We start from the raw sequence: 227,692 nt of genomic DNA on the forward strand, positions 1-227,692 counted from the left end.
AACCTGCAAGGCGCACGCGGCATCCTGGTGAACATCACCGCCGGTCCTGACCTGTCCCTGGGTGAGTACTCCGACGTGGGTAGCATCATCGAAGCCTTCGCTTCCGAGCACGCGATGGTCAAGGTCGGTACCGTTATCGATCCGGACATGCGCGACGAGCTGCACGTGACTGTCGTGGCGACCGGTCTGGGCGCTAAAATCGAGAAGCCTGTGAAGGTCATCGACAATACCGTTCACACTTCGATGGCTTCGCAGCCACAACAACAAGCCCCTGTTCGTCAGGAAGCTCCAGCGGTGAACTACCGCGACCTGGATCGTCCGACCGTCATGCGCAACCAGGCTCAGGCCGGTGCAGCGGCTGCCGCGAAGATGAATCCGCAAGATGATCTGGACTACCTGGACATCCCGGCATTCCTGCGTCGTCAGGCCGATTGATGAAATGTATCAGGGCTATGAAGGTGATTGGTGTTCAGCAAAGGCGTGGTCTGCTATCATCGCCAGCCTTTGTTGATACCAGTTCGCAATTTGCGCTGAAGCGGCCCAAGCCATGATTAAACAACGCACACTGAAAAATATTATCCGTGCCACAGGTGTAGGTCTGCACTCCGGGGAGAAGGTCTACCTGACCCTCAAGCCTGCGCCTGTCGACACCGGCATCGTCTTTCGCCGTGCCGACCTCGATCCAGTGGTCGAGATACCGGCTCGTGCGGCCAACGTCGGCGAGACAACCATGTCGACGACGCTGGTCAACGGTGACGTGAAGGTGGATACGGTGGAGCACTTGCTCTCGGCCATGGCTGGCCTGGGCATCGATAACGCCTACGTCGAGCTCTCCGCGTCCGAAGTCCCGATCATGGATGGTAGCGCTGGACCCTTCGTATTTCTGATTCAGTCGGCTGGCCTGGAAGAACAGGACGCTGCCAAGAAGTTCATCCGCATCCTGCGTGAAGTGACTGTGGAAGACGGCGACAAGCGCGCCACTTTCGTCCCTTTCGAAGGTTTCAAGGTGAGTTTCGAGATCGATTTCGATCACCCGGTTTTCCGTGACCGCACACAAAGTGCAAGCGTGGATTTTTCCAGCACTTCGTTCGTAAAAGAAGTCAGCCGCGCCCGTACCTTTGGTTTCATGAGTGACATCGAGTACCTGCGCAAGCACAACCTCGCACTCGGCGGCAGCGTTGAAAACGCCATTGTGGTCGACGCGGATGGTGTACTGAACGAAGACGGCCTTCGCTATGAAGACGAATTCGTGAAGCACAAGATCCTCGATGCAATTGGTGACCTCTACCTGCTGGGCAATAGCCTGATTGGTGAGTTCAAGGGCTTCAAGTCCGGCCACGCACTGAACAACCAGCTGCTGCGCAAGTTGATTGAGCAGACAGACGCCTGGGAAGTCGTGACGTTCGAAGACGCCAGCACTGCACCGATCTCTTACATGCGTCCTGTTGCGGCCGTGTAAGTAAAAAACCTCTCTAGTTTTTTAAAGGCTACCTTCGGGTGGCCTTTTTTTATGCCTCTAGGCTTAAAAGATCGCAGGCTCATCCAACCACCCGATTTCGCCCCCCTTCCTTGGCCTGATACAGCGCCTTGTCTGCCGCGAACAGCAACTGTTCCAGGCTGATGTCGCTCGCAGTCGTCCATGTGCTGATGCCGATGCTCACTGACATTGGTTGTTCATCACCCGCCACCAACGGCAGTTGCTGTACTTGCTCCCGAATTTGCTCGGCGATCTGCCGCGCACCTTCGCTATCGGTTTCCGCCAGGACCACCGAAAACTCCTCGCCGCCATAACGTGCAACCAGGTCTGTCGGGCGATGGACGTTGGCCTGAATGACACCCGCCAGCGCGCGCAGAGCCTGGTCACCGGCCTGGTGGCCATGGCGGTCGTTGAAGGCCTTGAAGTGGTCGGCGTCGATCATCAACACCGACAGTGGTTTGCCGGAACGTTGCGCCCGAAACCATTCATGGCGCAGGGTCTGGTCGAGGGTTCGACGGTTGGCCACCCCGGTCAAGGCGTCGGTCGCCGCCAACTGCGCCAGTTCCTGTTCGGCGTTGTAGCGCAGGCGCAATTCGCGGCAGAGCAACCAGGTCAGCCACAGCAGCGCGATGCACAGAATGCCGGTGGCGCCGCTGATCACAATGGCCGTGCGGTTCCAGGTGGCAAACACCTCATCGCCGGACAGCGCGACGATGACGGTTAACGGCAGGTTGCCGACCCGGCTGAAGGTGTACAGGCGTTGCTGTTCGTCAACACTGGATACGCTGTCGAAGCTGCCACTTCCCTCACGCAACATGCGCACGACGTTGGGTCGGGTGGCTAAGCTTTTGCCGATCGAGTTGTCTTCCAGAAACGGCTTCTGCGCCAACAGGACGCCGTCGTCGTTGATGATGGCCAGCGTGCTGCCAGTGCCGATGTCCAGGCTGTTGAACAACTGTTCGAAGTAAGCCAGGCGCATCGAGGCTACTGCCACACCTAAAAACTCCCCTGTGGGCGAAGAGATGCGCCGACTGAAGCTTATTTGCCATTCGTCGCTGTAGGCGCAGTCGCAGCGGGGTTTGAAGGGCCGACTGATGAACATGCCACTGTCGCGGTTGAAGGCATGGGTCAGGAAATAATCGCGATCAGCGAAGTTGCCCGGTTTGGGTTCGATCAACGACGAGTCGGCCAGCACTTCGCCGTGCTTGTCCAGCAACAGGATGTCGCCCTTATAGCGCGCCGTGGTGGAACGGTCGAAGAGCACCAGGTGGCGAATCTGTGCCGAAACCTGCTTGAGATCGTCCCGTTGCGCGGCGGCGATCAGGCCTTGCAGGGTCAGATCGTAGAGTTCCACCGTGCGCAACACATCGGCGTCGATCAATTGCGCGACGGTGGTCGCGCTGCGTGTGGCCGCCTGCTGGGCGTTGGCGTATTCGCGGATCAGCAAAAAGGTCACGATGCTGAGAATTGCGATGACCGTCAGGCTGCTGCCGAGGATGACCAGGATCTCGGGCCGTCCGGTGCTGCCTGCAGGGGGTGGGGTACGGCGTTCGGTCATAGGGCTGATGTCTGCTGGAGTGACTGGGCAAGCGTAGTCTCATAACCCTAGCAGGCAGTAGCCATCGTTGCGGCGATTGCAATGAACAACGCGCCGCTGGCTTCAAACACAGACGAAAAAAAGCCGCTGATGGCAGCGGCTTTGAAGACAATTTTTCAAAGGGAAGAGCCGATGAAAAGTGTCGAGGGAAACGGGAGCGACGCGCAGCAATCAGCTGTCTTTCAGGGCTTGGTCCTGGGTGCTGGATGCTTGCGGGGCCTGGGTGGCTTCGTGGGCTTTGGCGGTCATCTCGATCTGCTGCTGTTCGAAAGCGGCGGCGCGTGCGCTGTTGTGCGCGACGAACGCCTGCGACTCTTCAGCCATGGCGAACGGGGACAGGAACAAAGCGGACAAAACGAAAGCGCTGGCAATACCCATACTGTTGGACATCTTTAAAACCTTCTTGCTTGGCAAGTGCTGTTTGGTGCGGGCAAAGATAAGGATGTCGAGCGATGGGAAAAAGAGCGGATTCATGAAAGGACTATTACGCAAAAAGCAAAGATCGCAGCCTGTCAGACAGGAAGATGAATTCCGAAGGTATTCATGCCATGGTCGCTGCGCACAAACACATCACCGCCGTGCATCAGCGCAATCGCCTTGACGATCGCCAGCCCCAATCCGTGATTGTTGCCGCTATTGCTGCGCGAAGCGTCAACGCGATAGAAGCGTTCGAACAGGCGCGGCAGGTGCTCGCTGGCAATCGGTAATCCAGGGTTGGCGACGCCGATGCTGACCTGATGCGCCTCGGCTTCGATGCGTACCTCAATTACCTGCCCGGGCTCGGTGTGCTGCACCGCGTTGCTCAACAGATTGATCAACGCCCGGCGCAGATGCGCGATCTCGATTTGCACCTGGGCATCACCGCTGACCTGCACCTCGACCCGAGCGTCCTCAAGAATGAAGTCCAGGTATTCCAGGGTCGTCGCTACCTCATCAGCCAACGAAGTGGACGTCAGCTTGGTGGCCTTGCTGCCCTGATCGGCGCTGGCGAGGAACAGCATGTCGTTGATGATCGAGCGCAGTCGTTCAAGCTCTTCGAGGTTCGATTGCAGCACCTCGAAATAATGCTCGGCGGAACGTCCGCGAGTCAGCGCCACCTGGGTCTGGCCGATCAGGTTGGTCAACGGCGAACGCAGTTCATGGGCGACATCGGCGTTGAACGATTCCAGCCGCGAGTAGGCCTGTTCGACCCGCTCCAGCGTGGAGTTGAACGAGTTGACGAACTGATTCAGTTCCGGCGGCAACGGCGACAGTCGCAAGCGTCCCGAACGCAACGGCGGGGCCAATCGCTGGGCCTCATGGGACAGTTTGATCAGCGGTTTTAGGCCGATCCGTGCCACCCAATACCCCAACGCGGAAGCCATCAGCACGCCGACAATCGCCAGTGCAATCAAGGCGATCAGCAGTTGATGTTGCGTCTGGTGAAAGGTCTCGGTGTCGATGGCGATCATGAAGCGCAGCGGCGGCCGCTGGTCCTTGGCCGGGAACTGGCTGAGCAGCACTTTCAGCGGGTACGGCTGATCCGGCAGTTGCATGTCGCGCATGCCCAGCGGTCCTTCGGCAAAGGCGCGGATCTGCGGTGTCGGGTTGCCGTATTCGTAGCGAGAATCGCCGCTGATGATCCAGAAACTGATGCGCTTGTCTTCTTCGCCGAGCAACTTGAGCTTGTTGTTGATCTTCACCCAATGCTCGGGCGTGCCGTAACGGCCGACGGTGGATTCGAGCACGCTGTAACGCGCATCCAGCTCGGCTTCGGGCAACAAGCCAAGCCCCTTGTCGACCTGTTGGTACAGCGCCCAACCGATCAACAAAAACACCAACAGCGCCACCAGCGTGAACATCCCGCTCAGGCGCAGCGCAATCGAGTTACTGGACACCACGGCTCTCCAGCACATAACCCATGCCCCGGATCGTGTGCAGCAATTTCTCTTCGAACGGCCCGTCGAGCTTGGCCCGCAGGCGTTTGATCGCTACCTCGACGACGTTGGCGTCGCTGTCGAAATTGATGTCCCAGACCATTTCGGCAATCGCGGTTTTCGAGAGGATTTCACCCTGACGCCGGGCTAAAACGCTGAGCAGCGAAAACTCCTTGGCGGTCAGGTCCAGCCGCGTCCCGGCGCGGGTCGCCTTACGGCTGATCAAATCTATCCACAGGTCGGCAATGCTCACTTGCACCGGTTCATGACCGCCGCTGCGACGGGTCAGCGCTTGCAGGCGCGCCACCAGTTCAAGAAAGGAAAACGGTTTGCCCAGGTAATCGTCGGCGCCATCACGCAGGCCTTTGATGCGATCTTCCACACGCTCGCGGGCGGTGAGCATGATCACCGGGGTTTGCTTGCGCGCACGTAACGCACGTAGCACGCCGAAGCCGTCCAGGCCCGGCAACATCACGTCGAGGACGATCACCGCGTAGTCGCTTTCCAGTGCCATGTGCAGGCCCTCGACCCCATCGCGGGCGAGGTCTACGGTGTAACCCTGTTCCGTCAGGCCGCGGTGTAGATAATCCGCAGTTTTTTCTTCGTCTTCGATAATCAGAACGCGCATGACCCCGCCTCAGTCTGTGGTCGCCAGCGCCGGTACGGGCGAAGGTTTGGGCCTATGAAATAAACGCTCCAGCCACAAGTATATGACCGGCGTGGTGAACAGCGTCAGCGCCTGGCTCACCAGCAAGCCACCGACCACCGCGATCCCCAAGGGTTGGCGCAGTTCGGCGCCGGTGCCATAGCCGAGCATCAGCGGCAGCGCACCGAGCAGGGCGGCGAGGGTGGTCATGATGATCGGTCGGAAACGCGTGATACAGGCCTTGAAGATCGCCTCTTCCGGCGACAAGCCTCCATTGCGCTGCGCTTCAAGGGCGAAGTCGATCATCAGGATGCCGTTTTTCTTCACGATACCGATCAACAGCACTAGCCCGATCAGCGCCATGATCGAAAAGTCCTGGCCGCAGATCCACAGCATGATCACGGCGCCGAGGCCGGCCGATGGCAAGGTCGAAATGATCGTCAGCGGATGCACGAAGCTCTCGTAGAGCACACCGAGAATGATGTACACCGCCACCAGCGCCGCGAGAATCAGCCACGGCTGGCTGGCCAGCGAACTCTGGAACGCCTGCGCCGCGCCCTGGAAATTACCACTGATGGCCGCCGGCATGCCGATCTCGGCCTTGGCCTGATTGAGCATGATCACCGCGTCACCCAGCGCCACGCCGGGCGCCAGGTTGAACGACAGGTTGGCGGCGGGGAACATGCCGTCGTGGGCGATGGACAGCGGGCCGATGGTCGGTGCATCGAATTTGGCCAGCGCCGAGAGCGGCACCATCTCGCCGCTCAGGGGCGAGCGCAAGTAGAAGTAGTTGAGGCTTTCGGCCTTGCCACGTTGCTGGGTGTCCAGTTCCAGGATCACGTTGTACTGGTTGATCTGGGTCTGGAATTCGTTGATCTGCCGTTGGCCGAAGGCGTCGTACAGCGCTTCGTCGACATCGCTGGCGGTCAGGCCAAAACGCGCCGCGGCGCTGCGATCGATGCTGATGTGAGTGATGCTGCCGCCCAGTTGCAGATCATTGGAAATATCGCGGAACGCCGGGTTGGCGCGCAGTTTTTCCGTCAGGCGCTGGGTCCAGGTGCTGAGGGTCGGGCCATCGTTGCTCTTGAGCACATATTGGTACTGGGCGCGGCTCGGGCCGGAGCTGAGGTTGATGTCTTGCCCGGCACGCAGGTACAGGACGATGCCCGGCACTTTCATCAATTGCGGGCGAATCCGGTCGATGAACTGGCTGGCGGAAACGTCGCGGTCGCCACGTTTTTTCAGAGTGATCCAGAACCGGCCGTTGGCGATGGTCTGGTTACTCCCGGACACACCGACCGCGTGCGAGAAGGTTTCGACCGCGGGGTCGGCAGCAACGATTTCGGCCATCGCCAGGTGTTTTTTCACCATGTCGCCGTAGGAAATGTCAGCAGCTGCTTCCGTGGTGCCGAGGACAAAACCGGTGTCCTGGATCGGAAAGAAACCCTTGGGTATAAAGATGTACCCGGCGACGGCCAGGCCCAGCGACAACGCAAACACGCCGATCATGGCTTTCTGGTGGGCGAGGGCGCGGCGCAGGCCTTTTTCGTACCAGGCCAACAGGCGTTCACCGAAGCCCGGTTTGTCATGGGCATGATGCACCGGCGCACGCATGAACAACGCGGCCAGGGTTGGCGCCAAGGTCAGGGACACCACCACCGAAATCATGATGGTCGAGGTAGCGGTCAGGGCGAACTCCTTGAACAGTCGCCCGACCACGCCGCCCATGAACAGCAGCGGAATGAACGCCGCCACCAGCGAGAAGCTGATCGACACCACGGTAAAACCGATTTCCCCGGCGCCTTTGATCGCCGCCTCGCGCATGCCGTCGCCGGCCTCCAGATGGCGGTGAATGTTTTCCACCACCACGATCGCATCGTCGACCACAAACCCCACGGCCACCACGATCGCCACCAGTGTCAGGTTGTTGAGGCTGAAGCCCATCACATACATCAGGGCAAAACTGGCGATCAGCGACACGCCGAGTACCGCCGACACAATCAACGTGGCCGACAGTTGACGCAGGAACAACGCCATCACCGCCACCACCAGCATGACGGCAATCAGCAGGGTGATTTCCACTTCATGCAAGGACGCGCGGATGGTCTGGGTGCGGTCGATCAGCACCTTGACCTGCACCGAGGCCGGCAACATCGCTTCCAGCGCCGGCAACGCCGCTTGGATGCGGTCCACAGTCTCGACGATGTTGGCGCCGGGTTGGCGGAAGATCACCAGGTTCACGCCCGGCTGCGATCCTGCCCAGGCCTGCACGTAGGCATCTTCCGAACCGTTGACCACCTTGGCGACATCCTTGAGGTGAACCGGTGCGCCATCCTTGTAGGAAACGATCAACTGGCTGTATTCGTCGGGATGGAAGAGTTGGTCGTTGGTGGACAGTGTCGAAATGCTCGAGTCGCCGTACAGCGCTCCTTTGGCCAGGTTGAGACTGGTTTGCTGGATCGCCAGGCGGATGTCGGCCAGGGTCAGGCCGATGGCCGCCAGTTTATCCGCCGAGACCTGGACCCGAATCGCCGGACGTTGCTGACCGGTAATGGCGACCTGTCCTACACCGTCAACCTGACTGAGCTGACGGGACAACAGGGTTTCGGTCAGGTCGCTGAGCTCAGGGCCGGGCATCAACGAGGAGTTGACGCTGAGGATCAGCACCGGGCTGTCGGCCGGGTTGACCTTGCGCCAGGTCGGCAGGTTGGGCATGTCCTTGGGCAGCTTGCCGGCGGCGGTGTTGATCGCGGCCTGCACTTCCTGGGCGGCGGTGTCGATGCTCTTGTCGAGGGTGAATTGCAGGGTCAGGTTGGTTGAGCCCAAGGCACTGCTCGACGTCATCTGGGTCACGCCGGGAATGGCGCTGAATTGCACTTCCAGAGGCGTGGCGACCGACGACGCCATGGTTTCCGGGCTGGCGCCGGGCAGTTGTGCCGCGACCTGGATGGTCGGGAATTCTGCTTCCGGCAGCGGCGCGATGGGCAGACGCGGGAACGCGATCACGCCCAGCAGCACCAGGGCAAAGGTCAGCAGAATGGTCGCCACCGGGTGATCGATGCACCAGGCTGAAACCGAACCATGGCCTTTCATGGTGTCGACTCCGATTGCACCACTTGCGGCGGATCGGTCAGCACCTGCACCGTTGAGCCGGGCTTGAGTCGCGACTGACCGTCGCTGACCAACTTATCCCCAGGCTGTACGCCTTTGATGATGTTCTGGCCGCTGTCCTGATAGACCATTTGCACCGGCACGGTTTCGACTTTGTCGCCATTGAGGCGATAGACGAAGTGCTGATCGAGGCCACGTTGTACGACGTTGGGCGGTACGACCAGCGCATCTTTATCCAGTGCTGTCTGAATCTTTACCGTCACCAGCAGGCCCGGCCAGAGCTTCTGCCCGGCATTGTTGAATTCGGCCTTGGCGCGGATGGTGCCGGTGTTGGCGTTAATCTGGTTGTCGATCAGCGTCAGATGACCTTCGCCCAACAAATTGCCGGTTTCACCGTCGGTATCGGCACCGATGTAGGCCTTTACCTGAGCGTGTTGCGGATCGCTGATCAAACCTTGCAGGGTCGGCAGCATTTGCTGCGGCAGGGAGAACTCGACGGCGATCGGGTCGATCTGGGTGACGGTGAACAGGCCCTGGGTGTCGGTCATGCGCAGGAAGTTGCCTTCGTCCACGGTACGAATACCGACGCGGCCGGTCACCGGGGAACGAATCTGCGTGTAGGACAATTGCACCTGAGCGGCGTCGATTGAAGCCTGATTGCCTTGGGCGGTGGCCTTCAGCTGGTTGACCAGTGCTTGTTGCTGGTCGTAGGTCTGCTTGGAGACGCCGTCGTCGACACTCAGCAGCTTGTAACGCTTGAGGTTGACCAGTGCCACTTGCAGTTGCGCCTGGCTTTCGCCGAGTTGTGCCTGGGCCTGATCGAGACTGGCGCGGATCGAGCGGTCGTCGATGGTGGCCAGCAGGTCGCCTTTTTTCACCAGTTGGCCTTCCTTGACCATGATTTTGGTGAGGATGCCGTCGATTTGCGGGCGCACGACCACGCTGTGCAGGGACAGGACCGAGCCGATACCGCTGACGAAGCGCGGGACGTCTTTTTCAGCGACGCTGACCACGCGGACAGGGATGGCGGTGGGTGCGGCGAGTTTTGCCTTGGCGGGTTTGGTGGCGTACCACAGGCCCAGCGCTGCCAGGATGATCAGGAGGGCGACGAGCAGGGCGGGTTTTTGCTGGATTCGCATGCGAGTGGGGCGCCAGGACTGGTTTTTTGGGCGAAGGGTATGTTCCTTTATAAACCTGTTTGGGGGTCGGGAAGGTGACGGCTAACTGACGGCGTTGTCAGTTTGGGCCTTGGCGGCCTCTGGGCCGACCATGCTGTGGGTTGAGTGGGTACATATCCGTTGCTGCGGTCACGGCGGCTTAGGGTTTCGCCCTTACGGCGACTCGCTTTTTTGACAAACGCCTCAAAAAAGTAAGCAAAAAAACGCTCGCCCCTTACGTACGGCACCTCGCTAGAGCTCGGTGTTCCTTCGCTCCGGCATTCATCCGGGGGCATCGCCTCCGGTCTGCTTCGCGACGACCTCCTCTCGATGTGTGCGGCTTCGCCGCACGGCGCTGCGCGCCCACCCCCGGTTGAACGCCTCCACTCAGCCTGCCGATGGGGCGGGTGGATCAAAAGCGGCAGGCGAGCTAACGCTCGGCCTGTGGAGTGGTGAAGAGCTTGGGTGTACACCGCTTTGCTCAACTGTGGGAGCCAGCCTGCCAGTCGACCAATTTCTTGCAGGTGCATGCAAATCAACTGTAGGAGCGAGCCTGCTCGCGATGGACGTTAACGATAACGCGGGAAACCGGATTCACCTCGGTACCCTCAGGTTTTTCGCGAGCAGGCTCGCGCCTATAGGTATGCGCATCAATTCGCCACCCGAACCCCACCCAGACTCCCGCTCAGTTCATACGCCGCCAATTCCGCCTGATGCGCCGCCAACAACTCCGGCAGCGACCCCCGCAGATACTCCACCCAGGTCTTGATCTTCGCATCCAGATATTGCCGCGAAGGGTAGATCGCATACAGGTTCAGTTCCTGCGAGCGGTATTTGGGCATGACGCGCACCAGCGTGCCGTCGCGCAAGCCGTCGATGGCGGCGTACAGCGGCAGAACGCCGACGCCCATGCCGCTGGTGATCGCCGATTTCATCGCGTCGGCGGAGTTCACCAGGAACGGTGAGCTGTTGATGGTGACCATTTCCTGGCCGTCGGGGCCGTCGAAGGCCCATTTTTCCAGGGGGATGACCGGGCTCACCAGGCGCAGGCAGGCGTGGTTGAGCAGGTCGCCGGGTTTTTGTGCGCAGCCGTTGGCTTTGACGTAGGCCGGGGAGGCGCAAACGATGCTGTAAGTGATGCCCAGGCGCTGGGAGACGAAGCCCGAGTCCGGCAGTTCGCGGGCGAGGACGATGGACACGTCGTAACCCTCGTCCAGCAAGTCCGGCACACGGTTGGCCATGGTCAGGTCGAAGGTCACGTCCGGGTGGGTTTTACGATAGCGGGCGATGGCGTCGATCACGAAGTGCTGACCGATGCCGGTCATGGTGTGCACTTTCAGTTGCCCGGCCGGGCGGGCGTGGGCGTCGCTGGCCTCGGCTTCGGCTTCTTCAACGTAAGCCAGGATCTGCTCGCAACGCAGCAGGTAGCGCTTGCCGGCTTCGGTCAGGGCGATGCGCCGGGTCGTTCGGTTGAGCAGACGGGTTTGCAGGTGGGCTTCCAGGTTGGAGACCGCGCGCGAGACGTTGGCGGTGGTGGTGTCCAGTTGCACGGCGGCGGCGGTGAAGCTGCCGGCCTCGGCCACGTAACTGAAGGCGCGCATGTTTTGCAAAGTGTCCATGGGGTGCTCTCTAGGCGAATGGCAAATTGTGACACGAAGTTTCTGTTTTTTTACAGGCGACTAAGGATGACTTACGGATTATCTCGTTAACGGTAACAAAGATTCACAGGAATCCCAGCTTATCGCCATTCAGGCCGCCCCATAGAATTGCGCAATTCGCAAAACTCCCCACCTCAGGAAATCGCAGCAGTGCCGCGTCGCATCAGCAGAGCGCTTCAGCCGCTCAGTGTTTTGGCTTTATCCCTGGCAATCGGCGGCTGCATCGGAACCGGAGGTATTGCCCCGCAGGGCAAGGCGCTGGAGGTCAATTCTCTGGCCACCGACGAAGCCATCCAGAGCGCCGCCCAGGATGCGCATTGGCCCACCGTGCAATGGTGGCAGGCCTATGGCGATCCGCAACTGAACCGTTGGATCGATCTGGCCGTACAAGGCAGTCCGACCATGGCCATGGCCGCCGCACGGGTTCGGCAGGCGAAATCGATGGCTGGTATTGCCGAAGCGGCCGAGTCGTTGCAGATCAACGGCGAGTCCACCCTCAAGCGCCACAACTGGCCCACCGATCAGTTCTACGGGCCGGGGGATCTGGCCAACACCACGACTTGGGACAACAACGCCGCGCTGGGCTTCAGTTATGCGCTTGACCTCTGGGGCCGCGAAAGCAATGCCACCGAGCGTGCGGTGGACATGGCCCACATGAGCGTCGCCGAAGCGCGTCAGGCCCAGCTCGAATTGCAGAGCAACATCGTGCGGGTCTACATCGAACTGTCGTTGCATTACGCACAGCGGGACATCGTCGAAGCGACTTTGCAGCAGCAACAGCAGATTCTTGAGTTGGCGCAGAAACGCTTGAACGGTGGCATTGGCACCCATTTCGAAGTCAGTCAGGCCGAGACACCGCTGCCGGAAACCCACCGGCAAATCGATGCGCTGGATGAAGAAATCGCCCTGAGCCGCAACCAGCTCGCCGCGCTCGCTGGAAAAGGGCCGGGGGACGGTGCGCAGTTACAACGGCCGACGCTGTCATTGGCCGCCGCGTTGAAACTGCCGTCGTCGTTGCCCGCGCAATTGCTCGGCCAGCGTCCGGACGTGGTTGCCAGTCGCTGGCAAGTGGCGGCGCAGGCACGGGGCATCGATGTCGCCCATGCCGGGTTTTATCCCAACGTCGATCTGGTTGGCAGCCTCGGCTACATGGCAACCGGTGGTGGGGCGCTGGAGTTTTTGACCGGCAAGAAACTCAACTACAGCGTCGGCCCGGCAATTTCCCTGCCGATCTTCGACGGCGGGCGTTTGCGCTCGGAGCTGGGTGAAGCCTCGGCCGGGTATGACATCGCCGTCGCGCATTACAACCAGACCCTGGTCAACGCGCTGAAAAACATTTCCGACCAGTTGATCCGCCGCGAGTCGATGAACAAGCAGCAGGCCTTCGCCGCCGAATCGGTAGCCACTGCGCAGAAGACCTACGACATCGCCATGATCGCCTACCAGCGCGGCCTCACCGATTACCTCAACGTGCTCAACGCCCAGACCTTGCTGTTCAAACAGCAGCAAGTGCAGCAGCAGGTGCAGGCGGCACGTTTGAGTGCCCATGCCGAGTTGGTGACGGCCCTCGGCGGTGGACTGGGTGCCGGCAACGATGTGCCGAAAGCCGAACAAACCCAGCCACCGAAAACCCCGGTTCTGCTGAGGTGAATGTCATACCTGTGGGAGCCAGCCTGCTGGCGATGAGGGCGGCACATCCAACATGGGTGTCGACCGATATTCCGCTATCGCCAGCAGGCTGGCTCCCACAGGGGCCGGGTTTTTATCGAATGTTGATGAGCAGGATTTCATGACTCCCTTGCCCGCACCCTTGCGCTGGCTGTATTCCCTCGAATGGCGCCGGGGTTTCTTCGACTGGGCACGCAGCGACGGTGTGACCTGGGTGTACATTTTCAAGGTGTTGATCGCGGCGTTCCTCACGCTGTGGCTGGCCATGCGCCTGGAGTTGCCGCAGCCGCGCACGGCGATGATCACCGTGTTCATCGTCATGCAGCCGCAAAGCGGTCAGGTGTTCGCCAAGAGTTTCTATCGCTTCCTCGGCACCCTGGCCGGGTCGGCGGTGATGGTGGCGTTGATTGCCCTGTTTGCGCAGAACACCGAGCTGTTTCTCGGCTCGCTGGCGATCTGGGTTGGCATCTGCACGGCCGGCGCGGCGCGCAGCCGTAATTTTCGCGCCTACGGTTTTGTGCTGGCCGGCTATACCGCCGCAATGGTTGGACTGCCGGCGCTGGCGCATCCCGACGGTGCCTTCATGATGGCGGTGTGGCGAGTGCTGGAAATCTCACTGGGGATTCTCTGCTCAACCCTGGTCAGCGCCGCGATCCTGCCGCAATCCGCCAGCGCCGCCATGCGCAATGCCTTGTATCAGCGCTTCGGCGTGTTCGCCTTGTTCGTCACTGACGGCTTGCGCGGCCGCAGTCGGCCGGAGGCGTTCGAAGCCAGCAACGTGCGCTTCATCGCTGAGGCCGTGGGCCTGGAAGGATTGCGCAGCGTCACCGTGTTCGAAGATCCGCACATGCGTCGACGCAACGGTCGGCTCAGTCGTTTGAACAGCGAGTTCATGGGCATCACCACCCGCTTCAACGCCTTGCACCAGTTGCTGGAGCGCCTGCGCAGCAGCGGCACCGATCATGCGGTGGCGGCGATCAAGCCGGGTTTGCAGGATCTGGCCGAATTGCTCGATGGCTTCAGCGGCCGCGCCCTGACCAGCGCCGATGCCGCGCGGCTGGTCACGGCGCTGACGGCTTACAAGGAAGGCTTGCCGGCGCAGGTGCGCAGCTTGCGGGCGATGTTCCAGGAGAGCGATCCGAGCGACGCTGAGCTTCTGGATTTCCACACCGCTTACGAATTGCTCTATCGCTTTGTCGATGAGCTGCACAGTTATGCACAGACCCACGCATCCCTGGCCGATCACAGCCATGCGCGCGAGCAATGGGACGAGCCGTTCACCCCGCAAACCAACTGGATGGCTGCTGCGGCGTCGGGGATTCGCGCGGCGTTCATCCTCGTTGTATTGGGCAGTTATTGGGTGGCCACGGCATGGCCCAGCGGGGCGACCATGACCCTGATCGCGGCCGCCACCGTGGGCTTGTCTGCCGCCACGCCGAACCCCAAGCGCATGGCGTTCCAGATGGCGTGCGGCACGTTGCTCGGGGCGTTGATCGGCTTCGTCGAGATGTTTTTCATCTTCCCGTGGATCGACGGTTTTCCGTTGCTGTGCGTGATGCTCGCGCCGGTGATTGTGCTCGGTTCGTTCCTCGCGTCGCGGCCGCAATACGCCGGGGTCGGGCTCGGTTTGCTGATCTTCTTCAGCACCGGTTCGGTGCCGGACAACCTGACCGTCTACAACCCCTACACCTTCATCAACGACTACATCGCCATGGTGCTCGGCATGCTGGTATGCGCGGCGGCCGGGGCGATCATTCTGCCGCCCAACAGTCGCTGGCTGTGGCGCCGGCTTGAGCAGGACCTGCGTGCTCAGGTGGTGTACGCCATCAGCGGCAAGCTCAAGGGCCTGGCGTCGAGTTTCGAAAGCCGCACTCGCGACCTGGTGCACCAGGCCTATGGTTTCGCAGCGGGCCAGCCTCAGGTGCAGCGCAATCTGCTGCGCTGGATGTTCGTGGTGCTGGAGGTCGGTCACGCGATCATCGAGTTGCGCAAGGAACAGGCGATCCTGCCGGTGCATCCGGCCTATGCCGAATCCCAGCCGTGGCGCCAGTCGATCCGGGTGATGGGGCGCTCGCTGGTGCGGCTTTTTCTGCAGCCTAACGCGAGCAACCTCGAGCGCGCACTGGTCGCTGTCGACCACGCCATCAGCCGCGTGCAGTCCACCGACGAACCGTTCGCCCCGCATTTCGACACCTCGGCGTTGCGTCGGGTGAAGAGTTACCTGCACTTCATCCGCACCTCATTGCTCGACCCGCAATCGCCGCTTGCCGCCTACGCCATTGCCAAGCCTGAAGGACTTGAACATGCCCCGTGAAATCGCCTTCCACGGCGTGTACATGCCGACCATGACCCTGATGTTTTTGATGGCCGCGATGGTGGCCTGGGCGCTGGACCGGTTCCTGTCCGGATTCGATCTGTACCGCTTCTTTTGGCACCCGGCGCTGCTGCGCCTGAGTCTGTTTACCTGTCTGTTCGGCGCCATGGCGCTGACTGTCTACCGTTGAGAACGCTCCGATGAAAAAGTTTTTCAGCTTGCTCGCGACCCTGCTGGTGCTGGCGCTGGCGATAGGGATCGGCCGGACCCTGTGGGTGCATTACATGGAAACCCCGTGGACCCGCGATGGCCGGGTGCGCGCCGACATCATCAACGTCGCCGCCGACGTCACCGGTGAAGTGGTGAACATCCCGGTGCGCGATAACCAGTTGGTAAAGAAGGGCGACCTGCTGATGCAGATCGACCCCGAGCACTACCGCCTCGCGGTCAAACAGGCGCAGTCGCTGGTGGCCTCGCGCAAGGCCAGTTGGGAGATGCGCAAGGTCAACGCCCATCGCCGCGCTGACATGGACAACCTGGTGATCTCCCGGGAAAACCGCGATGACGCCAGCAACCTCGCCGACTCGGCCCTGGCCGATTATCAGCAGGCTCAGGCGCAACTGGAAGCCGCCGAACTCAACCTCAAACGCACTGAAGTGCGCGCCGCAGTGGACGGTTACGTCACCAACCTCAATGTGCATCGCGGCGACTATGCGCGTATCGGCGAGGCGAAAATGGCGGTGGTCGACATGAATTCGTTCTGGGTCTACGGCTTCTTCGAAGAAACCAAACTGCCCCATGTTCGCGTTGGTGATAAGGCCGACATGCAACTGATGAGCGGCGAAGTGCTCAAGGGCCATGTGGAAAGCATTTCGCGCGGCATCTACGACCGCGACAACCCGGAGAGCCGCGAACTGATCGCCGACGTGAACCCGACCTTCAACTGGGTGCGCCTGGCGCAACGAGTGCCGGTGCGCATTCACATCGATGAAGTGCCGGAGGGCGTGCTGTTGGCGGCGGGGATTACGTGTACGGTGGTGGTGAAGCAAGGTGATGGCGCATAAGACAGAGGTTCACTCCTTGCAAAACGTCTCATGCAAATGCCGCCAGATCACCCGGCCATCCGCCTGTTTCTCGAACACGACCGTGGAGCGACGATCCGAGTGCAACCCGGTTGCATCGGTTTGTTGCTCGCGATAACTCACGGTCGCGCCACCCTCGTGGAGCGCAATGCCGCGCAACTCGCTGAGTTCGATGCGAAAGCCGAGCTTCTTGCCGCCCGCCAGCGTGAACAACTCGTTCAGCGCGTCAAAATCCAGCACCCGGCCAAGCGGCGAGACCATGGAGAACTGCGGTGAAAACCGTGTCAGCAGTTTTTCGAGCTCGGACGCGTCCCGTTCTTCGGCCAGCCATTGTTCGATGGCCACGTGGGCCTGGATCACTTCGTCGAAGTATTCGGTGTAGTCGGTCATGCAAGTCATTCCTGAAGTTGTGCAGTGTCTGTTCTGACGTCATCGCGAGCAGGCTCGCTCCTACAGGGGAACGCATTTCAATGTGGGAGCGAGCCTGCTCGCGATGGGGTCGACCCGGCCTCAGAGCTGCCCACGCAACCCGAACCGCTTCATCAATCCCGATTCCAGCAACCCCTTGGGCAGCAGCCCGGCGAGCAGCGGCAATGCACGACTGCCATTGCCCAGACGAATCAGTCGCGGTGGTTTGCTCGTTTGCACGGCCTTGAGCAACCCGGCGGCAAATTCACTGGCCGGGGTCGGGTTGTCCTGGGAGGCCTTGGCCCGGGCGCGAATGCCTTCGCGCAGCGGGAACCACGGTGATTGCTCGCTGATCAATTGCTCGGCTTCGTGGCCGGCATTCTTGGCGAAACTGGAGGCGATGGCGCCGGGCTGGACTTCCATGACCCGCACGCCGAACGGCGCCAGCTCCATGCGCAGTGCATCGCTCAAGGCATGCACGGCGGCTTTTGACGCGCAGTAGGCACCGGCGAACGGCGTGACCAACACACCCGAAACGCTGCCGATATTCACGACCAGACCTTTGGTCCGACGCAGCACCGGGAACATCGCGCGGGTGACGCCGACGATGGCGAACACATTGGTTTCGAACTGGCGTTGCATCGCCTGCACGCCGCCATCGAGCAATGGGCCCATGGCGCCGTAACCGGCGTTGTTGATCAACACGTCGAGGCCGCCGTGTATTTGATTGATCTGTTCGCTGAGCTGTTCAAGGGCGACGCCGTCGTTGACGTCCAGTTGCACGGCCGTGAAACCTGCCGTGCTCAACAGCGCTACATCGTCAGCCTTGCGGGCACTGGCCCAGACTTCATAGCCGGCAGCCTTGAACGCATCGGCCAGGGCGCGGCCGATGCCGCTGGAACAACCGGTAATCAACGCAACGGGCATGGCGCGGTCCTTGTGCAAAAAGTGGGGGAGGCTCTGTGGGGAAAGCTCAGTCGGAGAAACTACCCTGCAATCGCTCGGCGCGAAACTCCAGGGTTTCCGGGCGGTAGCCGGGACGCAGCGGCGGCAGCGGCAAACAGTCTTCCCAGTTGCCGCCGGCCTGCAGTTCGCCGGGGCCGCGATAGCGTGGGGCGGTGTATTGGTTGTCGGCGAGGTTGATCGTATCGCCCGGTGCATAGGCAGCAACCCGCCAGCGTAGTTCGGTCAGCGGTACGTCGTTGCCGTTGTTCATGGTCAGTTGCAGCGGCCGGTCGGCGGGGCAGTGCTGCGGCGCGTAGCTGATGCGCAACTCCAGGCGTTGCAGTTGCTTGAGTTCGCGGTGGTCCATCCAGATCACCCAAGTGGCGACGATGCCCAGGCCCACAGCGGCAGCGACGGACACGGGCAAGGCCTTGGCCGGATAGCGCAGCAACAGGATCAGCCAGGTGATGACCAACAGGATGCCGATGAACATGACGCGCCAACCTCGGGAATGGAGAGCTCCATCCTACCTAAGCGCAGGTGGGGTTGGCGATGGGCGAGATTTTTGTGGTGCCTGTGATGAGGCCCGCCAAGGCACCACAAAAACTCACGGCAAAAAAAGCCCCCGACCCACCTGCTGCGGATAGGGAACGCAGCCGATGGTGCGGGGGCTCAAGTCTTACTGAGCGTTACTGCGCGATGGTTTTCACCGACACGCCACGCTCGATCGGGGTCGAACGACCGTAGATATCTTCAAACCGCTCGATATCGTCTTCGCCCAGATAGCTGCCCGATTGCACTTCGATGATCTCCAACGGAATCTTGCCCGGGTTACGCAAGCGGTGGACCGAAGCGATCGGAATGTAGGTCGACTGGTTCTCGGTGAGCAGGAACACGTTCTCATCGCAGGTCACTTCAGCGGTGCCGCTGACGACGATCCAGTGTTCGGCGCGGTGGTGGTGCATTTGCAGCGACAGGCACGCGCCCGGCTTGACCGAGATGTGCTTGACCTGGAAACGGCCGCCCATGTCCACCGAGTCGTAGGAGCCCCACGGACGATAGACTTCGCAGTGGTTCTGGGTTTCGCTGCGGCCCTGTTCGTTGAGGGTGTTGACCATCTGTTTCACGCCTTGGACCTTGTCCTTGTGCGCGATCATCATGGCGTCCTTGGTTTCCACCACGACGATGTTTTCCAGACCGATCACCGACACCAGTTTGCCGTTGCCGTGGATCATGCAGTTCTTGCTGTCCTGGATCACCACGTCGCCCTTGGTGACGTTGCCGTTGGCGTCTTTTGCATTGACTTCCCACAGCGACGACCAGCAGCCGACGTCGCTCCAGCCGGCGGTCAGCGGCACCACACAGGCGCGTTGGGTTTTTTCCATCACCGAATAGTCGATGGAATTGTCCGGGCAGCAGGCGAAGGTGGCTTCGTCGAAAGTGATGGTGTCGGCATCCTGGTGGCTGCGTTCGAGGGTCAGCAGGCAGGTGTCGTAGATGTCCGGATCGTGCTTTTTCAGTTCTTCGAGGAAGCGGCTGGCGCGGAACAGGAACATGCCGCTGTTCCAGAAGTAGCCGCCGGACTGGACGTATTCGGTAGCGCGTTTCACGTCCGGTTTTTCGACGAAGTGCGACACACGGCTGACGCCTTCCGGCAGCAGCGAATCATTGGTCGACTTGATGTAGCCATAGCCCGTTTCCGGTTTGGTGGCCGGTACGCCGAACAGCACCATTTCGCCGTTTTCGGCGGCGACGGTGGCCAGGGCCAGGGCGCGTTGCAGGGCTTTCTGGTCTTCGAGCACGTGGTCAGCCGGCAGCACCAGCATCAACTCGTCGCGACCTTCATTGACCAGCATCATCGCGGTCAGGGCCACGGCCGGCGCGGTGTTGCGACCAAACGGTTCCATCAGGATGCGTTGGGTTTCCAGCTTGCGCGCAGCCAACTGCTCGTTGACGATGAAACGATGGTCCTTGTTACAGACCACGATCGGCGTGTCCATGCCTTCGAACACCAGGCGCTCCAGGGTTTGCTGGAACAGGGTGTGTTCGCCGGTCAGGGCCAGGAACTGTTTCGGGAATTGCTTACGGGAAAGCGGCCAAAGACGTGAGCCGCTACCACCTGACAAGATCACCGGAATCATGTTGTTACTCCTTGAAAATCGTTTGGTTAGGCCTGTGTGGGAGCTAGCCTGCTAGCGATTGCATCAACTCGTTACATCGAGTACCTGCATCGCCGGCAGACCGGCTCCCACAGAGCGCCGGGTCAGTTCGGGAAATTGATTAGCGCGTCGACACCGGGCGTTTCACCCAGACAGGCGACAGGCTGCTGCCGTTACCGGTGACGTACAGCACTGCCGCTTCACCGCGTTCCAGGGCGACCGGTTTCACGTCGCCGACTTTCGTTGCACCATCGTATAGCGCCAGGCTGACTTTCACTGGGTTGATTTCACGCTCGCCACGGCCTTTGGCGGCCACGTTAGGCACTACGTCGGTCTTGCCGTCGGCGGTTTTCAGGGTCAGCGTCTTGTCGCTGAGGTTCTGCACGCGCACCAGGGATTTCTGCTTGTTCTTGAACGGCGGCTCCTCGATCAGTTGCGGCGCGCCGCTGGCGTTGTTGACCAGGGTGTAATAGTGATCGCCGGCCAGTTTCACCGGCAGGCTCTGGCTGCCGACCTTGGCGCTGTAGTCCCCGCCCGGCATGAAGCTGAAGTCACTGCTCGACAGCGGCGCGACATCACTCAGGTTGGTGCTGCCGACGGTGGCGCTGACTTCGGCGTTACTGGCGTTGTAGATACGCACGAAGCTCGAACCTTTCGGCGCCGTCGGGCCATACAGTGCGGCGTCGCCAGCGGCGAAGGCCTGCATCGAGAGCACACTCATACCAGCAACCAGTGCAAAGGTCTTGGCGAGACGACGAGGAGTAGTCTTGAAAGTCATGGAAGTACCTCTCTCTTTCAGTTTTGCGCCCGGTCGGGCGTCTCGGATTTAGTGTTGATTGCTACGTTTTGTTGGCGCGCGCCGGCTTGTTTGAGCTCTGCGACCCACTGCGGGTCGGCGTCGCCGATTTCGTTGTTCACAGGCAGATATCGTTCAGGAAACTCCCAGATCAGCACTTGTGGAGGGCTGTTCTTGAAGGCATCGCTTTTCAGGTAGCTGAGCATCGGCAGAATCGGGCCATGGCCGTCTTCGGCATAATTGACCACGTCGCTGCGCAGGGCTTGTTTCAGTGCGCCGACGAAGTTCCAGTTGGGGTTGGCGCTGTAGCTGGTGCCAATCAGGGCCACCGGCACTTCGGTGTTGGCGAACAGGGCGTCGTCACCGGCCGGCTGGTCTCCGGCTGCAACGGTGTTGCGCTTTTGCAAAGGTTCTTGCGCCGGCATCAGGTTTTCGAACAGCGGGTCCAGTGGCAGGAACAGGCGCAGGTCACCCTTATGCGTGACGGTTTCCGCCGGTTCGGTGACGAAGTTTTGCGGGTTGCCGCTGAGCGGGAATTTGTCGGCGATGGTCTTGGCCAACTTGTTCGCCGCGATCTCGGCACCTTCCGGGGTCCAGTGGGTGTCGGTGCGCAGGAACACTTGCTTGCCGTTCTGCTTGGCCTGTTGCAACGGGCCGAGCAGGTCAGGCGCAGGAATCCGGTCGGCGGCAAGGCGCTGATGGAAATCCTTGTAGAGGTTGGTGTGGATGCTGGCCGGTTTCACCTCACCGAGGTGTTCCGGGTACAGGCGCACCTTGGCCGGCACCACCGCCATGACCAGTTGCACGCCTTTGGCTTTCAAGGTCTGGCGTACGCCTTCGACCAGCGCGTAGTTGCCTTGCAGGTTCAGCTCTTCGTTGACGATCGGGTGGAATTCTTCATCGCTGTACAGCCACTGGTCGCGACCGAGCACCACGCCCGGACGACCTTCGTTGAACAGCTTGAAGTCCAGCGCAGCCCAAAGGTTGGTGCCCAGGCGCTTGATCGGAAACTCGTCGTCGTAGTGGGTCTCTACAGCCTTGGTCCAGCGGCCGTTGAGCACCGTCGCGTCGGCGTTGGTGCTGAAGCCCATGAAGCTGCGAACCGACCACACGCCCAGGGCGAGCAGCGTCACCAGGAACAGGGCGATGTAGAAGATGCGTAATGAGCGGGTCATGGTCAGATCCCTCAGAACTGGAAGTAAAGGAACGGCGAGAAGCTTTGCGCCGAGAGTTTGAGAATCGAGGCGATGAACAGCAGCAGCACCAGCGCACGCATTGCGTAACGCGACCAGTCAGCGGTCCAGTAGGCCGGTTGCACCTGGGCATCGACGCCGACGGTGTAGCCAGGCTGGTGGATGCTCGCCGGGTTATCCCCAGGCGCGGCTTTGATCAGGCCGGGTTCGCTGGCGGCCGGTCCGTCGCTGTCGACGTTCACCGCAGGCTTGGTCTTGGCTGGCGGCTGATTGCTGTAGAAGTCGCGCAGGCCGAAGAACGCCAGAGTCACGTAAGCCACGATCAGGGTCGCCACTTGCAGGCCGGTGAGGCTGGCCTGGTTGAGTTCCGACAGCGACCAGTCGCCGAAGCTGAACATCGCGCCGTACATGCGACCGGCGACGTGCAGGTTTTCTGCGCGGAAGATCACCCAGCCCATCACGACCAGCAGGAAGGTCAGTGCCCAGCGGATCGGGTTGAAGCTGCGCGGCGAAGTGTTCAGGCCGAGGGCTTTTTCGATCGCCAGCCACATGCCGTGCCACGCACCCCAGACGATGTAGGTGATGTTCGCGCCGTGCCACAGACCACCGAGCAGCATGGTCAGGAACAGGTTGCGATAGGTCGTCAGCGTGCCTTTGCGGTTACCGCCCAGCGTGATGTACAGATAGTCACGCAGCCAGGTCGACAGGCTGATGTGCCAGCGACGCCAGAACTCGGTGATCGACTGGCTGATGTACGGCTGCTTGAAGTTTTCCATGAAGCGGAAACCCATCATCAAGCCCAGACCGATGGCCATGTCGCTGTAACCGGAGAAGTCGAAATACAACTGCGCGGTGTAGGCGAGGGCGCCGAGCCAGGCATCACCGGTGGTCGGGTTTTGCAGGGCGAAGCAATGGTCGGCCACCACCGCGAGGGTGTCGGCGATGAAGACCTTCTTGATGAAACCCTGCATGAACCGCGTGCAACCCTCGGAGAATTTGTCGAGGGTGTGGGTGCGGTTGTTGAACTGATCCGCCAGGTCGCGGAAGCGCAGCACCGGGCCGGCGATCAGGTGCGGGAAGATCGCCACGAATGCCGCGAAGTCGATCAGGTTGCGGGTCGCCGGGGTATCACCACGGTAGACGTCGATGATGTAGCTGATCGACTCGAAGATGTAGAACGAGATCCCGATTGGCAACAGCACGTGGGTCAGGATGAACGGCTCCAGACCGACCGACGTCATCATCGCGTTGATGCTGTCGACGCCGAAGTTGGCGTACTTGAAGTAGCCGAGGATGCACAGGTCGACGGCCACGCCGAGCAGCAACCAGCGCTGCGCCGGTTTGGTCCGCACGCCCGCGGCGCCGACTTTCAGGCCGATCCAGTAGTTCCACAGCGTGACCGCTGCGAACAGTGCGAGGAAGTCCACACGCCACCAGGCGTAGAACATGTAGCTGGCAATCAGCAGCAGCAAATTGCGATAGCGTTGCCCGCTCAGGTAGTACAGGCCGAGAAAGATCGGCAAGAACAAAAACAGGAACACGTTGGACGAAAAAACCATCCCGATCTCTCCTTGTTTGAACCAACAGTCAAGGGCCAACGGCCCCCCCAAACCCCCCACGAAAAAACGGGGGGCATCACACAAAAAACTCACACCTGACACTTAACCTGTGGGAGCGAGCCTGCTCGCGATTGCGGTCTGACATTCAGCATCGATGTCGACTGATACTCCGTCATCGCGAGCAGGCTCGCTCCCACAGGGGATTTGTGTTTGTCTCTAAGAACCCTTGCTGCCTTTTTCATTGGCCGGGTCATAGACCTTGGTCAGGTCGCCGCCGAGGCGGAAGGTCTTGAACGGTTGCATCTCATGCTTCTTCTCCAGCACATCCGGCGTGCAGGTGTAGAGCGAGCAGAACGGTTCGAGCCAGGCGAATTTCGAGTCGACCTTGAGGTCGGTCATGTCCTGTTCCTTGCCGTTCTTTTCTTCGAACGCATCCGGGTCTTTCACCCCGGCAAGTACGCGATCACCGAGGCGTTTCAGTGCGCCGTTGTTTTCCTGACGCAGATCCACACCGTTGACCTGAGCGAAACTGGCGATCATCGCCAGCGGCGGCAGGGCGTAGTTGTGATACGCCAGCGCCCGTTGTTCACGCTTGAGTTCGTTGGGCAAAAAGCCCTGGGCGTCGACCTGATTGGCGCCGACCTTGTATTCCTTCACGGCCCAATCGAACAGGTCGCGGCGGTTGGTGGCGACGGAGGTTGCCATCACCGACCAGGCAGCCCAGTACGAGTGGTTGTTGGTTTTTTCCAGCGGCAGGTTGTCCCAATCGCTGACCACTTGATCGGCCATCTTGCTGAACCAGGCTTCGATCAGCTGCGACTCTTGCTGATGGTTGACCAGCGGGTGAGAGTCGGAAAATTTCAGGCGAATGTACGAAGACGCCATGCTGCCCAGCGCCCATTTGCGCATCGACTTGCCGGTGTGGTTGAAGTCCTTGGACATCAACGCATCGGCCTTGGCCCACGCGGTCAACCAGTTGAGCGTGCATTCCAGTTGTTCCGGGCGCCCGTCGCGCATGAACTGCATCACCCGCTTGCTGGTGCCGCGCTCAATCTTGGTGATGTCGGCAGTGCTGTCGCGGAAGGCTTTTTCCGATTGCACGTTCAGCGTCGAACGGGCCTTGTCCGAGCCTTCGTACTTGCTGCGAAATTGCAGCGAGCCGGTGTAGGGCGTCGGCATTGCATCACAGCCTTCGCTCTTGTCGCCGGTTTTGACTTTCTCGATCGGCGCGAAATAGCCCTGTGGCGGACGCAGTGGCGCCGCGGCCTGAGTAGCGCCGGCGAACATTGCCAGGCTCAAAAGCGTCGGTGCCAACAGGTTTTTCAGTTTCGGATTTCGCATAGCAGACCTCATTGCCCGGCCGAAGCGGTACGTTGCTCAGCGCTCGGGAATACGTTGCGTTTGCAGATTTTCGCTTCGACTTTCTGTGGCGCGGCATCCGTTTTCTCAGGACCCTGGATTTCGACGGCCAGCAGATTCTGCGAGGCCCAGTCTTCGTCCGTGCGCAACTCGAAGGCGAAACGCCCGTCGGTGTCGGAGGTTTCCGGTTTGTCGATCTTGATGTCCTCGTGGCGACCGTTCATGTACCAGAGGGTGGCTTGCAGGGTTTTCACCGAGGTGTCGGCGAAGCGTATGTCGACCTGATGACTGCTGTTACGCAGATCGAGGTTTTTGCTGTTGACCATCAATTCGTTTTTGCCCGGCTTCAGGGTGGTGCTCCCGGACATCTGTGCATCCTTGCCTTCGCAACCGTTGTCCAGCAACGCCATCATCTGGCGGTAGATGGTTTCCTGGTCGAGGCGATAGAGCGGCGAGAATTCCCAGATGAGAATCTTCGGCGGGTTCTTCTGGAACTCGTCGCTGCCCAGGTACTGCAGCATCGAACCTTCCAGGCCACCGCCGGGGAACGCCACGTTGAGAATGTCGGCGCCGATGGCCTCTTCGAGGAAACCGGCGAAGTTGTAGTTCTTGCCACTGTGACTGGTGCCGACCAAGGTGATTTCCGGATTACCGGAATCGCCGAACAGATCGCCATCGGCCGCTTCACCTTTTGGCTCGGTGGTGAATTGATCCATGTACTGGATCGCGTAGCTGGTGCCACAGAGTTGACCGGCCATGTTGTGCAATGTTCCGGTCTTGCCCATGCGACCCGACTTATGGGTCTCGAATTCACGCTTGGGAATGTCGGCGAAGGCCGGGATCTGCTTGACCTTCTCGGCGACGATTTTTGCCGTGCGCTGGGCGCCATACGGCGTCCAGTGCTGGTCGCCACGGAAGTAGAAATCGTGGGCGGGCAGGGTGTCGGGCAGTTGCTCGTTGGTCAGCGGCGACAGGTCCGGAACCACGTAACCCATCTGCGCGAAACGGCCGAGCATGGTCTTATAGTTCTTCAGTGCCTTGTCGAAATCGAAGCTGGCTTTCTCGGCCGGGTTGAGCTTGTTGCGGTTCACCAGGCCACGGGTCGGTTGATACACGACGACCAGTTCCACGCCTTTGCTCTTGAACGCATCGTGCAGTTGCTTCATGCGTTTGTAGCCGGCCGGGGAGGTGTCGAATTCGGTACGCAAGTCTTCCTGCGTACGGAACAGCCAATCGCCCTGAGCCTGCACCAGCGTGGTGAAGTTCTGCTGATAACGCGTGGTGTAGTTCTTCGCGTCGTGGGCCGCCGGGCACAGGCTGCAGCACGGTTCGGCGCTGAACTTCGGTGCTTGAACTTCATCGGCGCGCACACCCGTGCTGGCCGCGAGAATGCCGGCGGTCAGGGCCGACAGGCTGAGTAATTTGATCAAGTGTGGGTGCATAAAATTATCCTCAGTCCCGCATTTCGGTCTGGCGTTCGACAGGGTCGATCAGCACGGCTTTCTGCTGGCGCACCAGCAGGTCGAGAATTTCATCCTGGCGCTCGCCGAGAATCCCCGAGAAGCTGATGCCACTGGATTTGGTCGGGGCGAGCATGGACACGCGATACAGCTCGACGCTCAGCGGTGAGTCGATGGACAGCGGGCCGCTGCCGTTGGCCGCGAGTTCACCGCCGACCACGATCAGCGACACCTGGGCGTCGAACGGATCGAGCTTGATGTCGCGGTCGGTGTCGCTCAGGTCCTTGATGTGGCCGTAGACACCGGTCAAGCCATTGGCCATGGCGATGTTTTCGTAGAGGCGAATGTTCACGCTGTTACGAATGCGAATGCCGTGGCGGCGGTTGCTCACGACTTTGTTGCCCCACAACAGGTTGTCGGCACTCTCGTACAGGGTGATGCCGTCGGTGTGGTTCTGGTAGATCTCGTTGTGAGCGATCAGGTTGTTGACGCTGTTACGGTCGATCACCAGGCCCGACAACTTGTTGTCGTAGCTGCGGTTGTTGAAGATGAAGCTGTCGTTGACCTCACGGGAAATAATGATCCCGTGCTTCTTCTTGGTCCCGTACACCGTGTTGTCGGCAATGATCAGACCGTGTGAACGGTCATGCGGGTCAATGCCGTAGACGATGTTGTCTTTGTAGGTGTTGCCCTTGACCACGAAGTTGCTGGTTTCGTAGCAGTAGAAGCCGTACCACATGTCCGAGAACTCGGAACCGACAATCCAGCCGGTCGGTTCAGGGCGCTTGAGTACCTTGGCCATGTTCGGCGTGTATTGGGAAATACTCACGCCGTAGGACTTACTGTTGGCGTAGCCGAAGCTGGCCATCTTGCTGTTGGCGATGTAGGTCTCGGTGCCGCCCCAGGCCAGCAGGAACGGGCGGAATTCCTTCGGTGATTTGAACGTCGCCGGACCGTTGTCCTTCTCGCGCCAACCGGTGATTTTGGTGTCACGCACAAAAAGCTGGCCGTCGTTGACCAGGAACGAACCGGCCTCCTGCGACAGGCGCAACTCCTGGGTCTGCTTGTCGATTTCGAGGATGCCGTGACGGCCGACCACGATCGGCAATTTCGCCAGGAACACGCCCGGCGAGGTTTCGCTGAAGTACTGCTTGGGCAGTTTCTTCGCCAGGTCCTTGAGGTTCATGTAGCCGTCGTCGACGAAGATTGCCTGCGGGATGCCGTGCTGACGCACCACCCACTCGGCCATCTTGTTGTCGCCGCCGATGAAGTCCTTCAGGGCGTCTTCCTGCATCATCCGGCGCACGCTGATTTTACCGGCTTTGCTGCGCACGATTTTCGCGGCGATGGCTTCGGCGGTGTAGCCGGAGATGTCCGGCAATTTCGGCGTGGCCAGTTCCAGCGGCGCGGTCGGTGCGCTGCTGACGGTGTAAGTCTTGGCCTGTTGCAGTTCCTTGGCCACGGTCGCCGGCTTTGCAGCCGGCTCCACATTGGCGAAGGCCGTCGCACTGGCCAGCAGCATCGCGCCGGCCAACAGGCTGATCGAGCCTTTTCGGGCTGGATGATTCATCTGGGGGACTCCCTTCGCAATGTGCATCAGAAGCGCCAGATCACGTCGATGAACGCGCGGTGCATGTACGAATCGACTTCCTTGCCGTAGGCGTCGCCCGGCTTGAACACACCGCCACGCAAGCGCACCAGCGCCGAAGGTTCGTCGATCGCTTGGCTCATCGATGCCGGCAACAGGCCTTGCTTGAAGTACTTGGTCACGACCAGATCCATTTCCTGACCGAGGTCTTTCTCGCCATCGTTCAGCGGCAGGGAGGTGCTGGAGAGGATCGCACCGGTGACGTCGTCGGTGTTGTTCTGTACCGCGTCGATGCCGTTGCTGCCGACCGGTTTGTTGCCGTCGACACGCCAGAACTTGTGGTAGATCAGGCTGGCGTCGTACTCGTCGTTGAGCATCCACGAACCGAACAGCGTGGCCGATTGCATGTTGTTCATTTCGCCACGGAAGGCTTCGCCGAAACGGTGGACCCGCGAGCGAGTACCGGTGTAGTTCGAACGGTTACTTTCCAGGCCGTTCTGTTCATAGTCTTCGCTGGCGCGAGCGTAGGCCGCACCGACCTGCCATTGCGGGTCGAGACGCAGGCGCACACCCAGGTCGGTGGCCCAGCCATCGACATCGCCGCTGCGTTTGGCTTGCGCGGGCGCGGTGCCATCGGCGTTCAGCGGGTTGACCGTGTCGCGGTCGCCGCTCATGCCGGTGATGCTGCCCCAGTAATTGACGGTGTTGGTGTTGCGCCAGTTGTAGGCATCGCTGTCGGCGGTGAGGCCGAGCCAGCTGATGTCGCCGTTCTGTTTCTTGTCCAGCGAATCACTCGCGACGCCGGGTTCTGCGTAGTCGAGTTTGCCATCGTCGTGAGTGTGGTGGCCGCGTATGCCGACCCAGTTGCCCGGTGTCCACTGATACGCCGCATCGGCGTAGGCGTGCAGGCGATCCTTGTCCTCGGGTGCCAGTTCCTTGAGGTCGGTGCGGTACTCGCTGAAGCGTTCGGCGATACCGACGTTGGCGCGCAGCAGGGTGGTGTCGAAGGTCCAGTTCAAGGCTTCGATGTTGGTGTCGCGCCACTGGCCGTCGTCATTACGCAGACGCTGGCGACCGAACTTCAGGATCTCGCCCGGATAGGGCGTGAAGCCGCTGTAACCGACCCAGAACTCACGCATCGCCAGGTAGTTTTTCTTGGTTTCGCGATCACCGTTGTCGGTGTTTTCGGCACCATCGGATTGTTGCAGGGTGTCGGTCTCGATGATGTCGGTGGACGTCACCGCCTGACCCATGGCGTAGGCGCTCCACGCGCCACTTTCGCCGTAGACCCAGGGACGCAGGTCGAGGCCGAGGCCGTTGACGTCGCCGCCGCCCTGGGTACCCAGGTCACGATCGTCCTCGGACTGACCGGTGATTTTTACGTCCAGGCCGTAGTTCTTGGTGTCTTCAGTCATCGCAGCGAGCGTCGGGCAAGACCAGATCAGCGCGAACGTCAGGCCGATGCCGGCCTTCATGAATGGATTCAATTTCATAGGGATTCCTCGCCGTCTTCTTCTTGCAGGGCGTGCAGTTGCAGCGTGTTCTGGCTCAAGTTGCCGCGAACGGCCTGTTCCTGTTTCAACAGGCGCTGGGCCTCGGCCAGCTGCGTAGGCGGCAGTTGGGCTTCGAGGGTTTGCGCAAGTTCGGTGGCTTGCGGGGTGTTCTGCGCCTTGGCCAGTTGGCTGAAGACGTAAGCGTTGAGCGGGTCAGGCTTTGTGCCTTTGCCTTGGGAGAACAGTTGGGCGATGGCGAAGTCGGCGCTGTTCTGGCCGTTGCGCGCAGCGGTCAGCAGGTGGTCGAGAGCCTTCTGTGGATAGACCTTGCCCAGGTAGCCACGACGATAGATCTGGCCGAGGTAGTAATCGGCGGCGACTTCGCGGCCGACGGCTTTCTGGAAGTGTTCCTCGGCGACCTTGGCGTCGGCCGGAACCATCTTGCCTTCGTAGTAGAGCTTGCCCAGCAACAGCTCGGCGCGCGGCTGATCGGCGGCGCGGCCGTTGTCGAGGTACTTCATCATCTGGTCGACGTCACCCAGTTCGGGGAAGTCGTAGAGCAGTTGCGCGAGGGTCACCCACGACGCCGGATAGCCCGGGGCGATCGGTTCGAGCAGCGACTGCGCGGTTTTTTCGTCGGGCGTGCCCAAGGTCGGATCGGCGAGCACACGGGCGACGCTGTCCACGCGCTGTGCGGAAACAGTGCCGCGAGCGTGACCGGCCTGCATCTGCTTGATCAGCTCGGCCTGTTGTTCAGGCTGGGCTTTTTTCTGATAGACCGTGGCCAGTTCGACGTAGCAGATGTCGGTGGTGTTGATCGCGGCTTTGCAGATCTTTTCCACGTCGTCCAGGTGCTGGTCGTAGGTGCCTTGGGTGCGATAAAGCAGCACTTGCGCCAGGCCCGCTTCCGGCTTGCCCTCGGCGCGCCATTGGCTGATCTGCTTCTGTGCGTCGACGTTGGGGAAGCTGTGCGGGTATTGCAGGTACAGCATCGCCAACGGGATCAGGGTGTTGCCTTCGCCAGCGGCGGCGGCTTTTTTCAACAGGGTTTCGGCTTCGTGCTGCTCGGCTTCGGTGGAGCCGGGCTTGGCCACCAGCAGGCGACCGAGGCGTGCCTGGGCACGCGGTGAAACGCTGGCGGCGGCACGGTAAGTCGCCTCGGCCTGCTTCATCTGCGCCGGGTCGCGGCTGTCGACTTGAATGTCGGCCAGCCCAACTTGGGCTTCGCTGTAGCCGAGGTCTGCCAGTTGCTGATAGTTCGCCGCCGCGGTGGCGGTGTCGCCACGCTTGAGCGCCTCGTTGGCCAGGCGTTGGTCGGGCAGGCCGGTGCAGCCGGCCAGGCTCACCGCCAGCGCCAGCGAGCACACCATCAATCCCATGTGGGAGCCAGCCTGCTGGCGATGCAGGCAACTCGGTACATCAGACAGACCGCGTCGATCCCATCGCGAGCAGGCTCGCTCCCACAGGGACTGCGGTGTTCTTGGAGTTGGTGGAGTCGTCACGGGCATGTCCTCCGGTTACAGACCAGCAGCCATGGCTTTGTCGATCAGCCAGTTCAGGTTCGGGCCACGGTCGCTGTTCACTTCTACCGGGCGGCCGGCGAGGGTGCTGTCCAGGGCTTCGTCAGGCTGGATCAGGACGCGGATGTCGGAAGACAGGTCGGCGCTTTTCAGGCTGGTGCTGCTGACGATCTTGCCGGTGCGGGTCTTGTCTTCGCCGGCGATCTGGAAGCGCACGGCGGTGCCTGGCAGCACGTCGCCGAACTGGCGATAGGAGAAGCGCGCTTCAACGTTGGCTTCGGTGTTGCGTGGCACCAGTTGGAAGATCACGTCGCCCTTGCTGGCGTACTGACCGTTGGCGACCATTTGCTGGGCCACGGTGCAATCGCATGGCGAAGTCAGGGTGCCGGTCATTTGCTTGCCGAACAGTTCTTCAACCTTGGCCGGCGACAGTTGATCGTCTTCAAGGTGACCCTTGAGCACGTCGAGCATGCTGGTGCTGAAGGTCGCCAGCGGTGCGCCTTTGGCGGCGACGCCGTCGGCTTTGATCAGACTCTGAACGGTGCCGTCGCGAGGCATGGTGATGTTCACGCCCGGAACGCTGACCAGGCCGGCCTGCGCGTGGCTGACGAAGTACATGCCGTACACCGATTTGAAGATGAAACCGAACGCCGCCAGGCCAACGACGAAAATGCCGAGGCTGAAGGTCACGGCTTTCATGCGGCCGAACGCGCTCATGCCGTGGCCGCCATCCTTGATCTTGCGCGCCTTGGTGAAGTTGTCGCGCTGCAGGGTCGCCAGCACTTCACCGATACTGACGATGTCGCCGGCCAGGTGAGAGGTGATCAGGTGGCGAAGGGTCGAGATGTCCTGTGGTTCCAGGTTCTGGAACTGGCAACCGGTACGGCCGGTCTGGCGGTCGAAGGAGCGAATCTGCAACTCGACGTCCATGGCCAGGCCGAGGTTGTCGATGACGAACTGCAGGCGAGCCTTGTACACCTCGCCGACCTTCAGCGGCAGTTGACCGGCGTTGAACGCCAGGCCACCCGCGGACAGGTCGATGACCCGGGCTTCGACCGGCGTACGGTCAGGACCAAAGAAGCGCAGCTTGGCCGGGATTTTCACTCGGGCGTGTTGGCGCTGGGCTTCGGATTCATGCACTACGTTGGCGTTGACGGCGGTATTCATAGGGGCGATTTCCTTGTTAATTCAATAAGGGGCGGTCAGACCATCATCAGCAGCACGGCGACAAAAATGCTGCCGGCGGAGAAGGTCATGGTCCGAGACGACCAGGTGTTGAACCAACGTTGAAAGCTGGCGAGATCACGGGTCAGTGAAGTGGGTTGGCGAGTCCAGGACTGTTGGTCGAGGCGGAAGAACACGTAGATCTTCACCAGCGCGCCGACGATCTGGTTGTAATAGAGAATCGCCGGGTAGGCCGGGCCGATCCGGTGACCGGAGCAGGACAGCAGCAGGGTCAGGATCAGGCGGGTGATGCCGATCCACAGCAGGTAAACCAGGATGAACGCGGTGCCGTACTTGAAGCTGGCGATGATCGCGACGGTCAGGCCCAGCAGCGAGGTCCACATCGACACGCGCTGATCGAACAGCACCACCGAAGTGAACGCACCAAGGCGTTTCACCCCAAGGCCGAGGGCCCGGGAGTTCTGTCGCAGGTTGTTGCCGTACCAGCGGAACATCAGCTTGCGACTGGCCTTGATGAAGCTCTTTTCCGGCGGATGCTCGACGGTGTTGATCGCAGCGTCGGGCACGTAGAAGGTGTCGTAGCCCAGGCGCATCAGGCTGAACCAGCTCGATTTGTCATCGCCGGTCAGGAACTTGAAACGACCCAGGCGCCAGTGTTGCAGCGAGTCGCTTTCCACGTCGGCGATGAATTCCGGGTTGGTGACCACGGTGGCACGGAACACCGACATGCGGCCGGTCATGGTCAGCACCCGCTTGGACAAAGCCATCGAGCACATGTTGATGTGGCGCTGGGCGAAACGCAGCTTGTGCCATTCGCTCATGATGTAGCCGCCGCGTACTTCGCAGAACTCGTTGGTGGTCAGGCCGCCGACGTTGCCGAACAGCTGGAACCACGGCACGGTCTTGCGCACCGTCCCTTCGCCGAGCACGGTGTCGCCGTCGATCACGGCGACCACGGCGCGGTCATCCGGCAGGTGACGGGAGATGGCGCGGAAACCGTAGGCCAGGCCATCGCGTTTGCCGGTGCCGGGAATGCGCACGAAGTCGAGCTTCACATGCGATGGCGGGTTCATCCGCTTCCACAGGCTTTTCACCAACAGCTCATCGGACATTTCGACGATGGAGCAGACCACGGTGGTCGGCAGGCCACAGTCGATCGCTTCGCGGATCACCGAGCTGTAGACCTGCGCGGTGGTCAGCGCGTCGATACGAAAACTGGTGACCATCAAAAATACATGGGACGGGTCCGCCGCCTTGCCCAGCTTGCGCACTTTGCGCCGCAGGTGCGGGTAGACCACGTACAGAAACAGCATGCCGCGCAGAAAGTGCGTGGCACCCATTGAGTAACGCCAGATACCGACGATACCGATCAGGAAAATGAAGTCCTTCGACTCGGAGTCGAACGTGGACACAGGCAACGCCATGGCGAGGCCCATCAGTAAACTCAGGTAGAACAGCCAACCGGCGGCCTGGAGTAGGCCGTGCTTTAGCCTGTGCATAATCTGCATCCGTCTCGATCTCGGGCGAGCCTGTGGGGTGGCCCGATGGGGTTAAGGCAGGCTTACAAAACCCGTAATGTCACCGGTGAATCTGTAGGAGCTGCCGAAGGCTGCGATCTTTTGAATTTTTCGGGTTCACTCGGAGCTCAAGTGGTCCCGGTAAAGATCGCAGCCTCGTTTCACGCGTCAGCTCCTACATCGTGGTGACACCGTTGCCGCGCGTTGCCGCGCGGTTACTGTGGTTACCAGCAGATGCCTTCAGTGCGGCCAGTCACGCTGGTGGCCTTGGACATGAAGCCGACCAGGTCGATCACTTGCTTGCCGTGCGGGACGTCCTGCACCAGGGCGCGGAATTTCTCGTCACGGTTGCCGAGGATGATCACGTCGGAGTTGTTGATCACATCTTCGAAGTCGGCGTTGAGCAGGGACGAGACGTGCGGGATCTTCGACTCGATGTAGTCCTTGTTCGCGCCGTGGACACGGGCGTATTCGACGTTGCTGTCGTAGATGCTCAGGTCGTAGCCCTTGCCGATCAGCATTTCGGCCAGGTCAACCAGCGGGCTTTCGCGCAGGTCGTCGGTGCCGGCCTTGAAGCTCAGGCCCAGCAGGGCGACTTTGCGTTTGTCGTGGCTGGAGACGATGTCGAAGGCGTTCTGCACCTGGGACTCGTTACTGCGCATCAGCGAGTTGAGCAGCGGCGCTTCTACGTCCAGCGAACCGGCGCGGTAGGTCAGGGCACGTACGTCTTTGGGCAGGCAGGAGCCGCCGAAAGCGAAGCCTGGGCGCATGTAGTACTGGGACAGGTTCAGGGTCTTGTCCTGGCAAACCACGTCCATCACTTCGCGACCGTCGACACCAACAGCCTTGGCAATGTTGCCGATTTCGTTGGCGAAGGTCACTTTGGCGGCGTGCCACACGTTGCAGGTGTACTTGATCATCTCGGCGACGGCGATGTCCTTGCGGATGATCGGTGCGTCGAGTTCTTCGTACAGCGATTGCAGAACGTCGCCCGAGGCCTTGTCGAACTCGCCGATGACGGTCATTGGCGGCTGGTCGTAGTCAGCGATCGCGGTGCTTTCGCGCAGGAACTCAGGGTTCACGGCAACGCCGAAATCGACGCCGGCCTTCTTGCCGGAGCAGTCTTCGAGAATCGGGATGACCACGTTGGCCACGGTGCCCGGCAATACGGTACTGCGCACCACGATGGTGTGGCGGGTGGTCTTGTCACGCAGGACAAAACCGATCTCGCGGCACACGGCTTCGATGTAGTTCAGTTCCAGGTCGCCGTTCTTCTTGCTCGGCGTGCCGACGCAGATCATCGACAGGTCGGTGTCGCGAATCGCCTCGGCGAAGTTGGTAGTACCGCGCAGACGACCGGTCTGGATACCCTGGGCCAGAAGTTCGCCCAGACCCGGTTCAACAATCGGTGATTTACCGGCATTGATCATATCGATCTTGTCTTTGGCAACGTCGACGCCAACGACGTCATGGCCCCGTGCAGACAGGCAACCGGCACAGACTGCGCCAACGTAACCCAAACCAAATATGCTGATGCGCATCGCAATTACCTCTGTGTTTTATCGAGCCATTAGATGGCTGGAGTTAATGGTGTTCAGCGGTCATAGTGCACTCGCAAGTGCGGCTAACAGGCGCAACAATGCCGAAAGTTGGCATGTAAGTTACGAGTGTCTAAATAAATGCACTCAAGGTGTGCGAAACCAGGCCTTATTGTTATGACGTGCCCTGTATTGCAGCCGATCCTCTAATTTGAGGATGTTCGTGCAACGGTCGTGCGCGCTCGATGTCAGGCTGAGAGCCCGTGGATCAAGCGGTTGGGTGCCCGGGTGAGCACGTTTATAGGGGCGCTGCCATGGCCTTGTTGGGGAGAGTCAACATGCGTTATCTCCTGTCGTTCTGAGTTGTTCAAATCAGGGATTAGTTCGCGAAAGTTAATGTGACAACTTCGCTACATGGATCTCTGTTCTGCGTAAGTTATCTCCTACAAGCTCTGTGAGAATCGTTACCGGTGGTATGAGCGGTGCATTCGGACATAGTTCCGATCCGCCTATCGTGAAATCTGAAATTTTTTGAAATGCTGAGAAAGATGGCACTGCTCTCATATTGATAGCACTTGCCGTTTCGCCCTTTATATATAGGCGGATTATTCGAGGGGATAGTTTTTTGCCACTACCGATAAAAACTTTCAGTGCCACTACTGAAAAAAAAGATCGAAGTCGAGTGAAACTAAAGTTAGAAAAACGAATGATGTATTTTTGGCGCCATAAAAATGGCGAATCAGGCGGGAAATATCGGGTCGATCAATGATCGGCGCGCGAGCGTTCTGGACGTCGTGCGCCGACCTCTTGCATCACTCGGGGGCGTGATCGCGCAGAAACACCAGGTTGTCCGGTTTCGACTGCTCGGCACTGTAGCGATAGCCCTGGACATCGAATTGTTTGAGGGCCGTCGGGTCGCTGACGCGTTCTTCGATGACGAAGCGGCTCATCATGCCCCGGGCCTTTTTCGCGTAGAAGCTGATGATCTTGTACTGACCGTTCTTCAGGTCCTTGAACTCGGTGTTGATGATCCGTGCGTTCAGGGCATTGCGTTTGACCGCCGAGAAGTACTCGTTGGACGCCAGGTTGAGCAACACGTCATCGCCCTGATCGGCCAACGCTTCGTTCAACCATTCACTGATCCGCGTGCCCCAGAAGGCATACAGATCCTTGCCGCGGGCATTGGCCAGTTTCGTGCCCATTTCAAGGCGGTAGGGCTGCATCAGGTCCAGCGGACGCAACAGGCCGTACAGGCCGGAGAGCATGCGCAAGTGTTGCTGGGCGTAATCGAAATCGGCTTCGCTGAAGGTTTGCGCATTCAGCCCGGTGTACACATCGCCCTTGAATGCCAGCAACGCCTGCTTGGCGTTTTCCGGGGTGAAGGCCGGGGTCCAGCTGCCGAAGCGCGCGGCATTGAGGCCACCGATCTTGTCGGAGACGTGCATCAACTCGCTGATCTGCGCTGGCGTCAGGTCGCGCAACTGCATGATCAGTTCTTGCGAGTGATCGAGGTATTGCGGCTGGGTGAAGCGCTGGGTCGCCGGCGGTGTTTCGTAGTCGAGGGTCTTGGCGGGGGAAATCACCATCAGCATGAAGTCGTCTCCTTTAATCGTGGCGGCGATTCTAGGGGGTTGTCATCGTTGACTCCAGCTATAGGGGTAATAGGTGATCGGTGGTGTCATGCGATCTTTTGATCTTCCCGCGATATAGTGCCGCGCGGGTTTTGTTATGGAGACATCCCATTGCGTATCGTTCTTCTATTCACGGCGTGGCTTCTGAGCTTCGGTGCCCTGGCGGCGCCGGGTGATGTGGCGACGCTTGATCGTGGCACCTGGCCTGAAAAACTCAACAGTCCAACGTTGTTCGACGTGGCCTCACGCGCTGAAATTCTCATGTTCGCCCGTGTACTGCTGGCCAGCGAGTCGCTGGATGAAACGGCGCTGGCCCAGCGCCTGGGCCTGCGCACGGTCAACATGGCGTCGGTCAACCGTGCGCGCGAGCGCCTGTGGCAACGCTTGCTGAGCAACTTCAGCTTCGCCCAGCAGAGTTGCGATCAGGATGCGTCCTTCTGTTTTCTGGTCGAGGACATGCCGACCCTGCGTGAACAGGCCGGAAAATTCCAGATCAGCGAAGACAGCTACTACATCAAGTGGGCCGAGCCGAGCCGGTTATTCCATGCCCAGTACCTGGACGAGCAACTGCGCAAGGCCGCGCTGTTCCCGCAAACCAGTAGTGAAGTCGATCGTTTTGGCGACTATGAGCGCAATGGCGAAGCGATGCACGACCGCCTGTTTCTGCTGACATTCGACAGCGCTGCGAATGCCGTACCGGACAACACGGACTGGGTCACCGAGTACCTGCGAAAGGCGAACGTGAGCGGTACGTTCTTCGTTCTCGGCAAGGACGTTCAGGCGCGATTGGCCGACCGTTCGGTCAGCAGCCTGCAATCGACCTATTCAACCCAGTGCGTCGGCGTGCAAGGCTGGGAGTTCCGCTCGCACAGTCACTGGCAGGACTGGCAGGATTCGGTGCGACGCAGTGTCGAACTGGTCAAAGGCAAACTGCCGGAGAACTACGTGCCGCTGTTTCGTCCGCCCGATGGCCAGCGCCGTTCCGATGCCGAGGGCTTCTACACGTCTCAGGGCTTGCAGGTGGCGCTGTGGGACATCGATGCCCAGGACGGCGCAGGCAAGTTGAAAGCCAACCAGAGTGCGCAACGGGTACTGACCCTGATGCTGCTGTGGCGTCATGGCGTGATCAACTTCAATGTGAAACAGGACGGGGTGAAAACGACGTTGCCGTGGCTGATGACACAAACGGCACAAAGCGGGATCGGCTGGGAGGATTGTCAGGACGGGTTTCGATAAACGGCAAAAGCCCGGAAACATTGGGTATCCGGCGATTTTTCGAAGGATTTCGAAGCAGGTTGACTTCCGACTGTAAACGGATGATGGCAGTCCGCCAAGTGCTATTGGTCAATCTGAAAAATAAACTTCAAAAAAACGTCAAAGTACTTTTTTCTGTCATGTGTTTTGGAGTATTACGAAGACAGACCGCCGAAACCTGCAACACAGGTGGCGTCTCCCAAGACCCCAGCTCTGTATGCAGTCACTTGAGTCCCCGCAGGTGAATTCGGCAGTCACTTCGAGGCGCAGCACCGCCAAGGTATTGCGTCGAATGGCTCCCACAAAGGTGACCGAGTATGGATGATCACGGACGTAGCTCTTCTTCCAACCAGCCAATCCTTTATGTACTCGATACCAACGTATTGATTCACGATCCAAACGCGCTGCTCAACTTCGAAGAACACCACGTCGCCATCCCGATGACCGTGCTTGAAGAGCTGGATAAGCTCAAGAGCGGGCACCACAGCGTTGCTGCCGAATGCCGCCAGGCCATTCGCCTGATCGACAAGACCCTGGGCGATGCCTCACCCGAGGACGTCGAGCAGGGTGTGCCGATCCAGCGTGGCAAGAGCGGACCGAAAGGCTTGCTGTCAATTCTGATGAGCAAGAATGCCGAGCCGAACCTGATTCTGCCCGAGCACCTGAACGACAACAAAATCATCAATCAGCTGATCGACCTGCACGCACGCGATCCGAAGAAGCCCGTGGTGCTGGTGACCAAAGACATCAACATGCGCCTCAAGGCCCGCGCCTGCGGGATTGCGGCCGAGGACTACAGCACCGACCAATTGGTCGACGACGTATCGTTGCTGCCCAACGGCTACCACAACATGACCGGCTCCTTCTGGGACCGTGTGAGCAAGGTCGAAACCCGTCAGGACCACGGCCGCACCTGGCATCAGGTGCAGTTGATCGACAACCTGCCGGCGGTGCACATCAACGAGTTCATTATCGACGAGCAGGGCTTTGTCGGCTGGATCAAGGAGATCGAGGAAGACAAACTGCTGATCCTCGATCTGCACCAGGAACCGCTGCTGCACCAGGAAGCCTGGGGCCTGAAACCGCGTGACATCTATCAGAGCCTGGCGCTGTATGCTTTGCTCGATCCGGATATCCATCTGGTCAACCTGTCCGGCGCGGCCGGCTCCGGTAAAACCATTCTGGCCCTGGCCGCTGCGATCGAGCAGACCATGGTCAGCAAGCGCTACCGCCGGATCATCGCCACCCGCAGCGTGCAGGGCCTGGACCAGGAAATCGGTTTCCTGCCCGGCACCGAAGCGGAAAAAATGGAGCCGTGGCTGGGCGCCATCACCGACAACCTCGAAGCCTTGCACATGGATGACGAAAGCACCCATGGCAGCGTCGACTACATCCTCAGCAAAGTGCCGTTGCAGTTCAAATCCCTCAACTACATCCGGGGCCGCAGCTTCCAGCAGAGCCTGATCCTGATCGACGAATGCCAGAACCTCACGCCGCACCAGATGAAAACCATCATCACCCGTGCCGGCGCCGGTTCCAAAGTGGTGTGCCTGGGCAACCTGGCGCAGATCGATACCCCTTACCTGTCCGCGACCAGCTCCGGGCTGACCTACCTCACTGAACGCTTCAAGGACTTCCCGAACGGGGTGCACATCACCCTGCAAGGGGTACCACGCTCGATCCTGGCCGAATACGCCGAATCGCACCTGTAAACCTCACACAAGAACCGGGCGGCCTCAAAGCCGCCCGGTTTTTTTATGCCCGACAATCAGGCGTGCGAAAAATTGACCTGCAGGTTTACAATCGACGCTCCTGATCAGGAGTAATCCCGTGCTGACTCATCTCGATTCCCAAGGTCGCGCCAACATGGTCGACGTCACCGAAAAAGCCGTGACGTTCCGTGAGGCGACGGCCCAAGCGCTGGTGCGCATGCTCCCCGAAACCCTGCAGATGATCGTCAGCGGTGGTCACCCCAAAGGGGATGTGTTCGCTGTGGCGCGTATTGCCGGCATTCAGGCGGCGAAGAAAACCAGTGATCTGATTCCGCTGTGCCATCCGTTGATGCTGACGGGTGTGAAAGTCGAACTCAGTGCCGAAGGTGACGACACCGTGCGCATCGAGGCACGCTGCAAGCTGTCCGGGCAGACCGGTGTCGAAATGGAAGCCCTGACCGCCGCCAGCGTCGCTGCGTTGACCATCTATGACATGTGCAAGGCCGTGGACCGCGGCATGACCATCGAAAGCGTGCGATTGCTGGAAAAGGTTGGCGGCAAGAGCGGGCATTTCCAGGCGGATCAGCCATGAACGTTACCGTGAAGTTTTTCGCGCGTTATCGCGAGGCGCTGGGTGTGGACTCGATAAAGGTCGAAGGACACTTCGCCACCGTTGACGACGTGCGGGCGCTGGTGGCCCAGCGTGACGGCGCCGAGGTGCTGAGCGAACAAAACCTGATGTGCGCGCGTAATGAAGACCTCTGCCAGCTCGATGAGCCGGTCAGCGACGGCGACGAAGTGGCGTTTTTTCCAACCGTGACCGGGGGCTGAGTCATGGCCATTCGTGTGCAATCCACAGCGTTCGACCCCGGCGCTGAAGTCAACGCGATGCACGACGCCAATGTCGGCGTCGGCGCGGTGGTGAGTTTTGTCGGCTACGTGCGCGATTTCAATGACGGTCTCGATGTTGCCGGTATGTTCCTCGAACATTATCCGGGCATGACCGAAAAAGCCCTCGGCAAAATCTCAGTCGAGGCGGAGCAGCGCTGGCCGTTGCTCAAGCTGGAAGTGTTGCATCGTATCGGCGCACTGGAACCGGGCGAGCCGATCGTCTTTGTCGGCGCCGCCAGCGCCCATCGTCAGGCAGCGTTCGATGCCTGCGCCTTTGTCATGGATTACCTGAAAACCCGCGCACCGTTCTGGAAGAAAGAAAACACCAGTGACGGACCGCGTTGGGTTGAAGGGCGTGACAGTGATCATGCGGCGGCGGATCGCTGGAAGCAGTAAGCTTAGAGCTTCTTTATTACTATTCGGGCCTCATCGCGAGCAGGCTCGCTCTCACACTGGATCTGTGTTCGCAGGACCATTGTGGGAACGAGCCTGCTCGCGATGGCGTCATTCGCAACACGAAAAAATCCTGCTGATTCCCCTCCCGACCACCGGCCGGCACAGGCTGCATTTGCCTGATTGACGGATAATACATAAAAGTCCAGTATGGAATTATAAGTACAAAAAAGGCTTTCCCTGTTTCTGCTCTTTCTTCTGTCTTGCCAAACCAACAACAACCCGCGAGAGAACGAACATGAAGAAATTCCCCCTCATCACCGGTCTGGCCTTGAGCCTGTTGGCGTGCAGCTCTGTGTTTGCCGCCGAGAAAACCCTGCGCATCGGTATCGAAGCGGCTTATCCACCCTTTGCCTCGAAAACCGACAAAGGCGAAATCGTCGGTTTCGACTACGACATCGGCAATGCCTTGTGCGCGCAGATGCAGGTCAAGTGTGTGTGGGTTGAAGGTGAGTTCGATGGTCTGATTCCTTCCCTGAAAGTGAAGAAAATCGACATGGCGCTGTCGTCCATGACCATCAACGAAGACCGCAAGAAGTCGGTGGATTTCACCCACAAGTACTACTTCACGTCCTCGCGTCTGGTGATGAAGGACGGCGCGGTGGTGGATGACCAGTACGCCAGCCTCAAGGGCAAGACCATCGGCGTGCAGCGCGCGACCACCACCGACCGTTATGCCACCGAGGTGTTTGAACCCAATGGCATCAACGTCAAGCGCTACAGCAACAACGAAGAGATCTACATGGATTTGGCGGCCGGTCGTCTCGATGCGATTTTTGCCGACACCATTCCGCTCAATGACTTCCTGTCGATGCCGCGCGGCAAGGGTTACGCGTTTGTCGGGCCGGAGCTGAAGGATCCGAAATACGTGGGCGAGGGGGCGGGGATTGCGGTGCGCAAGGGTAATGCCGAGTTGGTGAGCCAGTTGAATACGGCTATCGATGGTATTCGGGCGAATGGCGAATACCAGAAGATTTCGGATAAGTACTTCAAGTCTGACATTTACGGCGATTGATCTACCGCCATCGCCAGCAGGCTGGCTGGCTCCTACAGGTTTTGTGTACACCACAAATCCATGTGGGAGCCAGATCAGTCCCTGAAGCTCTTCAGCCTTTCAATTCCTTCAAATGCTTGTACACAGTCGCCCGTCCCATGTTCAGCACATTGGCCACATAGTTCGACGCGCTCTTGCCCTTGAACGCGCCCTCGGCGTGCAGGGCCAGCACCAGTTCGCGTTTGTGATCGCGGGTCAGCAGGTTCAGGCTCAGCTGACGCTCGCGCAACCAGGCGTGGAGGAAGGTGTTGATCCGCTCCTGCCAGTCATCGCGAAACAGTGAGTCCGGTTGCGGGATCAGTTTGGTCGGCGACAGGAACAGGTCCAGTGCCGCTTTGGCATTCTCGAACAGCGAAATATTCAGATTGATGCACAGCACCGCCAGCGGATGACCTTCGCTGTCGCGCAGCACCGTGCTGAGGCTGCGAATCTTCTGACCATCCCAGTTGAGCTTTTCGTACGGCCCGATGTTGCGCTCGCTGACATCGTCGCTGAGCATGTCTTCCAGGGCCGAGTCGTCGCCGATGTCCCGTTTCGACAGGTTGTTGGCGATGTAGTCGACCTTTTGCGTGCGCAAGTCGTGCAGCACCACTTCGGCATGGGGAAAGAACAACGTGGCGATGGCATCGGCGATCGCCCGGAAGTTATCCAGGGACGTGTCGTTCAAGGCCGGCTCTTTTTCTGGGGCGTTCATAAGGGTGGGGCTCCGGGCAACTTCAGCGCCCCGCAATACGGGACTCTGAAAGTGTGCCGTAATCGTGTCGGCGCGTCACCTGAGGGACAATCAACCCAGGCGGGCAGGGGAGAGCATTTCGGCGCTCAGGCCGAAGCGAGTCAGCGGCTCTGGCAGGGATTCACCACGCACCAGCGCGGCGCTGGCCTGACCCATGGCCGGTGAGGTCTGGATGCCATAACCGCCCTGTGCCGCGACCCAGAACAGCCCCGGCACCTGTGGATCGAAACCCGAGAGCAAGTCGCCGTCGCTGACAAAACTGCGCAGACCGGCCCAGGTGCGGGTCGGACGGCGAATGGTCAGGGTCGTGGCTTCTTCGATCTGGTAGATGCCCATGGCGATGTCCAGCTCTTCGGGCTGCACGTCGTGAGGTTCCACCGGGTCGGCGTTGGCCGGCGAGCCGAGGAACATCCCGGCATCGGGTTTCATGTAGAACGATTCGTCGAGGCTGACCAGCATTGGCCAATGGTGGATGTCCAGGCCCTCCGGACCGGCGAAGATGAACGCGGCGCGGCGTTTCGGTTGCAGGCCCAGCGGACGGGCACCGGCCAGTTCACCGATCTTGTCGGCCCAGGCGCCGGCGGCGTTGATGATGATTGGCGCGCTGAAGGTCTGGCTGTTGGTTTGCACCTGCCAGGTGCCGTCAGCATCACGGCTTAGGCTCAACACTTCGGTGTCGGTGTGCACTTCGCCTTTGTTACGGCGGATGCCGCGCAGGTAACCCTGATGCAAGGCATCGGTGTCGATGTCACTGGCGGTCGGATCGTAGATAGCGCCGTGGACTTTTTCCCGGCGCAGGATCGGCAGGCGTACACAGGCCTCTTCGGCGCTGAGCAACTGCATCTCCGGCACCGTGGCTTTGGCGCTCAGGTATTGATTGTTCAGTTCGGCCGGATCACCGGTGAAATCCACGGTCATTTCGCCACGCGGCGTCAGCAGGGGGTGTTCGCAGAAGCCGCTGGGCGGAGCGTCGAAAAAATCGCGACTGGCCTGGGTCAGCGCGCGAACCTGCGGTGTGCCATAGGCAGCGGTGAACAGTGCCGCCGAACGCCCGGTGGAGTGATAGGCCGGATGGGATTCACGTTCGAGCACCACCACGCGAGCATGCTGCGACAGCCAGAAACCGGTGGAAGCGCCGGCAATCCCGCCGCCGATGATGATGAAATCTGCCTGGCTCATGAACGTCTCCTGTTGTGGTGTTAAGACTGCAGTTGGTAAAGGGCATTCGCCAGCGCGATGTCTTCCAGGCCCAAACCAATCGAGCGGAAGAACACATGACGGTCGTAACCGGGACGCTGGACCTTCCCGCTAATCAGGTCGGGCAGGTCGCCGACGATCGCGTTCTTGTCCCAACCATGTTGTTCGCCGGCAATCAGCATTTCACCGGCCGAGCCCGGGGTGGTCAGGCGATAGTCACAGAACACCTGCATGTCGTTGAGGCTCTGCGGCGGCACTTCGTGGGCGCGTGGGGCGTTGGTGCTGATGGAGGTGATCAGCGCCGGTTTGTTCAGGCTCGAAGGATCGATCACTGGGCCGGCAGACGAGGTGCAGAGCATGATCACGTCGGCGTCCTGAACGGCGGCTTCGCGACTGTCGACGATATTCAGGCGCGGCTCGATGTTTTTCAGCAGGCTCGCGGTTTCAACATCATCGCTCAGGTTCGGCGCGTACAGGCTGATGCTCTGCCAGTCGCGCAGGTGCTTAACGTAGTGCAGATGCGCCTGGGCCACCTTGCCGCTGCCGATGATGGCCAGGCGAGTCGCTTGCAGAGGCGCGAGTGCGTCGACTGCTACAGCGGTAGTCGCGGCGGTGCGGGCGGTGGTCAGTTCGCCGGCGTCGCAGAGCAGCAGCGGCTGGCCGGTCTGTGCCGACATCAGCAGCGTCCACGCCGTCACCAGCGGGCCTTGCTCGCGGACGATGTACGGCGAAGTCTTGATCCCGTAGACGCCGTCTTCGGCCAACACGCCCAGGTAGTTGATGAAGTCGCCGGCGCCGTGCGCAAATTCCACCCGTTGCTGTGCCGGTTGCACGGCTTGCCCGGTCGCCAGGTCACGGAACATTTTGCGCAGGATCTGCGGCACATCGACTTGCGCCAGCAACTCGCGAGCCTGGGCTTGATTGATCACATGAGGCGTACTGGGCATGGTCGGCTCCGGGGATGGATGTAAACTAATTTGTCCATTATGGACTTTTAGTTGTCTCGAGCAAGCTCCTGTTGAAAAAACCAGACGAAAAAAAAGCGCAGTCCGTTGCCGGCTGCGCCTCTTTCTGCACTTCGTCCGTTACGGACGTTTGCGCTCAACTGCCCGCAACAGATGCGTCGGTGGTGTTTCACAGCTGATTTTCTTGCCCAGCAGCGCCTCGATGGACGGAAGCTGGTAGGAGTCATCTTCACCGGCAAAGCTGATGGACACGCCATCAGCACCGGCGCGACCGGTACGACCGATGCGATGCACGTAGTCGTCCGGCACTTCCGGCAGGGTGAAGTTGATCACGTGGCTGATGCCGTCGATGTGGATACCGCGACCGGCAACATCAGTGGCGACCAGTACGCGGATCTTGCCTTCGCGGAAGCCTTCCAGCGTCTTGATGCGTTTGTGCTGCGGCACGTCGCCGGACAGTTGCGCGGCGTTGATGCCGTCGCGCACCAGGCGTTCCTCGATGCGTCGCACTTCATCCTTGCGGTTGGCGAACACGATCACCCGCTCCCAACCGTTGTCGTTGACCAGGTTGTAGAGCAGTTTGTATTTGTCGGCACCGGCCACGGCGTAAATGTGCTGTTCGACGTTTTCGCTGGCCACGTTGGTGACTTCGATTTCGACGATCGCAGGATCGGTGGTCCATTGCTTGGCCAGGTTCATCACGTCTTCGGTGAAGGTCGCGGAGAACAGCAGTGTCTGGCGCTCGGACTTCGGTGGCGTCTGGCGAATGATCTGGCGCACTTGAGGGATGAAACCCATGTCGAGCATGCGGTCGGCTTCGTCGAGCACCATCACTTCCACCATGTCCAGGTGCACGTCGCCGCGCTGGTTGAAGTCCAGCAGGCGGCCGGGCGTGGCCACGAGGATGTCGCAGTGACGGGCTTCAAGGTGCTTGAGCTGCTTGTCGAAGTCCATGCCGCCCACGAACGTCATGACGTTGAGGCCGGTGTACTTGGTCAGGTCGGCTGCGTCCTTGGCGATCTGCACCACCAGTTCGCGGGTTGGCGCGATGATCAGTGCCCGCGGCTCACCCATGTAGCGCTCTTTCGGCGGCGGGGTTTGCAGCAACTGGGTGATGATCGAGATCAGGAACGCAGCGGTTTTACCCGTACCGGTCTGGGCGCGGCCGATGGCGTCTTTGCCGGCGAGGGTGAAACCCAGTACCTGCGCCTGAATCGGCGTGCAATACGGGAAGCCCAGGTCCTGGATGGCGTGCATCAGTTCGGGGGCGAGTTTGAAATCGTGGAAGCGGGTCTTGCCTTCCTGGGGTTCAACGACGAAGTCTTCGAGTTTCCACGGGATGACCGGGGCTTTTGGCTTCGGTTCCCGGCGTGGCCTGGCTGGCTTGGGCGTTTCGTTGCGCGGTTGTTCGGCAACGGTTTGCGCCACTGGCGGGATGGCCGGCTCGTGTTTCGGTGCCGCTACGGGGGCGGTCCGGCCAGACTGATTACCGTCGGTGCGGTGGCTGGGGGTGTGAGACGGAGCGCTGGGGACTGGCGCGAGTTGCTCAGTCTCGCTTTTACCGAACATTTTCTTGAGTGCTTTGAGCACGGTCATCTCATCAATTGGCTAAGGAATGTACGCCGGGCAGTGTAATGCAAGAATCGGGCGCGGCGTAGTGGGACAGATCAAAGGGCGTTTTTAAGCACAAAAGGCTTAGCGCAAGCGCTCGGCGAGCCAGACGCCGATGTCGCGTATCTCCTCGGGTAACACTTCGTGGCCCATTGGGTATTCCTGCCATGTCACGGTGACACCATGCTGCTTCAAATACTCGTAGGCACTGCGGCCCATCGAGTTTTGCACCACGTCATCGTACTGACCGTGCAGTGAAAGCACCGGAATGCGCTGCTGGCTGGCGGACAATTGCAGCTCATCACTGAACGTCGGCGCATAAGTAGAAAGGGCAAGTACGCCACCGAGTGGTCCCTGCCATTTCAGGAACGCGGTGTGAAACACCACCGCGCCACCTTGGGAAAAGCCTGCGAGGAAAATTCGCGAGGCGTCTATTCCGCTGGCTCGCTGCGTTTCGATCAATTCAATGACCCGGTCCGCCGACGTTTCCAATTGCTCGCGATTGATCGCACGCGCCGGGCTCATGGCCAATATGTCGTACCAGCTCGGCATCTCGTAGCCGCCGTTGATGGTGACGGCGCGGGTCGGTGCCTGGGGTAGAACGAATCGGGTGCTCAGCAAGGTTTCCTGCAGGGCTTCGGCTACCGGCAGGAAGTCGTAGCGGTCGGCGCCCAGGCCGTGCAGCCAGATCACGCAGGCGTCTGCGGTTTTTACGGGCTGAAGAATCAAGGGCTCGGTCATGTCTGCTCCAATTTTGTGCGTGCGCTCTGATTGAGTGCGGAGTCTCAGTGCGCGTCTGGTTGATCAGTTACGAAGATGTCGCAAGGCTACAACTTTTGCTATTGACCTGTCGCTTAACCGCTTAAGCGGTCGGTGTGGTACGGGCTTTGCTATGGCGATGTGTGTACGAATAATCCCACGTCTGTCGGTAACACTATCAGGCCAAGGTTGGTGGTGGGATTACAAAATCCGGTAATGGATGTTCGCCAGCGGCCGCTACGGGCTTCGCGAACGTGAAAGGGCTACAGCCCGTTCGGCCGATTGGTGAGAAGTGAGTTGTCCATTATGTGGATTTTCTCCTACTAGACTCATGGCTACGGTCCTACGTCGGTTGACCCTCAAAAAAGCCAACACGGGTCAACAACGCCTCAAAAGGGTGCGACTGGACTCACGCTCCGACACAACAAGAGCAAAACTGGAGGTTTGAATGAAGATGTTGAAATCCACCCTGGCAGTCGTGACTGCAGCCGCAGTACTCGGCGTCAGTGGGTTCGCTCAGGCGGGCGCGACCCTGGATGCAGTGCAGAAGAAAGGTTTCGTACAGTGCGGCGTCAGCGATGGCCTGCCTGGTTTCTCGGTTCCAGACTCCACCGGCAAGATCGTTGGTATCGATGCTGACTACTGCCGCGCTGTGGCCGCTGCCGTGTTCGGCGACGCGACCAAGGTCAAGTTCAGCCAGTTGAACGCCAAAGAGCGCTTCACCGCGCTGCAGTCCGGCGAAATCGACATTCTGTCGCGCAACACCACCATGACCAGCTCCCGTGACGCGGGCATGGGCCTGAAATTCCCGGGCTTCATCACTTACTACGACGGCATCGGCTTCCTGGTAAACAACAAGCTGGGCGTGAAAAGCGCTAAAGAGCTGGATGGCGCGACCATCTGCATCCAGGCCGGTACCACCACCGAACTGAACGTTTCCGACTACTTCCGCGGCAACGGTCTGAAATACACCCCGATCACCTTCGACACCTCCGACGAAAGCGCCAAGTCGCTGGAATCCGGTCGTTGCGACGTGCTGACCTCCGACAAGTCCCAACTGTTCGCCCAGCGCAGCAAGCTGGCTTCGCCGAAGGACTACGTGGTTCTGCCGGAAACCATCTCCAAAGAACCGCTGGGCCCGGTCGTACGTAATGGCGACGACGAGTGGCTGGCCATCGTGCGCTGGACTGGCTACGCCATGCTCAACGCTGAAGAAGCCGGCATCACTTCGAAGAACGTCGAAGCTGAAGCCAAGGGCACCAAGAACCCGGACGTTGCCCGTCTGCTGGGTACCGACGGTGAATACGGCAAAGACCTGAAAGTGAAGAAAGACTGGGTCGTACAGATCGTCAAGCAAGTCGGCAACTACGGTGAAGTGTTCGAGAAAAACCTCGGCAAGAACACTCCGCTGGAAATCGACCGCGGGCTGAACGCCTTGTGGAACGCAGGCGGCATCCAATACGCACCACCAGTGCGCTGATGGTTCTATCACCCGGTGGGCCAACCACCGGGTGATGTTCTGTTCCATTATTTGCGGGGCACTTCATGCAAAATTCAATCGGCGCACCAAAGCAGAGGCTCAGCCTCAGCGATCCACGAGTGCGTGCGTGGGTATTCCAGATCATCACGATTATCGGGGTGGTCTCGTTAGGCTGGTTTCTGTTCGACAACACGCAAACCAACCTTCAGCACCGGGGCATTACCTCCGGTTTCGACTTTCTGGAGCGCAGTGCCGGTTTCGGCATCGCTCAACACCTGATCGACTACACCGAAGCGGACAGCTATGCCCGGGTGTTTGTCATCGGTCTGCTCAACACCCTGCTCGTGACCTTCATCGGCGTGATCCTGGCGACGATCCTCGGTTTCATCGTCGGTGTGGCACGGCTGTCGAAGAACTGGATCATCGCCAAAGTGGCGACGGTGTATGTGGAAGTCTTCCGCAACATTCCGCCGCTGCTGCAGATCCTGTTCTGGTACTTCGCGGTGTTCCTGACCATGCCGGGGCCGCGTAACAGCCACAACTTCGGTGACACCTTCTTCGTCAGCAGCCGTGGCCTGAACATGCCGGCCGCGCAGATGTCCGACGGTTTCTGGCCGTTTGTGGTTAGCGTCGTGGTGGCCATTGTCGCCATCGTGCTGATGAGCCGCTGGGCCAACAAGCGCTTCGAAGCGACCGGCGTGCCGTTTCACAAATTCTGGGTCGGCCTGGCGCTGTTCCTGGTGATCCCCGCCCTGTGCGCCCTGATCTTCGGTTCGCCGGTGCATTGGGAAATGCCCAAGCTGCAAGGCTTCAACTTTGTCGGTGGCTGGGTGCTGATTCCTGAGCTGCTGGCCTTGACCCTGGCACTGACGGTGTACACCGCGGCGTTCATCGCCGAGATCGTGCGTTCGGGCATCAAGTCCGTCAGCCACGGCCAGACCGAAGCGGCGCACTCGCTCGGCTTGCGCAACGGTCCGACCCTGCGCAAGGTCATCATCCCGCAAGCCCTGCGCGTGATCATCCCGCCGCTGACCAGCCAATACCTGAACCTGGCAAAAAACTCCTCGCTGGCGGCCGGTATCGGTTATCCGGAAATGGTGTCGTTGTTTGCCGGTACGGTGCTGAACCAGACCGGGCAGGCGATCGAGGTGATTGCCATCACCATGAGCGTGTACCTGGCGATCAGTATCAGCATTTCCCTGCTGATGAACTGGTACAACAAGCGCATTGCGCTGATCGAGCGGTAAGGAAAAGCGCATGAGTACTCATACCTTCAAACCTGACATGCCACCACCGAGCAGCAGCATCGGTGTGGTGGCGTGGATGCGCGCGAACATGTTCTCCAGCTGGCTCAACACCCTGCTGACCCTGTTCGCGTTCTACCTGATTTACCTGGTGGTTCCACCGATCCTGCAGTGGGCGATCATCGACGCCAACTGGGTCGGCACCACCCGCGCCGACTGCACCAAGGACGGCGCCTGCTGGGTCTTCATCCAACAGCGCTTCGGTCAGTTCATGTACGGCTACTACCCGGTCGACATGCGCTGGCGCGTGGACCTGACCGTGTGGTTGGCGGTCATTGGCGTGGCACCGTTGTTCATCTCACGCTTCCCGCGTAAAGCGGTGTACGGCCTGGGCTTCCTGGTGCTGTACCCGATCATTGCCTGGTGCCTATTGCACGGCGGCGTATTCGGCCTGCCTGCCGTGGCCACCAGCCAGTGGGGCGGCCTGATGCTGACTCTGGTGATCGCCACTGTCGGTATCGCCGGTGCGTTGCCGTTGGGGATTGTCCTGGCGCTGGGCCGTCGTTCGAACATGCCGGCCATTCGTGTGGTTTGCGTGACCTTCATCGAATTCTGGCGCGGCGTGCCGTTGATCACGGTGCTGTTCATGTCCTCGGTGATGCTGCCGTTGTTCCTGCCTGAAGGCATGAACTTCGACAAGCTGCTGCGGGCGTTGATCGGCGTGATCCTGTTCCAGTCGGCCTACGTGGCCGAGGTGGTGCGCGGCGGTCTGCAAGCGATCCCTAAAGGTCAGTACGAAGCGGCCGCGGCGATGGGCCTGGGTTACTGGCGCAGCATGGGCCTGGTGATTCTGCCGCAAGCCCTGAAGCTGGTGATCCCCGGCATCGTCAACACCTTCATTGCGCTGTTCAAGGACACGAGTCTGGTGATCATCATCGGCCTGTTCGACCTGCTCAACAGCGTCAAGCAAGCCGCCGCCGACCCGAAATGGCTGGGCATGGCCACTGAAGGCTATGTGTTCGCAGCCCTGGTGTTCTGGATTTTCTGTTTTGGTATGTCGCGCTACTCCATGCATTTGGAACGTAAGCTCGACACTGGCCACAAGCGTTAGGAGTTCTTTTATGAGCGAAGCAATCAAACAGCCTGTGAGCCCTGAAGGCATTATTCAGATGCAGGGCGTGAACAAGTGGTACGGCCAGTTTCACGTACTGAAGGACATCAACCTCAACGTCAAGCAAGGCGAGCGTATCGTCCTGTGCGGACCGTCGGGTTCCGGCAAGTCCACCACCATCCGCTGCCTCAATCGTCTGGAAGAACACCAGCAAGGCCGCATCGTGGTCGACGGCGTGGAGCTGACCAACGACCTCAAGCAGATCGAAGCGATCCGCCGTGAAGTCGGCATGGTGTTCCAGCACTTCAACCTGTTCCCTCACCTGACCATTTTGCAGAACTGCACCCTGGCGCCAATGTGGGTACGCAAGATGCCCAAGCGCAAGGCCGAGGAAATCGCCATGCACTACCTGGAACGCGTACGCATTCCGGAGCAGGCACATAAGTATCCGGGGCAACTGTCCGGCGGTCAGCAACAGCGTGTGGCGATCGCCCGTGCGCTGTGCATGAAACCGAAAATCATGCTGTTCGACGAACCGACTTCGGCGCTCGACCCAGAGATGGTGAAGGAAGTTCTCGATACCATGATCGGCCTGGCCGAAGACGGCATGACCATGCTCTGCGTGACCCACGAAATGGGCTTCGCCCGCACCGTGGCCAACCGCGTGATCTTCATGGACAAGGGCGAAATCGTCGAACAGGCTGCGCCGAACGACTTCTTCGACAATCCGCAGAATGATCGGACCAAGCTGTTCTTGAGCCAGATTTTGCATTGATTGGCACTTGGCAGTGAAATGAACCCGGACTCAGTTCCGGGTTTATTTTTGCCTGGGGTTTGGTTCAGGACATCTGTGCCGCTTCCTGCTCAGGGAAGCGCTCTGCCAGTAACTGCCGCAATTCAGTGCCTTCGTTCATCGCTTGTACTTCGGTGAGCAGGTGAGGGTGACGATCCAGCAGGCGCATCAAGGTGAGCAGGGGTTGTGGCGGGGCTAGCTCGGCGCGTTCATAGCGTGAAAAGGCATTGTGCCCACCGCCGGAGAGTTGCTTCACTGCTTCCTTCTGCGTGAGGTGCAGTTTGCGGCGGATGCGTTTCATCTCGCAGGCAATGACCTGGAAGTAGTCTTCAAGCAGGCGATCACTCGCATTGGAGTAACGCTCGGCGCTGTCGGTGTCATGATCGAATTCGATCTCGCCACAGACCTGGCATTCCCAACCTGCCATGTCGTGTACCTGTCGTGCTACCTGTTTGTAGTCAACAGTGAAACTGCGTCCATCAAAGTGCCGCATTCCGTCGAGAGTGCCGCAGCTGACGCATTGCTGTGTTTTCATTGGTTCTTCTCCTTGAAGGAGATCACTGGATGCCTACCGCCCGGGCGATAAGTCACTTTGATGTAAATCTCCCGATCCTGAAATGTGGTGTGATAGACGTCTTGCCATATTCGATGATCGGCATGGGTTGTCATCGATTTATGCAGCATCCGGTATTCAAGCAAATAAACGATTCGTAACATCTGCGGCAGACTCAGCCCCATTCTTCGGCCGCCCTCTCGAGCGGTCATTGAAAATGCATCGCTGGCGAGTCTGCGCACTTCTTCCTTGATCACCGCCAAGTCGTAATGGGGTGTGTGCTTTTCCATAGAATTAATTAACCTTCTCTTAAAACTACCCTTAAAGGGTAATTTTTGCCAGTCGAAAACCCTGTTCCTGTTTCTGCTTAATGACCCTAGGCGGTTGCCGTCCTACACGGAGCTGACTAACATGTCAGAAAATTCATCCTATGATTGGATGAAAGGGCGAGTCTTATGTCTGAAATTTCTCCATTAGTTAAACGATCCCTGGTCGATCAGGCCTTGGACCAGTTGCGTCTGCGCATCACCCAAGGCGTATGGGCTGTCGGCCAGCGCCTGCCTACCGAGCCTGAGTTGTCAGCCGAACTGGGCATCAGCCGCAACACCGTGCGTGAAGCCATGCGCGTATTGGCGTTTTCGGGGTTGATCGAGATCCGCCAGGGTGACGGCAGTTATCTGCGGGCAGTGGTTGATCCACTGGACACGTTGAAGGCGCTGTCCAGTTGTTCGCTGGAACAGGCCCGGGAGACCCGACACATCCTTGAAGTCGAGGCCATCGGCCTGGCCGCGTTGCGCCGTACTGATGGAGAACTTTTGGCACTGCGCGAAGCGCTGGGCATCAGCGGCAGCCACTATCACGGTGATTTGGATACCTACATCGCTTGCGATCTGGTGTTCCATCGCCGCCTGGTGGACGCCGCGCACAACCCGACGCTCAGCGAGTTGTATCGCTATTTCTCCAGCGTGGTTGGTGCGCAATTGCGCCACTGCCTGAACATCACTCCCCGACGTCAGGAAGTGTTCGACCTGCACATCGAACTGCTCGATGCCGTCGAGCAACGGGACCCGGAACGGGCCAAAGCCCTGTCGAGGCAGTTGATCAATGAACCTTGAAACCGAGAGCACCATGCCCAACAACCCAGGCAAGATCGCAGAAACCAAGCGCGCGGCGGAGCTCGAAGAGCTGCTGATCGACGCTGAGGCCGATGACGAACAGGTCCAGCAAACCCATCCGGTCTTGCGTCGGCCATGGCTGTTGCTGCTGGGCCTGGTGCTGGTGGCGCTGAACCTGCGCCCGGCGCTGTCGAGCATGGCGCCGATGCTCAGCGAAGTGTCGAAGTCCCTCGGTCTGTCGGCCTCCCAGGCCGGTTTGCTGACAACACTGCCGGTGCTTTGCCTCGGCTTATTTGCGCCCTTGGCGCCGCTGCTGGCGCGACGTTTCGGCGCCGAGCGCGTGGTGCTGGGCATTCTGCTGACACTCGCAGGCGGGATCATTCTGCGCAGCTCGTTCGGCGAAATCGGCTTGTTCGCCGGCAGTGTGTTGGCCGGTGCCAGCATCGGCGTGATCGGAGTGTTGCTACCAGGCATCGTCAAGCGCGACTTCCCGAAACAGGCCGGCACCATGACCGGCGTGTACACCATGGCCCTGTGCCTGGGCGCGGCGATGGCGGCGGGGGCGACCGTGCCGCTCAGTGAACACTTCGACAAGAGTTGGGCCTTGGGCCTGGGTTTCTGGGTGATTCCAGCATTGGCTGCCGCGCTGTTCTGGTTGCCGCAGGTCGGGCAGAAACACGGCGCGCACAACGTCGCCTATCGCGTTCGCGGTTTGCTGCGCGACCCGTTGGCCTGGCAAGTGACCTTGTACATGGGCCTGCAATCGTCCCTGGCTTACATCGTATTCGGCTGGTTGCCGTCGATCCTGATCGGCCGTGGCCTGACCCCGACTCAAGCCGGGCTGGTGCTGTCGGGTTCAGTGATCGTTCAACTGGTCAGCTCCCTGGCTGCGCCGTGGCTGGCGACTCGCGGCAAGGATCAGCGTCTGGCGATCGTGATCGTAATGGCCCTGACGCTCGGCGGCTTGTTCGGCTGCCTGTATGCGCCGATTGAAGGCTTGTGGGGTTGGGCGATTGTGCTCGGTCTGGGGCAGGGCGCCACGTTCAGCCTGGCGTTGACCCTGATCGTGTTGCGCTCGCGCGATTCCCACGTGGCGGCGAACCTGTCGAGCATGGCCCAGGGCTTCGGTTACACCCTGGCGTCCATGGGGCCGTTCGCGGTGGGCATCGTGCATGACTGGACCGGCGGCTGGTCGGCCATTGGCTGGATTTTCGCGGTCATCGGCAGCGGCGCGATCATTGCCGGGCTCGGCGCCGGGCGTGCGCTGTACGTTCAGGTGGAAAGCGAGAAAGTCTGATCCCGACACTATCGGTATTCGGTCCGCGAATGCCGATAGTGTTTCTCCCGTTTGCAGACTATCGTGCAGGCAATCTTTCGACACCATTTTGCACAACAGGGAGTCTGCCCATGAGTGAAGCCCACAGCGCCTTGATCACCCGTTTTTACCAAGCCTTCCAGCGCCTCGATGCCGAAGCGATGGCGGCCTGCTACACCGATGATGTGGTGTTCAGCGATCCGGCGTTCGGCGAGCTTCGCGGTCGTGAGGCCGGCGATATGTGGCGCATGCTCACCACCCGGGCCAAGGATTTCTCCCTGACCTTCGACAACGTCCGTGCCGATGAACGCACTGGCGGCGCCCATTGGGTCGCGACCTATCTGTTCAGCCAGACCGGCAATATTGTGGTCAACGACATCCAGGCACGTTTCGTCTTGCGCGACGGCAAGATCTGCGAGCATCACGACAGCTTCAATATGTGGACCTGGTCGCGTCAGGCCCTGGGTTTCAAGGGCTTGCTGCTGGGCTGGACACCGTTGGTGCGCAACGCCGTTCGCGCTCAAGCCCTGAAGGGGCTGAAGGCATTTCAAGCCAGTCGCTGATAAGATCGCGGCTTGTTTCCTTTCAAGTCCTGATCGACACGTGACCTCCCTCAGCGAAAACCCTGCCGACGTCGAAGCGCCCGCGAGCAAACCCTGGTTCGTCTACCTCGTGCGTGCAGCCAATGGTTCGCTCTATTGCGGGATCAGTGACGATCCCGTGCGTCGCTTCGCCAAGCACCAGAGCGGCAAGGGCGCACGCTTCTTTCTTTCCAGCCCGGCCATGGCGCTGGTCTACACCGAAGCCTGTCGCGACAAAAGCGACGCGTTGCGACAAGAACGGCTGATCAAAAAACTCAGGAAAAGCGCCAAGGAATGCCTGGTGGCGAGCGCCGCTGCCGGCTTATCAATCTGACTGATCGGTTCCCATCAGGCAGATCTGTAGGCTGTCAGGTGATTGCGCGCTAAGCTGCGGACTCCTGATCTTTACGGCGGAGCCGAGCATGTCCGAGTTGATTCTTCATCATTACCCGACGTCCCCTTTTGCCGAAAAAGCCCGCTTGCTGCTGGGTTTCAAGGGACTGTCCTGGCGCTCGGTGAAGATTTCCCCAGTGATGCCAAAACCTGATCTCACTGCGCTGACCGGTGGCTACCGCAAGACGCCGGTGTTGCAGATCGGCGCGGATATTTATTGCGATACAGCGTTGATCGCCCGTCGACTGGAGCAGGAAAAAGCCCTGCCGGCGTTCTTCCCGGAGGGGCAGGAAATGATCGCCGCTTCGTTCGCCACGTGGGCCGATTCGGTGGTGTTCCAGCATGCGGTCAGCCTGGTGTTTCAGCCGGAATCAGTCGCCGTGCGTTTCGGTAATTTGCCGCCGGAAGCGATCAAGGCGTTTCTCGCCGACCGCGCTGGATTGTTCAGCGGTGGCAGTGCGACAAAGCTGTCCGCCGAACAGGCCAAACATCAATGGCCCACCATCATGTCGCGCCTGGAGCTGCAATTGCAGCGCGAGCCGGGGGACTTCCTGTTCGGCGAGCCGTCGATTGCCGACTTCGCCCTGGCGCATTCCCTGTGGTTCCTCAAGGCGACGCCGGTCACTGCGCCACTGGTCGATGCATACCCGGCGGTCAGTGAGTGGCACGCGCGGGTGCTGGGCTTTGGTCATGGCGCCTCCAGCGAGATGACGTCCGAGGAAGCGCTGGAAATTGCGCGTAATGCCACGCCAGCGGCATTGCCGGATGAGCAGTTCTTCGACCCGAACGGGTTTGAGGCGGGTCAGCAGGTGCTGATCGCGGCCACAGACTATGGCGTTGATCCGGTGAGGGGTGAGTTGTTGTTTGCCGGTCGCGAAGAGTTGATCGTGCGTCGTGAGGACGAGCGTGGCGGCGTGGTGCATGTGCACTTTCCGCGGTTTGGTTTCCGTATCGAAGCGTGCTGACAATCCCTTGCAGGAGCGAGCTTGCTCGCGAATGTCGTGAACGATAACGCGTAAAACCAGGGGTCCAGTGGCACCCTTGGTTTTTCGCGAGCAAGCTTGCTCCTACAGTTATTTCAGCGCCGCCAGAATCGCATCCGGGTCATACCCGCGAATCAGCGTTCCGTTCACATCGATGATTGGAATGCCGCCACCGCCCAAGGCTTCATAGTCCTTGCGCGCCACGGCATCCTTCTCGATATCGAATTCCTTGTACGGAATTCCCTTCTGGTCGAGAAAGCGCCGGGTCAGTTTGCAGTAGCCACACCATTCGGTGGCGTAGAGCACGACCTTGGCTTTGGCCTGAGTCTGCTCGGACACCACTTGCGAGGGGTTGAACACCCGCTCGATCTTGCCCCAATTCTGATACGCCACAACCACCAGCAGGATCAGCAGGAATTTTTTCAGCACGCTGGCGAGCATCAGTTGCGTCGCTTGAGCTGGTCGGTGAGCGAGGTCGGCAGACCTTTGATGATCAGCGTGCCGGCTTCTTCGTCGTACTCGATCTTCGAACCCAGCAGGTGCGCTTCGAAGCTGATCGACAGGCCTTCGGCGCGGCCGGTGAAACGGCGGAACTGGTTCAGGGTGCGCTTATCGGCGGGAATCTCCGGCGACAGGCCGTAATCCTTGTTGCGGATGTGGTCGTAGAAGGCTTTCGGGCGTTCTTCGTCGATCAATCCGGACAGTTCTTCCAGGCCCATGGGCTCGCCGAGTTTGGCCTGGCTGCTGGCATAGTCGACCAGAGTCTTGGTCTTCTCGCGGGCGTCGTCTTCCGGCAGGTCTTCGCTTTCGACGAAGTCGCTGAAAGCCTTGAGCAAGGTGCGGGTTTCACCCGGGCCGTCGACGCCTTCCTGGCAGCCGATGAAGTCGCGGAAGTATTCCGAAACCTTTTTGCCGTTCTTGCCTTTGATGAACGAAATGTACTGCTTGGACTGTTTGTTGTTCTGCCATTCGGAGACGTTGATGCGCGCCGCCAGGTGCAACTGGCCCAAGTCCAGGTGACGGGACGGAGTGACGTCCAGTTGGTCGGTCACTGCCACGCCTTCGCTGTGGTGCAGCAGGGCGATGGCCAGGTAATCGGTCATGCCTTGTTGATAATGAGCGAACAACACGTGGCCGCCGACCGAAAGGTTGGATTCTTCCATCAGCTTTTGCAGGTGTTCCACCGCCACACGGCTGAAGGCTGTGAAGTCCTGGCCGCCATCGAGGTATTCCTTCAGCCAGCCACTGAATGGAAAGGCACCGGACTCCGGATGGAACAGCCCCCAGGCTTTGCCTTGCTTGGCGTTGTAGCTTTCGTTGAGGTCGGCAAGCATGTTCTCGATGGCGGCGGACTCGGCCAGTTCAGAGTCGCGAGCGTGAAGAACTGCGGGCGTGCCGTCGGGTTTTTTGTCGATCAGGTGGACGATGCAATGACGGATCGGCATGGGCTTCTCGGCTGATGGGAGCGGCTGGTTGGAGAGAGCAGGGCGAGCTCCCCGAAAAAGGGCCAAGTGTACCGCAACCACTGGTTTTGGCGCGTGGCGAAGGTCAAATCCCGGGCGACCGGCGGCGCTTATGCGTTTTTTTCCCGATTTAGAGCAATAAAGCTGACCAAATGGGTAGCTAGAGGCGGATATTTCCCCGTCTCTGTGCTAGTTTTGCCCGGTCTTGCGCGAAGTCACTGCGTTAAGCGTGCAGTCAGCAATTGTCAGGTCGAACCAAACCCTGATTTCGGTATCTATAACTCGACTCGTCGCGGTTATCGCCGAGGGTGCCAGATCCAGAAGATCGGGCTCGATAGCTGACACTGCACTCTGCAATCCATATGAATTTGATAGGGAAGGAACACTACATGGCTCTTACTAAAGACCAACTGATCGCCGACATCGCTGAAGCTATCGACGCGCCAAAAACCACCGCGCGTAACGCTCTGGACCAACTGGGCCAAATCGTTGCTGATCAGCTGGAAAACGGCGGCGAAATCACTCTGCCAGGTATCGGCAAACTGAAAGTGACTGAGCGTCCTGCCCGTACCGGCCGTAACCCTTCGACTGGCGCTGCCATCGAAATCCCTGCAAAGAAAGTGATCAAGCTGGTTGTGGCCAAAGGCCTGACCGACGCTGTGAACAAGTAAGACGCAGCGATAAAAAACCGTGCGCCGGAGCAATCCGGGCACGGTTTTTTTGTGCCTGCGATTTGGCGATGCACCCTGAAACCATTGTGGGAGCGAGCCTGCTCGCTCCCACAGGGGATCTGCTGTGTCTTAGCGAACCCAGCGCTCGCGGCGCCAGATCTGCTGTTCAGACTTGGTCTGGAAGGTCCAGGCGACGAAACGGCTCTGCTTCTGACCCTGGGACATCTCCACCACCTGGCTTTCCAGCACACCGGCTTTTTTCAGTGCGGTTTCGATGGCTGGCAGATTCGAGGCTTTCGACACCAGCGTGCTGAACCACAGCACCTTATGCTGGAAGTTCGCGCTTTCGGCGATCAGTTGCGTCACGAAGCGTGCTTCGCCGCCTTCACACCACAGCTCCGCCGACTGACCGCCGAAGTTCAATACTGGCAGTTTGCGTTTCGGATCGGCCTTGCCCAGTGCGCGCCATTTGCGCTCGCTACCTTTAGTCGCTTCGTCCATCGAAGCATGGAACGGCGGGTTACACATGGTGAGGTCAAAGCGTTCGCCAGGCTCCAGCAAGCCAATCAGGATGTGCTTGCGGTTTTCCTGCTGGCGCAGCTGGATAACCTTGCTCAGATCGTTGGACTGGACGATGGCTTTGGCAGCGGCCACGGCGGTCGGGTCGATTTCCGAGCCGAGGAAGTGCCAGCGGTATTCGCTATTACCAATCAGCGGATAAACGCAGTTCGCGCCCATGCCGATGTCCAGCACGTTGACGATCGCGCCACGCGGGACTTTGCCGTCGTTCATGCTGGCCAGCAGGTCGGCGAGGAAATGCACGTAATCGGCACGGCCCGGCACAGGCGGGCAGAGGTAGTCTGCCGGGATGTCCCAATGCTGGATGCCATAAAACGACTTGAGCAGCGCCCGGTTGAACACGCGCACCGCATCGGGGCTGGCGAAGTCGATGCTTTCCTTGCCGTACGGGTTGGTGATCACAAACTTCGCCAGTTCCGGCGTGGTTTTGATCAACGCCGGGAAGTCGTAACGACCCTGATGGCGATTGCGCGGGTGCAGGCTGGCCTTTTCACGCGGCTCGACGGTCTTGGCCGGGGTCGCGGAGTCAGGCTTCTTGCGCGCAGGTTTGGGTGTGCGGGGGGCGTTCATGGGCGTGGTCGATTCGGGTATGGCTGAAAGTGGCGGGTATTGTCCCACATCCAGCCGTTGCGAACCCAATCCCGAAAACAACTATCACTGTGAGCGGGCTTGCCCGCGAAGGCGGTGTGTCAGGCAACACAGATGTTGGATGTATTGGCCTCTTCGCGGGCGAGCCCCACAGGTGGGTGTGTTCTGAACAAAGCCAGGCACAAAAAAGGGAGGCCGTTGCGGGCCTCCCTCGTTTACTGCGATTTTGCCGTTACAGGCTGGCAATCCGCGCATGCTGCTCGGCCAACTTGCCCAGAGCCTGTTCGGCTTCGGCCAGTTTGGCGCGTTCTTTCTCGATGACTTCAGCCGGCGCCTTGTCGACGAAACCGGCGTTGGACAGTTTGCCGCCGACACGCTGCACTTCACCTTGCAGGCGCTGGATTTCCTTGTCCAGACGCGCAAGCTCTGCGCCTTTGTCGATCAAGCCAGCCATCGGCACCAGCACTTCCATCTCGCCGACCAGTGCGGTTGCGGACAGCGGTGCTTCTTCGCCAGCTGCCAGTACGGTGATCGATTCGAGGCGTGCCAGTTTCTTCAGCAGCGCTTCGTTCTCGGTCAGACGACGCTGGTCTTCGGCGCTGACGTTCTTCAGGAACAGCGGCAGCGGTTTGCCCGGGCCGATGTTCATCTCGCCACGGATGTTACGCGTGCCGAGCATCAGGCCCTTGAGCCATTCGATGTCATCTTCGGCGGCCGGATCGATGCGCGTTTCGTTGGCCACTGGCCAAGGTTGCAGCATGATCGTCTTGCCTTCGATACCTGCCAGCGGTGCGATGCGCTGCCAGATTTCTTCGGTGATGAACGGCATGAACGGATGCGCCAGGCGCAGGGCAACTTCCAGCACGCGAACCAGGGTGCGACGAGTGCCGCGCTGGCGCTCTACCGGCGCGTTTTCGTCCCACAGCACAGGCTTGGACAGTTCCAGGTACCAGTCGCAATACTGGTTCCAGATGAACTCGTACAAGGCTTGTGCAGCCAGGTCGAAACGGAACTGATCCAGTTGACGGGTCACTTCGGCTTCGGTGCGTTGCAGCTGCGAAATGATCCAGCGATCAGCCAGCGACAGCTCGTAGGCTTCGCCGTTCTGGCCGCAGTCTTCGCCTTTGTCCAGCACGTAGCGTGCGGCGTTCCAGATCTTGTTGCAGAAGTTGCGATAGCCTTCGACGCGGCCCATGTCGAACTTGATGTCGCGACCGGTGGACGCCAGCGAGCAGAAGGTGAAGCGCAAGGCGTCGGTGCCGTAGCTGGCGATGCCTTCGGCGAACTCGTCGCGGGTCTGCTTCTCGATCTTCTTCGCCAGTTTCGGCTGCATCAGGCCGGAGGTGCGTTTCTGCACCAGCTCTTCCAACTCGATACCATCGATGATGTCCAGCGGGTCCAGGACGTTGCCCTTGGACTTGGACATCTTCTGGCCCTGGCCATCACGCACCAGACCATGAACGTAAACGGTCTTGAACGGGACTTGCGGCGTGCCGTCTTCGTTTTTCACCAAGTGCATGGTGAGCATGATCATCCGGGCAACCCAGAAGAAAATGATGTCGAAGCCGGTGACCAGCACGTCAGTAGAGTGGAACTTCTTCAGGAATTCGGTCTGCTCCGGCCAGCCGAGGGTGGAGAACGTCCACAGGCCCGAGCTGAACCAGGTGTCGAGAACGTCGTTGTCCTGTTGCAGCGCCACGTCCGGGCCGAGGTTGTGCTTGGCACGTACTTCGGCTTCGTCGCGACCGACATAGACCTTGCCCGACTCGTCGTACCAGGCTGGAATGCGGTGGCCCCACCACAGCTGACGGCTGATGCACCAGTCCTGAATGTCACGCATCCACGAGAAATACATGTTTTCGTACTGCTTGGGCACGAACTGGATGCGGCCATCTTCAACGGCGGCAATCGCAGGTTCGGCCAATGGTTTGGTGGACACGTACCACTGGTCGGTCAGCCAAGGCTCGATGATGGTGCCGGAGCGGTCGCCTTTCGGCACTTTCAGGCCGTGGTCGTCGACGCTGACCAACAGGCCTGCGGCTTCGAACGCAGCAACGATCTGCTTGCGCGCTTCGAAGCGGTCGAGACCGGCGTATTCAGCCGGAATCTTGCCATCGATGGTTTCGTTCAATGTGCCGTCGAGGTTGAACACCTGGCAGGCCGGCAGCACTGCTGCGTTCTTGTCGAAGATGTTCAGCAGCGGCAGATTGTGGCGCTTGCCGACTTCGTAGTCGTTGAAATCGTGGGCCGGAGTGATTTTCACGCAGCCGGTGCCGAATTCAGGGTCGCAGTAATCGTCGGCGATGATCGGGATGCGGCGGCCAACCAACGGCAGTTCGACAAATTTGCCGATCAGGGCTTTGTAGCGTTCATCGTTCGGGTTAACCGCGACGGCGGAGTCGCCGAGCATGGTTTCCGGGCGAGTGGTCGCGACGATCAGGAAATCGTTGCCTTCAGCGGTCTTGGCACCATCGGCCAGCGGGTATTTCAGGTTCCACAGGAAACCTTTCTCGTCGTGGTTCTCCACTTCGAGGTCGGAAATCGCCGTGTGCAGCTTGGTGTCCCAGTTGACCAGACGCTTGCCGCGATAGATCAAGCCGTCTTCGTGCAGGCGTACGAACGCTTCTTTAACGGCTTCCGAGAGGCCGTCGTCCATGGTGAAGCGCTCGCGGCTCCAGTCCACGGACGAGCCGAGGCGGCGGATCTGCCGGCTGATGTTGCCGCCGGATTCATCCTTCCATTCCCAGACTTTCTCGAGGAATTTCTCGCGACCCAGGTCGTGGCGATTCTGGCCTTTGGCTTCGAGCTGACGCTCCACCAGCATCTGCGTGGCGATACCCGCGTGGTCGGTACCCGGCTGCCACAGGGTGTTGCGACCCTGCATGCGGCGGAAACGGATCAGGGCGTCCATGATCGCGTTATTGAAACCGTGGCCCATGTGCAGGCTGCCGGTGACGTTCGGCGGCGGGATCATGATGGTGTAGGACTCGCCCGCGCCTTGCGGGGCGAAGTAATTCTCTGACTCCCAGGTGTTGTACCAGGAAGTTTCAATGGCGTGCGGCTGGTAGGTCTTATCCATGCGCGGCGGGACCCTATTGGCATTTATTCAGGAAAAGCCGGGAAGTATAGCGGGGATGAGCGGATGCGCGTAGAGCGAGGTGACAATGGGTGGGGGAAAGTTGTGGCAAATCGACCCACAGGGATACATATATCCCTGTGGGAGCGACCCTGCTTGCGTCAGGCGACGCGATTCAAGTCGTTATGCCGTGTTTCTTTCAGGCACAGCACGGCAATCAAACTCAACACCGCCGCCCCGGACACATAACCGCCGACGTAACTCAAACCACCCATCGCCACCAGCTTCTGCGCGAAGAACGGTGCCGCCGAGGCCCCGACAATGCCACCCAGGTTGTAGGCCGCCGACGCGCCTGTATAACGCACGTGGGTCGGAAACAGCTCCGGCAGCAGAGCGCCCATCGGCGCGAACGTCACGCCCATCAGGAACAGCTCGATGCACAGGAACAGCGCTACGCCCCAGGTCGAGCCCTGTGTCAGCAACGGTTCCATGAGGAACCCGGACAGAATCGCCAGCACGCCGCCGATGATCAGCACCGGTTTGCGTCCGTAACGGTCACTGGCCCATGCCGACAGCGGCGTTGCGGCGGCCATGAACAGCACGGCGAAGCACAGCAGGCCGAGGAAGGTTTCACGGCTGTAGCCCAGTGTCGCCACGCCGTAGCTCAGCGAAAACACCGTGGAGATGTAAAACAGCGCATAACACACCACCATTGCGCCGGCACCCAGCAGAACGGGAACCCAATATTGGCTGAACAGTTCGACCAACGGGATTTTCACCCGTTCCTGGCGCGCGACGGCGTTGGCGAAGACCGGCGTCTCATGGAGCTTGAGGCGTACGTACAGGCCCACCATTACCAGCGCGGCGCTGAGCAGGAACGGAATCCGCCAGCCCCACGAGCGGAACTGTTCATCGTCCAGTGTCATGGCCAGGGTCAGGAACAAACCGTTCGCTGCGAGAAAACCGATGGAAGGCCCAAGCTGCGGAAACATGCCAAACCAGGCACGTTTGCCCTTGGGCGCGTTTTCCGTGGCGAGCAAAGCTGCGCCGCCCCATTCGCCGCCCAATCCCAGGCCTTGGCCGAACCGCAGTACGCAGAGCAGGATCGGCGCCCAGGCGCCAATGCTGTCGTAACCCGGCAGCACGCCGATCAGCGTGGTACACACGCCCATCAGCAGGAGAGAGGCGACCAGGGTCGATTTGCGGCCGATGCGATCGCCGAAGTGACCGAACAATGCCGAACCCAAGGGCCGCGCAAGGAACGCGATGCCGAATGTAAGAAAGGCCGAAAGCATCTGGGCCGTGCCGGACGTCTGCGGAAAGAACACCGGGCCGATCACCAGCGCTGCTGCGGTGGCGTAAACGTAGAAGTCGTAGAACTCGATGGCGGTGCCGATGAAGCTCGCGGTGGCCACGCGGGTGGCGGAGTTCGTCGGTTGTGCAGGTGCGTCGTCGTAAGTCGTGCTGGTTGTCATGCGGTTATCCCTGACAGTCATGTGCTCCAGTGGAGCGAATTATTATGGTTGAGAACCCAGGGATGTGGGTGAAGGCGCGGTCGCTGTTCCAGGTAGGAACAGTCGTCGGTTTGCTGCGGAGTTTACTGATGGTCGGGCCGGAAATTACGGAGTGCGGGGTAAGCACGGGGCCGGCGAGGCTTGGGTAAGCGTTTCGATTATAGGAAGGTGGCTAACGATTCAACAAGAGGTGAAATTGCGCTTAGTTGACGGCGGCCGCGACGGGGGCCGGGCCGGTGTGCCAGATCAATACCCGAGTGACGCGATTGTCTTCGGTCTCAAGGATTTCCAGGCGATAACGACCGATTTTCAGGCATACCGCGCTCTCTGGAATGGTTTCCAGTGCTTCAGTCACCAGGCCATTGAGGGTTTTCGGGCCGTCGCTGGGCAGGTGCCAGCCGAGGCTCTTGTTCAGTTCGCGGATTGAAGCGGCACCATCGATCACCAGGCGGCCGTCGGCCTGTGGATGAATGTGCGGATTGTCGAGGCTTTGCTGGCTTTCAAACTCGCCGACGATTTCTTCGAGAATATCTTCCAGGGTCACGATGCCGAGCACTTCACCGTACTCATCCACCACCATGCCCAGGCGACGCTGCTGCTTGTGGAAGTTCAGCAGTTGCAGTTGCAGCGGGGTGCTTTCCGGTACGAAGTAAGGTTCGCGGCTGGCCGCCATCAACGCTTCCAGGGTCAGGCTGCCATCGGGGAGCAAGTGGCCGATTTGCCGGGTGTTGAGCACCGCCTCGACCTGGTTGATATCGCTGTGGAACACCGGCAGGCGCGTGCGGGTGTTTTTGCGCAGTTGCTCGATGATGTCCTCGATCGGGTCGTCGAGGTTGATCCCGTCGACTTCACTGCGTGGTACCAGGATGTCATTGACCGTGATGTTGTCCAACGCATGGATGCCCGGCAATGGATGCGGGCGATGGACCGTGGGTTCGCGATCGTCATGTTGGTCATTCGACGGCTCGTCTTCGCTCTGTTGGACGACTTTGGCCCTGCGGGCAAACGGGCGCATCAGCAACTGGCTGAAGTTATTGAGCAACCAGGCTGCCGGGTAAACGATTTTCAGCGGTATGCGCAGCAGGTTGTTGCCAAAGGCGAGGATTGCATCCGGATGGCGTACGGCGAGGGCGCGAGGCAAATAGTCGGCGAACACCAACAGGATGGCGGCCGCGCCGAGGCAGGCTGCCCATGGACCGTTTTCGGCCCAGGTGAAAATGGCCAGCAGGGTGCAGATGACCACTACCAGCGCGCGACACAGGGTATTGCAGAAGATCAGGCTATCGAGCGGGAAGCTCAACCTGGCCAGCGGTTTGTCGCTTGAGCGCGATGCGTTGCGCTTGGCCAGCAAGTGTTGATGCGCGGCTTCAATGGCGCAAAACAGCCCCGACCATAAAATCAGCAGGACCACTACGGCGATCATCGGCCCTAAGGGCAATTCGTCCATTAATGCCGCCCGTCAGATGTGCAGGATGTATTCACGGACCAGCTTGCTGCCGAAATACGCCAGCATCAGCAGGCAGAATCCGGCGAGGGTCCAGCGAATGGCCTTGTGTCCGCGCCAGCCGAGGCGGTTACGGCCCCAGAGCAACACGCTGAAGACGATCCAGGCCAGGCAGGCCAGCAAGGTTTTGTGTACCAGATGCTGCGCGAACAGGTTGTCGACGAACAGCCATCCGGAGATCAGCGACATCGACAGCAGCGTCCAGCCCGCCCACAGGAAACCGAATAGCAGGCTTTCCATGGTTTGCAGTGGCGGGAAGTTCTTGATCAGCCCGGACGGGTGCTTGTGCTTGAGCTGATGGTCCTGAAGGAGCAGGAGCAGCGACTGGAATACTGCAATGGTGAACATGCCGTAGGCGAGGATCGACAAGAGTATATGGGCCAGGATGCCCGGCGCCTCGTCGATGACCTGTACCGTGCCGGCAGGGGCGAATTGCGCCAGCAGCACGGTCGCGGCCCCGAGCGGGAACAGCAAGACCAGCAGGTTTTCCACCGGTATGCGTGAGCACGCGATCAGGGTCAGGGTGATGACCGCCGCGGCAATCAGGCTGGCGGCGCTGAAGAAGTCCAGGCCCAGGCCAATCGGCGTCAGCAGGTGGGCGAACAGGCTGGCGCTGTGGGCCAGCACCGCCAGCACGCCGAGCGTGACCAGCAGGCGTTTGTTCGCCTTGGCGCAGTTGGCCAGGCGAGTGCCTTGATAGAGAGTCGCAGCGGCATATAAACAAGCGGCGGCGAGGGTGGTAAGCAAACTGGGTGACAAGGGGAGCATAAATCCTGTTAGGCAAGCCCGAAAGGCACTGAGTTTGGCATAGAACCCACGCGGCACGAAAGACCACGCAAGCTGACGACGAGGTGTCCGCGGGGCGCAGTCTTCGCTATAATCCGCGACCTGCCCACGCCGCAGGCTCGCCGAGCACATGTTTAGTCCGGTCCGGGCCGCCATTATCCCGGTCTACACAGGGCCTGAAAGGATCGCGCAATGTTTGAAAACTTAACCGACCGTCTCTCGCAGACGCTGCGCCATGTCACCGGCAAGGCGAAGCTGACCGAGGACAACATCAAAGACACCCTGCGCGAAGTGCGCATGGCGTTGCTCGAAGCCGACGTCGCCCTGCCGGTGGTCAAGGACTTCGTCAATTCGGTCAAGGAACGTGCCGTCGGCACCGAAGTGTCGCGCAGCCTGACGCCGGGCCAGGCCTTCGTGAAGATCGTCCAGGCCGAGCTCGAAAGCTTGATGGGCGCGGCCAACGAAGATTTGAACCTGAGCGCAGTGCCGCCAGCGATCATCCTGATGGCCGGTTTGCAGGGGGCTGGTAAAACTACCACCGCCGGCAAGCTCGCGCGTTTCCTTAAAGAGCGCAAGAAGAAGTCGGTCATGGTCGTGTCCGCGGACGTTTACCGTCCGGCGGCGATCAAGCAGCTGGAAATGCTCGCCGGTGAAGTCGGCGTTACCTTCTTCCCGTCCGACCTGAGCCAGAAGCCGGTCGAGATCGCGCAAGCGGCTATTAAGGAAGCAAAACTCAAATTCATCGACGTGGTCATCGTCGATACCGCCGGTCGTCTGCACATCGATGAAGAGATGATGGGCGAGATCAAGGCGCTGCATGCCGCGATCAACCCGGTCGAAACCCTGTTCGTGGTCGACGCCATGACCGGCCAGGACGCCGCCAACACGGCCAAGGCCTTTGGCGATGCGCTGCCACTGACCGGTGTGATTTTGACCAAGGTCGACGGTGATGCCCGTGGCGGTGCCGCGCTGTCGGTGCGTGCGATCACCGGCAAGCCGATCAAGTTCATCGGTATGGGCGAGAAGAGCGAAGCGCTCGACCCGTTCCACCCTGAGCGTATTGCTTCGCGCATCCTCGGGATGGGCGACGTGCTCAGCCTGATCGAACAGGCGGAAGCGACCCTCGACAAGGACAAGGCCGACAAGCTGGCCAAGAAGCTGAAGAAGGGCAAGGGCTTCGACCTCGAAGACTTCCGCGATCAGCTGCAACAAATGAAGAACATGGGCGGCCTCGGCGGCCTCATGGACAAGCTGCCGAACATGGGCGGCGTGAACCTGGCGCAAATGGGCAATGCCCAGAATGCGGCAGAGAAGCAGTTCAAGCAGATGGAAGCCATCATCAACTCCATGACCCCGGCCGAGCGCCGCGACCCTGAGCTGATCAGCGGTTCGCGCAAGCGCCGTATCGCCATGGGTTCCGGCACGCAGGTGCAGGACATTGGTCGCTTGATCAAGCAGCACAAGCAGATGCAGAAGATGATGAAGAAATTCTCCGCGAAAGGCGGAATGGCCAAGATGATGCGCGGCATGGGCGGTATGTTGCCCGGCGGCGGCATGCCCAAGATGTAAAGAATTCGCGCCGGTCGTCGTACCGGCGCCAACCCACACGGACGTGGGATACACAGCAAACCCGCACATGGCGGGAGCTGACCGGCCGTTTTCAACGACGGCTCTATAGCAAATCTGCATGGCGACCGATAGGCCGCCGGAAAAAGTCATTTGCAAAAGTCCGGATATTCCTTAGAATATGCGGCCTTTCGGGCACCCATGCCCGCTGTGCCTTTAGATTTGCAGCACCGACTACAGGAACGATGTTCACATGCTAACAATCCGTCTTGCCCTTGGCGGCTCCAAAAAGCGCCCGTTTTACCACTTGACCGTAACCGACAGCCGCAACCCGCGCGACGGTTCGCACAAGGAACAGGTTGGTTTCTTCAACCCTGTTGCTCGTGGTCAAGAAGTCCGTCTGTCCGTGAACCAAGAGCGCGTAGCCTACTGGCTGAGCGTTGGTGCACAACCTTCTGAGCGCGTTGCTCAGTTGTTGAAGGAATCTGCTAAGGCTGCGGCCTGAGCAATATGAACGCGACGCCAGCTGTTGCTGATGATTTGATCGTTATCGGCAAGATTTACTCGGTTCACGGCGTTCGCGGCGAAGTGAAGGTGTACTCCTTTACTGATCCGATTAAGAACCTGCTGGATTACAAAACCTGGACGCTCAAGCGTGACGGCAATGTAAAGCAGGTAGAGCTGGTCAGCGGACGCGGGAACGACAAGTTCCTGGTCGCAAAGCTCAAGGGTCTCGATGATCGTGAAGAAGCTCGTCTTCTGGCCGGTTATGAGATCTGCGTGCCGCGCAACCTGTTCCCTGAACTGACCGACGGCGAGTACTACTGGTACCAGCTGGAAGGTCTCAAGGTCATCGACACCCTCGGGCAACTGTTCGGGAAGATCGATCACCTGCTGGAGACCGGCTCGAATGATGTAATGGTGGTCAAGCCTTGCGCTGGCAGCCTGGATGATCGCGAACGCCTGTTGCCCTATACCGAGCAATGCGTGTTGGCCATCGACCTGGCCGCAGGCGAGATGAAGGTGGATTGGGACGCGGACTTCTAAGCGTGGCTAACTTGCGTGTAGAAGTGATCAGTTTGTTTTCCGAGATGTTCTCCGCCATCAGCGAGTACGGCATCACCAGTCGGGCGGTGAAACAGGGGCTCTTGCAGCTCACCTGTTGGAACCCGCGAGACTACACGACGGATCGACATCACACTGTGGATGATCGCCCATTTGGCGGTGGTCCGGGCATGGTGATGAAGATCAAGCCCCTGGAAGATGCTCTGGTTCAGGCCAAGGCAGCAGCCGGGGAGGGAGCGAAGGTAATTTACCTGTCCCCCCAAGGCCGTCAACTGAATCAGTCGGCGGTACGCGAGTTGGCGAATCTGGATGCATTGATCCTGATTGCCGGCCGCTATGAAGGCATTGACGAGCGTTTTATTGATGCTCATGTCGATGAAGAGTGGTCGATTGGCGACTATGTACTGTCTGGCGGCGAGCTGCCGGCGATGGTCCTGATCGATGCGGTTACACGACTGCTGCCTGGAGCTTTAGGGCATGCGGACTCCGCCGAGGAAGATTCCTTTACGGATGGTTTGCTGGATTGCCCGCACTACACCCGACCGGAGGTGTATGCGGATCAGCGTGTTCCCGACGTATTGCTAAGTGGCAATCACGCGCACATCCGGCGTTGGCGTTTACAGCAGTCCCTTGGTCGGACCTATGAACGACGCGCCGATCTTCTGGAAAGCCGCTCGCTTTCTGGAGAAGAGAAGAAGCTGCTCGAGGAATACATCCGCGAGCGGGACGATAGTTAACAACGTATCGATGGTAGATCCGACGATTTACCTTAGGAGCACAGCATGACTAACAAAATCATCCTTGCACTCGAAGCAGAGCAGATGACCAAAGAGATCCCTACCTTTGCACCGGGCGACACCATTGTCGTTCAGGTAAAAGTAAAGGAAGGCGACCGTTCGCGTCTGCAAGCGTTCGAAGGTGTTGTTATCGCCAAGCGTAACCGCGGCGTAAACAGTGCATTCACCGTTCGTAAAATCTCCAACGGTGTTGGCGTAGAGCGTACTTTCCAGACCTACTCCCCGCAGATCGACAGCATGGCTGTTAAACGTCGCGGTGACGTACGTAAAGCCAAGCTGTACTACCTGCGCGACCTGTCGGGTAAAGCAGCTCGCATCAAGGAAAAACTGGCTTAAGTCCAGCTTCCGATGCAGAAAAAAGCAGCCTACGGGCTGCTTTTTTGTTGCCTGCAATTTAGCTGCTGCCGTTGCTTTCGATCTCCGGCTGGATCAACGCCAGCAACGTCCACCCCGCCGCAGGCTTGAGCGTGCTGTCCGGCGTCACCACATGCACCCAGCCACTGTCATCGCGCAGGAACAGCAAGGTTGCGCGATCGCCATGCAGTGCCTGGTAATCCTCCCAGCCGAAACCATCCGTCAACGTCGTGCTGTACAGTTCGGCGCCCTGACTGAGCTGACTGGCGAATTTGCCGTAGGTCAGCGCCTCGCTGCCCATTTGATTGCTGCGATGTTCCAGGCTGGTCCGATGCTTGTCGGTACGACGGCTTTCCTGGCCGCTGGCCAGTCCGAACATGCGTTGATGACCGAGCTCATGTCGAAACCGCATCAACGCCAGTGTGTTCATTTCGCCTGACGGCGACAGCGCCAGCAAATGTCCGAGTCCCACCAGATCCAGATGCGCGTCGGCATGTTGAGAGGCCGGGTTGCCGAAGTAGGTCGGCAAGCCTTCCATGCGTGCCGTCCGAATGTTTTCCCAACTCGAATCGGTAAGCAGTACCCGGCTGCCCAGTTGTTGCAGCGCCTTGCCCAGCGTGCGGGCCGGTCCATTGGCACCGATGATGAGGAAGCCACTCGGCGCCGGTTCAGCCACCTTCAGCAAGCGCGCCAATGGCCGCGCCGTCGCACTTTGCAGCACCACGGTGCCGATGATGACGGCAAAGGTCAGCGGCACCAGCAGCAGCGCGCCTTCGTGACCGGCCTCATCCAGGCGAATCGCGAAGATCGCCGACACCGCTGCGGCCACGATGCCGCGAGGTGCGATCCAACCCAACAGTGCCCGCTCGCGCCAGCTCAGGCTTGAACCTGCCGTAGAAATCAGCACATTCAAGGGGCGGGCAATGAGTTGAATCACCAGCAGCAGAATCAGCACCAAAGGCCCGAGACCGATCATGGCGTCGAGGTCCAGTCGAGCTGCCAGCAGAATGAACAACCCGGAAATCAGCAGCACGCTGAGGTTTTCCTTGAAGTGCAGGATATGCCGGACATCCACGCCCTTCATGTTGGCCAGCCACATGCCCATCAGCGTCACGGCCAGCAAGCCGGATTCGTGCATCACTTCGTTGGCAATGATGAAAATCCCCAGCACAGCCGCGAGCGCTGCCAGGTTATGCAGGTATTCCGGCAGCCACTGGCGGCGAATCAAAGTGCCGAGCAACCATCCACCAAAAATGCCGAACAGGCTGCCGCATAGAATCACGCCACCAAAGGTCAGCAAACTTTCCTTGAGCCCGTGGCCCTCGGCGCTGGCAATGATGAAGCTGTAAACGACCACGGCCAGCAGCGCGCCGATCGGATCGATGACGATGCCTTCCCAACGCAGAATGTTGGCAATCGAGGCTTTCGGCCGCACGACGCGCAGCATCGGCACGATCACAGTCGGCCCGGTGACCAGCGTCAGGCTACCGAAGAGGATGGCCAGCATCCAGTCGAAACCCAGCAGCCAGTGAGTGGCCAGCGCGATGACTACCCAGGTCGAGAGTGCACCAATGGTCACTAGCCGGTGAACGACGCTGCCAATCTCGCGCCACTCGGACAAATGCAGCGTCATGCTGCCTTCGAACAGGATCAGCGCCACCGCCAGCGACACCAAAGGCATCAGCAATGGGCCGAACATTTCCTGCGGATCAAACAAGTGCAACCCCGGGCCGACCAGAATTCCAGTCAGCAACAGAAACAGAATCGCCGGTAGCTTCAAGCGCCACGCCAGCCATTGGCACCCCAGTGCCGCGGCGCCAATGCCGCCAAATGCCAACAAAATCTGCTGTTCGCTCATTGCTGCTCCCTGTTCCTTGAATTTGCAGGCTATGAAAGACTAGCGGTCGTATCTACCGTTCACGTTGATTTTTTTTACGGCAGTCCCAAGGCTGCGCGTTTGAGTGCCCATGCCTGCCATCGATCATCCATTAATAGACCAATTTCTCGACGCCCTCTGGCTGGAGAAAGGACTTTCCGACAACACCCGTGATGCCTATCGCAGCGACCTGGCCCTGTTCAATGGCTGGTTGCAGGAGAAAGGACTGGAGCTGGCGAACGCGGGCCGGGAGTTAATTCTTGATCACCTGGCCTGGCGTCTGGAACAAAACTACAAACCCCGTTCCACTGCACGATTTCTCTCCGGTGTACGAGGCTTTTATCGCTATTTGCTGCGGGAAAAGTTGATCGCCGTCGATCCGACCCTTCGCGTCGACATGCCGCAGCTCGGTAGGCCGTTGCCCAAGTCGTTGTCGGAAGCCGACGTGGAAGCACTGCTCAAGGCGCCGGACCTGAGCGAGGCGATCGGCCAGCGCGATCGCGCCATGCTCGAAGTGCTTTACGCCTGTGGCCTGCGGGTAACCGAGCTGATCAGCCTGACGCTGGAACAGGTCAATTTGCGTCAGGGTGTGCTGCGAGTGATGGGCAAGGGCAGCAAGGAGCGGCTGGTGCCGATGGGTGAGGAGGCGATTGTCTGGGTCGAGCGCTACATGCGCGATGCCCGCGGTGAACTGCTCGGCGGGCGCCCGAGCGATGTGTTGTTCCCCAGCCAGCGCGGCGAGCAGATGACCCGGCAAACGTTCTGGCACCGCATCAAGCATCAGGCCAAGGTCGCGGGGATCGGCAAATCGCTGTCGCCGCACACGCTGCGTCATGCGTTCGCTACGCACTTGCTCAACCACGGCGCCGACCTTCGGGTGGTGCAGATGCTGCTTGGTCACAGTGATTTGTCGACGACACAGATCTACACCCATGTTGCCCGGGCGCGGTTGCAGGATCTGCATGCCAGGCATCACCCGCGTGGTTGACCCCAACTACTACGGATTAGTAGGTCAATGCCTTGCATCACCGGGAGTCGGCCATGCCGGGCTTATGTGATAGGCTTTGCCGGTTTGCACGATGGGCAATTATGACCCGGTGTTTTGGTACCGGCGTTCTGGTCGTTCCATTTGTCCGCCTTCAGGAGTTCTCATGCGTCTGACCCAGATTTTCGCCGCCGCCGCCATTGCGTTGGTCAGCACCTTTGCCGTCGCCGATGACGCGGCCGACAAAGCCATTCGTAAAAGCCTGGAAAACCTCCAGCTCGAAGTGCCGGTGGAGACCATCACCGCCAGTCCGCTGCCAGGCCTGTACGAAGTCAAACTCAAGGGCAGCCGCGTGCTGTATGCCAGTGCTGACGGCCAATATGTCGTTCAGGGCTACATGTTCCAGCTCAAGGACGGTAAACCGGTCAACCTGACCGAGAAGACCGAACGCCTGGGCATCTCCAAACTGGTCAACGAGATTCCGGTCGCTGAAACCGTGGTGTACCCGGCCATCGGCGAGACCAAGTCGCACATCACCGTGTTCACCGACACCACTTGCCCGTACTGCCACAAACTGCACGCCGAGATCCCGGAGCTGAACAAGCGCGGCATCGAAGTGCGTTATGTGGCGTTCCCGCGTCAGGGCCTGGGCTCGCCGGGTGACGAACAACTGCAAGCGGTGTGGTGCTCGAAAGACAAGAAAGCGGCCATGGATAAAATGGTCGACGGCAAGGAAATCAAGGCCGCCAAGTGCGATAACCCGGTTTCCAAGCAGTTCGCCCTCGGTCAGTCGATCGGCGTGAACGGCACACCGGCCATCGTTTTGGCCGACGGTCAGGTCATTCCGGGCTACCAGCCTGCGCCACAAGTCGCCAAACTGGCGCTGGGCGCGAAGTAAATTCGCATCGTCACGGCCAGCCTTTGACGAGCATGGTCCGGTAGCGACATCGCCGGGCCATTAATAGAGAGCCGCAAGCATGCGGCTGTTTTCACGGCCGGCCTTGAGTCGGCCGTTTTATGGGGAGTTCACAGTGAAACCGGTCAAAGTAGGCATCTGTGGGTTAGGGACCGTCGGTGGCGGTACCTTCAACGTACTTCAGCGCAACGCCGAGGAAATTGCTCGTCGTGCCGGGCGTGGGATCGAAGTGGCACAAATTGCCATGCGCACGCCAAAGCCTCAGTTCCAAACGACCGGTATTGCGATTACCAACGATGTCTTCGAAGTGGCCACGAACCCTGAGATCGACATCGTCATAGAGCTGATGGGCGGCTATACCGTTGCCCGCGAGCTGGTACTCAAGGCCATCGAGAATGGCAAGCATGTGGTCACCGCGAACAAGGCGCTTATCGCCGTTCACGGTAATGAAATTTTCGCCAAGGCTCGCGAGAAGGGCGTGATCGTTGCGTTCGAAGCGGCGGTAGCCGGTGGCATTCCGGTGATCAAGGCGATCCGTGAAGGCCTGTCTGCCAACCGTATCAACTGGGTCGCCGGCATCATCAACGGCACCGGCAACTTCATCCTGACGGAAATGCGTGAGAAGGGTCGCACCTTCGAAGACGTATTGGCCGAAGCCCAGGCTCTGGGTTACGCCGAAGCCGATCCAACCTTCGACGTTGAAGGCATCGATGCAGCCCACAAGCTGACGATCTTGGCGTCGATTGCGTTCGGCATCCCGCTGCAATTCGACAAGGCTTACACCGAAGGCATCACCAAGTTGACCACCGCCGACGTGAATTACGCCGAAGCGCTGGGCTATCGCATCAAGCACCTGGGCGTGGCGCGCAGCACCGCTTCCGGTATCGAATTGCGCGTACACCCGACGCTAATCCCGGCCGATCGCCTGATCGCCAACGTCAACGGCGTGATGAACGCGGTGATGGTCAACGGTGATGCTGCCGGTTCGACTCTGTTCTACGGCGCCGGCGCCGGCATGGAGCCGACCGCTTCGTCGGTGATCGCCGACCTGGTGGACGTGGTTCGCGCCATGACCTCCGACCCGGAAAACCGCGTGCCGCACCTGGCCTTCCAGCCGGACTCGTTGTCGGCGCACCCGATCCTGCCGATCGAAGCCTGCGAAAGCGCTTACTACCTGCGCATCCAGGCCAAGGACCATCCGGGCGTGCTGGCCCAGGTGGCGAGCATCCTCTCGGAGCGCGGTATCAACATCGAGTCGATCATGCAGAAGGAAGCCGAAGAGCACGATGGCCTGGTGCCAATGATCCTGCTGACCCATCGCGTACTGGAGCAGCGCATCAACGACGCGATCGCCGCCCTGGAAGCCTTGGCGGGCGTGGTCGGTCCGGTTGTACGGATCCGTGTCGAGCACCTGAACTAAGCCGTTATCGTTCACCGGGTCAGCGTTCTGGCCCGGCATTACGAACACTGTCCATTGGAGTCAGTCATGCGTTACATCAGTACCCGCGGCCAGGCACCGGCCCTGAATTTCGAAGACGTCCTGCTGGCCGGTCTTGCGACCGACGGCGGTCTGTACGTCCCGGAAAACCTGCCACGTTTTACCCAGGAAGAAATCGCTTCCTGGGCCGGCCTGCCGTATCACGAGCTGGCTTTCCGCGTCATGCGCCCGTTCGTTACCGGCAGCATTCCAGACGCCGATTTCAAAAAGATTCTTGAAGAAACCTACGGCGTGTTCGCCCACAGCGCCGTGGCGCCACTGCGACAGCTGAACGGCAACGAATGGGTGCTGGAGCTGTTCCACGGCCCGACCCTGGCGTTCAAGGACTTCGCCCTGCAACTGCTCGGTCGCTTGCTCGACTACGTGCTGGAAAAGCGCGGCGAGCGCGTGGTGATCGTCGGCGCCACCTCCGGTGACACCGGTTCGGCCGCCATCGAAGGCTGCAAGCACTGCGAAAATGTCGACATCTTCATCCTGCATCCGCACAACCGCGTATCGGAAGTGCAGCGCCGGCAGATGACCACCATTTTCGGTGAGAACATCCACAACATCGCCATCGAAGGCAACTTCGATGACTGCCAGGAAATGGTCAAGGCGAGCTTCGCCGACCAGGGCTTCCTCAAGGGCACTCGCCTGGTGGCCGTGAACTCGATCAACTGGGCGCGGATCATGGCCCAGATCGTTTACTACTTCCACGCAGCCCTGCAACTGGGTGGCCCGGCGCGTTCGGTGTCGTTCTCGGTGCCGACCGGCAACTTCGGCGACATCTTCGCCGGTTACCTGGCGCGCAACATGGGCCTGCCGATCAACCAGTTGATCGTCGCCACCAACCGCAACGACATCCTGCACCGCTTCATGAGCGGCAATCAGTACGTCAAGGAAACCCTGCACGCCACGTTGTCGCCGTCGATGGACATCATGGTCTCGTCGAACTTCGAACGCCTGCTGTTCGACCTGCACGGTCGCAACGGCGCAGCGATTGCCGGTTTGATGGACAGCTTCAAGCAGGGCGGCGGTTTCAGCGTCGAGCAAGAGCGCTGGACCGAAGCCCGCAAACTGTTCGACTCGCTGGCCGTGGATGACGCACAAACCTGCGAAACCATCGCCGAAGTCTACGAGCAGACCGGCGAAGTGCTGGACCCGCACACCGCCATCGGCGTCAAGGCCGCGCGCGAATGCCGTCGCAGCCTGGATATCCCGATGGTCATCCTCGGCACGGCGCATCCGGTCAAATTCCCGGACGCCGTGGAGAAAGCCGGTGTAGGAAAAGCACTCGAACTCCCTGTACATCTTTCTGATTTGTTTGAGCGAGACGAGCGTTGCACCGTGTTGCCAAATGACCTGAAAGCCGTGCAGACCTTTGTCAGTCAGCATGGCAACCGCGGTAAGCCTTTGTAACCGGCAAAACCTGTCACACATTGAAGCCCGTCTCCTGACGGGCTTTGTTGTTTTTGCATGCCACACTGGCCGGGAAATCGCCCATGAGGGAGGGGCGGACCGAGCGCAAGGAAGTGGTAATGCCGTATTTCGCAGTGTTGATGCCAGCCTTGAGCTGGATATTTTTGGTTGCGCTCTTGGGGCTGAGCCTGGGGGCGATGGCGGCGCAATGGGTAGCGTATGAAACTGATAGGGCGGCTACCGGGCCTCTGATCAAGCTTGATGCGCAGGAACGCCAGTGGTTGGCGGAGCATTCGCCAGTCGTTGTCGCATCGACACAATACCCCTTGTATCTGTTCAAGGATGAGCGCGGTCAATGGAGCGGTTTCCATAACGATGTGCTGGAGCGCATCAGCGCCATGACAGGGTTGCGGTTTGTCTACGACGAGACATTTTCCACCGAGCAGTTGCTCGGTCGCCTGGAAAGCGGCGCTGCCGATATGAGCACGATGCTGTCCATGAACGACGAACGCAGGGCGTTTCTCGATTTCAGTCATGCCTTCGGTGGCGCTGGCTGGGTGTTTGTCGGGCATGCAGAGGCTCCTGCTGTGCAATCGCTGGAGCAACTGGCGAAAAAGGTGCTGGTGCTGCCGACGCGGCATGCGCTGGAGGTCGTGATTCGTCGCGACCATCCGTCCATCGAATTGCGTTCGGTAAAGACTCACGCCGAAGCCCGGGCATTGGTCGAGAGCGGCGAGGCGTACGCGACCATCGACAATGAAATCGGAGCGCGACTCTACCCGTCGGGGCGGCTCAAGGTCAGTGAAGCGATAGAGGGCAAATGGGACGCAGATTATCTGGCAGTGCACAAATCTCAGCCACAGCTGTTGAGCATCCTCAGCAAAGCACTGGAGGCTTTTCCGCCTGCCGAACTGCGAGCGATTCGCCACAAATGGTTTTATGAGATTGCGCCCGCAACGACACCCTCAATCTGGTCGGGGGTGACCAGGCAGGTTTGCTGGAGTGTGTTGTTCGTCAGCCTGTTCGCGCTGGTTTCGCTGATCTGGAATCGTCGACTGGCCGCTGTCATCGAACAGCGTCAGGGCGCCGAGAGTGGCCTTCGCGATCAGTTGGCGTTCCAGCACACGTTGATGGACGCCATGCCTGACCCCGTGTTTGTTCGCGACCGGCAAGGGCGTTTGCTCATGTGCAATAAAAGCTATGAGGAGAGCCTGTCGGCCCGTTTAGATCAAATGCAGGGACGTCTGTTGATCGAGCTTGAAGTCTTGCCCAAAGAAACCGCCGAGCTTTTGCATGCCGAGTTCATGGCTCAGTTGGACACGCGCAAATCACGGTTCAGCGAGCGGCAATTGATGTTCAAGCATGGCGTGCGGGACATCTACCAGTGGACCGTGCCGTTTTACAGTGCCGATGGTCAATTGCGAGGGTTGTTGGGGGGATGGGTCGATATCGGTCAACGAACCCGACAGACGTGACGCACCTGTTTTTTCTCTGTCATCTTTGCCGTGCATGCTCTTTCGACCAGAGACGCAGGTTTACCTGCACTCGGTATCCAGAACTTTCTTCTCGGGCCGGCGGTCATTTACTGTAGATACGCCCCAGGCACTTTGTTTTCGGACTATTGAGTGGTGATCGAGATGGAAAGTATCAGTCTCTTGCTCGGTGAGGCTCTGAGCCCGTACCAGGTGACATTGACCCCGTCAGGCCTTCATGGCGAATGCCGGGTGATATTGACGAACGCGACCGGTGCAGTGGTGGTCGACCGTGAGTTCAGTCAAGCGCAGTTGACCGACAAACGCTCGCTGACCGATGTGGTCGATGGTTTGCATCGCGATGTGCTGATTGCTGAAGGACGCTTGGAGCCTTGTGTGATCGCGGCGTTGCGCAATGCGGCTCAGGACCGGCTGCTGGCCAGCCGAAACTGAATTGAATTTTGTGGGAACCTTCCTGCATCCAGGTCAGTCAGACCCTTTACCAGCAAGATCAAGCATTGTGCTCCGGTGCTTGTAGCTTGCTGCTACGGGTCTTTATGTAGGCCACGTTTAACCCCGAGTCGTCTCCCCACTTCTCGGGGTTTCTTTTTGCCCGGGATTTTTCACTGCCCGGCCTGATGCTCGAAAAATGCTTTGGAAGCTTCCAGGTATTCGCTGCGACTTTCCGGGTCGAGCCAGGCTGCGTAGGCCTCGCTCAGGTGATCGCGGGGCAGGGCGCGCAACAGTTGGTTGATCTCGATGATTGCCTGTCGGCCTTGCGGCGTGTTGGTGCAGCCGATGTATCCGGACAGGTATTTTCCGGTGCCGCGGATCGGGAAGAACTGCAATTCATTCTCGGCGATCCCTTGCTGCTGCGCCTGGTAGCGGATTTCCGGGCGATAGCCCAGCAGCAGTTGCAGGCGTCCCAGTCGCTGCATTTGCAGCAGGCTGCCCAAGGCGTCATTGCCGTAATGGAGTGTCAGCACCTTGGGGGGCGCCTGTTTGAGCAAGGTGTCGAGGTATTCGCCATAGTTGCGTTCGGCAATAATCCCCAAGGTCACACTGCCGGTAGCCAGCAGGGCGGCCAAATTCACTTCGCCGTCCTTGATGAAGGGCGCCAGCACTTCGCGATCAACACGCCGCACGGCCAGGCCATTGCTCATGGCACGGAACACCGGCGCGGAAAACGCGATCCAGGTTTCCCGTTCCTTGCTCCAGTTCAACGCCGCATCGCAGGTAAGGGATGGCTCATGGAGCATCTGCAAACCGCGCGCGCGATTGACCCTCATCACGCTGTGCTGGTACTGAGGCATGCCGGCCGTGAGCTTCGGCAGCAATTGATCGATGACCCCCAAGCCCTTTTTCGGGCCGTCGAAAATGAACAGCGGTGGCAGGTCGCGCTTGAGCCAGATCAGCGTCTCCTTGGGTTGCGCCAGTGCCGCAGGCGCCAGCGCAGTGATTAGCAGCATGCACGCCAAAGCACACAGCCTCCGCCCGTTCCGCCACAGGCAGTGCTTGATTAAGTGCGCAAACAGACGCTTCAGCTCAGATGGCTCCGTCTTTGCGCAGCTGTGTGATCTGCGACGCGTCATAGCCAAGTTCCTGGAGTACCTGTGTGTTGTGCTCGCCCAGTTGCGGCCCGACCCATTCACAATCACCGGGTGTATCAGAGAGTTTCGGCACGATTCCCGGCATCTTGAAGTTTTTGCCGTCCGGCAGCTTGGCCTGCAGGAACATTTCCCGGGCGAGGTACTGCGGATCGCTGAACATGTCTTCGGCGCTGAAGATCCGGCTGGCCGGTACATCGGCCTGATTCAGCCGCTCAAGGACCGTGTCCAGCGGCAGTGAGTTGACCCAGCGATCGATGACCCCATAGAGCTCGTCGCGCCGGCTGTCACGACCGTCGTTGCTGGCCAGCATTGGATCGTTGGCCAGGTCTTCGCGGCCAATGATCAGCATGAAGCGTTTGAAGATCGCATCGCCGTTGGCGCCGATCTGTACGTGTTTGCCATCGGCGCTGGTATGGATCGAGGACGGCGTGATGCCGGGCATGATGTTGCCGGTGCGTTCGCGGATGAAGCCGAACACATCGAACTCCGGGACCATGCTTTCCATCATGGCGAAGATCGCTTCATACAGCGCCACATCCACCACTTGCCCCTGGCCGCTATTAACCTCGCGGTGACGCAAAGCCATCAGTGCACCGATCACGCCCCAGAGCGCGGCAATCGAGTCGCCAATGGAGATGCCGGTGCGCACCGGTGGGCGATCGTCGTAACCGGTGATGTAGCGCAAGCCGCCCATCGACTCACCAACCGCGCCAAACCCCGGCTGATCCTTCATCGGCCCGGTCTGGCCGAAGCCCGAGAGGCGCACCATCACCAGTTTTGGATTCAGTGTGTGCAAGACGTCCCAACCCAGGCCGAGTTTTTCCAGCACGCCCGGGCGGAAGTTCTCGATCAGGATGTCCGCTTCGCTCAGCAGTTTTTTCAGGATCGCCAGGCCATCCGGATGCTTGAGGTTCAGGGTCAGCGACTTTTTGTTGCGCGCCTGCACGAACCACCACAGCGAAGTGCCCTCATACAACTTGCGCCATTTACGCAGCGGATCGCCACCGTCCGGGGATTCGACCTTGACCACATCGGCACCGAATTCAGCGCAAATGCGCGAAGCAAAAGGGCCGGCAATCAAAGTGCCCAATTCGATGACTTTGAGGCCTGAAAGCGGTTTGGCGGTGGACGACATACGGGATCCTGTAGGACAAGGGTTGAGCGAATAGAGAGTTTTAACATAGCCGACTGTCAGGCGCCCGAGCGAGATTGCCTTCAATTCGATGAATGCCTGCCGCATCGGTTAGACTTGCCGCCTTTCCTCGTATCAAGAAGCCCGTTCATGGCCCAGCCGTCCACGACCTACAAGTTTGAACTGAACCTCACCGACCTCGACCGCAGCGTCTACGAGAGCGTCAAGCAGACCATTGCCCGTCACCCATCGGAAACCGAGGAGCGCATGACCGTGCGCCTGTTGGCCTACGCCCTCTGGTACAACGAGCAGCTGTCTTTTGGCCGTGGTCTGTCAGAAGTGGATGAACCGGCCTTGTGGGAAAAAAGCCTGGATGACCGTGTCCTGCACTGGATCGAAGTCGGCCAGCCGGATGCCGAGCGCCTGACCTGGTGTTCGCGTCGCACCGAACGCACCAGCCTGCTGGCGTATGGCAGCCTGCGTGTCTGGGAAGGCAAGGTGATCCCGGCGATCAAGAACCTGAAAAACGTCCACATCGCTGCCGTGCCTCAAGAAGTCCTGGAGACCCTGGCCAAGGACATGCCGCGCGTTATCAAGTGGGACGTGATGATCAGCGAAGGGACGATTTTCGTCACCGATGACCGTGGTCAGCATGAAGTCCAGCTGCAATGGTTGTCGGGCGAGCGCGGCTGAGTCCTCGCACGTCATCCGGTTTTATCCTACGCACTCAAGAGAAGCACCTGTCACCCCATGCGCATCGAACCTCGCCTGCTGCCCGACACCTTGCCATTCCTCGGTGATATTCCGCCGCTGTTGACCCGCCTGTACGCGGCGCGGGGCGTGCAGTCCGAAGCCGAGCTGGACAAGAGCCTGGCGCGGTTGATTCCGTTCCAGAAGCTCAAAGGCATTGAGGCGGCCGTGGATTTGCTGGTGATCGCGCTGGAACAACGTCAGCGGATTCTGATCGTCGGCGACTTTGACGCCGACGGCGCAACCGCGAGTACGGTCGGTACGTTGGGGTTGCGCTTGCTGGGTGCGGCGCATGTCGATTATCTGGTGCCCAATCGTTTCGACTATGGCTACGGTTTGACGCCGGAAATCGTCGCGGTGGCGCTGGAGCGTCAACCTCAGTTGCTGATCACCGTGGACAACGGCATCTCCAGCGTCGAAGGCGTGGCAGCGGCGAAAGAAGCCGGGCTCAATGTGCTGGTCACCGATCACCACTTGCCCGGTGATGAGCTGCCGCTGGCCGATGCCATCGTCAATCCGAACCAGCCGGGGTGCGAGTTCCCGAGCAAGGCGCTGGCCGGTGTCGGGGTGATTTTCTACGTGCTGATGGCTTTGCGCGCGCGGTTGCGCGAACTCGGCTGGTATGCGAGCAAGCCGCAACCGAACATTGGCGAGTTGCTCGATTTGGTGGCACTGGGCAGTGTGGCCGACGTGGTGCCGCTGGATGCCAACAATCGGATTCTCGTTCATCAAGGCCTGGAGCGGATTCGTGCCGGCCGTGCCCGACCAGGAATCAAGGCGATCCTGGAAGTGGCCAAGCGAGACCACGCACGCATCACCTCCACCGACCTGGGGTTCATCGTCGGCCCGCGCCTCAACGCGGCGGGGCGTCTGGATGACATGAGCCTGGGCATCGAATGCCTGCTCACCGAGGACACCGGCCTGGCCCATGAAATGGCCGCTCAGTTGGACGGCATGAACCAGGACCGTAAATCCATCGAGCAGGGCATGCAGCGTGAAGCGCTGGCGCAGCTCAAGGATTTGCCGGTGGAATCGATGCCGTTCGGTTTGTGCCTGTTCGATCCCGAGTGGCACCAGGGCGTCATCGGTATCCTCGCGTCGCGGATGAAAGAGCGTTACTTCCGCCCGACCATCGCGTTTGCCGATGCCGGTGATGGCTTGCTTAAAGGCTCGGGCCGTTCAGTCCAGGGCTTTCACATCCGCGACGCCCTGAGCGTGGTGGCGGCGCAGCATCCGAACCTGATCACCAAGTACGGCGGCCATGCGATGGCGGCAGGGCTGACGTTGCCGGAAGCGAATTTCCCGTTGTTCGCCGAGGCCTTTGACGCTGAAGTGCGCCGGCAATTGCGCGAGGAAGACCTGACCGGGCGCTTGTTGTCGGACGGCACCCTGGCGGTCGAGGAGTTTCACCTGGAACTGGCCCGTGCACTGCGCCATGCCGGTCCCTGGGGGCAGCATTTCCCGGAGCCGCTGTTTCACGGGGTGTTTCAACTGGTCGAACAGCGTGTGGTCGGCGAGCGCCACCTGAAAGTGGTGCTCAGAAGTGAGTGCGGCTCGGTCAAGCTCGATGGCATTGCCTTTGGCATCGACCGCGATGTCTGGCCGAATCCGACCATCAAGTGGGTGGAACTGGCCTATAAGCTCGACGTGAACGAGTTTCGTGGGAACGAGACCGTTCAGTTGATGATTGCCCACATCGAACCGCGTTGAGCCAATACTTGTAGGAGCGAGCTTGCTCGCGATGGTCGTGAACGATAACGCGCTAAATCTGATTCCCGTCAACGCCTCTGGTTTTTTCACGAGCAAGCTCGCTCCTGCAGCGATGTGGACTAGGCTCTAAGCACTGCTTGATTATCCTTGTGACGTCTTGTCGAATTCTTTTGCCCGCGGGGGCGGGTGCTGTACCTTTTTCCTGTCACTCGTCGACTTTCAAACAGAACCCTGGAGCCTGACCACTGATTTGAGAGGTGCCCCATGAGTCTGCTGCTTGAACCCTATACTCTTCGCCAATTGACCCTGCTCAACCGCATCGCGGTATCGCCGATGTGCCAGTATTCCAGCGTCGATGGCCTGGCCAATGACTGGCATCTGGTCCACCTCGGCAGCCGTGCCATCGGCGGGGCGGGGCTGGTGTTCACCGAAGCCACGGCGATCACCGCTGACGGGCGCATCACCGCGCAAGACCTTGGCCTGTGGAGCGATGAACAGATCGAACCCTTGCAACGCATTACTCGCTTCATTTCTGCCCAAGGCGGCGTAGCGGGCATCCAGTTGGCCCACGCGGGGCGCAAGGCCAGCACCTGGCGGCCGTGGCTCGGCAAGCATGGCAGCGTAAAACCTGAAGACGGTGGCTGGTTGCCGGTCGGCCCGTCACCGATTGCTTTCGACCCCCAACACACACAGCCCAAACAGCTCGACGATGCTGAAATCGCCGAGGTGATTCAGGCGTTTGTCGATGCAGCCAAACGTGCGCTGGAAGCCGGTTTCAAGGTGGTGGAAGTGCATGCGGCCCATGGCTACCTGTTGCATCAATTTCTTTCACCACTGAGTAATCAGCGGCGTGACCAGTGGGGCGGTTCATTTGAGAACCGCATTCGCCTGGTATTACAGGTCACCGAAGCGGTGCGTGCGGTGTGGCCGGAAGAGTTGCCGCTGTTTGTCCGGGTCTCGGCCACGGACTGGGTGGAGGATGGCTGGAATCCGGACGAAACTGTCGAACTGGCGCGTCGCCTCAAAACCCTGGGCGTGGATCTGATCGATGTGTCGTCGGGTGGTACGGCGGTCAATGCGGAAATTCCTACCGGCCCCGGCTATCAGACGCGCTTCGCCGAAAAGGTCCGCAAGGAGGCAGAAATCGCCACCGGCACCGTAGGCATGATTACCGACCCGGCGCAGGCCGAGCACATTCTGCGCACCTGTCAGGCGGACATCATCTTCCTGGCCCGCGAACTGTTGCGCGATCCCTATTGGCCGCTGCATGCCGACGACGATCTCGGCGGGCGCAAGGCTATCTGGCCGGCGCAGTATCAACGGGCGACTCATCGCGATCAGCCAATCCATGAGTCGGATTTGCGGGAATAAACCGGCCGCTACGAAAAAGCCCCTGAATCGTGAGATTCAGGGGCTTTCGTTTTTGCGGACTAGCGATCAGGCCGCTTCGATCTTGCTGCGGTTCTGCTCGACCTTATTCAGGTAATCCTTGAGCTTTTCCTGTTCCGCCGGCGTGGTGAACAAACCGAGCTTGCTGCGGCGCCACAGGATGTCCTGCGCGGTGGTCGCCCATTCTTCGCTACACAGGTAATCGACTTCACGGGTATAGAGACCGCCGCCGATGTGTTCGCCCAGGTCGCCGAGGTTTTGAACGCCTTCGAGCATGCGCCAGGTCCGGCTGCCGTAGGTGGTGGACCAGCGACGGGAAATTTCCGTTGGAACCCAGTCGAACGTGTCGCGGATTTTTGAGCTCAACGCCTGCGGGGTGGTCATGTCTTCGCCGCCCGGCAGCGGCGCGTTGGCGGTCCAGTTCGGCTGGATGTGCGTGAAGTAAGGTGCCAGTTGTGCCAGCGCCGACTCGGCCAGTTTGCGGTAGGTGGTGAGCTTGCCGCCGAACACCGACAGTAGCGGCGCTTCTTCACCGCTGCCCGACAGCGCGAGGGTGTAGTCGCGGGTGACGGCTGACGGGTTGTCGGATTCGTCGTTGCATAGCGGGCGCACGCCGGAATAGCTGTGCAGGATGTCGTCGCGGCTGAGCTGTTTCTTGAAGTGGGCGTTGACTACGTTCAACAGATAGTCGGTTTCGCCATCGGTGATCGCCACGGCAGCCGGGTCGCCGGTGTATTCGCGGTCGGTGGTGCCGATCAGGGTGAAGTGGTTCAGGTACGGAATGGTGAACACGATGCGCTGATCTTCGTTTTGCAGAATGTGCGCGTGTTCACCTTCGTACAGCTTCGGCACGATCAGGTGGCTGCCCTGGATCAGGCGGATGCCGTACGGCGATTCCATTTTCAGGTCATCACGAATGAACTTGGCGACCCACGGGCCGGCGGCGTTCACCAGCGCCTTGGCGCGGATCGAAAACAGGCTGCCATCGGCGCGCTCGAGGTGCAGGTGCCACAGGCCTTTGGTGCGACGGGCGCTGACGCAACGGGTCTGGGTATGGACGTGGGCGCCCTTTTCCCGGGCCGCCATGGCGTTCAAGACCACCAGGCGCGCATCGTCGACCCAGCAGTCGGAGTATTCGAAGCCTTTGGTGATTTCGCTTTTCAGGGCGCTGTCCGGGCCGAACTTCAGGCTTTTCGAACCCTGAAGCTGTTCGCGTTTACCGAGGTTGTCATACAGGAACAGGCCGGCGCGGATCATCCAGGCCGGACGCAGGTGCGGGCGATGCGGCAGCACGAAGCGCATTTGTTTGACGATGTGCGGGGCTTTGGCCAGCAGCACTTCACGTTCGGCCAGGGCTTCGCGCACCAGGCGGAACTCGTAATGTTCGAGATAGCGCAGACCGCCGTGGATCAGCTTGCTGCTGGCCGAGGAGGTGTGGCTGGCCAAGTCATCCTTTTCGCAAAGGAACACCGAGAGACCGCGGCCGGCGGCATCTGCTGCGATCCCCACGCCATTGATCCCGCCACCGATGACGGCGATATCGTAGACCTCGGCAAGAGGGGGCGTAGGCAAGGTAGAAGTGGGCATCGACTAGGGCCTCGGGACTTTTATGAGTTTCTGTTATGAGTGCTGTATTTGAAATCGAACATGAATGTTCATTTGCGAAAATACTAGCCCATAAAGACGCGCACAGCCAGTCAGCTTCGATTGAAAATACTCATCGAAGGGCTGATAAAGGAAAATTTACGAACATAAAAGCAAAAGATCGCAGCCTTCGGCAGCGTCTACAGACACATGAATCCTGTAGGCGCTGCCGAGGGCTGCGATCTTTAAAGGCCGAAAAGATTAAACGACTTCCAGCCGAACCTTATGCTGGTTCAACAACTGCGCCAGCGCCGGCGACGGTTGCTGATCGGTGACCAGGCAATCGACCAGGCTGATCGGCCCCAAGCGGATCATGGCGTTGCGCCCGAATTTGCTGGAGTCGGCGGCGAGGATCACTTGTCGGGCGTTGGCGATGATCGCCTGGGACACCCGCACTTCCTGATAATCGAAATCCAGCAGGCTGCCGTCTTCATCGATGCCGCTGATGCCGACCAGGGCAAAATCGACCTTGAACTGATTGATGAAATCGACGCTGGCCTGGCCCACCACGCCACCATCGCGTCGCACGTTGCCGCCGGTCAGCAGCACGTCAAAATCGTCCTTGGCGCTGAGCATCGAGGCCACGTGCAGGTTGTTGGTGATGATCTTCAGATGGCTGTGATTGAGCAGTGCGCGGGCGATGGATTCGGTCGTCGTGCCGATGTTGATGAACAACGAGGCGTGGTCGGGAATCTGTGCGGCAATCGCTTCGCCGATGCGCTGCTTCTCATCGCGCATCTGGTCGGCACGCATGGCGTAGGCGGTGTTTTCAACACTGGAATCGTAAGCGGCGCCGCCGTGATAGCGACGCAGCAAATTGGCTTCCGCAAGCTGATTTATATCGCGGCGGATGGTTTGCGGGGTAACAACGAACAGCGTGGCCATTTCCTCGATACTGACGTAGCCGCGTTCGCGGACCAGTTCGAGGATTTGCTGCTGACGGGGAGGCAGATTCATGGGGCGTCCTTTGGGCTGCCGTGCAAAATTTGCCCATGATGCCGCAGGAATCTGCTCCCTACCAGTTACAAGCTGATACGAGTCTGTAAGTGGGCTTATTCCGCCTCGTCTTCAGACGCCCAATCGCGGGTGCGGCTGACGGCTTTTTTCCAGCCGGCGTAGAGTTTTTCCTTGGCGGTTTCGTCCAGGGTCGGTTCGAACTTGCGTTCGATCACCGCCTTGCCGCGCAACTCTTCCAGGCTGCCCCAGAAACCGCAGGCCAGGCCCGCCAGGTAAGCAGCACCCAGCGCCGTGGTTTCGCGCATTTGCGGGCGCTCGACCTGAGTGCCGAGGATGTCGGCCTGGAACTGCATGAGGAAGTTGTTCGCCACCGCACCGCCATCCACGCGCAGGGCTTTGAGGCGTTCGCCGGCGTCCTGTTGCATGGCGTCGAGTACGTCGCGGGTCTGGTAGGCGATCGACTCCAGTGCGGCGCGGATGATGTGGTCGACACGTACACCGCGGGTCAGGCCGAACAATGCGCCACGGGCGTACGGGTCCCAATAGGGCGCGCCGAGGCCAGTGAAGGCGGGCACCAGGTACACGCCGTTGCTGTCCTTGACCTTGTTGGCGAAGTATTCGGTGTCGTGGGCGTCGTTGATGATCTTCAACTCGTCACGCAGCCATTGCACGGTGGAGCCACCGTTGAACACCGCGCCTTCCAGCGCATAGGCCGCTTCGCCGCGGGGGCCGCAAGCGATGGTGGTGAGCATGCCGTGTTTGGATTTCACGGCTTTGTCGCCGGTGTTCATCAACAGGAAGCAACCGGTGCCGTAGGTGTTTTTCGCCTGACCGGCTTCAACGCACATCTGACCGAACAGCGCGGCTTGCTGGTCACCGGCGATACCGCCGATGGCAATGCCGCTCTTGGTGCGGCCATATATTTCCGACGACGACTTCACTTCCGGGAGCATTTCGCGCGGGATGTCCAGCACTTCCAGCATCTTCGCGTCCCACTCCAGGGTGTGGATGTTGAAGAGCATGGTGCGCGAGGCGTTGGTGTAGTCGGTGACGTGCACCTTGCCGCCGGTAAATTTCCAGATCAGCCAGCTGTCGACGGTGCCGAACAGCAGCTCGCCGTTGCGCGCGCGTTCGCGGCTGCCTTCGACGTTGTCGAGAATCCACTTGAGCTTGGTACCGGAAAAGTACGGGTCGGTGACCAGGCCTGTGGTGTCGCTGATGTATTGCTCGTGGCCATCGCGCTTGAGCTGCTGGCAAATCTCGGTGCTGCGGCGGCACTGCCAGACAATCGCGTTGTAGATCGGTCGGCCGGTGTTCTTGTCCCAGACCACGGTGGTTTCACGCTGGTTGGTGATGCCGATGGCGGCGACCTGATCGTGATGCAGGCCGGCTTGCGCCAGGGCCTCGACCATCACCGCGCTCTGGGTGGCGAAGATTTCCATCGGGTCATGCTCGACCCAGCCGGCTTGCGGGTAATGCTGCGCGAACTCCCGTTGAGCGGTGCAGACCACGTTGGCGTCGCGGTCGAAAATGATCGCGCGGGAACTGGTCGTACCCTGATCGAGGGCAATGATGTAGTTCTTATTCTGAGTGTCGGTCATGTCGATTGCCTTGGACGAAATAAGGGAGTGAGGTCTGGCGCGCGATCTTTTCGGCAGGAACATGCGCCAACGGTATCAAGAAATTCTCGGTTTGCCGTCAATGGCCGTTGTTGTGTCCTTTGTAGCAGGTACGGCGTTCGGCAGATGGCGGGCGATGATTCCGCGGTAAGCCGCTGCACCTAGGCAGGCACCGACTATCGGGGCGAAAACCGGTACCAGGCAATACGGAATATCGCGCCCGCCCGTGAGGGAAATCTCACCCCAGCCGGCGAAAAAGGTCATCAGTTTTGGGCCGAAGTCACGAGCGGGATTCATCGCAAAACCGGTCAGCGGCCCCATCGAACTGCCAATCACCGCAATCAGCAGGCCGATCAGGATCGGCGCCAGCGGGCCGTTGGGCAGGCCATTGTTGTCGTCGGTCAGCGACATGATCACGCCCATCAGGATGGCGGTGATGATGACTTCGACGAGGAATGCTTGTGCCGTGGACAGGCTCGGGTTGGGGAAGGTGGAGAATACCGACGCCAATTCCAGGCTGGCTTCGGTGCCGCGAACCATGTGATGGGCTTGTTCGAAATCGAAGAACAGGTTGCTGTACAGCGTGTACACCAACAGAGCGCCGCAAAAGGCGCCGCCTACCTGGGCGAAAATGTAGAAGGGCAGTTTGCGCTTTTCGAAGTCGGCAAAAATGCTCAGTGCGATGCTCACGGCAGGGTTGAGATGAGCCCCGGAAACGCCTGCGGTCAGGTAGATCGCCATGCTCACGCCGACGCCCCAGATGATGCTGATTTCCCATAAGCCAAAGCTGGCACCCGCGACCTTGAGCGCGGCAACGCAGCCTGTACCAAAAAAGATCAGAAGTGCAGTACCCAGAAATTCGGCCATGCATTGGCTCGAGAGCGACGGTTGTTGTAAAGCAGTTGTCATTGAAACCTCATTTTTCTTCTTGTCTGGCGCTTTCATTCCATTGTGGTCAAAGCGCGTTTTTCACCGTGGCAGGATCCCCATCCTGTTCCCGGTTTACAGCGGGGCACTGCGGTAAGACGTTTCGTACAGTTTCAGAAACGAAAAAATATAGACAAGAAACACACCTGTCAAAGGTCGAAAGTGAACCGTCGGTCATAAATAAACTATCAGCCCTGTGAATGATCGTGACGGGTGATGGTGGGATGCCTGTTCAAACGGTGCCGGGATAGAGCCTTTTGTGCATCAATGTCCTAGAATCCGGCGCAGTATTTTTCTACTGTCGCCAAGTCTGGAGCTGTCATGACACCCGCATTGGATTTGCTGAAAAAGGTTCGGGCCGAACACCGTGTGCACAGTTATGAACACGACCCGAAGGCTGCGTCCTATGGGTTGGAAGCTGCGGAAAAACTCGGATTGGACCCGGCGCAAGTGTTCAAGACCTTGTTGGCGGCCAGTGAAAAAAGTGAATTGCTGGTGGCGGTGGTGCCGGTTGGCGGGACTCTCGATTTGAAAGCACTGGCCCATGCGGCCGGGGTGAAGAAAGTCGAAATGGCCGACCCGGCGGCGGCCCAGCGCTCCACCGGATATCTGTTGGGCGGGATCAGTCCGTTGGGGCAGAAGAAGCGCTTGCGCACCTTTATCGACAATTCGGCCCAGCCCTTTGCGAGCATTTTTGTCAGCGCGGGGCGCCGTGGCCTGGAAGTCGAACTGACCCCCGCGGTGCTGGCTGAACATACCCAGGCAACGTTCGCCGATATCGGCCGAGCTTGAGCGTATAAAGGAGAAGTCTCATGCAGCTTGAGTTTCATCAGGTCGATGCGTTCAGCGATCGTCCCTTCAGTGGTAACCCGGCGATGGTGTATCGACTGGATGCGTGGCTCGCCGATGAGTTGATGCAAAAGATCGCCGCGGAACACAACCTCGCCGAAACGGCTTTCGTGGTGCGAGAAGGGCAGGGCTGGCACATTCGCTGGTTTACCCCGACCACCGAGGTGCCATTGTGTGGTCACGCGACGCTGGCCAGCGCTTACGTTTTGTTTGAAGTCTACAAGGAACCCGTTCAGCGCCTGGATTTCACCTGCAAGTCCGGCCCATTGAGCGTGAGTCGCGAGGGTGGGCGTTTGTGGCTGGATTTCCCGTCGATCATCCCTTCGGAAGTGGGCGTGACCCTGGACGTCGAGCGCGCACTCGGGGTGGAAGCGGTCGATGTGCTGGGTTCAAACGAGTTGTTCGTGGTGCTGGAGTCCGAGCAGGCCGTGCTCGATTGCAAGCCGGACATGGTCGCACTGGCGAAACTGCCATGGCTGGGCGCCATCGTGACCGCACGGGGCAATAAACACGATTTCGTCTCGCGCTATTTCGCACCGGCGATTGGCATCAATGAGGACCCGGTGACCGGATCGACCCATTGCAGCCTGATCCCGTATTGGTCCAGGCGTCTGGGCAAGTCGAGTCTGACGGCTTATCAGTGTTCGGCGCGGGGTGGAGAGTTGTTCTGCCGGCTGGAAGGCGATCGGGTGAAGATAGGCGGGGATGCGACGCTGGTGGCCAGCGGTATGCTGATATTGGGTTGAAAGCAAAAGATCGCAGTCGAACGCTGCGATCTTTTGATCCTTATCAGTGAGCGGTGCTGTACCGCCGCACACCGGATTCAACCACCGGAATCTGCGCCGCCATGCTGCCGGATGCCTGGAACAACACCAGGTGTTCGGCGGCGACACGAATGCCAACCTCGACGCCGACCTGATGATCGACATGGCTCGGGAAGATCGATTCCAGCTGCGCACCCGTCGGCATTTGCAGGCGATAAAGCGTCGACGCCCCCTGGAACGACTTGCCGACGATCCGTGCTTTCAATGCGCTGTCTGGCGCATAAACGATATCGTCCGGACGCAACAGCACATCCACCGCGCCACCGACCGGCCAGGTGTAGGCACGGTTGCCGCGCAACTCTCCGAGTTCGGTCTGCACCGATTCCGGGCTGCTCAACTGGCCACGAATGAAGTACCCCTGGCCGATGAAACTGGCCACGTACGGCGTCAGCGGTTCGTGATAGAGGTTGTAGGGCGTGTCCCACTGTTCCAGCCGTCCTTCCTTGAACACACCAACGTGATCGCTGACGGCGAAGGCTTCTTCCTGATCGTGGGTCACCAGAATCGCGCTGGTGCCACGGGCCTTGAGAATGTCGCGAACCTCGTGGCTGAGCTTGCGGCGCAATTCGCCATCGAGGTTGGAGAACGGTTCGTCGAGCAGCAACAATTGCGGCTCCGGTGCCAAGGCGCGGGCCAGCGCAACACGTTGCTGTTGACCGCCGGAAAGCTCATGGGGGAAGCGCTTGCCGAGGCCCTTGAGGTTGACCAACTCCAGCAACTCTTCGGTCACCCGATCCTTTTGCGGATGCTTGCGAATGCCGAAAGCGATGTTGTCGGCCACGCTCAAATGCGGAAACAGCGCGTAGTCCTGGAACACCATGCCAATGCGACGTTTCTCCGGCGCGAGGGTGAAACCGGCGCTGGAGATGGTCTCGCCGGCCAACTGGATATCACCTTCGTGCACCGGTTCGAAGCCGGCAATGGCGCGCAGGGTGGTGGTCTTGCCGCAACCGGAAGAGCCGAGCAGGCAGCCGATGTCGCCGGCGTTCAAATGCAGGTTGAGGTTCTGCACCACGCGCTGGTCTTGATAGCCGCAGGCGAGGTTGCGCAGGTTTAGCAGTAATGGCTGGCTCATGCGTGGTGATACGCCGGCTCGACCAGAAACTCGAGCAGCGCCTTTTGCGCGTGAAGACGGTTTTCCGCTTGATCCCAGGCCACGGAGCGCGAGTCGTCGAGCAGGTCGACGCTGATCTCTTCACCGCGGTGTGCTGGCAGGCAATGCATGAACAGCACGTCGCTGGCGGCCAGATCGAGCAGTGCGCGATTGACCTGATACGGGGCGAACAACTTCAAGCGCTTGGCGGTTTCTTCTTCCTGGCCCATGGAGGTCCAGACGTCGGTGCTCACCAGGTGGGCGCCGCGCACGGCATCCTTCGGATCGCGCACGATGGTGACGCGGTCGCCGGCCTTGGCCACGAATTCCGGATTCGGTTCGTAACCTTCCGGGCAAGCGATGCGCAGCTGGAAGTCGAACTGGATAGCCGCTTCTATATAGCTGTTGCACATGTTGTTGCCGTCGCCGATCCAGGCCACGGTCTTGCCCTGGATGGAGCCACGGTGCTCGAGGAAGGTTTGCATGTCGGCCAGCAACTGGCAGGGGTGCAAATCATCGGACAGGCCGTTGATCACTGGCACGCGCGAGTTGGCGGCGAATTCGGTCAGATTGCTATGGGCAAAGGTACGGATCATCACCGCGTCGAGCATGCTCGACATGACGATCGCGCAGTCGCCGATCGGCTCGCCACGGCCCAGTTGGGTATCACGCGGCGACAGGAAAATAGCCTGGCCGCCGAGCTGGATCATGCCGGCTTCGAAGGAAATGCGGGTGCGGGTCGAGGACTTCTCGAAGATCATCCCGAGCACGCGGTTTTTCAGGGGCTCGAACAGTACGCCGCGGTTACGCAGGTCTTTGAGCTCAACGCCTCGACGGATCACGCTGACCAGCTCTTCGGGCGTGCAATCCATCAGGGAGAGAAAGTGCCTTGCGCTCATCATTGACTACCTTTTTGCTACAAACCGCAGATGCTCAAAGCCTTGTTTAACGGAACAACGGGCGAGACCTGCGGCGTAAGCCGCACGGGGCGACGAAATAGGGGAAGGCGCGATCTTATAATTAAATGTCGCGTCTTACCAATAGGGCTACGGTTTTTAGGGGATTTCAGAGGGGCTACGGGATAACCGCAGTAGCGCTTTTGAAGCCTGTTTCCTGACAGCAGCCAGGCATTTGTACACCGCGCCTGCTCAACTTGGCAATCAGGCGGGGCGGCGGCGGTACGCTGATGGTCGGTTTCTGGCCTGCTGTTCGCAGGCCTTGTACGCGCGCGTCTGGTCCGAAACATTTGCTAATGCAAAGTGCTGGGTTATAAATAAATCACCAGCGACGCAGGAAGCCACCGCGATGGAATCGAAAGAACAGCAGCTAATGGATTTGCTCGGCCTTACGGCCCGCTCCCTGACTCACCTGACCGCCTCCATGACGTCGATGTCCTTCGAATTGCTGCGCAGCAGCGATCCGGTGACCCGGGACGCCGGTCGCCGGATGATCGACCGTATGGCCACCATCAGCACCGGGCTCGACGAGCACTGGCGGTTGATCGGCGAACTGACAGGCGTGCATGTCGCCCACGAGCAGATCGAAACCCTTCAGGAAGTCCAGTTGCAGGCGCCGCCCAGGCTTCCGGCGAGCTGATCGACGCGGCTAAATCGGCTGGCCTGATGGTCATCGATTCACAAGACGAACGTCGCTGGCGCGGTGGCCGGGCTGACGCCATAGTTTTGTTCCCGCGGTCGATACTGCCCGCCCAGAACAAAACAGAGACTGGCCATGACCAAGACTCTCCATCACCGTGCGTGCCACCTGTGTGAAGCCATCTGCGGCCTGACCATCGAAACCACCGAGCTCGAAGGCAGCGTGCAGATCACTTCGATCAAGGGCGACCCTCTGGACACATTCAGTCGCGGGCATATCTGCCCGAAGGCTGTCGCCCTGCAAGACATCCAGAACGATCCGGATCGCCTGCATCAGCCGATGCGCCGCGTTGGCAGCGAGTGGCAGCCCATCGAATGGGAAGACGCCTTCAACCTTGTCGCCGAGCGCCTGGCGGCGATTCAGGCGCGACACGGGCAAAACTCGGTGGCGGTCTATCAGGGCAACCCCAGCGTGCACAATTATGGGTTGATGACCCACAGCAATTACTTTCTTGGCCTGCTGAAAACCCGCAACCGGTTTTCCGCGACCTCGGTTGACCAATTGCCCCATCACCTGACCAGCCATTTGATGTACGGCCACGGTTTGCTGCTGCCGATTCCGGATATCGATCACACCGATTTCATGCTGATCCTTGGCGGCAACCCGCTCGCGTCCAACGGCAGCATCATGACCGTGCCTGACGTGGAAAAACGCTTGAAAGCCATTCAGGCTCGCGGCGGCAAAGTAGTGGTGGTCGACCCGCGTCGCAGTGAAACGGCGGCGATTGCCGATCAGCACCTGTTCGTGCGTCCCGGTGGCGATGCGGCGTTGTTGTTCGGGCTGCTCAATACGTTGTTCGCTGAAGGCCTGACCCGTGACAGTCATTTACCGGTGGATGGTCTGGATGACGTGCGCGAGGCCATCGCGACGTTCACCGCAGAAGCGATGAGCCCGTTGTGCGCGGTGCCGGCCGAACAGATCCGTCAACTGGCGCGGGATTTCGCTGCAGCGCCGAGCGCGGTTTGCTATGGCCGCATGGGCGTCTCGACCCAGGCGTTCGGCACGTTGTGCCATTGGCTGGTGCAACTGATCAACCTGGTGACTGGCAACCTCGACCGCGAGGGCGGCGCGTTGTGCACCGAACCGGCAGTGGACATGGTGGCCTCGACGTCGGGCGGGCATTTCAATCTGTGGCAGAGCCGTGTCTCCGGGCGTCCCGAATATGCCGGTGAACTGCCGGTGTCGGCGCTGGCCGAAGAGATGCTGACCGAAGGGGAGGGCCAGGTTCGTGCGTTGATCACCGTAGCCGGTAACCCGGTGCTCTCTACACCGAACGGCCGTCAACTGGAGCAAGCGCTGGACGGTCTGGAGTTCATGGTCAGTGTCGACTTGTACATCAACGAGACCACGCGATACGCCGACCTGATCCTGCCGTCCACCTCGGCGCTGGAAAACGATCACTACGACACCACGTTCAACATGTTTGCGGTGCGCAACGTCAGCCGTTTCAATCGGGCGATTCTCGCCAAACCCGAGGGGGCATTGCACGACTGGGAAATTTTCGTCGGGCTGGCCAAGGCGTTTGCCGCGAAAACCGGCAAGGAGCTGAAACCGACCATTGCTCCGGCGCAGATGATCGATCGCGGCTTGCGCATGGGGTTGTATGGCGATGCTTCCGAGCACCAATTGTCTTTGGCGACTTTGTTCGATCATCCTCACGGTGTGGATCTGGGGGCGCTGAAGCCTAATCTGGCGCCACGTCTGAAAACTGCTAATCAGCGAGTTCAGGCCGCGCCCGCCGCGATCCTTGCCGACCTGGCGCGCTTTGCAGCGTTGCAGGCCCCGGCAGCCGATGAGCTGCTGATGATCGGCCGCCGTCATGTACGCAGCAACAATTCGTGGATGCATAACTACCATCGCCTGGTGAAAGGCAAGCCTCGCCATCAGTTGTTGATGAACCCGGAAGATCTGGCCAGTCGTGGCTTGAGCGATGGCCAGCGCGTGCGGGTCAGTTCGCGAGTTGGCGTTATCGAAGTGGAAGTACTCGGCAGCCCGGATATGATGAAAGGAGTGGTCAGCCTTCCGCACGGTTGGGGTCATGCGCGGCCGGGCGTGCAAATGACGATTGCCAGTGGCCAGCCGGGCTCCAGTGCCAACGACCTGACCGACGAGTGTCAGCTCGACGAATTATCGGGTAATGCGGCGTTGAACGGCGTTCCAGTGACCGTGGCAGCGGCTTGATCACATCTGACGGAGAGACCGAGCATGGCGCTCGGCTTTCCGTTACAATGCGCCACCGTGCCGACCCATGAGTCGGAAAGTTCAGCCGAGGTGCTCCATGGATATCATCGAAACGATTAAAGAGCAGATTGCCAACAACACCATTCTGCTTTACATGAAAGGCTCGCCGAATGCCCCGCAGTGTGGCTTCTCTGCCAAAGCCGCGCAGGCCGTGATGGCATGTGGTGAAAAGTTTGCGTACGTGGACATCCTGCAGAACCCGGAAATCCGCGCCAACCTGCCAAAATACGCCAACTGGCCAACCTTCCCGCAACTGTGGGTCGGTGGTGAACTGGTCGGCGGTAGCGACATCATGACCGAGATGGCTGCAGACGGTTCGTTGCAAACCACCATCAAGGCTGCTGTCGAAGCCGCTGCAGCCAACAAGACCGAAGCTTAAATCGATTGGCTCCCTGCAGTGCAGGAGCCGTCGAGTGAAACAAGGCTGTGATCCTTGATCTCCAGCCACTAAAAAGCCCCGCCCCTCTATCGAGGTGGCGGGGCTTTTTATTTGCTTAACACGTTACTGGCGTGTCGTGCTGCCAACATCGCAGCCTCGTTTCACTCGACAGTTCTTACTCTTCACCCATCTGCGATTGCAGATAGTTCTCGATACCAATCTTGTCGATCAGGCCAAGTTGGGTTTCCAGCCAGTCGATGTGTTCTTCTTCTGATTCGAGGATGTCTTCAAGCAGTTCACGGCTACCGAAGTCGCCGACTTTTTCGCAATGAGCGATCGCTACCTTCAGATCGGCATGGCCGGTCTTCTCGATACGCAGGTCACACTCGATCATTTCCTTGGTGTGCTCGCCGATGTGCAGCTTGCCCAGGTCCTGGACGTTCGGCAGGCCTTCAAGGAACAGGATGCGCTTGATCAGCTTGTCCGCGTGTTTCATCTCGTCGATGGATTCGTGGTACTCGTGCTTGCCGAGCTTGTTCAGACCCCAATCTTCATACATCCGCGCGTGCAGGAAGTATTGGTTGATCGCGACCAGCTCATTGGCAAGGATCTTGTTGAGATGCTGGATGACTGTAATGTCGCCTTTCATGATGGGGTCCTGCCCTGTATTAGCTGTCTATAAGGCAGAGTTTGAGCCGCGCAACTAAGAGTGTCAAACCTAAGTTATTGAATAATATATGAAAATTAATCGGAATAAGAATGTTTGTGTTCCGCGTCTAGAGCATAACTAGTTGATTTTCAGGCATAAAAAAACCGGACATGAGTCCGGTTCTTTGAAATTCGGTATTTACGCAGCTGTAAATTCTGCTGGAAAAGGAATCGCGGCCTGGGCTGTCTGCAGCTCCATCAGGGTTTCGCGAACCACTTCTTTGGCGAGACAGGCACATTTGCCGCATTGACTGGCAACGCCGGTGGCCAAACGGACTTCTTTGTAGCTGCAGCATCCTTCATAGATCGCATCGCGGATTTTACCGTCGGTGACGCCAGTGCAGAGGCAAACATACATAAGTGAAAACCGTCGCTTGTTTATGTCTCGAATGCGATGGATCTTAATGTTAACGAGAATGATTGTCAAAGTGCTTTGCGGGCACTTTTTGCCAAGGCTGACGAACGGTTTTCCTTCGGCGCGCAGCAGCGGATTTTGCCGGGGCGATTTTTGCGTCTGCAGGAAAAACCGTTGAGGACAGGTCAAACACGCAGTGTATGATGACCGGTCTTTTCGAAACGGGTTCGTGTCACAGGGCTGTCGTCTATGGATGGCAGGCTGATGCGAACCTTGTTTTTCACGCTTCTACACCAGGAGATATCCAATGAGCGTACTCGTAGGCAAACAAGCCCCTGACTTCACCGTACCGGCCGTACTCGGCAATGGCGAAATCGTAGACAGCTTCACCCTGTCGTCAGCCATCAAAGGCAAATACGGCCTGGTGTTCTTCTACCCACTGGACTTCACCTTCGTTTGCCCGTCGGAGCTGATCGCTCTGGACAACCGCATGTCCGAGTTCAAGGCACGCAACGTTGAAGTGGTCGCGGTGTCGATCGACTCGCACTTCACCCATAACGCCTGGCGCAACACCCCGGTCAACGATGGTGGTATCGGCGCAGTTCGTTACACCATGGCTGCCGATATCAAGCAGGAAATCATGAAGGCCTACGACGTTCAGTCCGCTGACGGCGTTGCATTCCGTGGCGCGTTCCTGATCGACGACAAAGGCGTTGTCCGTTCGCAGATCATCAACGACCTGCCGCTGGGCCGTAACATGGAAGAGCTGCTGCGTCTGGTCGACGCTCTGCAATTCCACGAAGAGCACGGTGAAGTCTGCCCTGCCAACTGGAAGAAAGGCGACAAAGGCATGAACGCTTCGCCAGAAGGCGTTGCGGCTTACCTGACCGAGCACGCTGCCGCACTGTAAGGCACGCTCCAGGTACAAAAAAACCGGCTATCGAGGCCGGTTTTTTATGGGCGGGATTTAACCGATGACCTGTCAGTCGTCGAAATCTTCCCAGCCGCCCATCTGTTTCCAGCGATTGACGATGCCGCAGAACAGCTCGGCGGTCTTCTCGGTGTCATAGCGAGCCGAGTGAGCCTCGCGACCGTCGAAGTCGATGTCCGCTGCCTGACAGGCCTTGGCGAGTACGGTTTGACCGTAGGCCAGACCGGCGAGGGTCGCGGTGTCGAAACTGGAGAACGGATGGAACGGGTTGCGCTTCATGTCCAGACGCGCAACTGCCGCGTTCAGAAAGCCCAGGTCGAAGCTGCTGTTGTGTCCGACCAGAATCGCCCGCTTGCAGCCGTTGGCCTTCAGCGCCTTGCGCACGCCGCGGAAGATATCGTTCAGGGCCGTCTCTTCACTCACTGCCATGCGCAGTGGGTGATCGAGCTTGATCCCTGTGAACTCCAGGGCTGCGGCTTCGACGTTCGCGCCTTCGAAAGGCTCGACGCGGAAGAAGTAGGTGTGATCAGGGTAAACGAAACCCTTTTCATCCATGGCGATGGTGGTCGCGGCGATTTCCAGCAGGGCGTCGGTGGCCGAGTTGAAGCCACCGGTTTCTACGTCGACGACAACGGGCAGGTAGCCACGAAACCGTGCGGCCATCGGGTGACGGGAACCGCCGCCACCGCCTTGACCTTCCTGTTCATCGTCGAAATGGTCTTCACTCACGCGTGTTCCTCCAGCAGGCGCCAGCGCAGTTTTTCACCGGCGCGCAGCGGGATAACGGTCAGCTCGCCAAACGGCAGGCTGGTCGGGGCGGTCCATTCTTCGCGAACCAGGGTGATGCGATCGGTGTTGGCCGGCAGGCCATAGAAACGCGGGCCGTTGAGGCTGGCGAAGGCTTCGAGCTTGTCCAGCGCGTTGCGCTGTTCGAAGGCTTCGGCGTACATCTCGATCGCCGCATAAGCGGTGTAGCAGCCGGCGCAACCGCAGGCGGCTTCCTTGGCATGCTGGGCGTGGGGCGCCGAGTCGGTGCCGAGGAAGAACTTCTCGCTGCCGCTGGTGGCGGCGTCGAGCAGGGCTTCCTGGTGCGTGTTGCGCTTGAGGATCGGCAGGCAGTAGAAGTGTGGCCGAATCCCGCCCACCAGCATGTGGTTGCGGTTGTACAGCAGGTGATGCGCAGTGATGGTTGCGCCAACGTTGGCCGAGGCCGAGTTGACGAACTGCACGGCGTCTGCCGTGGTGATGTGTTCGAACACCACTTTGAGCGTCGGGAAACGCTCGACCACACGACGCATGTGCTCATCGATGAAGTTTTTTTCGCGGTCGAACACGTCGACATCGCCGCGGGTGACTTCACCGTGGATCAACAAAGGCATCCCGACTTCGGCCATAGCCTCGATCGCCGGGAAAATCTTGTCGATGCTGGTGACGCCAGAGTCCGAGTTGGTGGTCGCGCCGGCCGGGTACAGCTTGGCGGCGTGCACGAAACCGCTGGCCTTGGCCTCGCGAATTTCTTCAGGCTGGGTGCGATCGGTGAGGTACAGCACCATCAGCGGTTCGAACGGGCTGCCGGCCGGGCGGGCAGCGAGAATCCGCTGGCGATAGCCGTCGGCTTCAGCCACATTGCGGACCGGAGGGACCAGGTTAGGCATGATGATGGCGCGACCAAAGGTGCGCGCAACATCCGCAACGGTATTGGTCAACACGGCACCATCGCGAAGATGAATGTGCCAGTCGTCGGGACGCAGCAGGGTCAGGCGGTCGGACATGAGGGGATTCCAGGCGGGTCAAACTGAGGGGAATGCTACCGGAAAAGACTCTTGCAGGCACTCGCTATCAAGTTTTGCCGCAAGCTTCCGATATCCAACAGGTATGCCGTAAACATCTGTGTGTCGGTCTTTTTGTTGTCGAAGCCAGTGGAGCCTCCCGTGCGCCAGCGTTATTTAGCCTTGCTCAGTGTGTTTGCCAGCCTTCCTGCGATGGCGCTCACTTTCCAGACGCGTCTGGAGAGCATTGAGTGGACGGTCGAAGGAGACAAGTTCGAGTGCCGCCTGACTCAGCCGATCACCGATTTCGGTTCGGGACAATTCGTGCGTCGCGCGGGCGAGCAGGCGACGTTTCGTCTGAACGCTTATAACGCAATGATGGGCGGTGGCTCGGCTACCCTTTTGGCGGCCGCTGCACCGTGGCAACCGGGGCGTGGCGATATCAATCTTGGTTCCGTACGCATCGGCAGCGGCAATGTGTTGTTCAACAGTTCGCAAGTGCAGGCGGGGCGGTTGATCAGCGGCCTGATGGACGGGCGCAGTCCCGTGGTTCGACACTCCTCGGGCGATGGCCGGGTGTCGGAGGTGCGCCTGTTGCCGGTCAAGTTCAATAAGGCCTTTGCCGATTATCAGGGCTGTGTGGCCAAGCTGTTGCCGCAGAATTTTGATCAGGTGAAACAGTCCGAAGTCGGTTTCCCGGGTGGTGGTATTGATCTGGATGCGGCCGCGAAAGCCAAACTTCAGGTGATGATCGAGTTCATGAAGGCCGATCCGACGGTCAATCACATTGAACTCGATGGCCATTCGGACAACAGTGGCAATCGCCTGACCAACCGTGATCTGTCTCGACGTCGGGCGCTGGCGGTGATGGAGTTCTTCAAGGCCAACGGCATCCAGGAGTCGCAAATCACCATGCGTTTCCACGGCGAGCGTTACCCGCTGGCGCCGAATTCCAACAACGCCAACCGCTCGAAAAACCGTCGGGTAGCCGTACGCCTGGAGCGGGGCGCGCCCGCGGAACAAATGGCTCCTCAAGCCACGAAACCGGCAGCCTCCGCAACTTCCTGACTCATCGGTCATCGTCGCGCTCTCGACATATTCTGTCGCTTCGTCGTCATAAGCTGTCGCGCCACTGTAAATTATTCTGTATGAGCGGTAGACTTCCCGGCTTTCCGTAGAACCCCGTGGAGTGATGGCATGGCGGACGTAAACAAGGTCGTTCTGGCGTATTCCGGCGGCCTGGACACTTCGGTGATCCTCAAGTGGCTGCAGGATACTTATAACTGTGAAGTGGTGACCTTCACCGCTGACCTGGGTCAGGGCGAAGAGGTCGAGCCGGCACGCGCCAAGGCTCAGGCCATGGGCGTCAAAGAAATCTACATCGACGACCTGCGCGAAGAGTTCGTGCGCGATTTCGTGTTCCCGATGTTCCGCGCCAATACCGTTTACGAAGGCGAGTACCTGTTGGGTACTTCCATCGCTCGTCCGCTGATCGCCAAACGCCTGATCGAAATCGCCAACGAAACCGGCGCTGACGCCATTTCCCACGGCGCCACCGGCAAGGGTAACGACCAGGTTCGTTTCGAACTGGGCGCCTACGCCTTGAAACCGGGTGTGAAAGTGATCGCTCCGTGGCGCGAATGGGACCTGCTGTCCCGTGAGAAGCTGATGGACTACGCTGAAAAGCACGCGATCCCGATCGAGCGTCACGGCAAGAAAAAATCCCCGTACTCGATGGATGCCAACTTGTTGCACATCTCCTATGAAGGTGGCGTGCTGGAAGATACCTGGACCGAGCACGAAGAAGACATGTGGCGCTGGACAGTCTCCCCGGAGAAAGCTCCAGACAAAGCGCAGTACCTGGAACTGACCTACCGCAATGGCGACATCGTCGCGCTGGACGGCGTTGAAATGACCCCGGCCACCGTTTTGGCGACCCTGAACCGTATCGGTGGCGAACACGGTATCGGTCGTCTGGACATCGTCGAGAACCGTTACGTGGGCATGAAGTCCCGTGGCTGCTACGAAACCCCAGGCGGCACCATCATGCTGCGCGCCCACCGGGCGATCGAATCGATCACCCTGGACCGCGAAGTGGCTCACCTCAAGGACGAGCTGATGCCGAAATACGCCAGCCTGATCTACACCGGCTACTGGTGGAGTCCTGAGCGTCTGATGCTGCAACAGATGATCGATGCGTCCCAGGCTCACGTGAATGGCGTTGTGCGCCTGAAACTGTACAAGGGTAACGTGATTGTCACCGGTCGCAAGTCCGATGAGTCGTTGTTCGACGCCAACATTGCCACCTTCGAAGAAGATGGCGGCGCCTACAACCAGGCTGACGCAGCGGGCTTCATCAAGCTCAATGCGCTGCGCATGCGCATCGCCGCGAACAAAGGCCGCAAGCTGTTCTAAGGCCTTGAGCGGATAATGGATGGGTGGCCTTGTCATCGACGAGGCCACCGATTCGAATATGTTTTTTTGTCGACTGTTGTGTGTCAGTCAGTTGCACTGATCAATCACCGTCATCCCTCGTGAGCTCAAATTGTAGACAACGCAGAAAGTGGCGCTGCCGCGTTTCTTTGCCTGTTTTGAGTATTTGAGTGCGCATTCTTTAAGTAGTCTTTCTGATTCCGCGTCTGTGAGAAACAGAAGTACGTGGGCCTGTCTGTTCTGTAATTCCTGTGTCTTTTCCCACAATGTGCTGAATTCCATTTTTTTGCTGAACCAGCGGGCATCGATGATGTACAGGTCCTCCAGTGACTCGTGCAGGCGTATGTGATGCTTGACCGTGCGCGAATTTTGCACATCGACCTCTGTTGGTGGAGCTTGTGCACTACTCGGACTGGTGGGCCGGCGATCTTTTATGGCTCCTTCCCTTTTCGTCACACTGTCCAGGATTTTTACGAAGTCTTTTCCCTTTGCGAAGTCTGAAGGCGCGTACAGCGAACGATAGTTGAAGTTGAGCGTGGCGAAAAACAGAAGTAGCAAATAAAAAGGGAAAATCATCAGGAACCAGATGTAGATTTCCCGTTCTTTGTGATCCAGAAAGGGCAGTGAAACGGCTGCGGAAGTTTCAGATAGCGTCGCAAATATCGCGATCACAGTAATGGGGTTGGTGATTCTCTTTTGGTTTTTTATCATGTTGTCTACTCATTTTGTTTTGTCTTTTCTCGAATATTGAATAAAGGGTTGTGTTGGGTTTGTGGTTTTTTGTTTGAATATTGTTTTTAAATATACGTCGTTTGGGTGGTGTCGGTTTGTTTGTACGCTATTAATGATTGATCAGTTTTTGTTTTTCGCTGTAAGAGTATGTGGATACTTTGTGTGTGATATTTCTGTTATGAGTTCAAGCGTCGAAAATAACCGTTACTTTTAGCGGAGCTTTGGTGGTGAAGTTTGGTTGGATTGCTGCGGGTGAGTCCGATCTGAAGCTTTTTTAGTTGTAAATCGATACAGAGAACTTCCTGAAAAAGGTGCATGCGTCGTGCTGATACAGTTTTCGGTACGCCGAGTTCGAGGAGTTTTTGTAAGATTAATCCGCGATATTTGTAGGGAATGTCTCTCGGTGCGGGTGACCGGGGGGAGCGGCATGCCATGGGGGAAACGACTAGGCTATTGTGCGGGCTCTAAAAATTCGAACAGCGAAAATTGGACTTGCCCATGAATAAAGTGCTGATCGTGGATGATCACCCCGTCATTCGTCTTGCGGTGCGTATGCTGATGGAGCGTCATGGCTACGAAGTCATCGCAGAAACGGATAATGGCGTGGATGCATTGCAACTTGCCCGTGAACATATGCCGGATATTGTCATTCTGGATATAGGAATACCGAAACTGGATGGGCTGGAAGTAATTGCACGACTGTCCTCGGCAGCGATGCCCATGAAAGTTCTGATATTGACTTCCCAGGCGCCAGGGCATTTTTCCATGCGTTGCATGCAGTCGGGGGCCGCAGGCTACGTCTGCAAACAACAGGATTTAACGGAACTGCTCAGTGCCATAAAGGCGGTTTTGTCAGGCTACAGTTACTTTCCCAATCAAGCCTTGCATACCGTACGTGCCAGCCTGGGGAATGCGAGTGAAGCCGATATGGTGGATCGCCTGTCAGGGCGGGAGATGATGGTTCTGCAACAGTTGGCCAGGGGCAAGACCAATAAGGAAATTGCCGATGGGATGTTCCTCAGCAACAAAACCGTCAGTACTTACAAGACACGATTGCTATTGAAGTTGAATGCGCGGTCCCTGGTCGATCTGATCGAGTTGGCTCAGCGCAACGGATTAGTGTGAATTTGTCTGCACTGTCGATGCGCGATGAACGGGCATTTATCGCGGTTCGGCACAAAGAAAAAAGCCTCCGTTTCGGGAGGCTTTCAGTTGTCATAAATCAAAGTCGTAATCGGCCAATTGCTTTTGCAGTCGGCGCTCCTCCAGTAGGTTGTCGATGGTACGGCGTTTGCTCAGGTTGGTTTTTGCTACTTCTACCACAGGTTCGGCTTCAGCATCCTCAACGGCGATGAAGTCGTCCTCTACGTCCATTTGCTCTTTGCCAGTGCTCATTTAGTTACTCCAGGCTAAGGCTGCCTTTGGGGCTCCTTATATCGACAATCTCTCGGCGGGTAAAAAAGATTTTTTCAATCGACAAATCAATAAATCCAATAGTGGCTCAATCGTCCGAGGTCTTGTGCTTGTATTCGCACAAGTCTTCGATCCGGCAACTGCCGCAGCGCGGCTTGCGGGCCAGGCAAACGTAGCGTCCGTGAAGGATCAACCAGTGGTGGGAATCGAGCAGGTATTCCTTGGGCACGAACTTCATCAGTTTTTTCTCGACCTCGACCACATTCTTGCCAGGCGCAATGCCGGTGCGGTTACTGACCCGGAAAATGTGAGTGTCCACGGCCATGGTCAATTGGCGGAATGCGGTATTGAGCACCACGTTGGCGGTCTTGCGGCCCACGCCGGGCAGGGCTTCCAGTTCTTCACGAGTCTGTGGCACTTCACCGGCATGACGCTCCACCAGCAAGCGGCAGGTCTCGATCACGTTTTTCGCTTTGCTGTTGAACAGGCCGATGGTCTTGATGTATTCCGACAGCCCTTCGACGCCCAAGGCATGGATTGCGGCGGGTGTATTGGCGATTGGGAACAGTTTTGCCGTGGCCTTGTTGACGCCGACATCGGTCGATTGCGCCGAGAGAATCACCGCAATCAGCAGTTCAAACGGTGAGGAATAGGCCAGTTCGGTCTTCGGCTCCGGGTTGTCTTCATGCAGCCTGCGGAAAATTTCCAAACGTTTTGCAGCATTCATGGGCAGTGCGTTTCCTCGAAGACAGTCAGTTTGAAGGTGTCGGGTGGTGCCAGGCTTTCCATCCGGCAATCAGCAACCCCAGCAGAATGAAACCGCCAGGGGTCAGCGTGGCCAGACGCAAGCCACCGTCGGCGGTCAACATCCAGCCTTGCCATTGCGCTTGCGCCGCAACAACCAGCCACGGTAAATGATTGCCAAGTGTGCCGTAACCCACGAGTTCGCGGAGCAGGCCCAGGCCCATCATCAATCCGCCGAACAGGCCGCACAGGCACAGACGATCTCGCCAAGTGCTTTGAAAGAATCCGCTGTGTTCCAGCACAACGCATTGCAGGGCAATCAACGCTGCGTAGATCCCCACCTGTTGATGCCATTGCAACGACCAGACTTGTGCACCCAATTCGGCGCAACTGGTCAGCGTCGCGGCGAGCAATACGCTTGCCGGCAAGTGAGCCGCGGGAAGCAGTCGCGACCGCAAGGCGTTCATGCCCAGGCCAAAAACACTGATCACGACAATGAACATCAGCCACAGGCCCAGGGCGCTCACCAGCGATCCGGTGGCGCCGATGAGCGGCGCGAACATCAAAGAGTGCTGCAGTAGCGATGACTTACTCATGGGAAGCGCTCCCGAGCAGTTGTTGCCGATGATCATCGAAGTAGCGCAGTGCCTCGTGGGTGGCGTTGATCACTGCTCTTGAGGTGATGGTCGCTCCGGCAATCTGGTCGAACTGTCCCTGATCCTTTTTCAAGGCCCAGCCCTTGTCGTCAGGATCCGTTCTGGATTTGCCGGAAAGCGCTTGAAGCCAGGCGTTGGGCCAGTCAGCAATTCGCGCGCCGAGTCCCGGGGTTTCGGTTTGCTTTAGGGTTTTGACACCAAGCAGCCTGCCATTGAGGTCGATGGCGATCAGCAAGTCGATGGTGCCTGCGTAGCCCAGGGTCTGGCTGCGCAACAACACGGCGTAAGCCTGGCTGGCCTTGGTCGCCCGGTAGCCCGCTACCAGCGTGCTGTTGCCCAGCGCAGTGTTTTCGAGCGTGAGGGGTTGCTCCAGCGGCTGATTGTCGTAGCTGTCGGGCGGCAGCAGGTCCAGCAAGTTGCGACTGTCGATCAGGCGCTGCTCGGCCGCAATCCGTGGCGCGCTGTTGTGTTGCGCCAGATAGCTCAGGCCAATCCCGAGGATGGCCAGTAACGCCAGGATGACAACGCTCGACGCTCGGCTCATGGCGTAATCCGCGCCTGTCTGGCGGCGACGAATCGCTCTAGCGTCGGCACGCAGAGGTTCATCAACAGCACGGCAAAGGCTACCCCGTCGGGATAGCCGCCCCACGTACGAATCAGATAGGTCAGCAGCCCGACGCCAATGCCGAACAGCAGGCGCGCACCCGGGCTTTTGGCGCCCGAAACCGGCTCCGTAACGATAAAGAAGGCTCCGAGCATGCTGGCGCCAGTGAGCAAATGAAATAGCGGTGAGCCATGGGAGTCGGAGCCCGAACCGTTCCAGCACAACAGACTGATGATGAACAGGCTGGCAAGCATACCGACCGGCGCATGCCAGCTGAACACTCGTCGTTGCAGCAGAAATGCGCCGCCCGCGAGAAAGGCCAGGTTCACCCATTCCACGCCGTGGCCACCGAAGCGCCCAAATGCCGGATTCGCCGCGAACAGCTCATCCACGGTCAGGCTTTTGTTGATCCGCAGACTGTCCAGTGCGGTGGCCCGGACCCAAGCGTCCGGAGATTGGCCGAAACCGAATACATGCTGGATACCGCCGGACAGATCCATGCCATGGGACGCTGGCCAGTGGGTCATCTGTTGCGGAAATGCCACCATCACCAGGGCGAAACCGAGCATCGCCGGATTGAACGGATTGCTGCCGACGCCGCCATACAGATGCTTACCGAAAAGCATCGCCGAGACAGCGGCACTGACTGTCAGCCACCACGGACAATAGGGCGGCAAGGCCAAGGCCAGTAGCGTGGCGCTGACGAGAGCGCTACCGTCGAACAAGGCCGGCTTGAGCGCACGCTTGCGCAACCGCAGCACCGCCGCTTCAGCCGCCAGCGCACCAATGCCTGCCAGGATCAGGTTGATCAACACGCCCCAGCCGTAAAACCAGAACAACGCCAGCATGCCTGGCAGCGTCGCTAGCAGAACCAGTTTCATGGCCTGCTGCAGACGCTCGTCGACCGATTCAAGGGGCGGCATGGGCATCCACCTGGAGTTCGGCTTCGCGCAGCGCCTTTTCCAGGGCTTCGATCTGCTCGGCGGACGCTTCGCTGGTTTGGGCTTTCTTCAGCTCGGCGCGGCGCATGGCCAATTGAATCTTCGCCCGTTTCAGCTCTGCATCCTTCGCTGGCGCAGCAACGGGCGCCGGTGCTGGTGGCGCGGTGCTTTCCAGCTGCGCCAGGGCTTGTTCGGCGACTTCAAACTGTTGTTGCAGGACGATCAATTGTGACTGCTGTTCAAAGGTCGGCGGATGTCCGAACGCCTTGAGCGACTTGGTCAGTTGCGCACGGCTCATGGCCGCATCGATCTTGGCTTTTTTTAACGCTGCATCGGCATTGGCGACCTTCTGTGCGCGGACGCGTTCAAGGGCTGCCTGCACCGGATCGAGCTTCACTTCGTTCGGTTGGGTGGCGCGTTGTGCACGGGCCTCGCGCTCGGCGGTTTTTTGTTGTTCCTCGCGCCGCAAACGGGCGTTGCGTTGCTCGAAACGATCCCGTGCGTGATTGCGTTTGGCGGCGCGGGCGCGTTGCTCTTCAAGACTGAACGCCAGGCCACCGACAATCGGCAGCACCGTGTCCGTTGGCAGCGGATGCATCTCGATGCAATCCACCGGGCACGGCGCCACGCAGAGGTCACAACCGGTGCATTCGTCGATGATCACCGTGTGCATCAACTTGGCCGCACCGACGATAGCGTCTACCGGGCAGGCTTGAATGCATTTGGTGCAGCCGATGCACTCGGCCTCGCGGATGTAGGCGATCTGCGCCGGAGCCGAACCGCGGCTGACATCCAGTTCCAGTACCGGCACGCTCAGCAGTTCGGCCAAGGCGTTAATGGTTTCGTTGCCACCGGGTGGGCACTTGTTGATCGGCTCGCCGCTGGCGATGCCTTCGGCGTAGGGCTTGCATCCGGGATGGCCGCACTTGCCGCATTGGGTCTGCGGCAAAAGCGCGTCGATGCGTTGAATCAGACTCATGTTTTGATCAGTCCGCTGAATCCGAGAAAGGCCACTGCGATCAATCCGACGCTGATCAGATCGATCGGCAAGCCACGAAAGGGCAGGGGAACATCGTTATCAAGTGTGCGTTGGCGCAGGTCGTTGAACAGGCTCAGTACCAGCCAGAAACCCAGCCCGGCACCGAGGCTCAGGGCGGCGGCGTGAAAGACACCTCGGTTATCCTGGACGTTGAGCAGCGCCACCCCTAGCACGCCCGCGTTGCCCAACAGCAGCGGCCAAAGGCCTTCGAAGGACATCGTCGAAAAAGCCTTTGAAAGAACCTTCAACAGTGGGCCGATCAGCAAAACGCTCAGCGGCAGAAATACAAACAGACGCAGGGCTGTCAGATCCAGCGGCACCAGCAGCCAGTGATAGAGCGCGTAGCCGAACGTGCCGGTGATCAGCATCAAGCACGTGGTCGCGATACCCAGCGCATGGACCTGCCGCCGCTCGCTGGCCAACAGCGGATCGACGCCCAGCGGCCAGTGCAACACGAGGTTGTTGATCAAGGCTGTGCTGATGAGCGTAAGCAGTGCTTCGGTCATGATCGTCCCTATCCGATGCTGGATAACTCCTGCAAGAAGCCAGACCTGATAGACAGTATGGGCCAGACATGAAAATCCCACAGTCGCACCAGGCACGACTGTGGGATCGGTTTGCCGCAGAAACTTACTTGATGCGCTGGCCAGGCTTGGCGCCGCTGTCAGGGCTCAACAGGTAGATTTCTTCACCGCCAGGGCCAGCCGCCATCACCATGCCTTCGGAGATGCCGAACTTCATTTTCCGTGGCTTGAGGTTGGCGATCATCATGGTCAGGCGGCCATCGAGCTTGGACGGGTCCGGGTAAGCGCTCTTGATGCCGGAGAACACGTTGCGCGTCTCGTCGCCGATGTCCAGGGTCAGGCGCAACAGCTTGTCGGCGCCTTCCACGTGCTCAGCCTTGACGATCAGCGCGACGCGCAAATCGACTGCCGCGAAGGTGTCGAACTCGATTTCCGGCGACAGCGGGTCCTTGGCCAGTTCGCCATTGCCGGCCGGGGCAGCTTCGCCTGTATCGGTCTGGCTGGCGGTCAGGTCTTCTTTCGAAGCGTCGGTCATGGCTTGCACCTTGACCGGGTCGATCCGGGTCATCAACGGCTTGAACTCGTTCAGCTGATGGTTGCTGAGCAAGGTCGCGTGGTCGTTCCAGGTCAGTGGCGCGACGTTGAGGAACGCCTCGGCATCGGCGGCCAGCAGCGGCAGCACAGGCTTGAGGAAGATCACCAACTGGCGGAACAGATTGACGCCGGTGGCGCAGATGGCCTGGACTTCATCCTGCTTGCCTTCCTGTTTGTTCAGCGACCACGGTGCCTTGTCGGCGATCCAGGCGTTGGCGCGGTCGGCCAGGCCCATGATCTCGCGCATGGCGCGGGCAAAGTCGCGGGCTTCATAGGCGTCGGCGATGCTTGGCGCGGCGGCCAGGAATGCGTCGGTCAGTTCCGGTGCGGCGTTGGTGTCGACCATCACGCCGGCATTGCCTTTGTTGATGAACCCGGCGCAACGGCTGGCGATGTTGACGACTTTGCCCACCAGGTCGGAGTTGACCTTCTGCACAAAGTCTTCGAGGTTCAGGTCGAGGTCATCGACGCCACGGCCCAGCTTGGCCGCGTAGTAGTACCGCAGGTATTCCGGCGACAGGTGATCCAGGTAAGTCCGGGCCTTGATGAAGGTGCCACGGGACTTGGACATTTTCTGACCATTGACGGTCAGGTAGCCGTGTACGTTGATGCCGGTCGGCTTGCGGTAGCCTGCGCCTTCGAGCATGGCTGGCCAGAACAGGGCGTGGAAATTGACGATGTCCTTGCCGATGAAGTGGTACAGCTCGGCGGAGGAATCCTTGCCCCAGAACGCGTCGAAATCCAGCTCCGGCGTGCGGTTGCAGAGGTTCTTGAAGCTGGCCATGTAGCCGATCGGCGCATCCAGCCACACGTAGAAGTACTTGCCCGGCTCGTCAGGGATTTCGAAACCGAAATATGGCGCATCGCGGGAGATGTCCCACTGTTGCAGCCCGGCGTCCAGCCACTCGGCGATCTTGTTGGCCACGGCGTCTTGCAACGTGCCGCTGCGGGTCCAGGTTTGCAGCATTTCCTGGAAGTCCGGCAACTTGAAGAAGAAGTGCTGGGAATCCTTGAGCACCGGGGTGGCGCCGGAGATTGCCGACTTCGGATCTTTCAGGTCGGTCGGCGCGTAAGTCGCACCGCATTTTTCGCAGTTGTCGCCGTACTGGTCTTCAGTGCCGCATTTCGGGCAGGTGCCCTTGATGAAGCGGTCGGCCAGGAACATTTTCTTTTCCGGGTCGAAGTATTGCGTGATCGAGCGCGTGGCAATGTGCCCGGCGTCACGCAGCTTCAGGTAGATCTGGCTCGACAGCTCACGGTTTTCTTCGGCGTGAGTGGAGTGGAAGTTGTCGAAGTCCACCAGGAACTCGGCAAAGTCGGCGCTGTGTTCAGCCTGGACGTTGGCGATCAGTTGTTCCGGGGTAATGCCTTCCTTTTCCGCGCGCAGCATGATCGCCGAACCGTGGGCGTCGTCGGCGCAGACGTAAATGCATTGGTTGCCGCGGTGCTTCTGGAAGCGCACCCACATATCGGTCTGGATGTATTCCAGCATATGGCCAAGGTGAATCGAACCATTGGCGTAGGGCAGGGCGCTGGTGACGAGGATCTTGCGTGGCTCGGACATGGGGCTCGGCTACTTGATGAAACGGAGGTCGGCCACTATAAAGCGCCGGCGCATATTTTTCACCCTGTGAGCCTGTTTCCGGATGCGGAGACCGTAATAATTGTGGCGAGGGAGCTTGCTCCCGCTGGGTGGCGAAGCCGCCCTATAGCGGACTAGCCGGTTTTGTCAGAGACACCGCGTCAATTTGATTGCGGCTGCTGCGCACCCGAGCGGGAGCAAGCTCCCTCGCCACAAATTGTGTTTGGGGACAAATCCACTCACAACAAATGAGTCTGCGGGGTACGATACTCTCCATCTTTTCCAGTCCCGTTTTCGGAGTTGCCCATGAGCGCCGTCAATCGCGCAGCGGTGGAAGCCGTCCTTCGCCAATACACCGACCCTTACCTGAACCAGGACCCGGTCAGCGCCGGGTGCGTGCGCAACATCGAGATTCAGGGCGACCGCGTCAGCGTCCAGCTCGAATTGGGTTACGCCGCCGGTCTGTTCAAGAGCGGCTGGGCGCAGATGCTGCAAATGGCCATCGAAGGTCTCGACGGCGTAGCGTCGGCCCGCGTTGATATCACCAGCGTGATTGCGGCACACAAGGCCCAGGCGCAGATTCCTGGCCTGGCCAACGTCAAGAACGTGGTGGCGGTGGCTTCCGGCAAGGGCGGTGTGGGCAAATCCACCACCGCCGCCAATCTGGCCCTGGCCCTGGCCCGCGAAGGTGCCAAGGTCGGGATTCTCGACGCAGACATTTACGGTCCGAGCCAGGGCATCATGTTCGGCATCCCGGAGCGCACCCGTCCTGAAGTGAAGGACCAGAAGTGGTTCGTACCGCTCAAATCCCATGGCGTCGAAGTGATGTCCATGGCGTTCCTGACTGACGACAACACACCGATGGTCTGGCGCGGGCCGATGGTTTCCGGCGCCTTGCTGCAACTGGTGACTCAAACCGCGTGGGGCGACCTGGATTATCTGGTCATCGATATGCCGCCAGGCACCGGTGACATTCAGCTGACCCTGGCGCAGAAAGTCCCGGTGGCCGGTGCAGTGATCGTCACCACACCACAAGACCTGGCGTTGCTCGACGCGCGCAAAGGCGTGGAGATGTTCCGCAAGGTCAACATTCCGGTGCTGGGCGTGGTGGAAAACATGGCCGTGCACATCTGCTCGAACTGTGGGCATGCCGAACATCTGTTCGGTGAGGGCGGCGGGGTGAAACTGGCCAACCAATATGGCGTCGAGCTGCTGGCCTCGTTGCCGTTGGCAATGGCCATCCGTGAGCAGGCGGATGGCGGCAAGCCGACGGTAATCGCCGAGCCGGACAGCCCGATCGCGCTGGTTTACCAGGAACTGGCCCGTCATGTCGGCGCGCGGATTGTGTTGCAGGAAGCGTTGACGCCGGCGATGCCGAATATCAGCGTCAGCGACGATTAAATAAACTGAAATACGAATCCCTGCAGGAGCGAGCAGGCTCGCTCCTGCAGTTTTTCTTTATCGCGTCTTAGATCCGCAACCCGCCATCCATCTCCAGAATCCGACCGGTGTAGTAGTCGTTCTCGAAGATGTACGCCGCTGAATGGGCGATTTCCTCTGGCTTACCCATGCGCTTGAGCGGAATCCCCGCCGTCATCTTCTCCAGCGCTTCAGGCTTCATGCCCAACGTCATTTCGGTTTCGATGAAGCCCGGTGCAATACCGGCCACGCGAATGCCGTAGCGCGCCAGTTCTTTGGCCCAGGTCACGGTCGCCGCGGCGACACCGGCCTTGGCGGCGGAGTAGTTGGTCTGACCGACGTTGCCAGCGCGGGAAATCGACGAGATATTGATGATCGCGCCGTTGTTGTTCAGCTCGACCATTTTCGCCGCGACTTCACGGGTGCACAGGAACACGCCGGTCAGGTTGACGTCGATCACCGCTTGCCACTGTGCCAGGCTCATTTTGGTCATTTCGCCGTCCTTGACCTTGAGCAGCAGGCCGTCACGCAGGATCCCGGCGTTGTTGATCAGACCGTGGATCGCGCCGAAATCTTCTGCAACCTGAGCGACCATGTGCGTTACTTGCTCTTCATTGGCCACGTTGCACAGATAAGCGCGAGCTTCGACACCTTTAGCCTTGCAGGCTGCCACCGCGTCGTCGAGTTTTTCCTGGTTGAGGTCGACCAGCGCGAGCTTCGCGCCTCTACCCGCGAAATACTCGGCCATGGAGCGGCCTAAACCCTGGCAACCGCCAGTGATAATGATTACTTTGTCAGTGAGTTGCATTCGCGTGCCCCGGTAACAGGTCTGAGTGGTGTCCTTTAGAGAGCCTCTCGATCTGCGCCTGACCTGGCTTGGCTGCACATGAGAACTGCCCCGATGGCATGCTGGAACTTTCCACCAGCAGCCCGTCCGTTTTTATGACGGATTCTATATAAGGAGTCATAAATTGAGCGTTGAAGCGGCTAAGCATGCACGAGAATTGCTTCTCAAGGAATACCGTGGAGTGCTCTCGACGCACTCCAAATCGATGCCCGGTTTCCCGTTCGGCTCCGTGGTTCCGTACTGTCTGGACGAGCAGGGCCGGCCGCTGATCCTGATCAGCCGCATCGCCCAGCACACCCATAATCTGCAAAAAGACCCGAAATGCTCGTTGTTCGTCGGTGAGCGTGGTGCTGAGGACGTGCAAGCCGTCGGTCGCCTGACCTACCTGGCCGAAGCGCAGCAACTCGAAGGCGAGGAAACAATCACCGCGGCCGCAGAACGTTATTACCGCTATTTCCCGGAGTCGCAGGGCTATCACAATGCTCATGATTTCGATTTTTGGGTGCTGACGCCTGTGCGCCACCGTTACATTGGTGGTTTCGGTGCGATTCACTGGGTCAACGAACTGACGCTGGCCAATCCCTTTGCCGGTAAGGCTGAGATCAGCATGGTCGAGCACATGAACGCCGATCACTCCAAAGCCATTGCCCATTACGTGGACCTGGCCGGTTTGCCGAAAACTTCGCCGGCGCAGATGGTCGGTATCGACACCGAAGGCATGCACCTGCGCATCGGCCAAAGCCTGTACTGGCTGCCGTTTCAAGCGCCGTGTAATACGCCGACACAAGTTCGCGAAGCCTTGGTTTTCCTGGCTCACGCTGAACATTGGCCGAAAAATGAAGTGGCCGACGCTTGAATTCACGAATCGGCGACGTCATCTAAGGTGAACTGGCAAGGCATTCTTGCGTTGAGGAACCATTTGATGCGCCCTTTTTTGTTGCTCTTTCTGCTGTTCCCGGTGTTGGAGCTGTTCGTATTCGTCAAGGTGGCAGGGGCGATCGGGTTTTTCCCGGCCCTGCTGCTGATCATTCTCGGCTCGATGTTCGGCGTGTTCGTGCTGCGCGTCGCCGGCCTGGCCACCGCGCTGCGTGCCCGTGAAAGCCTGAACCGCGGCGAGTTGCCGGCCCAGACTATGCTCGAAGGCCTGATGCTGGCGTTGGCCGGTGGCCTGTTGATCCTGCCGGGTTTTGTCAGCGACGTGATCGGCCTGATCATGCTGCTACCGATCAGCCGTCGGTTGCTGGCCAATAAAATGCGTCAGCGCGCCGAAGAGCAAGCCATGCGCCAACGGGCGTTTGCCGATGACCTGCAGGCCCGTGGCGGCCCGGCACCGCGCGAGCCACTGGGCCGCGAGCCCAACGTGATTGAAGGCGAGTTCGAACACCGCGATACCAAGTAATACCCCTATCGACACGGCACCTTCGGGTGCCGTGTTCGTTTGCGGCGCATCGACATGAAAAAAATTCGATGCCCGCCCTTGTAATAAGCTTGTGCGCCCTTATGTAACGGTCACCGCAAGGTTTCTGGCGATCACGCCAGACAGACTTCCGCGGTTCGCTTGCCGAACCGCACCCGGCACCGCCGGACTTTGTTAAACCCGCCGGGACTACACCGGCCGATGAAAACCACAATTAGGAGAGATCGACAATGAAGCTTCGTCCTCTGCATGACCGCGTCGTTATCCGTCGCAGCGAAGAAGAAAAGAAAACCGCTGGCGGTATCGTCCTGCCAGGTTCGGCTGCTGAAAAAGCCAACAGCGGCGAAATCATCGCAGTCGGCACCGGCCGCGTACTGGACAACGGTGAAGTGCGTGCACTGTCCGTGAAAGTGGGCGACAAGGTTGTGTTCGGTCCTTACTCCGGCAGCAACACAGTGAAAGTCGACGGCGAAGACCTGCTGGTAATGAGCGAGAACGAAATCCTCGCTGTTGTCGAAGGCTGATTACCCGCTCACTTTCCCGTTACTACAAAGTATTTAAGGAATATCGATCATGGCTGCTAAAGAAGTTCTGTTTGGCGATTCCGCCCGCAAGAAAATGCTCAAAGGCGTTAACGTCCTGGCTGACGCGGTAAAAGCGACCCTGGGCCCGAAAGGCCGTAACGTGATCATCGAGAAGAGCTTTGGCGCTCCGACCATCACCAAGGACGGCGTTTCCGTAGCCAAAGAAATCGAACTGGAAGACCGTTTCGAAAACATGGGCGCGCAGCTGGTCAAAGACGTTGCCTCCCGTGCCAACGATGACGCAGGCGACGGTACTACCACCGCTACCGTTCTGGCTCAGTCGATCGTCAACGAAGGCCTGAAAGCCGTCGCTGCCGGCATGAACCCGATGGACCTGAAGCGCGGTATCGACAAAGCGACCATCGCCATCGTTAAAGAGCTGAAAGCCCTGTCCAAGCCATGCGCTGACACCAAGGCTATCGCTCAGGTAGGCACCATCTCCGCCAACTCCGACAACTCCATCGGCGACATCATTGCCGAAGCCATGGAAAAAGTCGGTAAAGAAGGCGTGATCACCGTTGAAGAAGGCTCGGGCCTGGAAAACGAACTGTCGGTTGTTGAAGGCATGCAGTTCGACCGTGGCTACCTGTCCCCGTACTTTGTCAACAAGCCAGAGACCATGGTCGCTGAGCTGGACGGCCCGCTGATCCTGCTGGTCGACAAAAAGATCTCGAACATCCGCGAAATGCTGCCAGTGCTGGAAGCCGTTGCCAAAGCCGGCCGTCCGCTGCTGATCGTTGCCGAAGACGTTGAAGGCGAAGCCCTGGCGACTCTGGTTGTGAACAACATGCGCGGTATCGTTAAAGTCGCAGCCGTCAAGGCTCCAGGCTTCGGCGACCGTCGCAAGGCCATGCTGCAGGACATCGCTGTTCTGACCGGCGGTACCGTTATCTCCGAAGAGATCGGTCTGAGCCTGGAAAGCACCACTCTGGAGCACCTGGGTAACGCCAAGCGCGTAACCCTGTCCAAGGAAAACACCATCATCGTTGACGGTGCTGGCGTTGAAGGCGACATCCAGGCTCGTATCGCTCAGATCCGTGCCCAGGTTGCCGAAACTTCCTCGGACTACGACCGTGAAAAACTGCAAGAGCGTCTGGCCAAGCTGTCTGGCGGCGTTGCAGTGATCAAGGTTGGCGCTGGCTCCGAAGTAGAAATGAAAGAGAAGAAAGCCCGCGTTGAAGACGCCCTGCACGCTACCCGTGCAGCCGTTGAAGAAGGCGTGGTACCTGGCGGTGGCGTTGCACTGATCCGTGCTCTGCAAACCCTGAACGATCTGAAAGGCGACAACGCCGATCAGGACGTGGGTATCGCTGTTCTGCGTCGTGCCGTTGAAGCACCGCTGCGTCAGATCGCTGCCAACAGCGGTGACGAGCCAAGCGTTGTGGTCAACGAAGTCAAGAACGGCAAAGGTAACTTCGGTTACAACGCTGCGACTGGCGAATACGGCGACATGATCGAAATGGGTATCCTGGACCCAACCAAGGTCACCCGTTCCGCTCTGCAAGCTGCATCGTCGATCGGCGGTTTGATCCTGACCACCGAAGCCGCTGTTGCTGATGCACCGAAGAAAGACGGCGGTGCTGGCGGCGGTATGCCAGACATGGGCGGTATGGGCGGCATGGGCGGCATGATGTAAGCCAGCCTTACCCCTGTACTAAAAAACCCCGCCTGCTTTCGCAGGCGGGGTTTTTTATTGGTGCGCCAGGCATGGCGCGTTGCGCGAAGCGCAACCAGCTTGGCTGTGGTGGTCATGCTGGTGACTTGGAGGTGAAAGTCCTCTACACACCCGGCAAGGGGAAGTGTTAGCCAGAGGCAAGGGTGTCGCGGGCGACTGCGAATCTGAAGGAAGCCCGAGGCAAAATGCTGGCCTGACGAACAGGAAGCGGATTAGGCGGTGCAGCGGGGTAAGGTAGCCAAAATTGCCAAAGCCCAATACTTGCACGGAACGCTGTGACGTAGATCCGACAGGCATAAGCAGGAAGGTCGCGCGAATTACCCTGGGAGATCTGTATAGCCTGCCATGTGCTACCGGCGTCGCGAGATGACGGGATGGGCGACAGAAGTCAGCAGAGGCCGTAGTAGTTGCTCGACACCGGAGTAACGAAGGGCTGAACCTGCCATGAGTGGATAGTCGGGTGTGATCTCTGTTGGAGCGTAAAGCAGAAACACCGCATAGCGGGGGTCGAGACCATCAGGAGGTAGGAGCCGGAAGCTCCGAGGGCCGGTCTGGGCGCTTAGATACCACAGGCGACACGTCAACGGAACCAAGCTCGCTGACGTTGTATGTCAGTAGGCAGGAACCGCCGTATACGGAACCGTATGTACGGTGGTGTGAGAGGACGGCGGGGGCAACCCCGCCTCCTACTCGATCCTCCACTTTGAGGATCACATCAATCCCCGTAGGAGCGAGCCTGCTCGCGATAGTGTCGGCTCAGGCGCTGACCGGTTCTGCATTGGCCTCGGATTGAGCCTTCACAGCCGGTCGGTAAAGAATCCAGTAATACGATCCCAGACAAATCAGCCAGCAGAACACCGCCGTCCACACGTTGTGCGAGAAGAAGTGCGCACCCTGCATCATCCGCCCAATGGAAAATACCGTGCCCAGGGTGAAGGCAAAAACAAACGCCGCCCGTGCCAGTCGAGGGCGACGGTCACGCAACACAAAGAACAGCGCAAACAGCGTGAACCCGGTTGCCGCATGTCCGCCCGGCCAGCAGCGGCCCGGTTTTTCCGTGGCCGGTCGAGGGCTCAGCAATTTACTGTAAGTCTCGTGACCGCCGAACTGTTCAAGGCTCCATGGGCATTGCACCGCCGTCACCGCTTTCATCGGCGTGACAAAGGACGTCGCCAATCCCAGCGACAGCACCAGGCAGCCCAACTCCCGTTTGAACGGCTTGAGCCTTGTCATGAAAAACGAGCCGGCAAAGCCAAGGATCGCAAGTACCGAGAAAGCGATGACCACTTGTTTGGCGCGATCATGCAGGACCGTTTCCAAAAAATAACTGTGCCGACCGATGAAATCCCCGGCGACCGGGTCGTAGAACAGTTTGGCCAGATCCATGTCCAGAGACGTCAGTTCGAGCAGCACCAGAATGATCGCCGCAACGGCGGGAACGCCAAGGCAAACCCAGAAGTTGAGCGGGCGAGAAGCGGGGCGGGCAAGGGTCGAAGCCATGCGGGTTCCTTGGTTGGGAAAGTGTTCTGAAATGCGCAGCCGCGCAGAGTTTGAACCCGATCCTGTCGTCAACGTGTGAATCGATAGTGAAAAAGTCGTTAACCCTGCAAACGTTTGATTTCAGCCATTCCAGCCGCACGCAATCCTAGCCCTGAGCCACACTTGGCCTTAAGCTGCGCGGGCCAAGACGGCTGTTACTGTGTACGGAGAAGATGCCCATGCGAATTTTATTGGTTGAAGACAACCGCGATATCCTCGCCAATCTGGCCGATTACCTGGGGCTCAAAGGCTATACCGTGGATTGCGCACAGGACGGTTTGTCGGGCCTGCACTTGGCGGCCACCGAGCACTACGATTTGATCGTGCTCGACATCATGCTGCCCGGCATCGACGGCTACACACTGTGCAAACGTCTGCGCGAAGATGCCCGCCGTGACACGCCGGTGATCATGCTCACCGCGCGCGATCAACTGGACGACCGTTTGCAGGGCTTCAAGTCCGGCGCCGACGACTACTTGATCAAGCCATTTGCACTGTCTGAGCTGGCGGCGCGGATCGAAGCGGTCATGCGCCGTGCCCAGGGTGGCGGACGTCGCACCTTGCAAGTCGGCGACCTGAACTACGATTTGGACACGCTGGAAGTCACTCGCGAAGGCCGGTTGCTCAAACTCAACCCGGTGGGATTGAAGCTGCTGGCGGTGCTGATGCAAAAAAGCCCTCACGTACTGCGTCGGGAAATTCTCGAAGAAGCGTTGTGGGGCGATGACTGTCCGGACAGCGACAGCCTGCGCAGCCACGTCCACCAGTTGCGTCAGGTGATCGACAAACCGTTCGCCAAACCGTTACTGCATACCGTGCACGGTGTGGGTTATCGCTTGGCAGAGGGCCGCGATGGAGTTTAAGCAGAGCCTTGCCCAACGGATCATCATTGCCTTTGCGCTGATGAGCGCACTGGTGGCGGGCGCCTTTGCCATGGGCATCGTCGCCACTGTGCACCTGGTGGAAGAAAAACTGATCTCGGCAGGCCTGGGCGGCGACTTGCAACGGCTGTTGCTGATGGACAACGTCTCGGACTGGAGCCATCGCCCGGAACCGGACCAGTTGTTCTATTTCAGCGGTGGGCCGGGAGATTTCGAGCTGCCCAAGGATTTGCGCCATCTGGACTCGGGGTTTCACGAAGTCTTCCGCGAGCAGCTGTCGTACCACGCGATGGTCGAGATCGTCGATGGTCGGCGCTATGTATTGCTGCAAGACCAGAGCGATTTCGAAGAGCGTGAACGGGTGCTGTTTGCTGTCGTTCTCGTAGGCTTCGTACTGAGCCTGGCACTGGCGGTTTTCCTCGGCTGGGTATTGGCGCGCAAGGTAATGGCCCCGGTTGTGCGGCTGGCCCGGCAAGTCCGTCATCGCGATCAGTTGTTGGGCTTGGCGCCGCCTCTGGCGCCGGACTATGCCGCTGATGAAGTGGGTGAGCTGGCAGTGGCCTTCGATGCTACCCTCGGGCGCCTGCGCCAGGCATTGACCCGGGAGCGATTGTTCACCAGCGATGTCAGCCATGAACTGCGCACGCCGTTGATGGTGCTGGCCAGTTCCTGCGAGTTGCTGCTGGAAAATCCGGGCATCGACCAACGTGGTCGTGCTCAGGTCGAACGAATCGCCCGTGCCAGCGAAGAAATGCGCGAGCTGGTGCAAACGTTCCTGATGCTGGCCCGCGCTCAACGTGAAGATGCCGGTATGTCACCGCAGCAAACGCTCAGCGGCGTGGCCGACGGCTTGATCGGTCAGTGGCGCGCGCCCATCGAGACCAAAGGCCTGACCCTGCTTTTTGAGCCGGGCCAACCACAGAACATTCGCTACAACGCCACTTTCCTCAATGCAGTGATGGGGAACCTGCTGCGTAACGCACTGCATTACACCGAACGCGGATTTATCCGACTGACCCTGACTGCCACCGGGTTCCTGGTCGAGGACAGCGGCGTGGGCATTCCCGAAGAGAAACGCGAGGCGATGTTCGAGCCTTTTGTGCGAGGCAATGAAAAGCGTGGAGAAGGCCTGGGATTGGGGCTGTCACTGGTGCAACGGATCTGTGAAAACCAGGGCTGGAGCGTCAGACTGACGAACATGGAACCCCATGGCTGTCGTTTTGAGGTGCAATTGCAGGCCTCTTAGCTGAATTTTCCCGGTCAGGCCTATGTTGTTTTTGTAAAGCCTGGAAACACTTCATGGTTGTACATGACAAATTTTTCACAATTGGATGACTTGGCACTGACATTGCGTTGCCTAAGGTGGATGCCATCAGAAGTACTAGGAGACCTTGGTGATGGCCGGTCCGATCAAGCTGGATTTTTCCGAAAAATACGACGATAAACACGCGCAACGCTACCTGCGTAAACACCAGGATGGTCTTGGCCGTCGACTGTCCCATTGGCGCGATGAACAGCTGGCACGCAAAGCGCTGACGCTGGTTGGCGAGCCGGGTCTGGTCCTCGATTTGCCCTGCGGCGCGGGACGATTCTGGCCGTTGCTGGCAGAAAAACCCAACCGGGTGATCATCGGCGCCGACAACTCCGAGTCCATGATCAAGATTGCTATAGAGGCACAACCCGCCGAAGTGGTTAAACGGGTACAACCCTTGCACACTTCTGCATTCGACATCGCCTTGCCTGATAACGCCGTCGATAGCATTTTCTGCATGCGTTTGCTCCATCACATCGGTGAAGCCGAGCATCGACTGGCTATTTTGCGCGAATTCGAGCGCGTCACCCGTGACAGTGTTGTCCTTTCCCTGTGGGTAGACGGCAATTTCAAAGCCTGGAAACGCAAGCGCGCGGAGAGAACCCGTGGGCAGGAAGGTTACCAAAATCGTTTTGTGTTACCGGCTGCTACGGTAGAAAAGGAATTTGAACAGGCGGGTTTCAGAATTCAGGAACGTCTGGACTTTTTGCCGCTCTATGCCATGTGGCGAGTTTACGTATTACGCAAGAGGTAACAGGATGGTAGAGCAGTGTGCAGCAGATTCGAACGTTGTTCCGCAGGACCGCTTCGACTATTTCTGGAATCAGCACGGTGAATGGGTAGAAGAGCCCAACGTCCGTCGCGGAGGAGAAAGTGGCGTGCAGCGCGTCGTGGGTAGCGATGGTCAGTTGCTCTACGCGAAGCGACAAACCGGCCATATCCACCGTAGCTTGCTGCACCCCTTCGGTCGGCCGACGGTGTTGCGCGAACGTGATGCGCTCACTGGTGTGAGTGCGCTTGGCGTGCGCGTTCCGGAAATCGTTTTTTGCGGGGCACAGCGCGATCCGGTACACAAATGGCGCGCATTGCTGGTGACCAAGTCACTGGATGGCTTCGAAGAAATCGAACACTGGTACGCCGGTGGCGGCCGCGAGCGTCACGGTGAGGCGGTGCACGATCGAGTTCTGAAGGAGTTGGCGGAAAACCTGGCGCGCATGCACAAGGGCCGCTGGCAGCACAGTTGCATCTACATCAAGCACGTATTCGTGCGTGTGACCGGTGAAGGCGAAGCTGCCACAGCCGAGGTTGCCTTGATTGATCTGGAGAAGTGTCGGCAGCGTCTGACCGCCCATCAGGCGGCAGCCCATGATATGAAGCAACTGCGCCGCCACTCGTCGTTCAGCCCTACGGATTGGGAGAAACTCGTCTATCTTTATAAGACGGCGTTTGGCAGCGCTATCAAAGGTTTATAGCAATGAAACTCGAAGTTGCGCGAGGTTTGTTTCTGGTAGGAGCCTTGGCAGTTGCTTCACTCGCGGTGGCTGCCTGGGAGCAGCCACGCACGCAAGTTCTCAGTTCAACGAACGGCGAATATTGTCCTTTGCCACGGGTTGCCAAAACAACCGTGGCGACTCAACCCGATCATGATTTGTTGCTGTTCATGTTCGGACTGTCTCAAGGAATGAGGCCGCAAAGTTGAACAGAATGAAGCCCAAGTAAAAGGCCTCGCTGATGCGAGGCCTTTTTTGTTGCGCGTATTTGAAGTTTGCACGCATCAATGTAGGAGCGAGCAAGCTCGCTCCTACAGGGTTACGCGGGTTTATCAGGCTTCGCCAGCACCGTATACACGCACGGCAACACAAACAAAGTGAACAACGTGCCGATCGACATGCCCGTCGCAATCACCGTACCGATATCAAACCGACTGACTGCCCCGGCCCCCGTCGCGATGATCAACGGCACCATGCCGAACACCATCGCGGCGGTCGTCATCAGCACCGGGCGCAGGCGAATGGCCGCGGCTTCTTCCACGGCTTCGCGCGCTGTCAGGCCCTTGTCCTTGCGCAACTGGTTGGCGAACTCGACGATCAGGATGCCGTGTTTGCTGATCAGCCCGATCAGCGTCACCAACCCGACCTGGGTATAGATGTTCATGCTCGACCAGCCGACAAACAGCGGTATCAATGCGCCACAGATCGACAATGGCACCGTCACCAGAATCACCAGCGGATCGCGGAAGCTTTCGAACTGGGCGGCCAGTACCAGGAAAATGATCGCTAATGCCAAGGCAAAGGTGACCCACAGCGCACTGCCTTCCTGGACGTATTGCCGTGACGCACCGGCGTAGTCGATTGCAAAGCCCACCGGTGCTTCTTCCCGGGCGATCTGGCGCACGGTATCGATGGCCTCTCCCATGCTGACCAGCGGCACCCCGGAAAGGATCGCCGAGTTCAGTTGCTGAAACTGGTTCAGTTGCCTTGGCCGCGCCCGATCGGTCACCGTAATCAGGGTCGACAGGGCCAGTAACTCACCCTGGGTGTTCTTCACGTAATAATTGTTCAGCCAGTCCGGGTTATCCCGGAAAGGGCGTTCAACCTGGGCAATGACCTTGTAACTGCGGCCTTCGATGGTGAAACGGTTGATCTCCGCCTCACCCAACAAAGTCGCCAGCGTTCCGCCCAGGTCCTGCATCGAAACGCCCATCTGCGCGGCTTTGGCGCGATCGATGTCCACCACCACCTCAGGTTTGTCGAAAGCCAGGTCGACATCGACGAAAGCGAACTGACCGGATTCCATCGCGCGCTTCTTCACCCGGTCCATCACTTGCAGCAGCAACTCGTAATCGTTGGCGGTATTGATGACGAACTGGAAGGGCAGCCCCTCACCGGTACCCGGCAACGAAGGCAGGTTGAAGCCGAAAATCTGCAGCCCCGGAATACTTTCAAGCTTGGCCTGAACATCGGGCAGGATCTGCATCTGAGTTCGACTGCGCTCGTTCCACGGTTTGAGCAGGAAACCGCCGATCCCCGATTGCACGCCATTGAAACCGTTGATCTGGAACGAGGAGTAATATTCGGGAAACGCCTTGAAGATCGAGATGAACTCGTCGGTGTAGGTGTTCAGGTAATCGAGGTTGGTCGGTTGCGGGGCGTTGGCCATCATGAAGATGATGCCCTGGTCTTCGTCCGGCGCCAGTTCCGACTTGGTGAACTTGAGCAACACCGGAATCAGGCACAACACAATGACCGCGAACACCAGCACCACCGGCCGGGTATTGAGCGTGCCGTGCAGCATCCGTTGATATCGGCGCTTGAGGCCTTCGAAAATCATATCCAGCCGATGCGCCAAACCGCTGGGGTTTTCGTCGTGACGCAGCAAAAAGGCACACATCATCGGCGACAGTGTCAGGGCCACGATGCCGGAAATCACCACGGCACCGGCCAGGGTCAGGGCAAACTCCTTGAACAGCGCCCCGGTAAGGCCCGTAAGGAAGCCGATCGGTGCATACACGGCCGCCAGGGTGATGGTCATCGAGACCACCGGCATGGCGATTTCCCGGGCGCCCTCGATGGCGGCGTCCAGCGGCGTCTTGCCTTCCTCGATGTGGCGGTGGATGTTCTCCACCACCACGATCGCGTCGTCCACCACGAGGCCGATGGCCAGCACCATCGCCAGCAGGGTCAGCAGGTTGATCGAGTAGCCCATCATCTGCATGAAGAACATCACGCCGATCATCGACAGTGGGATGGTGACCACCGGGATCACCACCGAGCGCAGCGCACCGAGGAATAGGAACACCACCACGATCACGATCAGCACCGCTTCGAACAGGGTTTTCACCACTTCATCGATGGAAGCCTGGATGAACAGCGTGGCGTCGTAGGCGATTTCGCCCTTGAGGTTTGGTGGTAGCTGGGCCTCAAGGTCCGGCATGATCTTGCGCACTTCCTTGATCACGTCCAGCGGGTTGGCGCCGGGCGTGGCCTTGATGCCGATATACACCGAGGGCGTACCGCCGAAGGAACTGATGGTGTCGTAGTTTTCCGCGCCCATCTCGACCCGCGCCACATCGCGCAGCAATACGCGACTGTCGCCGTCGACCTTCAGCGGGATCGCAGCGAAGGCTTCGGCGGACTTGAGTTCGGTACTGGCGTTGATGCTGGTGACCACGTACTCGCCTTTGACCTCGCCAGCGGCGGAGAGGAAGTTGTACTGGCGCACCGCGTTGGTCACGTCGCTGGCGCTCAGGCCGAAACCCGCAAGTTTCACCGGGTCCAGCCACAGGCGCATGGCGAACACCTGATTGCCGAGAATCTCGGCCTCAGCCATGCCCGGCAGGGTCGCGAGTTTCGGCTGGATCACCCGCGACAAGTAGTCGGTGATCTGCGGGTTGCTCAATTCCTTACTGAAGAAGCTGATGTACATCAGCGCCGAGGCGTCGGCGGCTTCCTTGCTCAGGACCGGGTCTTCGGCGTCCTGGGGCAGTTGGTTCTTGACCTCGTTGGCCTTGGCCAGCAGTTCGGTGAACAGGCGATCGCTATTGGCGCCGATACGCGCATAGATCGAGATCACCGAGAAGTTTTGCCGACTGACCGAGGTCATGTAGTCGATGCCCTCGGCACTGGCCAGGCTCTGTTGCATCGGCTGGGTGATGTAGCCCTGAATGGTTTCGGCGTTGGCCCCGGGGTACGCGGTGGTCACCGTGATCAGGGCGTTTTCCATTTGCGGGTATTGGCGCAGCGGCAACTTGCTCCAGGCTTGAAAGCCTAGCAGCACGATCAGCAGGCTGACCACGGTGGCGAGCACCGGGCGGCGGATGAACGGGTCAGTAAATGCCATTGGAGGTTCCTTGATCAGTCAGCGCGAGGCTGACTGTTCTTTTCGGCCAGGGTCTTGTCGTCGCTGATGGCGATGTGCGCACCGTTGTCCAGTTTGATCTGGCCGGCCGTGACAACCGTTTCACCGTTCTGCACGCCTTTGGTGACCATCACCATCCCGTCACGACGTTCGCCGGTTTCGACGAAGCGCCGTTCAGCGATCAGGACCGGTTGGCCTTTGTCGTCTTTTTCCACACTGCCGTCTTCGGCTTTCTTCTGGGTGGCGACATAGACCGAATTGCCGTAGAGCGTGTAGGTGATCGCACTTTCCGGTACGACGATGCGCGGCTGCGGATCGGGCAACATGACCTGCAGACTGGCGAACATCCCCGGCAGAAGCTTGCCGTCAGGATTAGCCAGGGTCGCGCGGACCTGCATGTTGCGGGTGCTGTTTTCGACTTTCGGGTTGATTGCGCTGATGGCGCCGGGGAACGCCTCGGTCGGATAAGCCGCGACAATGAGTTGCACGGGTTGCCCGACGGCAATCTTCGGCACCGACTGCTCGGGCACGAAAAAGTCGACGTAGAGGCTGCTGAGGTCCTGCAGGGTGGCGATCATGGTGCCGGTGGCCACGTAGTCGCCGACGTCCACCTGACGAATGCCGATGGTGCCGCTGAAGGGTGCGAGGATGCTTTTTTTGCCGAGTGCAGCCCTGAGCTGGTTGACTGTGGCCTTGCTCTTTTTCAGGACTGCCGATAGTCGGTCGAACTCACCTTTGGAGATGGCCTGGCTGCCGACCAGTTGGCTGCCGCGGGAGTAATCCACCTGGGCCAGCCCGAGGTCGGCCTGCGCGGTTTCCAGCAGGGCACTTTCAACGGCGCTGTCGAGCCGAATGATCGGTTGGCCGGCCTTGACCTTCTGCCCGGACTCGAACTGGACGTCGGTGACCGTCCCGTCGGTTTCGAGGCTCAGGTCCACCCCTTGCAATGCCTTGAGCGTGCCGACTGTGGGCAGGCGTGCTTGCCATGGCCGTTCGGTTGCCGTGGCCACGGCGACGCTGATCGGTGGTTTTGGCGCCGAGAAGCCTTGAATCATCGTGTAGATGGAGAAGGCTTTGTAACCGGCCAGGACCAGCACGATCAACAGAACAACACCCAACATGATCAGCATGCGGCGACGCAGCATATTCCAGTTCCTTGGAGAAAATCAGGTGAGACAGTGGGGCACATTACCGCGACTGGGAAGGGTAATCCAACTGCCAGTTTTTACAGGTTGTGAAGTGTTAGAGGGGGGAAAGCTCAAAAAGATCGCAGCCTTCGGCAGCTCCTGCAGGATGCACATTATCCCGATGTGGAGCTGCCGAAGGCTGCGATCTTTTTGGCTGTTTAAGCCATGAGGTGAAGATGGTTGTCCCAGAGCCCTGCCGGCAATTCCAGCGGTTTTGCAACCAGATCTGTCTGGCGGCAATCGTAGTAGCGGCAGCGACCCTGGCCCGAGGTCACGACAAACCCGTCGGCGACCGCACCAACGCCAGCGCAGTCGGGAAGCGGTGCATCCAGACGCACTTCACCGCTGTCCAGGTCCCAGATGAAAAAGCGGTTGCCCCGTGGCGCGGTCAAGGCCACCAACCGCAGATCACTGTGCACCGCGACGCTCGCGGTGTAGTGCCCCATGGCTTGCAATTGATGCTCGGGCACAGGAAATGCCACGAACGGCTGGCCGGGACGCTTGATCGCCAGCAGTTCCGATTTTTCGTGAGACGCGCCCATGAATTGCTGGCCGGCGACGATGGTGCCGTCGCTGGCAATGCCCAGGTGACGCACGCTGTTCATTTGCTGGGGAAGCGTTTCCTTGCTCAGCAGAGTGCCATCGCGCTGCATCAGGACCAGGCTTGGCTCCATTGCATTGAGGTTCATCTCGACCCGGCTTTCGGCTTCGGTGCGGATGCCGCCGTTGGCCACCACCAGGGTTTCGCCATCGGGCATCCACGACACTTGATGCGGGCCGATGCCGTGGGTGGAAATCTCACCGCTGTGCACCAGTCGCTCACCTTCGAACTTATACACACCGAGCAGGCCGCGACCCGGATCGCTGGTGTCGTTTTCGGTGGCGTACAGCCAGTCGCCGCTGTGGTGAATCACCGCGTGACCGTAGAAGTGCCGGTTCGGCTGCGACGTCACGGTTTGCAGCAGCGTGCCGTCACGCAGGTCGATCAGGTAGCTCTCGGTGCCGGGGCGCCGGGCGACAAACAGCGCGATCGGCAGCGTCGGGTGATTGATGATGTCGTGGCAGCGCTGGCCGACCTGGGTGGCGAACACCCGGGTGCCGTCCAGCCGATATCCGACGGCGTAATGCTTGCCGTCAGTATCGTCCCGCGCCGAAAGCAACAGCGGGCTGGCGTCCTTCTGCTTGAACAGCTTCCAGCCGCCCAGTGTCACTGCTCCCAGCAGCAAACTCCCTAAGGTCAGAGCCTGACGTCGCAGCATGGCACTCGCCCTCATCAGTCACCGTCGTTGGCGTTGAAGCCCAGTTGGATGCCCAGCGCCTTGGCCAGTTCGCCTTCGTGCAGGCGGTGGACGACGTTGAGGCTGTCGTAGATATCGTTCAGTTGCTGGCGACCAGCGTCGTCATTGAGCATTTCGGTCAGCGAACGCTGGTTGCTGGCGAACAGTTTCAACGAAGCAGCGTAGGCGGCGTCGATCTTGTCGGCCAAAGGCTTTTGCTCGCTTGGCAACAGGCCGCGAATGCCTTTGTTGTCGACACCTTCCCACACGGTTTTGGCCGCAGCGAGGCTGGCTTCCAGCCCGGTCAGGGACGACTGGCTGCGCCATGCGTCGGCCTGGAACGGTTGCGGAACGCCCTTGGTCTGGCGGCCCATCGGCGTGCCGAGTTTTTTCTTCAGGCTGTCGAGGGCAGTCACTTGCACGCGCAGCAAATCGGCGATCGCTTCGTGGGAGTCGGCGTAACGCTGGTTCGGGAATTTGCTCATTTGCGCGAGCATGCCGTCGGTGTTGTTCCAGCTTTTCAGAATCTCTTCGGCCAGTTGTTTCTGACGCTCGCCAATGGCGACCAGCAGCGGACAGTACTTCGCTTTCTGTTCTGCGTTGGCTACGTCAGGCTTGCTGTCGAACAGGATGTATTCGTAAGCCGACAGACCCTGAACCACAACGCTGGACTTGGCCAACGCGGCAGCGTCGATCTGTGGCTGCGCAGTGACCAATTGCTCGACCTGACGGCCGACGAGGTTTTTCTTGTCCGGCCAGAATTGCACCTGCCAGGCGCGGTTGCCTTCGGCCAGCGGACCGATCAGCAGCGGTTGCAGCTCGGCCCAGGCTTTTTGTGCGTGCAGGAAGTCGGCACGGGCAGTGTCCAGGGTTTCCTTGCCTTCGCAGTAGGCCAGGGCACTGACGGCCAATTGGCGGTCCGCTTCAACCCAGCGGGTGTACGTTGGCAGGATCACCGATTTGGCGATGGCGGCCGACGTGACCGCTTGCGGGTCTTGAGGCGAACAGGCACCCAACGCTAGTGCGGCAAGGCTGGTGAACAACAATTTGGGACGAAACATGTCGGGCTCCCGAAGGTGGAATGTGTATTAAAGGGAATTCAAAAACGCCAGCAACGCAGCGCGCTGCACGGCATTGAAAGACAACACCTGCTGGCGCGCGGCCGTTGCTTCACCGCCATGCCAGAGCACGGCTTCGAGCAGATTGCGGGCGCGGCCATCGTGCAGGAACTGGGTGTGACCATTGACCGTTTGGGTCAAGCCGATGCCCCACAACGGCGGCGTGCGCCAGTCGCGGCCACCGGCTTGGAATTCAGTGCGGTTGTCGGCCAGGCCGTCGCCCATGTCGTGCAGCAGCAGATCGCTGTACGGGCGAATCTCTTGATTGGCCAGTTCAGGTTCGGCGGCGTTGGCGGCGGTGGTGTACTTCGGTGTGTGACAGGACTGGCAACCGGCCTGGTAAAACAGATTCTTGCCGGCCAGCACTTCAGACGCGCTGACGTCGCGACGCGCCGGTACGGCAAGGTTGCGGGTGTAGAACAGCACCAGACGCAGGATGTTGTCGCTGACTTCCGGCTCGCCATCGGGGCCGTTACCGCTCGGCGCCTGTTTACAGGCGGTTTGGGTGTCGGTGCAGTCATCAAACGGTCTCAGACTGGTCGTGAGGCCCATATCACCAGAAAACGCGTGAACATTTTGTTGATTGAGATTCGGTTGCCCGGCTTTCCAGCCAAATCGTCCCAGGACGGTTTTTTGCTGCTGGTCGTCCCAGACCCGATTCGGGCGTCCGGCGATGCCGTCTTTCGCTTTGGCCTGGGTCTCGGCATTGGCCAGGATCGCTTCCTCGGGGATCGCCTCGAGCAGGCCCAGGCCAATCATCGGTGGCGCGACCCGCGCCGAGAAACGCGTGTCGGGATGCATCGGACCGTAGTTCAATTGGGTGATGTTAAGGCTTGGCTTGCGCAGTTCGATTTCGGTGCCGTCCTTGAAACGGACCGGTACCGAGGTGTAATCGACGCGCACTTTGCCTTCGGGGAGGACGCCCGGCACGGCCATGTCCTGAAATTGCCCGCCATAAACCGGCTCCGGTACGACACCCAATTGCTCGATGACTTTGGCATAAGCCGGGGCATCGGGGATCGACAAGCGCACCAGCATCGACACCGCGTTCGAGTCATCGGGCTCGGGCGGGTGGCCGCGGCCGTCCTTGATGTGGCAGCCCTGGCAGGCGTTGGTGTTGAACAACGGACCGAGACCATCGCGGGCCGTCGTCGTCGATGGCGCGATCACCCAAGGGTTGCGGAAGAAACTATTGCCGACGCTGAAGTCCACGCGCCGCGATGGCGGCAGGTTGGCGGAGGGCAGGGAAAATGCGTTTTGATCGGTCTTGCGCACGGTGGCGCTACCGCCAGAGCGGGCCTCACCGGGCTCGGCTTCGGTAAACCGCGGGGCGTCATCGCAGGCACTCAGGCCCAGGGCCAGCAACAGTGCGGACAAGCGAAGAGGCAGCGAGGGCATCAGACTTCCTGCAAGACGAGCAAAATAAAGGCGCAAAGTCTAACAGGGCAGGGGGTTTTGAATAAGAGGAATTATCGTTTGCTTTGATTTGCAGGCGCTGCCGCAAGCTGTGATCTTTTGATCTTGCCTCTAAAAAGATCGCAGCCTCGTTTCACTCGACAACTCCTACAGGGTGAGCGGTTTTGCGGCCAATGAAAAAGGCGACCCGGAGGTCGCCTTATTCAGCCAGCGTTGATCAGAATTCGTGATCAGCGTTGTCCGGGTTCAGGTCGCTGATACCCAGTTTGCCAGCGGCGGCTTCGATCGAACCGGTCTGCTTGACCAGCGAAGCGATGGCGTCGCGGACGATCTGATTGCCAGCGGTATTGCCGGCAGCGATCAGCTGGTCGTAGTGCTCACCCTTGTTGGCGTGATCGACGATGACCTGCATCTTGGCTTCGGTAGCCGCCAGGTCGGCTTTCAGCGCGGTGTCGGCAGCCGGGTCAACCTTGGCCACCAGGGACGACAGGCTGGCGCCGGTCATTTTGGTGCCGTCGACGCGGGTGTATTCGCCCAGGTACACGTTACGAACGCCTTTGGCATCGTAGAACTGCGAGTTGTGGGTGTTGTCGCTGAAGCAGTCGTGTTCGTCTTCCGGGGAGTTGGCTTCCAGGGAAACCTTCATGCGCTCGCCCGCCAGTTCGCCCAGGGACAGGCTGCCCATGCCGAACAGCATTTTGCGCAGGCCGCTTTCAGCCGGCTCCGCTTCCAGGGTGGCGCGGTAGTTGTCGGCCACGTTCGGCTTCCAGTTACCGACCATTTCTTCCAGGTCACTGACCAGCAGTTGGGTCACGGATTTCAGGTAAGCGCGACGGCGATCGTTGTGACCGCCGGTGGCGCCTTTGCCTTCCAGGTAGTCCGAAGCCGGACGGTTGCCGGCGCCAGGGCCGGTGCCGTTCAGATCCTGGCCCCAGAGCAGGAATTCGATGGCGTGGTAGCCGGTGGCGACGTTGGCCTCGGAACCGCCCAGCTCGTTCAGGCTGGCGAGTTTTTCCGGGGTGATGTCCTTGACGTCGATCTTGTCTTCGCCGACCTGGATTTGAGTGTTGGCGATGATGTTGGCGGTGGCGCCCGGGTTACCCAGTGCGTGCTCGTAGGATTTGTCGACGTAGTCGATCAGGCCTTCGTCCAGTGGCCAGGCGTTCACCTGACCTTCCCAATCATCGATGATGGTGTTGCCGAAGCGGAACACTTCACTCTGCAGGTAAGGAACGCGAGCAGCGATCCAGGCGGCCTTGGCGGCTTTCAGGGTGTCGTCGTTCGGCTTGGCGAGGAACGCGTCGACGGCGGTTTGCAGGGTTTTCGCGGTGGATTCGGCATCGCTGTAAACAGCGAAAACGATGTCGGCGTAATGCGCGACAACGGCTTTGGCGGCAGCTTCGTCGACTTTACCGGCAGCGGTAGGTGCGGCGGCTGGAGCAACTGGGGCAGCAGCGGTGCTGGCAGCCGGCGCAGGAGCGGCAGCTTTTTCTTTGTCTTTGCCTTCACCGCAGCCGGCGAGGGAAATAGCGATGGCCAACAGACTGGCGGTAGCCAGAGGCATACGAATCATGGCGAACATCCTGCTTCGAGAGGGGGTGGAATGGCGCATGCAGCGCGCAAAACTGCCACATAATGCAAATCTTTCGCATTATGTGTAAAGGGTTGTGCTTGGAAATATTTCTTATTCAGGCAAGAGCGCGCTTCACCCTGCAGGAGCGAGCCTGCTCCCACAGGGGATTACAAAATAGCTGCGTTACTGCGCTGGGCCTGCTTCAGGTAGGCGCCCAATTCCCGGGCCGGCAGCGGTTTGCTGTAGTGATAGCCCTGACCTTCGTGACAGCCTTCGGAAATGATGTAGGCCTCCTGCTCGACGGTTTCCACGCCTTCGGCGATCACTTGCATGCCCAGGCTTTTGCCCAACTGGATGATGGCGCGAACGATGGTCGCGTCGTCGTCATCATCGAGCAGGTCCTGAACGAAGCTCTTGTCGATCTTGATCTTGTCCAGCGGCAGACTTTTCAGATAGCTCAGTGACGAGTAGCCCGTACCGAAGTCGTCGATCGCGATCAGGGCACCGGAACGCCGCAAGCTGAGCAAATGCTGGGCGGCGGTGCTGATGTCTTCCATCAGGCCGGTCTCGGTGACTTCCAGCTCCAGGCTGCGCGGCGGCAGGCGATACATTTGCAGCAGGTTGTTCACCACCCTTGGCAATTCGGCGTGGTGCAACTGCACGGTGGACAGGTTGACCGCCATGCGCAGATCGCTGAAACCCTGGTCGTGCCAGTCGCGCAATTGTTTGCAGGCCTGGTCCAGCACCCACTCGCCAATGGCAATGATGGTGCCGTTCTGCTCGGCCAGCGGGATGAACAGGTCCGGCGGAACCAGCCCGTGTTCCGGGTGTTGCCAGCGAATCAATGCCTCCACGCCGACTACCCGGTGGTCGCGATAGCTGATCTGCGGTTGGTAGACCAGATAGAACTGCTCCCGGGCGAGGGCGTCACGCAGGTCTTTTTCCAGCTCGCGGCGGCGGCGCATCTCGGTGTCGACGCTGGCGATGTAGAACTGATAACGGTTGCGCGAGCGAGTCTTGGCCAGAGTCATGGTCTGCTCGGCTTTCTGCAGCAGCTTCTCGGTGCTGTCGCCGTCTTCGGGAAACAAGGTGATGCCGATGGTGGCGCGCAGGCGGATTTCCTGATGATCGAGGGCAAACGCCGCTTCCAGGTCATCGAGAATACTTTGCGCCAGTTCGGCGGCCTCGTAGGGTTGTTCGATATCGGCCTGGACCAGGGCGAACTGGTCGCCCCCGAGGCGGGCGAGGGCACCAAGGCGTCCGCTGTGTGCCCGCAGGCGATCGGCCAGGGCCAGCAGCAACTGGTCGCCGGTCTGGTAGCTGAATTGTTCGTTGATGCCCTTGAAGTCATCGAGTCCAACACACAGCACCGCAACCCGGCGTTGCAGTTTGCCGGCGTCGACGAGGATCTTGTCCAGTTGCGTTTGCAGCTGCTGGCGATTCGGCAGGCCGGTGAGGAAATCGTACTGGGCCATGCGTAACAGGCTGTTTTCCGCTTCGTGGCGCAAATGAGTGTTGCGCTCGATGGACTCCAGTAACTGGTTGGCGGTGTTGATCCAGATCCCCAATTCGTTTTTCTCATGGCCCTTGAGCTGCGGAATCTTGTGTTCGCTGGGTCGGTCCGGATTGATTTCGGTCAGGTGCTCGATGATTCGCGACAGCGGTTTGGTCAGGAGCCAGTGATAGACCAGATACAGCACCAGCCCCATCGCCAGGGCACGCAACACGCCGGAAATGAAAATGATCACCGAACTGACGATAAAGCCCTGGCCGTAAGTTGCGGTGTCGAGGGTGATGCTCAAGTCACCGTAATACTCGCTATAAGGACCGCGACCGACCAATTGGGTGGTGAAGGTGCGTTCCTTGCCAAGGATCAGGTCGGTCAACCAGCGACTGGGGGAGTGCTGCAGATCGCGGGATTTTTGCGCGAGCATGGCTTCATTGGGGTGGCCGATGGAGGCCTGACGCACGGCGTCGTCCTGAAACAGGCCTTCGATCACCTGCATGCCCATTTCCCGGTCCAGGCTGTAGACGGCCTGGGTCGAAGGGTCGCGGAACATGTCGAGGATGCGCTCGGCATCACCGGCGACGGCCTGGCGTGTTTTATAGGCATCGAAAACGATCTGCGCGCAGCTCAAGACCACGCCGACGATCAATGCCGACAGGAGCACGACCCGGAGCAACTTCACCGACAAGCTGTTCTTGAGTTCCAGCTTCAAAGGGCTATTCCTTGTTCCGTGCGGGTAGCATCAAGTTGCCATGAGTATTGGCAATCCCGTGATGGCAGTCAAAGGGTCAATCATCCATGCGGGATTTTGCCTGCAGCTTGGCCGATATGCAGTTTTTGCGTATGGGTCCGATTAATACTGTGTCGGTTGTCGAGTCCTTCAACTTGAGGGGGATGTGGAGATTTTTTCCTTCTCATTGATGTTAGACGGCTGTGGCGCGGGGGCAAGGGGGGGAAGTCTGGTTTCATCGTGGGAAATTGGCGCGGTTTTGCGGATGTACGCGATTTGTCTGAATGAGTCTTCTGGGAGCCAGCCTGCTGGCGATGGCGGTCTCCAGGACACTGCATATTTTGAAAAACATCCCCGCATAAAAAAACCCGGCATAAGCCGGGTTTCTTGACTGGCGTCGAGCTTAAGCGGTGAAGGTTTTGCCTTCGAACTGCTCAGCCACGAATTTCCAGTTGACCAGGTTCCAGAACGCTTCGACATACTTCGGACGAACGTTGCGGTAGTCGATGTAGTAAGCGTGTTCCCAGACGTCGCAGGTCAGCAGCGGGGTGTCGCCGTTGGTCAGCGGGTTGCCGGCGCCGATGGTGCTGGCCAGGGCCAGGGAACCGTCTGCCTTTTTAACCAGCCAGCCCCAACCGGAACCGAAGGTGCCGATGGAAGTCTTGCTGAACTCTTCCTTGAACTTGTCGAACGAACCGAAGGCTGCGTTGATGGCTTCAGCCAGTGCGCCGGTTGGTTGACCGCCAGCGTTTGGCGCCAGGCAGTTCCAGTAGAAAGTGTGGTTCCAGACCTGAGCGGCGTTGTTGAAGATGCCGCCCGAGGAAGTCTTGACGATTTCTTCCAGGGTTTTGCCTTCGAACTCGGTGCCTGGCACCAGGTTGTTCAGGTTCACGACGTAGGTGTTGTGGTGCTTGTCGTGGTGAAATTCCAGAGTTTCCTTGGAAATGTGCGGCTGCAGAGCATCGTGTGCGTAAGGCAGTGGCGGCAATTCGAAAGCCATGGTGGATCTCCTAATCAGGTCAGGTGCGGTGAGCGCAAGGCCGATCACGGGCGGCCAGACAAGCGCCGGGGAGTTTTGTACTCTTTGCGGCGCAGGGTCGGATCATAGCACCGGGGGTGCGGCATAACCACGCAACAACTGTGTGGAATAGAGGTTCCAGAGCCTTTTGGAATAAATCAGCCGGCGCTGATTAACTGGAACGCTACCGCGAACATCATCACGGCCACCAACAGATCAAGCATGCGCCAGGTACTCGGTCGCGCCAGCCACGGCGCCAACCACGCAGCGCCCAACGCTAGGGTGAAAAACCACAGCAACGAGGCACTCGCCGCGCCCACGACATAGGCGCCAGGCTCGGTTTGTTGCGCACCGAGGGAGCCGATCAGCAAGACAGTGTCCAGATAAACGTGGGGGTTGAGCAAAGTCACTGCCAGCGCACTGAGCATCACCGCCCGCAGCGAGCGCACGGTCTGGTTTTCGCCTTGTTGCAGGCTTTGCCTGGAGAAGGCACGACGCAGTGCCTGACTGCCGTACCACAGCAAAAACGCTGCCCCCCCCCAACGGGCGATGGCCAGCAGAGTCGGGTTCTGCGCCAAGACCGTCGCCAGCCCGAATACCCCGGCCGCCACCAATAGCGCGTCGCAGGCTACGCACAGCGCGGCGACCGGCAAGTGATGTTCCCGGCGCAGGCTTTGCGCCAGGACAAAAGCATTTTGAGTGCCGATCGCCATGATCAGGCCGAACGCGACCAACAGGCCGTTCATATAGCTTTGCCACATGTTTTTTACTCCGCGTTGGCTGCCAGATCCCGCAGCACTTGCATGGCGCGTTCGGCGTCGGCCTGGCCGACGAATAAATGGTCGTGGTAGTAACCGGCGATCACGTTGCAGCTGATACCGGCCTTGCCCAGCGCCGTGGCGAACGCGGCGGTCAATCCGACGGCTTCGAGGGCCGAGTGCACGTTCAAGGTGATCCAGGCCGCGACGTAATCGAAGCTGAACCCGGCCTGTTCGGCGTGGGAACGTTCGAGAATCACCGTCAGACCCTCCTGTTCGCGGAAGCTGCCGATGATCTCCAGACCTGACGGCAATTGCCCGTCGTGCAGGGTGCAGAACACGTATTCGCCGGCGTTGAGTTGCGGGCTCATGCTGCGCAGCAGCGTTGCCAATGAAATTTCGCCAGCCATGTCGGTATTTCCTATTCAAGAGTTCTTGCTGGTCATTCTCGGGCAGGACGTTGTATAAGAAAAACCAATAGTGCTGATCGCTCATTAGGAAAACTGATGTTCGACTATAAATTGCTTTCTGCCTTGGCCGCGGTGGTCGAGCAGGCCGGTTTTGAACGGGCGGCGCAGGTGCTGGGTTTGTCGCAATCGGCGATTTCCCAACGCATCAAGTTGCTCGAAGCACGCGTCGGCCAACCCGTGTTGGTGCGGGCAACGCCGCCGTCTCCGACCGAGATCGGCCGACGTCTGCTTAACCATGTGCAGCAGGTCCGTTTGCTTGAACGTGATTTGCAAAGCCTGGTGCCGGCGCTGGACGAAGAGGGTTTGCCGGAGCGTTTGCGGATTGCCTTGAATGCCGACAGCCTCGCCACTTGGTGGGCGCAGGCGGTGGGGGATTTTTGCGCACAGCAGCACGTGCTGCTGGACCTGATCGTGGAAGACCAGACGGTCGGCCTCAAGCGCATGCGCGCCGGTGAGGTGGCGGGGTGTCTGTGTGCCAGTGAGCGCCCGGTGGCCGGTGCGCGCAGTGTTTTGCTCGGGGCGATGCGCTATCGAGCCTTGGCCAGCCCGGCCTTCATTGCCCGGCATTTTCCAGAAGGTGTGCGCGCCGATCAGTTGGCCCGAACCCCGGCCTTGGTATTCGGCCCGGACGATTTCCTACAGCACCGGTATCTCGCTTCCCTCGGTGTCGATGGCGGATTCGAACATCATCTATGCCCTTCCTCTGAAGGCTTTATCCGTTTGACCGAAGCGGGTCTCGGTTGGGGGCTGGTGCCGGAACTGCAGGTTCGCGAACAACTGGAGCGCGGCGTTTTGCAGGAGCTTTTGCCAGATAAGCCGATCGATGTGCCGCTGTACTGGCATCATTGGCGCAATGGCGGTCAGTTGCTGGGGTTGTTGACCGATCAGTTGGTGCGAGCATCCAAGCAATGGCTGGTGCCGTTGGACTGACGGACAGCGTCAAGACCTCACGAAATACGCAAAACGAAATATTCGGAGCAATACATGAAGATTCTGGTCACCGGCGCAAGCGGCTTCATTGGCGGGCGCTTTGCGCGTTTCGCCCTGGAGCAGGGCCTGGACGTGCGGGTCAACGGTCGCCGGGCCGAAGGTGTGGAGCATCTGGTACGGCGTGGCGCCGAGTTCGTTCAGGGCGACTTGAGAGACCCGGAACTTGCCCGGGAGCTGTGCTCCGACGTTGAGGCCGTGGTGCATTGCGCCGGCGCCGTAGGTTTGTGGGGACGCTATCAGGACTTTCATCAAGGCAACGTGCAGGTCACCGAAAACGTGGTCGAGGCCTGTCTGAAACAGCGGGTGCGGCGCCTGGTGCACTTGTCGTCGCCATCGGTCTACTTCGATGGTCGCGATCACCTGGGTTTGACCGAAGAGCAGGTGCCCAAGCGTTTCAAACATCCTTACGCTGCGACCAAATACCTGGCTGAGCAAAAGGTCTTCGGCGCCCAGGAGTTCGGTCTGGAAACCCTGGCCCTGCGCCCGCGTTTCGTCACCGGTGCGGGTGACATGAGCATCTTCCCGCGGCTGCTGAAAATGCAGCGCAAGGGACGCCTGGCCATCATCGGCAACGGTCTCAACGTGGCTGATTTCACCAGCGTGCAAAACCTCAATGAAGCGTTGCTCAGCAGTTTGCTGGCCAGCGGCTCGGCGTTGGGCAAGGTGTACAACATCAGCAACGGAGCGCCGGTGCCGTTGTGGGACGTGGTCAATTACGTCATGCGCAAAATGGAAGTCCCACAGGTTACGCGCTACCGTTCCTACGGTTTGGCCTACAGCGTTGCGGCGCTCAACGAAGGCGTGTGCACGTTGTGGCCGGGTCGTCCTGAACCCACCCTGTCGCGTCTGGGCATGCAGGTGATGAAAAAAAATTTCACCCTGGACATCAGCCGCGCCCGGCATTATCTGGATTACGACCCGAAAGTCAGTCTGTGGACTGCCCTTGATGAGTTTTGCGGCTGGTGGAAGGCTCAGGACATCCGCGCACACTGAACCCGCTACGGGGTTGGGGGTCAATCGGTGCGGCAGTCGGGTTTATACTCGCTGCATCTAGCCATTACCGCGTTTCACAAAGGTTGACTCAATGTCCATGCGTAACGATGCCAACGACGACTTCGACGATGTACCGAGCCTGCGTGCAGACATCCTCGACGACGATGATTTTCCACCGACCACTCGCACCGCGGTGCATTCACGTACGCCGCCGGTGACCAAGGTCAAGGCGGCGAGCACCGGCCCGTTGTGGGCATTGGTCGGGGCGCTGTTTTTTGCCTTCGCAGGCCTGGCCTGGTGGAGCTTTCAGCAGATTTCACTGATGGAACAGCAGTTGGTGGCGACCCAGGAAAGTTTCGCGCGCATCAGTGAGGAAGCGGCGGGGCGCCTGCAGGACATTTCCGGCAAGGTTGTCGCCAGCCAGACCAACGTCACCAGCGACAGCGAAGCCCTGAAGCTGCAAATCAAGCAGTTGGAGAGCAAGCTGCAGGACCAGAGCAAGCAGCAACAAGGCGTGGTCGGTCAGACGTCTGACCTGGATAAACGTCTGGCGCAGATGACCGCGCAAACCACCGATCTGGACAAGCGCCTGGCGCAGATCACTGCCCAGAGCACTGAGCACCAAACCGCTAATACGCAGTTGCAGGCCCAGGTCAAAGTCTTGATCGGCGATGTGGCCGCGCTGAAAAGTGCCCCGGCAGACACTGAAAAATTCGACGCACAGCTGAAAAGCCTTGGCGCCGACATCACCGCTTTGAAGAAGCAAGGCAACCCGAACGCCGCCATCGATCGCCTGGAGCAGGACATCGTCGTGCTCAAAAGCGAGCAGGACAATCGTCCGGCGCCTGCTCAGGGCTCGGCCAATACCGCGGAGTTCGATGCCTTCCGTGGCCAGGTCACTCGCAACATCAACACCCTTCAGGCGCAAATCCAGAACCTGCAACAGCAGCTGCGCGCCCGGCAGTAATTGCTCTGTAGCAGCGGCCAAAGGCTGCTGCTACAGGTTCCTGAATATTCGTACATATCCCCAGGCCGTCTACGCTCTTGAAACACCAACAAGACGAGGGATGCGCAATGGGGTTTCTGCATAAGTTCGCCGTGCTGTGCGTCATGTTTGCTCTTGGCCTGAGCCAAGTGCAGGCAGCCGGAGCAGAAAAGGACGACAGCAAGGCCGCCATCGCCTTGCTGGAAAAAGCCCTGGCCTACTACCACGACAATGGCGACAAGGCCTTCGCTGCCTTCAGCCGTCAGGGAGAGTTCGTCGACAAGGACCGCTATGTCTTTGTCCTCGACACCAAAGGCGTAATGCTCGCCAGCGGCGGGCCGTCATCGGCCTTGATTGGCCGGGACGTGTCGGAAACCCTCGGCCCGGATTTGCAGAAAGCCTTCAAGGATGCGCTAAAAGTGCCGGAGGGCAATGGCATCCAGCAGGCGGAATACCGCTGGCAGAACTGGGCCGACGGCAAGGTCGAGCGCAAGCATGTGTTCTATCAGCGTATCGGCCAGCGGATTCTCGCCGTCGGTTACTACCTGCCACGGGCGTCTGCGGAACAGGCCATGGCCTTGCTGAACAAAGCGTCGACGGACCTGAGCAAGGACGAGAAGGGCACGCTGACGGCGATCAACTCCCTCAAGGGGGGGTATCTGCAAGATGATCTGTATGTGTTTGTCGTCGACCTGGACACCCAGCGCTATGTCGCCCATGGCACCAATTTGCGCTTGATCAACACTGATTTCAGCAAGATCAATGACCCGGAGGGCAAACCGGTGGGTGAGCCGATGCTGGCGTTGATCGCCAGGCAGGATTATGGCGAGTACGAATATCGCTGGAAGAACCCGGTGACCGGCAAGGTCGAGGACAAGCATGCCTACCTGAAGAAGGTTGGGCATTTTCTGGTGGCTGTCGGGTATTACAGCCCTTGATGTGTAGGCAGGAGCGAGCAAGCTCGCTCCTACGGGTATTTAACGAACCTTGTCTTCCCTGCCGCGCAACAACATGTTCGGCATCGCGATCGCCGCTGCAAGCCCCAATAACGAGACCGCCGCACTGACTGTCAGCAAATGCCGGAAGGTCAACAGCAACTCCGCTCGCAAAGCATCCTGCGCATCTCCCGGCGCAGCATTCAGACCATCGAGCAAAACATTTCCGGAATGCCCTTCGGCAATCAGTGTCGAGCCGGCCAGATGCGCGAAGCTCGAATCCTGCAACAGCGCCAGTAGCAGCGCCGACATCAACGCCACGCCCACCGCGCCGCCCAGCGAGCGGAACAGATTCGTGGTGCTGGTGGCGACGCCGATGTCCCGTTGTTCCACCGAGTTCTGCGTGCCCACCAACGAAGTCGGGAACTGCATGCCCGACGATATCCCGCAGAGCAGCATGCACAGGCTGCTCAGCACAAAGGCTTGGGGCGGGCTGAAGGCCATGCCGAGAATCGCGATCGGCATCAGCGCGGCGCCGGTCAGGATCATCGGTTTGTAGCGGCCGGTCACGGAAGTACGGCGGCCGGCGAAATAAGCACCAATCGGCAAGCCCATCGCCAGTGGCAGCAAGTGCAGTGCGGCGCTGTCGGCGCCGGCGCCGGTGACGCTCTGGAAGCGCAGCGGCATCAGCACGATCAACGAGATCGCCTGGAAACTGGTGAAGAAAATCGTGCACCAGCACAGGATTGCGTTGCGGTTGGCAAACAAATGCATGGGCAACAACGGCTCCCGTGCCCGTCGCTCATGCAAGACAAACAGCCCCAGCACCACCACTGCACAGGCGAGCAACCCCAAGACCTCGGCGCTGCGCCACGAATGGCCCTGGCCGACCTGGGTGATGCCCAGCAATAACGCCGTCAGGCCGATGATCATCAGCAAGGTGCCGAGGTAATCGATGATGGGTTTGCGTTGCGGAATCGGCAGGCCGACCAGTGTGCGATTAGCCACCAGCCACGCACCGATGCCCAGTGGCAGGTTGATCAGGAACACCCAGCGCCACGATAAGTATTCGGTCATGTAGCCGCCGAGCACCGGGCCGGCGACGCTGGCCACCGCGTACATGCTGCTGAAATACCCTTGATAGCGACCGCGCTCGCGTGGCGGCACGATGTCGCCGATGATCGCCTGGCTCACCGAGATCATCCCGCCGGCGCCGATGCCCTGGATAATCCGCGCCAGCACCAATTGCTCCATGCTCTGCGCCATGCCGCAGAACAACGACGCCAACGTGAACAACCCCATGCCGAACAGCATTAGCTTGCGGCGCCCGTACAGGTCGCCAAGTTTGCCGTAGATCGGCACCGCCACGGTCATCGCCACCATGTAACCGGAAATCACCCACGCCAGCAGGCTGACGTCCTTGAATTGCGCGGAAATGGCCGGCATCGACACGGCGACGATGGTCTGGTCCAGCGCACCGAGAAAGATCGCCAGCATCAGCGCGATCAACACGCTGCGGATGGCCGGTTTGGGCGTTTCAGGCTGGTTGAGATTGGTCACGGAAGAACCTGCGGGCAGTGATTGACCCGCACGAGGCAAGGGCGAGCGGGGATGCTCGCCAGTGTAAGTCGGTAGCAGGCTATTCGATAGCCTCATAAGGAAGCCCGACGTAATTTTCTGCAATGGTTTTACGACCCGCCTCGGAGTCGATGAAATACGCCAGCTCCGACTCGGCGATGCGCTGGCTAAAGGCGTCGTGATCCTCGAAACGGTGCAGCATCGAAGTCATCCACCAGGAAAACCGTTCGGCTTTCCACACCCGGCGCAGGCAGATTTCCGAGTATTTCTCCAGCAGATCGAGGCGATCTTCTCGGTAAACCTTGAGCAGGATGTTGAACAATGTGCTGACGTCGCTGGCCGCCAGATTCAGGCCCTTGGCGCCGGTGGGCGGGACGATGTGTGCGGCGTCGCCGACCAGGAACATCCGGCCGTACTGCATCGGTTCGACCACGAAGCTGCGCAGCGGCGCGATGCTTTTTTCGATGGACGGTCCGGTTACCAGATTGTCCGCCAACGTCTGCGGCAGACGGGTCTTGAGTTCATCCCAGAAGCGTTGATCGGACCAGTCCTCGACTTTTTCATCGGCCGGAACTTGCAGGTAGTAACGGGTGCGCGTCGTCGAGCGCATGCTGCACAGGGCAAAGCCGCGTTCGTGGCGGGCGTAGACCAGCTCTTCGTGCACCGGCGGAGTGTCGGCAAGAATTCCCAGCCAGCCAAACGGATAAATCCTTTCAAACACCTTCAGGCTCTCGGCGGGAATCGATTGCCGCGCCACACCATGGAAACCGTCGCACCCGGCGATGTAGTCACAGTCGAGGCGATAGTGCTCGCCGTCCTTTTCGAACGTCACGAACGTTTCTTCGGTTTTCATGCCGTGGGGAACGACGTTGCTCGCCTCGTAGAGGGTCTGCGCACCGGCGATCTGACGAGCGGCCATCAAGTCACGGGTGACCTCGGTCTGGCCGTAGATCATCACGGTTTTGCCCCCGGTGAGGGCTTGCAGGTCGATGTGCACCTGGCGCCCGTCGAGGGCCAGTTCGAAGCCGCCATGAACCAGCCCTTCGGCGTCCATGCGTTGACTGACGCCGGCCTGTCGCAACAGCTCTACCATGCCTTGTTCAAGTACCCCGGCGCGGATGCGCCCGAGTACATAATCCGGCGTCTGGCGTTCGAGAATCAGGGTGTCGATGCCGGCGTTGTGCAGCAACTGTCCGAGCAGCAGACCGGAAGGACCGGCACCGATGATGGCAACTTGGGTTTTCAGCGTTTTCATTGTTTTTATGACTCGCAAGCTCCACGCGACCAGGGTCTGTGGATAATTTTTATGGATCGAGTGCTTGCATTTTTCCCTTGCGGGTCTGTCAATTGAAGGTGAAAACTGAGCCGATACCTGTACATTTCGCCAATCGGTGCGATTATCGCCCGTCATCTATTCCGAGGCCTGGATTGAAGTGATGAACAAGCCTGACCTGCCTTCGATTCCAGTGTTCAAGCTCTACGGTGAAAGCCTGGATTGGCCGACCCCCGACTTGCTGCACTGTGAAACCATCTCCAAACGCAGCCGCGAACATCAATGGGAAATCAAACCTCACCGCCACGCCGATTTATGCCAGTTGCTCTTCGTATTCAAAGGTCAGGCAGAGCTTGAAATAGAAGGCCAGCGTACGCAATTGACTGAACCAGCCATCCAGATCCTGCCGCCGTTGTCAGTGCACGGCTTCCGTTTTTCCGAGGACGTCGAAGGATTCGTGGTCACCCTGGCCGCGCCGCTGATTACCCATCTTCAAGCGCAATTGGGGCATTCGGTGAATGCCCTTGCCCAGGCCGAGAGCTACCCGGCCGGTAACGATGCCGAGTACCTGAACAGCCTGTTCAGCGCGTTGCAGAACGAATACACCAGCCATCAACCGGCCCGGGAAATGCTCATGCATTCGCTGGTCAGCGTGATCATGGTGTGGGTCAGCCGTCAGGTGATCCAGCGACGTTCAGCCACGCAACGACCGCAACGTGCCCGGGAATACCTCAACGGGTTCATTCAATTGGTGGAAGAGACCTATCGGCAACACGTCAAGGTCGAAGACCTGGCCCATCGACTGGGGATTTCCGTGTCCCACCTTAATGGCACTTGCCGTGAACTGGCGGGGCAACCGGCGTTGCAGATCATGCACGAGCGTCAATTGCTGGAGGCCAAGCGCTTGCTGACCTACACCAGCATGACCATTTATGAAATGTCCGACGTTTTGGGGTTCTCGGATCCGACCAACTTCACGCGCCTGTTCCGGCGCCGGGTGGGAATCTCGCCAAAAGCGTTCCGCGACCGTTTGAAGGCCGATCAGGACAACGAGGCCTGACCCCTTCGCTAACGGAGGGCGTTGAGGGTCGCGTTGTGGGGAATGCAACGCTCGAAATTGCAGCTGGCGTACTCACGGGGCAGGTTGCGCAACTGCTCCACGCGCCAGGCTGCCGCGCCATACAACCCGAGCGTGACCGCGCAGGTGATGAAAATCGCGAGGTATCTTCTTGTTTTGATGTTCATGGCGTTGACCTCTGAACGAATACCCTTCGGTATTACTTTGAGCATAGGTCAGCGCGGGTGAGTTGCCAGCAATAACGCGGTATTCAAAACACTGATGAAGCCTGCTCGCTCCTACCGTTTTAATCGGGTTACAGGCCGATATCCCACGCCGGTTCCTCCGGAAACCTCACCACCAGAAAATCCAGCAAACTGCGCAGCGCCGCGGGCATGTGCTTGCGCGAGGCATACACCGCGTACACGTTCATCTGCCGAGGCTCGGCCGAGGGCAGCAGGCGAACCAGTTCACCGCTGTGGACATACACGCCGGCCTGATACGTGGGCAGCATCGCCACTCCGGCACCGGCCATCGCTGCGCGCAACAGGGTAGTGGCCTCGTTGGCGCTGATGTTGCCTTGCACCGGCACCGAGACCTGTTCGCCGTCCTGTTCGAAATGCCACAGGCTTTTGCCGAAGTAGGAGTGGGTCAGGCAGTTGTGCTGGCTCAGGTCCTCGACCCGCTGCGGTGTCGGATGCTCGCGCAGGTAGGCGTGGGAGGCGCAAATCACCGAGCGGCAGACCGTCAGCCGACGGGCGATCAGGTTCGGGTCCAGGTCATTGCTGGTGCGAATCGCCAGGTCGATGCGCTCATCCACCAGATTCACTGTGCGGTCGAGCATCTGCATGTCGATGCTGACGCCCGGATAGCGTTTGACGTAGGTGGCCATTGCATCGGCCAGTTGTGCCTGGCCGAACGAAGTGCTGACGCTGATCCGCAGCAGCCCGCGCGGAGCATCCTCCGGGACGCTGACGGCGGCTTGCATGTCGGTGGACAAGTCGAGCATCTGTCGACAGCGCGGCAGCACTTCGCTGCCGGCGGCGGTCAGGCTCAATTTGCGTGTGGTGCGATGCATCAGACGTGCGCCGACCCAGTCTTCCAGCTCCGCCAGATAACGCGACACCACCGGCCGCGACAGCTCCAGATGATCGGCGGCGGCCGACTGGCTGCCGAGGTCGACCACCGTGACGAACACGCGCATTGCTTGTAGACGATCCATGATTTGCCCGATTTCAGAAACAAACTATGTTTAAGCATCGCATTTTTTGTACTGACTCAGGCAACTAAGCTCTGGTCCATCGCCGCAAATGGCACTGAACCACGGAGCAACACGTGATCGGATTCGCCACTTTCAAACGCGTGTTACTCGCTGGATGTCTACAACCCTGGAGAAAAGGCAATTTTTCCAGTGACCTCGGTGCTGGTCAGTGGCGAGAAAGACGCCATCCTGGTGGACGCACCATTCGGCAAATCCCAGGCCGAACAAGTGGTGGAAAAAAATCCGCGCCAGCGGCAAACAACTGACCACGATCTTCGCTGTTCAATCCACTGGAGAAATTCATGAGTAACATTGCAATCATCGGTGCCACCGGTCGTGCCGGTAGCCAACTGCTGGAAGAAGCCCTACGTCGCGGTCACAGCGTTACCGCCATCGCTCGCGATACATCGAAGATCGGCCAGCGTGCTGGCGTGGTCACGCGTAATGTCGATGCGCTCGATGCCAGCGCATTGCAGGAAGCTATCGCTGGTCATGACGCGGTCATCAGCGCGGCGCATTTCGCCACGCTGCCTGCCGCCGCCGTGGTCGGACCGGTGAAAAAGGCTGGGGTCAAACGCCTGCTGGTGGTGGGCGGTGCGGGTTCGCTGTTGTTGCCTGATGGCACTCGGGTGATCGATAGCGCAGGTTTCCCTGACGCGTACAAAGCCGAGGCCAGCGCGGGTGCCGAGTTTCTAGGCAAGCTGCGTGAAGAAAAAGATCTGGATTGGACCTTCCTGTCGCCATCGGCCGAATTTGTCGAAGGCGAACGCACCGGAAAATTCCGCACCGGTCAGGATGATTTGCTGGTGAGCGGCGAGGGGCGCAGCTGGATCACATTTGCGGACTATGCGATCGCGATGCTCGACGAAGTGGAAACACCGAAGCATTCGCGGCAGCGGTTTGCTGTCGGTTATTGACCCCCGCAACCCTATAGCAGCTGGCTTTGCCAGCTGCTATAGGGCACGTTCAGCGACTCTGCGCCTGCTCCACCAACCACCCCATCAACTCGCGCAACTTCGGTGAAGGCCCGGGTTTTTCCGGGAACACCAGGTAATACGCCAGTCCCGTAGTCACCTTCAATTCGAAGGGCATGACCAGCCGCCCGGCATTCAGGTCATCGCCGATCAACGACCAATCGCCAATCGCCACACCCGTTCCCTGGGACGCCATCGACATCGCCAGATCGAGCGTTTCGAAGTGCTGGCCCTTGCCGACATTGGTCAGATGCACATCCGCCGCTTTCAGCCACGCCTTCCAGTCGCGCTCATCGCGCGTGGGGTGCAGCAGCAGGTGTTGTTGCAGGTCGGCCGGTGTCTGCAAAGCGATCGGTCCGTCGAGCATCGGCCTGGAACACACCGGCGTCAGTTGCTCATCGAAGAGTTTTTGCGACTCCAGCGAAGTGTCCGGCGGCGTGCCGTACATCACCGCCGCATCGAATTGTTCACGATGAAAATCCACACCGTGCTTGACCGTGGTGGTCAGTTCCACCGGCACGTCCGGGCGCTCCTTTTGCCATTGCAACAGGCGCGGCAGCAACCAGCGCATAACGCAGGTCGGTGCCTTGAGTTGCAGGGTTTCGCGCTTCTCGCCGATCTGCTCAACGGCCTCGTCGATCAATCCGAAAATCTGCTGCACCCGTGGCAGCCATTCCCGTCCCTCGGCCGTCAGATCAAGGCCGCGTGCCTGACGAATGAACAGTTCATAACCGAGGAAATCTTCCAGTCCGGCGATCTGTCGGCTCACCGCACCTTGGGTGATGTGAAGTTGCTCGGCGGCCCGGGTGAAATTGCAGCACTGCGCGGTAATCAGAAAAGTGTGCAGCGCCGGCAGGGGAGGCAGTCGTTTCATTGGGATCCAAGGTATGACGTGAGGACATGGCTAGTATGACTTTTTATCCATTGTTGCGGCTACGTGTCGCCCGTTCCAATGAGGCCATCCCTGGACCTGCGAATCCATCATAAACACACCGCAGGCCCGGCGTCTCAAATCGAACAAGAAGGGCAATTCACATGGCGACGTGCGGCGAAGTATTGGTCAAGTTACTCGAAAACTACGGTGTCGAGCAGGTGTTCGGCATTCCCGGGGTTCACACCGTGGAGCTGTACCGCGGGCTGGCCCGTTCGAGCATCAACCACGTCACGCCGCGCCACGAACAAGGCGCCGGTTTCATGGCCGACGGCTACGCCCGCACCAGCGGCAAACCGGGTGTGTGCTTCATCATCACCGGCCCTGGCATGACCAACATCACCACCGCGATGGGCCAGGCTTACGCCGATTCGATCCCGATGCTGGTGATTTCCAGCGTGCAATCGCGCAGCCAGTTGGGCGGTGGTCGTGGCAAGCTGCATGAGCTGCCGAACCAGGGCGCCTTGTGTGCCGGTGTCGCGGCGTTCTCCCACACCCTGATGTCGGCGTCCGAGTTGCCAGGCGTGCTGGCCCGCGCTTTTTCGCTGTTCCAGGCCGGTCGTCCACGCCCGGTGCACATCGAAATTCCGTTGGATGTGTTGGTTGAAGAAGCCGACGATCTGCTCAGCAGCCTGCCGGTGAATATCGACCGCGCCGGTGCTTCGCCGTCGGCCGTTTCACGCATGACCGAACTGCTGGCCGGCGCCAAGCGTCCGCTGATTCTTGCCGGTGGCGGCGCCATCGATGCCGCCGCCGAGCTGACTGAACTGGCCGAATTGCTGGATGCTCCGGTGGCGCTGACCATCAATGCCAAAGGCATGCTCGAATCCGCTCACCCGCTGCTGATCGGTTCGACCCAGAGCCTGGTCGCCACCCGTGCGCTGGTCGCCGAAGCCGACGTTGTGCTGGCCATCGGCACCGAGCTGGCCGAGACCGACTACGACGTGACCTTCGCCGGTGGTTTCGAGATTCCCGGCAAGCTGCTGCGCATCGACATCGACCCGGACCAGACCGTGCGCAACTATCCGCCGCACGTGGCATTGGTCTCCGACTCGCGCAACGCCGCCCAAGCTTTGCTCAGCGCCTTGTCGCACAAGTCGCTGGCCGAGCGCCGCAACGATTGGGGCCAGGTGCGTGCCGCGCGCCTGCGTGAAGAACTGGCCGCGAGCTGGGATGCACCGACCCTGGCCCAGACCCGTTTCCTCGAAACCGTTTTGCATGAATTGCCGAGCGCCGTGTTCGTCGGCGATTCGACCCAACCGGTGTACACCGGCAACCTGACGTTCAACCCGGAGCGCCCGCGTCGCTGGTTCAACTCGTCCACGGGTTACGGCACCCTCGGTTACGCCTTGCCGGCAGCGATTGGCGCCTGGCTCGGTGGCAGCACCGAGAGCGGTGCACGTCCGCCAGTGGTCTGCCTGATCGGCGACGGCGGCCTGCAATTTACCTTGCCGGAACTGGCCAGCGCCGTTGAGGCGCGCACCCCGGTGATCGTGCTGCTGTGGAATAACCAGGGCTACGAAGAGATCAAGAAATACATGGTTAACCGCGCCATCGAGCCGGTTGGCGTCGATATCTACACCCCGGATTTCATCGGTGTAGCCAAGGCACTGGGTTGCGCTGCCGAAGCAGTCAGCGGCGTCGAGCAACTGCGTGGTGCGCTGCGTGTAGCCACTGATCGCCAAGGCCCGACCCTGATCGAAATCGATCAGACCGAGTGGATGAAGGTGGTGTCGAAATGACCTTCCCGACTACCTTGGATGGTCTGTTCATCGACGGCCAATGGTCGGCCGGCAACGAACACCTGCGAGTGATCAACCCGGCAACCGAAGCGCTGCTGACCACCGTCGTGGGCGGTGATGAGCAAGCGGTCGATCAAGCGGTCAGCGCAGCGATCCGAGCCTTCGCCGACTGGTCGAAAACCACTGGCGCCGAGCGCGGCGCGATCCTGCGCAAAATCGCTGCGGGCGTTCAGGCCGGTCGTGAGCAGTTGATGCATTTGCAGTCGAGCAACAACGGCAAGCCACAGTTCGAAGCGGCCATTGACGTCGACGATGTGATCGCCACGTTCGAGTATTACGCCGGCCTGGCTGAAGGACTCGACGCCAAACAAGACAGCGCGGTGGAGCTGCCGAGCGACGATTTCAGCGCTCGCTTGCGCCGTGAGCCGTGCGGTGTGGTCGGCCTGATCGTGCCGTGGAATTTCCCGATGGTCACCACCGCGTGGAAGCTTGCCCCGGCGCTGGCCGCTGGTTGCTGCGTGGTGCTCAAGCCTTCTGAAGTGACGCCACTGCCTGAGCTGGAACTGGCGGCGATCATTGCCGATGCAGGTTTGCCCGCCGGTGTGTTCAACGTGGTGTGTGGCACCGGCCTGGCCGTTGGCGCGCCACTGTCGGCTGATCCGCGTATCGCCAAGATTTCCTTCACTGGCAGCAATGCGGTGGGTGTGCAGGTCATGCAGCGCGCAGCAGAAACGGTCAAAGGCGTGAGCCTGGAACTGGGCGGTAAATCTTCGCTGCTGGTGCTGGCCGATGCCGATCTCGACCTGGCGGTGGAAGTGGCCTGTGGCGGCGGTTTCTTCAACGCCGGGCAGATGTGCTCCGCCACCAGCCGCGTGCTGGTCGCCGATGAACTGGCCGATGAATTCCTCACCCGTTTGAAGGCCCGTGCCGAAGCGATTCGAGTCGCCGACCCGTTCGACCCGAACGTGGAAATGGGCGCACTGGTCAATCAGGCGCAATACCAGCGAGTGCTCGGCCATATCGATCGTGGATTGAGTGCCGGCGCCAAGTTGATTTGCGGCGGCAATCGCCCGGCGGATCTGCCGCGCGGATATTTTTTGCAGCCGACGATTTTCACTGAAGTGCCCCTCGACAGTGCGCTGTGGTGTGAAGAGATTTTCGGCCCGGTGATTTGCGTGCGCAGTTTCGCCTCCGAAGCTGAGGCGATTGCCCTGGCCAACGACAGCCAGTTCGGTCTGGTGGCCAGTGTGGTCACGCGCGACGCCGAAAACGCCGACCGTGTCGCCAACGCTTTGCAGGCGGGGCTTGTGTGGATCAACGCGCCGCAGGTGATCTTTCCGCAGACCGCTTGGGGTGGCTACAAGCAGAGCAGCATCGGCCGTGAATTAGGGCCGTGGGGTTTGCAGGCTTTCCAGGAAATCAAACACGTGATTCGCGCCGTCTGACAGCACGAAAAAGGTGTGCGCATGCCTCCCGATGAGGCATGCGCCGGCGTCATGGCTTCAATGAGTTTTTATCGATAGTCAGCGGTTTTGCACAACCTCAGGATGAACTCACTGGTTCAATCAACCCCCGCAAACAGAGGGGTAAACGCTGATCCAGTCGCGCGGATGCAACAGTTTCGACCTGCCTTATACCTACAAAAACAAAGGGAGTCCGTAATGGGCGAGCATGATCTGAACAGACGTCAATTCATCAAAACCGTAGGCGTAGCCTCGGTTGCAGTGGCCGCCATGAGCTTGCCGTTCGTCAAGGCCAATGCCAGCGATACACGCTTCACTGGCAAGACCCTGCGTCTGCTGACCTGGTCCGATGACACCGGCCTGGCTGCACTGCGCAACATCGCAGCAACCTTCGAAGACAAGTACGGCTGCAAGGTCATCGCCGACCGCACCGGCAGTACCTCGGAGATGGTCGCCAAACTCAAGGCCGGCGGTGATCGTCCGCAATACGACATCATCACCCTTGCCGGCGTCGGCGCCGAAGGTCTGGCCGCCGCCAACCTGCTGGAAAAACCCGACCTCAACCGCATTCCCAACATCGTCGACGTGCCGGAGAAATACCGCACTGGCGCCAACGGCCACGGCATCGGTTACCTGTTGTGGTGCAACAGTCTGGTCTACAGCACGCGCACCCAGAAAGAAGCCCCGACCAGCTACGCCTCTCTGTGGGATGCCGACGCGGCACCGAACATCTTCCTGCCGCCGCCGAACTGGACCGAGGCCATGGACCTGATCATCATCGCCGCCAAACTGGCCGGTGGTGACGAGCACAACATCGAGCCTGGCTTCAAGAAGCTCGCCGAGCTGAAAGACCGCGTGGTGACCCTCGGCGAAAACCCGAACCAGATCGCCGAGCTGTTCCGCACCGGTTCCCTGGACATGGGTGGCCTGTACGCCCCGGCCTTCTTCCCGAAACAGATCCGCGACCCGAACTACGGTCTGAGTGCAACCTTTGGCATGAAGGAAGGTTTCTACACCGACCTGATGCAATCGGTGATGCCGAAGAACCGTCCGGGCGATACCGATATGGCGTACGCCTTCATCAACCATTCTCTGGACCCGCTGGTGCAGGGCAAGATGGCCGAGGACATCTACAACGGTCCGGTGAACGCCAAGGCGATCATCTCCGCCGAAGCGCGCAAGAGCCCGTACATCCTCACGCCGGAGCAGATTGCCGAGAAGGCGATCATGCACGACAACGCCTTCCTGGCCACCGTGCATGACCAATGGATTCGTCGTTACACGGAAATCTTTTCTTCCTGATCGAGTGACGAACACAGACCTCAAGCACACCACAAAATCCTGTGGGAGCGGGCTTGCCCGCGATGACGGACGCTCTGTCGATATGATGTGACTGACAGACCGCTATCGCTGGCAAGCCAGCTCCCACAGGGAGCGCGGTGGTTTCGGGGGGTGTGTTCGTCAGATGCTTTCCATTGACGAGACCCTTTGCTATGGAACACCAACCTTTGACCCATCCGGTCAGCGCCGCTGAGTCGCGCCCGCGCTTCGGTGTTTCGCCGACCGCGCGTGCCTGGTTTTTCCTCTCGCCGTCGATGCTGTTTCTCGGCGTGCTGATCGCCGCCAGCCTGTTGGTCCTGCGCATGAGCGTGGGCACCAAGGGCGCGGAGTGGTCCGGGTTCAGCCTGGCCAGCTACGCTCAGTTGCTGGAACCCTACTACCTCAAATCGCTGATGCTGACCCTGCGCCTGGCGCTGATCAGCGCGGTGATCGCCGTGATCCTGGCGATCCCGGTGGCCTACACCATGTCGCGCCTGACCTCGCCGTTTGTGCGACGGATCTTCCTCGCGGCGGTGCTGCTGCCATTGCTGGTCAACCTGTTGCTGCAAAGCTACGGCTGGCTGGTGATTCTCGGCCCCGGCGGCATGCTCAACCAGACACTGATGGGCCTGGGCCTGATCAAGCGCCCGATCATGCTGTTGTACAACCAGAACGGCGTATTGATGGGCCTGGTGCAAACCGCGTTCCCCTTGGCTGTGCTGCCGATCGCCAGCGCCATGCGCGGCGTCGCCCGCAGTTACGAAGAAGCCGCCGCCACCCTTGGCGCCAGTCGCTTCCAGGTGTTCCGCCAAGTGGTGTTGCCGATGAGTCTGCCGGGGATCATCACCGGTGCGACGCTGGTGTTCGCCTACAACGCCAGCAGTTTCGTGGTGCCCTTGCTGCTCGGTGGCCGGCGCGTGCCGATGCTCGCGGTGATGGTGCATGACCAGATCGCCCCGCTGATGAACTGGCCCGCCGCGTCCGCCGCCGGTGTGGTGCTGATCGTCACCACGCTCGCGATCATGACTTTGTCCGAATACATCACCGGCCGTCGCCGGCGCATGCTGGAGGCTTCGCAATGAGTACCCTGACCAAGAAGCGCCAGTCGCTGCTGCCGGGTGACACCGGCAAGTTCGCCGGCATCCTCTCCGGCTTCATCCTGCTGTTGGCGGTGCTGCCGATCCTGACCATGATCGTCATGTCGTTCAGCGGCGCGTCGAACCTTGACTTTCCGCCGAGCAGCTACAGCCTGCAATGGTACAAGGCTGCCTGGAACACCTTCGTCTCGCCGGATTCCAGCGACGTGCTGAGCCTCGGCCAAGCCATGACCACCAGCCTGATGGTGTCGTGCCTGACCATGGTTTTTGCCACGCTGATCGCGGTGCCGGCAGCCTACGCGCTGACCCGCTGCGAGTTCCGCGGCAAGGCCGTGGCGCTGCAATTGATGTCGTTGCCGCTGGTGTTCCCGATGGTGGTGTTGGGCCTGGCGTTGCTGCTGGTGTTCGACAGCCTGCCGTTCCACATGACCACGTCGCGGCTGGTGATTGCCCACGTGATCCTCGCGCTGCCATTCGTGGTGAAAAACTGCACGGCGGCGATGCTCTCCATCGGCACTGAAGTCGAGGAGGCTGCGCAAATGCTCGGCGCTTCGCCAATGCGGGCGATTGTCGATGTGGTGGTGCCGTTGATGAAGTCGGGGATTCTGGCGGGCATGTTGCTGGCGTTCATCGTCTCGTTCAACGAATTCACCGTGACCTATTTCCTCTACACCATCGACGTCATGACCGTGCCGATCTGGATGTACAGCCGCACCGTGTCTTCGCTCGACCCAACCGTATTTTCGTTTGCCGTGCTGATCGTGCTGATCGACTTCGTCCTGATCTGGGCGCTGGAGAAGCTGGTTGGTGAAGGTGGCGTTTCGTTCTGATTCTTGAGGTGATTTATGTCTGGTCTGATTCTGGAAAACGTCGAGAAACATTACGGCTCGGCCTGTGCGGTAAAGGATGTGAACCTGCATTTGCCGGAAGGAAAACTGGTGTGTTTCCTCGGCCCGTCGGGCTGCGGCAAAACCACGTTGCTGCGGATGATTGCCGGGCTGGAAACCCTGACCGGCGGCGAGATTCGCCTGGACGGCGAAGACATCGGCCATACCCCGGCGCACCTGCGTAACTTCGGCATGGTGTTCCAGTCGCTGGCGCTGTTCCCGCACATGACCGTGGGCGAAAACATTGCCTACCCGCTGAAACTGCGCGGGGTCAGCAAGGCTGACCAGCAGGCGCGGGTGGTGGAGTTGCTGGAACTGATCCAGCTGCAACCGATGATCAATCGCCCGGTGGCCAAACTCTCCGGCGGCCAGCGTCAGCGCGTGGCGATCGCCCGGGCGATTGCCAATCACCCGAAAATCCTGCTGCTCGACGAACCGCTCTCGGCGTTGGACGCCAAGCTGCGCGAGTCAATGCAGGTAGAAATCCGTCAGCTGCAACAGCGCCTGAACATCACCACCATCATGGTGACGCACGATCAGCGTGAAGCCATGACCATGGCGGATATCGTGGTCGTATTGGGTGAGCACAAAGTGCAGCAGGTGGGCACGCCGATTGAAATCTACCGGCACCCGGCCAACGAATTCGTCGCGGATTTCATCGGCTCCGGCAACATCTTCCCGGCCACGGCACTGGGCGATGGCAAGGTGAGTTTGCCAGGCGGCGATGCGCTGCAAGTGCCGATCTGCAGCAGCATTGTCGTCGGTGAGAAAGTGAAGATGCTGATTCGCCCGGAAGACCTGCAGCTCTCGGCACCACAGGCGACGGCGGGCAATCGCTTGCTGGGCAAGGTGACGTTTGTGCGGGATATCGGTGCGACCATCGAGACAACGGTCGAGTGTTCCGGGGTTTCGTTTACGGCGTTGAGCACGCCGTGCCAGGGGTTCGGTTTGAGTATCGGGCATCCGGTGTCGGTGACCCTTCCTGCCGAGGCTTGCCGGGTTTTGGGCGCTTGATCCGGATTTGATGTGGGCCTTTCTGGCCTCATCGCTGGCAGGCCAGCTCCCACAGGTTCTGTGAACGCCACAGATCACTGTGGGAGATGGCCTCACAACCTCCAGATCAAACTGACAACCGCAACCGCGCCAAATCCCGCAACGGCGGCGCCCCGAACAACCGGCTGTACTCCCGGCTGAACTGCGACGGGCTTTCATAGCCCACCCGATAACCCGCCGCCGAAGCCTCCAAGCCCTCCGCCAGCATCAAGCGCCGCGCCTCTTGCAGACGCAACTGCTTCTGATACTGCAACGGACTCATTGCTGTCATTGCCTTGAAGCGGTGATGCAGCGTCGACACGCTCAGGTTCACTTCCTTGGCCAGATCATCGATGCGCAGCGGTTGCTCATAGTTGCCGTTGAGCCACTTGATCGCCTGACTGATGCGATGGCTCTGACTGTTGGCGATCGCGATTTCGTACAGCCGATGGCCCTGCTTGCTGCGCAACAACCGATAGAGAATTTCCCGGCGAATCAGCGGCGCGAGCATGGCGATGTCTTTCGGCGTGTCGAGCAAACGTGCCAGGCGCAGTACGGCGTCGAGCATTGCGGTGTCGAGTCGTTCAACGTACAACCCGCGTCCGGTCGGACGGGTGGGCACGCCAATCGGGCCGGCGTCGGCGATCAACGCGGAAATTTCCGCGGGGTCTATGTCCAGGCGCACGGAGAGGATTGGCTCATCGGCCGAGACATCCACCACTCGACCACTCAGGGGCATCGAAACCGAGACTACCAGGTAATTCAGCGGATCGTAATTGAAGAACTCGTCAGCCAGCCGGACTTCCTTGCGGCCCTGCGCCATGATGCACAACGCCGGTTGCGCGAGGACCGGGGCGAACTCGTGGTTTTGGCTATGACGTGACATGAACAGCGAGCCGACAGCAGTGGCATAACTGCCATCTTCGGCGGTGTTGCGACGGATGATCGCCGCCAGTTCCACGCGCTGCTTCTCCATCTCGGTGTCCAGCGGGGCTTGAAAGTGATCGAGCGACGACATGTAAGGCATCCTCGGCAGGGCAGGTTTGATGAGGCAGAGCATATGTTTGTGCAAGCCCCAGTGGTAGACGCATCCTGTCGAATGCTTGCCTGATTCTGCACGGTGTTGTGTTTTCACCCCCGCACGTCGGGACGCAGAGCGCCAAACTTGCTTGAAGCTCGTATGGCAGAACCGTGACAGTGTTTTACACAATGTTACAGGTAGGCTGCGCACTCTCGCAGGATTGTGCAACGCACCGGCAGGAATCGACTAACGACCCAAGCGCGTCGGCCCTTAACCTTTGATCCTGTCGCAGCCCGTCCCCCGGCTGCAACGCGACTCCCCGGGAGGGTTGAACATGTCTAAGCAGATCCCCGTCAGTCATATGGCTTTCGTTCGAGCGCGCGCCGGGCGCTCAGCGGAACTTGGAATGCGCCTCAGTGCCTTGATCGAACCATCTCGCGCAGCACCCGGCTGCCTGAACTTTGCCTTGCAACACTCGCAATGCGATCCGGAACTGTGGCTGGTGTCCGGCTTCTGGACCCATCAACAGGCCATGACCGCGTACTTCAGCACCCCGGCCATGGAGATTTTTGCCGAACTGGTGCAGGAACTAGTGGTTAACAGCCTGGATTTCCACACCTTCAAGGATGTGTCGGCGGCGCAAGCCTTGCGTCAGTCCGGGGTCGCGGTACACAAACTGGCCGGTTGAGGGTTTAATGGCAACATTCTCAACTAGCCAGGATGCGCCACATGGCACGCAAAGCCTTTGAAACCTTCGAAGCCGTATCGGCTGTAATACCCCGCGAAGGCGGTTATTACGCGGCAATCGCCACCAAAGCCATCGGCGGCGCGGGTGCGCCTCGCTTCAACAAACTGCTGGAAGAACAGACCTTCAAGACCGCCAGAGAAGCGGACGAAGCCGCCGCCCTGCAACTGACGCACCTCAAGGGTGTCGACGAAGACGGCGGGCTGGTCTGGTAATTACTTCTTTTCCGCTCCCGGGCGGTACATCTTGAACAATGCCTCAGGCCCCAGCTGGAAATAATCCGCCGGCCCGCCGCCGCGCAGAATCGGTTCTGCCGCGGCGGTGTCGTACACCCCATCCTTCAACAGCCATTTGGCGATATGCACGGCGACCACCTCGCCGAGAATCAGCCAGCTCGGCACTACATTCCCGTCGGCCCGCTGCAACTGAATGATCTGCGTGACCTTGCATTCGAAGGACACCGGGCTTTCGGCGACTCGTGGCACCTGAATGACTTTCGATGCCACAGTGGTCAGCCCGGAGAGTTCGAATTCATCGACTTGGGGCCCGACCATGGCGCAACTCTGGTTCATCTGCTCGGCCAGTGGCCGGGTCGCCAGGTTCCAGGCGAATTCGCCGGTCTGTTCGATGTTGTTCAGGCTGTCTTTGCGCCCGACGCTGGAGAACCCGATGATCGGCGGAATGTAGTTGAAGGCGTTGAAAAAGCTGTACGGCGCCAGGTTCAAGCGGCCCTCGGCATCCTGTGAAGAAATCCAGCCGATGGGACGCGGGCCGACGATCGCATTGAACGGATCGTGAGGCAGGCCGTGGCCGTTGGCGGGTTCGTAAAAGTGAATGTCGTCGGGCATGGGCCGTGTTCCTTGAGGCTGCTTTCGAATAGGCAGCAATAGTGCAAGGGCGTGCCGCTGATTTCCAGTCCGACGAATACCCCACAGGTTTTGCGCTCCCCCAGAAATGACTAAGCCCGGCCGAAGCCGGGCTGTGGGTGCCGCTTGAGTGAATTAGCTGACGGTTGCGCCGCCAGTACGGTCGTAGCCATCCTCAGCGACGGTTGCGCCGCCAGTGCGGTCGTAGCCGTCTTCAGCGACAGTTGCGGAGCCGGTGCGATCGTAGCCATCAGCGGCGACAGTGGCGGAACCGGTGCGGTCATAACCGTCTGCTGCCACAGCGGAGCCGGTACGGTCGAAACCGTCGGCGGCGAAGGTGTTGGCAGCCAGTACGGACAGGGCGATGGCGAGGAACAGTTTGGTTTTCATCTTCATTTCTCCAGGTTCTTTGGCGTTTTGTCTCTTGGGCATGGGTTTCATGCTACGCCAATTAAACTGATTAAAAAGCGCAAAATAATGCTAAAAACAATCGATTAAATAGATATTAAGGCCGTCAGAATTTCCGCTTTCAGGGACTGAATGGGCGCATCGCAGTTAATCGATCAGGCAGGTTCAGGATGGGGGTTGAGCATTAACTCGTGATTAATCCGCACTTTTGGCGTGAGTGACATATTTTTCATAAAGCGCTTACCCATTTTTCACTGCTTCACCTCCAGTCTGCGCGTCGCGCCATAACCCTGAGAAATGGCCGTCATGACCACTGGAGTTTTACCCTCGATGAATAAGCTTCCTCAAATTACCCTGGCGTTCTGGGTGATGAAAATCTGCGCGACGACCTTGGGGGAAACCGCGGGTGATTTGTTGTCGATGACCCTCAACGTGGGATATGCCATCAGTTCGCTGATCCTCATCAGTGTGTTCGTGTTGACGCTGGTCGCGCAGCTGATGTCGAAAACCTACAAGCCAGTGCTGTACTGGATCGTGATTCTGTCGACCAGCACGGCCGGTACCACGATGTCCGATTTCATGGACCGCACCCTGGAGCTTGGCTATGCCACGGGCTCGATGATCCTGATCGCTATTCTGTTGGGGATTTTTGCGGCGTGGCGCCTGAGCGGCGACTCGTTGAACGTCACCAAGGTTCAGACGTTCCGTGGCGAGATGTTCTACTGGATGGCGATTTTGTTTTCCAACACCTTGGGCACGGCACTGGGTGACTACCTGGCCGACGATTCAGGCCTGGGTTTCGCTGGCGGCGCCCTGCTGATCGGTTTGACCATCGCGGTGGTGGTGCTGCTGAAGTACCTGACGAAGATTTCGTCGGTTGTATTGTTCTGGGTAGCGTTTGTCTTGACTCGCCCGTTCGGTGCAACCCTGGGTGATTTCCTGACCAAACCCCATGAAAAGGGCGGTCTGGATTTCGGCACCATCGGTTCGTCGCTGGTGTTGGCGGGGATTCTGGTCGTGATGATCGCGGGGGCTTCGTATGCTCAGAAAAAGTTCGGTAAGCGAGACGTAGCGCAATTTTCCTGATAGACCATGGTGCCCCAATCGCGAGCAGGCTCGCACACATTGGACCGCATTCCTCCAAGGGTAAGCGGCCAACCAGTGGGAGCGAGCCTGCTCGCGATGGGGCCATTGCAGTCACCGTTGCAATGACTGCCAAACACCTGTCAGTCAGTAACAATCCGCGAATGCTTGCGGGTGTCTTTCATGGTGATGTACACCAGCAACGACACAGCGATGCACGCGGTGACATACCAGTAGTAACCGGTTTCCATGCCGATGCTCTTGAACCACAGCGCGATGTATTCAGCGGTGCCGCCGAAGATCGAGACGGTCAGTGCGTACGGCAGGCCAACGCCCAGGGCGCGGATTTCGGTCGGGAACAGTTCGGCTTTCACCACGGCGTTGATCGAGGTGTAGCCGCTGACGATGATCAGCGCCGCCATGATCAGGAAGAACGCGCCCCACCAGGTCGTGATGGTGTGCAGGGTGGTGAGGATCGGCACGGTGAACAGCGTGCCCAGAACGCCGAAGGCGATCAGGATTGGCCGGCGACCGATTTTATCCGACAGCCCGCCGATGATCGGTTGCAGGCACATGAACAGAAACAGCGTGGCGGCGGAAATGGTGGTGGAGTCGGAAATGCTCATGCCGACGGTGTTCACCAGGTATTTCTGCATGTAGGTGGTGTAGGTGTAGAACGCCAGCGTACCGCCCATGGTCAGGCCGACCACGGTCATCAGTTCCTTCGGATGGCGCATCAAGGTGCGCATCGCGCTTTCCTTGGCCTTTTCTTTTTTGGTGAACGACTCGGTTTCTTCCATCCCGCGACGCAGGTAAAGCGCGACCACGGCACACAATGCGCCGATGGCGAACGGAATGCGCCAGCCCCAGGCGTAGAGTTCTTCAGTGGTCAGAATGTTTTGCAGCACGATCAGCACGCCCAGCGCTATGAGCTGGCCGGAGATCAGGGTCACGTACTGGAAGCTGGAGAAGAAACCGCGGCGTTCCTTGGTCGCCATCTCGCTGAGGTACGTGGCCGAGGTGCCGTATTCGCCACCCACCGACAGGCCTTGCAGCAAGCGTGCGAACACCAGCAGGATCGGCGCGCCGATGCCGATCACTTCGTAGCTTGGGCTCAAGGCGATCAGCAGCGAACCGAAGCACATCAGGTAAACGGAGGCCATCAAGGCCTTTTTACGGCCGACTTTGTCAGCGTACAGGCCCATCAGCCAGCCGCCGATCGGGCGCATCAGGAAGCCCACGGCGAAGATCGCAGCGGTGTTCAACAGTTGAGCGGTGGTGTCGCCTTTGGGGAAGAAGGTCTTGGCGAAGTACAGGGAGAAGGCGGCGTAGACGTACCAGTCGTACCACTCGACCATGTTGCCTACGGAACCGCTGAAGATCGATTTGATGCGGCTGGAAGTGGTTCTTTCTTTGGCCGGCACGGCAGCCGACCCAAGCGGCAGGGAGTTGGAGTTATCCATTGAAGGATCCTTCGTTTAATTGTTTTTGTGGAGCGCGATTAAACGCAGCCTGCGGGGCTATAGCAGGAGCTGTGCCAACGGGGGGAGGGCCGGTTTAGAGGGGGTAGGGCGGATTGGTGAGCGGAAATCCGCTTATGTTTGGTTGGGTGTAAGCGGGAAATTGCTCAAGTGTTGCTGTGGTTATACCGGCACAGCAACACTCAGCTGTCCTGCAAAAACATCTCCCGGCTCAATCCATGCCGCTGCATCTTTTCATTGAAGGTCCGACGCGGCAGTTGCAGCGCTTCAAGCACCGCTTTCACATCGCCTTTGTGCCGGGTCAACGCCGCGCGCAGGCATTGCGCTTCAAACGCTTCCTGCTGCGCCGCCAGTGACTGCCCCGGCTCGATGCCCGCTGGTACGGGCTCGCCCAGCCCCAACACCTGGCGCTCGGCGACGTTCGCCAGTTCGCGCACATTGCCCGGCCAGTCGTGGCTCAGCAGATGGCTCAACTGCGGGCCGCTCAAGGGCGCAAACGTCCGACCCAAACGCTCGGCGGCACTCTGGGCGAAGGTTTCGTACAACAAGGGAATGTCTTCACGGCGGTCGCGTAACGGTGGCAGGCGCAGTTCGGCAACGTTCAAGCGATAAGCCAGGTCTTCGCGAAAGCGCCCGGCCCGCGCTTCATCGAGCAAGTCCGGTTTGGTCGCGGCGATGATGCGCAAATTCACGCGAATGCTCTGATTAGAGCCCAGACGCTCGAGCTTCTGCTCTTGCAGCACCCGCAGCAATTTCACCTGCTGCGCCAGCGGCATGCTTTCGATTTCATCGAGAAACAGCGTGCCGCCGTCGGCGTATTCCAGTTTGCCGATGCGCTTGCCCTGTGCGCCGGTGAATGCACCGCTTTCGTGGCCGAACAATTCAGCCTCAAACAGTTGCTCGGGGATGGCTGCGCAGTTCAACGCGACGAAGGGTTTGTCGGCGCGCGGCCCGAAGTCGTGCAGGCAACGGGCGACCAGCTCCTTGCCGCTGCCGGTTTCGCCGCGGATCAGCACGTTGACCGGCAACGCTGCCAGATCCAGCACTTGCCGGCGCAACGTCTGCAAGCCACGGGAGACGCCCAGCAGCGTGGCATCGAGCTTGGTGCGGTTGTCCGCCTGTTCGTGCAGGGCACGGTTTTCCAGGACCAGGCTGCGCTTGTCCAGCGCCCGCCGCAAACTGCTGAGCAGGGTCTCGGGGCTGAAGGGTTTTTCGAGAAAGTCGTAGGCGCCATCGCGCATCGCATCGACGGCCATCGGCACATCACCGTGGCCGGTCAGCAGGATCACCGGCAGATCGGCATCGCGCCGCTGCACCTCGGCCAGCAGTTCCAGGCCGGTCATGCCCGGCATGCGCACGTCGCTGAGAATCACCCCGGCGAAATGCTTCGGCAGTTGCGCCAGGCACTCATCGGCGCGGCTGAACAACTGCACCTCGAACCCCGCCAGGCTCAGCCATTGTTCGACGGCGCTGCGGATGCTGCTTTCGTCGTCGACCACGATTACTGAGTTCAGCATGGTTCATGAACCTCTAGGTCGATGGGCAAGGTCAGGGCGAACACTGCGCCGTTGGCGTGATTATCGGCCGTCAGGCGACCGCCCGATTCGTGAACGATAGCGAACGACACCGCGAGACCAATCCCTAAGCCATCGCCCACCGGTTTAGTGGTGAAAAACGGATCGAACACCTTGGCCAGATTCTCATCGGTGATGCCGCTGCCGTTGTCGATCACGCTCAAGCGCCACAGTTGTTCTTCGGCTTCGAGACGGATTTCCAGGCGCTTGCAGGGTTTGTCCTGCATTGCATCCAGGGCATTGCGCAACAGATTGATCAGCACCTGTTCCAGACGAATCGCATCGCCGCGCACCCACGCCGGGCGAGTCAAGTGCAGCACCGTGCTGATCTGTTCATCGCGTAACCGCGTGTCGAGCAGGTGCAGCGACTGGTCAACCACCGCCGCCAGATCGAGGCGTTCGCGTAAGCCGCTGGGGCTTTTGCGGGCGAAGGTTTTCAGGTGGCCGGTGAGGGCCGCCATGCGTGTCAACATGTCGTCAACCGGTTTGAGCGCCTTGTAGGCTTCATCGACCCGACCGTGATCGAGCAGCAACCTCAGCGTAGCAAGCTGCATGCGCTGCGCGGTCAACGGCTGATTGATCTCGTGGGCCAGCGCTGCCGACATCTGGCCGAGGGCAGCGAGTTTGGCTGATTGCACCAAGCCTTCCTGGGCGGTGCGCAGGTCGCGGGTGCGTTCTTCCACCAGTTGTTCGAGCTCCTCGCGGCTGCGTTGGCGCAGTTTGGCCAGGCGCCAGCGCTGGTTGAGAAACAGCAGCAGAAACACCAGTGTCAGCCACACACCCGCCGCGGCGAGTGCGGCGTTGCGGCTGTCTTCGAAGGCAACTTGAGGACGGCGCAGCAAGTGCAGCGTCCAGCCTTCGGCAGGCAGTGGCAAGGATTCCCACAGGTAATCGGCATTGCCGTCCGGGCCATTGACCCGCGCCAGCTCACTGTTGCCGTCGAACCGGTGCAACGATTGGTATTCAAGCGGCGACAGTGGCTGCTTGTCGTATTGACGGGTGGCCTTGAGTTCGGCGTGATCGCTGTCGCTCAGCGGTTTCAAGTGGCGATAGCGCCAGCCCGGTTGGTTGGCGATGAAGATGATCCCGCGAGCATCGCTGACCAGCAACGTGTCGTTGCCTTGGCGCCATTCACGTTCAAGTTCGGGAAACTCCAGTTTCACCACCATGGCGCCGAGGAACTGGCCGTCATCGTTGGTGACGGCGCTGGACAGGAAGTAACCGGGAATGCCGCTGGTCACCCCAACCGCGTAAAAGCGCCCGGTGCCTTGGGTGCGGGTCTGGCTGAAGTAGGGGCGGAAGCCGTAATTGTGGCCGACGTAACTGCTGGGCAAGCGCCAGTTGCTTGCCGCCACGGCGAGGCCGGTGTGATCGAGCAATTCAAGGGTCGAGGATTCGGCGGCGCCATTGATCTTTTCCAGTTTGCGGTTCAGCAGATCCTGTTGCTCGGGGCCTACCGGTCCTTTGAGCGCGTCGCGCAATTGCGGGTCCAGCGCCAGCACCGAGGGCAGGGCGCGGTAGCGCTCGATCAACGTGTGCAGGGATGTGGCGTACAACGCCAATTGCTGGTTGGCGCGGGCGGCGTCTTCGACCATTGACTGACGCACGGTGTGGCGCATGGCCAAGGTAGCAGCGATGGCTGCACCGGCAATGATCAATACGGTATAGAGCGCCAGGCGCAGGGATCGGGAAGTCGGGAGCATGCGTTCGGCAACAGGCAAAAATCAGGGGGAGCACCATACCATGTGAACGGCGCTGTTCTCTCTCTGGAACCTGTGTGGCGGCGCGGGTTTTATTGCATGGGTTGTTTGTCGATGAGAATTCTTGCGGCATAAAAAAACCGGCCTGTCGTTGCCGACGGGCCGGTTTTTCGCTGCGAGGTGTCAGTGCTTACTGCACTTCCACCGCCAGGCTTTCACTGATCTTTTGCTGCCAGATGGCAGGACCGGTGATGTGTACGGACTCGCCCTTGCTGTCGACCGCAACAGTCACTGGCATGTCTTTCACGTCGAACTCGTAGATTGCTTCCATACCCAGCTCGGCGAAAGCTACAACGCGGGACTTCTTGATCGCTTGCGCCACCAGGTAAGCCGCGCCGCCGACCGCCATCAGGTAAACGGCTTTGTGGTCCTTGATCGCTTCGATTGCGGTCGGGCCGCGCTCGGATTTTCCGATCATGCCCAACAGGCCAGTTTGCTCGAGGATCTGGCGGGTGAACTTGTCCATCCGCGTCGCGGTGGTCGGGCCAGCCGGGCCAACCACTTCTTCGCGCACCGGATCAACCGGGCCGACGTAATAGATGAAACGACCCTTGAGGTCCACCGGCAGGGTTTCGCCCTTGTTCAGCATCTCGACCATGCGCTTGTGCGCGGCGTCGCGACCGGTGAGCATCTTGCCGTTGAGCAGGACGGTTTCGCCCGGCTTCCAGCTCTGCACGTCTTCCGGGGTCAGGGTGTCGAGGTTGACGCGGCGGGCCGACGGACCTGCTTCCCAGACGATTTCCGGGTAGGCGTCCAACGGTGGCGCTTCCTGGGCAACCGGGCCGGAACCGTCGAGTACGAAGTGCGTGTGACGGGTGGCGGCGCAGTTCGGGATCATGCACACCGGCAGGGAAGCGGCGTGGGTCGGGTAATCCATGATCTTCACGTCGAGCACGGTGGTCAGGCCACCGAGGCCCTGGGCACCGATGCCCAACTGGTTGACCTTCTCGAACAGCTCCAGGCGCATTTCTTCAATGCGGTTCTGTGGGCCACGGGCCTTCAGTTCGTGAATGTCGATGGATTCCATCAACACTTCTTTTGCCATCACAGCGGCTTTCTCGGCGGTGCCGCCGATGCCGATGCCCAGCATGCCCGGTGGGCACCAGCCGGCGCCCATGGTCGGAACGGTCTTCAGCACCCAGTCGACGATCGAGTCGGACGGGTTGAGCATGGCCATTTTCGACTTGTTTTCGGAACCGCCGCCCTTGGCCGCCACGTCCACTTCCACGGTGTTACCCGGAACGATGGAGTAGTGGATAACGGCCGGGGTGTTGTCCTTGGTGTTCTTGCGAGCGCCCGCCGGGTCGGCGAGGATCGAAGCACGCAGGACGTTTTCCGGCAGGTTGTAGGCGCGACGCACGCCTTCGTTGATCATGTCGTCCAGGCCCATGGTGGCGCCATCCCAGCGCACGTCCATACCCACGCGGACAAACACGGTGACGATACCGGTGTCCTGGCAGATCGGGCGGTGGCCGGTGGCGCACATGCGCGAGTTGATCAGGATCTGTGCCATCGAGTCACGGGCCGCTGGCGATTCTTCGCGCAGGTAAGCCTCGTGCATCGCCTGGATGAAATCCACGGGGTGGTAATAGGAAATGAATTGCAGGGCGTCGGCAACGCTCTGAATCAGGTCGTCTTGCTTGATCACGGTCATGAGTCGCGCTCCTCTAAAAGACGGGAACATTCAAATAAGGTGCTTGCAGCTTGGGTGCATCGGTCGGTTGCAAGCACCTTTCAAGGCACGCCGGGCATGCTGGCGCGACGCTAAAAAGGCGCGGCAGTATACCGCGCCTCGTGCAAGGGCACACGCGCCGGTAGTCAAACGTTGGTCGCATGGCGGATCATGGATTTGATGTCATTCATCCGCCCCCGAAAATTGAATGGTCATTTATCGGCCGCGCCACTAAAGTGACATACGGTCTGTAGAGCAGGACGCTCTGTCAGTCTCCTTTCATTCGGTGAGTCAACGATTGACCCATAACACCATCCAGCGACTGCTACTCAAGCGTTTTGCCATCGCGGCCGGCACCTATGCCCTGGCATTGCTATTGCTGTGGCTGGCGTTTTTTACCGGGCACTATCAGGACTCGCTGGCAGGCGTGGCCATTGGCAGCGCGCTGGTAGTGATCAGCCAGGCGGCGCTGTTCGCGGTGTTCTATTCCGGCTGCAACCTGCGCTTTGCCGACCCCAGCCTGACCGAAGCCCAGGTGTTGCTGGGGCTGGGTTGGCAAACCTGGTTGATTGCCCATCTGGACGACGCGCGCGGCGCGTTCCTGGTTTTCTATGTACTGATTCTGCTGTTCGGGCTGTTCCATTTGTCCCGGCGCTCCTTCCTGCGCTGTGCCTTGCTGGTGTTCTGCAGTTTCAGCGCGATCACGCTGTGGGAGGGCTACCACTTCCAGTTGCCCGACCCGGCGCTGGCGGCGTTGCAGGTGTGCGTGCTGTTGATCGTGCTGGTCTGGCTGGTGCTGTATGCCGGTTATGTCCAGGCCTCGCGCCATCGCATGCGGCAGCGGCGTTTCGCCCTGCAGGCGCATCAGGACACGCTGCGCGGGATGATGCGGCAGCTCGAAGACCTCGTCGCCACCGACGAGCTGACCGGCCTGTTCAATCGCCGGCATTTCCTGCGCCTGGCCTCCCGTGAAATCAATGCCATGGACGCCGGTGTGGTGCATGGTCTGGCGCTGATTGACCTCGATCACTTCAAGCGCATCAACGATCTGTATGGTCATGCTGCTGGCGATCAGGTGCTGCAAGCCTTTGCCGGCGTGGCCAGCGCCTGTCTGCGCGAAGGTGATGTGCTCGCCCGTTACGGTGGCGAGGAATTCGTGGTGTTGTTGCCCGATTGCGATGCCGAAAGCCTGACCTCGTGCTGTGAACGGCTGCGCATCGCCTTCACCGATGTCGAGTTGATCGGCCTGAGTGTCGGCAGCCTCAGCCTGTCCGCCGGCATGACGCTGCTGGAACTCGGCGATGACCTCGACGACGCCTTGCAGCGGGCCGATCAGGCGCTCTATCGCGCCAAGCGTGACGGCCGTAACCGTTGCGCGGCGGCGTGGGAAAACGTCGATGCCTGAGTTGCGCGTCGGCGAGCGCCACTGGTCGGTGGCGGCGGGCAGCAATTTGCTCGATGCCCTGAATCAGAACGGCGTGGCGGTGCCTTATAGCTGTCGCGCCGGCAGTTGCCATGCTTGCCTGGTTCAGTGTGTGCAAGGGCTGCCGAGCGACAGTCGCCCCGATGCCCTGAGCGTGGAGCAACGTCAGCAAGGCTGGCGCCTGGCGTGCCAGTGTCAGGTGGTCGAGGATTTGCGGGTGCACACCTTCGACCCGCAGCAGGATGGACGTCCGGCCGAGGTCGCGGCGGTCGACTGGTTGAGCCCCAGCGTACTGCGTCTGCGCCTGACCCCGCAGCGGCCATTGCGTTACAGCGCTGGTCAACATCTGGTGTTGTGGGCGGGGAACGTGGCGCGGCCATACTCCCTCGCCAGCCTGCCAGAAGACGACCGCTTTCTCGAATTTCACCTCGATTGTCGCCTGCCGGGGGAGTTTGGTGATGCGGCCCGTCAGTTGAGGATCGGCGATCCGATTCGCCTCGGCGAATTGCGTGGAGGGGCGTTGCACTACGATCCGGACTGGCACACCCGACCGCTGTGGCTGATGGCCGCCGGCACCGGATTGGGGCCGTTGTTTGGCGTGCTGCGTGAGGCCTTGCGCCAGGATCACCAAGGCGAGATACGTGTCATTCACCTGGCCCATGATGCCAGTGAGCATTATCTGGCCAAGCCCCTGCAAGCCATGGCCGCCAGCCGCACGAACCTGAACATCGAGCTGTGGACCCCGGCCGAGCTGCCCGCGGCTTTGGCGCAACTGCGGCTTGTTTCCCGGCAAACCCTGGCCTTACTCTGCGGAGCCCCCGACAGTGTCGACGCCTTCGCCCGGCGCCTGTACCTGGCGGGGCTGCCGCGCAATCAACTGCTGGCCGATGTGTTCCTGCCCCGTGGTTGAGCGCTGATTTTTCAGACGCGAGACGACCATGACCGATGCCATCCAGATTGAACGCGAACGCGGCCTGCTGACCCTGCGCCTCAATCGCCCGGAAAAGAAAAACGCCCTGACCCGCGCCATGTACAGCCACTTGGCTGAAGCGCTGAAGCAGGCCGACACCGATCCTGAAATCAACGCCGTACTGATAACCGGCTCCAGCGAGTGCTTCACCGCCGGCAACGACATCGCCGATTTCATCCAGCAACCACCGGGCAACCTCGACAGCCCGGTGTTCCAGTTCATGCTCAACCTGCTCGAATGCCGCAAACCGGTGATCGCTGCCGTGGCCGGTGCGGCGGTGGGCATCGGCACGACGCTGTTGCTGCATTGCGATCTGGTCTACGTCAGCCGCGACGCTCGACTGCGCATGCCGTTCGTCAATTTGGGCTTATGCCCGGAGTTCGGCTCCAGCCTGATCCTGCCACGTCTGCTCGGACAGGCGAAAGCGGCGGAGTTGTTGTTGCTGGGTGAAGGTTTCAATGGAGAGCAGGCGGCCGCGTGGGGCATTGCGTCCGAAGCGCTGAACAGTGGCGAAGAGGCGTTGGCCAAGGCGCGGGAGGTGGCGCTGCGCTTCGAATCGCTGCCACCGGAAGCGGTGCGCATCAGCAAGCAATTGATGAAGGCGCCGGATCGCGAGTTGATCCGCAAGGTGATCGAGGAAGAGGGCGCGTTGTTTACCCAGCGGTTACGTTCACCGGAAGCGTTGGCGGCGTTGACCGGGTTTATCAAACGGCATTGAGTTTTTCGTTGGATGATCTGCCCTCATCGCGAGCAGGCTGCTCGCGATGAGGGCAGATCGGACGGCACACATGTTGGATCGGAAAACAAAAGCCCCGTCATTCACATGGCGGGGCTTTTGTTTTTCGGCGCTCTGTCACGCATTCATTGAGGTAACTCGACGGTATGAACCAGGTTTACCGTTAGTCGGGACTGTCATTTCTATCAGCTAGTTCTCAGTAAGGGTAAAGACTTAGGTTTTGTACTCACTAATTTTTACGTGCCAAGGAGTGTTATCAAATGAGCGAGCTAGAAGTTCCAACAATTCTGAAACCTCAAGATGGAGCGACAACTACTGTAGATCCGGACATCGAAATCAAATGCACGCCGGGTGCCAAAGTGATGATTTACGGATTGTCGAGTTTGACTGAGTGCACAATCGGTAGTGATGGTTTGTGGACAGGGCGGCCTGCTCGAAGTCTGGTGCCGAAAAAGCATACCTTCCATGCAGTGCATGTGACTGGCGATGACAAATCGAAACCATCCCCCGATGTTACTTTCACAGCATCGAATCATTGAAGCAAAAAGCCCCGCCATTCACAGGGCGGGGCTTTTGTTTTTCAGCTGGTCTCTCAGACCATCGGGTCGCCAACGTGCAGGATTTTCATGCCGTTGGTGCCGCCGGTGGTGTGGTAGCTGTCGCCCTTGGTCAGGATGACCCAGTCGCCTTTCTCAACGACGCCGCGCTTGACCAACTCGTCGATCGCCTTCTGGCTGACTTCGTTCGGTGCCAGCGAAGCCGGGTCGAACGGGATGGTGTATACGCCACGGAACATCGCCGCGCGAGCCTGAGCTTCGCGGTGTGGGGTGAACGCGTAAATCGGCACCGAGGAACGGATGCGCGACATGATCAGCGGGGTGTAGCCACTTTCGGTCAGGGCGATGATCGCTTTCACGCCCGGGAAGTGGTTGGCGGTGTACATGGTTGCCAGCGCGATGCTTTCGTCGCAGCGGGTGAATTCCTTGCCGATACGGTGGCTGGAAGTCTTGCTGGTCGGGTGCTTTTCGGCGCCGACGCAAATACGCGCCATCGCCTGAACGGCTTCCAGTGGGTACAGGCCGGCAGCACTCTCGGCGGAGAGCATCACGGCGTCGGTGTAGTCGAGCACGGCGTTGGCCACGTCGGACACTTCGGCGCGGGTTGGCATCGGGTTCTGGATCATCGACTCCATCATCTGGGTCGCAACGATCACAGCCTTGTTGTGGCGGCGTGCGTGCAGAATGATTTTCTTCTGGATGCCCACCAGCTCGGCATCGCCGATTTCCACGCCCAGGTCACCACGGGCAACCATCACCGCGTCGGACGCCTTGATCAGGCCGTCGAGGGTTTCGTCATCGGCCACGGCTTCGGCGCGTTCAATCTTCGCCACCAGCCAGGCAGTGCCGCCGGCTTCGTCGCGCAGTTGACGGGCGTATTCCATGTCGGCGGCGTCACGCGGGAAGGATACCGCGAGGTAGTCGACTTCCATTTCTGCGGCGAGCTTGATGTCAGCCTTGTCTTTTTCAGTCAGGGCCGGAGCGGTCAGGCCGCCACCGCGACGGTTGATGCCTTTATGGTCAGACAGTGGGCCGCCGATGGTTACGGTGCAATTCAGTTCGGTGGCGGTGGCGGTATCGACGCGCATCACCACGCGGCCGTCGTCGAGTAGCAGCTCGTCGCCCACGCCGCAGTCCTTGACCAGGTCCGGGTAGTCGATGCCGACCACTTGCTGGTTGCCTTCGGTCAGAGGATGGCTGGTGGAGAAGGTGAATTGATCACCGATCTTCAGCTCGATCTTCTTGTTGGCGAATTTGGCGATACGGATTTTCGGGCCTTGCAGGTCACCCAGCAGGGCGACGAAGCGACCGTGCTTGGCAGCCAGGTCACGCACCAGCTTCGCGCGAGCCTTGTGCTCGTCGGGGGTGCCGTGGGAGAAATTCAGGCGGGCGACGTCCAGGCCAGCCAGAATCAGCTGTTCGAGAACTTCCGGCGAGTTACTGGCCGGGCCAAGGGTAGCGACGATTTTGGTACGACGGACGGACATGCAAAGACTCCTGAGTTCAAGCGCTGAGTGAGGCTACTATGGTCCGAAGTTGTAGTCATTGTTCGTTTGCACTACTTAATGCTTTCTTTATTGAACACTACAACTTTGCGCCTGCAGCCTGAAGATTTTCGCTCACGGGTCGATACAGCGTTCAAGACAGGAGATCCCCCATGCGATTCGTGCTCATTGCCGCCCTTGCCATCAGCGCCCTCAGCGTCACGGGCTGCACCCGATTTTCCATGAACCATCATTTGAACCTTGCCTACAGCGCCTATGACCGGGGCAACTGCGAGCAGGTCATGCTCGAACTGTCCAAAGTCGAGCGGGCCAGCCGGGCGCGGCCTTATGTCTGGCCGGAAGTGTCGATGATGCGCGGCCAGTGCCTGGAACGACAGAAGATGTTCATCGATGCCGCGCAGACTTACCAGTTCATCATCGCCTCGTACCCGCAAAGCGAATACGCCTACCGCGCTCGCGCCCGTCTGGAAACCTTGCAGAGCCTGGGTCATTACCCGCTCCGCAGTGCCGCAGCGGTACGCCCGACGCAGTTCTGATGCTGGTTGTCATCCAATAGCTGGCCGACCGGCGGCGGTGAGCTATAGTCGAATAGACCGGTTTTAGAACCGTGCCTCTAAACCGACGTAACACCTGTGATCGGCAGGAGTAAGCGGCAGCGTTTTTCGCGGACTGTCGCACCAGGATCGGGGAGAGCAGGTCGCTTTGTCTGTTGGGTAACAGCAGGCATACCTGTTCCGAAGCATTAGTGCGGCCTTGATTAAGGGCCTTGCGTAGCGAAATCAGCATGTTCACTGACCGCCGGATCGAGCGGCATCAACTGCCGTATTTTCTGAAAGTGTTCAACAGCATCACTGACAAACCCATCGGCTATCTGGGCAATGTCTCTGAAGACGGACTGATGCTTATCAGTCAGTTGCCGATGATGATCGGCGCGGATTTCGGCTTGCGCCTGAAGATCCCCGTCGGCGATGGCGGCCAACAGGTCATCGACCTGCGGGCGTGTTGTCTGTGGTGCCACGAAGACGCAACGCCTCACCACTATGACGCCGGGTTTACCCTGCAACGGGCCCCGCCGGAATACGGACAATTGGTGGAGGCATTGAAGCAGTATTTCAGCTTTCAGCCGTTGCCGGCTTCGGCCTGATCCTAAACGCTGCCGCTTCGCTTCCAGCTCAAATACTGCGTGACCAATTGCGTGCCCAACTCCGCGGGCCGCGCATCCAGCACCGGCACGCCATGAGCGCTTAACCGCTCATGGCGTTCGGCCCGTGCATTCAAGTAATTCACCGTGCCGCAATAGGCCAGGGCCTCGGGCAACGTCTGCACGGGTGTTTCCCGCAGATTGTCGAGTACGTCTTCGCGCAGGCTGGCGACCAGCACCCGATGCTGCTGGCCCAGGCGTTTGACGGCCGTCAGCAGTTCTTCATCGTCCTCATCGCGCAGGTTGGTCACCAGCACCACCAGCGCCCGGCGTTTTTGTCGGGCGAGCAGTTGAGTGATGGCGGCCTGATAGTCAGCGCTACGTTGGCTGCTGTTCAAGTCGTAGACCGTATTGAGCAAGACGTTGAGTTGGCCGCTGCCTTTGACCGGGGCGAGGTAGCGTGGTTGATCGCTGGCAAAGGTGCTGAACCCCACGGCATCTCCCTGACGTAGCGCGACGTAGCTCAACAGCAGGCAGGCATTGAGCGCGTGGTCGAAATGCGCCAGCTCCGTGTCCTGGCTGCGCATGCGACGGCCGCAGTCGAGCATGAAGATGATCTGCTGGTCGCGCTCGTCCTGATACTCCCGGGCAATCGGTGTACGTTGGCGGGCGGTGGCTTTCCAGTCGATCTGCCGCAGGCTGTCGCCCTCGCGAAACTCGCGCAATTGATGAAATTCCAGCCCTTGCCCGCGGCGTTGACGCTGGCGTACGCCGAGCTGGCTGAGCCAGTTATCCACAGCCAATAGTTGACCACCATAAAGCTGAGCGAAATCGGGATAGACGCGGGTGTGGTCAGTCACGCTCAGCAAGCGTTTGTCGGACCATAGGCCCAACGGGCCGGGCAGGTTGACCTCGCAATGTTCAAAACTGAAGTGCCCGCGTTTCAGCGGGCGCAGACGATAGCTGCTGAAGCTGCGCTGGCCCGGTTGCAATTGCACCGTCAGCGGCAGGTGTTCGAAACTCAGGCCTTCCGGCACATGGTCGAAGAGTTGCAAGTCCAGTGGATGCACAAAGTCGTGCTCAAGCTCCAGTCGTACTTCACTCCAGCGACCCAGGGCCAGACTGCCGGGCATGTGCCGTTGCAGTCGCGGTGAGGGCAAGCGTTTGAGACGGATGGCATCGAGCACCGCCAAGGCCAGCAGCGCCAGCAGCAAACCCCAATTGATCCGCGAAAGGTACGACGGCAGCGCAAATTCCAGCGCCTGCAAAGCACCGAGCACAATGCCGATGGCCAGCAGCAACGCGAGCCAGAGCAGCAACAGCCGGCTGGGTTTCACAGGCGCGGCGCCGGGACTTGATCGAGCAATTGTCGCAGCACCTGATCGACCTGCAGCCCTTCGATATCCAGTTCCGGCGCAATGCGCACTCGATGGCGCAGCACTGCCAGCGCGCAGCCTTTGATGTCATCCGGAACCACGAACTCGCCACCGCGCAACAAAGCCCGCGCCCGCGCGCAACGCACCAGCGCAATGGAGGCCCGAGGCCCGGCACCGAGGGTCAGGCCGGGCCAGCTGCGGGTGGCGCGAGCCAGGCGAACGGCGTAATCGAGCACTTGGTCATCCAGCGGCAAGTCACTGGCGATGCGTTGCAAGGCCAGCACATCCTTGGCTTGCAGCACTGTGCGCAGCGGCTGCACATCGAGCATGTCGGCACGGGTCGAGCGACTGACCTGACGCACCATGCTCAATTCCTGCTCGGCGTCGGGGTAGTCCATGCGCACCTTGAGCATGAAGCGATCCAGCTCGGCCTCCGGCAGCGGGTAAGTGCCTTCCTGTTCGATCGGGTTCTGCGTGGCGAGCACCATGAACGGTTGTGCGATGGGCAAGGCGCGGCCTTCAAGGGTGACTTGCCGTTCCTGCATGGCTTCGAGCAACGCAGCCTGGGTTTTCGCCGGGGCGCGGTTGATCTCGTCGGCCAGCAACAGATTGGTGAACAGCGGCCCTTTGCGCAGTTTGAATTGCTCGGTCTGCAAGTCGTACACCGCATGCCCGGTGACGTCGCTGGGCATCAGGTCAGGGGTGAACTGGATGCGCGCAAATTCGCCACTGAAGCAGCGTGCCAGCGCCCGCACCAGCAAGGTCTTGCCCAGCCCGGGCACGCCTTCGAGCAGCACATGGCCTCCGGCAATCAATGCCGTGAGCACATCGTCGATGACCGTGTTCTGGCCGATCACGGCTTTTTGCAGTTCACTGCGAATCGCTTGCGCCAACTGACTGGCGCGCTGGCGTTGCTGAGCGGCATGGCTGGGAGCGTCGGGTTCGATCGCTTCACTCATAAGGCGTTCCTCAAGGTTTGCAGATGGGCGACCTGACGGCTGAACTCAGCGCTGGAAAGTCGCTGCTTCCGTCGGGGGCTCATGGCCTGGCTGATAGCGCGTGTGGGTTGGCCGGTCAGGCGTGCAAGCACCAGCCATTGTTCGGCGACGCCGAGTTGGTCATAACCGGGATGACGCCGCCGGACGCGGCGCAGAATGTCTTGCTGAAGTGATTGCAGCAGGCTGTGCTGACCGTTGCGCCGCAACATGAAGTCGGCAGTCGCGCGCAGATGCTCTTGCAATTGTCGGCGTGCTTTCGGCGGCGGTTCCTGCAATGGCCCGTGGCGCACCCCGACATGCCACAACGCCAGGCCGATCAGGGCAATCAAGGCGACCAGTGCCTGGGGGAAATGGCGCAGCAACAAAGTCCACAGGCTGTCGTGATCGGTGTCGTATAGCAGCGTCACGCGGGTGTCCGCCGTCAAATACCAGAGCAGCCAGGCGTTGTCGTACTGGTCGATCACCGGCGTTTTCCACAGGTCGGCGTCGGTCACCACGATGATCGAACCGAGCCCGTGATTGAGCTGCATCATGTGCGTGGCCTTGCCACTGTTGGCCCAGGCCTGGGCAAGATTTTTCGGGTCTTCGAGATGGAACGCGGTATCGAAGCTGGCGTACGCCGGCGCGTCCTCGTTCTCCAGGTACAGCTTGGTCAGTTTCGGGTAGGGATCGTTGTCGACACTGGCTGGTGGATCCTTGAGGTCTTTGCTCAAGGATTGATGCAGTTGTACCCGGTCGAGCAGCCGGTCATTGCTTTGCCCGGCCTTTTCATCCCATAGCGATTGGGCGACAAACAGCAGGCGCCCGCCGGCGCGGGTCCAGTTCATGACTTGATCAATTTGTCGCGGCGTCATGTTGTAGCGATCCCCCAGCAACAGCAGGCTGTGCTGGTGCGGATCCAGGCTGGGCAGGATATCGAGGCCGTTGGCATGGCTGACGAGCAGACCCTGCTTGCGCAGGAAGTGTTCGGCGGCCAGGTATGGATTGGCCTGGGCTTCGGGGGCAGGGCCGTGATCGATTTCAGCTGGGTAGGGCGTGGCTTTCAGATACAGATAAACACTCAGTGCGGCCAGCAGCACGGCGATTGAAATGCCGAGCATCACCGGCCAGGCGCGCCGATTCAATGTGCCGCTCCCGGACCGAACAAGGCTCGCCAGCCGTTGCACAGTTCCTGCTGCGAATGCACCGGCGGCAAACGATGCCCGTAGGCCATGTTCTGCCAGTGCCCGGTCAGATTTCGGCTGAAGGCCAGCAAGGCCGGTTGTTGCAGTTGCTCGACCCGTTCCAGCACCTGGCCTTCGGTATCGGCCTCTTTCAATGTGAGGTCGAAGTCGTGCAGCAAGTGGCTGAGCAGGCCGCGATAGAGCAGTCCGAGCGCTTCCCGTGGGTGAGTCTGCCAGAGACTTTCAGCGCTGGCGGCGATGTCGGCGGGCAAGGTTTCGCGGTTGAGGTTCAGGCCGAACGCCTGTTGCGGCATCGGTCGCGAGGCTTGTTTGCCCGGGCGAGGGCGACGGCTGACGAAGGCTTGCAGCCAGTCGCGATAACGCCAGATCAGCAGACCGATGGCGCCGATCACGGTGCCCCACAGCAAGGCCTCGATCAGCGTGGCCAAGGCACCGAAGCGTTGGCTGTCAAACAGCTCGAACAGCGCCTTGAGCCACTGCGGGATCTTGTCGTCGTCCGGGGTTTGGGCGCTGGCTTTGTCCTCGCCGAATCGATAGCGGGTGACGGTTTCCTTGTTCTTGAACGGCGGCTGATCGAGGATCGCCTTGATGCTGTCCCGGGATGCCTGGCTGGTCAGTGGCTGTTCCAGCAAGCGCGGGCTGTCAGGGGTAATCACCGGTTCGGCGGCCCAGACGCTTGGCATGGACGGCAGCAACAGGACCGCCGCCAGCAGCAGCGCAAGGGTGGTGCCGTTCAAACGCTGGCGCATGCGGCGGAAAACCAGCTCGATGTCCCAGGCTTCCAGCACCGTGCGCCGGTTCAGATAAAGGCTGAAACCACAGGCCACGTAGATCGGCTCCCAAACCACCAGCACCAGGACGTAAAAGACGTTGGTCAGGTGTTCCAGCCAGCGCCAGTCCTGAGTGGCGGCGGTCATCAGCGACTGCCAGCTCCAGTCGAGGGCCACCTGTTGCGGTAGCAGCAGATAGAACAGCACCATCAAGCCGATCCACAGCGCGGTTTCCAGGTGCACGCCAATCAGCGTCAGCCACCGAGCCGCGCCGGCGTCCCGCTGCAACAACACCTGCATGCGCTGTTGGCGTTCATCACCGCTCAGGCCTTCAAGTTGCACCACCGGCAGCAGGAAACTACGGCTCATGCTCAAGCGTCGCCAGGTCAGGCTGGCCAGCAGTTGCGGCTTGAGCAATCGCGGCCATTGCGCAAGCGCTTGTTTCAGCGTGGGTGTTTCACCAAACATGGCCTTGGACAGGATGTACAGTGGCAGGCGTTCGAAGGCCGGTTTCAACCACCAGAAAATGAACACCGCGACGGACGGTGATTCCCACAGCAGCCAGGACAGCAGCGCAAAAAACGGCAAGGTCACGATGGCCCAACTGGTCATCAGCAGACGCCGATGACGCTGGCTCAAGAGCACCCCGAGGTCCATGGCTTCCCAGGTCGGGCGCGGGCGGATCACCACACTGGCATCACTCAGGCGCATGGCGCACCCGTCCGACGAACAGCAGATAAGCCGCGACAAACAACCAGAGCAGTGCACCGACCAGATACTTGGTCATAGGCGTCGGTGCCGTCATCGACGACCAATAGGCTTCGATAAACGCGGCAATCAGCAAAAACAGCATGACCCCGCAAATCAGCAATACACTTTTTCGCGCCGCCAGACGCAAGGCCTCGGCACGGGGCAGGCGTCCCGGTGCGATCAATGCCCAACCCAATTGCAGGCCGGCGGCTCCAGCCAGGGCAATGGCGGTCAGTTCGAAGGCGCCATGGCCGATCACGAAAGACCAGAAGGTTTGCCCGTAGCCGATCTGCGTCAGATGCCCGGCCACTGCGCCGATCGTCAAACCGTTGAAGAACAGGAAAAACGCGCTGCCCAGACCAAACAGCAAACCGCTGGCGAAGGTCTGAAAGGCGATCCCGATGTTATGCATGATGTAGTAGCCGAACATCACCCAGTCTTCACTGGCTGCTCGCTCCGCCGAGCGCCCGAGGTGACCGGCCTGCGGGTCGTACATGCCCTGCATTTCACTGACCTGTTCGGCCGGAATCAGGTTGTAGACCAGGTCCGGGAACAGATAGACCAGCAAGGCAACGCCGATCAGGCTGCCGAAAAACATCAGGCTGGCGGCGAGTACGAAGCGCCACTGCTCGCGCACCAGTCGCGGGAAATCCGCGAGGATGAAAGCCAGCACATTGGCGCCCAATCGGCTGCGATGCCGATAGAGCTGTTGATGCCCGCGCAGGACTTGTTGCTGCAACGAGTCGATGAGAAAACTGCTGTAGCCGCGTTCGCGGGCCAAGGCCAGGTGTTGGCAGATTCGCCGGTAGTCGCCGGGAAAACTGTCGACACCCGTGGCGGCCTTGTTGCACTCCAGTCTTTCCAGCAGCAGGGAGAATTGCTCCCATTCGGCCATGTGCCGGTGTTCGAAAAGACTTTGCTTCATGCCGGCCCCAACAGGCCGTGGGCGATGCCGTTGAGTTCGGCCGCGGCGTGTGGTGCTGGAACCTGCAATGGTTGCGCAAGGATCGACGCCAGTTCAGTGACCCTGGCGGGGGAGAGTTCAGCTTGGCGTTCGGCGAAACCGAGGATGGCGCGTTGCTCGGTCAGGGTCAGGGTAAAGGTCGGGCGACGTGGTTGGGCGGGCGGCAGTTGTGGTCGAGTCAGCGGTTGTTCGCGATAGATCACCAGCGTGCCGGCGGCGATGTCGCCGAGGCGCTTGAAGCTGGGATGTTGCAGGCAACTGATGGCCCCGAGAAAGTAGCCGAACGGCAGCAAGTCGACGAAGCGCAACAGGTTTCGCAGCAACGACGCCGACCAGCCAATCGGTGTGCCGTCGTCCTGCACCACTCGCAAGCCCATCCACTGCTTGCCCGGCGAGCGGCCCTGGTTGAGGACTTCGAACAGCACCATGTACCACCAGCTCACGGCGAAGATCAGCAACGAGCCCAGCCCCGCGCCAAGTTTCCCCAGCATCGCCAACACAATGAACAGCAGGCCGAGGATCAGCCCGCGCAGCGCCAGATCGATGGCGAACGCCAAAGCACGAACCATCAACCCGGCCGGGCGCAGAGGCAAGTCGATGCCCTCCGGCGTTTCGACCTGATACCGCGTATCCAGTGGCGGGGACAGCGTCGCTTTCCTTGGCAGTGCTGTGGTCTCGAGCATGGGCAACCTGATGATGTGGCCTGATCGGGATGTCTCGTCACCCGATGCTAGCAGCCTCGTCGGGGGAAACGACATAACTATGTATTGCACGGTGAGTAACGAGAGATGTTTGAATGACAAGTTTGCTGGCCGGAGCGGGACATGAACGCCTAGACTTCGTCGATCTTCAGTTCAGGAAACGCCCGTGACCTCCATCTTCTGGTACGACTATGAAACGACGGGCATCAATCCCCGTTGCGATCGCCCACTGCAAATGGCGGGGCTGCGTACTGACTTCGATCTCAATGAAATAGACGAGCCGGTCAACCTCTATTGCCAGCCCAGTGACGACATTCTGCCGCACCCGGCGGCCTGTGCGATCACCGGCATCACCCCTGGCCGCCTGGCAGAATTCGGTCTGAGCGAAGCCGACTTCATGACCCGGGTACATGCGCAACTGGCGGCTCCCGGCACCTGTGGCGCGGGCTACAACACCTTGCGTTTCGACGACGAGATGACGCGCTACAGCCTGTACCGCAACTTTTTCGACCCCTACGCACGGGAATGGCAGGGCGGTAACAGTCGCTGGGACCTGATCGATGTGGTCCGTGCCGCGTATGCCTTGCGTCCCGATGGCATTGTCTGGCCGACGAACGACGAGGGGCAGGTGACGCTCAAGCTTGAACGCCTGACCGCTGCCAATGGCATCGATCATGGCAATGCCCACGAAGCGCTGTCGGACGTGCGCGCCACCATCGCCCTGGCGCGTTTGCTTCGGGAAAAGCAGCCGAAGCTGTATGACTGGCTGTTTCAGCTGCGCAGTAAGCAGAAGGTGCTGGACCAGATTCGCCTGTTGCAACCGATGGTGCATGTGTCCGGACGGTTTTCCGCGGCGCGCAATTTCATTGGCGTGGTATTGCCGCTGGCATGGCACCCGCGCAACAAGAATGCATTGATTGTCTGTGACTTGCATCTTGATCCCCAGGGCTTGCTCGATCTGGATGCCGAAGCCTTGCGTCAGCGCCTGTACACCCGCCGCGATGATCTGGCCGAGGGGGAGTTGCCGGTGCCGCTCAAACTCATCCACATCAATAAATGCCCGGTAGTGGCACCGCTGTCGGTACTTCGCCTGCAAGATCAGCAACGCCTGGGTCTGGATATGGCGCTGTATCAGCAGCGTGCACTGCGGCTAAGTGACGCGCAGAAAGTCTGGCGGGATAAAGTTGCGGCTATTTACGCCAGTGAGGATTTTTCTGTCAGCCAGGACCCTGAGCAACAGTTATACGACGGTTTTATCGGTGACCGTGATCGACGACTATGTGAACAAGTCCGCACCGTCGACCCGGTGCAATTAGCACAAGAACAATGGCCTTTCGATGATGAACGCTTGCCGGAATTATTGTTTCGATATCGCGCACGCAACTTTCCCGACACGTTGAACCAGGAAGAGCAAGAACGCTGGCGAATATTCTGTCAGAAACGTTTGACGACACCCGAATCGGGGGCGCCGAATACCCTGGAAAGTTTCGTAGAGGCCGCAGCCCAATGGGCGATTACTGCGACTCCGTTTCAGCAAGAGGTGCTCAATCAATGGCAGGAACATGTCCAGGGTTTACGCAAACGTTTGAATCTTTGAGTTCGAACCTGAGCGCCAGGTAAACTCCGGGCATAAAAAAACGCCAGCGTTATACTGGCGTTATTTTTTGTCACAGATCTATCTGCAACAAGCGTTGTGACTTAGCCCAGCAGGGTAGCCCAGCCTTCAACCACGTCACCGCCCCACTTGGCTTTCCACTCTTTCAGAGTCTTGTGGTTGCCACCTTTGGTTTCGATGACTTCGCCGTTGTGCGGGTTTTTGTATTGTTTAACTTTGCGAGCGCGCTTGGTGCCGGTAGTTTTTACTGCGCCGCCGCGTGGTGCCTTGGTTTTGGATTCTGGATCCAGCAAAGCAATGATGTCACGCAGGGACTTGGAGTATTCGCCCATCAGGGTGCGCAGTTTGCCTTCGAATTCCAGCTCGGTTTGCAGCTTGTCGTCTTGGGACAGGTTCTTCAAACGGGCTTGCAGCTCTTTGATAGCTTCTTCGGTGGCACGGTATTCGTTGATCAAGGACATGGTTACTACCTTATGTAGGACGCGTGATGGCAGGGGACAGTGCGGCAATAATAGTCAGGGTGTTTCATCAAGTAAACATTTAACCGGGGTTTATTTAATTAAATTACGATGAATGCGCAAAACTTTGGATGAGCTGTTAAATAGTTCGAAGCGTGCGCTACAGATATTTACCAGCGAGTGCTTGTAGATGGCTAATTTCACGACCGGCGCGTGAGGTTTGTGCGCTGCCGGGCGCCTTGTCGGTAGCCATCGGACGAGGCGGTACGTCATCAATACTGCAGTTTTGCTGCGCAATCGCTAGAATGGCGGCCTTTGCGAAGTTCTGGAGTTTCCCCCTCATGCGCACTTTTCGGCTGGTGATTTCTTGCCCGGACCGCGTCGGCATCGTTGCTAAAGTCAGTAACTTTCTGGCGTCCCATAACGGCTGGATCACCGAAGCGAGCCATCACTCGGACAACCTCAGTGACTGGTTCTTCATGCGTCACGAAATTCGTGCCGACTCGCTGCCTTTCGGTATCGAGGCCTTTCGCGAAGCGTTTGCGCCGATTGCCGAAGAGTTTTCGATGGACTGGCGCATCACCGATACCGCGCAGAAAAAGCGCGTGGTGTTGATGGCCAGCCGCGAGTCCCATTGCCTCGCCGACTTGCTGCATCGCTGGCACAGCGATGAACTGGACTGCGAAATCGCCTGTGTGATTTCCAACCACGACGACCTGCGCAGCATGGTCGAATGGCACGGCATTCCGTACTACCACGTGCCGGTCAATCCACAGGACAAGGAACCGGCCTTCGCCGAAGTCTCGCGTCTGGTCAAACAGCACGATGCCGAAGTGGTGGTGCTGGCGCGTTACATGCAGATCCTGCCGCCCGAGTTGTGCAGTGAATATGCACACAAGGTCATCAACATTCACCACAGCTTCCTGCCGTCGTTCGTCGGTGCCAAGCCGTATCACCAGGCTTCGCTGCGCGGCGTGAAGCTGATCGGTGCGACCTGCCACTACGTGACCGAAGAGCTGGACGCCGGCCCGATCATCGAGCAGGACGTGGTGCGTGTCAGCCACAGCGACAGCATTGAAGACATGGTGCGTTTCGGCCGTGACGTCGAGAAGATGGTGTTGGCCCGTGGCCTGCGTTATCACCTCGAAGACCGGGTGCTGGTGCACGGCAACAAGACCGTGGTGTTCTGATCAGCGCACGACACGGTTGAAATTCGAAGGGCCTGGGCGTTCAATCGCTGCAGGCTCTTTTTTTGCACTGAGGATATGAGCATGGCTGACCCACTGGACAAAGCCACTTCCAAGGCGTCCGCCACATTGGGCGAAGGTTGCCTGAGCCGGTACGATCCGGATGACATGAGCCCGGAAGATGGCACGGAGTTTCCGGGAGCGGCCGAGTTGTGGGAGCAGTTGCAGCAAGAACCTGAAAACCCGCCTAAGCCTGTTTGAATTTCATCAGCTTCTTGAGCAGCGGGCGTCCGAGCATCAGCAGGAACACCGGTCCGCCGACCAGCAGATAGAAGTAAAAAGTCACCGCTCGCCAGATCAGAATCGCCGCCGCTGCGGTGGATTTTCCTACCATGGGTGCCAACAGCGCCGCCGACGTCAATTCCGCGGCCCCGGCCCCGCCCGGTAACAGGCTGAATTGCCCTGCACTCAGTGAAAGCATCTGGATCAGAAAACTCCAGGCCCACTGCAAGTCCGCCCCCAGTCCGCGCAGCGCCAGATACAACACGCTGTAACGCAAGATCCAGTGCAGGCAGGTCAGGCCGAACACTGTGATCAATGTCTGAAAGGGCAGCTTCAGTGTGTCGGTAAATGCCGTCAGAAAATGCAGGAGTTTTCGCGCCCAGCGAACCCGTGTGGCGGACTGCACGTTGAGGCGAGCCAGTAATCGACCACTCAGACGAATCAGCAAACGGTGGTAACGGGCCACGGCCACGCAACAGACCAGGCCACCGAACATCGAGACGGCACTGACGATCAGCAGCCACTCCATGCGCTGGCTGAGGTGCTGGAACAACGCATAAATCAGAATCCCGCAGAGTGCGCAGAGGAAAAACAACAGATCGCTGAGCTGATCCATGGCGAACACGGCACTGCCCCGCGCCGGACGCACGCCGTTACGCGCCAATAACGCCATGATGGTCAGTGGACCGCCGCTGCCACCGGGAGTGGCGCAGTAGGCAAATTCGGCGGCCATCACCACGCCGAGGCTTTTGACCGGGCTGAGCCTGTTGCGTTGGTCCCCCAGCAACAGGCGCAGGCGCAGGGTGTTCACCCCCCAGCACAGCAGGATCATGCCGAACATGACCAGCAGCCAACTCAGCGGAAAGCTGTTCAGCCGCGACCAGGTTTCACTCCCGCCCAATAGCCAGGGAATCAACACCGCGGCGAGCAGGCCGATCAACAGCAGAATCCCGCGACTCATGCGGCGCGTCCCACGTGTTCACTTTGCAGTGCCAGCCAGTGGGCTTTGGTCATCGGTACCCGGCCCTCGTCGAGCAGACGCTCGAGGGTTTTCAGCCAGTAAGTGCGCGAGAACTCATGGCGCATATCCACCGGGTGCAAGCCGAGCCGAATCACCGGTGCCTGTCGCCAGCGTTGTTCGAGTTGATTGCTGATCAGTTTCGACAAGCCCCGGCGCCAGGCGCTGCGCGCACTCCAGACCAGTCCGGGGGCATCGACCGGCGTGAAGTCCGGCAAGCGATACAGATGCTGCGCGTCACTGGTGTAACTCAAGGGCAATTGGCGCAAGGCCTGGCGGGTGCCTTCGCTCATCAGCCAGGCGGGGGCGACAAAGCCCTGTAGCGGCCATTGGTAACGGTGGAACATTTCAATGCCGGCGTGCAAGCGGGCGAGGGCAGCCTCATGGGACAGGCCGTAAAACTCACCTTCATGGGTATAGATCCGACGCATGAACCAGTCCCGGGGATTGTTCGCCATCGGTCCGTCATCGCAATGAAAATAGCCGTGCAGCGCCAGTTCATCGCCACGGGCGAGCCGTCCGCAAAGCAAGCGGCGAAAATCTGGATACGCTTGCAGATCGTTGTGCTTGTGAAAGTCCGGCACCACCAGCCAGGTTATTGGCACACCGCCGAGCGCGTCGACGGCTTCGACGAATGGCTGGTAATCGGCCCAGGTTTGCGGCGCGACATCGTGCAGCACCAGTAACAGGCTGTGCGTGTGCATGGATTCAACCATTGGCCGCCCGCGGCCACTGGCTGCTGAGTACGGCGTGATAGTGGCCGAGCAAGCTGTTGACCACCGTGTCCCAAGCGTAATGCCGCTCGACATGGCGCCGCGCTTGCTGTCCGACGGCCGCGCTGCCCTGGCCGAACAGTTCGCGCACGGCGTTGGCCATGGCCAATGAATCGTTGGGGGCACACAACAGGCCACATTGATCGGTGATGATTTCCTCGAACGCGCCGGCCGCCACAGCGACCACCGGGATGCCGCAGGCCATGGCTTCGAGGATGACCAGGCCGAAGGTTTCCTGATCGCCGGCATGCAGCAATGCGTCGGCGCTGGCCATCAGACGGGCGACTTGCGCAGCCGGGCAGAATTCATCGATGACGGTGACGTTGGCAGGCACAGCGGTTGGCATCGACGAACCGACCAGCAGCAGGTGATAGCGTTTGCCCAGGCGCTTCATGCAATCGAGCAGCACCGGCAGGTTTTTTTCCTTGGAGCCGCGCCCGGCGAAGATCAGCAGATGAGTGTTTTCGTCGAGTCCCAGTTCGGCGCGCAGGCCAGGATTGCGCGCATCAGGATGAAACATCTGTAAATCGACGCCCAGCGGCTGCACGAAAACGTTCTTCACACCCAGGCCGGTCAGTTTGTCTGCCATGACCCGGCTCGGCGCCAGCACCCGGTCGAAGTTGCCGTAGAGCTTGCTGACATACGCTTCAACATTGGTGGTCACCCAGTTGCCCATGCGGTTGCTGACCAGCAGCGGCAGATCCGAGTGATAAAAGCCGATCACCGGCACATCCAGTTGCCGCCGCGCATCCAGGGCAGCCCAGGCGGTGAGGTACGGATCGCCGACCTCGATCAGTTCAGGTTGCAGATCGTGCAGGACATTGCGCCAGGGCGCGAGACGGAGGGGGAAACGATAGCCCTTGCCAAAGGGCAAGGCGGGGGCCGGAACGGTATACATGCCATCCTGTTCACTGAATACAGCCCCGGGAATCAGCAAACTGTGACGAATGCCCGGCCTGGTGCACAGGCGACGATGCTTGGCATCCAGATAAGTGCGCACGCCACCGCTGGCAGGGGCGTAGAACATCGTTATGTCAGCGATATGCACGATGAACATTCCTCCGGTCCGTTGCTCTCCTTGGTTGACCTTAATGAAGAATAGATGTTCGGTTGGGGTTTTGGTCAGACCGCCATCGCGATCGAGCTCGACGCCTACAGGTCTTGCTTATACCTGTAGGCGCCGAGCTCGCTCGCGATGAGGCCGTTTCAGACGCTAGATACGGAAACTACCCACCAACTGCTTCAACCGCGCCGCTTGTTGCTCCAGATCCGAACACGCCCGCAACGTCGACTGCAGGTTTTCCACACCTTCCTGGTTCAGCGTGTTGATTTCGGTAATGTCGACGTTGATCGATTCCACCACGGCGGTCTGCTCTTCGGTCGCCGTGGCCACCGACTGGTTCATGCCGTCGATTTCACCGATGCGCTGGGTCACGCTGCTCAGGCGTTCGCCGGCCAGGTTGGCGATTTCCACGCTGTCCTGGCTGTGGCGCTGGCTGTCGCTCATGGTGCTGACGGATTCGCGGGCACCCACTTGCAGCTCCTCGATCATGGTCTGCACCTGTTGCGCCGATTCCTGAGTGCGATGCGCCAGGTTGCGCACTTCATCGGCCACCACGGCAAACCCGCGCCCGGCTTCACCGGCCCGCGCCGCTTCGATGGCCGCGTTGAGTGCCAACAGGTTGGTTTGCTGGGAAATGCTGGTGATCACTTCGAGAATCTGCCCGATGTTCACGGTTTTGCTGTTCAGCGATTCGATGTTGCTGCTCGATGCGCTGAGCATGGTCGACAGTTGATTCATCGCGACAATGCTGCGATCCACTACCTGCTGGCCATCCTCGGCCAGGCCGCGGGCATCGCTGGCCTGATTCGAGGCTTGCGCGGCGTTGCGGGCGATTTCCTGGGCGGCGGCGCCGAGCTGATTGATCGCGGCGGCGACGCTGCTGGTGCGCGAAGCCTGCAGGTCCGAGTTGAACATCGAGGAGTTCGAAGCCGCCACCACACGCAATGCCACTTCGTTGACTTGACCGGTGGCCGAAGACACCTCGCGGATCGAACCGTGGATGCGCTCGACGAAACGGTTGAACGCGGTGCCGAGAATGCCGAACTCATCGTTGTTCACAATGGTCAGGCGTTTGGTCAGGTCGCCTTCGCCGTCGGCAATGTCGGCCATGGCTCGGGTCATGACGTGCAGCGGCTGGATCAGAATGCGGATCAGCATACCCAGCAGCGCGATGATGATCACCACCGAAATGACGGTGGCAACCACTGCCGAGGCGCGGAACTCGCTGAGCATCGAGAAGGCTTTTTCCTTATCGATGGACAGACCGATGTACCAGTTGACCGATGGCAGGCCCTTGATCTGAGTGAAGGTCAGGATGCGGGTTTTGCCATCGACCTCTACTTCACTGAATTCACGACTGATGCGCGGGGTGTTTTGCGGATAGGCTTCGTTCAGGGACTTCATCACCAGGGTTTTATCCGGGTGAACCAGGATCTTGCCATCGGCGCTGACCAGGAAGGCGTAACCCATACCGTCGAAGTCGCGGGCGCTGAGGGTGTCGATCAGGGCTTGCAGGCTCAGGTCGCCGCCGACCACGCCGACGCTTTGCCCGGCCTTTTTCGAGGCCATGGCCATGGAAATGATCGTTTGACCGGTCGCCGCATCGATATAGGGTTCGGTCAGGGTCGCGGTGCTGCTGTTTTCCGCACCCTTGTACCAAGGGCGGACCCGCGGGTCGAAGCCATCGGGCATCTTCGCATCCGGGCGAATGGTGAAGTGTCCGGTGGCGTCACCCAGGTAGGACGCCATGAAGGTCGACGTCAGCGCTTTCTGCTCAAGCAGTGCGGCAACGGTGGTTGGCTCGGGATTGATGGCGATGTTCTGCGCGAGGTTCTCGATCAGCAGAATGCGACCGGCCAGCCAGGTCTGGATGTTATTGGCAGTGACGTCACCCATCTCGTTGAGATAGTTGTCCAGGTCTTCGCGAATGGCGTTGCGCTGTAAAGAGTCGTTGTACAGGCTGAACGAGGCGAAAGTGGCTATGACGATGAGCGCGGCGGCAAGCAGGATTTTATGGCTGAAGCGTAGATTTTTGTTCATGGCTTGGGGTTCCGCTAAGGTCTTTATGCCCAACGCGTGCTTTTATAAAGGAACGCAACATGGGCAATGTTGAAAGCAATTGATATTTCCGTCGCTCCTTAAGGAAATGTCTGACCAGATTGTGTCTGTCTGCCTTGTCGCTATTTCTATCGGCTGCGCAGGACCAAAGATTAACCATGGGTGACCAAATGCCTGATTCATTGCAACTCGTTATCGGCGCTGATCTCGCGGGGCAGCCGATCGCTCAGGCCATGCGCCTGGCGAACCGTCACGGTTTGATCGCGGGCGCTACCGGGACCGGCAAGACCGTCACCTTGCAACGAATGGCCGAAGCCTTCAGCGATGCCGGCGTGGCGGTGTTCGCCGCCGATATCAAGGGTGACCTTTGCGGTTTGGGCGCGGCCGGTAACCCTCAGGGCAAGATTGCCGAACGGATCGCCGGGATGCCCTGGCTGAACCATAAACCGGCCGCGTATCCGGTGACCCTGTGGGACATTCACGGTCAGTCCGGTCATCCATTGCGCACGACCTTGAGCGAAATGGGGCCGTTGCTGCTGGGCAGCCTGCTGGAACTGACAGACAGCCAGCAGTCGGCGCTGTATGCCGCCTTCAAGGTCGCGGACCGCGAAGGCCTGCTGTTGCTGGATTTGAAAGACCTGAAAGCGCTGCTCAATCACCTCAAGGACAACCCGGAACTGCTGGGAGACGACGCGGCGCTGATGACCACCGGTTCCAGCCAGGCGCTGTTGCGGCGCCTGGCAACCCTTGAGCAGCAGGGCGCCGAGGCCCTGTTCGGCGAACCGGCGCTGCAACTCGAAGACATTCTGCAGCCGACCGCCGATGGTCGTGGGCGCATTCATTTGCTCGATGCCAGTCGCTTGGTGCATGAAGCACCGAAGGTTTACGCAACGTTCCTGCTGTGGCTGCTGGCCGAACTGTTCGAGCAACTGCCGGAGCGCGGCGATTCGGACAAACCGCTGCTGGCGCTGTTTTTCGATGAGGCGCACTTGTTGTTCGCCGGCACGCCCAAGGCCTTGCAGGATCGTCTGGAACAGGTGGTACGGCTGATTCGTTCAAAGGGCGTGGGCGTGTATTTCGTCACTCAGTCGCCGGGCGACCTGCCGGATGACGTGTTGGCGCAACTGGGCCTGCGCATCCAGCACGGCTTGCGCGCGTTCACCGCCAAGGAGCAGAAATCGCTGCGGGCGGTGGCCGATGGCTTCCGGCCGAATCCGGCGTTCGATGCCTTGTCGGTGCTGACTGAGCTGGGTATCGGCGAAGCGCTGGTCGGCACCTTGCAGGACAAGGGCACGCCGGAGATGGTCCAGCGTGTTCTGGTAGCGCCGCCGCAGTCGCGGATCGGACCACTGAGCGACACCGAGCGCACCGTGCTGATCGGCGGCTCGCCGTTCAAGGGGCGGTATGACAAACCGATCGATCGCGAATCGGCGTATGAAGTGCTGATGGGACGCAAGGGGTTGGCGCCGGAGCCCGAGGCCGCACCGGGCAAACCGGCGGCTGAGGAGCCGAGCTTCACCGAACAGGCCGGGGAGTTCCTAGGCACGGCGGCGGGGCAGGCGTTGAAATCGGCGATGCGTCAGGCGGCCAACAAGCTTGGTCGCGAGTTGGTGCGGGGATTGATGGGGTCGTTACTTGGCGGCAGCAAACGCCGCTGACACTTGTAGGAGCGAGCCTGCTCGCCATAGCGGCATATCAGTCAACGAATGCGTTGAATGTTACATCGCTATTGCGAACAGGCTCGCTCCCACATGGGCTCGGTGTCAGGTTTTAGACTTGGCGTGCGCCGCCAACCGCTCCAGCGCCGCTCGCAGATTCGGATCGCTGATGCCATCGGCCGTCGCCTGAATGGTCGCCGCCGCATCATTCGACAAATCCATGGTATGCCCGACCGCACCTTGCTGAACGGTAGGCGGCTGGACCTTGAACAGGATTCGCGTGAGGCTGGCGAACTCGTCGAACATTTGCAGTTGCCGTTGCAGACGCTTTTGCTGGTAACGCAGGCGGGTAGCCCAATGCCCGTCAGTGACGATCAGCAACAAACTACCCTCGCGCCACGAGGCAACATGGCAGTGTTCGCGAGCGGCGGGTTGCAGTTGGCTTTCGAGCAGACGTTGCAGATGTCCAAGGCGTTGAGCGTGGCCGAGAATGGCTTTGAGCGGCTTGGCTTCGCGAAGCAGAACGGCGGGTGCGCGGGCCGTAAGAGGGCGAAATGCCATGATCCAACACCTGAAGTTACAGAGTCGCCATGGTAGCAGAAAGCACCGAATGCACTCGCCCATTGCTTTTGTGGATGCTTTACCCATTAAATCAACAACTAACTTCTGCCTTGAACGGCTTGAAGTTGAGCAAAACGCCCCTATTTTAAGTGAGCCCCGTCAAAGCGCAGTGCCAGCATCGTGGAATATCGCCACTTTCCTCACTTCCGTTTCCGGGTAGAATGCTCGTTCGCATGCGGCCATGAGGGCTGCACGGGCGACTCACGGGGCCGCCCTCCATCCCTTTAGTGTGGAAGATCCTGCCGATATGTTTGCGCCTTTGTTAAAGAAACTTTTTGGAAGCAAGAATGAGCGTGAAGTCAAACGCATGCTCAAGACGGTGCAACTCGTCAATGCCTTCGAAGAGCAAATGGTAGCCCTTTCGGACGATCAATTGCGTGCCAAGACGGATGAGTTCAAGGCCCGCGTCGCCAAAGGGGAATCCCTCGACAAGCTGCTGCCAGAAGCCTTTGCGGTCGCCCGCGAAGCCGGCAAGCGCGTCATGGGTATGCGCCACTTCGATGTCCAACTGATCGGCGGCATGACCTTGCATGAAGGCAAGATCGCCGAAATGCGTACCGGTGAAGGCAAGACCCTGGTGGCAACACTGGGCGTTTACCTCAACGCATTGTCCGGCAAGGGCGTGCACGTTGTGACGGTGAACGACTACCTGGCCCGTCGTGACGCCAACTGGATGCGTCCGCTCTACGAGTTCCTCGGCCTGACGGTCGGCGTAGTCACGCCATTCCAGCCGCCGGAAGAGAAACGCGTGGCCTATGCCGCCGACATCACCTACGGCACCAACAACGAATTCGGTTTCGATTACCTGCGCGACAACATGGCGTTCAGCATGGAAGAAAAATTCCAGCGCGAACTCAATTTTGCCGTGATCGACGAAGTCGACTCCATCCTCATCGACGAAGCCCGTACCCCGCTGATCATTTCCGGTCAGGCCGAGGACAGCTCCAAGCTGTACATCGAGATCAACAAACTGATCCCGCAGCTGGAATTGCACGTCGAAGAAGTCGAAGGCGAAGTCACCAAGGCCGGCCACTACACCGTTGACGAGAAGACCCGCCAGGTCGAACTCAACGAAGCCGGTCACCAGTTCGTCGAAGAATCGCTGACCAGCCTCGGCCTGCTGGCCGAAGGCGAGAGCCTGTACTCGGCACACAACCTGAGCCTGCTGACTCACGTTTACGCCGGTCTGCGCGCGCACAAGCTGTTCCACCGCAACGTCGAATACATCGTGCAGGACGGTCAGGTTGTGCTGGTCGACGAACACACCGGTCGCACCATGCCGGGTCGTCGTCTGTCCGAAGGCCTGCACCAGGCCATCGAAGCCAAGGAAAACCTGAACATCCAGGCCGAGAGCCAGACCCTGGCATCGACCACATTCCAGAACTACTTCCGTCTGTACAACAAACTGTCCGGCATGACCGGTACGGCCGACACCGAAGCGTTCGAGTTCCATCAGATCTATGGCCTGCAGGTCCTCGTCATTCCGACGAACAAGCCGCTGGCCCGTAAAGACTACAACGACCTGGTGTTCCTGACCGCCGACGAGAAATACGCGGCCATCGTCAACGACATCAAGGAAAGCATGGCCGCCGGCCGTCCGGTGCTGGTGGGTACCGCGACCATTGAAACGTCCGAGCGCATGTCCGACCTGCTCAACAAGGAAGGCATCGAGCACAAGGTTCTGAACGCCAAGTTCCACGAAAAAGAAGCCGAGATCATCGCCCAGGCCGGTCGCCCAGGCGCACTGACCATCGCCACCAACATGGCCGGTCGTGGTACCGACATCCTGTTGGGCGGCAACTGGGAAGTGGAAGTCGCTTCGCTGGAAAACCCGACCCCTGAGCAGATTGCCCAGATCAAGGCCGACTGGCAGAAGCGTCACCAGCAAGTGCTCGAATCGGGCGGTTTGCAGGTGATCGCTTCCGAGCGTCACGAATCGCGCCGTATCGACAACCAGTTGCGTGGTCGTGCCGGTCGCCAGGGTGACGCCGGTTCCAGCCGTTTCTACCTGTCGCTGGAAGACAGCCTGATGCGCATCTTTGCCTCTGACCGGGTGAAGAACTTCATGAAAGCCCTGGGCATGCAGCCTGGCGAAGCGATCGAGCACCGCATGGTGACCAACGCCATCGAAAAGGCTCAGCGCAAAGTTGAAGGCCGCAACTTCGACATTCGTAAACAACTGCTCGAGTTCGACGACGTCAACAACGAACAGCGTAAAGTGATCTATCACATGCGTAACACGTTGCTGGCCGCTGACAACATCGGTGAAACCATCGCCGATTTCCGTCAGGACGTGCTCAACGCTACCGTCAGCGCGCACATTCCACCGCAATCGCTGCCTGAGCAGTGGGACGTGGCGGGTCTGGAAGCCGCGTTGCAGAGCGACTTCGGTGTGGCGCTGCCGATCCAGCAGTGGCTCGACGAAGACGATCACCTGTACGAAGAAACCCTGCGCGAAAAACTGATGCAGGAACTGATTGCAGCGTACAACGAGAAAGAAGACCAGGCGGGCGCCGAAGCGCTGCGCACTTTCGAGAAGCAAATCGTTCTGCGCGTGCTGGACGACCTGTGGAAAGACCACCTGTCGACCATGGATCACCTGCGTCACGGCATCCACTTGCGTGGCTATGCCCAGAAGAACCCGAAGCAGGAATACAAGCGCGAGTCGTTCACGCTGTTCTCCGAGCTGCTGGATTCGATCAAGCGCGACTCGATCCGTGTGCTATCGCACGTTCAGGTTCGCCGCGAAGATCCGATCGAAGAAGAGCAGCGCCTGCGTCAGGAAGCCGAAGCACTGGCCGCTCGCATGCAATTCCTGCATGAAGAAGCCCCAGGCATGGAGCAGCCGGAGCCGTTGGGTGAAGAGGTCGATGTGGCCCTCGCCACCGCACCGGTTCGCAACGAGCAGAAGCTGGGCCGCAACGAGCTGTGCTACTGCGGTTCGGGCAAGAAGTTCAAGCATTGCCACGGGCAGATCCAGTAAAACCCGTTTCAATCGCTGAAATACCCGCGCCGCGACCGGCTGATGCCGTCGCGGCGTTTTGCCATTTAAATCACCGCTCCTGCCGAGCGGTGCAGACATCATCTAGTTAGGAGCGCATTCATGGCTGTTGGTCTTGGTCCTTTGCCAACGTTGCACCCGGTTGCCGGTTTTGAACTCGGTATCGCCTCGGCCGGCATCAAGCGCCCGGGGCGCAAGGATGTTGTGGTCATGCGCTGTATCGAAGGCTCCACGGTTGCCGGCGTGTTCACCCTGAACGCCTTTTGCGCGGCACCGGTGATCCTGGCCAAGCAGCGCGTGCAAGGCCCGGTGCGTTACCTCCTGACCAACACCGGCAATGCCAACGCCGGTACCGGCGAGCCGGGCCTGGTCGCCGCCGAACGCACCTGCACCAAACTGGCCGAGCTGACCGGCGTGGACGCCAGCCAGGTGCTGCCGTACTCCACCGGTGTGATCGGTGAGCCGCTGCCGGTCGAGAAGATCGAAGGCGCGCTGCAAGCCGCTCTCGACGATCTGTCGGTCAACAACTGGGAAGCTGCCGCCACTGGGATCATGACCACCGACACCCTGCCCAAAGGTGCGAGCCGCCAGTTCCAGCACGACGGCGTGACCATCACGGTCACCGGCATTAGCAAAGGCGCCGGCATGATTCGTCCGAACATGGCGACCATGCTCGGCTACATCGCCACCGACGCCAAAGTCTCCCGCGACGTGCTGCAAAACCTGATGCTGGACGGCGCCAACAAGTCGTTCAACCGCATCACCATCGACGGCGACACCTCGACCAACGACTGCTGCATGCTGATCGCTACCGGTCAGGCGGCCTTGCCGGAAATCACCCGCGCTGAAGGCGAACTGTTCGCCAAGCTCAAACAGGCGGTGTTTGAAGTGTGCATGGACGTGGCCCAGGCCATCGTTCGAGACGGCGAAGGCGCGACCAAGTTCGTGACCGTTGAAGTCAACGGCGGCGGCAATCACCAGGAATGCCTGGACGTCGGTTACACCGTTGCTCACTCGCCACTGATCAAGACCGCGCTGTTCGCCTCCGATCCGAACTGGGGCCGTATCCTGGCCGCTGTCGGCCGTGCCGGCGTACCGAACCTGGACGTAAGCAAGATCGACGTGTTCCTCGGCGATGTGTGCATCGCCAGCCGTGGCGCCCGCGCCGCGACCTACACCGAAGCCCAGGGCGCGGCGGTGATGCAGCAGGAAGAAATCACCATCCGTATCGAGTTGGGTCGCGGTGATTGCAGCGAAACCATCTGGACGACTGACCTGTCCCACGAGTACGTGAAGATCAACGCCGAGTACCGTACGTAAGACCGAGTCGGTCGCCCATCGCTAGCAGGCTAGCTCCCACAGTGGACTTGTGCACACCTCGAATCACTGTGTGAGCGAGCCTGCTCGCGATGGCGGTTTGCCGGTCAGCCACTAGACTGGCTTGTCCCTTTATCTAAAGGTCCCGAACATGAGCCTGCACCTGATCATCGGCGACAAACTGCTTTCCTCCTGGTCCCTGCGTGGCGCCCTGGCGCTCGATCTGACCGGTGCCGCCTACACCGAAGAACTGATCAAGCTGAACCGGCCGGACACCCGCGAGCGTCTGCTCAAGCATTCGCCGACCGGCAGAGTCCCGCTGTTGAAGACCGAACACGGCACCATCGCCGATTCCCTGGCGATTGCCGAATACCTGGCTGAGCAGTTCCCGGACGCGGGTCTGTGGCCCAAAGACACCGCTGCTCGCGCCCAGGCACGGTCAGCATGCGCGCAGATGCACAGCGGATTCTTCGCCATGCGCGGCAACATGCCGTTTGACCTGAGCCATGACGCGCCACTGTCGCCGCTCCCGGCGGATGTGCAGGCGGACATCGAACGTATGTCGGCGTTGTGGGCCGAGTGCCGTACGGCCGCAACAGAAGCGGGTCCTTACCTGTTTGGTCGCATCAGTTTGGCTGACGTGTTCTTTGCCCCGATCGCTGTGCGCCTGCGCACCTATCGGGTGAAGCTGTCCGCGGCGGACGAAGCGTATATTGAAACCATCTACCAATGGCCAGCCTTCAAGGCCTGGCAAAAGGCCGGACTGGAGGAAAACGAGCGGTGAAACGAGTACACGTAGCGGCAGCCGTTATCCGTGACGACAGCGGCAAGATCCTGATTGCCCGCCGTGCCGATACCCAACACCAGGGCGGCCTGTGGGAGTTTCCCGGTGGCAAGGTCGAGGCCGACGAGTCGGTGGAAACCGCGCTGGCGCGCGAGCTTCAAGAAGAGCTGGGCATCGTGGTCAACGCGGCCCGCCCGTTGATCAAGGTGCGTCACGATTACCCGGACAAGCAGGTGTTACTGGATGTCTGGGAAGTCTCGGCGTTCAGTGGCGAGCCCCACGGCGCCGAAGGCCAGCCATTGGCCTGGGTGACGGGGCGTGATTTGTCGGGTTATGAATTCCCCGAGGCCAACCGGCCAATCGTCGCCGCGGCGCGGCTGCCCGCGCAGTATCTGATCACACCGGAAGATCTCGAAACCCCGGCCTTGCTGCGGGGGATTCAGAAAGCCATCGCCGGTGGCATCAAGCTGATTCAGTTGCGTGCGCCGAACGGTTACGACCCGAAGTACCGCGACCTGGCTGTGGATGCGGTAGGGCTGTGTGCTGGCAAAGCGCAGTTGATGATCAAGGGGCCGTTCGAGTGGCTGGGAGACTTCCCGTCCGCCGGTTGGCACATCACCTCGGCGCAACTGCGCAAGTACGCGGCGGCCGGTCGGCCGCTGCCGGCCTCGCGCTGGCTGGCGGCGTCCTGCCATAACGCCGAGGAACTGGCGCTGGCTGAAGAGATGGGCGTCGACTTCGTGACCTTGTCACCGGTGCAACCGACGCTGACGCATCCGGGGGCTGAGCCGCTGGGTTGGGAGCAGGCGTCGACGTTGATCGAAGGGTTCAGCAAACCGGTGTTCTTGCTCGGTGGTGTCGGCCCGGCGGAAGTTCAGAAGGCTTGGGCGGCGGGGGCGCAGGGTGTGGCGGGGATTCGGGCGTTTTGGCCTGAGGCTTGATTTTCCAATGATGCAGATTGCCTCATCGCTAGCAGCTAGCTCCCACAGGTTCTGTGTGAACCACAAACTCACTGTGGGAGCTAGCCTGCTAGCGATAAGGGCCTTGCAGGCGCGGATTAAACTTGAGGCTTCGCCGCCGCCTGCCAAAGAATCTCGGCAACCCCCTGACGCTTGGCGATCACCCGCGCCACCACAAACAACAAATCCGACAGGCGATTGATGTACGCCAGGCCGGCCTCGGCCAGCGGCTCAAGTGCATTCAACTGCTGGCAGCGGCGCTCGGCGCTGCGCGCCAGGCTGCGGCAGACATGGGCCTGGGCAATCAAGGCTGAGCCACCCGGCAGAATGAAATTCTCCAGCGGTCCCAGTTCTTCATTCCACACATCAATCGCCGCTTCCAGGCGTTCGATTTCTGCTGCGTTCAACGCCTGATACTCCGGCATCGCCAGTTCGCCACCGAGGTCGAACAACCGATGCTGACAGGGTGCCAACACCTCGATCACTTCCTTTAGTCCCGGATACTCGGCACTTTGCGCGGCGAGCCCGGCCAGCAGTACGCCGACCTGACTGTTCAGCGAATCAACCTCGCCAATGGCCTCAATCCTTGGGTGGTCCTTGGGTACGCGGCGGCCATCGCCCAGTCCGGTTTCGCCTTTGTCGCCAGTGCGGGTGTAAATCTTCGACAAGCGAAAGCCCATGGGTTACCTCGATAGCTGATTGAGTTCTTGAGAGACGAGCGGGGTGCCCGCCAATGGCAGGCGCAAGGTGAAACAGGTGCCTTGGCCGAGGGTCGATTGCACTTCCATCTGGCCCTTGTGGTTGTTGGTGATGATGAAATACGAAACTGACAGCCCGAGACCGGTGCCCTGGCCAATCTCCTTGGTGGTAAAGAACGGTTCGAACGTACGCTTGCGCACGTTTTCGCTCATGCCGATGCCATTGTCCTCGACCTGGATTTCCGCCCAGGGTGGGTTGAGTCGGGTGCGCAGAATGATTCGCCCCGGCTCACTGTCGTCTTCACGCTGGTGAATGGCCTGGGCGGCGTTTTTCAGCAGGTTGAGCAGGACCTGTTCCAGTTCGTTGGCGGTGCCGGGCACCGGGCCGAGTGCCGGGTCGAACTGGCGAATGATGGCCTGGCCCTTGAAGTCGAAACCGATCGCCAGGTCAAAGTCGTTACCGGCGATTTCCACCGCTTGGTCGATCAGCGCCGGCAGGTCGCACGGGGCCATTTGCCGGGTGCTGCGACGGCTGAAACTGAGCATGTGGGTGACGATCTTCGCCGCGCGGGCGCCGGCCTGCTGAATGCCGTCGAGTAGCTGCGGCACCTCCCGCGCTTGCAGGTAACGGTTGACCGTCGACAGCTCGACGCCAACCTGTTCGGCCTGTTCGAGGTTCTTCGGCAGTTCGGGGGACAGGCGTCGGCGAATGTTCTGCACGTTGTGCAGGATCGCCCCCAGCGGGTTATTGATCTCATGGGCCATGCCGGCAGCAAGACCGCCGACGGAGAGCATTTTCTCCGACTGCACCATCATTTCTTCCAGCGACAGGCGTTGGGTGATGTCATCGATCCGGATCACCACACCACGTCCGGCACCGCCCATCAGCGGATAGAACGTCAGGGCGTAATGGCGCGCGTCATCGTCCTTGATCCAGGTGACGCGCTCGATCTTGGCCACCGTGTGCTGCTCGACAGTTTGCTTGAGTTGCGGCAGAAACGGCTTGAGCGGCTCGAAGGCGAGGAAGATCGGTTGATTCAGGGCTTCGTCCAGGCGAGTGCCGGAGAGGGCGCTGGCCTCCTGGTTCCATTGCGTCACGTAGAGCTGTTCGTCGAGGGCGATCAGCGCCGACGGCATGGAGTCGATGATGCTGTTGAGGTAGTTCTGGAACCCGGTGAGTTTTTTCTCGATCTTGCTGCGCACCTGGACTTCGAGCTCCAGCTTGCGGTTGGTGTGGCGGGTCTCCTCGGCCAGTCCCTGGGCCTGGTCATAAGCAGCCTGGGAATCATCCCGGGCACGCTTGAGTTGCTGCTCCCGTGCCTCGATGCGCGACAGCATGGTGTTGAACGCCTCGGCCAGGCTGCCGATTTCATCGTGGTTGCCCCGGGAGGCGCGCAAGGCGTAGTTCTCTTCCCGAGTGACCTGCCGGGACAGCTCTTCGAGTTGATGGATCGGTCGGGTGATCAGGCGTTTGATCTGCCGTGCGATGATCAGCCACAACAGCACACTGAAGATCAGAATCCCGAGGCTGGCGGTCAGGGTCCCGGTGTAGAACGCCATCGGCAACTCGCTGCTGGCCACCAGCAATAAATGGCCGGGCGCGGCACCGGGGCGGGGCAGGGTGATGACTTGATTGCTGCGAAACTCGGTGGCTTGCCAGGTTTCGATATGTCGGTAACGTTCCGGCAATTTCAAGTGATCGCCATGCTGCAACTGCGCCAGGCGTTCGCCCCTGCCGTCGTACAGTGCCGCGGCACGTAACGGCGAGTAGCTGTTGAGTTCGTCGAGTAGGCGTTGAGCGCTTTGCGGTGAAGTCAGCGCTTCGGAGATCAGGCTCGGGTTCGACACCAGGCGGCCGATGGTCTGCAAGGCCTGGGGCGCCATGCTTTCCTGGGAGATGTAATACGCGGCGCTGATAAAGGTCAGGTTGGCGACCAGCAGAACAGTGGTCAACAACACCAACAGGGCGGCCAGTAGTTTCTGGCCGACCGGCAGGTTTTCAAGGCGCTGGCGCAATGGCATCAGGTTTATCGCTGCAAAGGAACAAGTGGCCAGCGTAGCCGCTGCTCAGTCGCTGGGCAATCCAAGGCTGTGCAGGCGGTTGATCAGCCTCTGTTGCAACTGATTGATGTGCGGCAGGTTCAATTGATGCCGGGAGGCGACTTTGCAGGCATGGCCCAGCAGGTAGCTGATTTCGGTGCGGCGCCGGTTGCTGACGTCCTGGTACATCGACGAGTAATTGGCGGCGGTCGCGTGGATCACCCGTTCGACTTCCTGTTGCAGGTTCTCGGCGGCGGCAGGCTGACCGCAACGCTCAAGCAGTTCGGTGAGCTCGCCGCAGAGAGTGGCGACTTCGCAGCTATGGTCCTGCAAACCGCCATTGCGACAGTCGTGCAGCACCGTCAGCGGGTTGATTGCACAATTGAGCGCCAGTTTGCGCCACAGCCGGGTCAGGATTTCAGTGCTCCACTGATGGGGAATGCCGGCGGCATCGAGATCATCCAGCCAAATCGGTGCAACGGGATGGCCGGCATCTCCCAGCCAGGTGAAGCCATGTCCGGCGAACACCACGCGCCAGTCACCATCGCGAAAGGCGCCCTCGGTGCTTGAGGCGTAAATACAGCGCGCCTGCGGAACCTGCGCCGCCACCGCGTCCTGACTACCCAGACCGTTCTGCAACAGAACCAGTTCGGCGCCGGCAGCGAGGCGAGGTGCCAATTGCGCAACGGCCTGTTCGGCGTCGTAGGCTTTGCAGGCGACCAGCAGGCGATTGATCGGTGCTTCGCCGTCGGGTGTTTCGGCGGGCACCGGGTAGTGCTGTGTTTCGCCGTGTTCGACCAGTGTCAGCCCGCCAGCCGCCTCATAAGCCTGCAAGCGCGCGGCATCGCGCACGATCAGCCGCACCGGCACCCCGGCCCGAGCCAAACGCGTGGCCCATAACGTGCCGAGACTGCCGGCGCCGAGGATATGCCAGGTGGTGGACATCAGCTTTTTGCCTTGTTTGACGCGCGCATGGACGGCTCGCAGTGAATGATGGGAAAGACCCGTTATAATCAGCGCGGATTTTTACCGCAAGCCAGGCGTGCTCCATCTTGATCGAGCGCCCCCTATTTATTGGAGAGATTACATGCCGTCGTTCGACGTGGTATCCGAACTGGACAAACACGAAGTCACCAACGCGGTCGAGAACGCCGTCAAGGAACTCGATCGTCGCTATGACCTGAAAGGCAAAGGCAGCTTCGAGTTCAAGGAAAAGGACCTGACCGTCAACCTGACCGCAGAGGCCGATTTCCAGCTTGAAGCGATGATTGAGATCCTCAAGCTGGCCCTGGTCAAGCGCAAAATCGATGTGCAGTGCCTTGAAGTCAAGGACGCGTTCGCATCGGGCAAGCTGATGAAGCAGGAAGCCGTCCTCAAGGAAGGCATCGACAAGGAGCTGGCGAAAAAGATCGTCGCTCACATCAAGGACGCCAAGCTCAAGGTCCAGGCCGCCATTCAGGGCGAGCAGGTCCGTGTTACCGGCAAGAAGCGTGATGATCTGCAGGAAGCCATCGCGGCCCTGCGCGCCAAGGAGTTCGGCATGCCGCTGCAGTTCAACAACTTCCGCGACTGACATAAAAGCGGGAACCTCTCGGCGTTTTTGGCGTCCGACCCCCAAGCAACGGTGGAAACGATTGAGCCTGGACGGGCTCAGTCTTTTCTGCCGTTTATTTTTCGTGTGCCGGGTAGCCGGACATCAGGAGAACGAACATGGATTTGAACGCTGAGGTAGACAACCTGGTCAAGGTGTCCCAATCGTGGATCCCGATGATTATGGAATACGGCAGCCGTGTACTGCTGGCGGTCATCACCCTGGCCATCGGCTGGTGGTTGATCAACAAAGTCACGAAAAAACTCGGCGGGCTGATCGCCCTGCGTAACGCAGACCTGGCCCTGCAAGGTTTCATCAGCAGCCTGGCGAACATCATTCTGAAGATTCTGCTGATCGTCAGCGTGGCGTCGATGATCGGAGTGGAAACCACCTCGTTCGTGGCGGCTATCGGTGCGGCCGGCCTGGCCATCGGTCTGGCATTGCAGGGCAGCCTGGCGAACTTCGCAGGCGGCGTGCTGATTCTGCTGTTCCGTCCGTTTCGCATTGGTGACTGGATTGAAGCCCAGGGTGTTGCCGGCACTGTCGACAGTATCCAGATCTTCCACACCGTGCTGCGCACCGGCGATAACAAAACCATCATCGTGCCGAACGGTAACCTGTCGAATGGCATCATCACCAACACCAACCGTCAGCCGACCCGTAAGGTAGTGTTTGATGTGGGGGTCGATTACGAGGCGGACTTGCAAAAGGCTCGTGAGGTGTTACTGGATCTGGCCAAGGATCCACGGGTTCTGACAGATCCGGAGCCTCAGGCCGTGATCTCGACCCTGGGCGACAGTGCGATCACTGTTTCGCTGCGTGTATGGGTTAAAACGGCTGATTACTGGGATGTGATGTTCATGTTTAACGAGCAGTCCCGTGATCGTTTGAAAAAGGCCGGTATCGATATTCCATTTCCGCAGCGGGTTGTTCGTGTGGTTCAGGAAGCATCGGTACAGTAAGCCTGTTTTGTTTGTTACTGCATCAACCCAAGAGGTTAAAAATCTTTTGGGTTTTTTTGTGACTATTGATCAGTTTATGGAAAAAAAGTATTAACGTTATGCGCGGAAGTTGCTTGCTGCTGTTCGCAGTATGTGGCAGGCATAAAAAACGCCCACCTGAGGTGGTGGGCGTTTTTTGATCTACAGTACTTCCGGTCTTACACCCTGATTAGAGGATGTTCAGCGGGTACTCGATGATCAGGCGGGTGTCGTAGTTGTCACGCGAGTAGTTCTGGTATGCGCCGTTCGCACGGTAGTTGGCGAAACGAGCACGGAACGACAGGTCTTTGACCGGGCCTTCCTGCACAACGTACTTGGACTCGATGTTCCACTCGTTTTCTTTGCCTTCGCCAGCGTTGGCAACTTCGATGTTGTTACCCATTACGTAACGGGTCATGAAGCTCAGGCCCGGCACACCGTAGGTAGCCATGTTCAGGTCATAGCGAGCTTGGTAGGATTTCTCCTCGCGGCCCACGAAGTCGGAGATCTGGATGGAGTTGGAAACGAAGATGGTGCTGTTGCCGTCAACGCCGTAGTAGTAAGCGTTGTCACCGCTGGACTGCTGGTAAGCGAGGGTGAACTTGTGGGCGCCGAGGCTGTAGGCGGCTGCCAGGGACCACAGGTTGTTGTCTACGCCAGCAACGCCGTCGCCGCCGTCTGCGATTGAACCCAGAGCGAAAACTGTGTCACCACGCTTGTCACCTTTGGTTTTGTAACCGTTGAGGTCGAAGTTCAGCGACTGGTCGTCGGTGATTGGCAAGGTGTAGTTCAGGTTGATGTAGTACTTTTTAAAGTAGTCTTCAGCATCCGACGCAGCCAGGGCACCGGTGAAGTTATCAGTGAAGGCGTAGCTGCCACCAACGATGTTGATGTTCTTGCTCAGGCCTTTGCCGTGGTTGCCGTCTTCATCAGGAATACCGCCGATGCTGTCGCGAGCCATACCAGTTTGTGCGCTGATGGCGTTAAAGCGACCGGCATACACTTCCAGGCCTTTGATTTCCTTGGAAGTCAGCAGGGTACCGGTAGCAACTTCTGGCAGCATACGGCTGTCGTCGGTAGCCAATACCGGGCTGGCGACGAACTGCTGGCCCCATTTCACGACGGTGTCGGAGAGACGCAGTTTGACTGCACCGCCAACCTTGCCCTGGGATTTCTCTTCGTTATTGTCGCTATCGATTGCGAACAGGCCGTTACCGCGGTGGCCCGAGCCGCCGTCCAGTTTAACTGCGCCCATTGCCATGGCATCGAGACCGAAACCAACAGTACCTTGAGTGAAGCCCGACTCGTAAGTGAGCAACTGGCTGATACCGGAAGACTGGCGATAGCCGGAATCTGCGTTGTTGGACGCACCGTTTTTGTAATCGCGGTTCATGTACTCAAAACGGGTTTTGAGTTTCAGGCTCGAATCATCGAGGAAGCCCTTGGATTCGTCTTGAGAAGACGCCATTGCGAACTGCGAGGTGCCTGCTGCAACAGCCAGTGCGATCATGCTCCACTTCATCACGCGCATCGTGATTTGCTCCTTTGGTTTTTAGAAGAGTACTGCCGTCCCACCTGTTTTATTATCTGGGCGGCTCTTTCTTTTTGTGTCGGCGCAAACTTATATCACGCCGACAATGTTGGCGATACTTGCGCATCTAACCTTTCAGCTTCTTTACGAGCCTGTCGCAAACAGCTTGCTAGATGTCGCAAATTTACAGCCCCGATGCAACCGGACTGACAACTTTGATGCTGTTTTTCTGGGCTGGCGCATCGGTAAAAAGAGTCCCTGGTGAAACGTTTGAATCTCCATCGGGCTACCCTGCCACTGTTTTAATTGGTCTAAAGGTTCCCCGCTTCCAGCGGTGCCTTATAGACGATGTGGGTGTGAATGCAACAAGCGTGCACAAATGATCATTCCATGGATATTTTTTTCAAATGCGCCGCCTGGTGCCGTAAAAGGCTCATAAAACCGGGGGTTTCATCCTGCTGGTGTTTGGACTTGACGCCATCCTTCGCATCGTGTTGACCATCCTGTTACCGCCGCGTGACAACCAGAAACGTTACCGGTTCACCCCGCCATTGAGTAATCGGCGGATATGCGAAGCAGTTAGCGTAGACGCACTGTGCGGTTTTGGTGCAAAAAATTTTATTCGCTGTACTGAATCCATACAGCTTGGAGGCTCCCAGAGCATGAGCGCATCGTTGTGTTTCGGTCATTTCAGCGCTTTTTTTGGTGTCGCCGGTTCGGAAATGGTGCGTTTTGGTGAGAAGTGGTTCATCCCGGGGCGCTCTGGCGTCCATTACTGGAACCTCGGGGGATCGCAGTGTGGTTCGTCGTGAAGCTGGCGCCGTTCGCAGGTATGCTGCCGTCCAGTCGCTTGGTGCACGATCTCTCGGGATGGGCGCTAAGCTGAAAATTGATGACCTGGCGGGAGTGCGCGCAGTGTTCGCTTTAGATCCACGACTTCAACAAGACACGCTACCAATTGGTGATTTCCCGCTTTGCCGGTTGCTGTTGTCCAACGATTCGAACTATCCCTGGTTCATCCTGGTACCTCGTCGCGACGATATCAGCGAGATATTTCAGTTGGATGTCGCCGATCAACTGCAACTGTGGAAGGAAACCACCCAGTTGTCGGAGTTGCTCAAGGGCTCGTTCGACGCGGACAAGTTGAATGTCGCGGCCCTGGGCAATGTGGTCAGTCAGTTGCACATGCATGTAATCGTGCGTAAACGAGAGGACGCCGCCTGGCCCGCTCCGGTTTGGGGTAAACATCCGGCCAAGGCGTACAGCGCAGAGCAGGTCGCGGCGATTCGCGAGCGGTTGCGCCTGGTGCTGACCGATAATTTCACGTTCGTGGAGGGTTGAATCATGAGCCTGGAAGATCGCGTTACCGATCTGGAGAGTCAGTTGGCGTTTCAGGATGACACCATCCAGGCGTTGAATGATGTGCTGGCAGCGCAGCAGCGGGCGGTGGAGCGCCTGCAATTGCAGATGGCGGCGCTGCTCAAGCGCCAGGAAGAAATGGCCGGCCAGTTCGAGACGTTCGAAGAAGAGGCACCACCTCCGCACTACTGAAATGCAGGCAATAAAAAACCGCGAGCAGCCAGGCTGTTCGCGGTTTTTTTTGCCTCGGATCAGCGCCGCGGCAGGGCGGCGATCACATCTTCGGCTTGCAGGCCTTTATCACGATTCATCACGGAGAACTCCACGCGCTGGCCTTCGACCAGAACGCGGTGACCTTCACCGCGAATGGCCCGGAAGTGCACGAAAATATCGTCGCCGGAGTCGCGGGAAATGAAGCCGAAGCCTTTGGAGGTGTTGAACCACTTGACGGTGCCGGTGTCGCGGTTGCTCATGTCGTAGCTTGGCGAGGCGGCAGCCGGTGACGATTTGTAGAAGCTGATGGCCAGGTGCAGAAAAACAGCAACCAGGGCGGCGACCAGGCTGAACAGAACGGCAGGTTGACCGGCGATGACAGGCATCGGTGCGATCAGCGTCAGCGTTTGCAGAACGACAGCCAGAACCAGCAGGGCGCTGACCAGGTTTTGCAATTGATGACGTGGACCTTTGTTCCAGTAAGGGATGACGGGTGCAAGGGTAAGGTTAAGAAGGCCGAAAAGGGCCAAGTACAGTGCATCGGGTTGTTGCAGGTAAGGTACGGCTTCAGAGTGCAGGCTAGGGATAAAGGACAGCAGCAAGGCCGCTGCACCTATTAGCAGGTGGACGATTTTCAACATTTTGATTGACTCACGTTAAGGCAGCTCACAAGGAAGAGCTGATGAGGCACGGTTCGCTTCAGAACAATAGGAGGCGTTGGACACGTACCCGATATCAGCCTATGCGCAGCACCCAGAAAAAATAGGCACCCACGACACGCTGTCTATTTAACAGCAAAGCCGCAAGCTACTCAAATCAGGGCGTCCAGCGGTGTGTCGGGGGCGATTTGTCGCAGGCTCGTGGGTGATCCAGGGCTGCGATGCGGCGACAGGCTTGCTAGAGTGGTCCTGCACCTGTTGGATGAATTTCATCACCTTTAGGGGAAAAACATGGCAATCGATATCGGTATCAGTGAAGAGGATCGCAAGTCCATCGTCGACGGGCTCTCGCGTCTGCTGTCGGACACCTACGTACTTTATTTGAAAACCCATAACTTCCACTGGAACGTCACCGGGCCGATGTTCCGGACCCTGCACTTGATGTTCGAGGAGCAATACAACGAATTGGCCCTGGCGGTCGATTCGATTGCCGAGCGGATACGTGCCCTCGGTTTCCCTGCTCCCGGTGCTTACGCCGTTTATGCTCGTCTGTCCTCTATTAAAGAGGAGGAGGGCGTGCCTGCCGCCGAAGACATGATCAGGCAATTGGTCGAGGGGCAAGAGGCCGTCACCCGTACGGCTCGCGGGATCTTTCCGCTGCTCGACAAAGTCAGTGACGAGCCGACGGCTGATCTGCTGACCCAACGTATGCAGGTTCACGAAAAAACCGCATGGATGCTCCGCGCCCTGCTGGATCAGTAACACTTTGGCGCGCGAATGACGCCCTGTGTGCGCTGTTGGCGCGTCGCCTTGATCCCTCGAAAAGCCCCCGCCTGTTGACTGAATTTTCCTCAGGTTGAGCAGGAAAACCTGCGGTGTAGGACGCGCTCCACGATCTGCCCTTTGCTGTGGGCTTATCCTACGCGGTTGGTCATAAAGTCATCTGGATATAACTTTGCCCTCGCGGTTTTATAAGCGTGCTTATGAAAACCGCGAGATGGCAAAGGAGTGTCAACGACATGGTTTATGGAGACAGGCGAGACGAGAGGAGGATTGATCCTGTAAAGGACAAAAGGATTGATCAGTTTGTCAGTGAGTTCGATATGGGGCTGGTTCAGCCCTTGTCCCGGTCGGTGCGGTTGAATGGCTTCGCCACCTGTTTGCGACTTGAGCAGGTTTACTGGGACATTCTGGGCGAAATCGCCCGGCTCAATTGCTGCTCGGTCAGCGCGTTGTTGTCCCACGTGGATCGCGAAGTGCATTTGCGCCATGGTGGGGTGAAGAACTTCAGCGGACTGGTGCGGGTGGTCTGTGTTGTACACAGTCTCAAGGAAGGAGGTTGTGGGGTGATCGCCCAGTCTCGGCAGTGAAAGGGGTCGCATGTCGATCTGTGCAGTCTTACGGCTGCACAGGCCGCATTTAATGGATATAATCCCGCTCTTTGCCGCAAAACCCCGCGTGTGCGGTAGCAATCTGATCGCCGAGACAACCTCCATGCCGATGTACGATTATCAATGTGCTTCCTGTGGTCATCAGTTGGAAGCCATTCAAAAGATCAGCGATGCACCGCTGGTCGACTGCCCTGCCTGTCAGGCGCCAGAGCTTAAGAAGATGCTGTCCATGCCGGGCTTCCGCCTCAGCGGTACCGGCTGGTACGAGACCGATTTCAAGACCGGTTCCAAGAAGAACCTGGCCGGCGGCGACAAAGCTGACTAAGGTCTGGAACCTGAGTTGAACGACACGCGTGAGCCCTTGCATCATCCCGCAGCGGATGTGCCCAAGGCCTCCAACCGAATTTCGAATTACGAGAAGTGAAACCACGACCATGATGCGCAGCCATTATTGCGGCCAACTGAACGAAAGCCTGGAAGGCCAGGAAATTACCCTTTGCGGATGGGTCCACCGTCGCCGTGACCACGGTGGGGTGATTTTCCTCGATATCCGTGATCGTGACGGTCTGGCCCAGGTCGTGTTCGATCCGGACCGCGCAGAGAGCTTCGCCGCCGCCGACCGCGTGCGCAGCGAATTCGTTGTGAAGATCACCGGTAAGGTCCGTCTGCGTCCGGCCGGTGCCACCAACGCCAACATTGCGTCGGGCATGATCGAAGTCCTGGGCTACGAACTGGAAGTGTTGAACGAGTCGGAAACCCCGCCGTTCCCATTGAACGAGTTCTCCGACGTCGGCGAAGAAACCCGCCTGCGTTATCGCTTCCTTGACCTGCGTCGCCCGGAAATGGCCGAGAAGCTGCGTCTGCGTTCGCGCATGACCACCAGCATCCGTCGCTTCCTGGACGAGAACGGCTTCCTCGACGTCGAGACGCCGATCCTGACCCGTGCTACTCCGGAAGGTGCTCGCGACTACCTGGTGCCAAGCCGTACCCACGCCGGTTCGTTCTTCGCCCTGCCGCAATCGCCGCAGCTGTTCAAGCAACTGCTGATGGTGGCCGGCTTCGACCGTTACTACCAGATCGCCAAGTGCTTCCGTGATGAAGACCTGCGTGCCGACCGTCAGCCGGAATTCACCCAGATCGACATCGAGACCAGCTTCCTCGATGAAAAAGACATCATGGGCCTGACCGAGGCCATGATCCGCAACCTGTTCAAGGAAGTGCTGGGTCTGGAATTCGGTGATTTTCCGCACATGACCTTCGAAGAGGCCATGCGTCGTTACGGTTCCGACAAGCCGGACCTGCGTAACCCGCTGGAACTGGTTGACGTTGCCGACCAGCTCAAGGAAGTTGATTTCAAGGTGTTCAGCGGCCCGGCCAACGACCCGAAATGCCGTATCGCTGCCTTGCGCGTTCCAGGCGGGGCAAGCATGCCGCGCAAGCAGATCGACGATTACACCAAGTTCGTCGGTATCTACGGTGCCAAGGGCCTGGCGTACATCAAGGTCAACGAGCGCGCCAAAGGCGTCGAAGGCCTGCAGTCGCCTATCGTCAAGAACATCCCTGAAGCCAACCTCAACGTGATCCTCGATCGCGTCGGTGCGGTCGATGGCGATATCGTGTTCTTCGGTGCCGACAAAGCGAAGATCGTCAGCGAAGCCCTGGGCGCGCTGCGGATCAAGCTCGGCCACGACCTGGACCTGCTGACCTGCAAGTGGGCGCCAATGTGGGTCGTCGACTTCCCGATGTTCGAAGAGAACGACGACGGCAGCTTCACCGCTTTGCACCACCCGTTCACCGCACCGAAATGCACCCCGCAAGAGCTGGAAGCCAACCCGGCAACCGCACTGTCCCGTGCCTACGACATGGTTCTGAACGGCACCGAGCTGGGCGGCGGTTCGATCCGTATCCACCGTAAAGAAATGCAACAGACGGTGTTCCGTCTGCTGGGTATCAACGAAGCGGAACAGGAAGAGAAATTCGGCTTCCTGCTCGACGCCCTGAAATACGGCGCGCCGCCGCACGGTGGCCTGGCCTTCGGTCTGGACCGTCTGGTGATGCTGATGACCGGCGCCCAGTCGATCCGTGAAGTGATCGCCTTCCCGAAAACCCAGAGCGCGGCGGACGTCATGACTCAGGCACCGGGTCAGGTGGATGCCAAGGCATTGCGCGAACTGCACATTCGTCTGCGCGAAACGCCAAAGGCCGAGTAAGGCTGGCCAGAAGGGCGCATCCGTGGATGCGCCCTTTCTTTATAGATAGAGCTGATCAAGATTTTTTTGTTTGCCGGCCGGCGCGAAACAGCGTGGCGGGCAATGTTTCAAAGAGAATTCGGAGCGAGTTATGGCAGGTCATTCCAAGTGGGCGAACATCAAGCACCGCAAAGAACGTCAGGATGCCAAAAAAGGCAAGATCTTCACCAAGTGGATTCGTGAGCTGACTGTCGCGGCTCGTCAGGGTGGCGGTGATCCGGGCTCTAACCCGCGTCTGCGCCTGGCGTTGGACAAGGCCCTTGGCGCGAACATGAGTCGCGACATCATCGATCGGGCAGTTGCCCGTGGCGCAGGAGCAGCCGATACCGACGACATGGTCGAATTGACCTACGAAGGTTACGGCCCAGGTGGCGTGGCGGTGATGGTCGAGTGCATGACCGACAACCGCAACCGCACTGCAGCCGCTGTTCGCCATGCGTTCAGCAAGTGTGGCGGCAACCTCGGTACCGACGGCTCGGTGGCCTATCTGTTCGAACGCAAGGGGCAGATTTCCTTCGCTGCCGGTGTCGATGAAGACGCGCTGATCGAGGCGGCCATGGAAGCCGACGCCGATGACGTGGTGACCAACGAAGACGGTTCCATCGATGTGTTCACTTCGTTCTCCGGGTTCTACTCCGTGCGTAATGCGCTGGAAGCGGCCGGTTTCAAAGGTGATGACGCCGAAATCGTCATGCTGCCGACCACCAGCGCCGAACTGGACCTGGAAGGCGCCGAGAAAGTCCTCAAGCTGATCGACATGCTCGAAGACCTGGATGACGTGCAGAACGTCTACTCCAACGCCGAAATCCCGGAATCGGTCGCCGCACAGCTCGGTTAAGCTGTCCACTGTAGGAGCGAGCTTGCTCGCGAAAAACCCGAGAGCGGTGCACTTATTCAGGTGAATTGCGTTTTCGGTCACGTTCATCGCGAGCAAGCTCGCTCCTACCTATATTTTCCGCAGGCGTTATGACTTTAATTCTTGGTATCGACCCCGGTTCGCGCATCACCGGTTACGGCGTGGTTCGTGATACCGGCCGTGGCTGTGAATACGTGGCCTCCGGCTGTATCCGCACTGGCGCCGGCGAGCTGTCTGAGCGTCTGCAGATCGTCTACCGCGGTGTGCGGGAAATTATCCAGACATACAAGCCAGTGACCATGGGCATCGAAAAGGTGTTCATGGCCCGTAACGCCGATTCTGCCCTGAAGCTGGGGCAGGCCCGTGGCGCGGCCATTGTGGCGGGGGCGGAAGAACGCCTGGAAATCGCTGAGTACACCGCGACCCAGGTCAAGCAGGCGGTCGTCGGTACCGGTGCGGCCAACAAAGAGCAGGTTCAAATGATGGTCATGCATATGCTGAAGCTGACCAGCAAGCCACAAATCGATGCCTCGGATGCCCTGGCCATTGCCATTTGCCATGCTCACACCCGTTCCAGCCTGTTGCCCCATGGCCTGGGGGCGGCACGCAGTCGTGGCGGGCGCCTGCGTCTCTGATAGCATCAGCAATCATTTTTCTGGAATGAGGGTTTTGCGCCTGTATTGTCGGCACGAACCCCTTGCTCTGTCAGTCGCTGGCCCAGCGCTGGCCAACGCTCAAGGATTTGTAACGTGATTGGACGTTTGCGCGGCACTCTGGCTGAGAAACAGCCACCGCATCTGATTCTGGATGTAAACGGTCTGGGGTATGAGCTTGAAGTGCCCATGACCACGTTGTATCGCTTGCCGTCGGTCGGTGAACCGCTGACGTTGCACACCCATTTGGTCGTGCGCGAAGACGCGCAGTTACTCTATGGCTTTGTCGGCAAGCGCGAGCGAGACTTTTTTCGCGAGTTGATCCGTCTCAATGGTGTGGGGCCGAAACTGGCCCTGGCCCTGATGTCGAGCCTGGAAGTCGACGAATTGGTCCGTTGCGTGCAGTCCCAGGACACTTCAGCGTTGACCAAGGTGCCGGGTGTGGGCAAGAAAACCGCCGAACGTTTGTTGGTGGAACTCAAGGACCGCTTCAAGGCCTGGGAAACCGTGCCGGCGATGTTTGCCCTGGTGCCGAACCAGCCGGACGGGCCAGCGCCGGTCAACACCGCGGAAAACGATGCGGTCAGCGCGCTGATTTCCCTGGGCTACAAGCCGCAGGAGGCCAGCAAGGCGATTTCCGCGATCAAGGAGAAAGGCTTGAGCAGTGAAGACATGATTCGTCGTGCCCTGAAGGGAATGATCTAAGTGATTGAAGCTGATCGTCTGATCGCCGCCACGGGCGCCCCCCGTGACCGCGAGGAAGTCCAGGACCGGGCGATTCGTCCTGTCAGCCTGGCCGAATACATCGGCCAGCCGACCGTTCGCGAGCAAATGGAGTTGTTCATCCAGGCTGCCCGCGGGCGTAACGAGTCCCTGGACCACACATTGATTTTTGGTCCGCCGGGCTTGGGTAAAACCACCCTGGCCAACATCATTGCCCAGGAAATGGGCGTCTCGATCAAAAGCACCTCGGGGCCGGTCCTTGAGCGTCCGGGTGATCTGGCGGCGTTGCTGACCAACCTTGAACCGCACGACGTGCTGTTCATCGATGAAATCCATCGCCTGTCGCCCATTGTCGAAGAAGTGCTGTACCCGGCAATGGAGGATTTCCAGCTCGACATCATGATCGGCGAGGGCCCGGCTGCGCGTTCGATCAAGCTCGATCTGCCGCCCTTCACCCTGGTCGGTGCGACCACGCGAGCGGGGATGCTGACCAATCCGTTGCGCGACCGTTTCGGGATCGTCCAGCGCCTGGAGTTCTACAACAACGCTGACCTGTCGACGATTGTCAGTCGTTCGGCAAGCATTCTTGGCTTGCCGTTGGACCCGGAGGGTGCCTTCGAAATCGCCCGACGTGCCCGTGGCACGCCGCGAATCGCCAACCGATTGCTGCGTCGGGTGCGCGACTTCGCCGAAGTTCGCGCCAAGGGTCACATCACCAAGCCGATTGCCGACCTGGCGCTGAACCTGCTGGATGTCGACGAGCGTGGCTTCGATCACCAGGACCGGCGTCTGCTGTTGACCATGATCGAGAAGTTCGATGGCGGGCCGGTTGGCGTGGACAGTCTTGCAGCAGCGATCAGTGAAGAACGCCACACCATCGAAGACGTGCTGGAGCCTTACTTGATTCAGCAGGGCTACATCATGCGCACCCCTCGCGGGCGAGTGGTGACGCGGCATGCGTACCTGCACTTCGGCTTAAACATTCCGTCACGATTAGGCGAGATGCCCGTGGTAGACGAGTTTCTCGATGCCGTGGACGATTAATTAACTTTTGCTGGCTGATTTTTCGGGCATTGTGCTGTCCTAGGACCGTACTTTTGCGAGAAAGCCGCAGAACAATGAAAAACAGTTGCCTGGCCGGATTGGCAACCCGAGGAGTAAGCACTAGAGTATGCGCGCGCAAAACGGGCTTGAGCCTTTCGCACATCGTTGTCGCGTTTATTACGAGGACACCGATGCGGGCGGCATCGTGTATTACGTTAATTACCTCAAGTTTATGGAACGGGCTCGAACCGAGCGGCTACGAGAGCTGGGCTTTGCCCAATCGCAGCTGGCAGGGGAGGACCTGTTGTTCGTCGTGCATTCCAGCGAAGCGCGTTACCACGCGCCGGCGCGACTGGATGACGAGCTGCTGGTAAGTGCTGAAGTAATCGAATTGAACCGTGTCAGCCTGCGCTTCAAGCAGCAGGTCAGGCGGGCTGCGGATGATGCGTTGCTCTGTGAAGGGCAGTTTCTGGTGGCCTGTGTGCGCACTGAAAGTTTAAAACCCCGGGCCATTCCCGAAGCTCTACGTGCGGCCTTTGCCGACGTGAGCGGCGCGGGTACACACTCAAAGCAGGAGATAAAGCGTGGAAGCTAACGTCGTCGACCATTCCTCCATGTGGAGCCTGGTCAGTAATGCCAGTATCGTGGTGCAACTGGTAATGCTGACCCTGGTAGCCGCATCGGTGACCTCATGGATCATGATCTTTCAGCGCAGCAACCTGCTGCGTGCCGGTCGACGCGCCCTGGAGAGCTTCGAGGAGCGCTTCTGGTCGGGTATCGACCTGTCCAAACTTTACCGTCAGGCGGGTAGCAACCCGGACCCGGACTCGGGTGTCGAGCAGATCTTCCGTGCCGGTTTCAAGGAGTTCTCCCGTCTGCGCCAGCAACCGGGCGTTGATCCGGAAGCGGTAATGGAGGGTGTGGCCCGTGCCATGCGCGTTGCCATTTCCCGCGAAGAAGAAAAGCTCGAGCAAAGCCTGCCGTTCCTGGCCACCGTCGGTTCCGTGAGCCCGTATATCGGTCTGTTCGGTACCGTCTGGGGCATCATGAACTCCTTCCGCGGTCTGGCGACCGCCCAGCAAGCGACGCTGGCCACTGTGGCACCCGGTATCGCCGAAGCACTGATCGCGACCGCGATCGGTCTGTTCGCGGCCATTCCAGCCGTTATCGCTTACAACCGTTTTGCTGCTCGCAGCGAAACCCTGCTGGGCCGTTACTACACCTTCGCCGATGAATTCCAGGCGATCCTGCACCGCAAAGTGCACACCAGCGAAGAATAAGCAGGTAATTTCCAATGGCTTTAATCGCTCGAGCTCGCAAAAAGCGCAAGCCGGTCGCCGAGATGAACGTGGTGCCTTACATCGACGTGATGTTGGTGCTGCTGGTGATCTTCATGGTGACTGCGCCGATGCTCAATCAGGGCGTGAAAGTTGATCTGCCCAAGGTTTCCAGCGAAGCCTTGCCGCAGGACAACAACACCCAGGTCCTGACCATTTCCATCAAATCCGACAAGACTTACTACTGGAACCTCGGTAGCGAAGTCGATACCGAGAAGCAGCAGGATCGCGCGATGACCCTGCCGCAGATGACGGATGCGGTGACCAAGATCATTCGCGTCGGCAACGAAAGCGGCAAGCGTACCCAAGTGTTCATTCGCGGCGACAAGAGTGTCGACTATGGTTCCGTCATGGGCGCCATGGGCGGGTTGCAGAAAGCCGGCGTCGGTAACGTTGGCTTGATTACCGAGGCGCCCTGATGCAGCAACAGCGAGAGCCGTCCGCCTCGGAAAGCTACTTCTGGCCTAGTGTCTGGGCGATTGGCTTGCACGTGCTGGTGTTCGGCATGCTGTTCGTCAGTTTTGCCTTCACGCCTGAGTTGCCGCCGGCCAAGCCGATTGTCCAGGCGACCCTGTACCAGCTGAAATCGAAAAGTCAGGCAACCACCCAGACCAATCAGAAGATTGCGGGTGAGGCGAAGAAGTCCGCCGCGCGCCAGACCGAAGTAGAGCAGTTGGAGCAGAAGAAGGTCGAGCAGGAAGCGGTGAAGGCTGCGGAACAAAAGAAAGAAGAAGCGGCTCAAAAAGCCGAGGAAGCCAAGAAGGCCGACGAGTCGAAGAAAGCGGAAGAGGCGAAGAAGGCTGATGAAGCCAAGAAAGCCGATGAAGCGAAGAAGACCGCCGAAGCCAAGAAGGCAGAAGAGAAACAATTGGCTGATATAGCCAAGAAGAAAGCGGAAGAAGAAGCCAAGAAGGCTGCTGAAGAAGAGGCCAAGAAAGCGGCCGCTGAAGAAGCGAAGAAAAAGATCGTCGAAGACGCGAAAAAGAAAGCCGCGGAAGACGCCAAGAAGAAAGCTGAAGCTGAAGAGGCGAAGAAGAAAGTCGCCGATGAAGCGAAGAAGAAAGCTGCTGCCGATGCTGCGAAGAAGAAAGCGCAGGATGCGGCACGTAAATCCACCGAAGACAAAAAGGCCCAGGCCCTGGCAGATTTGCTTTCCGACACGCCGCAGCGTCAACAGGCCTTGGCGGATGAGCAGGGTGACGAAGTCGCCGGCAGTTTCGATGATTTGATTCGTCTTCGTGCGGCGGAAGGCTGGGCTCGTCCTCCTTCGGCACGCAAAGGTATGACAGTGGTTCTGCAAATCGGCATGTTGCCGGACGGTACAGTGACTTCGGCAAGCGTGGCCAAGTCCAGTGGTGACGGTCCGTTTGATGCGTCCGCTGTAGCGGCGGTCAAGAATATTGGACGTTTGACAGAAATGCAGGGAATGAAGCCGAGCGATTTTGCTCCGTATCGTTCATTCAAGATGACATTCACGCCTGAGGATTTAGCCCCGTGAGAAACCTTCTTCGAGGAATGCTTGTCGCTATCTGCTGCCTGGCAGGGATGGCGATGGCAGATGAGAAAAACATTCTGGTCACCAGCGGCAGCGATCGGGCCACCCCGATCGCCGTCGTGCCGTTCGGTTTCCAGGGCGGCAGCGTACTGCCGGACGACATGGCCGAAATCATTGGTAACGACCTGCGCAACTCGGGTTACTACTCGCCGATTCCAAAGCAGAACATGATCAGCCAGCCAAGCCAGGCCAGCGAAATCATCTTCCGTGACTTCAAGGCACTGGGTGCCCAGTACGTCATGGTCGGCAGTATTGTTCCGGCGGGCGGTCGCCTGCAGGTGCAATACGCATTGTTCAACGTCGCCACCGAGCAGCAAGTGCTGACCGGCAGCGTGTCGGGCGGCGTCGATCAACTGCGCGACATGTCGCACTACATCGCCGACCAGTCGTTCGAAAAACTCACCGGCATCAAGGGTGCGTTCTCGACTCGCCTGCTGTACGTGACGGCCGAGCGCTTTTCCGAGAAGAACACGCGCTACACGCTGCAACGTTCGGACTATGACGGCGCGCGCGCCGTGACCCTGCTGCAATCGCGCGAGCCGATCCTGTCGCCGCGTTTCGCGCCGGATGGCAAGCGCATCGCCTACGTCTCGTTCGAGCAAAAGCGTCCACGCATCTTCATGCAGAACATCGACACCGGTCGCCGTGAGCAGATCACCAACTTCGAAGGCCTGAACGGTGCGCCAGCCTGGTCGCCGGATGGCAATCGCCTGGCGTTCGTGCTGTCCAAAGACGGCAACCCGGACATCTACGTGATGAACCTCGGTTCGCGTCAGATCACCCGCGTTACCAGCGGTCCCGGCATCAACACCGAACCGTTCTGGGGCAAGGATGGTTCGACCATCTACTTCACTTCCGACCGTGGCGGCAAACCGCAGATCTACAAAACCAGCGTCGGTGGTGGCGGTGCGGAGCGCGTAACTTTCGTCGGTAACTACAACGCCAACCCTAAACTGTCGGCTGACGAAAAGACCCTGGTAATGATTCACCGCCAGGATGGTTTCACCAATTTCAAAGTGGCGGCTCAGGATTTGCAGCGCGGTAGTGTAAAGATCCTCACTGATAGCACTCTGGACGAGTCGCCTACTGTTGCGCCCAACGGCACCATGGTAATCTACGCCACCCGCCAGCAGGGCCGGGGAGTCTTGATGCTCGTGTCCATCAATGGACGCGTAAGGCTCCCGCTTCCTACCGCACAAGGCGAAGTCAGAGAACCTTCCTGGTCCCCTTACCTGAACTGACGCGGCGCTATACGTTGTACTTAACACACTGGGGTTCATTAGGAGTTTCACGATGGAAATGCTGAAGTTTGGTAAATTTGCTGCGCTGGCTCTGGCCATGGCTGTAGCTGTAGGTTGCTCGTCCAAAGGCGGCGACAATGCCGGTGAAGGCGCTGTAGATCCAAACGCTGGTTACGGCGCAAACACTGGTGCAGTTGACGGCTCCCTGAGCGAAGAAGCTGCTCTGCGCGCTATCACCACTTTCTACTTCGAATACGACAGTTCGGACCTGAAGCCAGAAGCCATGCGCGCTCTGGACGTTCACGCCAAAGACCTGAAAGCAAACGGCGCTCGCGTTGTTCTGGAAGGCAACACCGACGAACGTGGTACTCGTGAGTACAACATGGCACTGGGCGAGCGTCGTGCGAAAGCCGTTCAACGCTACCTGGTACTGCAAGGTGTTTCCCCAGCTCAGCTGGAACTGGTTTCCTACGGCGAAGAGCGTCCAGTTGCTACTGGCAACGACGAGCAGTCCTGGGCTCAAAACCGTCGCGTCGAACTGCGTAAGTAATTCGTCATGCGAACGTGCCGTCGTGCTGTAACTGTTCTGGCTCTCAGTCTCGCGCCGCTTGCGGCGTGGGCTGCGGTTCCTGTGGTCGATAACGACTCCGGCTATAACAATAGCGGGAGCAGTTATCCGCCTGCAGGTTACGGTACGAACGGCGCCTATGCCGGGGGAGGGGTTTCGGCCCCTGTCTCGGCACAGGGCGAGCTGTTCAACCAACTGCAATCAATGCAGCAACAGATCGAGCGCCAGCAAGGTGCGATTGAAGTTCTGCAAAATGAAGTATCGCGCATGAAGCAAGAGAACCTGGAGCGATACCAGGATCTTGATCGGCGCATAGGAACCGGTGTTGCACCCGCCGCGACTCCTGAGAATTCTTCCGGCGGCGGCGATTTGAACGCGCCCGCTGCAGCAGCCGGCGCAAGTGCAGGGGCGGCAGCCGCTCAAGCACCCGCCGCGGGTAGCGAACCGGCAGATCCGGCGAAGGAAAAGCTCTACTACGATGCTGCCTTCGACCTGATCAAAGCCAAGGATTTCGACAAGGCCAGCCAGGCTTTCGCCGCATTCCTGCGTAAATACCCGAACAGCCAATACGCGGGCAATGCCCAGTACTGGTTGGGCGAAGTGAACCTGGCCAAAGGCGATCTGCAAGGTGCAGGTCAGGCATTTGCCAAGGTTTCGCAGCTGTATCCAAAGCACGCCAAAGTGCCTGATTCGCTGTACAAGCTCGCTGATGTAGAGCGCCGCCTGGGTCATACCGACCGGGTAAAAGGCATTCTGCAGCAGGTAGTGTCCCAGTATCCGGGCACTTCCGCCGCTCAGTTGGCCCAGCGCGATCTGCAGAAAATGTAAGGCTGCTTGACCTGTTTCGAAGAAACCCGCGCTTGTCGCGGGTTTTTTCGTTAGAATTCACGCCCTTTTTATGAAACACGCTTTTTGGGATCTGCGCATTGCCGGGGTTCCTTGAAGTGCCTGACGGAGGCGGACAGCCTGTTTAGCTGTTACGCCCGTGGCGACTATGCAAGACACATTGAGAATCACCGAAGTTTTCTACTCGTTGCAGGGTGAAACGCGGACTGCCGGCCTGCCCACTGTTTTTGTGCGCCTGACCGGTTGCCCTCTGCGTTGCCAATACTGCGACAGCGCCTATGCCTTCACCGGTGGGACTATCCGCACACTCGACGATATCCTCGAGCAAGTGGCCGGGTTCCGTCCGCGTTATGTCTGTGTCACGGGCGGCGAGCCTCTGGCGCAACCCAATGCCATCCCATTGCTCAAGCGCTTGTGCGATGCCGGTTACGAAGTGTCACTGGAAACCAGTGGCTCCATTGATATCTCGGCGGTAGATTCCCGGGTCAGTCGCGTTGTCGACCTGAAGACTCCGGGGTCGAAGGAAGCGCACCGCAATCGCTACGAAAACATAGGGCTGCTCACGCCCAACGATCAGGTGAAGTTTGTGATCTGCTCGCGGGAAGACTATGACTGGTCGGTATCCAAGCTGATTCAGTACGGCCTGGAAAAGCGTGCCGGTGAAGTGCTGTTTTCGCCAAGTCACCATGATCTCAATGCTCGGGACCTGGCTGACTGGGTAGTGGCGGACAACCTGCCAGTGCGCTTGCAATTGCAGCTGCATAAATATCTTTGGAATGACGAGCCGGGGCGCTGAAATGACTGAACAACTGAACACCGCGGAAAAACGTGCAGTCATCCTGCTGTCCGGTGGCCTGGACTCGGCAACCGTGGTGGCCATGGCCCGCGCCGAGGGCTATAGCTGCTACACCATGAGCTTCGACTACGGTCAGCGGTCCCACGCCGAGCTGTACGCCGCCGAACGCGTCGCCCGGGATTTGGGTGTGATCGAGCACAAGGTCATCGGCCTCAATTTCAATGGCATGGGAGGCTCGGCGCTGACCGACAGCAGCATCGATATTCCGGAAGAGTTGGCCGAAGGTATTCCCGTCACTTACGTGCCGGCGCGTAACACAGTTTTCCTGTCCCTTGCGTTGGGCTGGGCTGAAGTGCTGGGTGCACGCGACATCTTTATCGGTGTCAACGCAGTGGACTACTCCGGCTATCCGGACTGCCGTCCCGAGTTCATCGAGTCTTTCGAGCGCATGGCCAATCTGGCGACCAAGGCGGGTGTAGAGGGCAATGGCTTCCGCATTCAGGCGCCGCTGCAAAACCTCAGCAAAGCGCAGATTGTTCAGGCCGGCACCAAGCTTGGCGTCAATTACGGCCTGACCGTTTCCTGCTATCAGGCCGATGATGAAGGCCGTGCATGCGGCAAATGCGATAGCTGCCGACTGCGCGCGGAAGGCTTTGCTGCGGCCGGAATCAGTGACCCAACACCTTATTTTTGATTTATTTCAAAATAGGTGTTGAATAGTCCTTAAAAATCAGTATTATACGCGCCACCACACAGCGGGTCGTTAGCTCAGTTGGTAGAGCAGTTGGCTTTTAACCAATTGGTCGTAGGTTCGAATCCCACACGACCCACCATTTTCAAGCAGTTTTAAAAGTCTGGAAGGCCCACGCAAGTGAGGATTTCCGGATTTTTTTTTGCCCGCGATTTGTGTTTGCCCAGGCCTTGGGCGGCACTTCATGACGCAGGTCAGAATCATCTTTTGCATCCATCGGATATTCTGTAGCCTTGCGCAGCTTCAACGCTGTCCGTGCCTGATGAATACTCACTTTCCCGGCGGTACCCTGAAGGGTCCGGAGCCGGGTGTATACTCGACTTTCGCGCGAATGCGCCTGCAGGTCTTGCGAACATGACGCAGATTTCCGAACGCCTCCTGGTTCAAGCCCACCTCGATGCCAAGCAGCCCAAGCCGCTGACCGCTGACGAAGAGGCTTACTACCGTGCCGCCATCGCCGCCGAGCTCAAGGCTCAGGACGCGGTGCTGGTCGCTCACTTCTATTGCGACCCTGTCATTCAGTCCCTGGCCGAAGAAACCGGTGGCTGTGTCTCCGACTCGCTGGAGATGGCTCGTTTCGGCAGAGATCACTCGGCCAAGACCGTTGTGGTCGCCGGTGTGAAGTTCATGGGCGAAACTGCAAAAATCCTCACCCCTGAAAAACGAATCCTGATGCCGACCCTGGAAGCGACGTGCTCGCTGGACCTGGGTTGCCCGGTCGATGAGTTTTCCGCGTTCTGCGACCAGCATCCGGAGCGTACGGTGGTGGTCTATGCCAACACGTCGGCGGCAGTCAAAGCCCGGGCGGACTGGGTAGTGACCTCCAGTTGCGCACTGGAAATCGTCGAAAGCCTGATGGACAACGGCGAAACCATCATTTGGGGCCCGGACAAGCATCTGGGCACTTACATCCAGCGCCAGACCGGTGCCGACATGCTGTTGTGGGACGGCGCGTGCATCGTTCACGAAGAGTTCAAATCCAAGCAGCTCGAAGACATGAAGGCGCTGTATCCCGATGCGGCGATCCTGGTGCACCCGGAGTCGCCGACCTCGGTGATCGAGCTGGCAGACGCCGTCGGTTCAACCAGCCAGTTGATCGCAGCGGCACAGAGTCTGCCGAACAAGACACTCATTGTCGCCACCGACCGCGGCATCTTCTACAAGATGCAGCAGCTGTGCCCGGACAAGGTCTTTATCGAAGCGCCAACGGCCGGTAACGGCGCGGCTTGCCGCAGTTGCGCGCATTGCCCGTGGATGGCGATGAATACGCTTGAGCGCACGCTGAAGAGCTTGAAGGAAGGAGCGAATCAGATTTTCGTCGACCCGGCGCTGATCCCGCAGGCGATTCGCCCGCTGAAGCGGATGCTCGATTTCACCCAGGCGGCGCGGATGAAGTTGGCAGGTAACGCTTAAGAGCAAAAGCAAAAGATCGCAGCCTTCGGCAGCTCCTACAGGGATTGGTGTAGGCGTTGCCGAAGGCTGCGATCTTTTTTATGGGCGTTACTTTTGTTTCTTTGGAATCCGCACAAGCTGGGTATTGGAATACATGTCATGCCAGCTGCGTTGTTGCTTGTCGAACAGCGACCAGATGAAGCCGAGGCCCACGCACAGCCAGGAGGCAATCGACACCACAAAGCGCAGCAGCGCTTGCCACAGGCTGATGGAGGAACCGTCGGCATTCTGCACGCGGATGCACCAGACCTGCATGCCCAGCGTCTGACCGGAGTAGGTCCAGAATTTGGCGAAGAAGCCGAACAGCACGAACAGCAGCACCGTCGAGAGCAACGGGTCGCCATCGAGCGCGCCTGCCTCAGTGAGCGTGCGCATTTTTTCTTCACCGATGATCCACATCTGGATCATCTTGTAGATGCCGCTGGTGACGATCAGCAGCGCAGTGCACAGCAGGAAATCGTAGAACATCGCTGCCAGGCGACGACCCAGGCCAGCGGCAGGAAATTCGCCCTGGGGGTTAAGCAGGTGTTTCGACATGGCAGGCTCTCGGCGGAAAAAGAAAGCCATTTTACGGATTTACGCGCACAAAAAAGCCCCTGATGTCAGCATCAGGGGCTTTTTCGTTACAGAAGATTAGCCTTCTGCTTGCACTTCGTCAGCCTGCATGCCTTTCTGGCCCTGCACGGCGACGAAGGTCACTTTCTGGCCTTCTTTCAGGCTCTTGAAGCCGTTGCCCTGGATGGCGCGGAAGTGCACGAACAGATCCGGACCGCTTTCAGGAGTGATAAAACCAAAACCTTTCTCGTCGTTAAACCACTTGACGGTACCGCTCTGACGTTGGGACATTTCTTATTTCCTTTGACGCAAAAATTAATGACAGTCTCCTTCTCATGAAAGAGTACTGGGGCTGGTTGCAGGAGAGTAAGAAGACGTCGAACGGGATGTAGCTAACTTGTAGGCTACTGCCCAGGTCACGATTCCAAGCGACCCATGCAAACACAGTGAACAAACTCTACGCCAACTACGGGAGAAAAAACAAGCCCTGTGAAAGGCCCGTATTTGCTCGCGTTGGTGTGGTTATACCAACTAGTGCTGGCTTTATGCGATAGAGGTGTTCAATTGTTTTCGATCGTTATAAGCAAAGTTCATAATCGAAGCTTACAGCCAAACGATGCACTGTTTTATGGCGGTTGCGTTACACATTAGTGCACTGTTAACGCAACCGCGTTACTTATAGAAACAATCGATCAGCCGCGATAGTAGCGTTGCGGAACAAATGGCATTTTGCTTACAAGCAAAGGAACCTTTTTCCCACGAACAATTGCCCACACCGGTGTATCGATAGCGATATAAGCGCTGTCGAGGTAACCCATCGCCAAAGGCGCGCCCAAGGTCGGCCCGAAACCGCCGCTGCAGACGCTACCGATGATCTCGCCTGCTTCGTTGACGATCTCTGCGCCTTCACGAACCGGGGTGCGTTCTTGTGGCAACAGGCCGACGCGTTTGCGACTCACGCCGCCCTGTTGCTGGGCGAATACCGTTTCAGCGCCCGGAAAACCACCGGCACGCGCGCCATCGGCGCGGCGTGGCTTGGAGATGGCCCACAGCAGGCTGGCTTCGATCGGCGTGGTGTCGGTGTTCATGTCGTGGCCGTACAGGCACAGGCCGGCTTCCAGGCGCAGCGAGTCGCGTGCACCGAGGCCGATGGCCTCAACTTCCGCTTCGGCCAGCAGGGCGCGAGCGAGGGCTTCGGCGCTGTCGGCCGGCACGGAGATTTCGAAACCGTCTTCGCCGGTGTAACCCGAACGGCTGACAAAACAGTCCACACCCAGCAGTTTCACGCGGGCGAACTGCATGAACGTCATCTTCGCCACTTCCGGCGCCAAGCGGGCTAGCACGGTCACCGCGGCCGGGCCTTGCAGGGCGAGCAGGGCACGCTCTTCGAACAGCGGCTCGATGCTGCACTGATCGCCGATGTGCTTGCGCAGGTGCGCGAGGTCCTGATCCTTGCAGGCAGCATTGACCACCAGGAACAGTTCGTCATTACCCAGGTTGGCGACCATCAGGTCGTCGAGGATGCCACCGGTCTCGTTGGTGAACATCGCATAGCGCTGCATGCCCACAGGCAGGTCGATGATGTCCACCGGCACCAGGGTTTCCAGAGCCTTGGCGGCATTGGCGCCGGTCAGGCGGATCTGACCCATGTGCGAGACATCGAACAGGCCTGCCTGATCGCGAGTGTGTTGGTGTTCTTTCATCACGCCCAGCGGATACTGCACAGGCATGTCGTAGCCGGCGAACGGCACCATGCGTGCGCCGAGTTCGATGTGCAGTGCGTGCAACGGGGTTTTCAACAGTTGTTCGGTGGACATATTCAGCTCCTGAAGAAGGGTGCAGATGAGCGCACATCAGCACTCGATAATGTTGACCGCCAAACCGCCACGGGCGGTTTCCTTGTATTTGCTTTTCATGTCGGCGCCGGTCTGGCGCATGGTGCGGATGACCTTGTCGAGAGAGACGAAGTGCTGCCCGTCGCCACGCATGGCCATGCGCACGGCATTGATGGCTTTCACTGAGCCCATGGCATTGCGCTCGATGCAAGGCACTTGCACCAGCCCGCCAATCGGGTCGCATGTCAGACCGAGGTTGTGTTCCATGCCGATTTCCGCGGCGTTTTCCACTTGCTGCGCGGTGCCGCCAAGCACTTCGCACAAGGCACCGGCCGCCATGGAACACGCCACGCCGACTTCGCCCTGACAGCCGACTTCGGCGCCGGAGATCGAAGCGTTTTCTTTGTACAGAATGCCGATGGCCGCAGCGGTTAGCAGGAAACGCACGACGCCATCGTCATTCGAGGCCGGGATAAATCGCATGTAGTAATGCAGCACGGCGGGAATGATCCCGGCCGCACCGTTGGTAGGCGCGGTGACCACGCGCCCACCGTTGGCGTTTTCTTCGTTGACGGCCAGGGCGTACAGGTTGACCCAGTCGAGCACCGACAGCGGATCCCGCAGGGACGACTCCGGGTTCTTGCACAACTGCCGATGCAGCGCGGCGGCACGGCGCTTGACCTTCAAACCACCCGGCAGGATGCCTTCGTTACGGCAGCCGGCGGCGACACAATCCTGCATCACTTGCCAGATGTTCAGCAGGCCGGCGCGGGTTTCCGCTTCCGGGCGCCAGGCGCTTTCGTTGGTCAGCATCACTTGGCTGATCGACAGTCCATATTTGACGCAATGACCGAGAAGATCCTTGGCGCTTTTGAACGGGAAGGTCAGGGGTGTGGCGTCTTCGACGATGCGGTCGGCGCCGGCGGCGTCTTCATCGACGACAAAACCACCACCGACCGAGTAGTACTCGCGGCTGCGGATTTGCAGGCCTGCGGCATCGAAGGCACGAAAAATCATGCCGTTGGGGTGATAGGCCAACGGTTTGCGAATCATTGCCAGGTGTTCTTTCTCGTTGAACGCAATGCTGTGTTCGCCGAGCAGGTTCAAGCGTCCGCTAGCGCGAATGTCTTGCAGACGGGCGGCGACGGTTTCGGTGTCAACGGTGTCCGGGTGTTCGCCTTCCAGGCCGAGCAGTACCGCCTTGTCGCTGCCGTGGCCCTTGCCGGTGGCGCCGAGCGAGCCGTACAGCTCGACTTTGACGCAGGTGGTTGCCGCCAGCAGGTTTTCACGGCGCAAACCTTCGACGAAACGCGCGGCGGCGCGCATCGGGCCGACGGTGTGGGAGCTGGAGGGGCCGATGCCAATCTTGAACAGGTCGAACACGCTTAACGACATGAGTTGTTCTCCGGTTTCTTGTTATAGGCGTTCACGGAAATTCGAGGCTTGGCACAGTCAACTGTGGGAGTGAGCCTGCTCGCGATAGTGGTCTTTCAGTCGACATCTGCAGTGAGTGTCAGTCCGTCATCGCGAGCAGGCTCGCTCCCACAGGGGGCTATGGTGTTCTGGAAGGTGGGGGTGGGCGAACCCGCCCCCTCATTCGTTTAAGCGTAGCTTTCGATCGACGGGCAGGCGCACACCAGGTTGCGATCGCCGAAGACGTTGTCGACGCGACCGACCGGCGGCCAGTACTTGCCTTCGATCAGCGAGGCAACCGGGTAAACCGCTTGCTCGCGGCTGTACGGGTGCGACCACTCGCCCACCAGCTCCGCCGCAGTGTGCGGTGCGTTTTTCAGTGGGTTGTCGTCCTTGTCCAGGGTGCCGTTTTCCACTGCGCGGATTTCTTCGCGGATGCGGATCATGGCGTCGCAGAAGCGGTCCAGTTCTTCCTTGGATTCGCTTTCGGTCGGCTCGATCATCAGCGTGCCGGCCACCGGGAACGACATGGTCGGGGCGTGGAAACCGAAGTCGATCAGACGCTTGGCCACGTCATCGACGCTGATGCCGCTGCTGTCTTTCAGCGGACGCAGGTCGAGGATGCACTCGTGCGCTACCAGGCCATTGCTGCCGGTGTACAGCACTGGGTAGTGCTCTTCGAGGCGACGGGAAATGTAGTTGGCGTTGAGGATCGCCAGCTGCGAAGCGCGCTTCAAGCCTGCGCCACCCATCATGCGAATGTACATCCAGGTGATCGGCAAAATGCTCGCGCTGCCGAACGGTGCCGCGCAGACCGCGCCTTCCTTGCGCGCCATCTGGGCGTGGCCCGGCAGGAACGGGGTCAGGTGCGATTTCACACCGATCGGGCCGACGCCCGGGCCGCCACCGCCGTGTGGAATGCAGAAGGTCTTGTGCAGGTTCAGGTGCGACACGTCGCCGCCGAACTTGCCCGGTGCGCAGAGGCCGACCATCGCGTTCATGTTGGCGCCGTCGATGTACACCTGGCCGCCGTTGTCGTGAATGATGCCGCAGATTTCGCGGATGCCTTCTTCGAACACGCCGTGGGTCGACGGGTAGGTAATCATCAGCGCAGCGAGGTGTTCGCGGTGCTCGATGGCCTTGGCGCGCAGGTCTTCGATATCAACGTTGCCGCGGGCATCGCACGCGGTGACGACAACGCGCATGCCAGCCATTTGTGCAGTGGCCGGGTTGGTGCCGTGGGCCGACGACGGGATCAGGCAGATATCGCGACGGTCTTCGCCACGGCTCTGGTGGTAGGCGCGGATCGCCAGCAGACCGGCGTATTCACCTTGCGAACCGGCGTTCGGTTGCAGCGAGATCGAGTCGTAACCGGTGGCGGCGCAGAGCATGGCTTCCAGTTCGTCGGTCAGTTGCTGATAGCCGGCGCTTTGCTCGGCCGGGGCGAACGGGTGCAGGGCACCGAATTCAGCCCAGGTCACCGGGATCATTTCGCTGGCGGCGTTGAGTTTCATGGTGCACGAACCCAGCGGGATCATGGTGCGGTCCAGCGCCAGGTCCTTGTCTGCCAGTTTGCGCAGGTAGCGCATCAGCTCGGTTTCCGAGTGATAACGGTTGAACACCGGGTGGCTGAGGATTGGCGACTGGCGTACCAGTGCGGCAGGAAGGGTGCTTTCAACGCTGGTAG

The 227,692-nt window shown here is 59.5% G+C and carries 213 protein-coding genes, 1 tRNA gene and 2 pseudogenes (2 of these 216 cut by a window edge); 108 read left to right on the forward strand and 108 right to left on the reverse strand.

Annotated elements, in window-relative coordinates:
- Positions 1–435 carry the 3' portion of a cell division protein FtsZ gene (gene ftsZ, locus ACNYC6_RS18725; RefSeq protein ID WP_053154973.1) on the forward strand. Its footprint begins 759 nt before the window's first position, so only the last 435 of its 1,194 coding nucleotides appear in the window; its start codon lies beyond the left edge, outside the window; its stop codon occupies positions 433–435.
- Positions 436–547: 112 nt separating this feature from the next.
- Positions 548–1,459: a UDP-3-O-acyl-N-acetylglucosamine deacetylase gene (gene lpxC, locus ACNYC6_RS18730; protein WP_150702941.1), complete on the forward strand. Its 912-nt coding sequence runs from the start codon at positions 548–550 to the stop codon at positions 1,457–1,459.
- Between the two features lie 79 nt (positions 1,460–1,538).
- On the opposite strand, the gene ACNYC6_RS18735 is transcribed toward lpxC, so the two are convergent.
- The 7 genes from ACNYC6_RS18735 to ACNYC6_RS18765 all read right to left on the reverse strand — a co-directional run bounded on the left by ACNYC6_RS18735 (position 1,539) and on the right by ACNYC6_RS18765 (position 11,523).
- The gene (locus ACNYC6_RS18735; protein ID WP_419708636.1) at positions 1,539–3,035 is read right to left on the reverse strand and encodes a diguanylate cyclase; all 1,497 of its coding nucleotides are present in this window, start codon (positions 3,033–3,035) and stop codon (positions 1,539–1,541) included.
- Between the two features lie 210 nt (positions 3,036–3,245).
- Entirely contained in the window at positions 3,246–3,464 is a 219-nt protein-coding gene (locus ACNYC6_RS18740; RefSeq protein WP_419708637.1) for a hypothetical protein, read from the reverse strand.
- Between the two features lie 122 nt (positions 3,465–3,586).
- On the reverse strand, positions 3,587–4,951 hold the full coding sequence (locus tag ACNYC6_RS18745; protein WP_419708638.1) for a heavy metal sensor histidine kinase: 1,365 nt from the start codon (positions 4,949–4,951) through the stop codon (positions 3,587–3,589).
- Positions 4,941–5,618: a heavy metal response regulator transcription factor gene (locus ACNYC6_RS18750; RefSeq protein WP_150702938.1), complete on the reverse strand. Its 678-nt coding sequence runs from the start codon at positions 5,616–5,618 to the stop codon at positions 4,941–4,943. Before ACNYC6_RS18750 ends, ACNYC6_RS18745 begins: the two co-directional genes overlap by 11 nt.
- Positions 5,619–5,627: 9 nt before the next feature.
- Positions 5,628–8,729: a multidrug efflux RND transporter permease subunit gene (locus ACNYC6_RS18755; protein ID WP_419708639.1), complete on the reverse strand. Its 3,102-nt coding sequence runs from the start codon at positions 8,727–8,729 to the stop codon at positions 5,628–5,630.
- On the reverse strand, positions 8,726–9,886 hold the full coding sequence (locus tag ACNYC6_RS18760; protein ID WP_338582898.1) for an efflux RND transporter periplasmic adaptor subunit: 1,161 nt from the start codon (positions 9,884–9,886) through the stop codon (positions 8,726–8,728). The genes ACNYC6_RS18755 and ACNYC6_RS18760 overlap by 4 nt, the downstream gene beginning before the upstream one ends.
- Before the next feature lie 668 nt (positions 9,887–10,554).
- On the reverse strand, positions 10,555–11,523 hold the full coding sequence (locus ACNYC6_RS18765; protein WP_419708640.1) for a LysR family transcriptional regulator: 969 nt from the start codon (positions 11,521–11,523) through the stop codon (positions 10,555–10,557).
- A gap of 189 nt (positions 11,524–11,712) precedes the next feature.
- On the opposite strand from ACNYC6_RS18765, the gene ACNYC6_RS18770 reads away from it, so the two are divergent.
- The 4 genes from ACNYC6_RS18770 to ACNYC6_RS18785 all read left to right on the forward strand — a co-directional run bounded on the left by ACNYC6_RS18770 (position 11,713) and on the right by ACNYC6_RS18785 (position 16,608).
- Entirely contained in the window at positions 11,713–13,212 is a 1,500-nt protein-coding gene (locus ACNYC6_RS18770) for an efflux transporter outer membrane subunit (RefSeq protein ID WP_419708641.1), read from the forward strand.
- Positions 13,213–13,351: 139 nt separating this feature from the next.
- Positions 13,352–15,544: an FUSC family protein gene (locus ACNYC6_RS18775; protein WP_419708642.1), complete on the forward strand. Its 2,193-nt coding sequence runs from the start codon at positions 13,352–13,354 to the stop codon at positions 15,542–15,544.
- On the forward strand, positions 15,534–15,734 hold the full coding sequence (locus tag ACNYC6_RS18780) for a DUF1656 domain-containing protein (RefSeq protein ID WP_419708643.1): 201 nt from the start codon (positions 15,534–15,536) through the stop codon (positions 15,732–15,734). The genes ACNYC6_RS18775 and ACNYC6_RS18780 overlap by 11 nt, the downstream gene beginning before the upstream one ends.
- 10 nt (positions 15,735–15,744) lie before the next feature.
- Positions 15,745–16,608 carry an efflux RND transporter periplasmic adaptor subunit gene (locus tag ACNYC6_RS18785; protein ID WP_419708644.1) on the forward strand — a complete coding sequence of 288 codons (864 nt, stop codon included), beginning with the start codon at positions 15,745–15,747 and terminating at the stop codon, positions 16,606–16,608.
- Positions 16,609–16,617: 9 nt separating this feature from the next.
- Here ACNYC6_RS18785 and ACNYC6_RS18790 read toward each other — a convergent pair whose 3' ends face one another.
- The 16 genes from ACNYC6_RS18790 to yaaA form a co-directional block, all read right to left on the reverse strand.
- Complete coding sequence (locus ACNYC6_RS18790) at positions 16,618–17,016, reverse strand: DUF4440 domain-containing protein (RefSeq protein ID WP_419708645.1); 399 nt, start codon at positions 17,014–17,016, stop codon at positions 16,618–16,620.
- Between the two features lie 120 nt (positions 17,017–17,136).
- Positions 17,137–17,961, reverse strand: coding sequence for an SDR family oxidoreductase (locus ACNYC6_RS18795; RefSeq protein WP_419708646.1), 825 nt, complete (start codon positions 17,959–17,961; stop codon positions 17,137–17,139).
- A 46-nt stretch (positions 17,962–18,007) separates the two neighbouring features.
- On the reverse strand, positions 18,008–18,472 hold the full coding sequence (locus ACNYC6_RS18800) for a multidrug transporter (RefSeq protein ID WP_419708647.1): 465 nt from the start codon (positions 18,470–18,472) through the stop codon (positions 18,008–18,010).
- A 196-nt stretch (positions 18,473–18,668) separates the two neighbouring features.
- Positions 18,669–20,120 carry a mannose-1-phosphate guanylyltransferase/mannose-6-phosphate isomerase gene (locus ACNYC6_RS18805; RefSeq protein WP_419708648.1) on the reverse strand — a complete coding sequence of 484 codons (1,452 nt, stop codon included), beginning with the start codon at positions 20,118–20,120 and terminating at the stop codon, positions 18,669–18,671.
- Positions 20,121–20,259: 139 nt separating this feature from the next.
- Positions 20,260–20,916, reverse strand: a complete 657-nt coding sequence (locus tag ACNYC6_RS18810) for an alginate O-acetyltransferase AlgF (protein WP_338582885.1) — start codon at positions 20,914–20,916, stop codon at positions 20,260–20,262.
- 17 nt (positions 20,917–20,933) lie between these two features.
- Positions 20,934–22,109, reverse strand: coding sequence for an alginate O-acetyltransferase (locus tag ACNYC6_RS18815; protein ID WP_419708649.1), 1,176 nt, complete (start codon positions 22,107–22,109; stop codon positions 20,934–20,936).
- A gap of 11 nt (positions 22,110–22,120) precedes the next feature.
- Complete coding sequence (locus ACNYC6_RS18820) at positions 22,121–23,686, reverse strand: MBOAT family O-acyltransferase (protein WP_419708650.1); 1,566 nt, start codon at positions 23,684–23,686, stop codon at positions 22,121–22,123.
- Between the two features lie 216 nt (positions 23,687–23,902).
- Complete coding sequence (locus ACNYC6_RS18825; RefSeq protein ID WP_419708651.1) at positions 23,903–25,027, reverse strand: mannuronate-specific alginate lyase; 1,125 nt, start codon at positions 25,025–25,027, stop codon at positions 23,903–23,905.
- 8 nt (positions 25,028–25,035) lie between these two features.
- Complete coding sequence (locus ACNYC6_RS18830; protein WP_419708652.1) at positions 25,036–26,487, reverse strand: alginate O-acetyltransferase; 1,452 nt, start codon at positions 26,485–26,487, stop codon at positions 25,036–25,038.
- Between the two features lie 10 nt (positions 26,488–26,497).
- Positions 26,498–28,075: a mannuronan 5-epimerase AlgG gene (gene algG, locus ACNYC6_RS18835; protein ID WP_419708653.1), complete on the reverse strand. Its 1,578-nt coding sequence runs from the start codon at positions 28,073–28,075 to the stop codon at positions 26,498–26,500.
- Between the two features lie 26 nt (positions 28,076–28,101).
- Positions 28,102–29,586: an alginate export family protein gene (locus ACNYC6_RS18840; protein WP_419708654.1), complete on the reverse strand. Its 1,485-nt coding sequence runs from the start codon at positions 29,584–29,586 to the stop codon at positions 28,102–28,104.
- Positions 29,583–31,094, reverse strand: coding sequence for an alginate biosynthesis TPR repeat lipoprotein AlgK (gene algK, locus ACNYC6_RS18845; RefSeq protein WP_419708655.1), 1,512 nt, complete (start codon positions 31,092–31,094; stop codon positions 29,583–29,585). The genes ACNYC6_RS18840 and algK overlap by 4 nt, the downstream gene beginning before the upstream one ends.
- Before the next feature lie 9 nt (positions 31,095–31,103).
- Positions 31,104–32,273 carry a PilZ domain-containing protein gene (locus ACNYC6_RS18850; RefSeq protein WP_419708656.1) on the reverse strand — a complete coding sequence of 390 codons (1,170 nt, stop codon included), beginning with the start codon at positions 32,271–32,273 and terminating at the stop codon, positions 31,104–31,106.
- 35 nt (positions 32,274–32,308) lie between these two features.
- A complete protein-coding gene (gene alg8 / locus ACNYC6_RS18855) occupies positions 32,309–33,790 on the reverse strand; it encodes a mannuronan synthase (RefSeq protein WP_419708657.1) in 1,482 nt (493 codons plus the stop codon).
- A gap of 242 nt (positions 33,791–34,032) precedes the next feature.
- Positions 34,033–35,349 (reverse strand): nucleotide sugar dehydrogenase, encoded by a 1,317-nt coding sequence (locus tag ACNYC6_RS18860; protein WP_419708658.1) that lies wholly within the window; start codon positions 35,347–35,349, stop codon positions 34,033–34,035.
- Positions 35,350–36,158: 809 nt separating this feature from the next.
- Positions 36,159–36,938 carry a peroxide stress protein YaaA gene (yaaA, locus tag ACNYC6_RS18865; RefSeq protein WP_419708659.1) on the reverse strand — a complete coding sequence of 260 codons (780 nt, stop codon included), beginning with the start codon at positions 36,936–36,938 and terminating at the stop codon, positions 36,159–36,161.
- 150 nt (positions 36,939–37,088) lie between these two features.
- Here yaaA and ACNYC6_RS18870 point away from each other — a divergent pair, with 150 nt between their 5' ends.
- The 6 genes from ACNYC6_RS18870 to ACNYC6_RS18895 all read left to right on the forward strand — a co-directional run bounded on the left by ACNYC6_RS18870 (position 37,089) and on the right by ACNYC6_RS18895 (position 42,302).
- Positions 37,089–38,213, forward strand: coding sequence for a polysaccharide deacetylase family protein (locus ACNYC6_RS18870; RefSeq protein ID WP_419708660.1), 1,125 nt, complete (start codon positions 37,089–37,091; stop codon positions 38,211–38,213).
- 335 nt (positions 38,214–38,548) lie between these two features.
- Positions 38,549–39,943, forward strand: a complete 1,395-nt coding sequence (locus tag ACNYC6_RS18875; RefSeq protein WP_419708661.1) for a PhoH family protein — start codon at positions 38,549–38,551, stop codon at positions 39,941–39,943.
- Between the two features lie 118 nt (positions 39,944–40,061).
- Positions 40,062–40,535 (forward strand): cyclic pyranopterin monophosphate synthase MoaC, encoded by a 474-nt coding sequence (gene moaC / locus ACNYC6_RS18880; protein ID WP_338582868.1) that lies wholly within the window; start codon positions 40,062–40,064, stop codon positions 40,533–40,535.
- Positions 40,532–40,774, forward strand: coding sequence for a molybdopterin converting factor subunit 1 (gene moaD / locus ACNYC6_RS18885; protein ID WP_419708662.1), 243 nt, complete (start codon positions 40,532–40,534; stop codon positions 40,772–40,774). Before moaC ends, moaD begins: the two co-directional genes overlap by 4 nt.
- Positions 40,775–40,777: 3 nt before the next feature.
- Positions 40,778–41,230: a molybdopterin synthase catalytic subunit MoaE gene (gene moaE, locus ACNYC6_RS18890; RefSeq protein WP_419708663.1), complete on the forward strand. Its 453-nt coding sequence runs from the start codon at positions 40,778–40,780 to the stop codon at positions 41,228–41,230.
- A gap of 295 nt (positions 41,231–41,525) precedes the next feature.
- Complete coding sequence (locus ACNYC6_RS18895) at positions 41,526–42,302, forward strand: ABC transporter substrate-binding protein (RefSeq protein WP_419708664.1); 777 nt, start codon at positions 41,526–41,528, stop codon at positions 42,300–42,302.
- Between the two features lie 91 nt (positions 42,303–42,393).
- Here the strand turns inward: ACNYC6_RS18895 and ACNYC6_RS18900 are convergent, their stop codons facing one another.
- The 5 genes from ACNYC6_RS18900 to ACNYC6_RS18920 all read right to left on the reverse strand — a co-directional run bounded on the left by ACNYC6_RS18900 (position 42,394) and on the right by ACNYC6_RS18920 (position 47,588).
- Entirely contained in the window at positions 42,394–43,035 is a 642-nt protein-coding gene (locus ACNYC6_RS18900) for a helix-turn-helix transcriptional regulator (protein WP_419708665.1), read from the reverse strand.
- Between the two features lie 90 nt (positions 43,036–43,125).
- Positions 43,126–44,253 (reverse strand): NAD(P)/FAD-dependent oxidoreductase, encoded by a 1,128-nt coding sequence (locus ACNYC6_RS18905; RefSeq protein WP_419708666.1) that lies wholly within the window; start codon positions 44,251–44,253, stop codon positions 43,126–43,128.
- A 20-nt stretch (positions 44,254–44,273) separates the two neighbouring features.
- The gene (locus ACNYC6_RS18910; RefSeq protein WP_419708667.1) at positions 44,274–45,218 is read right to left on the reverse strand and encodes an ornithine cyclodeaminase family protein; all 945 of its coding nucleotides are present in this window, start codon (positions 45,216–45,218) and stop codon (positions 44,274–44,276) included.
- 138 nt (positions 45,219–45,356) lie between these two features.
- The gene (gene rhlB, locus ACNYC6_RS18915; protein ID WP_419708668.1) at positions 45,357–46,832 is read right to left on the reverse strand and encodes an ATP-dependent RNA helicase RhlB; all 1,476 of its coding nucleotides are present in this window, start codon (positions 46,830–46,832) and stop codon (positions 45,357–45,359) included.
- A gap of 99 nt (positions 46,833–46,931) precedes the next feature.
- Positions 46,932–47,588 (reverse strand): alpha/beta hydrolase, encoded by a 657-nt coding sequence (locus ACNYC6_RS18920; protein ID WP_419708669.1) that lies wholly within the window; start codon positions 47,586–47,588, stop codon positions 46,932–46,934.
- 466 nt (positions 47,589–48,054) lie between these two features.
- Between ACNYC6_RS18920 and ACNYC6_RS18925 the strand changes: the two genes are divergently transcribed.
- The 4 genes from ACNYC6_RS18925 to ACNYC6_RS18940 all read left to right on the forward strand — a co-directional run bounded on the left by ACNYC6_RS18925 (position 48,055) and on the right by ACNYC6_RS18940 (position 52,216).
- The gene (locus ACNYC6_RS18925) at positions 48,055–49,086 is read left to right on the forward strand and encodes an amino acid ABC transporter substrate-binding protein (RefSeq protein WP_034148977.1); all 1,032 of its coding nucleotides are present in this window, start codon (positions 48,055–48,057) and stop codon (positions 49,084–49,086) included.
- Between the two features lie 65 nt (positions 49,087–49,151).
- Positions 49,152–50,333 (forward strand): amino acid ABC transporter permease, encoded by a 1,182-nt coding sequence (locus ACNYC6_RS18930; RefSeq protein ID WP_419708670.1) that lies wholly within the window; start codon positions 49,152–49,154, stop codon positions 50,331–50,333.
- A gap of 10 nt (positions 50,334–50,343) precedes the next feature.
- Positions 50,344–51,441 (forward strand): amino acid ABC transporter permease, encoded by a 1,098-nt coding sequence (locus tag ACNYC6_RS18935; protein ID WP_419708671.1) that lies wholly within the window; start codon positions 50,344–50,346, stop codon positions 51,439–51,441.
- A 10-nt stretch (positions 51,442–51,451) separates the two neighbouring features.
- Positions 51,452–52,216, forward strand: a complete 765-nt coding sequence (locus ACNYC6_RS18940; protein ID WP_003178331.1) for an amino acid ABC transporter ATP-binding protein — start codon at positions 51,452–51,454, stop codon at positions 52,214–52,216.
- A gap of 64 nt (positions 52,217–52,280) precedes the next feature.
- Here ACNYC6_RS18940 and ACNYC6_RS18945 read toward each other — a convergent pair whose 3' ends face one another.
- Positions 52,281–52,769: a type II toxin-antitoxin system MqsA family antitoxin gene (locus ACNYC6_RS18945; protein WP_419708672.1), complete on the reverse strand. Its 489-nt coding sequence runs from the start codon at positions 52,767–52,769 to the stop codon at positions 52,281–52,283.
- The gene (locus ACNYC6_RS18950; RefSeq protein WP_419708673.1) at positions 52,766–53,077 is read right to left on the reverse strand and encodes a type II toxin-antitoxin system MqsR family toxin; all 312 of its coding nucleotides are present in this window, start codon (positions 53,075–53,077) and stop codon (positions 52,766–52,768) included. The genes ACNYC6_RS18945 and ACNYC6_RS18950 overlap by 4 nt, the downstream gene beginning before the upstream one ends.
- 165 nt (positions 53,078–53,242) lie before the next feature.
- On the opposite strand from ACNYC6_RS18950, the gene ACNYC6_RS18955 reads away from it, so the two are divergent.
- The 5 genes from ACNYC6_RS18955 to ACNYC6_RS18975 all read left to right on the forward strand — a co-directional run bounded on the left by ACNYC6_RS18955 (position 53,243) and on the right by ACNYC6_RS18975 (position 57,156).
- Positions 53,243–53,902, forward strand: coding sequence for a FadR/GntR family transcriptional regulator (locus ACNYC6_RS18955; protein WP_419708674.1), 660 nt, complete (start codon positions 53,243–53,245; stop codon positions 53,900–53,902).
- Entirely contained in the window at positions 53,892–55,199 is a 1,308-nt protein-coding gene (locus ACNYC6_RS18960; protein ID WP_419708675.1) for a CynX/NimT family MFS transporter, read from the forward strand. The genes ACNYC6_RS18955 and ACNYC6_RS18960 overlap by 11 nt, the downstream gene beginning before the upstream one ends.
- A 110-nt stretch (positions 55,200–55,309) precedes the next feature.
- On the forward strand, positions 55,310–55,780 hold the full coding sequence (locus tag ACNYC6_RS18965) for a nuclear transport factor 2 family protein (protein ID WP_419708676.1): 471 nt from the start codon (positions 55,310–55,312) through the stop codon (positions 55,778–55,780).
- Between the two features lie 40 nt (positions 55,781–55,820).
- Positions 55,821–56,132, forward strand: coding sequence for a GIY-YIG nuclease family protein (locus tag ACNYC6_RS18970; protein WP_419708677.1), 312 nt, complete (start codon positions 55,821–55,823; stop codon positions 56,130–56,132).
- Positions 56,133–56,220: 88 nt separating this feature from the next.
- Positions 56,221–57,156 carry a glutathione S-transferase family protein gene (locus tag ACNYC6_RS18975; protein WP_419708678.1) on the forward strand — a complete coding sequence of 312 codons (936 nt, stop codon included), beginning with the start codon at positions 56,221–56,223 and terminating at the stop codon, positions 57,154–57,156.
- Between the two features lie 108 nt (positions 57,157–57,264).
- On the opposite strand, the gene ACNYC6_RS18980 is transcribed toward ACNYC6_RS18975, so the two are convergent.
- Positions 57,265–57,615 (reverse strand): glutaredoxin family protein, encoded by a 351-nt coding sequence (locus ACNYC6_RS18980; RefSeq protein ID WP_419708679.1) that lies wholly within the window; start codon positions 57,613–57,615, stop codon positions 57,265–57,267.
- On the reverse strand, positions 57,615–58,619 hold the full coding sequence (yejK, locus tag ACNYC6_RS18985; protein ID WP_419708680.1) for a nucleoid-associated protein YejK: 1,005 nt from the start codon (positions 58,617–58,619) through the stop codon (positions 57,615–57,617). The genes ACNYC6_RS18980 and yejK overlap by 1 nt, the downstream gene beginning before the upstream one ends.
- Positions 58,620–59,026: 407 nt before the next feature.
- Here yejK and ACNYC6_RS18990 point away from each other — a divergent pair, with 407 nt between their 5' ends.
- Positions 59,027–59,308, forward strand: coding sequence for an HU family DNA-binding protein (locus ACNYC6_RS18990; protein ID WP_003221909.1), 282 nt, complete (start codon positions 59,027–59,029; stop codon positions 59,306–59,308).
- 129 nt (positions 59,309–59,437) lie between these two features.
- On the opposite strand, the gene rlmF is transcribed toward ACNYC6_RS18990, so the two are convergent.
- The 5 genes from rlmF to ACNYC6_RS19015 form a co-directional block, all read right to left on the reverse strand.
- Complete coding sequence (gene rlmF / locus ACNYC6_RS18995) at positions 59,438–60,457, reverse strand: 23S rRNA (adenine(1618)-N(6))-methyltransferase RlmF (RefSeq protein WP_007909052.1); 1,020 nt, start codon at positions 60,455–60,457, stop codon at positions 59,438–59,440.
- A gap of 250 nt (positions 60,458–60,707) precedes the next feature.
- Positions 60,708–63,554, reverse strand: coding sequence for a valine--tRNA ligase (locus ACNYC6_RS19000; RefSeq protein ID WP_419708681.1), 2,847 nt, complete (start codon positions 63,552–63,554; stop codon positions 60,708–60,710).
- Positions 63,555–63,712: 158 nt separating this feature from the next.
- On the reverse strand, positions 63,713–65,026 hold the full coding sequence (locus ACNYC6_RS19005) for an MFS transporter (protein ID WP_419708682.1): 1,314 nt from the start codon (positions 65,024–65,026) through the stop codon (positions 63,713–63,715).
- A 241-nt stretch (positions 65,027–65,267) separates the two neighbouring features.
- Entirely contained in the window at positions 65,268–66,512 is a 1,245-nt protein-coding gene (locus ACNYC6_RS19010) for a transporter associated domain-containing protein (RefSeq protein ID WP_419708683.1), read from the reverse strand.
- Between the two features lie 12 nt (positions 66,513–66,524).
- Entirely contained in the window at positions 66,525–67,337 is an 813-nt protein-coding gene (locus ACNYC6_RS19015) for a cytochrome C assembly family protein (RefSeq protein WP_419708684.1), read from the reverse strand.
- Positions 67,338–67,547: 210 nt separating this feature from the next.
- On the opposite strand from ACNYC6_RS19015, the gene ffh reads away from it, so the two are divergent.
- The 5 genes from ffh to rplS all read left to right on the forward strand — a co-directional run bounded on the left by ffh (position 67,548) and on the right by rplS (position 71,119).
- Positions 67,548–68,924: a signal recognition particle protein gene (ffh, locus tag ACNYC6_RS19020; protein WP_419708685.1), complete on the forward strand. Its 1,377-nt coding sequence runs from the start codon at positions 67,548–67,550 to the stop codon at positions 68,922–68,924.
- Between the two features lie 250 nt (positions 68,925–69,174).
- Positions 69,175–69,426: a 30S ribosomal protein S16 gene (gene rpsP, locus ACNYC6_RS19025; RefSeq protein ID WP_003198088.1), complete on the forward strand. Its 252-nt coding sequence runs from the start codon at positions 69,175–69,177 to the stop codon at positions 69,424–69,426.
- Positions 69,427–69,431: 5 nt separating this feature from the next.
- A complete protein-coding gene (rimM, locus tag ACNYC6_RS19030; protein ID WP_034149001.1) occupies positions 69,432–69,968 on the forward strand; it encodes a ribosome maturation factor RimM in 537 nt (178 codons plus the stop codon).
- A gap of 44 nt (positions 69,969–70,012) precedes the next feature.
- Positions 70,013–70,723: a tRNA (guanosine(37)-N1)-methyltransferase TrmD gene (gene trmD / locus ACNYC6_RS19035; RefSeq protein WP_419712981.1), complete on the forward strand. Its 711-nt coding sequence runs from the start codon at positions 70,013–70,015 to the stop codon at positions 70,721–70,723.
- A 45-nt stretch (positions 70,724–70,768) separates the two neighbouring features.
- Positions 70,769–71,119, forward strand: coding sequence for a 50S ribosomal protein L19 (gene rplS, locus ACNYC6_RS19040; RefSeq protein ID WP_003175895.1), 351 nt, complete (start codon positions 70,769–70,771; stop codon positions 71,117–71,119).
- A 58-nt stretch (positions 71,120–71,177) separates the two neighbouring features.
- On the opposite strand, the gene ACNYC6_RS19045 is transcribed toward rplS, so the two are convergent.
- The gene (locus tag ACNYC6_RS19045; protein WP_419708686.1) at positions 71,178–72,995 is read right to left on the reverse strand and encodes a cation:proton antiporter; all 1,818 of its coding nucleotides are present in this window, start codon (positions 72,993–72,995) and stop codon (positions 71,178–71,180) included.
- A 109-nt stretch (positions 72,996–73,104) separates the two neighbouring features.
- Here ACNYC6_RS19045 and xerD point away from each other — a divergent pair, with 109 nt between their 5' ends.
- The 6 genes from xerD to ACNYC6_RS19075 all read left to right on the forward strand — a co-directional run bounded on the left by xerD (position 73,105) and on the right by ACNYC6_RS19075 (position 79,735).
- Positions 73,105–74,001 (forward strand): site-specific tyrosine recombinase XerD, encoded by an 897-nt coding sequence (xerD, locus tag ACNYC6_RS19050; protein WP_419708687.1) that lies wholly within the window; start codon positions 73,105–73,107, stop codon positions 73,999–74,001.
- A 163-nt stretch (positions 74,002–74,164) separates the two neighbouring features.
- The gene (gene dsbC / locus ACNYC6_RS19055; protein WP_419708688.1) at positions 74,165–74,896 is read left to right on the forward strand and encodes a bifunctional protein-disulfide isomerase/oxidoreductase DsbC; all 732 of its coding nucleotides are present in this window, start codon (positions 74,165–74,167) and stop codon (positions 74,894–74,896) included.
- Between the two features lie 133 nt (positions 74,897–75,029).
- A complete protein-coding gene (locus ACNYC6_RS19060) occupies positions 75,030–76,334 on the forward strand; it encodes a homoserine dehydrogenase (protein ID WP_416126305.1) in 1,305 nt (434 codons plus the stop codon).
- Positions 76,335–76,400: 66 nt separating this feature from the next.
- Complete coding sequence (thrC, locus tag ACNYC6_RS19065; protein ID WP_095193060.1) at positions 76,401–77,810, forward strand: threonine synthase; 1,410 nt, start codon at positions 76,401–76,403, stop codon at positions 77,808–77,810.
- A 119-nt stretch (positions 77,811–77,929) separates the two neighbouring features.
- Positions 77,930–79,285, forward strand: coding sequence for a transporter substrate-binding domain-containing protein (locus ACNYC6_RS19070; protein WP_419708689.1), 1,356 nt, complete (start codon positions 77,930–77,932; stop codon positions 79,283–79,285).
- Positions 79,286–79,447: 162 nt separating this feature from the next.
- Positions 79,448–79,735, forward strand: a complete 288-nt coding sequence (locus tag ACNYC6_RS19075) for a DUF3509 domain-containing protein (protein WP_419708690.1) — start codon at positions 79,448–79,450, stop codon at positions 79,733–79,735.
- A gap of 170 nt (positions 79,736–79,905) precedes the next feature.
- Here the strand turns inward: ACNYC6_RS19075 and ACNYC6_RS19080 are convergent, their stop codons facing one another.
- Positions 79,906–80,874: a TIGR02285 family protein gene (locus tag ACNYC6_RS19080; protein WP_419708691.1), complete on the reverse strand. Its 969-nt coding sequence runs from the start codon at positions 80,872–80,874 to the stop codon at positions 79,906–79,908.
- Positions 80,828–82,027, reverse strand: a complete 1,200-nt coding sequence (locus ACNYC6_RS19085) for a CaiB/BaiF CoA transferase family protein (RefSeq protein ID WP_419708692.1) — start codon at positions 82,025–82,027, stop codon at positions 80,828–80,830. The genes ACNYC6_RS19080 and ACNYC6_RS19085 overlap by 47 nt, the downstream gene beginning before the upstream one ends.
- Before the next feature lie 147 nt (positions 82,028–82,174).
- On the opposite strand from ACNYC6_RS19085, the gene ACNYC6_RS19090 reads away from it, so the two are divergent.
- The 3 genes from ACNYC6_RS19090 to ACNYC6_RS19100 all read left to right on the forward strand — a co-directional run bounded on the left by ACNYC6_RS19090 (position 82,175) and on the right by ACNYC6_RS19100 (position 85,855).
- Entirely contained in the window at positions 82,175–82,717 is a 543-nt protein-coding gene (locus ACNYC6_RS19090; RefSeq protein WP_160387032.1) for a YaeQ family protein, read from the forward strand.
- Between the two features lie 57 nt (positions 82,718–82,774).
- Complete coding sequence (recJ, locus tag ACNYC6_RS19095) at positions 82,775–84,484, forward strand: single-stranded-DNA-specific exonuclease RecJ (protein WP_419708693.1); 1,710 nt, start codon at positions 82,775–82,777, stop codon at positions 84,482–84,484.
- Between the two features lie 264 nt (positions 84,485–84,748).
- Positions 84,749–85,855, forward strand: a complete 1,107-nt coding sequence (locus tag ACNYC6_RS19100; protein ID WP_419708694.1) for an NADH:flavin oxidoreductase/NADH oxidase — start codon at positions 84,749–84,751, stop codon at positions 85,853–85,855.
- Between the two features lie 66 nt (positions 85,856–85,921).
- Here ACNYC6_RS19100 and glpD read toward each other — a convergent pair whose 3' ends face one another.
- The 4 genes from glpD to ACNYC6_RS19120 all read right to left on the reverse strand — a co-directional run bounded on the left by glpD (position 85,922) and on the right by ACNYC6_RS19120 (position 91,002).
- Entirely contained in the window at positions 85,922–87,460 is a 1,539-nt protein-coding gene (gene glpD, locus ACNYC6_RS19105; protein ID WP_419708695.1) for a glycerol-3-phosphate dehydrogenase, read from the reverse strand.
- A gap of 258 nt (positions 87,461–87,718) precedes the next feature.
- Positions 87,719–88,474, reverse strand: a complete 756-nt coding sequence (locus tag ACNYC6_RS19110) for a DeoR/GlpR family transcriptional regulator (protein WP_007971301.1) — start codon at positions 88,472–88,474, stop codon at positions 87,719–87,721.
- 95 nt (positions 88,475–88,569) lie between these two features.
- A complete protein-coding gene (gene glpK / locus ACNYC6_RS19115; RefSeq protein WP_419708696.1) occupies positions 88,570–90,075 on the reverse strand; it encodes a glycerol kinase GlpK in 1,506 nt (501 codons plus the stop codon).
- Positions 90,076–90,150: 75 nt separating this feature from the next.
- Positions 90,151–91,002, reverse strand: coding sequence for an MIP/aquaporin family protein (locus tag ACNYC6_RS19120; RefSeq protein ID WP_419708697.1), 852 nt, complete (start codon positions 91,000–91,002; stop codon positions 90,151–90,153).
- Between the two features lie 339 nt (positions 91,003–91,341).
- Here ACNYC6_RS19120 and ybaK point away from each other — a divergent pair, with 339 nt between their 5' ends.
- Positions 91,342–91,812, forward strand: coding sequence for a Cys-tRNA(Pro) deacylase (gene ybaK, locus ACNYC6_RS19125; RefSeq protein ID WP_419708698.1), 471 nt, complete (start codon positions 91,342–91,344; stop codon positions 91,810–91,812).
- Between the two features lie 20 nt (positions 91,813–91,832).
- Positions 91,833–92,615 (forward strand): PhzF family phenazine biosynthesis protein, encoded by a 783-nt coding sequence (locus ACNYC6_RS19130; protein ID WP_419708699.1) that lies wholly within the window; start codon positions 91,833–91,835, stop codon positions 92,613–92,615.
- A gap of 43 nt (positions 92,616–92,658) precedes the next feature.
- Here the strand turns inward: ACNYC6_RS19130 and ACNYC6_RS19135 are convergent, their stop codons facing one another.
- Both ACNYC6_RS19135 and argF read right to left on the reverse strand, forming a co-directional pair.
- Positions 92,659–93,768 carry an ABC transporter ATP-binding protein gene (locus ACNYC6_RS19135; RefSeq protein ID WP_419708700.1) on the reverse strand — a complete coding sequence of 370 codons (1,110 nt, stop codon included), beginning with the start codon at positions 93,766–93,768 and terminating at the stop codon, positions 92,659–92,661.
- Positions 93,765–94,685 (reverse strand): ornithine carbamoyltransferase, encoded by a 921-nt coding sequence (gene argF / locus ACNYC6_RS19140; RefSeq protein ID WP_338582797.1) that lies wholly within the window; start codon positions 94,683–94,685, stop codon positions 93,765–93,767. Before argF ends, ACNYC6_RS19135 begins: the two co-directional genes overlap by 4 nt.
- Before the next feature lie 406 nt (positions 94,686–95,091).
- Between argF and ACNYC6_RS19145 the strand changes: the two genes are divergently transcribed.
- From ACNYC6_RS19145 to grxD, 3 genes are all read left to right on the forward strand, one after another.
- Complete coding sequence (locus tag ACNYC6_RS19145) at positions 95,092–95,382, forward strand: hypothetical protein (protein WP_419708701.1); 291 nt, start codon at positions 95,092–95,094, stop codon at positions 95,380–95,382.
- Between the two features lie 135 nt (positions 95,383–95,517).
- Positions 95,518–97,623 carry a molybdopterin oxidoreductase family protein gene (locus ACNYC6_RS19150; protein ID WP_419708702.1) on the forward strand — a complete coding sequence of 702 codons (2,106 nt, stop codon included), beginning with the start codon at positions 95,518–95,520 and terminating at the stop codon, positions 97,621–97,623.
- A gap of 97 nt (positions 97,624–97,720) precedes the next feature.
- Positions 97,721–98,062: a Grx4 family monothiol glutaredoxin gene (gene grxD / locus ACNYC6_RS19155; RefSeq protein ID WP_007943565.1), complete on the forward strand. Its 342-nt coding sequence runs from the start codon at positions 97,721–97,723 to the stop codon at positions 98,060–98,062.
- A 175-nt stretch (positions 98,063–98,237) separates the two neighbouring features.
- Here grxD and bfr read toward each other — a convergent pair whose 3' ends face one another.
- Together bfr and ACNYC6_RS19165 are read right to left on the reverse strand one after the other, a co-directional pair.
- Positions 98,238–98,711, reverse strand: a complete 474-nt coding sequence (bfr, locus tag ACNYC6_RS19160) for a bacterioferritin (protein ID WP_416126289.1) — start codon at positions 98,709–98,711, stop codon at positions 98,238–98,240.
- 198 nt (positions 98,712–98,909) lie between these two features.
- Positions 98,910–99,128, reverse strand: a complete 219-nt coding sequence (locus tag ACNYC6_RS19165; RefSeq protein ID WP_056853602.1) for a bacterioferritin-associated ferredoxin — start codon at positions 99,126–99,128, stop codon at positions 98,910–98,912.
- Between the two features lie 304 nt (positions 99,129–99,432).
- On the opposite strand from ACNYC6_RS19165, the gene ACNYC6_RS19170 reads away from it, so the two are divergent.
- The gene (locus ACNYC6_RS19170) at positions 99,433–100,035 is read left to right on the forward strand and encodes a peroxiredoxin (RefSeq protein ID WP_008057532.1); all 603 of its coding nucleotides are present in this window, start codon (positions 99,433–99,435) and stop codon (positions 100,033–100,035) included.
- Between the two features lie 72 nt (positions 100,036–100,107).
- Here ACNYC6_RS19170 and rnt read toward each other — a convergent pair whose 3' ends face one another.
- Both rnt and pyrC read right to left on the reverse strand, forming a co-directional pair.
- A complete protein-coding gene (gene rnt, locus ACNYC6_RS19175) occupies positions 100,108–100,785 on the reverse strand; it encodes a ribonuclease T (protein WP_056853601.1) in 678 nt (225 codons plus the stop codon).
- Positions 100,782–101,828 carry a dihydroorotase gene (gene pyrC / locus ACNYC6_RS19180; RefSeq protein ID WP_419708703.1) on the reverse strand — a complete coding sequence of 349 codons (1,047 nt, stop codon included), beginning with the start codon at positions 101,826–101,828 and terminating at the stop codon, positions 100,782–100,784. The genes rnt and pyrC overlap by 4 nt, the downstream gene beginning before the upstream one ends.
- Positions 101,829–101,987: 159 nt before the next feature.
- Here pyrC and ACNYC6_RS19185 point away from each other — a divergent pair, with 159 nt between their 5' ends.
- The gene (locus ACNYC6_RS19185) at positions 101,988–102,893 is read left to right on the forward strand and encodes a flagellar protein MotY (protein ID WP_419708704.1); all 906 of its coding nucleotides are present in this window, start codon (positions 101,988–101,990) and stop codon (positions 102,891–102,893) included.
- A gap of 129 nt (positions 102,894–103,022) precedes the next feature.
- Positions 103,023–104,240, forward strand: coding sequence for an argininosuccinate synthase (locus tag ACNYC6_RS19190; protein WP_223489117.1), 1,218 nt, complete (start codon positions 103,023–103,025; stop codon positions 104,238–104,240).
- A gap of 87 nt (positions 104,241–104,327) precedes the next feature.
- On the opposite strand, the gene ACNYC6_RS19195 is transcribed toward ACNYC6_RS19190, so the two are convergent.
- Positions 104,328–104,969 (reverse strand): hypothetical protein, encoded by a 642-nt coding sequence (locus ACNYC6_RS19195; RefSeq protein ID WP_419708705.1) that lies wholly within the window; start codon positions 104,967–104,969, stop codon positions 104,328–104,330.
- A gap of 519 nt (positions 104,970–105,488) precedes the next feature.
- Between ACNYC6_RS19195 and ACNYC6_RS19200 the strand changes: the two genes are divergently transcribed.
- Positions 105,489–106,115: a response regulator transcription factor gene (locus tag ACNYC6_RS19200; RefSeq protein ID WP_338582775.1), complete on the forward strand. Its 627-nt coding sequence runs from the start codon at positions 105,489–105,491 to the stop codon at positions 106,113–106,115.
- Positions 106,116–106,205: 90 nt separating this feature from the next.
- Here the strand turns inward: ACNYC6_RS19200 and ACNYC6_RS19205 are convergent, their stop codons facing one another.
- The 8 genes from ACNYC6_RS19205 to metG all read right to left on the reverse strand — a co-directional run bounded on the left by ACNYC6_RS19205 (position 106,206) and on the right by metG (position 113,069).
- Complete coding sequence (locus tag ACNYC6_RS19205) at positions 106,206–106,385, reverse strand: PA3496 family putative envelope integrity protein (RefSeq protein WP_419708706.1); 180 nt, start codon at positions 106,383–106,385, stop codon at positions 106,206–106,208.
- Positions 106,386–106,491: 106 nt separating this feature from the next.
- The gene (gene nth, locus ACNYC6_RS19210) at positions 106,492–107,130 is read right to left on the reverse strand and encodes an endonuclease III (RefSeq protein ID WP_095193084.1); all 639 of its coding nucleotides are present in this window, start codon (positions 107,128–107,130) and stop codon (positions 106,492–106,494) included.
- A gap of 25 nt (positions 107,131–107,155) precedes the next feature.
- Positions 107,156–107,743: an Rnf-Nqr domain containing protein gene (locus tag ACNYC6_RS19215; protein ID WP_419708707.1), complete on the reverse strand. Its 588-nt coding sequence runs from the start codon at positions 107,741–107,743 to the stop codon at positions 107,156–107,158.
- On the reverse strand, positions 107,736–108,347 hold the full coding sequence (locus tag ACNYC6_RS19220; protein WP_419708708.1) for an RnfABCDGE type electron transport complex subunit G: 612 nt from the start codon (positions 108,345–108,347) through the stop codon (positions 107,736–107,738). Before ACNYC6_RS19220 ends, ACNYC6_RS19215 begins: the two co-directional genes overlap by 8 nt.
- The gene (locus ACNYC6_RS19225; protein ID WP_419708709.1) at positions 108,344–109,330 is read right to left on the reverse strand and encodes an RnfABCDGE type electron transport complex subunit D; all 987 of its coding nucleotides are present in this window, start codon (positions 109,328–109,330) and stop codon (positions 108,344–108,346) included. The genes ACNYC6_RS19220 and ACNYC6_RS19225 overlap by 4 nt, the downstream gene beginning before the upstream one ends.
- Positions 109,317–110,327 (reverse strand): electron transport complex subunit RsxB, encoded by a 1,011-nt coding sequence (gene rsxB, locus ACNYC6_RS19230; protein ID WP_419708710.1) that lies wholly within the window; start codon positions 110,325–110,327, stop codon positions 109,317–109,319. Before rsxB ends, ACNYC6_RS19225 begins: the two co-directional genes overlap by 14 nt.
- Positions 110,324–110,893 (reverse strand): electron transport complex protein RnfA, encoded by a 570-nt coding sequence (locus tag ACNYC6_RS19235; RefSeq protein ID WP_419708711.1) that lies wholly within the window; start codon positions 110,891–110,893, stop codon positions 110,324–110,326. The genes rsxB and ACNYC6_RS19235 overlap by 4 nt, the downstream gene beginning before the upstream one ends.
- Positions 110,894–111,017: 124 nt before the next feature.
- Entirely contained in the window at positions 111,018–113,069 is a 2,052-nt protein-coding gene (gene metG, locus ACNYC6_RS19240) for a methionine--tRNA ligase (RefSeq protein WP_419708712.1), read from the reverse strand.
- Positions 113,070–113,393: 324 nt separating this feature from the next.
- Here metG and apbC point away from each other — a divergent pair, with 324 nt between their 5' ends.
- Positions 113,394–114,488 carry an iron-sulfur cluster carrier protein ApbC gene (gene apbC, locus ACNYC6_RS19245; protein ID WP_419708713.1) on the forward strand — a complete coding sequence of 365 codons (1,095 nt, stop codon included), beginning with the start codon at positions 113,394–113,396 and terminating at the stop codon, positions 114,486–114,488.
- Between the two features lie 67 nt (positions 114,489–114,555).
- Here the strand turns inward: apbC and ACNYC6_RS19250 are convergent, their stop codons facing one another.
- Positions 114,556–115,314: an SDR family oxidoreductase gene (locus tag ACNYC6_RS19250; RefSeq protein ID WP_419708714.1), complete on the reverse strand. Its 759-nt coding sequence runs from the start codon at positions 115,312–115,314 to the stop codon at positions 114,556–114,558.
- A 163-nt stretch (positions 115,315–115,477) separates the two neighbouring features.
- Between ACNYC6_RS19250 and ACNYC6_RS19255 the strand changes: the two genes are divergently transcribed.
- From ACNYC6_RS19255 to groL, 4 genes are all read left to right on the forward strand, one after another.
- Positions 115,478–116,209: a HugZ family protein gene (locus ACNYC6_RS19255; protein WP_419708715.1), complete on the forward strand. Its 732-nt coding sequence runs from the start codon at positions 115,478–115,480 to the stop codon at positions 116,207–116,209.
- Between the two features lie 66 nt (positions 116,210–116,275).
- The gene (locus tag ACNYC6_RS19260; protein WP_419708716.1) at positions 116,276–116,752 is read left to right on the forward strand and encodes an FxsA family protein; all 477 of its coding nucleotides are present in this window, start codon (positions 116,276–116,278) and stop codon (positions 116,750–116,752) included.
- A gap of 248 nt (positions 116,753–117,000) precedes the next feature.
- A complete protein-coding gene (locus ACNYC6_RS19265; protein WP_419708717.1) occupies positions 117,001–117,294 on the forward strand; it encodes a co-chaperone GroES in 294 nt (97 codons plus the stop codon).
- Between the two features lie 49 nt (positions 117,295–117,343).
- Positions 117,344–118,990: a chaperonin GroEL gene (gene groL, locus ACNYC6_RS19270; RefSeq protein ID WP_419708718.1), complete on the forward strand. Its 1,647-nt coding sequence runs from the start codon at positions 117,344–117,346 to the stop codon at positions 118,988–118,990.
- A gap of 795 nt (positions 118,991–119,785) precedes the next feature.
- Here groL and ACNYC6_RS19275 read toward each other — a convergent pair.
- Positions 119,786–120,529, reverse strand: coding sequence for a phosphatase PAP2 family protein (locus tag ACNYC6_RS19275; protein WP_419708719.1), 744 nt, complete (start codon positions 120,527–120,529; stop codon positions 119,786–119,788).
- A 218-nt stretch (positions 120,530–120,747) separates the two neighbouring features.
- Here ACNYC6_RS19275 and colR point away from each other — a divergent pair, with 218 nt between their 5' ends.
- The 5 genes from colR (at position 120,748) to ACNYC6_RS19300 (ending at position 124,460) form a co-directional block, all read left to right on the forward strand.
- Positions 120,748–121,431: a two-component system response regulator ColR gene (colR, locus tag ACNYC6_RS19280; RefSeq protein ID WP_419708720.1), complete on the forward strand. Its 684-nt coding sequence runs from the start codon at positions 120,748–120,750 to the stop codon at positions 121,429–121,431.
- A complete protein-coding gene (locus ACNYC6_RS19285) occupies positions 121,421–122,695 on the forward strand; it encodes a sensor histidine kinase (protein WP_419708721.1) in 1,275 nt (424 codons plus the stop codon). Before colR ends, ACNYC6_RS19285 begins: the two co-directional genes overlap by 11 nt.
- 151 nt (positions 122,696–122,846) lie before the next feature.
- Entirely contained in the window at positions 122,847–123,515 is a 669-nt protein-coding gene (locus tag ACNYC6_RS19290; RefSeq protein ID WP_419708722.1) for a class I SAM-dependent methyltransferase, read from the forward strand.
- Between the two features lie 4 nt (positions 123,516–123,519).
- Complete coding sequence (locus tag ACNYC6_RS19295; RefSeq protein ID WP_419708723.1) at positions 123,520–124,233, forward strand: lipopolysaccharide kinase InaA family protein; 714 nt, start codon at positions 123,520–123,522, stop codon at positions 124,231–124,233.
- Positions 124,234–124,235: 2 nt separating this feature from the next.
- Entirely contained in the window at positions 124,236–124,460 is a 225-nt protein-coding gene (locus tag ACNYC6_RS19300) for a hypothetical protein (RefSeq protein WP_419708724.1), read from the forward strand.
- A gap of 110 nt (positions 124,461–124,570) precedes the next feature.
- Here ACNYC6_RS19300 and ACNYC6_RS19305 read toward each other — a convergent pair whose 3' ends face one another.
- The 10 genes from ACNYC6_RS19305 to ACNYC6_RS19350 all read right to left on the reverse strand — a co-directional run bounded on the left by ACNYC6_RS19305 (position 124,571) and on the right by ACNYC6_RS19350 (position 138,612).
- Positions 124,571–127,600, reverse strand: coding sequence for a multidrug efflux RND transporter permease subunit (locus tag ACNYC6_RS19305; RefSeq protein ID WP_419708725.1), 3,030 nt, complete (start codon positions 127,598–127,600; stop codon positions 124,571–124,573).
- A gap of 14 nt (positions 127,601–127,614) precedes the next feature.
- Positions 127,615–128,763, reverse strand: coding sequence for an efflux RND transporter periplasmic adaptor subunit (locus ACNYC6_RS19310; RefSeq protein WP_419708726.1), 1,149 nt, complete (start codon positions 128,761–128,763; stop codon positions 127,615–127,617).
- A gap of 200 nt (positions 128,764–128,963) precedes the next feature.
- Positions 128,964–130,064, reverse strand: coding sequence for a DUF1513 domain-containing protein (locus tag ACNYC6_RS19315; protein ID WP_419708727.1), 1,101 nt, complete (start codon positions 130,062–130,064; stop codon positions 128,964–128,966).
- A gap of 14 nt (positions 130,065–130,078) precedes the next feature.
- Entirely contained in the window at positions 130,079–131,143 is a 1,065-nt protein-coding gene (locus ACNYC6_RS19320; protein WP_419708728.1) for an imelysin family protein, read from the reverse strand.
- Between the two features lie 27 nt (positions 131,144–131,170).
- On the reverse strand, positions 131,171–132,598 hold the full coding sequence (locus ACNYC6_RS19325) for a di-heme oxidoredictase family protein (RefSeq protein ID WP_419708729.1): 1,428 nt from the start codon (positions 132,596–132,598) through the stop codon (positions 131,171–131,173).
- Positions 132,599–132,833: 235 nt separating this feature from the next.
- A complete protein-coding gene (locus ACNYC6_RS19330; RefSeq protein ID WP_419708730.1) occupies positions 132,834–134,189 on the reverse strand; it encodes an imelysin family protein in 1,356 nt (451 codons plus the stop codon).
- Positions 134,190–134,356: 167 nt separating this feature from the next.
- Positions 134,357–136,408 (reverse strand): putative bifunctional diguanylate cyclase/phosphodiesterase, encoded by a 2,052-nt coding sequence (locus tag ACNYC6_RS19335; RefSeq protein ID WP_419708731.1) that lies wholly within the window; start codon positions 136,406–136,408, stop codon positions 134,357–134,359.
- Positions 136,409–136,829: 421 nt separating this feature from the next.
- Entirely contained in the window at positions 136,830–137,426 is a 597-nt protein-coding gene (locus ACNYC6_RS19340; protein WP_027619760.1) for a superoxide dismutase, read from the reverse strand.
- A gap of 176 nt (positions 137,427–137,602) precedes the next feature.
- On the reverse strand, positions 137,603–138,205 hold the full coding sequence (locus ACNYC6_RS19345) for a LysE/ArgO family amino acid transporter (protein ID WP_419708732.1): 603 nt from the start codon (positions 138,203–138,205) through the stop codon (positions 137,603–137,605).
- A 5-nt stretch (positions 138,206–138,210) separates the two neighbouring features.
- Positions 138,211–138,612, reverse strand: coding sequence for an ACT domain-containing protein (locus tag ACNYC6_RS19350; RefSeq protein ID WP_419708733.1), 402 nt, complete (start codon positions 138,610–138,612; stop codon positions 138,211–138,213).
- Between the two features lie 96 nt (positions 138,613–138,708).
- On the opposite strand from ACNYC6_RS19350, the gene ACNYC6_RS19355 reads away from it, so the two are divergent.
- The 4 genes from ACNYC6_RS19355 to ACNYC6_RS19370 all read left to right on the forward strand — a co-directional run bounded on the left by ACNYC6_RS19355 (position 138,709) and on the right by ACNYC6_RS19370 (position 142,578).
- The gene (locus ACNYC6_RS19355) at positions 138,709–139,602 is read left to right on the forward strand and encodes a LysR family transcriptional regulator ArgP (RefSeq protein ID WP_419708734.1); all 894 of its coding nucleotides are present in this window, start codon (positions 138,709–138,711) and stop codon (positions 139,600–139,602) included.
- 54 nt (positions 139,603–139,656) lie between these two features.
- Positions 139,657–140,655 carry an NAD-dependent epimerase/dehydratase family protein gene (locus tag ACNYC6_RS19360; protein ID WP_419708735.1) on the forward strand — a complete coding sequence of 333 codons (999 nt, stop codon included), beginning with the start codon at positions 139,657–139,659 and terminating at the stop codon, positions 140,653–140,655.
- Positions 140,656–140,746: 91 nt separating this feature from the next.
- Positions 140,747–141,622 (forward strand): ATPase, encoded by an 876-nt coding sequence (locus ACNYC6_RS19365; protein ID WP_419708736.1) that lies wholly within the window; start codon positions 140,747–140,749, stop codon positions 141,620–141,622.
- A 107-nt stretch (positions 141,623–141,729) separates the two neighbouring features.
- A complete protein-coding gene (locus tag ACNYC6_RS19370; RefSeq protein WP_419708737.1) occupies positions 141,730–142,578 on the forward strand; it encodes a cache domain-containing protein in 849 nt (282 codons plus the stop codon).
- A gap of 39 nt (positions 142,579–142,617) precedes the next feature.
- Here ACNYC6_RS19370 and ACNYC6_RS19375 read toward each other — a convergent pair whose 3' ends face one another.
- Together ACNYC6_RS19375 and pobA are read right to left on the reverse strand one after the other, a co-directional pair.
- Positions 142,618–144,135, reverse strand: coding sequence for an MDR family MFS transporter (locus ACNYC6_RS19375; RefSeq protein WP_419708738.1), 1,518 nt, complete (start codon positions 144,133–144,135; stop codon positions 142,618–142,620).
- Positions 144,136–144,214: 79 nt separating this feature from the next.
- Positions 144,215–145,399 carry a 4-hydroxybenzoate 3-monooxygenase gene (gene pobA, locus ACNYC6_RS19380; RefSeq protein WP_419712982.1) on the reverse strand — a complete coding sequence of 395 codons (1,185 nt, stop codon included), beginning with the start codon at positions 145,397–145,399 and terminating at the stop codon, positions 144,215–144,217.
- Between the two features lie 190 nt (positions 145,400–145,589).
- On the opposite strand from pobA, the gene ACNYC6_RS19385 reads away from it, so the two are divergent.
- A complete protein-coding gene (locus ACNYC6_RS19385; protein ID WP_419708739.1) occupies positions 145,590–146,486 on the forward strand; it encodes a helix-turn-helix domain-containing protein in 897 nt (298 codons plus the stop codon).
- An 8-nt stretch (positions 146,487–146,494) separates the two neighbouring features.
- Here the strand turns inward: ACNYC6_RS19385 and ACNYC6_RS19390 are convergent, their stop codons facing one another.
- Both ACNYC6_RS19390 and ACNYC6_RS19395 read right to left on the reverse strand, forming a co-directional pair.
- Positions 146,495–146,671 carry a hypothetical protein gene (locus ACNYC6_RS19390; protein ID WP_162837843.1) on the reverse strand — a complete coding sequence of 59 codons (177 nt, stop codon included), beginning with the start codon at positions 146,669–146,671 and terminating at the stop codon, positions 146,495–146,497.
- A 128-nt stretch (positions 146,672–146,799) separates the two neighbouring features.
- A complete protein-coding gene (locus ACNYC6_RS19395) occupies positions 146,800–147,705 on the reverse strand; it encodes a LysR family transcriptional regulator (RefSeq protein ID WP_419708740.1) in 906 nt (301 codons plus the stop codon).
- A 147-nt stretch (positions 147,706–147,852) separates the two neighbouring features.
- On the opposite strand from ACNYC6_RS19395, the pseudogene ACNYC6_RS19400 reads away from it, so the two are divergent.
- Both ACNYC6_RS19400 and ACNYC6_RS19405 read left to right on the forward strand, forming a co-directional pair.
- A pseudogene (locus ACNYC6_RS19400) lies at positions 147,853–148,021 on the forward strand (MBL fold metallo-hydrolase); the annotation flags it as partial.
- A 25-nt stretch (positions 148,022–148,046) separates the two neighbouring features.
- Complete coding sequence (locus tag ACNYC6_RS19405) at positions 148,047–148,661, forward strand: NAD(P)-dependent oxidoreductase (protein WP_419708741.1); 615 nt, start codon at positions 148,047–148,049, stop codon at positions 148,659–148,661.
- 49 nt (positions 148,662–148,710) lie between these two features.
- Here the strand turns inward: ACNYC6_RS19405 and ACNYC6_RS19410 are convergent, their stop codons facing one another.
- Positions 148,711–149,592 carry a LysR substrate-binding domain-containing protein gene (locus ACNYC6_RS19410; RefSeq protein ID WP_419708742.1) on the reverse strand — a complete coding sequence of 294 codons (882 nt, stop codon included), beginning with the start codon at positions 149,590–149,592 and terminating at the stop codon, positions 148,711–148,713.
- Positions 149,593–149,753: 161 nt separating this feature from the next.
- Here ACNYC6_RS19410 and ACNYC6_RS19415 point away from each other — a divergent pair, with 161 nt between their 5' ends.
- From ACNYC6_RS19415 to ACNYC6_RS19440, 6 genes are all read left to right on the forward strand, one after another.
- Positions 149,754–151,391 (forward strand): 5-guanidino-2-oxopentanoate decarboxylase, encoded by a 1,638-nt coding sequence (locus tag ACNYC6_RS19415; protein ID WP_419708743.1) that lies wholly within the window; start codon positions 149,754–149,756, stop codon positions 151,389–151,391.
- Positions 151,388–152,836, forward strand: a complete 1,449-nt coding sequence (locus ACNYC6_RS19420) for an aldehyde dehydrogenase family protein (protein ID WP_419708744.1) — start codon at positions 151,388–151,390, stop codon at positions 152,834–152,836. Before ACNYC6_RS19415 ends, ACNYC6_RS19420 begins: the two co-directional genes overlap by 4 nt.
- Positions 152,837–153,052: 216 nt before the next feature.
- Entirely contained in the window at positions 153,053–154,156 is a 1,104-nt protein-coding gene (locus ACNYC6_RS19425) for an extracellular solute-binding protein (RefSeq protein WP_419708745.1), read from the forward strand.
- Between the two features lie 191 nt (positions 154,157–154,347).
- Positions 154,348–155,256: an ABC transporter permease gene (locus tag ACNYC6_RS19430; RefSeq protein ID WP_338582701.1), complete on the forward strand. Its 909-nt coding sequence runs from the start codon at positions 154,348–154,350 to the stop codon at positions 155,254–155,256.
- A complete protein-coding gene (locus ACNYC6_RS19435; protein ID WP_419708746.1) occupies positions 155,253–156,101 on the forward strand; it encodes an ABC transporter permease in 849 nt (282 codons plus the stop codon). Before ACNYC6_RS19430 ends, ACNYC6_RS19435 begins: the two co-directional genes overlap by 4 nt.
- A 15-nt stretch (positions 156,102–156,116) precedes the next feature.
- Positions 156,117–157,172: an ABC transporter ATP-binding protein gene (locus tag ACNYC6_RS19440; RefSeq protein ID WP_419708747.1), complete on the forward strand. Its 1,056-nt coding sequence runs from the start codon at positions 156,117–156,119 to the stop codon at positions 157,170–157,172.
- 106 nt (positions 157,173–157,278) lie between these two features.
- On the opposite strand, the gene ACNYC6_RS19445 is transcribed toward ACNYC6_RS19440, so the two are convergent.
- Entirely contained in the window at positions 157,279–158,208 is a 930-nt protein-coding gene (locus tag ACNYC6_RS19445) for an AraC family transcriptional regulator (RefSeq protein ID WP_419708748.1), read from the reverse strand.
- Positions 158,209–158,545: 337 nt separating this feature from the next.
- Here ACNYC6_RS19445 and ACNYC6_RS19450 point away from each other — a divergent pair, with 337 nt between their 5' ends.
- Positions 158,546–158,899, forward strand: a complete 354-nt coding sequence (locus ACNYC6_RS19450; RefSeq protein ID WP_419708749.1) for a putative quinol monooxygenase — start codon at positions 158,546–158,548, stop codon at positions 158,897–158,899.
- 41 nt (positions 158,900–158,940) lie between these two features.
- Positions 158,941–159,171, forward strand: coding sequence for a hypothetical protein (locus ACNYC6_RS19455; protein WP_419708750.1), 231 nt, complete (start codon positions 158,941–158,943; stop codon positions 159,169–159,171).
- Here the strand turns inward: ACNYC6_RS19455 and ACNYC6_RS19460 are convergent, their stop codons facing one another.
- Together ACNYC6_RS19460 and ACNYC6_RS19465 are read right to left on the reverse strand one after the other, a co-directional pair.
- Positions 159,172–159,804: a flavin reductase family protein gene (locus ACNYC6_RS19460; RefSeq protein WP_419708751.1), complete on the reverse strand. Its 633-nt coding sequence runs from the start codon at positions 159,802–159,804 to the stop codon at positions 159,172–159,174. It abuts the gene before it with no gap.
- 153 nt (positions 159,805–159,957) lie between these two features.
- A complete protein-coding gene (locus tag ACNYC6_RS19465; RefSeq protein ID WP_419708752.1) occupies positions 159,958–160,212 on the reverse strand; it encodes a hypothetical protein in 255 nt (84 codons plus the stop codon).
- A gap of 348 nt (positions 160,213–160,560) precedes the next feature.
- Between ACNYC6_RS19465 and ACNYC6_RS19470 the strand changes: the two genes are divergently transcribed.
- Entirely contained in the window at positions 160,561–161,316 is a 756-nt protein-coding gene (locus tag ACNYC6_RS19470) for a hypothetical protein (RefSeq protein WP_419708753.1), read from the forward strand.
- 140 nt (positions 161,317–161,456) lie between these two features.
- Here ACNYC6_RS19470 and ACNYC6_RS19475 read toward each other — a convergent pair whose 3' ends face one another.
- From ACNYC6_RS19475 to ACNYC6_RS19490, 4 genes are all read right to left on the reverse strand, one after another.
- Positions 161,457–162,776, reverse strand: a complete 1,320-nt coding sequence (locus tag ACNYC6_RS19475; protein ID WP_419708754.1) for an MFS transporter — start codon at positions 162,774–162,776, stop codon at positions 161,457–161,459.
- A 200-nt stretch (positions 162,777–162,976) separates the two neighbouring features.
- Complete coding sequence (locus tag ACNYC6_RS19480) at positions 162,977–164,311, reverse strand: sigma-54-dependent transcriptional regulator (RefSeq protein WP_419708755.1); 1,335 nt, start codon at positions 164,309–164,311, stop codon at positions 162,977–162,979.
- Entirely contained in the window at positions 164,305–166,071 is a 1,767-nt protein-coding gene (locus ACNYC6_RS19485; protein WP_419708756.1) for a sensor histidine kinase, read from the reverse strand. Before ACNYC6_RS19485 ends, ACNYC6_RS19480 begins: the two co-directional genes overlap by 7 nt.
- 187 nt (positions 166,072–166,258) lie before the next feature.
- Positions 166,259–167,782: a fumarate hydratase gene (locus ACNYC6_RS19490; RefSeq protein ID WP_338582682.1), complete on the reverse strand. Its 1,524-nt coding sequence runs from the start codon at positions 167,780–167,782 to the stop codon at positions 166,259–166,261.
- Between the two features lie 316 nt (positions 167,783–168,098).
- Between ACNYC6_RS19490 and ACNYC6_RS19495 the strand changes: the two genes are divergently transcribed.
- From ACNYC6_RS19495 to ACNYC6_RS19510, 4 genes are all read left to right on the forward strand, one after another.
- Positions 168,099–169,205, forward strand: a complete 1,107-nt coding sequence (locus ACNYC6_RS19495) for a diguanylate cyclase domain-containing protein (protein WP_419708757.1) — start codon at positions 168,099–168,101, stop codon at positions 169,203–169,205.
- Positions 169,198–170,133, forward strand: coding sequence for an iron-sulfur-binding ferredoxin reductase (locus tag ACNYC6_RS19500; protein ID WP_419708758.1), 936 nt, complete (start codon positions 169,198–169,200; stop codon positions 170,131–170,133). The genes ACNYC6_RS19495 and ACNYC6_RS19500 overlap by 8 nt, the downstream gene beginning before the upstream one ends.
- Before the next feature lie 28 nt (positions 170,134–170,161).
- A complete protein-coding gene (locus ACNYC6_RS19505; RefSeq protein WP_419708759.1) occupies positions 170,162–170,911 on the forward strand; it encodes an enoyl-CoA hydratase-related protein in 750 nt (249 codons plus the stop codon).
- A 278-nt stretch (positions 170,912–171,189) separates the two neighbouring features.
- The gene (locus ACNYC6_RS19510; protein ID WP_419708760.1) at positions 171,190–171,468 is read left to right on the forward strand and encodes a hypothetical protein; all 279 of its coding nucleotides are present in this window, start codon (positions 171,190–171,192) and stop codon (positions 171,466–171,468) included.
- A gap of 53 nt (positions 171,469–171,521) precedes the next feature.
- Here ACNYC6_RS19510 and pyk read toward each other — a convergent pair whose 3' ends face one another.
- A complete protein-coding gene (pyk, locus tag ACNYC6_RS19515; RefSeq protein ID WP_150703008.1) occupies positions 171,522–172,973 on the reverse strand; it encodes a pyruvate kinase in 1,452 nt (483 codons plus the stop codon).
- Positions 172,974–173,143: 170 nt separating this feature from the next.
- Here pyk and ACNYC6_RS19520 point away from each other — a divergent pair, with 170 nt between their 5' ends.
- Complete coding sequence (locus ACNYC6_RS19520) at positions 173,144–173,527, forward strand: tetratricopeptide repeat protein (RefSeq protein WP_419708761.1); 384 nt, start codon at positions 173,144–173,146, stop codon at positions 173,525–173,527.
- A gap of 248 nt (positions 173,528–173,775) precedes the next feature.
- Complete coding sequence (locus tag ACNYC6_RS19525; RefSeq protein WP_338582671.1) at positions 173,776–174,135, forward strand: PilZ domain-containing protein; 360 nt, start codon at positions 173,776–173,778, stop codon at positions 174,133–174,135.
- 2 nt (positions 174,136–174,137) lie between these two features.
- Here the strand turns inward: ACNYC6_RS19525 and ACNYC6_RS19530 are convergent, their stop codons facing one another.
- Genes ACNYC6_RS19530 through ACNYC6_RS19555 form a run of 6 tightly spaced genes read right to left on the reverse strand, consistent with a single transcriptional unit; the run spans position 174,138 to position 180,857 of the window.
- The gene (locus tag ACNYC6_RS19530; protein ID WP_419708762.1) at positions 174,138–175,469 is read right to left on the reverse strand and encodes a DUF58 domain-containing protein; all 1,332 of its coding nucleotides are present in this window, start codon (positions 175,467–175,469) and stop codon (positions 174,138–174,140) included.
- On the reverse strand, positions 175,466–176,467 hold the full coding sequence (locus ACNYC6_RS19535) for an AAA family ATPase (RefSeq protein WP_419708763.1): 1,002 nt from the start codon (positions 176,465–176,467) through the stop codon (positions 175,466–175,468). Before ACNYC6_RS19535 ends, ACNYC6_RS19530 begins: the two co-directional genes overlap by 4 nt.
- A complete protein-coding gene (locus ACNYC6_RS19540; RefSeq protein WP_419712983.1) occupies positions 176,464–177,606 on the reverse strand; it encodes a DUF4350 domain-containing protein in 1,143 nt (380 codons plus the stop codon). Before ACNYC6_RS19540 ends, ACNYC6_RS19535 begins: the two co-directional genes overlap by 4 nt.
- 20 nt (positions 177,607–177,626) lie before the next feature.
- On the reverse strand, positions 177,627–179,171 hold the full coding sequence (locus tag ACNYC6_RS19545) for a DUF4129 domain-containing protein (RefSeq protein ID WP_419708764.1): 1,545 nt from the start codon (positions 179,169–179,171) through the stop codon (positions 177,627–177,629).
- A complete protein-coding gene (locus tag ACNYC6_RS19550; RefSeq protein WP_419708765.1) occupies positions 179,158–180,135 on the reverse strand; it encodes a stage II sporulation protein M in 978 nt (325 codons plus the stop codon). Before ACNYC6_RS19550 ends, ACNYC6_RS19545 begins: the two co-directional genes overlap by 14 nt.
- Positions 180,132–180,857 (reverse strand): RDD family protein, encoded by a 726-nt coding sequence (locus ACNYC6_RS19555; protein WP_419708766.1) that lies wholly within the window; start codon positions 180,855–180,857, stop codon positions 180,132–180,134. The genes ACNYC6_RS19550 and ACNYC6_RS19555 overlap by 4 nt, the downstream gene beginning before the upstream one ends.
- Positions 180,858–181,041: 184 nt before the next feature.
- Between ACNYC6_RS19555 and sbcB the strand changes: the two genes are divergently transcribed.
- Entirely contained in the window at positions 181,042–182,472 is a 1,431-nt protein-coding gene (sbcB, locus tag ACNYC6_RS19560) for an exodeoxyribonuclease I (protein WP_419708767.1), read from the forward strand.
- A gap of 101 nt (positions 182,473–182,573) precedes the next feature.
- Here the strand turns inward: sbcB and mvaT are convergent, their stop codons facing one another.
- The gene (mvaT, locus tag ACNYC6_RS19565) at positions 182,574–182,951 is read right to left on the reverse strand and encodes a histone-like nucleoid-structuring protein MvaT (RefSeq protein WP_007933316.1); all 378 of its coding nucleotides are present in this window, start codon (positions 182,949–182,951) and stop codon (positions 182,574–182,576) included.
- Between the two features lie 338 nt (positions 182,952–183,289).
- Here mvaT and purU point away from each other — a divergent pair, with 338 nt between their 5' ends.
- Complete coding sequence (gene purU / locus ACNYC6_RS19570; protein ID WP_419708768.1) at positions 183,290–184,138, forward strand: formyltetrahydrofolate deformylase; 849 nt, start codon at positions 183,290–183,292, stop codon at positions 184,136–184,138.
- Between the two features lie 81 nt (positions 184,139–184,219).
- Positions 184,220–184,396 (forward strand): hypothetical protein, encoded by a 177-nt coding sequence (locus tag ACNYC6_RS19575; protein WP_419708769.1) that lies wholly within the window; start codon positions 184,220–184,222, stop codon positions 184,394–184,396.
- Here the strand turns inward: ACNYC6_RS19575 and ACNYC6_RS19580 are convergent.
- The 5 genes and pseudogenes from ACNYC6_RS19580 to ACNYC6_RS19600 form a co-directional block, all read right to left on the reverse strand.
- Positions 184,383–185,378, reverse strand: coding sequence for a lysylphosphatidylglycerol synthase transmembrane domain-containing protein (locus ACNYC6_RS19580; protein ID WP_419708770.1), 996 nt, complete (start codon positions 185,376–185,378; stop codon positions 184,383–184,385). The genes ACNYC6_RS19575 and ACNYC6_RS19580 overlap by 14 nt on opposite strands.
- Positions 185,375–186,151, reverse strand: coding sequence for a DUF2334 domain-containing protein (locus ACNYC6_RS19585; RefSeq protein ID WP_419708771.1), 777 nt, complete (start codon positions 186,149–186,151; stop codon positions 185,375–185,377). The genes ACNYC6_RS19580 and ACNYC6_RS19585 overlap by 4 nt, the downstream gene beginning before the upstream one ends.
- Complete coding sequence (locus tag ACNYC6_RS19590; RefSeq protein ID WP_419708772.1) at positions 186,144–187,265, reverse strand: glycosyltransferase family 4 protein; 1,122 nt, start codon at positions 187,263–187,265, stop codon at positions 186,144–186,146. Before ACNYC6_RS19590 ends, ACNYC6_RS19585 begins: the two co-directional genes overlap by 8 nt.
- Before the next feature lie 156 nt (positions 187,266–187,421).
- Positions 187,422–188,186 carry a methyl-accepting chemotaxis protein gene (locus ACNYC6_RS19595; protein WP_419712984.1) on the reverse strand — a complete coding sequence of 255 codons (765 nt, stop codon included), beginning with the start codon at positions 188,184–188,186 and terminating at the stop codon, positions 187,422–187,424.
- Between the two features lie 141 nt (positions 188,187–188,327).
- Positions 188,328–189,311: pseudogene (locus tag ACNYC6_RS19600) on the reverse strand (cache domain-containing protein); the annotation flags it as partial.
- A gap of 188 nt (positions 189,312–189,499) precedes the next feature.
- Here ACNYC6_RS19600 and ACNYC6_RS19605 point away from each other — a divergent pair.
- Positions 189,500–190,987, forward strand: coding sequence for a helicase HerA-like domain-containing protein (locus ACNYC6_RS19605; protein WP_419708773.1), 1,488 nt, complete (start codon positions 189,500–189,502; stop codon positions 190,985–190,987).
- Between the two features lie 105 nt (positions 190,988–191,092).
- Here the strand turns inward: ACNYC6_RS19605 and ACNYC6_RS19610 are convergent, their stop codons facing one another.
- Complete coding sequence (locus ACNYC6_RS19610) at positions 191,093–191,548, reverse strand: DUF721 domain-containing protein (RefSeq protein ID WP_419708774.1); 456 nt, start codon at positions 191,546–191,548, stop codon at positions 191,093–191,095.
- 307 nt (positions 191,549–191,855) lie between these two features.
- Here ACNYC6_RS19610 and secA point away from each other — a divergent pair, with 307 nt between their 5' ends.
- The 4 genes from secA to ACNYC6_RS19630 all read left to right on the forward strand — a co-directional run bounded on the left by secA (position 191,856) and on the right by ACNYC6_RS19630 (position 197,651).
- A complete protein-coding gene (secA, locus tag ACNYC6_RS19615; RefSeq protein ID WP_419708775.1) occupies positions 191,856–194,591 on the forward strand; it encodes a preprotein translocase subunit SecA in 2,736 nt (911 codons plus the stop codon).
- A gap of 120 nt (positions 194,592–194,711) precedes the next feature.
- Positions 194,712–195,929: a bifunctional glutamate N-acetyltransferase/amino-acid acetyltransferase ArgJ gene (gene argJ / locus ACNYC6_RS19620; protein ID WP_419708776.1), complete on the forward strand. Its 1,218-nt coding sequence runs from the start codon at positions 194,712–194,714 to the stop codon at positions 195,927–195,929.
- A 148-nt stretch (positions 195,930–196,077) separates the two neighbouring features.
- Positions 196,078–196,710 carry a glutathione S-transferase family protein gene (locus ACNYC6_RS19625; protein WP_419708777.1) on the forward strand — a complete coding sequence of 211 codons (633 nt, stop codon included), beginning with the start codon at positions 196,078–196,080 and terminating at the stop codon, positions 196,708–196,710.
- Positions 196,707–197,651, forward strand: a complete 945-nt coding sequence (locus tag ACNYC6_RS19630) for a Nudix family hydrolase (protein ID WP_419708778.1) — start codon at positions 196,707–196,709, stop codon at positions 197,649–197,651. The genes ACNYC6_RS19625 and ACNYC6_RS19630 overlap by 4 nt, the downstream gene beginning before the upstream one ends.
- Before the next feature lie 116 nt (positions 197,652–197,767).
- On the opposite strand, the gene ACNYC6_RS19635 is transcribed toward ACNYC6_RS19630, so the two are convergent.
- From ACNYC6_RS19635 to ACNYC6_RS19645, 3 genes are read right to left on the reverse strand one after another with little or no spacing between them, the layout of a single operon-like run.
- Entirely contained in the window at positions 197,768–198,349 is a 582-nt protein-coding gene (locus ACNYC6_RS19635) for a cob(I)yrinic acid a,c-diamide adenosyltransferase (protein ID WP_419708779.1), read from the reverse strand.
- A gap of 3 nt (positions 198,350–198,352) precedes the next feature.
- The gene (locus tag ACNYC6_RS19640) at positions 198,353–200,389 is read right to left on the reverse strand and encodes a sensor histidine kinase (protein WP_419708780.1); all 2,037 of its coding nucleotides are present in this window, start codon (positions 200,387–200,389) and stop codon (positions 198,353–198,355) included.
- A 45-nt stretch (positions 200,390–200,434) separates the two neighbouring features.
- The gene (locus ACNYC6_RS19645) at positions 200,435–201,352 is read right to left on the reverse strand and encodes a putative 2-dehydropantoate 2-reductase (RefSeq protein WP_419708781.1); all 918 of its coding nucleotides are present in this window, start codon (positions 201,350–201,352) and stop codon (positions 200,435–200,437) included.
- 142 nt (positions 201,353–201,494) lie between these two features.
- Between ACNYC6_RS19645 and ACNYC6_RS19650 the strand changes: the two genes are divergently transcribed.
- Both ACNYC6_RS19650 and ACNYC6_RS19655 read left to right on the forward strand, forming a co-directional pair.
- A complete protein-coding gene (locus ACNYC6_RS19650; protein WP_077045697.1) occupies positions 201,495–201,980 on the forward strand; it encodes a YajQ family cyclic di-GMP-binding protein in 486 nt (161 codons plus the stop codon).
- A gap of 137 nt (positions 201,981–202,117) precedes the next feature.
- Positions 202,118–202,960, forward strand: a complete 843-nt coding sequence (locus ACNYC6_RS19655) for a mechanosensitive ion channel family protein (protein WP_419708782.1) — start codon at positions 202,118–202,120, stop codon at positions 202,958–202,960.
- Between the two features lie 208 nt (positions 202,961–203,168).
- Here ACNYC6_RS19655 and ACNYC6_RS19660 read toward each other — a convergent pair whose 3' ends face one another.
- A complete protein-coding gene (locus ACNYC6_RS19660) occupies positions 203,169–204,509 on the reverse strand; it encodes an OprD family porin (RefSeq protein ID WP_419708783.1) in 1,341 nt (446 codons plus the stop codon).
- A 915-nt stretch (positions 204,510–205,424) separates the two neighbouring features.
- Here ACNYC6_RS19660 and ACNYC6_RS19665 point away from each other — a divergent pair.
- Positions 205,425–205,850 (forward strand): HIT domain-containing protein, encoded by a 426-nt coding sequence (locus ACNYC6_RS19665; RefSeq protein WP_419712985.1) that lies wholly within the window; start codon positions 205,425–205,427, stop codon positions 205,848–205,850.
- A 3-nt stretch (positions 205,851–205,853) separates the two neighbouring features.
- The gene (locus ACNYC6_RS19670; RefSeq protein ID WP_077045694.1) at positions 205,854–206,060 is read left to right on the forward strand and encodes a SlyX family protein; all 207 of its coding nucleotides are present in this window, start codon (positions 205,854–205,856) and stop codon (positions 206,058–206,060) included.
- Between the two features lie 59 nt (positions 206,061–206,119).
- On the opposite strand, the gene ACNYC6_RS19675 is transcribed toward ACNYC6_RS19670, so the two are convergent.
- Complete coding sequence (locus ACNYC6_RS19675; protein WP_419708784.1) at positions 206,120–206,722, reverse strand: cold shock domain-containing protein membrane protein; 603 nt, start codon at positions 206,720–206,722, stop codon at positions 206,120–206,122.
- Positions 206,723–207,031: 309 nt separating this feature from the next.
- Here ACNYC6_RS19675 and ACNYC6_RS19680 point away from each other — a divergent pair, with 309 nt between their 5' ends.
- From ACNYC6_RS19680 to ACNYC6_RS19765, 18 genes are all read left to right on the forward strand, one after another.
- Positions 207,032–207,502: a Dps family protein gene (locus ACNYC6_RS19680; RefSeq protein WP_150772351.1), complete on the forward strand. Its 471-nt coding sequence runs from the start codon at positions 207,032–207,034 to the stop codon at positions 207,500–207,502.
- Positions 207,503–207,759: 257 nt separating this feature from the next.
- Complete coding sequence (locus ACNYC6_RS19685) at positions 207,760–208,110, forward strand: ribbon-helix-helix domain-containing protein (RefSeq protein WP_419712986.1); 351 nt, start codon at positions 207,760–207,762, stop codon at positions 208,108–208,110.
- Between the two features lie 124 nt (positions 208,111–208,234).
- Positions 208,235–208,456: an FmdB family zinc ribbon protein gene (locus tag ACNYC6_RS19690; protein WP_007977333.1), complete on the forward strand. Its 222-nt coding sequence runs from the start codon at positions 208,235–208,237 to the stop codon at positions 208,454–208,456.
- 109 nt (positions 208,457–208,565) lie between these two features.
- A complete protein-coding gene (aspS, locus tag ACNYC6_RS19695) occupies positions 208,566–210,341 on the forward strand; it encodes an aspartate--tRNA ligase (RefSeq protein WP_419708785.1) in 1,776 nt (591 codons plus the stop codon).
- A gap of 130 nt (positions 210,342–210,471) precedes the next feature.
- Complete coding sequence (locus ACNYC6_RS19700) at positions 210,472–211,218, forward strand: YebC/PmpR family DNA-binding transcriptional regulator (RefSeq protein ID WP_419708786.1); 747 nt, start codon at positions 210,472–210,474, stop codon at positions 211,216–211,218.
- A 128-nt stretch (positions 211,219–211,346) separates the two neighbouring features.
- Positions 211,347–211,871, forward strand: a complete 525-nt coding sequence (ruvC, locus tag ACNYC6_RS19705; RefSeq protein WP_419708787.1) for a crossover junction endodeoxyribonuclease RuvC — start codon at positions 211,347–211,349, stop codon at positions 211,869–211,871.
- A 114-nt stretch (positions 211,872–211,985) separates the two neighbouring features.
- Positions 211,986–212,594 (forward strand): Holliday junction branch migration protein RuvA, encoded by a 609-nt coding sequence (gene ruvA, locus ACNYC6_RS19710; protein WP_056852661.1) that lies wholly within the window; start codon positions 211,986–211,988, stop codon positions 212,592–212,594.
- Entirely contained in the window at positions 212,595–213,656 is a 1,062-nt protein-coding gene (ruvB, locus tag ACNYC6_RS19715) for a Holliday junction branch migration DNA helicase RuvB (protein ID WP_419708788.1), read from the forward strand.
- Between the two features lie 127 nt (positions 213,657–213,783).
- Positions 213,784–214,251, forward strand: coding sequence for a tol-pal system-associated acyl-CoA thioesterase (gene ybgC, locus ACNYC6_RS19720; protein WP_419708789.1), 468 nt, complete (start codon positions 213,784–213,786; stop codon positions 214,249–214,251).
- Positions 214,241–214,936, forward strand: coding sequence for a protein TolQ (gene tolQ / locus ACNYC6_RS19725; protein ID WP_007995636.1), 696 nt, complete (start codon positions 214,241–214,243; stop codon positions 214,934–214,936). The genes ybgC and tolQ overlap by 11 nt, the downstream gene beginning before the upstream one ends.
- Before the next feature lie 23 nt (positions 214,937–214,959).
- Positions 214,960–215,412 carry a protein TolR gene (gene tolR / locus ACNYC6_RS19730; protein WP_162488917.1) on the forward strand — a complete coding sequence of 151 codons (453 nt, stop codon included), beginning with the start codon at positions 214,960–214,962 and terminating at the stop codon, positions 215,410–215,412.
- Positions 215,412–216,491, forward strand: coding sequence for a cell envelope integrity protein TolA (gene tolA / locus ACNYC6_RS19735; RefSeq protein WP_419708790.1), 1,080 nt, complete (start codon positions 215,412–215,414; stop codon positions 216,489–216,491). The genes tolR and tolA overlap by 1 nt, the downstream gene beginning before the upstream one ends.
- 17 nt (positions 216,492–216,508) lie before the next feature.
- On the forward strand, positions 216,509–217,789 hold the full coding sequence (gene tolB, locus ACNYC6_RS19740) for a Tol-Pal system beta propeller repeat protein TolB (protein WP_419712987.1): 1,281 nt from the start codon (positions 216,509–216,511) through the stop codon (positions 217,787–217,789).
- 52 nt (positions 217,790–217,841) lie between these two features.
- Entirely contained in the window at positions 217,842–218,339 is a 498-nt protein-coding gene (gene pal / locus ACNYC6_RS19745) for a peptidoglycan-associated lipoprotein Pal (RefSeq protein ID WP_003178634.1), read from the forward strand.
- 6 nt (positions 218,340–218,345) lie between these two features.
- Positions 218,346–219,185: a tol-pal system protein YbgF gene (gene ybgF, locus ACNYC6_RS19750; protein WP_338582621.1), complete on the forward strand. Its 840-nt coding sequence runs from the start codon at positions 218,346–218,348 to the stop codon at positions 219,183–219,185.
- Positions 219,186–219,351: 166 nt separating this feature from the next.
- Positions 219,352–219,999, forward strand: a complete 648-nt coding sequence (queE, locus tag ACNYC6_RS19755) for a 7-carboxy-7-deazaguanine synthase QueE (protein ID WP_419708791.1) — start codon at positions 219,352–219,354, stop codon at positions 219,997–219,999.
- Between the two features lies 1 nt (position 220,000).
- Positions 220,001–220,693, forward strand: a complete 693-nt coding sequence (gene queC / locus ACNYC6_RS19760; RefSeq protein ID WP_419708792.1) for a 7-cyano-7-deazaguanine synthase QueC — start codon at positions 220,001–220,003, stop codon at positions 220,691–220,693.
- Between the two features lie 63 nt (positions 220,694–220,756).
- A tRNA-Lys gene (locus ACNYC6_RS19765) sits at positions 220,757–220,832 on the forward strand.
- Between the two features lie 3 nt (positions 220,833–220,835).
- Here ACNYC6_RS19765 and ACNYC6_RS19770 read toward each other — a convergent pair.
- Entirely contained in the window at positions 220,836–221,024 is a 189-nt protein-coding gene (locus ACNYC6_RS19770) for a hypothetical protein (protein WP_419708793.1), read from the reverse strand.
- Positions 221,025–221,104: 80 nt separating this feature from the next.
- On the opposite strand from ACNYC6_RS19770, the gene nadA reads away from it, so the two are divergent.
- A complete protein-coding gene (gene nadA / locus ACNYC6_RS19775) occupies positions 221,105–222,163 on the forward strand; it encodes a quinolinate synthase NadA (RefSeq protein ID WP_419708794.1) in 1,059 nt (352 codons plus the stop codon).
- Positions 222,164–222,250: 87 nt separating this feature from the next.
- On the opposite strand, the gene ACNYC6_RS19780 is transcribed toward nadA, so the two are convergent.
- From ACNYC6_RS19780 to gcvP, 5 genes are all read right to left on the reverse strand, one after another.
- On the reverse strand, positions 222,251–222,739 hold the full coding sequence (locus ACNYC6_RS19780; protein ID WP_419708795.1) for an RDD family protein: 489 nt from the start codon (positions 222,737–222,739) through the stop codon (positions 222,251–222,253).
- A 96-nt stretch (positions 222,740–222,835) separates the two neighbouring features.
- Entirely contained in the window at positions 222,836–223,048 is a 213-nt protein-coding gene (locus ACNYC6_RS19785) for a cold-shock protein (protein WP_007934683.1), read from the reverse strand.
- 401 nt (positions 223,049–223,449) lie between these two features.
- Positions 223,450–224,574: a glycine cleavage system aminomethyltransferase GcvT gene (gene gcvT, locus ACNYC6_RS19790; protein ID WP_419708796.1), complete on the reverse strand. Its 1,125-nt coding sequence runs from the start codon at positions 224,572–224,574 to the stop codon at positions 223,450–223,452.
- A 36-nt stretch (positions 224,575–224,610) separates the two neighbouring features.
- The gene (locus tag ACNYC6_RS19795) at positions 224,611–225,987 is read right to left on the reverse strand and encodes an L-serine ammonia-lyase (protein WP_419708797.1); all 1,377 of its coding nucleotides are present in this window, start codon (positions 225,985–225,987) and stop codon (positions 224,611–224,613) included.
- Between the two features lie 206 nt (positions 225,988–226,193).
- On the reverse strand, positions 226,194–227,692 hold the 3' portion of the coding sequence (gene gcvP / locus ACNYC6_RS19800; protein ID WP_419708798.1) for an aminomethyl-transferring glycine dehydrogenase. Its footprint extends 1,354 nt past the window's final position; only the last 1,499 of its 2,853 coding nucleotides appear in the window; its start codon lies beyond the right edge, outside the window — the gene reads right to left on this strand; the stop codon is at positions 226,194–226,196.

This window comes from Pseudomonas sp. NFX224 (assembly GCF_048565165.1).
Lineage (GTDB): Bacteria > Pseudomonadota > Gammaproteobacteria > Pseudomonadales > Pseudomonadaceae > Aquipseudomonas.

Coding starts and splice junctions, on each gene's coding strand:
- ACNYC6_RS19070 (WP_419708689.1), top strand. CDS start 77,930: ATGCCGTATTTCGCAGTGTTGATGCCAGCCTTGAGCTGGATATTTTTG.
- ACNYC6_RS18905 (WP_419708666.1), bottom strand. CDS start 44,253: ATGAGCCAGGCAGATTTCATCATCATCGGCGGCGGGATTGCCGGCGCT.
- ACNYC6_RS19700 (WP_419708786.1), top strand. CDS start 210,472: ATGGCAGGTCATTCCAAGTGGGCGAACATCAAGCACCGCAAAGAACGT.
- ACNYC6_RS19690 (WP_007977333.1), top strand. CDS start 208,235: ATGCCGATGTACGATTATCAATGTGCTTCCTGTGGTCATCAGTTGGAA.
- recJ (WP_419708693.1), top strand. CDS start 82,775: ATGCGCATCGAACCTCGCCTGCTGCCCGACACCTTGCCATTCCTCGGT.
- argJ (WP_419708776.1), top strand. CDS start 194,712: ATGGCTGTTGGTCTTGGTCCTTTGCCAACGTTGCACCCGGTTGCCGGT.
- ACNYC6_RS18735 (WP_419708636.1), bottom strand. CDS start 3,035: ATGACCGAACGCCGTACCCCACCCCCTGCAGGCAGCACCGGACGGCCC.
- ACNYC6_RS19190 (WP_223489117.1), top strand. CDS start 103,023: ATGGCGGACGTAAACAAGGTCGTTCTGGCGTATTCCGGCGGCCTGGAC.
- ACNYC6_RS19635 (WP_419708779.1), bottom strand. CDS start 198,349: ATGGGCTTTCGCTTGTCGAAGATTTACACCCGCACTGGCGACAAAGGC.
- ACNYC6_RS19325 (WP_419708729.1), bottom strand. CDS start 132,598: ATGCCCTCGCTGCCTCTTCGCTTGTCCGCACTGTTGCTGGCCCTGGGC.
- ACNYC6_RS19555 (WP_419708766.1), bottom strand. CDS start 180,857: ATGCTCGAGACCACAGCACTGCCAAGGAAAGCGACGCTGTCCCCGCCA.
- ACNYC6_RS19090 (WP_160387032.1), top strand. CDS start 82,175: ATGGCCCAGCCGTCCACGACCTACAAGTTTGAACTGAACCTCACCGAC.
- ACNYC6_RS19085 (WP_419708692.1), bottom strand. CDS start 82,027: ATGTCGTCCACCGCCAAACCGCTTTCAGGCCTCAAAGTCATCGAATTG.
- argF (WP_338582797.1), bottom strand. CDS start 94,685: ATGAGCGCAAGGCACTTTCTCTCCCTGATGGATTGCACGCCCGAAGAG.
- glpK (WP_419708696.1), bottom strand. CDS start 90,075: ATGACCGACACTCAGAATAAGAACTACATCATTGCCCTCGATCAGGGT.
- ACNYC6_RS18780 (WP_419708643.1), top strand. CDS start 15,534: ATGCCCCGTGAAATCGCCTTCCACGGCGTGTACATGCCGACCATGACC.
- ACNYC6_RS19340 (WP_027619760.1), bottom strand. CDS start 137,426: ATGGCTTTCGAATTGCCGCCACTGCCTTACGCACACGATGCTCTGCAG.
- ACNYC6_RS19655 (WP_419708782.1), top strand. CDS start 202,118: ATGGATTTGAACGCTGAGGTAGACAACCTGGTCAAGGTGTCCCAATCG.
- ACNYC6_RS19045 (WP_419708686.1), bottom strand. CDS start 72,995: ATGAGCGAACAGCAGATTTTGTTGGCATTTGGCGGCATTGGCGCCGCG.
- metG (WP_419708712.1), bottom strand. CDS start 113,069: ATGTCCGAGCCACGCAAGATCCTCGTCACCAGCGCCCTGCCCTACGCC.
- ACNYC6_RS19795 (WP_419708797.1), bottom strand. CDS start 225,987: ATGTCGTTAAGCGTGTTCGACCTGTTCAAGATTGGCATCGGCCCCTCC.
- ACNYC6_RS18850 (WP_419708656.1), bottom strand. CDS start 32,273: ATGAATACCGCCGTCAACGCCAACGTAGTGCATGAATCCGAAGCCCAG.
- alg8 (WP_419708657.1), bottom strand. CDS start 33,790: ATGCACAGGCTAAAGCACGGCCTACTCCAGGCCGCCGGTTGGCTGTTC.
- ACNYC6_RS19595 (WP_419712984.1), bottom strand. CDS start 188,186: ATGTTCAACTCGGACCTGCAGGCTTCGCGCACCAGCAGCGTCGCCGCC.
- ACNYC6_RS19420 (WP_419708744.1), top strand. CDS start 151,388: ATGACCTTCCCGACTACCTTGGATGGTCTGTTCATCGACGGCCAATGG.
- ACNYC6_RS19785 (WP_007934683.1), bottom strand. CDS start 223,048: ATGTCCCAACGTCAGAGCGGTACCGTCAAGTGGTTTAACGACGAGAAA.
- ACNYC6_RS18760 (WP_338582898.1), bottom strand. CDS start 9,886: ATGCGAATCCAGCAAAAACCCGCCCTGCTCGTCGCCCTCCTGATCATC.
- ACNYC6_RS19505 (WP_419708759.1), top strand. CDS start 170,162: ATGACCGATGCCATCCAGATTGAACGCGAACGCGGCCTGCTGACCCTG.
- ACNYC6_RS19680 (WP_150772351.1), top strand. CDS start 207,032: ATGGCAATCGATATCGGTATCAGTGAAGAGGATCGCAAGTCCATCGTC.
- tolA (WP_419708790.1), top strand. CDS start 215,412: ATGCAGCAACAGCGAGAGCCGTCCGCCTCGGAAAGCTACTTCTGGCCT.
- ACNYC6_RS19200 (WP_338582775.1), top strand. CDS start 105,489: ATGAATAAAGTGCTGATCGTGGATGATCACCCCGTCATTCGTCTTGCG.
- ACNYC6_RS18815 (WP_419708649.1), bottom strand. CDS start 22,109: ATGACCCGCTCATTACGCATCTTCTACATCGCCCTGTTCCTGGTGACG.
- ACNYC6_RS19575 (WP_419708769.1), top strand. CDS start 184,220: ATGGCTGACCCACTGGACAAAGCCACTTCCAAGGCGTCCGCCACATTG.
- ACNYC6_RS19580 (WP_419708770.1), bottom strand. CDS start 185,378: ATGAGTCGCGGGATTCTGCTGTTGATCGGCCTGCTCGCCGCGGTGTTG.
- queC (WP_419708792.1), top strand. CDS start 220,001: ATGACTGAACAACTGAACACCGCGGAAAAACGTGCAGTCATCCTGCTG.
- ACNYC6_RS19415 (WP_419708743.1), top strand. CDS start 149,754: ATGGCGACGTGCGGCGAAGTATTGGTCAAGTTACTCGAAAACTACGGT.
- ACNYC6_RS18750 (WP_150702938.1), bottom strand. CDS start 5,618: ATGCGCGTTCTGATTATCGAAGACGAAGAAAAAACTGCGGATTATCTA.
- rplS (WP_003175895.1), top strand. CDS start 70,769: ATGACTAACAAAATCATCCTTGCACTCGAAGCAGAGCAGATGACCAAA.
- rlmF (WP_007909052.1), bottom strand. CDS start 60,457: ATGAACGCCCCCCGCACACCCAAACCTGCGCGCAAGAAGCCTGACTCC.
- colR (WP_419708720.1), top strand. CDS start 120,748: ATGCGAATTTTATTGGTTGAAGACAACCGCGATATCCTCGCCAATCTG.
- secA (WP_419708775.1), top strand. CDS start 191,856: ATGTTTGCGCCTTTGTTAAAGAAACTTTTTGGAAGCAAGAATGAGCGT.
- ACNYC6_RS19075 (WP_419708690.1), top strand. CDS start 79,448: ATGGAAAGTATCAGTCTCTTGCTCGGTGAGGCTCTGAGCCCGTACCAG.
- ACNYC6_RS18990 (WP_003221909.1), top strand. CDS start 59,027: ATGGCTCTTACTAAAGACCAACTGATCGCCGACATCGCTGAAGCTATC.
- ACNYC6_RS19370 (WP_419708737.1), top strand. CDS start 141,730: ATGGGGTTTCTGCATAAGTTCGCCGTGCTGTGCGTCATGTTTGCTCTT.
- ACNYC6_RS19320 (WP_419708728.1), bottom strand. CDS start 131,143: ATGTTTCGTCCCAAATTGTTGTTCACCAGCCTTGCCGCACTAGCGTTG.
- ACNYC6_RS19225 (WP_419708709.1), bottom strand. CDS start 109,330: ATGCCGCCCCTTGAATCGGTCGACGAGCGTCTGCAGCAGGCCATGAAA.
- ACNYC6_RS19205 (WP_419708706.1), bottom strand. CDS start 106,385: ATGAGCACTGGCAAAGAGCAAATGGACGTAGAGGACGACTTCATCGCC.
- purU (WP_419708768.1), top strand. CDS start 183,290: ATGCGCACTTTTCGGCTGGTGATTTCTTGCCCGGACCGCGTCGGCATC.
- ACNYC6_RS19310 (WP_419708726.1), bottom strand. CDS start 128,763: ATGCTGCGTCGCCGCATGCTGATCATGTTGGGTGTTGTTCTGTTGATC.
- ACNYC6_RS19550 (WP_419708765.1), bottom strand. CDS start 180,135: ATGAAGCAAAGTCTTTTCGAACACCGGCACATGGCCGAATGGGAGCAA.
- ACNYC6_RS19080 (WP_419708691.1), bottom strand. CDS start 80,874: ATGACGCGTCGCAGATCACACAGCTGCGCAAAGACGGAGCCATCTGAG.
- ACNYC6_RS18860 (WP_419708658.1), bottom strand. CDS start 35,349: ATGCGCATCAGCATATTTGGTTTGGGTTACGTTGGCGCAGTCTGTGCC.
- ACNYC6_RS19585 (WP_419708771.1), bottom strand. CDS start 186,151: ATGGTTGAATCCATGCACACGCACAGCCTGTTACTGGTGCTGCACGAT.
- ACNYC6_RS19265 (WP_419708717.1), top strand. CDS start 117,001: ATGAAGCTTCGTCCTCTGCATGACCGCGTCGTTATCCGTCGCAGCGAA.
- ACNYC6_RS19250 (WP_419708714.1), bottom strand. CDS start 115,314: ATGCAACTCACTGACAAAGTAATCATTATCACTGGCGGTTGCCAGGGT.
- ACNYC6_RS19660 (WP_419708783.1), bottom strand. CDS start 204,509: ATGCGCGTGATGAAGTGGAGCATGATCGCACTGGCTGTTGCAGCAGGC.
- rhlB (WP_419708668.1), bottom strand. CDS start 46,832: ATGACCGTGCTCAAAGCACTCAAGAAAATGTTCGGTAAAAGCGAGACT.
- ACNYC6_RS19120 (WP_419708697.1), bottom strand. CDS start 91,002: ATGACAACTGCTTTACAACAACCGTCGCTCTCGAGCCAATGCATGGCC.
- ACNYC6_RS19345 (WP_419708732.1), bottom strand. CDS start 138,205: ATGTGGCAAAGCTATATGAACGGCCTGTTGGTCGCGTTCGGCCTGATC.
- ACNYC6_RS19170 (WP_008057532.1), top strand. CDS start 99,433: ATGAGCGTACTCGTAGGCAAACAAGCCCCTGACTTCACCGTACCGGCC.
- ACNYC6_RS19540 (WP_419712983.1), bottom strand. CDS start 177,606: ATGCTCGGCATTTCAATCGCCGTGCTGCTGGCCGCACTGAGTGTTTAT.
- ACNYC6_RS19435 (WP_419708746.1), top strand. CDS start 155,253: ATGAGTACCCTGACCAAGAAGCGCCAGTCGCTGCTGCCGGGTGACACC.
- ACNYC6_RS18820 (WP_419708650.1), bottom strand. CDS start 23,686: ATGGTTTTTTCGTCCAACGTGTTCCTGTTTTTGTTCTTGCCGATCTTT.
- ACNYC6_RS19100 (WP_419708694.1), top strand. CDS start 84,749: ATGAGTCTGCTGCTTGAACCCTATACTCTTCGCCAATTGACCCTGCTC.
- ACNYC6_RS19525 (WP_338582671.1), top strand. CDS start 173,776: ATGTTCACTGACCGCCGGATCGAGCGGCATCAACTGCCGTATTTTCTG.
- ACNYC6_RS19130 (WP_419708699.1), top strand. CDS start 91,833: ATGCAGCTTGAGTTTCATCAGGTCGATGCGTTCAGCGATCGTCCCTTC.
- ACNYC6_RS18925 (WP_034148977.1), top strand. CDS start 48,055: ATGAAGATGTTGAAATCCACCCTGGCAGTCGTGACTGCAGCCGCAGTA.
- ACNYC6_RS19350 (WP_419708733.1), bottom strand. CDS start 138,612: ATGGCTGGCGAAATTTCATTGGCAACGCTGCTGCGCAGCATGAGCCCG.
- ACNYC6_RS19535 (WP_419708763.1), bottom strand. CDS start 176,467: ATGAGTGAAGCGATCGAACCCGACGCTCCCAGCCATGCCGCTCAGCAA.
- tolB (WP_419712987.1), top strand. CDS start 216,509: ATGCTTGTCGCTATCTGCTGCCTGGCAGGGATGGCGATGGCAGATGAG.
- ACNYC6_RS19015 (WP_419708684.1), bottom strand. CDS start 67,337: ATGCTCCCCTTGTCACCCAGTTTGCTTACCACCCTCGCCGCCGCTTGT.
- rpsP (WP_003198088.1), top strand. CDS start 69,175: ATGCTAACAATCCGTCTTGCCCTTGGCGGCTCCAAAAAGCGCCCGTTT.
- ACNYC6_RS19520 (WP_419708761.1), top strand. CDS start 173,144: ATGCGATTCGTGCTCATTGCCGCCCTTGCCATCAGCGCCCTCAGCGTC.
- ACNYC6_RS18805 (WP_419708648.1), bottom strand. CDS start 20,120: ATGATTCCGGTGATCTTGTCAGGTGGTAGCGGCTCACGTCTTTGGCCG.
- ACNYC6_RS19430 (WP_338582701.1), top strand. CDS start 154,348: ATGGAACACCAACCTTTGACCCATCCGGTCAGCGCCGCTGAGTCGCGC.
- ACNYC6_RS19780 (WP_419708795.1), bottom strand. CDS start 222,739: ATGTCGAAACACCTGCTTAACCCCCAGGGCGAATTTCCTGCCGCTGGC.
- ACNYC6_RS19315 (WP_419708727.1), bottom strand. CDS start 130,064: ATGCTGCGACGTCAGGCTCTGACCTTAGGGAGTTTGCTGCTGGGAGCA.
- ACNYC6_RS19295 (WP_419708723.1), top strand. CDS start 123,520: ATGGTAGAGCAGTGTGCAGCAGATTCGAACGTTGTTCCGCAGGACCGC.
- ybgC (WP_419708789.1), top strand. CDS start 213,784: ATGCGCGCGCAAAACGGGCTTGAGCCTTTCGCACATCGTTGTCGCGTT.
- ACNYC6_RS18900 (WP_419708665.1), bottom strand. CDS start 43,035: ATGAACGCCCCAGAAAAAGAGCCGGCCTTGAACGACACGTCCCTGGAT.
- ACNYC6_RS19260 (WP_419708716.1), top strand. CDS start 116,276: ATGCGCCCTTTTTTGTTGCTCTTTCTGCTGTTCCCGGTGTTGGAGCTG.
- nth (WP_095193084.1), bottom strand. CDS start 107,130: ATGAATGCTGCAAAACGTTTGGAAATTTTCCGCAGGCTGCATGAAGAC.
- ACNYC6_RS19300 (WP_419708724.1), top strand. CDS start 124,236: ATGAAACTCGAAGTTGCGCGAGGTTTGTTTCTGGTAGGAGCCTTGGCA.
- ACNYC6_RS18790 (WP_419708645.1), bottom strand. CDS start 17,016: ATGACCGACTACACCGAATACTTCGACGAAGTGATCCAGGCCCACGTG.
- ACNYC6_RS18980 (WP_419708679.1), bottom strand. CDS start 57,615: ATGCTCGCCAGCGTGCTGAAAAAATTCCTGCTGATCCTGCTGGTGGTT.
- ybaK (WP_419708698.1), top strand. CDS start 91,342: ATGACACCCGCATTGGATTTGCTGAAAAAGGTTCGGGCCGAACACCGT.
- ACNYC6_RS19195 (WP_419708705.1), bottom strand. CDS start 104,969: ATGATAAAAAACCAAAAGAGAATCACCAACCCCATTACTGTGATCGCG.
- xerD (WP_419708687.1), top strand. CDS start 73,105: ATGCCTGCCATCGATCATCCATTAATAGACCAATTTCTCGACGCCCTC.
- ACNYC6_RS19150 (WP_419708702.1), top strand. CDS start 95,518: ATGACCAAGACTCTCCATCACCGTGCGTGCCACCTGTGTGAAGCCATC.
- ACNYC6_RS18895 (WP_419708664.1), top strand. CDS start 41,526: ATGAAGAAATTCCCCCTCATCACCGGTCTGGCCTTGAGCCTGTTGGCG.
- ACNYC6_RS19440 (WP_419708747.1), top strand. CDS start 156,117: ATGTCTGGTCTGATTCTGGAAAACGTCGAGAAACATTACGGCTCGGCC.
- ACNYC6_RS19305 (WP_419708725.1), bottom strand. CDS start 127,600: ATGGCATTTACTGACCCGTTCATCCGCCGCCCGGTGCTCGCCACCGTG.
- ACNYC6_RS18800 (WP_419708647.1), bottom strand. CDS start 18,472: ATGTTCATCGGCATCCTGTTGGTCATCACCTGGCTGATCCTGTTGCTG.
- ACNYC6_RS19395 (WP_419708740.1), bottom strand. CDS start 147,705: ATGGATCGTCTACAAGCAATGCGCGTGTTCGTCACGGTGGTCGACCTC.
- ACNYC6_RS19475 (WP_419708754.1), bottom strand. CDS start 162,776: ATGGATAACTCCAACTCCCTGCCGCTTGGGTCGGCTGCCGTGCCGGCC.
- ACNYC6_RS19215 (WP_419708707.1), bottom strand. CDS start 107,743: ATGAGTAAGTCATCGCTACTGCAGCACTCTTTGATGTTCGCGCCGCTC.
- glpD (WP_419708695.1), bottom strand. CDS start 87,460: ATGCCCACTTCTACCTTGCCTACGCCCCCTCTTGCCGAGGTCTACGAT.
- ACNYC6_RS19510 (WP_419708760.1), top strand. CDS start 171,190: ATGAGCGAGCTAGAAGTTCCAACAATTCTGAAACCTCAAGATGGAGCG.
- rsxB (WP_419708710.1), bottom strand. CDS start 110,327: ATGAGTCTGATTCAACGCATCGACGCGCTTTTGCCGCAGACCCAATGC.
- ACNYC6_RS19610 (WP_419708774.1), bottom strand. CDS start 191,548: ATGGCATTTCGCCCTCTTACGGCCCGCGCACCCGCCGTTCTGCTTCGC.
- ACNYC6_RS18910 (WP_419708667.1), bottom strand. CDS start 45,218: ATGCCCAGTACGCCTCATGTGATCAATCAAGCCCAGGCTCGCGAGTTG.
- ACNYC6_RS19110 (WP_007971301.1), bottom strand. CDS start 88,474: ATGAATCTGCCTCCCCGTCAGCAGCAAATCCTCGAACTGGTCCGCGAA.
- lpxC (WP_150702941.1), top strand. CDS start 548: ATGATTAAACAACGCACACTGAAAAATATTATCCGTGCCACAGGTGTA.
- ybgF (WP_338582621.1), top strand. CDS start 218,346: ATGCGAACGTGCCGTCGTGCTGTAACTGTTCTGGCTCTCAGTCTCGCG.
- ACNYC6_RS19330 (WP_419708730.1), bottom strand. CDS start 134,189: ATGATTCGTATGCCTCTGGCTACCGCCAGTCTGTTGGCCATCGCTATT.
- pyk (WP_150703008.1), bottom strand. CDS start 172,973: ATGTCCGTCCGTCGTACCAAAATCGTCGCTACCCTTGGCCCGGCCAGT.
- nadA (WP_419708794.1), top strand. CDS start 221,105: ATGACGCAGATTTCCGAACGCCTCCTGGTTCAAGCCCACCTCGATGCC.
- ACNYC6_RS18840 (WP_419708654.1), bottom strand. CDS start 29,586: ATGAAATTGAATCCATTCATGAAGGCCGGCATCGGCCTGACGTTCGCG.
- ACNYC6_RS19005 (WP_419708682.1), bottom strand. CDS start 65,026: ATGACAACCAGCACGACTTACGACGACGCACCTGCACAACCGACGAAC.
- ACNYC6_RS19000 (WP_419708681.1), bottom strand. CDS start 63,554: ATGGATAAGACCTACCAGCCGCACGCCATTGAAACTTCCTGGTACAAC.
- ACNYC6_RS18955 (WP_419708674.1), top strand. CDS start 53,243: ATGTCTGAAATTTCTCCATTAGTTAAACGATCCCTGGTCGATCAGGCC.
- ACNYC6_RS18920 (WP_419708669.1), bottom strand. CDS start 47,588: ATGACCGAGCCCTTGATTCTTCAGCCCGTAAAAACCGCAGACGCCTGC.
- ACNYC6_RS19445 (WP_419708748.1), bottom strand. CDS start 158,208: ATGTCGTCGCTCGATCACTTTCAAGCCCCGCTGGACACCGAGATGGAG.
- ACNYC6_RS18950 (WP_419708673.1), bottom strand. CDS start 53,077: ATGGAAAAGCACACACCCCATTACGACTTGGCGGTGATCAAGGAAGAA.
- ACNYC6_RS18960 (WP_419708675.1), top strand. CDS start 53,892: ATGAACCTTGAAACCGAGAGCACCATGCCCAACAACCCAGGCAAGATC.
- groL (WP_419708718.1), top strand. CDS start 117,344: ATGGCTGCTAAAGAAGTTCTGTTTGGCGATTCCGCCCGCAAGAAAATG.
- ACNYC6_RS19675 (WP_419708784.1), bottom strand. CDS start 206,722: ATGTTGAAAATCGTCCACCTGCTAATAGGTGCAGCGGCCTTGCTGCTG.
- rimM (WP_034149001.1), top strand. CDS start 69,432: ATGAACGCGACGCCAGCTGTTGCTGATGATTTGATCGTTATCGGCAAG.
- ffh (WP_419708685.1), top strand. CDS start 67,548: ATGTTTGAAAACTTAACCGACCGTCTCTCGCAGACGCTGCGCCATGTC.
- ACNYC6_RS18775 (WP_419708642.1), top strand. CDS start 13,352: ATGACTCCCTTGCCCGCACCCTTGCGCTGGCTGTATTCCCTCGAATGG.
- ACNYC6_RS19670 (WP_077045694.1), top strand. CDS start 205,854: ATGAGCCTGGAAGATCGCGTTACCGATCTGGAGAGTCAGTTGGCGTTT.
- ACNYC6_RS19685 (WP_419712986.1), top strand. CDS start 207,760: ATGGTTTATGGAGACAGGCGAGACGAGAGGAGGATTGATCCTGTAAAG.
- algK (WP_419708655.1), bottom strand. CDS start 31,094: ATGCCCGTGACGACTCCACCAACTCCAAGAACACCGCAGTCCCTGTGG.
- algG (WP_419708653.1), bottom strand. CDS start 28,075: ATGAATCATCCAGCCCGAAAAGGCTCGATCAGCCTGTTGGCCGGCGCG.
- ACNYC6_RS18755 (WP_419708639.1), bottom strand. CDS start 8,729: ATGAAAGGCCATGGTTCGGTTTCAGCCTGGTGCATCGATCACCCGGTG.
- ACNYC6_RS19500 (WP_419708758.1), top strand. CDS start 169,198: ATGCCTGAGTTGCGCGTCGGCGAGCGCCACTGGTCGGTGGCGGCGGGC.
- grxD (WP_007943565.1), top strand. CDS start 97,721: ATGGATATCATCGAAACGATTAAAGAGCAGATTGCCAACAACACCATT.
- ACNYC6_RS18945 (WP_419708672.1), bottom strand. CDS start 52,769: ATGAAAACACAGCAATGCGTCAGCTGCGGCACTCTCGACGGAATGCGG.
- ACNYC6_RS19465 (WP_419708752.1), bottom strand. CDS start 160,212: ATGAAAACCAAACTGTTCCTCGCCATCGCCCTGTCCGTACTGGCTGCC.
- ruvC (WP_419708787.1), top strand. CDS start 211,347: ATGACTTTAATTCTTGGTATCGACCCCGGTTCGCGCATCACCGGTTAC.
- ACNYC6_RS19290 (WP_419708722.1), top strand. CDS start 122,847: ATGGCCGGTCCGATCAAGCTGGATTTTTCCGAAAAATACGACGATAAA.
- trmD (WP_419712981.1), top strand. CDS start 70,013: ATGTTCTCCGCCATCAGCGAGTACGGCATCACCAGTCGGGCGGTGAAA.
- ACNYC6_RS19275 (WP_419708719.1), bottom strand. CDS start 120,529: ATGGCTTCGACCCTTGCCCGCCCCGCTTCTCGCCCGCTCAACTTCTGG.
- ACNYC6_RS19640 (WP_419708780.1), bottom strand. CDS start 200,389: ATGCCATTGCGCCAGCGCCTTGAAAACCTGCCGGTCGGCCAGAAACTA.
- mvaT (WP_007933316.1), bottom strand. CDS start 182,951: ATGTCCTTGATCAACGAATACCGTGCCACCGAAGAAGCTATCAAAGAG.
- ACNYC6_RS19135 (WP_419708700.1), bottom strand. CDS start 93,768: ATGAGCCAGCCATTACTGCTAAACCTGCGCAACCTCGCCTGCGGCTAT.
- ACNYC6_RS19360 (WP_419708735.1), top strand. CDS start 139,657: ATGAAGATTCTGGTCACCGGCGCAAGCGGCTTCATTGGCGGGCGCTTT.
- ACNYC6_RS19650 (WP_077045697.1), top strand. CDS start 201,495: ATGCCGTCGTTCGACGTGGTATCCGAACTGGACAAACACGAAGTCACC.
- ACNYC6_RS19220 (WP_419708708.1), bottom strand. CDS start 108,347: ATGAGCCGAGCGTCGAGCGTTGTCATCCTGGCGTTACTGGCCATCCTC.
- ACNYC6_RS19235 (WP_419708711.1), bottom strand. CDS start 110,893: ATGACCGAAGCACTGCTTACGCTCATCAGCACAGCCTTGATCAACAAC.
- ACNYC6_RS19545 (WP_419708764.1), bottom strand. CDS start 179,171: ATGCGCCTGAGTGATGCCAGTGTGGTGATCCGCCCGCGCCCGACCTGG.
- yejK (WP_419708680.1), bottom strand. CDS start 58,619: ATGCCGATCCGTCATTGCATCGTCCACCTGATCGACAAAAAACCCGAC.
- ACNYC6_RS18940 (WP_003178331.1), top strand. CDS start 51,452: ATGAGCGAAGCAATCAAACAGCCTGTGAGCCCTGAAGGCATTATTCAG.
- ACNYC6_RS19625 (WP_419708777.1), top strand. CDS start 196,078: ATGAGCCTGCACCTGATCATCGGCGACAAACTGCTTTCCTCCTGGTCC.
- ACNYC6_RS19355 (WP_419708734.1), top strand. CDS start 138,709: ATGTTCGACTATAAATTGCTTTCTGCCTTGGCCGCGGTGGTCGAGCAG.
- ACNYC6_RS18765 (WP_419708640.1), bottom strand. CDS start 11,523: ATGGACACTTTGCAAAACATGCGCGCCTTCAGTTACGTGGCCGAGGCC.
- ACNYC6_RS19390 (WP_162837843.1), bottom strand. CDS start 146,671: ATGAACATCAAAACAAGAAGATACCTCGCGATTTTCATCACCTGCGCG.
- ACNYC6_RS19485 (WP_419708756.1), bottom strand. CDS start 166,071: ATGCTCCCGACTTCCCGATCCCTGCGCCTGGCGCTCTATACCGTATTG.
- ACNYC6_RS18810 (WP_338582885.1), bottom strand. CDS start 20,916: ATGACTTTCAAGACTACTCCTCGTCGTCTCGCCAAGACCTTTGCACTG.
- ACNYC6_RS19410 (WP_419708742.1), bottom strand. CDS start 149,592: ATGAAACGACTGCCTCCCCTGCCGGCGCTGCACACTTTTCTGATTACC.
- ACNYC6_RS18975 (WP_419708678.1), top strand. CDS start 56,221: ATGTCCGAGTTGATTCTTCATCATTACCCGACGTCCCCTTTTGCCGAA.
- ACNYC6_RS19590 (WP_419708772.1), bottom strand. CDS start 187,265: ATGTTCATCGTGCATATCGCTGACATAACGATGTTCTACGCCCCTGCC.
- ACNYC6_RS18825 (WP_419708651.1), bottom strand. CDS start 25,027: ATGCGAAATCCGAAACTGAAAAACCTGTTGGCACCGACGCTTTTGAGC.
- pyrC (WP_419708703.1), bottom strand. CDS start 101,828: ATGTCCGACCGCCTGACCCTGCTGCGTCCCGACGACTGGCACATTCAT.
- ACNYC6_RS19460 (WP_419708751.1), bottom strand. CDS start 159,804: ATGCCCGACGACATTCACTTTTACGAACCCGCCAACGGCCACGGCCTG.
- ACNYC6_RS19385 (WP_419708739.1), top strand. CDS start 145,590: ATGAACAAGCCTGACCTGCCTTCGATTCCAGTGTTCAAGCTCTACGGT.
- ACNYC6_RS19405 (WP_419708741.1), top strand. CDS start 148,047: ATGAGTAACATTGCAATCATCGGTGCCACCGGTCGTGCCGGTAGCCAA.
- apbC (WP_419708713.1), top strand. CDS start 113,394: ATGAGCGCCGTCAATCGCGCAGCGGTGGAAGCCGTCCTTCGCCAATAC.
- yaaA (WP_419708659.1), bottom strand. CDS start 36,938: ATGCTGATGGTGATTTCCCCCGCCAAGACCCTCGACTACGAAACACCG.
- ACNYC6_RS19165 (WP_056853602.1), bottom strand. CDS start 99,128: ATGTATGTTTGCCTCTGCACTGGCGTCACCGACGGTAAAATCCGCGAT.
- ACNYC6_RS19010 (WP_419708683.1), bottom strand. CDS start 66,512: ATGGACGAATTGCCCTTAGGGCCGATGATCGCCGTAGTGGTCCTGCTG.
- ACNYC6_RS18875 (WP_419708661.1), top strand. CDS start 38,549: ATGGATGATCACGGACGTAGCTCTTCTTCCAACCAGCCAATCCTTTAT.
- gcvT (WP_419708796.1), bottom strand. CDS start 224,574: ATGTCCACCGAACAACTGTTGAAAACCCCGTTGCACGCACTGCACATC.
- aspS (WP_419708785.1), top strand. CDS start 208,566: ATGATGCGCAGCCATTATTGCGGCCAACTGAACGAAAGCCTGGAAGGC.
- queE (WP_419708791.1), top strand. CDS start 219,352: ATGCAAGACACATTGAGAATCACCGAAGTTTTCTACTCGTTGCAGGGT.
- ACNYC6_RS18965 (WP_419708676.1), top strand. CDS start 55,310: ATGAGTGAAGCCCACAGCGCCTTGATCACCCGTTTTTACCAAGCCTTC.
- dsbC (WP_419708688.1), top strand. CDS start 74,165: ATGCGTCTGACCCAGATTTTCGCCGCCGCCGCCATTGCGTTGGTCAGC.
- ACNYC6_RS19470 (WP_419708753.1), top strand. CDS start 160,561: ATGAATAAGCTTCCTCAAATTACCCTGGCGTTCTGGGTGATGAAAATC.
- pal (WP_003178634.1), top strand. CDS start 217,842: ATGGAAATGCTGAAGTTTGGTAAATTTGCTGCGCTGGCTCTGGCCATG.
- ACNYC6_RS19365 (WP_419708736.1), top strand. CDS start 140,747: ATGTCCATGCGTAACGATGCCAACGACGACTTCGACGATGTACCGAGC.
- ACNYC6_RS18740 (WP_419708637.1), bottom strand. CDS start 3,464: ATGTCCAACAGTATGGGTATTGCCAGCGCTTTCGTTTTGTCCGCTTTG.
- ACNYC6_RS18785 (WP_419708644.1), top strand. CDS start 15,745: ATGAAAAAGTTTTTCAGCTTGCTCGCGACCCTGCTGGTGCTGGCGCTG.
- ACNYC6_RS19645 (WP_419708781.1), bottom strand. CDS start 201,352: ATGTCCACCACCTGGCATATCCTCGGCGCCGGCAGTCTCGGCACGTTA.
- ACNYC6_RS18795 (WP_419708646.1), bottom strand. CDS start 17,961: ATGCCCGTTGCGTTGATTACCGGTTGTTCCAGCGGCATCGGCCGCGCC.
- ACNYC6_RS19455 (WP_419708750.1), top strand. CDS start 158,941: ATGGCACGCAAAGCCTTTGAAACCTTCGAAGCCGTATCGGCTGTAATA.
- bfr (WP_416126289.1), bottom strand. CDS start 98,711: ATGAAAGGCGACATTACAGTCATCCAGCATCTCAACAAGATCCTTGCC.
- ACNYC6_RS19285 (WP_419708721.1), top strand. CDS start 121,421: ATGGAGTTTAAGCAGAGCCTTGCCCAACGGATCATCATTGCCTTTGCG.
- ACNYC6_RS19490 (WP_338582682.1), bottom strand. CDS start 167,782: ATGACCGTGATCAAGCAAGACGACCTGATTCAGAGCGTTGCCGACGCC.
- thrC (WP_095193060.1), top strand. CDS start 76,401: ATGCGTTACATCAGTACCCGCGGCCAGGCACCGGCCCTGAATTTCGAA.
- ACNYC6_RS19145 (WP_419708701.1), top strand. CDS start 95,092: ATGGAATCGAAAGAACAGCAGCTAATGGATTTGCTCGGCCTTACGGCC.
- ACNYC6_RS19425 (WP_419708745.1), top strand. CDS start 153,053: ATGGGCGAGCATGATCTGAACAGACGTCAATTCATCAAAACCGTAGGC.
- ACNYC6_RS19605 (WP_419708773.1), top strand. CDS start 189,500: ATGCCTGATTCATTGCAACTCGTTATCGGCGCTGATCTCGCGGGGCAG.
- ACNYC6_RS18930 (WP_419708670.1), top strand. CDS start 49,152: ATGCAAAATTCAATCGGCGCACCAAAGCAGAGGCTCAGCCTCAGCGAT.
- ACNYC6_RS19450 (WP_419708749.1), top strand. CDS start 158,546: ATGTCTAAGCAGATCCCCGTCAGTCATATGGCTTTCGTTCGAGCGCGC.
- moaE (WP_419708663.1), top strand. CDS start 40,778: ATGGCCATTCGTGTGCAATCCACAGCGTTCGACCCCGGCGCTGAAGTC.
- ACNYC6_RS18830 (WP_419708652.1), bottom strand. CDS start 26,487: ATGCACCCACACTTGATCAAATTACTCAGCCTGTCGGCCCTGACCGCC.
- ACNYC6_RS19480 (WP_419708755.1), bottom strand. CDS start 164,311: ATGCTGAACTCAGTAATCGTGGTCGACGACGAAAGCAGCATCCGCAGC.
- ACNYC6_RS18935 (WP_419708671.1), top strand. CDS start 50,344: ATGAGTACTCATACCTTCAAACCTGACATGCCACCACCGAGCAGCAGC.
- moaD (WP_419708662.1), top strand. CDS start 40,532: ATGAACGTTACCGTGAAGTTTTTCGCGCGTTATCGCGAGGCGCTGGGT.